This window comes from Streptomyces sp. NPDC002181 (assembly GCF_042890485.1).
Classification (GTDB): domain Bacteria; phylum Actinomycetota; class Actinomycetes; order Streptomycetales; family Streptomycetaceae; genus Streptomyces.
Genome location: NZ_JBIASC010000003.1, coordinates 168,345 through 393,570, shown reverse-complemented (window position 1 = coordinate 393,570; position 225,226 = coordinate 168,345). Strand labels below are relative to the sequence as shown.

Here is a 225,226-nt window from a genome sequence, read left to right as displayed (position 1 = left end):
GCCGAGGCAGTAGTGCAGCCCGTGGCCGAGCGCGAGGTGGGCCTTGTCCTCGCGGTCGATGTCGAAGCGGTCGGGATCCGGGTGGCGGTCCGGGTCGCGGTGGGCCGCGGCCAGGCAGAACAGGACCGTGTCGCCCGCCGGGATGCGGACGCCGCCGATCTCGACCGGCTCGGTCGGGAAACGGCGGACGGCCGTCTGGTTGGGGCCGGTGTACCGCAGCAGCTCCTCGACGGCCTCGGGCAGCCGGGAGGGGTCCGCGCGCAGGACGGCGAGCTGCTCCGGGTGGCTGAGCAGGGTCAGGATCCCGCCGCTGATGACGTGCTGGACGGTCTCGCTGCCGGCCATCAGGATCAGGAAGGCGAGCGAGACCAGCTCGTCCTCGGTGAGCCGGTCCTCCTCGTCACGCGCCGCGATCAGGCTCGACAGCATGTCGTCCCCGGGGTGTGCCCGGCGCCGCTCCACCAGCTCGACGAGGAACCGGTGGACGCTGCCGACGGCCGCCACGAGCTCCTCCTTCGAGCGCGGGGCGAGCATCGTGGCCACCCAGCCGGAGAACCGCTCCTGGTCCGAGGCGGGTACGCGCAGCAGTGCGCCGATGGTCCGCAGCGGCAGCGGCCTGGCGAACTCGGCGACCAGGTCCGCCTCGCCGGTACGGGCGATGGTGTCGGCGAGCCGGGCGGTCAGCTCGTCGACGCAAGTCCGGACGTCGGCCCGCAGCAGCTCGACGTGCCGGGCGGTGAACCCCTTCGAGACGAGCCGGCGCAGCCGCAGGTGGTCCTCGGGGCCGACGTTCAGGAGGTTGGCGTCGAGGGCCGGCGGCAGCGAGAACCCGCTGAAGCCCGTGGTCGAGTGCCGCTTGTCGACGGAGTACCGGGCGTCGGCGAGCCCGGCCCGTACGTCCGCCGCGCGGGTCACCAGCCACACCGGGGAGCCGTCGGGCAGCGCGACGCGGTGCACGGGGCCGGCGGCGCGCAGGCGGGCGTGGACGGCGTGCGGGTCGCGGGCGAACGACTCGTCGTACGGGCACGGCAAGGGCGGAGCGGGGGTGGTCGGGTCCTGGGTCATGTCTTCTCTTGTTCTCGTGTCCGGTGCCGGCGGCGGGGTTCGGTGCGCGCCGGAGGTCATTCGGCGCCGATGCGGCCGCCGAGCCATTCCAGTGCGGGCGGGATCTCCCGTCGCCAGGTGTTGAAGCCGTGCCCGCCGCTGTCGAGCGTGATCGACGAGACGCGCGCCGGGGCCTTCACCTTGGCGATGAACTTCTGCGTGTCCTTGTAGTTCGGCTCGCCCTGCTTCGAGCTCGCCACCAGGAAGGAGGACTTGCCCTGCGGCAGGTTGTCCAGGCTCCACAGCAGGTCGGATCGTTTCTCCTCGGCGGTGTTCCCGTGGAAGAGATCACCGGAGTACTGGTCGAGCTCGGGCTTGTAGTCCGTCGACAGGCCCACTCCGGCCGCGTAGTGCTCCGGGTGCTCCAACGCCGTCTTCAGCGCGCAGTAGCCCCCGGTGGAGTCGCCCATGATGGCCCAGTTCGAGGGCGAGGTGCCGACGCGGTAGGCGCCGGAGACCGCCTTGGGCAGGTCCTTGCCGAAGAACGTCTCGCTGAGCGGGCCGCCCGGCACGTCGACGCACTGGGTGTTGCGGGTCGGTATCACCGAGGGCTGCATCATCACCAGGACCATCGGCGGCATCTTCTTCTGCTTGGCGAGCCTCCACGCCGTCCTCGGGTAGTCCAGCCCCTTGAGCAGGTTCTCGGCCATTCCGGGGAAGCCCGTGAGCACCACGGTGGCGGGGAACTTCGTGTGTTCCTTCCCCGGCTGGAAGTACTCGGGCGGCAGGTACACGTACGCCTGGACGACGGCCTTGGACCCCTCGCCCCGCACCGTGATCTTCTGGATCTCACCGCCGATGCGGGGTGTCGCCCCGCCGGGTACGTCCGTCGGCTGCCGGCCGAGGACGCGGACCGCCGCGGCTTGGGCCGCGTCCTGCCCCGCGGAGGGCATCGACCCGTGCGTCCCGGCGAGGTCCGCCCAGGATCCGTAGAGCAGGAAGGTCCGGTTGGCGATGAGGCCGACGGAGGCGAGCAGCAGCACCTGGAGCGTCAGGACCACGCCGATCCGGCCGAGCACCGGGCGCCCGCCGCGGCGGCCGAGGCGAGGCCAGAGCCACACGGCGGCGGCGAACGCCAGTGCCGTGACGAGGAGGAAGAGGATCAGGAGCGTACTGCTGGTGAGACTCACGGATCGGGGTAACTCTCTACGCTGGCCGGGTCGGCACGGACCTGCGGTCCGGCGGCGCCGCTTGTTCGGGCGCACAGGGCTAGACCGCAACGGAGCCCGATCCGTTCCACATCATGCGCGGCCTCCGCGCCGTACAGGGCGAACTCCGGCCAAATTGTTGACATGGGCCTGACATTTCAAGGTCCCTGTGGGACGTTCCCTGGCGCGTCTCGAAAGCTCTCTCCCCCGGCCGGTTCGGAAACCGCCCCCGACGGGCCGGGCGCACGCCGGCGAGGCCCCCCAAGGCCCCGCATCACACCCCCACGAGGACGTGGCGAAGAGGAGCGACAGCATGAAGATCTCGACATGGCCGGGCGCGGCCGTCCTGGCAGCAGCGGTGATCGTCGCCGGAGCGACGTCGGCGACCGCCCTGGCCCCGACCGCGGATCAGCAGCTCGACGGCGTCATCGTCGTCGCCGGCAACACCTGTACGTGGACCAACGCACGCACCAGCGCCGGCCCCCCGAGCGCGCTGACCGTCGACCGGACCACCATCAACACGCCCGGTGGCAACCTCGGCTGCAACGGCGGCATCACCGCCTCCCTCAACAACAACCCCGCGTTCACCTTCGACGACGCCGCCGGCCTCGCCAAGACGGACGCCATCGACATCACGGGCAAGATGAGCTTCATCTCCTGCCGCTACAAGGCCACGAACATCACGTGGAACCGTGACGGCGCCACCCGCAAGTACGTCAACCAGGCCTTCACCGCGACCAAGACCTCGGGCAGCTTCCTGTGCCCCGGCTCGGTCACGACGGCGGCCGGCGACGCCTCGATGCTCTTCCACTGAGCCCGTACCCGCGGAGCGTTCATCCGCGGAGCCGTCCCTTCGCGGGGCCTTCATCCGCGGGGCCTTCATCCGCGGGGCCTTCATCCGCGGGGCCTTCATCCGCGGGGCCTTCATCCGCGGGGCCTTCATCCGCGGGGCCTTCATCTGCGGAGCCCCTGCCGGCGCAGTCCCTGTCCGCGCATCCGCACGCACCGTGTGCCGCAGCCCTGCCCGGGCTGCGGCACACCCGCGAGGTGCGGGAACGGTCAGGGCCGGATCTCCAGGGTGCAGCACTTGACGCTGCCGCCGCCCTTGAGCAGTTCGGACAGGTCCATGCCGATCGGGTGGAAACCGCGCTCGCGCAGCTGCCCGGCGAGACCCTCGGCCGCCTCGGGGAGCACCACGTTCAGGCCGTCGCTGACGGCGTTCAGTCCGAAGACCTCCGCGTCCTGCGCCGATACGAGCAGCGCGTCGGGGAACAGCGTCTCCAGGAGGGCGCGGCTGCCGGGGGCGAATGCCTCCGGGTGGTACATGATCTCGTCGCCGTCGAGCACGGCGAGCGCCGTGTCGAGGTGGTAGTAGCGCGGGTCGACCAGCTCCAGGCTGATGACGGGCCGGCCGAAGAAGGACTCCGCCTCCCGGTGGCCGCGCTCGTCACTGCGGAAGCCGTACCCGGCCAGGACGACGCTCGCGGTGACCAGGAAGTCGCCCTCGCCCTCGTTGACGTACTCCGGATCGTGCAGCTCGGCGAAGCCGTTGTTGCGGAACCAGTCCAGGTACGCGGGACCCTCGGCGACGCGCTCGGCGTTGCGGAAGCGGGCGCCGAGGACGCGGCCGTCGACGACGGTGGCCCCGTTGGCCGCGTACACCATGTCGGGCAGGCCGGGCACCGGGTCGATCAGCTCGACGGTGTGCCCGAGCTCCCGGTACAGGTCGCTCAGCCGCTCCCACTGGAGGACGGCGAGGCCGGCGTCGACCGGCTTCCGCGGGTCCATCCAGGGGTTGATCGCGTACACCACCTCGAAGTGGGAGGGGCGGCACATCAGGTACCGGCGCGGGCGCTGTTCGCGCGGCCGGGCGGAGGGCGTCGGGGCAGAGGTCATGGTCGCTCCCGGGCGGGGGCCACGGTGGTGGCCGGTGTGAGGGGGGCCTTCCCGGCCGAGCTTGAGCGCCCCGGGCGAACGGCGGGTGAAGCACGCACGGCCGCCGGGGGCGCACTGCGCGAGCAGCTCGGTCGCCTCAACGCGAGCAGCTCGCTCGCCGCAACCGCCCCCGGCCCCGACCGCCGCGCGGGCGCCGCCGGGCGCGCGGTTCCCGCCCCGCCGCCGGGAGGTCAGGCCTGGCAGAGGGAGCGTTCGTGGTCGACCGTGGCGGTCGCGCGGGAGTACTGCCACTGCGGGGCCAGGAGCTGGGCGTTCAGCTGGGCCGCTGCCGCCGGGCTCTCCACCACGTAGCCGAAGTCCTGGAGCCACGCCGGGTACAGGTTCTTGGAGCCGATGTAGAAGGCCGAGTCGTCGACGGAGACCACCTTGTGGTGCTGCGCGTACGGGTGGCCGTCGGCCCAGGTCGGACTCTGCGAACTGCGGAAGGTGGCCAGCTGGAGGTTCGAGCACATCGTGGCCTTCGCCGCGCCCTGGTCACCGGTCAGCAGGGCGAGACGGTCGCGCAGGGTGTCGCTGATCTCCGAGAGCGACTTGATCTGCGAGTAGCCGCCGCTGCCCACGGCTCCGCGGTTGGCGGGGTCGCTGACGACGATGCGGACCTTGACTCCGGCCGCCATCCGCGCGGCGAGGGCGTCGTAGACGCGGATGTCGTAGCGCGGCAGGGGCGGGCAGGTCGCGTTGACGTCCTGCTGGGAGATCTCGATGTGCCCCTTCGCGCTGGAGATCAGCGTCCGCAGGGCGCTCTCCTCCGGGTTGACCGTGTCGTAGTCGCGGTCGGCGTTGGTGTTGTCGTGCAGGCCGACGACGCACTTGGTGTCGGCCGCGCTGGGCAGGGTGGGCCGGAAGGCGGAGGAGGGGTCGTTGCGCTTGATGCCGACGCCGAGTCCGCCGACGGCGATGGCCGGTACGTCGCCGGGGGCGGCCGGGGGCGAGGCGGGGGCGGTGTCCTTGGCCATCGCGGGCATGCAGGCGGCGCCGTTGGAGGAGGCGAACCAGACGCTGGCGATGTTGTTCTTGTTCTGGCAGGTCCAGGACCACAGCTCGTCGAGGTAGCGTCCCGCGGACGCGGCGGCCGGCCCGCGCAGGGCGAGGTCGACATCGGCGACCGGATGGGCGGTCTCCAGGTAGTCGTCCTTCCAGTCGTTGATCCCGCCGGTGATCACGGACTGGCCGTCGACCACGAGCAGCTTGGAGTGGTTCCAGGAGAACGCCGTCTTCGAGGTCGTCATCGAGGCGACGTTCAGGTCGACGTTGCGGGCGTCCGCGCCCAGCTTGGCGACGAGCTCGTCCCGGTACTTCGACGGCAGGACGTTCAGGTGGTAGACGGGCGCGGCACCGACCAGCACGCGCACCTTGAGCTTGTTCCCGCGCGCGGCCGAGGACTTGAGGCCCGCGACGATCGCGTCCTGGAACGCGCCGTTGGGAAACGGCGCCAGGGTCGATATGTCGACGGTGCGCGTCGCCTGGGAGACGTTCTCGGTCATCTTCGCGAGCAGCCGCTCGGTACCCGGGCGCGCGGCGCACGTGTCGTCGCCCCAGCAGCCGGGGGTCTGCAGCAGCCAGTCGCCGCCGCCGGGCGTCGACGCGTCGAGGACGTTGCCGCCGCTGCGTTCCCACACCCGGCCTTCGAGGCCGGGGGAAACCTGGCGGAGCGTCTGCTCCACCGCGTCGAGGTGGGGCGCCGGGGCGGCGGGTCCGGAGCCGGGCGCCGGGGCCGCGGAGGCCGGGACGGCCGTGAACAGGGCCAGCAGGGCCGCCGGAACCGCCGCGCGGGCGGCGAGAACTGACGGACGGTGGGCCGGCGGGCGGTGCGGGGTATGGCGGTGCACTGTGACTTCCTTGCAGGAGGGATCGCCGTCGCCGCGAGGGGCGACCGGCAAGATCAACTCGCGGAAGTTACCACCGGGTCAGAAGGCCCGGGAATTCGCGGACATCGGATTCGGCCACCCTGCCGCCCGGCGCGCACCGCCCGGCCGAAAGAAACCCACATGGCCGGATTGGACAAGTGACCGATGGACCGACCACGATGATGCGCGCTAGATCGCGGCAGCTCAGGGGGGCAAACCGGATAGATGGTGATGTTCCTCCGATCCATCCGCTACGTCCCCGTTTCCGACACCGGAGAGTTTTCGCCATGAGCTTCGGCGACCCGAACAACCCGTACGGCCAGCAGCCCCCGCAGGGTCAGCCCGGCTACCCGCAGCAGGCTCCCCAGGGCGTGCCCCCGCAGTACGGCTACCCGCAGCAGCCCCCGCAGGGCGCCCAGCCGCAGTACGGCTACCCGCAGCCCCCGCAGCAGACCCCGCCGCCGTACGGCGCCTACCCGCCGCCCGCCATGCCCGGCATGCCGGGCTCGGGCATGCCGCCGCTCGCCCACTGGGGCCAGCGCTTCGGCGCGTACCTGCTCGACGCGCTCATCATCGCCGGTCCGATGTACGCCCTCGGCTTCATCGACCTGGCCACCAGCAGCGACCCCGCCAACGCCGGCCCCGGCGTGTTCTTCATCATCGGCTGGTTGTACGCGATGGGCATGGCCATCTTCCAGCTCTACAAGGAAGGCACCACGGGCCAGACCATCGGCAAGAAGGTCCTGGGCATCAGCGTGCGCCGCGAGGCCGACGGCGCCTTCCTCGGCTTCGGCATGGCGTTCGTGCGCAAGCTGGCCCACATCCTCGACGGCATCCCCTGCTACATCGGCTTCCTGTGGCCGCTGTGGGACGAGAAGAAGCAGACCTTCGCCGACAAGGTGTGCAGCACCGTCGTCATCCAGGTCCCGAAGGTCTGAGGCCGCCCCTCTCCCGCTCATCTCCCCACCGCCCACCCGGCAGCGGAGCTCCTCCGCTGCCGGGTGGGCGCGTTCACGGGGCCCTCGAACAGCCACACGTCCACGTCCAGCCCGCCCCAGCATCGGCGGAAGGTCTCGACCGGGCGCGATGGTTCGCGGTCACAGCACTGGGGCCCGTTGTGAAAGTGATCAGACGGCTGCGGGAAGCTCACAGCCCGCGGATGGCTTCGGCCAGATCGGAGCCATGGGAAGCCCAGCAGACGAGTGAGCCGTCGGCTCCGAGCTCTCCCATGAACCATTCGTCATCAGCTCGGGCGAGGCACAGGCCGTGAAAGGACAGGATGACGTCAGGCTGGAGGACGTCGTAGTCGGCAAAGCCGGCCTGTTCGACCACGACGAGCCGTTCCAGCGAGAGCAGCTCCGCTTCGGCATCGCCCGACATCGAACGAACCCGCTCGATCGTCCATCCGTCCGGAAGGTCTGTGTTCACTGCCGCAGGGTCGCAGCCAGGGTGTCTCACAGCCACTCGTTCATCGGAGTCGGACGGGCGCCCACCGCGGGAGCCGAGCTTTCGGCGGTTGCGCATCCGGTCCGTCTTCTCCGGGATGGTGCACTCCCGCTGGCCGTTCGTCAGATCACCACGTCCCACGAACCGCGACCGTCCAGGACCTTGATCCGCTTTCGCGACAGGCCCTAGTCGCCCGGTCTGCCCGGGGCGAGGCGTTCGACGACCTCGGCGAGGTCGTTGCACACCCGTTCGATCTCCTCGCGGATGTTGTTCTGCTCGGTGACCATGGCGGACAGCAGCAGCGCGGTCAGGGCCGCCGAGCCGTTGAGCGCCTGGAGGTTGACCATGATCTCGAAGAGGGAGTGGGTGGCGAAAGGCCCCACCTCGTCGGTCGCCGCCGAGATGGCCAGGACCGACACGAGCAGGACGCACGGCGCGCTGCCGGCCAGCTGGAAGCGCACGGCCGACCAGATCAGCAGCGGGAAGACGAGGAAGAGCAGCGACAGCGAGCTCCGCGTGGCGATGACGACGACGATCCCGGCGGCGACGGTCAGCCCCACCCCCTCGGCGACCCGGTAGACGTCCTGCGGCATCCGCACCCGCGGCACGACGAGGAGCAGCGGGGTCAGCACCAGTACGCCCATCGCGTCGCCGGCCCACCACGCCGACCACACCGGCCAGAACGCGGCCGGGTCCAGGTCCCCGGTGGCCACCAGCACCCCCGTGCCGATGGTGGCGCTGAGCAGCATCGGCGCCAGCCCGCCCAGGAAGACGAGGGCCAGGCCGTCCCGCAGCCGGTCGATCTCGACGCGGAAGCCCACCCGGCGCAGCAGCGCGTACGCGCACAGCGGCGCGAGGGTGTTGCCCACGATGATGCCGACGTCGGCGAGCTGGAAGCTGGCGAGGTGTTCGATGGCGAAGAACGTCCCGAGGGCGATGCCCGGCCAGATCCGCGGTCCGAACCACAGCAGGGCGGCGACCGCGATGCCGGTGGGCAGCCACAAGGGCGTCACCACCGCACCCTCGACCACCACGCGCAGCAGGAGGCCGATCCGTCCTGAGGCGTAGTAGGCGGTGGCGACGATGAGGATCCCGAGAAGGGTTCCGCGGAAACGTCGCCATTCCTCGGTGCGCACCACAGCATCAGACAACAGCCGCCGCCTCCGGGCGGCCGTGACACGCGCTAGGGGGTGTCCGCGAAGCAGCGCGTGCCGGGCGTCGTGGGACGGGCGGGACTTCGCGGACACCGCCTAGCGGCGCGGGGGTCCTGCGGCGTCGTGGCTGAGGACGAGCACGGCCGCGTCGTCCGCGTGGCCGGTGGAATCGGCCACCTTCATGATCTCGGCGGCTATCTCGTCGGGGTCGGCTCCCGCCGCCTCCCTCACCACGCGGGCCACCCGCTCCAGTCCGACGTCGATGGGGAAGGAGGGCCCTTCGACCACTCCGTCGGTGAGCAGGACGATGGAGCCCGCCTGGTCCAGCCGGCGCCGGGTCACCGTGTACCGGGCCCCGGGCTCCACTCCGAGCGGCAGGCCCCCCTCGTCGTCGGTGATGCCGTAGCGGCCGTCGACCGTGGCCCAGACGGAGGGCACGTGGCCGGCCCGGGCACTCTCCAGCACCCAGTTCTCGGGGTCGAAGCGGAGCAGGGTGCAGGTCGCGAAGAGCTCGCAGTCCATCGACAGCAGGACGTCGTTGGCCCGGCTCAGCACCTCGCCCGGGTCCACGACGACGGTCGACACCGCGCGCACGCCGACGCGGACCTGCCCCATGAAGGCGGCGGCCTCCACGTCGTGTCCCTGGACGTCGCCGATGGAGAAGGCGAGTCCGCCCTCGGCCAGCCGGAAGCCGTCGTACCAGTCACCGCCGATGTCGAGGCCGTGCCGGGCGGGGGCGTAGCGGGCGGCGCTGCGCAGCCCGGGCAGGGCCGGCAGGGAGCCCGGCAGCATCTCGCGCTGGAGCGCCTCGGCGAGCTCCACTCTGGCGAGCTGCAGTTCCGCACCCGCGCGGGCCCGGGCGGTGAGCCGTCCCAGGGTGCTCAGGAGGTCGGCCGCGCTCACCGACTTCGCGGGTCGGCGCGAGGTCATGGACCGCTCCCGGGTGCATCCATAGGTCCCTGCTTATGTCCCTGCTCTCGGCACTCGGCTCTCGACTTCCGGGTGCGCGCCGCACCGAAGATCCGTGCACATCATATTTCCGCCATCCGGGGGTCGCGAGAGATGCGGCCCGGGCCGGACCGCGGCCCCCGGCACCGGCCCGGCCCGACCACAGGGCGTGAGCTATGTTTGAAGACGAGTGACATGAGAGGGAGGCCCATCGGTGTCATCGGGGCAGCAGGCACGCGCACAGGCGGCTGCGATCACGCCGAGTGGGCAGGCGCCGCCGGTCCATGAGCGGGCTCCCGGGGACCGGGTCCGCGCCCTCTTCGACGGCCACCGGCTGTCCCCGGGGCAGCGGCGGATCGCCCAGTACCTGGTCGACCACCTCACCGAGGCCGCGTTCCTCTCGATCACCGAGCTCGCGGAGCGGGTGGGCGTCAGCCAGCCGTCGGTGACGCGTTTCGCCACCTCCCTGGGGTTCAGCGGCTATCCGGCCCTGCGCGACGCCCTGCAGCCCATGGCGCTCAGCGCGGTCGCGGGCTCCCCGGAGAGCCGCGAGCAGTTCCGCCGCAACGAGCTGCAGGCGGCCGTGGACGCCGAGATCGTGAACCTGGAGAACGTGCGGCGCCTGCTCGCCGATACCGACCAGGTGCTCGACATCGGCCGGGAGCTGGCCCGCTCGGTGCCGCTGACGGTGCTGGGCCTGCGGATCTCGGTCTCGCTCGCGGAGTACTTCGCGTACGCGGCACGCCGCATCCACCCCGATGTCCGGCTGGTGACACGTGGAGGCAGCGTCGCCTACGACGCCCTGCTCCAGTCCCGGGAGGCCGGCGGGACCTGGGCGCTGGCCTTCGCGATGCCCCGGCACGCCAAGGAGACGCTTTCGGCGCTGCGGGCGGCCCGCAGCGCCGGCCTGAAGATCGCGCTGATCACCGACACCACCCTGGGGCCGCTGGTGGACGAGGCGGACGTGGCGCTGACCGCCGGAACCGGGGCGCGGCTGGTGTTCGACTCGTACGCGGCCCCGGGGATGCTCTCCGCGGCCCTGCTGCAGGCGATGGCCGACGCGGATCCGGAGCGTACGCAAGCGCGGCTCGAAGGTTACGAGCAGGTTGCCGACCAGCACGGATTCTTCCTGTAAGCCCGATTTTCAACCGGTACGAGGCGGTCCACTTTCACGCCCTGTAGGCGCATGTAATTTTTCATTCTCTTGTCTACTCGACGGTATATATGTTTACTGAGCAGCGCGCCGGATCCACGGACGCCAAGGAGAGCGACCCCACGCCCTCCCAGAACGGACACCCGCGCGGGACAGCTCCTCCTCCTGCCCCGCGCCGGGTGCCCGTTCCCGGCACCGGTTTCCACCAGAGCGCTTGTGGCGGCCTCGGTCAACCCCTGGGCCGAGGCCGCCCACCAACGTCTCGATCAGAGTTCGACACCATTCGGAAGCGACGAGAATGCGCCAAACGGCCTCCACCACGCTCAGCCCGGACTGGCCCTGCCAGGTCAAGACCCCCGGCACCCACGACTGGGAACGCACGGCCATGCGCTGGCTGCGGGATCTGCTCCCGGCCCGCTACGGCAGCTACTCGACGCTGACCCGCAGCCCCGTCCTCCTCACCCGGCACGCCCAGCTCCAGCTGCAGCACGAGATGCGCGCGGTGCGGGTGGCCCTGGAGACCAGCCGGGCCGAACTGCCCGCGATGGGCGTGGCCGAGACCGTCATCGAGGGCTCGATCCGGATGTACGCCGTCGAACTCCAGCAGCTGGGCCGGCTCTCCCGGGCGGTACGCCTGGTCGGCGACGCGCTGCGCGTCACGCAGAGCTGACGCGCGTTCCCTTCGGCGGGGCCGGCGGAAACGGCGGGAACCGGCGGGACCGCACGGTGCCGTGACAGGCTGTCCCGCATGAGAATCCTGACAGTCGGCGCCGGCGCCGTAGGCGGCTGGTTCGGCGCCCGTCTCGCCCAGTCCGGGCAGGACGTCACCTTCCTGGTGCGCCCGGAGCGGGCGGCCGCCCTGCGCGAGCGCGGGCTGAGGGTGACGGGCCTCGGCGAAGACCTCGCGCTCGCTCCCGAGTTGGTGACCGCGGACGCGCTCTCGCACCCGTACGACCTCGTCCTCCTCTCGGTGAAGTCCACGGCGCTCGACCGTGCGGCGAAGGACCTGGCCCCGGCGGTGGGGCCGGGGACCGCGATCGTGCCGCTGCTCAACGGCATGGCCCATCTCGAGCACCTGACGGACCGCTTCGGCGGGGCGCAGGTCCTCGGCGGTGTCGCCAAGGTGGTCACCGCCCTGAACGAGCACGGCGACATCGTGCGCATGGCCCCGCCCTCCGTCGTGATCACCGGTGAGCTCGACGGCCGGCCCTCGACGCGCGTGGACGCCGTACGCGCCGCGCTGACCGGGGCGGGCATCGACAGCCCCGGAACCTCGGACGTCGTCGGCTCGATGTGGCACAAGTGGGTGTTCATCAGCACCCTGGCGGCCGTCACCTGCCTGGGGCGCGGCTCCGTCGGCGAGGTCGGCGCCGTGCCCGGCGGCACCGGGCTCGGGCCGTCCGTGCTCGCCGAGGCGGCGGCCGTCTCCGCGGCGGCCGGGTACCCCGTCCCGGACACCGAACTCGCCTTCACCGCGCGCACGGTGACCACGCCCGGCTCCCCGCTCACCCCGTCGATGTACCGGGACCTGGTGTCCGGCCGGCCCACCGAGGTCGAGCACGTCTTCGGCGATCTGATCGCCCGGGCCCGCGCTCTCGGCGTGCCCACCCCGCTGCTGGACCTCGCCACCCTGCAGCTGCGGGTGCACCAAAAGCGCGTGTCGTCCGGGGCGTGACCTCCGGAACGGTCCGTCGTTGAACACGGCGGTCAAGCGAAGTGCACCAGTGAAGTCCCGGGTCTCCCCGCGAGGCCCGGGATTTCGCTTGTCCGGACTCCGACGCGGACGCCGACGCGGATGCCGGTACGGCTCGGGCCCGTGCGGCCCTGTCCGGCCCCGCCCGGCCCCTCCTGGCCCCACGGAACGGAACTCGCTGGTCAGGGGGGACTGCGGGTGACAGACTGGGACGGCTTCAGGTCGACCCAGGAGGACACATGGCAGAAGAGTCGGACACCCCGCAGGACGAATCGCCGGCCGAGGAGGCCAAGCGCAAGTTCCGGGAGGCCCTCGACCGCAATGCCCGCAGTGCCCACGCACAGCAGGCCCACCAGAGCCGGGCGAAGATCCAGGGCTCCAGCGCGGGCGCCGGCGGCAAGAACAAGAAGACCCGCCGCAAGACGGGCTGACCGCCCGCGGCCGTCTCCACGGCGATGCCCTGAAGATGTCGGACGAAGGGGCCGTCCTCCCGCTCGCAGAGCCGGAGGGCGGCCCCTTTCGCGTGCCCGCTCACGGGGGACGCGATGGGCCACTCGGGTGACAGTCGATAACCAAGTGCGCGGATTGCAGTTGATCAGCTCGTCCCGCCGGGGGCAGCCATCCCATGCAACATCGCTACAGAAGGAAAATCCTCATGCTCAAGAAGCTCATGGCCACCACTGCGGTCACCGCCTCCGTGCTGGGCCTCGGCGCCGCGGTTGCCGCCCCGGCGATGGCGATCGGCAACGACAACGGCGTCAACACGGTCAACGGCAACGACGCTTCGCAGATCTACGGCAACCAGGAGACCAAGGGCGCGATGAGCCCGCAGCTCAGCCTGGTCCAGGGCTCGCTCAACAAGCTCTGCGTCGGCCTGCCGGCCAAGGTCAACGCCCAGTCGCTGGTCGCCGTCCTCGCCAACGTCGGCGTCCAGGACGTCAACGTCCTGTCCAACCCGATGAACCAGCAGTGCGCCGAGAACTCCACCCAGGCCAAGGGCGACGAGTCGCTCTCCCACATCGTGGACAACATCCCGGTCCTCTCCGGCAACCTCTCCGCCGGCAGCTGACCTCTCCCGGACGACCGGCGGGGCCCGTACGCGCAACGGCGCGTACGGGCCCCGCCCGTTTGCCGGGCCGGTGGGCCCGGATGTTGTCCGAAACGGATGAATGATGGTCTAGACCTTGACAGGTCCAGACTAGCTTCGCTTCAGTGGCGTGGAATGCCCCCCACGGCAATTCCCCCCACTGAAGGAGCAGTTACGTGATACGTGCGCTTCGCCGCCGAGCACTGGCCCTGGCCGCCGCCGCGGCCGCCACCATCGGCCTCGCGGTCGCCCTCCCCGCCTCACCCGCCTCCGCGGCCGCCGCCTGCGCCTCCCCCTGGTCCTCGGCCGCCGTCTACACCGGCGGCATGAACGCCTCGTACAGCGGACACAACTGGCAGGCCAAGTGGTGGACGCAGGGCGAGACGCCCGGCACCACCGGGCAGTGGGGCGTCTGGTCCGACCTCGGCACCTGCGGCGGTGGCGGCGGCACGGACCCCGGCAACCCGTCCGGATTCGTGGTCACCGAGGCCCAGTTCAACCAGATGTTCCCGAACCGGAACTCCTTCTACACCTACAACGGCCTGGTCGCGGCCCTGTCCGCGTACCCCGGCTTCGCCAACACCGGCGACGACACCGTCAAGCGCCGCGAAGCGGCCGCCTTCCTGGCGAACGTCTCGCACGAGACGGGCGGGCTCGTGTACATCGTCGAGCAGAACACGGCCAACTACCCCCACTACTGCGACGCGAGCCAGCCGTACGGCTGTCCCGCCGGGCAGGCCGCCTACTACGGCCGCGGCCCGATCCAGCTCAGCTGGAACTTCAACTACAAGGCGGCCGGGGACGCCCTCGGCATCAACCTGCTCGCCAACCCGTACCTCGTGGAGCAGGATCCGGCCGTCGCCATGAAGACCGCCCTGTGGTACTGGAACACCCAGAACGGCCCGGGCACGATGACCGCCCATGCCGCCATGGTCAACGGGGCCGGCTTCGGTGAGACGATCCGCTCCATCAACGGCTCCCTGGAGTGCAACGGCGGCAACCCCGCCCAGGTCCAGAGCCGGATCAACGCGTACCAGTCCTTCACGCAGATCCTGGGCGTGAGCCCGGGCGGCAACCTCGGCTGCTGAACCCGGCGACCGGCCCGGCCGGCACCCCGCGCGCCCTCAGCGGGTGCGCAGGGTGGTGGCCAGCTGGGCCCGGGAGCGCACGTCCATCTTCTGGTAGATCCGGGTCAGCCGGGCCTCGACCGTCTTGACGCTGACGAACAGCTTCGCGGCGGCCTCCTGGTTGCTGGCGCCCTCCGCGACGAGCAGCGCGAGCCGGGTCTCGGCCTCCGTCAGCGCCGCCAGGGCCACGGCCGCGCCGCCGCCCGGGGCGGGGGCCGCCTCCGGGTTCTCCGCGGCGAGTTCGGCCCAGGGCTTGGCCCCGGCCGCGGTGAACACCTCGGCGGCGGCCCGCAGCGCGGCGCGGGCCGGGGCGCGCCGGCGCCGGCGCCGTTCCACCCGGGCCAGGGCCAGCAGCGTACGGCCGCGCTCCAGCGGGAGCTCCAGGGCGGCGAACCGCTGCGCCGTGGCCCCCAGCAGGTCCACGGCGGCGTCGGCGTCGCCGTGCGCGGACAGGCACAGGCCGCGGGCCCGGTCCAGGGCGGCGACCACGGCGGTGCGGCCGAGCCCGAGTGCCACCGTACGGACGCCGCCGAGCAGTTCGGCGGCCTCGTCCGGCGCGTCGGCGGCCACCAGGGCCTCGGCCAGCTCTCCGTGCCAGCGCAGGATCGAGGGGTCGACGACCTGCTGGGCCTCCTCCAGTTCGGCGACGCGGCGCAGGGTGGCCACCGCCCTGGCCGCCTCCCCCGTCGCCAGCTCGGTCAGGCCGAGCGCGTACAGGCTGCGCGAGAGGAACACCTGGTCGTGTTCCTCCTCGGAGGCCTGGATGCCGCGCCGGGCGTACGCGGCGGCGCGGGCGAAGCTGCCGCCCATGGCCTCGGCCATCGCGGAGGCGTACCAGGCGGGGCCCGGTGAGAGGCCCGCCTCGATGGTGAGTTCGAGGGCGCGCCGGGCGTGCGCGGACGCGGACGTGCACCGGCCGCGGCGCAGTTCCACCTCGGTGAGGCTGCGCAGGACCTCGAAGACGTCCTCGGCGGATCCGGTGCGCCGGACGGCGGGGAGCAGGACGAGCAGCTGGCGGCGGGCGTCGTCGACGCGGTCGTCGAACAGGGCGTGGCGCACGGCGAGGTACTGCGGCGCGTTGCGCATGCCGAGCGGCACCTCGGGGGCGGGCAGGGCCAGGGCCTCGGCGAGGATGTCCTCGGCGTCCGGGTCCCCGAGGATGCGGCCCATGCGGGCCCGTACGGTCAGGGCCATGGCCTCGGCGACCTGGTCGCCGCCGAGGGCGGCGAGGGCACCCGCCTCGGCCGCGGCGTCGCGGGAGCGTACGGGGTCGCCGTCGCTGAGGTTGTACTTCGTGGCGATCCGCAGCTGCACGGCCGCCTGGAGGGCGGGGTCTCCGGCGGCGTCGTCCATGGCGTACGCGAAGGTCTCGTCGAGGGCAGCGAGCGCCTGTCCCGCGGCGTCGATCACGGCGAGCCGGGCCCGCACCCGGTCGGCGGGCGAGGCGTCGCGGGCCAGTACGGCACGGGTGGCCCGGCGGGCGAGGTCGGCGCGGCCGGCCCAGCCCGCGTCCTCGGCGGCGGCGACGAGGCGGGCCAGTTCGTCCCCGGGCCGGTTGGTCGGTGTGCGTTCGGCCGCGAGCAGGCCGAGTTCGGCGGCCAGGGCGCGCTGGCCGCGTCTGCGGCAGGCCGCGGCGGCCTCGGTGATCTCGGCGGCGAGCCATTCGTCGGGGGTGTCCACGGCCAGCGCCCGGTGGCGTACGGCCTGGACGGGGTCGTCGACCGCGGTGGCGAGCGCGGAGTGTCCGGCCGCGCGCTCGGGCCAGCCGGCGTCGGCGGCCAGGGCCATGGGCAGGGCCCCGGCGGTGAACGTGACCGCCCCGTCCTCCCCCACGGTGACCAGTGCGGCCCGTTCGGCTTCGGCGAGTTCGGCCTCGGCGTCGGGGCGGCCGGCCCGGCGCAGCAGGGCGGTCGTCGGCCGGGCCGCGAGGGCGGCCAGCAGCAGGGTGCGGCGGGCGGGGGCCGGGGCCTCGGCGAGGAGCCGGCGGGCGACCTCGCGGGCCTGGCCGGACAGGGGCAGGGGGTCGGCGTGGTGGGCGCTGGCGTCGCGGGCCTCGGCGGCCTCGGCGAGGGAGTGTCCGAGGGCGAGGGCGAGGCGCGGGTTTCCGCCGCTGGCCTGGTGGATGCGGCCGGCGAGGCGGGCGGGGAGGCCGTGGCGGGCGAGGAGCTCGGCGACCTCGTCGGCGCCGAGCGGGGGGACCCGTATCGCGGGGGTGCCGGGGCCGCAGAGGGGGCCGCCGACGGGGGCGCCGCCCTGGACGCACTCGGCCACGAGGACCCGTACGCGGGGCGGGGTCAGCCGCAGGGCGAACCGGAGCAGATCGGTGCTTTCCGCGTCCAGCCACTGGGCGTTGTCGAGGACGAGGAGGACGGGGGTGCGGGCGGCGAGGGTGCGCAGGATCTCGACGACGGCGAGGCGCAGCGCGACGTGGTCGCGGCCGGCGCGGGGCGCGTCGGCCTCCCGGCGCAGGAGGGCGATGGCGGTGCGCTGGGGTCCGGAGAGCCGGTCCAGGGCGGCGCCGGGCACGGAGGCGAGCAGCGCGGCGGCGGAGGCTTCCGGTATCCACTGGTCGGCGGCCTCGGGCGCGAGGCGGAGCACGGTCTCGTGGCGGGCAGCGGCAGCGGCCGCGACGGCCCCGGCCACCTCGGTCTTGCCCGCGCCGGCGGGTCCGGTGAGGAGGGCCCGCCCGTGCGCGGTCAGCGCGCGTTGGACCTCCCTGATCAGTTCACCGTGTCCGACGGTCGTGTCAGCGTTCCCCGTCGCCGCCACCACGCAACAGCCACCAGCCTCTCGTCCCCACTTCTGTGCATCTCCTGTGAGACGCGACAATACGAGGTCGGATGCCGGGTGGACCCGGATTGTGACGCAGAATTCAGTCAGCTGTGGGGAAACGGCTGCGGACCTGCCGATACGAGGTGTATCGGCAGGTCCGCGGGCTCATTGGTCCGTACTGGCCCGGCCGGTCGGTGCTACCGGCCGGCGCGGCCTTCGGCTCCTCAGAAGCCGAGGCTCCAGGAGTCGATGAAGCCGGTGTCGCCGCCCGCGTTGTCGTTCACGCGGAGCTTCCAGGTGCCGTTCGCGACCTCCGAGGAGGCGTTCACGGTGTACTGCTGGTTGATGTTGGCGGTGCCGCCGCCCGCGCGGTTGTGCAGGTTGTAGACGGAGCCGTCCGGGGCGACGAGGTCGACCTTCAGGTCACCGATGTACGTGTGCACGATGTTCACGTTCACCTTGAGCGCGGCCGGGGCGTTGCCCGCGACTCCGCTGACGGTGATCGGGCTCTCGACGGTCGTGTTGTCGAGGATGTTCACGTTCGTACCGTTCTCGAAGCCCGGGGCGGGCGCCGAGGTGACGGCGGTGATCGTCGCGGCGGCGTCGGCGATGCCGGTGCCGCAGCCGCCGGTGCAGGTGCCGGGCAGCGGGCGGGCGTTGGCCTTGATGGCCGACTCGACCTGCGCCGGGGTCAGCGAGGGCTTGGCGGCGACGACGAGGGCGGCGAGGCCCGCGATGTGCGGGGCGGCCATGCTGGTGCCCTGGTAGGGCTTGTAGATCTCCGAGCCCGGGGTGGTGGCGCCGTTGTTCAGCGTGGAGAGGATGCCGTTCTCCGGGGTGGTGACGGTGCCGGGCGTGTCGGTGGCGCGGCGGGTCTCACCGCCCGGGGCGGAGACGTCGACGCGGCTGCCGAAGTTCGAGTAGAACGAGCGGTCGCCGGTGCGGTTCGTGGCGGCCACGGAGACCACGTTGTTGCAGCTGGCGGGCGAGAAGCCGGCCGCGTCCGCGTTGCTGTTGCCGGCGGCGACCACGACGGTGGTGCCGCGGGCGACGGCCGCGTTGATGGCGTTCTGGTAGCTGGAGGTGCAGGCGCCGGAGCCGCCGAGGCTCATGTTGATGACCTTGGCGGGGGTGGCGTTCGCCGGGACGCCCGCGACGGTGCCGCCGGAGGCCCAGGTGATGGCGTCGACGATGTCGGCGGTGGTGCCGCCGCACTTGCCGAGCACGCGGACGGGCTGGATCTTCGCGTTGTACGCGATGCCCGCGACGCCCTTGGCGTTGTTGGTGGCGGCGGCGATGGTGCCCGCCACGTGGGTGCCGTGCCAGGAGGAGCCGCTGGCCGGGGAGCCGGTGCCGCACTCGCCGGCCGCGCTCCAGTCGCCCGCGTCGGCGGGGTTGTTGTCACGGCCGTTGCCGTCACGGGCCCCGGTGGCGTCGGAGATGAAGTCGTAGCCGGCGACGATGTTCGAGGCCACGTCCGAGTGGGCCACGTAGCCGGTGTCGATCACGGCGACGGTGACGCCCGAGCCGGTGGTCTTGTCCCAGGCGGCAGGAACGTTCATGCCACCGGTGGGCTCGAAGAGGTCCCACTGCTTGGTGTACTCGGTGTCGTTCGGGGTGGCCATCGCGTAGGCGCGGGAGTCCACCTCGACGTACGCGACGTCCGGGTCGGCACGGAACTGGGCCATCACGTCGGCCGCGGCGGCCGGGGCGACGGCTCCGCCCAGGTTGACGAGGGCGGCACCGGTGCCGAGGCGGCGGTCGAACTTCGCCTTCTTGCCGGCCTTCTTGCCCTTGGCGGTCGCGTCGTCGGCGGCGGCCTTGTTGGAGCTGGCCTCGGTGGCCGAGGACTTGTAGCCGACGATCAGGTTCTGCACCGGAGCGGCGTCCGGAGCGGCCGGCGCCCCCGCGGCCGGCAGGGTGGAGGCGGCGGCCGGGGCCGGAGCGGGCTCCGAACCGGCCAGGGCGACGGAAGCGGTGGCGGAGCCGGCGAGCAGGGTGACGGACATCGCCACCACGGATATGAGCCTGCTTCGTCTCGTTGCGTGCACTGTGTTCCCTTTCGCGGGCCCGGTTCCGGGCAGGCCGGAGCGGGCGGTCGAGCAGTGTGGGAGGTGAACCGGCGACTACGGGGCCGGAAACGGGTCGGTCATTCCCGTCCCGGCCACCGCTGCTCGCCGCGTTGTCCCGGCCGCTTCGGCGGGGCTGGGGCAACGGCGGTGCGGGCGATCCACCCGTCCGGACGGCTTCACACCATGTGGGGTTGGCGCGGGGTCCGTTCGGGGCGGGAGAGATCGCCGGTGGGCAGACAGTAGGCAACGCGAGGATGAACCCGATACAGGGAAAACCCTTGTCCGCACCCCTGCCGCCCCCCTACACCTCCCCCGGACCCTACCTCCCCGCCCCTGCGTTCCCGACCCCCAGGGCCCCCGGTGTCCGGCACCCCGCTTCCCGCGCCGAACTCCCCCCGCCCGCCCCCGCGGGTCAACCCCGGACGAACCCCCCGAACCGGGCCCCGCGCGGCCCCCGAACCGGGCCCCGGGGGGCGTGCGGGGGCCGCGGTGGCAGGTCAGGGGCGGCCGTGGGTGCGGAAGTAGGTCCAGCTCGTCTCGTTGGGTTCGGTCCACTTCTCCGGGGCGTGGGCGTACTCCGGGTGGCGGGCCGCGATGTACGCGCGGGTGCGCTCCGGGACCTCGGCGTACGAGCCCGTCTTGCGGCCCCGGCAGTGGAACGTGAGGCCGCCCTGGCGCCGGCCCTGCTCCATCCACGGCAGCCACGGGGACATCCGCGTCCAGGACATGGTGCTCGGGACGCTCGGCTCGTCCGTGGTGAGCACCTCGGCCGGCGCGAAGAACTGGAAGAGCTCCAGGGCACGGTACGTGTCGTCGGCCGAGTTCAGCGGATACTCGGCGACCGGCAGCGGCGAGGGATAGGCGATCGGGATCTCCAGGCTGAAGCAGACCTGGTCGCCGAGGTCCGTCAGCGGGACCGGGAAGGGCCGCAGGCGCAGATTGGCCGGATCGTTCCAGACGTGGATGACCGGCTTGTCCTCCCAGGTCTCCAGGATCTCCCGGGTCTGCGGATCCAGGTAGAACGCGGCCTCCCTGGTGAGCAGTTGGAAGCCGCCGGTGTCCGCGTCCCCGACGAGACGGGCGACGTTGAGGCCCTCGAAGCCGAACAGGCGCCGGTAGGGCTGGTCCGGGGCCCAGGAGTAGATGTCCCCGGACCACCAGAAGGTCACCTCGGCGCCGTCGAGGGAGGCGCGGGTGCGGGCGAACGCGTGCAGGAGCTCTGCGGGTGTCATGCCGGTCACTGTGCGCGGTCCGCCGACGGCACGGCAAGCGCGCGGGCCGCCCGGCGGAGGGCTGCGGCCGGTGTGCGGACCGGCCTGCGGACCGGCATGCGGGACGCCAGGTTGACGCTGCGGCGCGCACCCGCAACCGTGACCCGCATGGGGAACGAACGCCGACTGCTCACACTGCTCGTCTGCCTGGTGCTGGGCATCGGGCTGACGGCCGCGGTGCTGGGCGCCGCACGGGTGGCGGGCCCCGACGGGACCTCGCATTCCGGGATGAATTCCCGGGACTACGTGGACATACGGGATGTACCGCCCGGCCCCGGCGATCCGGTGCCCGGACCCGACGCCTCCACGGGCACCGTGACGGTGGACTGCGGGCGCAACGAGGAGCACCACTACAACGAGGACAACCTGGTGGTGTCTCCGGGCCTGCGCTCCGGCGCCCACCACACCCACGCCTACGTGGGGAACCTGTCCACGGACGCGATGTCGACCGACGCCTCCCTGGCCGCCGCCGCGACCAGTTGCCGCGGCGGCGACCGCTCCGCGTACTACTGGCCGGTCCTGCGCCGGACGGACCGGGCGGGCGGCAACGCGCACGAGAACTCGGCCGGGCACGGCAACACGGGCGAGATCCTGCCCGAGGCGGCGGTCTCCGTCGAGTTCCGCGGCAGCCCGGTGGGCAAGGTGGTGCCGATGCCGCGCTTCCTGCGGGCGATGACCGGCGACGCCGTCGCGGCCACCGCGGGGAGCGACGCCGACGTCCGCGCCCGCTGGGGCTGTTCCGGCTCCCCGGACCGGTTCACCACCCGCTATCCGCGCTGCCCCGCGGGCGAGCGGCTCACCCGTACGCTCGTCTTCCCCGGCTGCTGGAACGGACTGGACACCGAGAGCCCGGGCCACCGCTCGCACCTGGCCTTCCCCGCGGCCAACGGCGTCTGCCCCCAGGGCATGTTCGCCGTGCCCCAGCTGCGGGTCTCCCTCGCGTACGACGTGCCGCCGGGGGTGCCGGTCGCCGTCGACTCCTTCCCCGAGCAGCGGCACAGCCCGAAGACGGACCACGCGATGTTCGTGGACGCCATGACGGACGCGCAGATGGCCGCCGTCGTCGGCTGCCTCAACGAGGGACGCGCCTGCCGCACCTGAAGGGGTCTGAAGGCGCCTGAGAGCACTTGAGAGCACGACGATCTCTGCGGAGTGACCGGGGTCACATGAACCGTCTCCCGCCGGGCCGCGTGTTCTGACCGCACCAGATGGGCGAGGAAGACGGAGAGGGTGAGATGGCCGGACCACTGTGGCCCCGTACACGGCGGGGCTCGACCGATGAGGCACTGATCAGGTCGGTGTACGAGGAGCACGGCCACGCCCTGCTCGCGTACGCCACCCGGCTGACCGGGGACCGGGCCGCTGCCGAGGACGTCGTCCAGGAAACGCTCATCCGCGCCTGGCGGCATTCCGAGATCCTGCTCAACGGGAAGGGATCGGTGCGCGGCTGGCTGCTGACGGTGGCCCGCAACATAGTCACCGACCGCTACCGGGCCAAGGCGGCGCGCCCCGCGGAGGTTTCCGGGGAGGTGGCCGCTCCCCCGGTGGAGCAGGACCACGCGGACTCCATCGTGGACACGATGACCGTGCTGGGGGCCCTCGACCAGTTGTCCCCGGAGCACCGGGACGTGTTGAAGGAGCTGTACTACCGCCAGCTGAGCGTGGCCGAGGCGGCCGACAGCCTCGGCATCCCGGCGGGCACGGTCAAATCACGGGCGCATTACGCGCTCAAGGCACTGCGCGAGGTGTTCCGCCAAGGCGGGACCACGGAGGGCCGAGCGGGCAGACGAATGGGCAGGCCGCCCCGGCAGGGCGCCGGACTGCGAGAGGTGGTGGCATGAACCGGCAGCGGCACGAGGAGGAGGAACTGCTCGGCCCGTACGTTCTCGGCGTCCTGGACGGGGAGGAGCTCCGATGGGTCGAGGAGCACATGAGCGGCTGCGTGCAATGCCGTGAGGAGGTGACCGCGTTGCGCGAGATGGAAGCGGCGTTGGGCGAGGTGCCCGCGGAGGCCTTCCTCGACGGACCGCCGCAGGGCGGTGATCTGCTGCTCCAGCGCACGCTGCGGCAGGTGCGGGGCGAGGCGGCGGGCGATCGGCGCCGGCGATGGGGTGTCGCCGGACTGGCGGCGGCGGCCTCGCTGGCCGCGGTGTTCTGGGCCGGCGCGCAGCTGGGATCGGCGGACGGCGGGCAGGTGGCCCTGCCACCGCCGCCCTCGCCCTCGGTCTCGGCGCAGCCTTCGCCGCCGCCGGCGGGTACGAAGGTGGCGTCGGCCACCGACGCGCGCACGAACGCGCGGATGACCGTGCAGGTCACGCCCGCGGCCAAGTGGGTGCGGGTGCACGCGGCCGTGGCGGGGATCCCGCCGGGCGAGCGCTGCCTGCTGGTCGTGGTCGGGAAGGACGGCAAGCGCACCACCGCCGGCAGCTGGGTCGTCGGCAGCCAGAACGGCGAGGGCAAGGGCGCGTCGCTGGACGGCTCGGCGGCGGTGGACCCGGCCAACGTCAAGGAGGTCGTGGTCGAGAACGAGTCGGGCACGCGGTTCGTGTCGGTGCCCATGCCGGTGTAGGGCGGGGCGCCGCGGCGGACGCCGGGCCCGGGCGGCCGTACGGGGGCCGCCCGGGCCCGGCGTGCGCCCGCCCGGGCCCGGCGTGCGCACGGGACCGCCGGGAAACCCGTTTTCCCTCGTCAGCCCCGGTGGGCACACTGGCTCCATGCCACAGCCTGTCGAACACCTGCTCGCCGAACTCGATCCGCTCCCACACGCCGACCGGCTGCGGCTGCTCGCCACCACCGCCCGCGACCTCGCCCGCACCGGCGAACTGGGGAGCCTGCTGGACGAGCTGGCCGGACGGGGCCGCCACGAGCGGCGGATGGCCGCGCTCGCGGCCCTCGCGGGGAGGCAGAGCGGGTACCTGGCGCAGCGGCTGGCCGACCCGGACCCGGTCGTGCGGTCCCTCGCCCACCGGGCCGTCCGTACCCTGCCCGTGCCGGACGGGGCGATCGAGGCGGCGTACGAGGACGCCTCCGCCGTGGTCCGCCGGGAACTGTCGCTGGCCGTGGTCCGCGGTTCGCGGCGGGCGCTGGCGGAGCGGCTGACGCCCGTCCTGAGGGCCGAATGGGGCGACGGAGAGGCCTCCTTCCTGCTCCCGGCCTGCGGGCCGGAGTTCGTCAGCGCCCTGCTGCCCGAGCTGGCCGACGCCGTCACGCACTGGGTGCGGCTGGGCCGCCGGCATCCCGGCCCGGTACTGGACCAGGCCGCGGCCGAACTGGCGGAGCTGCCGGAGAACCTGCGCGCCGGCTGGTGGCACCGCCGGGCGCCGGCCGTGGCCGCGGCCCTGCCCGCCGCACCCGAGCGTGTGCTCGGCCTGCTGGAGCAGTACGGGCCGGGCCGGCTGCCCGGGCCCCTGGAGGGCGGGGTCCGCCACCTCATCACCGCGGACGCGGAGCGGTTCGTACGCTGGCTGACGGCGCCCGAGCGGGCGGGCGGGTACCAGGAGTACTTCCTTCCGCGCTCCCGGCTGCGACAGCTCGTCCAGGCCGGTCCGCCGTCCCTGCCCGCCCTCGGCCGCCGCTGGGCGGAGCGTCCCGCGTACCTGGCCGCGCTGTTGAAGGCGCTGCCCCCGGGCCGCCGCGAGGAGTTCCACGACACCGCCGTCGCGCACACCCCCGCTCCCGGCGGGACGGTCAGCGACTCCGTACTGGCCGTGCTCCCGCGCGAGCGCCGCGAGGCCGAGGCGCGGCGCGAAGCGGACCGCGCCCGCCGCAAGGGGTGGCCGCAGGAGCGGCTCCTGGAACTGGTCGCGCACCTTCCGGTCGCCGAGGCCCGCTCCGAACTCCTCGCCGCGACGCGGCGCTCCGACGCCGAGGCCCGCCGGAGCGCATGGCCGCGGCTCGTCGAGAACGCGGTCCGCGCGCGCGACGCCGAAGCCCTGGGCGAGGTGCTCGCGCTGATGGCGCAGCGGCTGCGCAACGACCGCGACCCGGTGCGCGCCGCCGCGCTGACGGCGCTGGCCGGGGTGCCGCTGCCGCTGCTGGCCGCCGAGGCCTCGGTCGCCTCCGTGGAACGGATCGCCCTGGACGCCGTGGAGGCCCGCGACTGCTCGGTCGAGACCCGTTCCGTCCTGGAGCGCCTGGTGTTCGCGGTACTGGAGAGCCCGGATCCCTCTCCCGCACAGCTCGACTGGGCGCTGCGCACCCTCCACAACCTCGTCGTGCGCACGGGCCGTCTGGTGCGCGGGGGCTGCGGTGCGAGGCTCCCCCGCGGCCGGGAACGGCAGGTCTTCGAAGCGGTGCTGCCCTGGCTCCGCGTCCGCGCGGCCAAGGGCGAGTACGGGCCGCTGGTCTCGTTCGCCGCCTACCTGGGCGAGCGCGGCCGCCGTCTGCCGGAGCTCCAGCGGATGCTCGACGAAGCCCGCACGCGCTGCTCCGACTCGCTGTTCCCCCAGTTCGCACGGGTCTGGCTGGCCGACTCGGCAACGCGCGGCGAGCGTGTGGCCGCCCTGCTGGAGCAGGAGCCCTCTGCGGCCGCGCTGGCGCCCGTACTGGAGGTGTTGTCGGCGCACCGCACCGATCTGCTGGACCGCGTGCTCGCCGCGCGCCCGCCGTACGGCCGCTTCCTGCGCGAGGGCTCCGTACGGCCGCTGCCCCGGTTCGACCGGGCGTCCACGTGGGTGCCGCGCCAGCAGGAGGAGGCGGCCTGGCTCGCGGAGGTCGCGGTTGCCGACGAGTCGCGGACGGCGTACCAGCGTTCGGACGTCCTGCGGGCCGCGGCGCTGATCCCCGACCACGGGCTGGAGCTCGTACGGCGGCACGCGGGCTCGGCGGACACGCTGCTCGCGGAGACGGCGCTGGCCGCCGCGGCCCGGACCGTCGAGCCGGCGGCGGTCCTGCCCGAACTGCTCGCGCACGCGGGCGACGACCGTGCCCGCGTCGCGGTGTACGCGGCGGGGCGGGCCGCGGCCGCTGCGGCGCCGACGCGCCTCGCCGAGCTGCTGGAGGGGCTGCTGGGCCGCACCGCGGGGGTGAAGGTGACCAGCCGCAAGGAGGCGGTCCGGCTGACCGTGCGCTTCCTGCCGCCCCGGCAGGCCGCGGCACTGCTGGCGCGCATCACGGCCGACGAGGACAGCCACCCCGATGTGGTGACCGCGGCGGTGGGCCTCGCGGTCGGGCTCTTGTCGGCCGGAGAGGTCTGGCCCCTGCTGGAGAAGGCCGCGGCGGGCGGAACGCGCGAGGCGGGGGCGGTGATCGCCCAGACCCCGACGCTGTGGGTGGCGCAGCGCCACCGGCCGCGCTACGCCCGGCTGGTGGCGCTCCTGGCCGCCTCCGCGCACCCCTCCGTGGCCGCGCAGGCGATCGCGGCGCTGCCGCAATGGGTCGCGTACGCGCCCGAGGCGGCGGACCCCGTGCGCCGGGCCGTCTGCGACCTGGCCCCGAACCCGAACTGGAAGGGCGCGGTGACGGCTCTGGAGAAGATCGCCGGCTCGGGGCTGCCGCACCCCGTGGGCGGCGGTGGGCCCGGGAGCGCGTTCCACCGCGCCGTGGCCGAGCTGTTGGACGTCGTACGCTCCGGCGACGACCCGGAGGCCGGGGCCGAGCGGGACCTGCCGGCGCTCCAGCGCCTCCGTTTCCTGTGCCTGAACGTCGCGGAGGAGCACGACGGGCTGCGTACGGCCCTGGTGCGCCAGCTCGCGGGTGAACCGGCCCTGGCCACGGTCCGCGTGGCGCTGCTGCGGCGATCGGTGGACCTGCGCGCGGGGCTGCCGGAGCTGCGTGCGGCGCTGGACGCCCTGGTCGAGGCCCATGCGGGCCGGCCCGGAGCGGCGGCGTCGACGGCCAACGCGCTGCGTGATGGGAACTGGTACGGCGACCGGGTCGGGGATCCGGCCGTGGTGCTGGAGGCCGTACGCGGACTCGCGGAGGACGGGGCCCCGGTTCCGGGGCTGTTCGCCGTCGCGCTCGCCTCGGCGATGGGCCGGCGCTCCGACTGGGCGCCCCAGTGGCGTGAGGTGCTGCGGGGGCTGAGGCGGCACGCGGATCAGGAGGTCCGGGAGGCGGCGCTGGTGGTGTTCACGCACCAGGAGTGACGGGCGGCGGCGGTCCGGTGGACCGTGTCACTGATCCCGTCACCATCCGGACTGATCATCACATTGCGCTCCATGACATCCTGTGACGTCACAACTCGCCGGACGGGATCGGCGGACGTCCGGGGAATATGGGGAAGGTCGATGAGGCTCTGCTTCCTGGTGGAGGAGCACTACCGCCACGACGGCATGCCGAACGAGGTGATCCGGCAGCTGACCGCCTGGGGACACCAGGTGGACGTGGTGCGGCCGGGCGGCTCGCTGCTGCGCATGGACGAGGTCATGGGCTCGGGCGCGCACGACGCCTGGGTACTCAAGACCGTGTCGGGCGGGCCCGGGCTGACCCTGCTCGAAGCCGCCGCCGCGGCCGGCATGACCACCGTCAACGACGCCCGCTCGATCCGGGGCGTACGGGACAAGGCGCTGGCCGCCGCCATCGGCCGGACCCGGGGGCTCCCGATGCCGCCGACGTACGCCGTGGCGCGGCCGGACCTGCTGCGGGAGATACCGGCGGCGCAGTACCCGCTCGTCGTCAAGCCCGCCGACGGCAGCTCCGGCCGGGGCGTGCACCTGGTGTCCTCGCCCGGGGAGCTCGAAGCGCTGCTCCCGGAGCTGGCGGGCGAGCACATGCTCATCGCCCAGCCGTACGTGGCCAACTCGGGGACCGACATCAAGGTGTACGCGGTCGGCGGGGAGCTGTTCGCCACCGAGCGCTGTTCTCCCCTGCACCCGGATCCGGCGGTGCGGGAGCGGCGGGTTCCGCTGTCGGCCGAGGTGGCCGCGATCGCCGCGCAGGTGGGGGCGGTCTACGGGCTCGACCTGTACGGGGTGGACGTGCTGCTGGGTCCGGACGGGCCGGTGGTGGTGGACGTGAACGACTTCCCCAGCTTCCGTCAGGTCCCGGATGCGGCCGCCCGGGTGGGCCGGGCGGTACTGGGGCTGGCCCGGACGGGCAGCCAGGCCGCCTCCGTCTGCCGTCCGCCGGCTCACGGACTTCCGCTGCCGATCCCGGCGCAGGCTTCCGCGCCGCCGGCTTCCGTGGCCCCGGCTTCCGTGTCGCAGGCCTCCGTGGCGCCGGCTTCCGCTCGGGCCGGCGAGGGCGCGCTGTGAGGATCTGCCTGCTCACGCCCGAGCCCGGCCATCCGCTGCTGGCCGCCGCGACCGCGCTGCTCGAAGCCGAGGGGCACCGGGTGGAGTCCCTGGATCCGGGTACGGCGCCCGCGGCCTCCGGCGGCCTGGCCGACGTGTACCTGCTGAAGGCACGGACGCCGGCGGCGCTCGACCTCGCGCGCGAGCTGGAGCGGCGCGGGGCCCCGGTGCTGAACTCGGCGGCGGCCACCGCGCTCTGCCAGGACCGCACCCGGATGGCGGAGCTGGCCCTGGGCGCCGGGCTGCCGTTCGCGGGCACCCGTACGTACGGCTCGCTCGCGGACTGGGCCGCCGGCGCGCCGTTCGGGGGCTCGCCGCTGGTGGTCAAGAGCCGGCACAGCCGCCGGGCCGACCTGGTGGCCCGGGTCGACGACGCGGTCCGGCTGCGCGAACTCGCGCGGGCCTGGCCGCAGGAGCCCGTCGTGGTCCAGGAATTCGCGCCGAACAACGGCTGGGACCACAAGCTGTGGGCGATCGGGGACCGGGTCTTCGCCGCCCTGCGCCGCTCGGAACTCGCGCCGGAGGGCCGGGGCCCGACGCGGCCGCTCGCCCCGGGCGAACTGCCGCCCGGCTGGGCGGACCTGGTCCGCCGCACCGGCGAGGTGTTCTCGCTCGACGTGTACGGGGTGGACCTCATCGACACGGGTGACGGCGCCCCGCTCATCGTGGACGTCAACGCCTTCCCCGGGATCAGGGGCCAGGCCGGCGCCCCGGAGGCCCTGGCGGCACTGGCCCTGGACCGGGCCGGGGCCGCGCGCTGATCGCTGATCGGTGATCGGTGATCGGTGATCGGTGATCGGTGATCGGTGATCGGTGATCGGTGATCGCTTCGTCCGGGGACCGGACAGGGGGAATCCGCGCCGCGGGGCGTGTCGGCGGGCCGGGGCCGCGGCGGGCGCCGTGAGGATCGGCGGATGGGCGTCGTACTGCCGGTCCTCTTCGCGCTGTTCGCGGCGCTCAGCAACGCGCTGGCCACCGTGCTCCAGCGCCGGGCCGCACTCACCGTGCCGCAGAGCGAGGGCTTCCGCTTCGGACTGGTCCTCGACCTGCTGAGGCGGCCCGTGTGGATCGCGGGGATCCTGGCGGTGATCGCCGCCGGCGTGGGACAGGCCGCGGCGCTGGCCACGGGCGCGCTGGTCCTCGTACAGCCGCTGTTCGTGCTGGAGCTGCCGCTCGCGCTGCTGATCGCCTCGCTGCTGACGCGGCAGCGGCTGCCGGGTGCGCTGTGGCTGGCCGTGGCGGGGGTCGTGGCCGGGCTGGGAGTGGCCATGGCCGCGGCCTCCCCCACCGGGAACCGGACGCACGTGCCGGCCGACCGGTGGATCCCGGCCCTCGTGGCGTGCGCGGTCGTCGTGGCGGCGCTGGCCGTGGCCGGACTGCGCCGCCCGCCGGGGCGCGCCCGGGCGGGCTGTCTCGGCGCGGCCACCGCCGTCTGCTACGCCATCACGGCCGCCCTGATGAAGCACTCCGTGTTCGTGCTGACCGAGCACGGCATCGTCGGGTTCCTGACCGCTTGGCAGACGTACGCGTTCGGGGCGACCGGCATCTGCGCCCTGCTGCTGCTCGAACACGCCATGCAGGGCGGGCCGCTGGTCGCCTCGCAGCCCGCACTGACACTGGGCGACGCGAGCGTCAGCGTGGCGCTCGGCGTGGTGCTGTACGAGGAGCACCTGCGGTCGGGCTGGTGGGTGCTGCCCCAGCTGGTCGGCGTGGCGCTGGTCTGCGTGGGGGTCGTGGCCCTGGCGCGGGCGGGTACGGGTGCCCCCTGACGCGGCGCCGCTCCCGGGGTAGCGTGCGGGCAGTCGAGTGGAGGGCGGGTTCCGTGCGCGCGGTGGTGTTCGAGCGGTACGGGCGGCCGGCCGAGGTCCGCGAGGTGCCCGATCCGAGCCCGTCCCCGGGCGGGGTCGTGGTGCGCGTCGAGGCGACGGGCTTGTGCCGCAGCGACTGGCACGGGTGGATGGGGCACGATCCGGACATCGTGCTGCCGCACGTGCCCGGGCACGAACTCGCCGGTGTGGTGGAGGCGGTGGGCTCGCTGGTGGTGGGCTGGCGGCCCGGGGACCGGGTCACCGTTCCCTTCGTGTGCGCCTGCGGGAGCTGCGCGGACTGCGCGGCCGGCGAGCAGCAGGTGTGCGCGCGTCAGACGCAGCCCGGCTTCACGCACTGGGGCTCGTTCGCGCGGTACGTGGCCCTGGAGCACGCCGACGTCAACCTCGTGGCGGTGCCGGAGGAGCTCTCGTACGCGACGGCCGCCGCCCTCGGCTGCCGCTTCGCGACGGCGTTCCGGGCCGTGGCGCAGCGGGGGCGGGTGGCGCCGGGCGAGTGGGTCGCCGTGCACGGGTGCGGCGGGGTGGGCCTGTCGGCGGTGATGGTCGCGGTGGCGGCCGGGGCGCGGGTGGTCGCGGTGGACACGGCGCCGGGAGCGCTGGAGCTGGCGCGGGAGTTCGGGGCGGCGCACTGCGTGGACGCGCGGGCGGGCGGTACGGCCGAGGCCGTGCGGGAGCTGACGGGCGGCGGCGCGCACCTCTCGCTCGACGCGCTGGGTTCGCCGGCGACCGCGGCCGCCTCGGTCGCGGGACTGCGGCGGCGGGGGCGGCACGTGCAGGTGGGGCTGCTGCCGGCGGCTGCGGGGGAAACGGTCCTGCCGATGGAGCGCGTGATCGGCTGGGAGTTGGAGGTCCTCGGCAGCCACGGCATGGCCGCGCACGCGTACCCGCCGATGATGGAGCTGGTCCGCTCCGGCGCCCTGCGGCCCGACCGGCTGGTCACTTCGACGATCCCCCTGGAAGCGGCCCCCGCGGCCCTGGCCGCGATGGACACGGCGCCCACCCGCGGCGTCACGGTCATCCTCCCGGGGGCGTCCGCGCAGATCTGACTTCCCTTCCATGATCATCAAGACCAGAATCATCCGCATGACGACGACACGGGTGATCACACAGCAGTCCCTCGGCGGCTCCGAGGTGCTGGAGCCGGCCGAGATACCCCTGCCTTCACCGGGCCCCGGTGAGGTCCTGGTCCGGGTACGGGCCACCGGCATGAACCCCGCGGACTGGAAGGTCCGCACCGGCAAGGTGGACTTCTTCGGCCCGCCCCCGTTCGTGCTGGGACACGAGTTCAGCGGCACGGTGGAGGGCGCGGGCGAGGGCGCGACCCGCTTCGCGGTGGGCGAGGAGGTCTACGGCTGGACGATCCCGCCGTACGGCAGCCACGCCGAGCACGTCGTGGTCACCGAGGACCGGATCGCCCCCAAGCCGCGCACCCTCGACCACATCGGCGCCGCGGCCCTGCCGATCTCCGGCTTCACCGCCTACCAGGCCCTGGTCACCCTCTCCGACGTACGGCCGGGCCAGCGGGTGCTGATCCACGGTGCGGCCGGCGGGGTCGGCCACCTCGGCGTGCAGATCGCCAAGGCGCGGGGCGCGTACGTCATCGGCACGGCCCGCGCCGCCAAGCACGACTACCTGCGCGGACTCGGGGCCGACGAGCTGATCGACTACACGGCGGAGGACTTCTCTGCCCTGCGCGGCATCGACGCCGCACTGGACACCGTCAGCAACGACTACGGCCCGCGCACCCTGCCCGCCCTCAAGCCGGGCGGCATCCTCGTCGACGTCGTCGGCGTCGGCGTGGACCGCACCGAGGTGACGGCCCGCGCCGCAGAACTCGGCGTGCGGTTCGTGGAGTTCTTCCTGGAGCCCACCCCCGCCGTGCTGACCGCCTTCGCCGAACTGGTCGACACCTACGGCGTACGCCCCACGATCGCCGGGACGTTCCCGCTCGCCGAGGCCGCGAAGGCCCACGACCTCAGCGAGACCGGCCGGGTCCAGGGCAAGATCGTCCTCGTTCCCTAGACTCATTCGTCCAGGGGGTGTCCTGCCCGCCGGCCTCCCTCCAGGCCCGTGACGGCGCGGACGTGGTCGAGACTCGGGTCCAGGAGGACCTCGTGGAGCCGCTGGAAGAGCCGGCGGGCCGCGACCGCGTTCCAGTCGGCCGGCAGGAGTTCGGTCGGCAGGCCCGGGTCGAGGTAGGGAAGGCGGCGCCACTGCGTGAGGAGCGGGACGTAGTGGCGGAACGCCTCGGCCGGGGCGGGCTCCCCCTCCGCCGCGAGGCGGGCGGCGACGGGGGCGTAGGTGTCGGTGAAGGCCGCGTACTGGATCTGGATCGCCGGGAAGTCCCACCAGTCGCTGACCGTCTGCGCCAGGTCGCTGAAGGCGGCGTAGTCGGCGGCGAACAGGTGGACGTACTCGCTGAGGCCGAGCCGTACGAGCATCGCGCGGGCGTCGTCGAGCAGCCGCCCGGGCGCCAGCCACACACCCGGCGCGATGTTGCCGAAGCCGAGCCAGGTCAGCCGGGTGCGCAGCTGGTAGCGGTGGGCGCGCTCGGACTCCGGTACGGAGAACACCGCCATGGCCCAGCCGTCGGCCAGGTCGGCCGGTTCGAGGCTCGCGAAGATGCGGCGGTCGCCCTCGTCGAAGACGGGGTGGGCGGCCGGGCTGAGCCGGTACCCGGTGGCGCCCCGGCGCTCCGGTTCGAGGACCCCGCGCTTCTTCAGGCGCGAGATCGCCGACCGCACCGCCGGGCCGTCCACGTCCAGCTCGCCCATCAGCGTGATCAGGTCCGCGATGGAGATCCAGCCGCCGAGGCGGCGCAGGAACGCTCCGTAGACCGTGTTGATCAACGAGCTGGGCCTGAGGGGACTGTCCGACATGATCGCCTTCCGTAGTGCGCGGTCGCGATCATATCCAGCCCCTCCCCCGCCGCCCCGGCCCCTACCGCGGAAGCGGCGTCCGCGCGAACGCCCCCGAGAGCAGGTGCCCCGCGCCCGGGGCCACCGCCGGCAGGTCGAGGGCACGCATCATCTGGTGGGCGGTGCAGACGGCCGCCGACACCACCGGCTTGCCCAGCAGCTGTTCGGCCTCCTCGATGGCGCCGAGCGAGGGCATCTGCACGCAGGCCGAGAGCACGACCGCGTCGGCGTCCGCGTACTCCAGCGCGCGGGCGAGACCGGGCAGCCTGGCCGGGTCGTGGGCTGCCACGTCGAGGTTGTCCGGGATTTCCAGGGCCTCGTAGTCGAGGACCTCGATGCCCTCGTGCGTGAGGTAGTCCACGACCGTCCGTGTGAGCGGGCGCATGTACGGGGCGAGCAGCGCGATCTTTCGGGCGCCCATGGTGTGGAGTCCGTGGACGAGGGCGCCGGCGCTGGTGACGACGGGCGCGGGTGCGCCGTTCTCGACCGTACGGGTGTGCAGCCGCTGCTCCGAGGTGCGGTGGTAGCCGAGGCCCATGCTCATGATCGCGACCAGGCAGGCGTACCCGAGCACGTCGACGCGGGCGTCGGACAGCTCCACCGCGCAGCGGTCGGAGTCGGCGTCCATGGCCTTGAGCTGCTCCGGGGTCACATGGGTCATGCGCATCCGGCTGGAGTGGAAGGTGAACCTCTCGTCGGGCAGGACCGCCTGGCGGGCGCGCAGGATGGCGGGGACCTCGGTCTCCATGGTCACGTTCGAGCTCGGCACGATCTGGCCGATGCGGTAGGTGCGGGGCGGCACGGGTACTCCTGGGTGCTTGCCGGTGCGGGGGATCAGCGGGCGTCGACGACCGGGTTGGCCAGGGTGCCGATGCGCTCGACGGTCGCCTCCACCCTGTCGCCCGGAACCAGGAACTCCGGCGGCACCATGCCGGCGCCGACCCCGGACGGGGATCCCGTCGCGATGACGTCGCCGGGCTCCAGGGTCACGCCGGAGCTGATGTCGGCGATGAGGCGGGCGATCGGGAACAGCATGTGCCGCGTGTTCGACTTCTGCTTGGTGACGCCGTTGACGCGCAGGGAGAGGTCCAGGGCCATCGGGTCGGGGATCTCGTCCGCGGTGACCACCACCGGGCCGAAGGGGGCGTACGAGTCCTGCCCCTTGGAGAAGAACCACTGGCCGGAGCGGCGCTGGTCGCGGGCGCTGATGTCGTTGACGATGCTGAAGCCGAAGACGTGCTCGTACGCGTCCTCCTCGCTCACGCGGAACGCGGTACGGCCGATGACGACGGCCAGTTCGCACTCCCAGTCGAGTTGCCGCGTGAGGTCGCCGTTGTGGAGGATCGGCGCGCCGGGGCCGGTGACGGCGGTGGCGGGCTTGCTGAACAGGACGGGACGGGGCGGGAGCTCCTTGTCGGTGTCCAGGCTGCGGCTGGACTCCTCGACGTGCTCCACGTAGTTGAGGCCGACCCCGATGATCTTGCCGGGACGCAGCGGGGCGGCCAGGGTGACGTCTTCGAGCCGGTGGGTGCCCCCGGCCGGGCGGGCGGCCGGATCGGCCCCGATCAGGCGGCGGGCCGCTTCCTGCGCGGCGGGGCCCGCCTGGACGAAGGAGAGCAGATCGCCCGGCAGGTCGACGCCGGCGTGGTCGGCGAGGACCGCGAGGTCGAGGACGAGACCGTCGACGTCGGCGCCGAGGCGGGGTGCCGGATCTCCGGCGGCGGAGGCGGTGAAGGTGAGCAGACGCATGGTGGGGTCCCTCGGGCTCAGGCGGTGGCGGTCGGGGTGGTGGTGGCCGGGGCGGTGGTGGCCGGGGCGGTGGCGCTCGGCGCGGGGGCGGCCGGCATCGGCTGGTGGCCGTCGTTCTCCGGGTACGCCTCTTCGCGGTGGAAGCCGAGCGAGCGCATCACGGGGAAGTCGTTGAAGGAGAACAGGCAGGCGTCCTCGGACGGGTCGAGGTTGTGGTGCTCGTGCCAGGCCCAGGAGGGGACGCAGAAGATGTCGCCCTGACGCCATTCGAAGCGCTGCCCGGCGATGACCGAGACCCCGTGCCCCTTGGCGGCCGTGTAGATCACCGAGCCGGTGTGCCGGTGGGCGCGGGTGGCCTGCCCGGGGCGCAGCAACTGCATGTGGGCGCCCATGGTGGGCATCACGGAGCCGCCGGTGACCGGGTTGGTGTACTCGGCGATGATCCCGTCGTACGGGGAGCCCACGCCGGCCTTGGCGAGGCCGAGCAGGGCCTCGTACGTCGGCTCCCAGGGGTAGGCGAGCAGCGGCGAGTAGGGCCGGCTCCAGCGCTCCGAGCCGTAGGGGAGCAGGTTCGCGGCGTACTCGAGCACGGAGGAGTTGACCACCTTCCCGGGCGTCTGGTGGAGCTCGGGGTGGACCTCGTAGAACCCGGCGTCGAGCGCGTTGACGAGCGGGATGTCGAGGCCGTCCTGCCAGATGACCGGTCCGTCCTCGCCGTCGTTGCCGTGCTCGTGCCAGGTGCCGTTGGGCGTGATCGCGAAGTCGCGCGGGCCGACCTTGAGCTTCTGGCCGTCGACGACGGTCCAGGCGCCGGTGCCCTCGTGGACGAAGCGCAGCGCGGCGGCCTGGTGGCGGTGGGCGGTCATGGCCTCGCCGGGGCCCATGATCTGGAGCCCGGTGTAGAGGAGGCCTGCCGCGGCGCTGACGTCCCTGCGGCCGGGGTTGACGAGCATCACGACGCGGCGGCCCGCGTCGTCGGCCTTGACCATGCCGAGGGCCTTGTGGACGAGGGGCCGCAGCTCCTCGTACCGCCACAGCACGGGAACGGACTTGGGCTGCGGGTACCAGGGCTCGATGTCGTTGGCGACGGTCCACAGGGCGCCAGCGTCCAGGGCTTCGAGCTCGCCGTAGTAGGCGGTGAGCTCGGGGGTGTCACTGACCCGGGCGCGGCCGAGCACGGTGTCGTCCTGCTCGATGGTCATACGTCCTCCTCAGGCGTGGTGGTCCGGGGGCTCGCCGGCGGCGCGGTGAAGGTGACCGGCGGGCGGGGGCGGTTGTCGACTTCGAGGCGGAAGATGTCGAAGCGGTTGTAGTGGCCGGTGATGTCGTGCATCTGCTTGGGCTGGATGCACCGGCCGAGGTCGATCTCTCCGTAGACGACGCCCTCGTCGTCGACGAGCGGTTCGGTGACCGGGCGGCCGTCGGGGCCGAAGATCCCGGACAGGGCGCTGCGGGGCCGCTGGAACAGGGCGCGCAGCTCCTCGTCGTCCCCGGCGAGCAGGTCCACGATCTCCGGGGAGACGGTGGAGCAGGCGACGACGGAGAAGACCTTGCCCTCGAAGCTGTGGGCGGCGGTACGGACGGCGATGGCGTCGGCCATGTCGTAGTCGGCCGGGGCCACGGGCAGGGCGATGTAGCAGGAGGCGTGGACGAGTTCGCCCTGCGCGAGGAGGGCGAAGCGGGCCAGCGTGTTCGTGTTCTCGCCGCAGGCGAGGGCGCCGAGCGGGCCCACGGGGGTGGGGTGGACGCGCAGGGAGCTGCCGTCGCCGCCGGTCCAGGTGAGCTTCTCGGCCCAGGTGGGCACCAGTTTGCGGTGCACCCCGAGGAGCGCGCCGTCGGAGCCGATGGTGAGCAGGGTGTTGTAGAGGACGCCGAGGCTGTGCGCGGCGCGCTCGTTGACGCCGATGACGAGGACGACCCCGTACTGGCGGGCCGCCGCGCGCAGGGCGTCCACGTACGGGCCGGGGACGTCGACCGAGGCGCGCTGGAGGCGCTCGAACCAGGGCGAGCCCTGGACGGGGTTCATCGTCCAGTTCCAGTAGGGGTAGCCGGGGACGAACACCTCGGGGAAGACCACGAGTTCGGCACCGTTCCCGGCCGCCTCGGCGATGAGCGCGACGGCCTTGTCCACGGTGGCGGCGGGGTCGAGGTAGACGGGCGAGGCCTGGACGGCCGCCGCCGTGAAGCGGGGCAGATGGCTCTGGGGCAAATGGCTCGGGGACAGATGGCTCGGGGACAGATGGCTCGCGGGCGTGCCGTTCGGCGGGGTTTCCATCGGGGTCTCCTCAGTTGGCCGGCGCGGCGGCGACCGGGCGCGGCAGCCAGCGCTGGTGCACCGGCGCGGCGGGCTGCCGCAACAGCTCCAGGCGCGGCGGGACCCGGTCGGTGCGGGCGGCGGGCGGTCTGCCGCTCCCCGCCTGCCAGCCGGGCGCCCAGGGCGCGGCGGGCCCGCGGTAGCCCTGGGCGGCCGCGGCGTGCAGGGTCCACAGGGGGTCGTGGAGCTGGGCGCGGCCCACCCCGCAGAGGTCGGCCCGGCCGGCCAGGATGATCGAGTTCACGTCGTCGTACGTGGAGATCGCGCCGACGGCGATGGTGGGCACTCCGGTGGCGTTGCGGATCAGGTCGGCGTACGGGGTCTGGTAGCTGCGCCCGTAGCGGGGCCGCTCGTGGGCGACGACCTCGCCGGTGGAGACGTCTATCCCGTCGGCGCCCGCGTCGGCGAGGGCCCGGGCGATGACCACGGCGTCGGCCTCGCCGAGGCCCCCCTCGGCCCAGTCGGCCGCGGAGATCCGCACGAGCAGCGCCTTCCCCGCGGGCCACACCTCCCGTACGGCGCGCAGCACTTCGAGCGGGAAGCGCAGCCGCCCGGCGAGGTCGCCGCCGTACCGGTCGGTGCGCAGGTTGGTCAGCGGCGAGAGGAACCCGGACAGCAGGTGTCCGTGCCCGTACTGGAGTTCCAGTACGTCGAAGCCGGCCCGGTCGGCGCGCCGGGCCGCCCGCACGAAGTCCCGTACGACGAGGTCCATATCGGCCGCGGTGGCCTCGCGCGGGACGGGGCTGCGCTCGTCCCAGGCCACGGCGGACGCGGCGATCGGCGGGGCGTCGCCGACGGCGGCGCGGCGGCCGGCGTGGGTGAGCTGGATGCCGAGGCAGGTGTCGGACTGGCCGTGGACGAAGTCGGTGGTCCGCCGCCAGGCGGCCTCCTGCCCGTCGGTGTACAGGCCGGGGCAGCCGGGGGTGGCCCGGCCTTCGGCGCTGACGGCGGTCATCCCGGCGAGGACCAGGCCGGAGCCGCCGAGGGCCTGGGTGCTGAGGTGCACGAGGTCGAAATCGCCCGGTACGCCTTCGCGGGCCGTGCCGAGGGCGGTGGGCGGCACCACCACCCGGTTGCGCAGGAGCAGTCCTCCGAGCGGGAAGGGGCGGAACATCGGAGGCACGGGGGCGGAGGAGTTGACGGCGGCCGTGAACTCCTCGTCGCGCACGCGCAGGTTGTCGTACGTGACGCGGCGGCTGCGGGTCAGCAGGTTGAAGGCGAACTGCGGCGGCTCCTGGGCCGTGTAACGGCCGATGTTCTCGAACCATTCGAGGCTGGCCTGGGCTGCGCGCTGGGTGGATTCCACCACCGGCCGGCGTTCGGCCTCGTACGCCGCGAGCGCGCCCGTCACGTCCGGATGCTCGTGCAGGCAGGCGGCCAGGGCCAGGGCGTCCTCCATGGCCAGTTTGGTGCCGGAGCCGATCGAGAAGTGGGCCGTGTGGGCGGCGTCGCCGAGCAGGACCACGTTCTCGTGCCGCCAGGTGCGGTTGCGCACGGTGGTGAAGCGCAGCCACTTGGAGTTGTTGGGGAGGAGCCGGTGGCCGTCCAGATGGGCGGCGAGCAGTTCCTCGCAGCGGCCGATGCTGTCGAGATCGCTGGTGCCCGGCGGGTGGTCGCGGTCCGCGAACTCCGCGAAGCCCGCCCGCCGCCACGCGGCCTCGTCCATCTCCACGATGAAGGTGGAGCGGGTGGAGTCGTAGGGGTAGGCGTGCACCTGGAGGGTGCCGAAGTCCCGCTCCTCGACGAGGAAGGTGAAGGCCTCGAACACCTTGTCCGTGCCCAGCCACATGTAACGGCCGGAGCGCTCGTCCAGGTCGGGCCCGAAGACGTCGGCGTAGGCGGCGCGCGTGGCGGACCGCACGCCGTCGCAGGCGACGACGAGGTCGTACGAGGCCGCCAGCTCGGCGGCGGGCGGCGACTGCGTGCGGTAGCGGACGTCCACGGCGAGTGCGGCGCAGCGCTCCTGGAGGATCCGCAGCAGCTGCTTGCGGCCGAGGGCGGCGAAGCCGTGGCCTCCGGAGGTCAGGGTCCGGTTCCGGTGGGTGACGTCGATGTCGCTCCAGCGGGCGAACTCCGCCGACATGGCCGCGTAGATCCCGGGATCGGCCTGCGCGATGCCGTCGAGGGTCTCGTCGGAGAAGACGACCCCGAAGCCGAACGTGTCGTCGGGGGCGCCCCGTTCCCAGACGGTGACCTCCCAGTGGGGGGAGAGCTGCTTGGCCAGGGCTGCGAAGTACAGCCCGCCGGGCCCTCCTCCGATGACTGCTACGCGCACGGCGTACCTCCTCGTGGTTCCGGAACAACATATGGCGTAGATTTGGCGACCGTCAACAATGCTCAACATCCCTCGCGGGGGAAGCGAGGAGCTCGGGCGCCTGCGGGCCCGATTTCGTCAGCACCTCGCGCACGTCGGCGGGCCAGGGGGTGGTCCCGGTCGCGCGGGCCGCGGAGTGGGCGATGACCATCCGCCCGGAGGCGGCCTCCACGCCCTCCTCGCCGGTGACGGTGAACACGTACGTCAGGGAGCTGGAGCCGACCTTGGCCACGCTCAGCTCGATCCGCACGGCCTCGCCGAACCAGAGCCGGGCCCGGTAGTCGGCTTCGAAGTGCACGCGCGGGGTGCTGCCGAAGAGGTGCGCGAGACCGAGGCGGCGCAGCAGCACGGCTTCGGCCGCTTCCACCCAGCGCACGACGGTCGAGTGGTGGTAGTGGCCGGCCGCGTCGGTGTCGGGCCATTCGACGCGGCGCTCGACGACCACGCCGGGGAGGCGCGGGACGAGGGCCTCGGGGCAGCCGGCGGCGCAGCCGGGGTCGGTCTCGGCGGTCGCTCCCGCAGGCACTCCCGCAGGCACTCCCGCAGGCACTCCCGCGGGCACTCCCGCGGGCACTCCCGCGGATGCGGCGGAGGCCCGGGCCCACTCGCGCAGCTCGCCGCGCCGGAGCTTCCCGTTGCCGGTGCGCGGGAGCTGCGCGACGAACTCGACGGCACGCGGGTACTTGTACGGGGCGATGGCCCCCTTGACGTGGGCCTGGAGCTCCCGCACCGTCGCCTCGTCCGCCGGGACCCCGGCGCCGAGCACGACGTACGCCTTGACCAGCATGCCGCGCCGCTCGTCGGGCGCGCCGACGACCCCGCACTCCTCGACGTACGGATGGGCGGCGAGGGCCTTCTCGACCTCCGGGCCCGCGATGTTGTAGCCGGAGGAGACGATCATGTCGTCGCTGCGGGCGACGTACCAGAAGTAGCCGTCCGCATCACGGATGTAGGTGTCGCCCGTGATGTTCCAGCCGTTCCTGACGTACGCCGCCTGGCGCGGGTCGGCGAGGTAGCGGCAGCCGGTGGGACCGGTGACCGCCAGCAGGCCGGGCTGTCCGTCGGGGACGGGGTCGCCGTACTGGTCGACCACTGCGGCGCGGAACCCGGGTACGGGGCGGCCCGTGGCACCGGGGCGGATGTCCTCGTCTGCCGCGGAGATGAAGACGTGCAGCATCTCGGTGGCGCCGATGCCGTCGATGATGCGCAGCCCGGTGGCGGCGTGGAACTCCTCCCACACGGCGGCGGGCAGCGCCTCACCGGCGGACACGCAGCGGCGCAGCCCGGCCAGTCGGCCCACCGCGCCGGCCGCCATGATCGCGCGATAGGCGGTGGGCGCCGTGAACAGGACGGTCACGCCGTGCGCGTCGACCAGGTCGGCCAGTTGCTCCGGGGTCGCCTGCTCGATCAGCAGGGTCGCGGCCCCGACGTGCAGCGGGAAGACCACGAGCCCGCCGAGGCCGAAGGTGAAGGCGAGCGGCGGCGTGCCCGTGAACACGTCGTCGGCGCGCGGCCTCAGCACGTGCCGCGAGAACGTGTCGGCGTTGGCGAGGACGTCGCGGTGGAAGTGCAGGGTCGCCTTGGGCCGCCCGGTCGTGCCGGAGGTGAAGGCGATCAGCGCCACGTCGTCCGCGGCGGTGGGGACGGTGGCGAACACGCCGCTCTTGGCCGCGCAGAGCGCGGTCAGGTCAGCGACGCCGGCGCCGCCGTACGGGACGACGGGCAGCTCGGCGGGGCTCCGGGCGGCCGCCGTCGCGAGCTCGTCCATGTAGCGGTGGTCGCAGAGGGCGACGGTGGGACGGCTGATCTCGCAGAGCTCGGCGAGTTCGGCGGCGCGCAGGAGCGGCATCGTCGTGACGGCGACCCCGCCCGCCTTGAGGACGCCGAACCAGGCGGCCACGAGCCAGGGGTTGTTGGGGGCGCGCAGCAGGACGCGGTTGCCCGGCACGAGGCCGAAGTCCTCGGTGAGCACCTGGGCGACCTGGTTGGCGCGCCGCTGGAGTTCGCCGTAGGTCCAGCGCTCGGTCGGGGTGAGGAGGCACGGGCGGTCGGGGCCCCAGCGCTCGACGGCATCGTCGAGCAGGCGTGCGGCGCAGTTGAGGCGGTCCGGATAGTCCAGTTCGGGGAGGTCGAAGTGGAGTTCGGGCCAGAGGGGGAAGGCCGGCAGCCGGTCTCTACAGAAGGAGTCGGCGTGCGCGGAAGGGGAGAGCTCCATGGGGCGGCACCTCAATCAGGGAGCAGCGGGGGAGATGCATGGAAGTTATCTCGATAATTTTGCGTCCGTCAACATTGCTCGATATTTTTGTGGACGCCGAACCCTCCCCGGCCCTCCCCCGGACCTCCCCCGAGCCGCCGCCAAGCCGCCGCAGAACCGCCGCCGGACCGACTCCGAGCGGGCTCCGGGACGCGTGCGGACGGGGTCAGGTGACCGGCAGGAACACCCGCACGGCGGTGCCGAACTCGTCCGCCACCACGCGGAGTTCCCCGCCCGCCTCGGCCGCCAGCAGCTGGACGATCAGCAGCCCGCGGCCGCTTTCGGCATCCGGGTCCACCTCTGCGGCGGGATCCGGCAGCAGGGGCGGGCGGGCTCCCCGATCGGCGACCTCCAGCCGCAGCCGGCCCCCGTCGAAGGCCAGCCCGACCCGCATCCGGCCGCCTGCGGCGGCGTGCTGGACGACATTGCCCGCCAGCTCGCTCACGGCCATCAGCAGGACGTCCGCCACCTCGGCGGAGACCGGCCAGCCCGCCAGCACGGCCCGGACGCGGGCCCGCAGGATCGGGACGGCCGCCGGGGTGGGCTCCGCCACCCAGTGGGCGAAGCCGCGGACGCGGGGCGAAGCCGGGGCGGCGACGGCCCGGGGGCTCGCGGGGGTGGCGACGGCCGGGGCGCTCGCGGGGGCGGCTGCGGCTGCGGCGCCCGCTTGGGCGGGGAAGGCGACGGTGGTGAGCATGACGTGCTCCCGGAAGGGGAAGGCGACGCCCGCTGTGAGTGTCTCGTGTGACTACCTGGGAACTCAGATGCTCCGTGGGCTTGTGGTCAGCGGAAACGCGTCGCTAGAGTTGTGATTACACGTGTAACACGCTAAGCCTCCCCCGGTGCCCGCGCAAGCATTTCGGACAAAACGTTACGAAGCCTGGGCCGCCCGCACCGGACCCGCCGGCCGCCGAGGCCGCACACCGAATTGGGAAGAGCTCAATGACGCAATCTCCCCCGGCCGAGTTCGACATCGCCGACATGACCTGGCCGCCCCCGCCGTACCAGCAGCCCGTGCCGCCCGTGACCGGCGCCGACGGCATCCGCCGCTTCGACGGGATCACGTACGCGACCACCCCCGGCTACCGTCCGCGACTGCTCGACGTGCAGCTCCCGGCGGGCGAGGGCCCGTTCCCGGCGGTCGTCTGGATCCACGGCGGAGGCTGGCTGGACGGCGACCGCCGCTACCCGCCGCCGACCGTGCCGGCCGCCCTGCTGCACGGCGCGGTGCTCGGCGCCGGACTCGCGCTCGTCTCCATCGACTACCGGCACAGCCTGGAGGCCCCCTTCCCGGCCCAGCTGCACGACGTCAAGGCCGCGATCCGCTACGTGCGGCAGTTCGCCCCCGCTCTCGGCATCGACCCGGACCGGATGGGCGTCTGGGGCGAGTCGGCGGGCGGCCACCTGGCCGCGCTGGCCGGCCTCGTCCGCCCCGGCAGCACGGACGCCGAGACCCTGGCGGCGCTGGAGGGCTCCCACGGCGTCGGTTCCGGCGACACCGGGGTCCTGGCCGTCGTCGACTGGTACGGGGTCCACGACCTGCCGGCCCTGGCCGCGCACCCGCTGCCGATGCCGACCGGCGCCGAGTTCCCCGACCCGTACGCCGCCCTGCTGGGCGTTCCCGCGGCCGAGCAGGCCGAGCCGGCCCGGGTCGCGAGCCCGGTCACGTACGCCGTGCCCGGCTCGAACCCGCCGCCGTTCCTGCTGATCCACGGAACGGCGGACGGTCTCGTCCCGTACAGCCAGAGCGAGACCCTGGCCGAGGCGCTGACGAACGCGGGCGGCGAGGTGACGCTGAAGCCGGTGGTGGACGCCGACCACATCTTCCTCGGCTCCCCCGACATCCCCGCCATCGTCGCCGAGAGCGTGGCCTTCCTGGCCCGCCACCTGGGCGCGGGGGCCTGAGCTCCCTCCCGGTTCCACTGATGTCCCACCGTGGGGGCGCGGCGCGGCCGCGCCCCCACGCGTACGTCGAAAGGCATTCATGTCCCGGCACACACTCGCCCCGGCCGCCTCCCCCGCGACCCTGACCGGGGCGGCGGACCGGCGCCGCCGCCCCGGCATCCTGCTCCTGGCCGTACTGCTGCTCGGCACGGCCGCAGCGCTGGCCCTCACCGTCCGCGCGGACATCGTGAACCCGCCGTTCCAGGGCGCGGACGAGCGATGGCTGGACTGGATGGGCGGACCGCACGAAGGGTTCCCCGCAGCCGTCGCGGCCGTCCTCAACTGGTTCGGCGGCCCGCTGGGCATCGTCGTACCGCTCGCACTGCTGGTCTTCCTGCTCGTTCGAAGACGGTGGGTCTCGGCGGGCTTCCTGCTCGGGGTCTACCTGGCGGGCAGCATGGCGGTGGTGCAGGGGCTCAAGCACCTGGTGGACCGCCCGCGCCCGGCGAACCCGATGGTCCGCGTCGACCACGGCTCCTTCCCTTCGGGCCACGCGGCGGGCGCCGCCCTGCTCGTCGTCCTGGTCGGCGTCCTGCTGGTCCCGGCCGCGCGGCGGCGGGCCTGGTGGACCGGGGGCGCCGTGTTCACCCTGGCCATGATGTGGAGCCGCACCTGGCTGCACGCCCACTGGCTCAGCGACACCCTGGCGGGCGCGGCGGCCGGCGCCGGGACCGCGCTGCTGGCGTGGTGGGCCTTCTCCCCCGCGCTCGCCCGCGAACACGACCGCAACCGCAACCGCAGCAGCAGCCGCAGCCGCCCGGCCTAAGACGTTGCTTCTTTGGGCGTGGTCGTTCGTTGGACCGTGCATGACGGATCTGGTCGAGCGGTTGGTGCCGGACGAGTTGTGGGTGCTGTTCCAGCGGGTGGTACCTCCTACAGAGGCCGTACGCCCGCAGGGCGGCGGCCGGCGTCGAGCTGGTGACCGCGAAGCCTTGGCCGCGATCATCTTCGTGGCGACCTCGGGCTGCACGTGGCGGCAGCTTCCACCGGTGTTCGGCCCGAGCTGGCGGACGGTCTACCGACGCTCCACCGCGTCATCCTCGACGAACTCGCCGCCCGCGGGGAACTCGACCGGCCACGCTGCGCGATCGCCTCCGTCAGCATGCGGGCTGCAAAAAGGGGGCCTCTGACGGGACCTGATCCGACCGACCGAGGCAAGTCGGGATCGAAGACTCATCTGCTCACCGACCCGAACGGGCTGCCGCTGTCGCTTGGTATCTCGGCGCGAACATGCATGACAGCCAAGGCCTTGAACCGCTCGTGCCGGGCATCCCGCCGATCCGCTCACGCCGCGGCCCACGGCGGCGACGACCGGCGAAACTACATGCCGACAAGGGCTACGACTTCGATCACCTGCGTCGATGGCTCCGCAAGTCCCGGCCCGTCGACTGCCGTCGGCTCCACCGCCGCTACGAGCGCTAGCCCGAACACTTCCTCGCCTTCGCCGGCATGGCCGCAGCCCTCATCTGTCACCGCGGACTCGTCCGCGCGGACGAGCAGGAACAGTCAGCGTGAGGCCCCGACACTGGCGACCCAGACGCCGAACGGCACGATCTCCGGCTCGGTCCCGGTCTTCACCGAGGCGCTCTGCACGTCGTCCAGATCCGACCAGGCTATGGAGTTTGACTGGCAGTCGGCCAGAAAGCTCTCGACGACCGGACCGAGGTCGTCGGAAGCCACATAGGCGCCGCTGAACGGCAGCGCATCCGGGGGCACAGAACCGGTCGAGCACCGAAGCCGCCCGGCCTGTTCGTCGTGCCACACGTAGAACGTCGCCACGCCGGGAAAGCCCAGATCGCGAATGCGTTCCCGGATGGCGGCAGCAGTCCGCTCGAAGGCGGCCACCACCGCGGCGACGGACAACGACCTCCTGTCCTCGTCCGCCGTACTCAGCGACCAGGTGTTGGTCTCCCACTCCACCCGCCGGTCAGCCGGCTCCAAGACCAGGGGCTCGGCCGCCACCTCAGCAATCCACGTCAACAGCACCACAGCAGTATCCTGCACAGCCCGGCCCACGAGGCACCGAAAGAAACGATGCCTAAGCCTTGCTCTCGGCGCGGCCCTCTCCGGCCATGAACCGCCAGACCAGGGCGTGCCCCAGGACGATCAGTCCGATCAGCAGCAGGGCTTCGGCCTGGATGGGGCGCAGTCCGATGTGGCCGGCGAGTTCGGGACGGGCGCCGACGACGGCGATGAGGGCGTACAGAAGTGCGGCGCCGGCCTGCTGCCGGGTGACGAAGCGGTCGCCCCGGGAGCGGGCCAGCAGCCGCAGGGTGCACGCACAGCCGACCGCGGAGAGGGCGACGAAGGCCGCCCGCCAGATCTGCGGCTGCCCGGTACCGCCGATCTGCGCGAAGAGACCCATCAGGGCCGGCAGCAGGAAGGAGAGGTAGATCCCGCCGACGACGCGCCGCAGCGAGGGGTCGCTCATCCAGGCCGCATGGCTCTGGACGACGTTCCACCACAGGCCGACCAGCGTGAAGCAGGTGGCGGAGAAAAGGGCGTAGAAGGCACTGACATCCATGGACCACGAGGGTGGCAGCGGGTCCGGGCGCGGTGGGCGCTACACGCCCTGACCCGCCCCGGCCGCGCCGGAACGGCCTACGCGCCGCCGTCGGCGCGCGCGGCGGCGCACCCGTCCGTCAGGAGGTGGCGCGGTGGACGAGGAGGGCCTCCACGGCGGGGACCGGGGGCGTCGTCCCCGTCTCGATCAGCTCGTGCAGGGCGTCGGCGACCCGTGCCGGGGAGGGGAGTTCCAGGCGGACCGTGGTGAGGGGCGGCTCCTGGAGGGCGGAGAGGACCAGGTCGTCGGAGCCGACGATCGCGACCTCGTCCGGTACCGCGACGCCCTCGGCCCGGAGTGCGTGCAGCAGCAGCGCCGCGTACTCGTCGTTGTACGCGAAGACGGCGTCCAGGCCCAGGCTCGGCCAGCGCCGGGCGAGGGCCGTCGCGGACTCCCTGGTGTACGCGAGCTCCACCGGGGCCACCGTCGCCATGTGCCGGGCCGCGACCGACTCCGCTCCGGCCAGGCGCGGGAGGGCCAGGGTGCCGAGGCCGCGCTCCTGGGGCAGGACCACGCCGATCCGCTTCCGGCCCCGGGCGATGAGGTGCTCCGCGGCGGCGGCGCCGATGTCCGCGTGGTCGAAGCCGATGGTGTGGACGCCCGGCACCGGACGGGCGGCGAACGCGAGCAGGCCGCGCACTCCGGCGCGGCTCAGCAGTTCGGCGGCCTGGGCGGTGAAACGGTCGCCGTCGAGGGCGACGACGGCGGCCGGGCGCAGCTCGGCCCAGGCGCGGGCGGCGTCGAGCGGATCCGCGAAGCGGCCCGCGTGCAGGACGGTCGTGTAGCCGCGCCGGTCGAGCTCGCTGTGCAGGTCGTCGACCCAGTCGCTGACGAGCCGGCCGATCGCCGAGATCGAAGCGGGCATCAGGACGAGGTTGCTGCGCCCCGCGCGCAGGGACCGGGCCGCGGCGTGCGGTACGTAGCCGAGCTGCCGGGCCGCGTCGAGCACTCGCGTGCGGGTGCTCTCGCTGACCCGGTGGCCCGGGGTGTCGTTCAGCACGAAGGACACGGTGGCGCGTGACACCCCGGCCAGCCGGGCCACGTCCGCGCTGGTGATCGACACGGGTGGCGCGGGACTGCTCGCCACCTTGGCCTTGGACTCCCTGGGCATGGTCCTCGGTGCTCCTCGGGTCGACCGTCACCGCTTTCTCCCCAGGTTACACGAGTTAGATCATTCGGCCCCGCGGGCTTCGTGCAGACGGCGCGAGGCCCCGGCGAGGTCGTCGAGGGCGGTGACGGCCGCGTCGAAACGCATCGTGGTCCGCGTCCGCGCGTCGTACGGGGGCCACTGCGGCATGCCGGGGTGGTTCGGGTCGCCGGTGCGCACGAAGGCGATCCACGCCCGGTGCATGGTGCGGGCGAGGCCGTCGCGTACGGCCGGGGCGAGTCCGGCGAGGAAGGGGGCCTCCGGCCACTGCTCGAAGTTGTCGAAGACGAAGGGGAGTTCGAGGCAATGGGCGGCGCCGAGACGGCCCTCGTACGCGGCGGCCTGAAGGTCGAACTGGAAGGCCCAGACGGGGTGCTCCGAGCCGGCGCGGGCCTCGGCCAGCCCGACGGACGGGACGCGGAAGAGCTCGTCCGTGATCAGGTCCATGAGGACGTCGGCCGGACGGGCGCCGGGGCGGGCCGCCTCGTACGCGGCGTAGACCCCGGGCGCGGCCTCGGCCCCGAAGGTCTCCGCGATCCGCTCGGTCACCTGCTCCCGCGTGGCGGCGGCGTACCCCTCGTCGAGCGCGAAGCCGAAGTTGGCCTCCTCGCGGGTCCAGCCGATCATGACGTCGATGCCGGCCGCCGCCCCGTGCAGCAGGGCCTCGGCCGGATGGCGCGCGAGGGTGACCCCGTCGACGACGGGCAGGAACGGCGTCGGCCAGTGGCCCCAGCGCCCCGTGAGGGCGAACAGGCCGCCCGTCGCGCCGATCAGCGCCGGCCAGGGCAGGGCCCGCAGTTCCTCCGCGGTCTTGGCGCCGGCCAGTTCCCGGAAGGCGGCGGTGCGCTCGCGGTAGGCGTCGGGGCCGGGGAGGTCCAGCCCGAAGGGCGGGCTCTGCAGGATCACCCGGCGGATCATCCCCTCGGCTTGCGGGTGCCCGGCGAGGGCGGCGGTGGAGACGGCACCGCCGGACTGGCCGGCGACGGTGATGCCGTCGGGGTCGCCGCCGAAGGAGGCGATGTTCTCCCGCACCCAGTACAGGGCGGCGAGCTGGTCGGAGAGCCAGGGATTGGCGGCCTCGGCATCCTCGTCCGGGGAGAAGTAGCCGAGCGGACCGATGCGGTAGTTGATGCCGACGAAGACCAGGTCCCCGTCGCGCGCGAAGCTCGCGCCGCCGTAGCCGGGCAGCGATCCCGATCCGGAGACGAAGCCGCCGCCGTGGATCCACACGAGCACCGGGCGGCGGGCGCCGTCGGCCGCGGGGGTCCAGACGTTGAGGGTGAGGCAGTCCTCGTCGAAGGGGGGCGATCCGTGGCCCCCGAGGACCGGGTCGCCGCCCTCCCGGTACATCTGCGGGGCGCTGGGGCCGTCGGCGCGCGCGTCGCGCGTGCCGCTCCAGCCGGGGTGCGGCCGGGCGGGTCGCCAGCGCAGGTCACCGACCGGGGGTGCGGCGTACGGGACGGCCCGGAAGACGGAGAGCCCGTCTTCGGCCGACCCGCGCAGTCGTCCTGCGGGGAGGTCGACCACGGGCGGAGGGGTGCGGTGCTCGGGGTGTGCCATGAGGCCCTTCCTTCGTCGTTCCGGGGGCCGGCGGGTGCGGTGGACGCGACGCCGGCCCCGGTCACGAGAGTATGGCGAATATTGGACGACCGTCAATGATTCTCGATACGGACGAGGTCCGGCGACCTCACAGCCACAGGCTGCCGGCGGCCATGCGCTCGGCCTCGGTCCTCAGCAGCGGTTCGAACGCCCTCCACAGCAACATGCAGCTGCCCGCGCCGGCCAGCGCCCCGGCGACGGTGTCGCTGAGCCACTGGGCGTGCAGCCAGGTGCGGCTGAACATCATGAGGCCGACGTACAGCGCCGCGAGGAGCCACCACCAGCGGCGGGCGCGCGGCGGGAACACCAGGACTCCGGCCGCGAACACCAGGGTCACGGCGCTGAACACCTGCCCCGAGGGGAACGAGCCGTCCGTGACCAGGACCCACGGATGCGGCGGGCGGGGCCGGTCGACGAACCCCTTGAGCGGGAGCACCACGAGGACGTTCGTGAGGATGCCGGAGGCCAGGGCGAACAGCGCCGACCTCCAGCGCCCGTAGACGCAGAGGCAGCCGACCAGAACGAGCGGCAGGATCGTGCCGAGCGGGCCGCCGAGCCGGTCCAGCACGGTGGCGAAGCCGGTGAAGCCGTCGGCGCGCGAGCTGTTCAGGGACGCGGCCCAGCGCTCGTCCAGCCCCTGGAAGAAGGGGCGTCGGGCGGTGGCGACCAGGAGGCCGATCAGCAGTGATCCGAGGAGGAGGGCGGCTCCGACGGCGCCCGCGCGGCGGGGCGGAGCCGCGGGGAGGTGGTGCCGGGGAGCGGGGATCAGGGAGTTGGACGCGTGGTGCGCGGGCGGGGGGCCGTACGGGGGACGTGACATGACGGGCCTTTCACGGTGGCCTCCCGCAGCGGTGGGGACACGCGGGGAGCAGTCAGGCGCAGGCGGGGGAGGGCTTCACGGGCGCGGGGAGCGCAGGCAGGGCCGGGAGCACAGGCCGGGGCCGGGGCCGGGGGCCCGGGCGGGGAGGCCGGCCGCGGGCTCTTCGGTGAGCGGCGGCGGGAATCCTCGCGGTGCGGCACGGAGTATTGCGGATGAGTGACCGCCGCCACAAGCACAAGATGGATTCCGGACACGTTTGCCCTGCTCAGTGGCCTCGAAGGGGCGGTTACACGTCTTCGCATGGCGTACCACCCGTCCATCACGATCCGCTTACCGCCCGCGCTCAACCTCTGGCGGGGCTCCGAATTGGGTGCTACACAGTGTCCAAGCGCCGAAGGTGACACGTGTAACAACATCACGTGAATCGTCATCGCCTGCCGGGCCACCCCCCGGGCGCCGCCACACCCGTCGAAGCCGCAGGTCGCGCCCCCCTCCCCCGCGCCGCACCTCCGCACCCCTTCTCGCTCCGTCCCCCGAGGAGTCGTCATGGCCCAGAACGAACTCATCGACCCGCCCGCCCAGGCGGACCCGGAACCTCCCCGCCAGCGCGCGCTCCTGCCCCTGCTGCTGGTCGCCAACTCCGCCCTGCTGGCCGTCTACATGGGCGTCGGATCGATCCTGCTGCCGACCCAGGTCGCGGAGATCGACCCCGCGAACAAGGTCGCCGTACTCGGGGTGATCGGCGGGATCAGCGCGGTCTTCGCGACCGCCTTCAACCCGATCGCCGGCGCCCTCTCCGACCGCAGCGGCCGCCGCAACCCCTGGATCCTGGGCGGCGCCTTCGCCTCGCTCGCCGCACTCGCCTTCGTCGGGTACGCGACCACCGCGCTGCTCGTCGGCATCGGCTGGTGCCTCGTCCAGGCGACCATGAACGTCTACCAGGCCGCGGTCACCGCGATCGTCCCCGACCGGGTGCCCGTGGCCCGGCGCGGCACCGCGTCCGCGCTGGTCGGACTGGGCCTGCCGATCGGCGGCACGGTCGGGGTGCTGATCGCCTCCGCGACTGCCGAGCACCTCACCACCGGATACCTGGTCTTCGGCGGGATCGTCGCCGTCTCCGCACTGCTGCTCACCACCCTGTGCCGCGACGTCCCGCGCACCGGCCCCGCCCCGGCCGCCGTCTCGAAGCGGGCCCAACTTGCCGCGTTCCTCTCGGCGTTGGCGAACCACGACTTCCGGTGGGCGTTCATCGGCCGGGCCCTGATGGTGCTGGGCTACTTCTCCGTCGTCGGCTACCAGCTGTACATCCTGGACGACCACATCAGCCTGCCCGACGGGCTGACCCCGCCCGCCGCGATGGCGGTGCTGACCCCCGTGTCGATGATCGCGATGGCCCTGTCGACCGTGGTCGGCGGGATGCTGTCCGACCGGTGGGACCGGCGCAAGGTGTTCGTCGGCGTCTCCGCCGCCCTCGCCGGGCTCGTCATGGTGGTCCCGGTGATCAGTCCGACCTGGACCGGCATGCTCGTGTTCAGCGCCCTCAACGGGCTCGCGTTCGGCTGCTTCATGGCCGTCGACACCGCGCTCGTCACGCTGGTCCTGCCCCGGGCCGAGGACGCCGCCCGCGACATGGGCGTCCTCAACATCGCCAACGCCGGACCGCAGATCATCGCGCCCTTCGTGGCCTCGGCCGTCGTGACCGCCCTCGGCGGGTACACCCCGCTCTTCCTCGTCGGCGGCGCCCTCTCCCTGATCGGCGCGCTCGCCATCCTCCCGATCCGCAGCGTGCGCTGACCACCTGCCGATCCCCCGCCCGGACCACCGCCGCTTCCCGCATCCGCCGGCGGTCCGGGCCCCGAGTTCCGGCGGGCGCATGCCGAGGGTCGTGCGCCCGCCGGTCCCCACCCCACACCCTCACCGCACCTCAGCGCACTTTCGCCTCCTCCCCTCCCCTTCCAAGGAGCCCTCTGTGAGACGCAAGCGAGTCCTGCCGCCGACCGTGCTCATCCTGTGCACGGCCGCCCTCGCGGGCACGGCCCCCGCGGTCGCCTCGCCGCTGACCGCGCCCGCGCGGACGACGGCAACTCCCGCTGCCCCGCTGCGCATCCTGCTCACGAACGACGACGGCTACAACGCGCCCGGCATCCGCAAGGCGTTCGAGCGCCTGACCGCCGCCGGGTACGACGTCACCATCGTCGCCCCGCTCACCAACCAGAGCGGCACCGGCACGAAAATGATGAGCGCCCCCGCCATCGCGGTGAAGCACCCCGAGCCGAAGGTGTGGGCCGTGGACGGCACCCCCGGCGACTCCGTGCTGTTCGGCCTCTCCGAGGTCTTCCAGGGCCACGCCCCCGACCTGGTGGTCTCGGGCACCAACTTCGGCCCGAACGTCGCCGGTCTCGCCACCCACTCCGGTACCGTCGGCGGCGCCGTCGCCGCCCTGGAGAGCGGCGTCCCGGCCATCGCGCTGAGCACCGGCGGCCTGGCCGTCCCCGACCCCACCGCCACGGTCAACGCGATGGGCCCCACCATGGACTTCGCGGTCAGGCTGATCGACCGGCTCCGCACCCGGGCGCGGTCCGGACCGCTGCTGCCCAAGGGCGTCGGCCTGAACGTGAACCACCCGGTCGTCGGCACGGACGGCAAGGGCACCGCCGCGGGTGTGGCCGCGACCTTCCAGGACCCCCAGGCCCCCCTCCAGCCGGACTTCACCGACTCCGGGGACGGCACCTGGAAGGTGGACGTGCGGTTCCGCCCGCAGCCGGCCGCCAGGGGCGGGGACGTGGAGGCGGTGAACGCCAACAAGATCGCCATCAGCCCGATGAACGCCGACTGGAACACCGGACCGGCCGACTTCGCCGTCACCGCGGCCCTGATCGCCGGACTCCGCCCGTGAGCCGGGCACGTCCGGGCGGGGCGCGGTCGCTGCTCACCGCGGCGTGCGCGGTGGCGGCCCTGCTCGCCTCGTCCCTGCTCGGCTCGGCGCTCCCCGCCGCGGCGGCCGCGAAGGCACCGTCCGGCGGATCCCCGGGCCCCCGGGCCGCCGTCGCGCAGGGCGCATTGCGCGGACAGGATCACGACGGGGCCCAGGAGTTCCTCGGCGTTCCCTACGCCGCTCCCCCGGTCGGTGGCGCCCGGCTGCGCCCGCCGCAGGAGCCGCGCCGCTGGACCGGGGTCCGCGAGGCCGTCCGGCAGGCCCCCGCGTGCCTGCAGTTCTCGCCCTTCGGGCTGGGCGACCCGGCGGCCGTCAGCGAGGACTGCCTGTACCTCGACGTGTACCGGCCCGCCACGGCCCGGGCCGGGGCCCGGCTGCCCGTGATCGTATGGCTGCACGGGGGTGCGTACAGCCAGGGTACGGGCACCCAGTTCGGCGGCCGCACCATGGCGGATCTCACCGGCAGTGTCGTCGTGAGCATCAACTACCGCCTGGGTCAGCTCGGTTACCTCGGGCTGCCCGAGATAACCGGGCAGAACGCGCAGCATTCCGGCTCCTTCGGGCTGATGGACCAGCTGGCGGCGCTGCGCTGGACCCGGCAGAACATCGCCGCGTTCGGCGGGAACCCGGGGAACGTCACGGTCTCGGGGCAGTCCGCGGGCAGCGGTTCGGTCTGCGCGCTACTGGCCGCGCCTTCCGCGGCCGGACTGTTCCACCGGGCCGTGCTGCAGAGCGGGCCGTGCACCCTGCTCCGTACGCCGGACGGCGCACGGGCCGAGTCCGAGGCGCGGACCTTCGCCGCGGGCGCGGGCTGTACCGATGCGGCCGGGCTGGCCGCGTGCCTGCGCTCCGCTTCCGGGGCTGCGCTGGTCGAGGCGGCCCGTACGGTGCCCACCTCGGGTCCGGCGTCCGGTGACGGGCTGCTGCCGGTCGATCCGGCGACGGCCATCGGGAGCGGGCACTGGAACAAGGTGCCGGTGATGATCGGGAGCACCCGGTCCGAGGCGCGGCTGTTCGTCGCGCTCACGCAGCCGCACCTGACGCAGGAGCAGTACACGGCACAGGTCCTGGCGGGGTACGGGGCCGCCGGGCCCGAGGTGCTGGCCCGGTACCCGGTGTCGGCGTACGGGTCTGCGTACCTGGCGCTGTCGGCGCTGATGACGGACTCGACGTTCGCGTGCCAGACGGCGTGGACGGCGCAGCTGTTCGCCGAACAAGTTCCCACGTACGTCTACGAGTTCGACGACCCGCGTTCGCCGACGCTGTACGGGGCGCAGGTGCCCGGCCTGGACGAGTCGAACGCACACAGCGCGGAGCTGGCGTACCTGCACGACTTCACCATGGGCGAGCGGCCGCTGACGGCCGACCAGGTGGCCCTCGCGACGCGGATGAAGCGCTACTGGGGCGCGTTCGCGCACCACGGGGCTCCCGTGGTGCCGGGACAGACGGCGTGGCCGACCAGCGGTTCCGGTTCCGGGGCCGCGGTCCTCACCCTGAACCCCACCGCGACGCGGACGGGCACCTCGTTCGGGTCGGACCACCAGTGCGCCTTCTGGCGGACCCAGCCGCCCCGGCCGCTCTGACCGGCCGAAGGCGGCCGCGGCCCGGGATCCCGACGGTCCCGGGCCGCGGCCCCGGTGGTGCCCCCTCGCCTCCTCGCCCCCACGCCCCCGGGCCCCCGGGCGCGGGTCAGGCGCGGCAGCGCAGCATCGCGAGCGGCGGGTACGTGAGCAGGTCCGCCCAGAACTCCTTGCCGAACTCCCGGATGCCGGCGTCGGACACCTCCAGCGGGACCCAGTCGATCTCGCTGAACCCGGCCGCCCCCAGGCAGGTTTCGTAGGCCTCGCGGCGCGGGGCCGAGGAGACGATGGTGATCGGCTGCGGTTCGAGGAGGGCGGTGACCCGCACGCGCCGACCCGTCTCGATCTCACCGGCCGGCTCGCAGCGGAACCCGTACGTCTCCAGGGACGGACAGTCGAACCGGTAGTCGGGGTTCTGCGCGAGCACGAAGAACTCCCCGCCCGGCACGAGGCTCCGGTGGATGTTGCGGCACATCCGCTCCATCGTGGCGAGGTCCTCGGCGTAGTTGAGGCACTGCACCCCGAGCGCGAGGTCGAAGCGCGGTTCGAGGGGCGGCAGTTCTGCCACGTCGCCGACCTCGTAGCGCACGCCCAGCGGTTCGCGCCGCTCGATCTCCCGCGCGGCGGCGATCATCTCGACGGAGATGTCGACGCCCAGGACGTCCGCGGCGCCGCGCCGCCTGAACTCCCGGCTGTAGAAACCGGTTCCGCACGCCAGGTCGAGCACCGACCTGCCGCGCACGTCCCCGACCAGGCCCAGGAAGCTGGGCACCTCCCCGTACCGCATCATCGGCAGGGACTTGAACCCCTCGAACGCCTCGCCGATCTCGTCGTACTGCTGTCCGCTCATCGTGCCGTCCTCCCCGTGGTCCGTCTTGGCCGGCAGTCTCACCGAAATCCGACGGGCCCCCGTACTGGCAGAACACACAAAGATCCGGATGCCCTCCCGGCTCCCCGTACGGGTGGGCTTCATGCGCTCCCGGTACGGGCCTTGCGGCGGCGGAGGGTGAACAGGGCCGCCACGAGGACGAGGAGGACGGCCCCGACGGTCAGCAGCCAGGCCGGGATCCCGCCGACGGTGAGCAGTTCGCCGTGGTAGATCACCTTGCGGTACGGGGTGTCGGCGGCCGCGGCGCGCAGTTCGTGGTCGCCGTCGATGCGGGCCGGCTCCGGGAACTCCTGGTCGATCGCGGTCAGGAACGCCGGCTTGCCCCCGGTGAGCTCGGCCAGGCCGCCCTCGGGAGTGACCTCGCCCGCGAAGGTGACCTTCGGCTCGGCACCGCCGATCGGGGAGGCGGGCTCCATCCGGTGGTCGGCCAGTACGTACAGGCCGAGCGACTGCGGGGTCCTGGCCAGCCGGGACAGCCGCATCGGGTAGACCAGCCGCTCGCTGTCGAAGCGGATCTTCAGCGGGTCGAGGGCGCCCTTCAGTGTCTTGCCGGGTTCGCGGGGCGCGAGCCGTACGGCGACGTACTCCCACTTCTGGTCCACGTACGGCTTCAGCTCGGTGGAGAGCCCGTCGGGCAGTTTGAAGCCGTTGGCCTCCAGCCACGTGCGCAGCGCGTCCGGGTCGGTCGCGGTCAGGCGCGCGACGTCGAAGTCGCCGAGCTGCTCACGGCCCACGACTCCGACCGCGGAATCCGCCGCTCCGGGCAGCGCGGCGCCCACGGAGTCGCCCGTGGTGGCGGAGAAGGGCCAGTCCCGGTCGCGCGGCCAGAAGTAGCCGCGCGTCTTGTACTCGGGCCGGGTCAGCCAGGTCAGCTGACGGAACATCTCCCCGTCGCCCAGCTCCACCGTCGCCCGCCCCGGCACCGGCATGATCCATGCCGCCCGCCGGGCGTCGCCGCGGACCACGAACCGCATCACGATCTGTTCCGTACGGCCGTCGAACCGCACGACGGAGGTCTCGCGTTCGACGCCGATCCGGGCGTAGCCCTCTGGGATCATCGCCCCGCAGCCGCACGCGTACGCCGGGCTGATCAGCGATCCCAGCTGCGTCGCGAGCAGGGCGAGCAGGAGGGCCGCGATTCTTCGTTTCATCCACACGGGGTCTCAGACGAAGGCCCCCGTGATCCGGTTCCGGCCACCGTCCGCGGCCGGATCCGGGCCCTGGTCACAGGCCCGTTCCGACTCGCGGAACCCCCTGGTCAGGCCGGTTCCCGATCCCCATACTGCTCGCATGAGAGGGACGGACAACACGCCGCGCACCAGCCCCCTGGTGCCCGAAGCGGTGGGAGCGCAGATCGGCCGGCACGACTGGGAGGCGATCGTCTGCGGCTGCGGCCGCGGCGCGGGGCATCTCGTGGACACCCTGTGGGCGGCGGCCGAGGGGCATCCCGCCGCGTTCCGCGCGCTGGAGGGCCACGCCTTCCTGTCCGGCCGCCTGCACCCGCCCGCTCCCGCGGTGTGCGGGGTGCTGATGGCCGTGTGGTCGGCGGGCCCGCCGCGGCTGGCCACCCGCGAGGCGCTGCTGTGGACCCTGCTGTCCCTGCTCGGCACGGAGGACGACGGGTCCTCGCACGAGGCCGGGCTGTACGGGCAGTGCGCGGCGTTCGTCCGGGCCGGCCTGCCCTCGCTGCGCCACGCGGCGGCCACCGCTCCCGGCACCCCGACGGCCGCCTACGTGGACGGAGTCGTGGAGCTGCTGGGCCTGGGCTCCTGAGCCGCCCGGCGGTCCTGGCGCGGAACGCCCGCGCCAACGCCCGCGCCGAGGCAGGTCCGCAGCAGCTCCACGGTGACGTCCTCCAGGGACCGCGCGAAGGTGCGTACGGGCGAGGCCGGCACCTCCAGCAGCGACGGGACCACCAGTACCGCGCACCCGGCGGCCTCCGCGGAGGCCGCGCCGTCGGGCGAGTCCTCCACCGCCACGCAGTCCCGTACGCCGGCGCCGAACCGCTCGGCGGCGCTCCGGTAGGGGTCCGGGTGCGGCTTGGTCCGGTCCGTGTCGTCGGCGGACAGGGTGAACGCGAACGGCACGTGCGCCAGTGAACCGCCGACGACCGAGTCGACGACCAGCCGTGGCGAGGCGCTGACCAGGGCGAAGGGCACGCCCTCCGCTTCGAGGGCGGTCAGCAGCCGCTGGGCGCCGGGCCGCATCGGCGCCCCGGCCTCGACCCGGTCGAAGAAGTCCGCGGTCAGGGCCGCCGCCACCTCGGACGGGTCTCCCCCTCCCGAGACCCGTACGAGGTGGGCGGCGGTGTCCTCCACGGCGCGCCCGACGACCTCCGGTGCGTCCGCGCCCGTGAGTTCGTGCCCGAGGCCGCGCGCGATGCGCTCGGTGGAGCGCCACCACAGCACCTCGGTGTCGACGAGGGTGCCGTCCATGTCGAACAGGACGGCCGCGAGGCCGCTCACGCGGACCGGGCCACGACGAGTACCGGGCGCTCGGTCAGGCCGACGGCGGCCAGCGCACCCGGCGCCAGCTCGCCCGCGTCCCGCGAGGGCAGGTCCGCCTTGACGGAGGTGCCGCCGGGCAGGTCGAGGTGGAGCCGGGTCACGGCGCCGAAGAAGGAGGCGGCGACCACGGTGGCCGTGCCCTCGGGGTCGGCGGTGGCGGTGACGTTCTCGGGCCGGACCAGCACCTCGACCTCCCTCGTGGCCGTCGGGACGGGGCCGTCGACGGGCAGCCGGGCGCCGGCCACCTCCACCAGGCCGGAGTCGGTGATCCGTCCGGGCAGCCGGTTCATGGTGCCGACGAACTCGGCGACGAACGGCGTCGCGGGGCGCTCGTACAGCTCGGCGGGGGCCGCGCACTGCTCCAGGCGGCCGGCGTTCAGGACGGCGACCCGGTCGGCCATCGACAGCGCCTCCTCCTGGTCGTGCGTGACGAACACGGTGGTGATGCCGAGGGAGAGCTGGAGCCGGCGGATCTCGTCGCGCAGGTTGGCCCGTACCTTCGCGTCGAGCGCGGAGAGCGGCTCGTCGAGCAGCAGGACGCGGGGGCGCAGGGCCAGGGCGCGGGCGAGGGCCACGCGCTGCTGCTGGCCGCCGGACATCTGGTGCGGGTAGCGGTCGCCGTGGTCGGGCAGGCCGACCAGGTCGAGGAGTTCGGCGGCCCGCTCGCGTCGCTGGGCCGCCCCGACCTTGCGGACGCGCAGGCCGAAGGCCACGTTGTCGCGGGCGCTGAGGTTGGGGAAGAGGCTGTACGACTGGAAGACCATCCCGGCGTCGCGCCGGTTGGCCGGTACGCGGGTGATGTCCTGGCCGTCGACCAGGACTTCACCCGCGTCGGGCTGCTCGAAGCCCGCGACCACGCGCAGGGCGGTGGTCTTTCCGCAGCCCGACGGGCCGAGCAGGGCGACGAGTTCGCCCGGCTCGATGGTCAGGTCGAGCCCGTCGAGGGCGACGGTGGAGCCGAACGCCCGCCGCAGTCCGCGGAATTCGACCCGCGCGCCCGGCGCGGGGGCCGTGCGGTCATCGGAGCCCTCGGAGTGCCGGGCCGCGGGAAGGGTGGTGGACATGGGGGTCAGGACTCCTTGCGGGAGGTGGGGGACGTACTGGGGGCGGAGGACACCGTGGCGGGGTTGGTCCCGGCCCGCGAGAGGACGAGCAGCAGCAGCCACGTGATGAGGAGGCTGAGGATGGAGACGGCGACGGACATCCGGGCGTGGGCCCCGGAGATGGTGACGATCCACACGGCGAAGGGCCGGAAGCCCAGCAGCGAGGCGATGGTGAACTCGCCGAGGACCAGCGCCAGGGTGAGGAACGCGGCTCCGGCGAGCGAGGCCCGGAGGTTGGGCAGCAGCACGCGCAGGACCACGTACGGCCAGCTCGCGCCACAGCTGCGCGCGGCTTCGACCAGCGTCGGCACGTCGATGGCGCGCATGCCCGCGTCGAGGGAGCGGTAGACGAAGGGCAGGGCCAGCACCGTGTACGCGAGGACGAGCACGACGGGGAACCGCTCGTCCTGCACGGCGAGGAAGGTCTGGTACAGCGGGGTCCGCGACAGGTGCTCGGGCCCCCAGCGCAGCACGGTGGTGATACCGGTGACCAGCGCGATCGGCGGGACCACCAGCGGCAGCATGCACATCACCTCCACGACCGGGCGCAGCCGCGGCGAGCCGAGGCGTACGGCGACCAGTGCGGGAACGGCGAGCAGCAGCGACACCGCGATCGTCGCGGCGGCCAGCCCGAGCGAGAGCAGCATGCTCTCGGTGAAGCCGTCCGCGGCGAGGAGCTGGGTGTACGCCTCGAAGCCGACGCCCTGGCCGGGCACGTGCACGGTGAAGACGAAGGAGGCGACGAGCGGTACGAGGAAGTACGCGCCCGCCGGCAGGAGCACGGCTCCGCGCCAGACGCGGGAACGGGGGCGGCGGCGCGGGGCGCGGACCTTCCCGGTGGAGCCGGCCGCCGCCGCCCCGGTGTCCGGGGCGGTGCCCGCGGTGTCCGGGGCGGTCGGTGCGGGCGTCGGGGTCATCGCAGCCATCGGGCGCTCCGTCGCTGGAGGGGCAGGTAGACCGCCATGACGAGGCCGGCGATCAGGATCATGTCGAGGCCGAGGGCGAGCGCCACGTTCTCCTGTCCGGTCAGCACGTTGCCGGACAGCGCGTCGGCGATCTTGAGCGTGACCAGCGGTACGGAGCCGCCCACCAGGGCCGCGGCCGTGGCGTGGGCGGCGAAGGCGGTGCCGAAGAGCAGCACGAACCCGCCGAGCAGGGAGGGCGCGAGCACCGGCAGTCCGACGTGGCGCCAGAACTGCCAAGCGCTGGCCCCGTTGTTCTGTGCGGCTTCGCGCCACTGCGGGCGCAGTCCGTCCAGCGCCGGGGCGATCACCAGCACCATGAGGGGGATCAGGAAGTACAGGTAGACCACGGTCAGGCCGGTGAAGGAGTACAGGTTCCAGCCGAATCCGGTGAGGTCGGCGAGCTGGGTGACGACTCCGGAGATGCCCACGGTGGCGATGAACGCGAACGCGAGCGGCACGCCGCCGAAGTTGGCGAGCACGCCGGACGCGGTCAGCGCCGCGCTGCGCAGGGCTTGCGACCGGGAGGTGACCACGGCCTGCGCGATCAGGACCCCGAGCACCCCGCCGATCAGGGCGGTGAGGGCGGAGAGCTGGACGCTGCCGATGAGCGAGCCGAGGTACGGGCCCTGGAGCGAGCGCGCGAGGTGCTCGCCGGTCAGCTGCGTGGCACCGGTCGAGGGGTCGGTGCGCGTGACCGCGCCGAACGCGATGGCGCCGAGCGGGATGCCGAAGCAGAGCCCTGTGAAGGCGAGGAGGGGCAGGGCGGCGAGCCAGGTGCGCGGGCCGCGCCGCCGGCGGCGGCTGGTGGTGCCGCCGCCGGTGGTGGTCCCCTCCGGGTGGGAGGTGGGGGTGGAGGGGGACATCAGGAGAGGGCCTTGTCCCACTTCTCGGCGAGGGTGGCCTTGGCCTTGTCCAGCTCCGCGGAGGCGGGGAAGGCCGGGGTGCCCTGGATCTGCGGGAGCTTGGCGGCGGCGTCCTTGTCGACGGTGCCGTCCTGGGTCATCACCGGGAGCAGGACCGCGCGGGCGTGGCCCTTGAGGTACAGGTTCTGGCCCTCGGCGCTGTACAGGAACTCCATCCACAGGCGGGCGGCCGCCGGGTTCGGGGCCTCCTTGTTGACGGCCTGCGAGTAGTACTGGGCGTAGACGCCGTCGGTGGGGACGGCGACCTTCCAGTCGACGCCCTTGCCCTTGAACTGCTCGGCGTAGCCGGCGTTCAGGTAGTCCCAGTCGATGGAGATGGGCGTCTCGCCCTTCTCCACGGTGGCCGGGGTGGACTCGACCGGGATGAAGTTGCCGTTCTTGCGCAGCTGGCCGAAGAAGTCGATGCCGGGCTGGATGTCGGCGAAGGAGCCCTTGTTGGCGAGGGCTGCCGCGTAGACGCCGCCGAAGGCCGAACCGGACTTGGTCGGGTTGCCGTTGAGGGCGACCTTGCCCTTGTACTCGGGCTTCAGCAGGTCCGCGAACGTGGTCGGGCAGTTCGGGATCTTGGCCGCGTCGCAGCCGATGGAGACGTAGCCGCCGTAGTCGTTGTACCAGCGGGCGTCGGCGTCCTTCTGGCCCGCGGGGATCTTGTCCCAGGCGGTGACCTTGTACGGGGCGAACAGGTTCTCGCCGGCTCCGCTGCGGGCGAAGGCGATGCCGAGGTCCATGACGTCGGGGGCGCGCGTCTGGCCCTTGCGGGACTTCACGGCGGCGATCTCGTCGGCGCTGGAGGCGTCCGGGTTCTCGCTGTTGACCTTGATCTTGTACTTGGCCTCGAAGGCCTTGATGATCTCGCCGTAGTTCGCCCAGTCCGGCGGCAGCGCGATGACGTTGAGCTGGCCCTCCTTCTGGGCGGCCGCGACGAGGGCGTCCATGCCGCCGAGGTCGGCCGCCGAGGTGGCGGCGCCCGGCTGGGCCTTGGACTTGCCGTCGCCGGCGGTGCCGGCGGCCTGGTCCGGAGCGGCGCCACACGCGCTGAGCGTGGTGAGGACGGCGGCGCTGAGCAGTACGGCCGCACCGCGGCGGGCGGAGGAACTGAGCACGGTCTCTCCCGGAGACGGGTTCCTGACGGGGGTCGACTTGTCTGAACAAGTTGGCTCCAGTTCGCCCGGCCTCGCTGTACGGACGGTGAACGGGGACTGGACCGCGGGGCACGAGTCGAGGAAGAGACGAGATTGACCGAAAGAAGGCGTGACAGGGAGGATCTAATGATCTTCGACGCCCCGGTCGGGGGGCTCGTCGGGATACGGTCGACGGCAGTGGACGGCAGTCGGCGACAGCGGCGCGGGCAGCGAGGGGGCGGAGTACGCAATGGGCACGATCCGGTATCTGGAGATCGCCGACGCGCTGCGCACGGCGATCCTGTCCGGCGAGTACGCCGTGGGCGCCCAGCTGCCCTCGGAGAGCGATCTGGCCGCCCGCTGGTCCGCCTCGCGCGGGACCGTCCGGCAAGCGGTGGCCACGCTCGCCGCGGAGGGGCTGATCGGCTCACGGCAGGGCGCCCGGAGGATCGTTCTGCGCCACGAGCGACGGCACAGCTTCGGCGAGCTCAACAGCTTCGCCCAGTGGGCCGAGGGGCTCGGCCAGGAGGTCACCAGCCGCTTCCTCTCCCGGGTCCGCCGGCCGGCCACCGCCGAGGAGGCGGAGCGGCTCGCGCTCGCGCCGGACACCGAGATCCTGTCCGTGCTGCGGCTGAGGCTCCTCGACGGGGAGCCCACCATGGTGGAGCGGACCGCGTTCGCCGACTGGGTCGCGGCCCCGGTCGAGGCGATGCCGGACGACGTCCGCTCCGTCATGGACAGTCTCGCGAACGGCTCCGGGATCGTCGCCCACTACGGCGAGCACCTCATCGACGCGCTCTCCGCCGGCAGCGAGGACGCCCGGCTGCTGGAGATCCGGCGCGGCAGCCCGCTGCTACGGCAGCGGCACGTCTCGGCCACGGCCACGGGTCGCCCGATCGAGTGGACCGACGACCGCTACCGCGCCGGAAGCGTCACGTTCAGTGTGAGCAACTCAGCGGTAACCACTCCCCTGGAGCGCCGTACGGGCGAGGGCTGACGGCTCAGATCCCGAGCGCGGCCGCCGTTTCGTCGATCGCCCCGGGCAGCCAGTCCGCGACCCGGCCGAATCGGTAACCCAGTTCCGTGGAGGGCCCGTTGTCGAGGGCGTAGTCGCGGTCGAAGGAGAACGGCGAGGCGGGGGCGCCCGGTTCCACGACCCGGAACCGGGCAGGCCGGCCCACCCGCGCGGCGACCAGCGCCGACAGTGCGAGCACGTCCAGCGCCCCGTGCGAGGCGGCGTCGACCGTACCGGTGAAGGACTGGCCGGCGGCCCACCGGAGGAACCGCGCGATCTCGTGGTGGTGGATGAACGAGGTGGCGTACGGGGCCTCGTGGACGTCCACCGGGGTTCCGGCGGCGATCCGCCCGACGTAGTGCGCGAGGCGCCCGGTGAACTCCTCCCGGCCGCCGCCGAGTACGTGCGCGGTCCGTACGGCGGCGAAGCGGAAGGGGCCGTCGTCCTCGCCCGGACCTCCCAGGACGGCCTCGGCCCGCCGCTTGCCCTCGGCGTAGGCGCGGGCCTCGGGGGTGGGCGGCGCCGGATCGCGGACCTCCATCGTCGAGGTCATCACGTACCGCGCGGTCCGCCCCGCGAAGACCTTGCGGGCGAGGGCGGCCTGGCGCGGCGTGTAGCAGACCTGGTCGACGACGGTGTCGAAGGTGCGCCCGCCCAGGGCGGCGAGCAGCTGCCCCTCGTCGTCGCGGTCGGCGACGAGCCGGCCGACGCCGGGCGGGGGCGCGGCGGAGCCGCGGTTGAGGACGGTGACCTCGTCGCCCGCGTCGCGCAGGAGGGTGACCAGGTGTTTTCCGAAGTACCGGCTTCCGCCGATCACGAGAATCTTCCGCATGGGCTCGACTGTGCCGCTGTATCGTCCCCAGCGGAACCGATCACCTGCTGTACGGGTATGAAGGAAAACTGATGATCGACGTGCAGCGCCTGCGCATCCTGCGGGCCGTCGCCGAGCACGGCAGCTTCAACAAAGCGGCCGCCGCCCTGCTGCTGACCCCTTCCGCCGTATCGCAGCACATCGCCTCGCTGGAGCGCGGCCTGGGCCACCCGGTGGCGGTGCGCAGCACGCGCGGGGTCACCCTGACCGAGCCGGGGCGCCTGCTGGTGGAGGCGGCCGAGACGATCTCCGCCGAGCTGGACCAGGTCCGCCGCGAGATCGACCGGCTGACGGCGGACCGTCCCCGTCTGACGGTGGCCACGTTCACCAGCGGCGGCCGCAGGCTGCTGCCCGCGGCGCTGGCCGGGTTCGTGGCCGCGCACCCCGAGGTGGAGCTGACCGTACGGGAAGCCGAACCGGAGGCCGCGGTGCCCATGGTGCGCGGGGGCGAGGCGGATCTCGCCCTGGCCTACCACTTCGACGGGCCGCTGCCCCTGCGGTCCGGGCTCGACTGGACGCCGCTGATGGACGATCCGCTGTGGCTGGTGCTGCCCCGCGCACACCGGCTCGCCGGCCGCACCTCCCTCGATCTGGCCGAACTCTGCGCCGAGCGATGGGTGTTGGGGTGCCTGAAGACGGAGGCACACCTACGCAGGTACGCGGGGCTCGCGGGCTTCGAACTGCGGGTGGCGGCCTCCACCACCGACTACTTCTTCGCCCAGAGCCTGGTCGCCGCGGGCGTCGGCGTCGCACTGATCCCGCACATGTCCCTGGCCCCGGAGGCCGCCGTCGCCCTCGTACGGATCGAACCTCCCTGCCCGGCCCGGCACATCGGCGTGGTCACCCCCCACCGCCGGCGTCCGCACCCGTACGCGGAGGCCCTGACCGCGGCCCTCGCCGGGGCGGTGGAGCAGTGACCGATCACCTCCTGCCTGGCCTCGCCGCCAACCCCGCGCCGCCCCCGGCCCTGCACGATCCGCCGGTGCGGCGGGCGCTGCGCGCCATCTCCGCCCACCCGCGCGCGACGGCCGCGGCGCTGCTGCCCTGCCTACCGAAGAGCGGGCCCGTCCGGCGGCCGCCCGGCATCCGACACGGCCGAGGACCCCTCCGTACGACCCGCCCCCACCGGTGGACGAACTGGTGGGCGTCACTTCCGTGGGGCGGGTGTCGTTAGGGCCTCGGGGTTGACTCTGGGGGCGAAGGGATGACGGAATGCGGCAGTTTCCTCTGGAGATGCACCAGATGGCACCGGGACGGGTCGTCGAGTGGCGGTTGCGGTCCACGGCCGGGACGGCGGCGGACGCCGACGGCACGGCCGACGCGCCGGGCGGGGTGCGGGGCGGGGTGCCGGGCGGGGTGCCGTCCGACGCGGCGGGCAGGAGGGCTTCCTTCAACCAGGACAAGCACTTCACCGTCGCCGAGGAGAGCCGCGGCGCCGACGACCCCGTCGCGTCCTGGATCGCGGTCACCTTCGAGGTCACGGGCGTACTGGACGAGCGGGCCCTGACCCGGGCCCTGCTGGCCTTCGTGCGCCGGCACGAGGTGTTGCGGTGTGAATTCCGCCGCCTCGCCGGTGAGTTGGCCTGCGAGCCGATCGCCGCGGCGGAACTCGCCCTCGACACCGTGCCCGTGGCGGTGTTCGACTCCTCCGAGGCCCTGCGCGGCTTCCTCGTCGACCGGTTCAAGCGCAGCATCGACACGCTGTCCTGGCCGCTGTTCACCATGGGGGCCGTCCTGCGCGAGCAGTCCGCGACCGTCTACCTGGCCTTCGACCACATCGTGTGCGACGGCCTGTCGATGCCGATCGTGGTCCACGAGGTGCAGAGCGCGTACGAGGCACTGTGCCGCGGCGAGGACATCGACCTGCCGCCCGCGCCGAGCTATCTCGACTTCGCCGAGGAGCAGCGCCGCCGCTACCTCTCCATCGAGACCGGGGACGAGCGCCTCGGGTACTGGAAGTCGTTCATGGCACGCGGCGGCGGCGAGTTCTTCCCCCGGTTCCCGCTCGAACTCGGCGTGGAGCCGGACCGGATGTACCCGATCGTCAACGAGGCCTCGCCGCTGCTGGACGCGGCCGAGACCGAGGTGTTCGAGAAGGCCTGCCGTGCGGTGGACGGCAAGCCGTTCATGGGGGTCCTGGCGGCCGTCGCGGTCTGTCTGCGCGAGGCGGGCGGTCCGGGCGTGTACCGGGGCTTCATGCCCGTCAGCGAGCGCGGCCGGTCCGGCTGGGCGAACTCGGTGGGCTGGTTCGTCAACACCATGCCGATCGAGTTCGACGCCTCTCCCGGCCGGGACTTCGCCCAGGTCATGGCGGCGGTCCGGACCGGGTTCGGCGAGATGATGAAGCACATCGACGTGCCGTTCGTACGGGCCTGGCAGCTGCTGGCTCCCACCGAGTTCGCCGCCCGCTCCTGGCCCTACCCGGTGAACTTCTTCTCGTACATCGACACCCGCAAGTGTCCTGGCGCCGAGCGGCACGAGGACTGGCGGCCGAGCTCGCACGTGTGGTCGGCGCGGGCCAATGGTGCCTGCTCCTGGTTCCAGCGGGACGCCGACGGTCTGCACATGAACTCGATCTACGTGGACACCGACGCCGCGCGGCGCACGATGGACGATTTCCAGGAGGCGCTGCGCGCGACCGTCCGGGAGATCGCCCGGCACGGTTCCTTCCGGCGGCCGGTGGCCCTCACCGCGCCGCGCCGTCCGCTCGGCACTCCGCTGAACGGCGCGGCCCGCGAGGGCGCGGCCCTGAACGGCGCCGCCCCGTACGCCCCCTCCACCAGCCGCTCCTGACGATGCCGGCCGCCCGTGTTCACACGCGGGCGGCACGCCCCAGCAGCAGGTCCCGTTCGCGCGCGTTGTGCGTGAGCGAGGCGGCGCGCTCGAACTCCTCACGGGCCTCCTCCCGGCGGCCCAGCCGCTCCAGCAGGTCGCCCCGGACGCTCGGCAACAGGTGGTACGCGCGCAGAGCGGGCTCCCCGGCGAGGGCGTCGACCAGCGGGAGCGCGGCTTCCGGGCCGTCGGCCATCGAGACGGCGACCGCCCGGTTGAGTTCCACGACCGGGGACGGGACCAGTTCGACGAGCCGTCCGTAGAGGGTGGCGATCGTCGCCCAGTCGGTGTCCTCGTAGCGGACGGCCTCCGCGTGGCAGCCGGCGATCGCGGCCTGCACGGAGTACGGGCCGCTCCCCGCGTACCGCATCGCGCGGGCGCCGCGGTGGATCAGCATCCGGTTCCATTTGGACCGGTTCTGGTCGGCCAGCAGCACCGGCTCCCCGTCGGGGCCGGTACGGGCGGGGATCCGGGAGGCCTGGAACTCCAGGAGCGCCGCCAGCCCGTGGACCTCGGGCTCCTTGGGCATCAGGGCGGCCAGTACGCGGGCCAGGCGCAGGGCGTCCTCGCACAGGGCGGGGCGGACGAGGTCGTCGCCGGCGGTCGCCGAGTACCCCTCGTTGAAGACGAGGTAGATGACCTCCAGGACCGAGGCGAGCCGCTGCTCGCGGTCGGCTCCGTACGGGACCTCGAAGGGCACTCCCGCCTTGGCCAGGGCCCGCTTCGCCCGGACGATGCGCTGGGCGACGGTGGGCTCCGAGGTGAGGAAGGCGCGGGCGATCTCCTGCGTGGTGAGCCCGCCCATCAGGCGCAGGGTGAGCGCGATCCGGGCCTCGGTGGCCAGGACGGGATGGCAGGCGGTGAAGATCAGCCGCAGCAGGTCGTCGTCGATGTCCTCGGGAGCCGCGGGCTCGGCGGGCGGTGGGACGTCCTCCAGGGTCCGGCCCACCTCGGCCAGCTTGCGGGCGTACGTCTCCTTGCGGCGCACGAGGTCGATCGCGCGGTGTTTGGCGGTGGCCATGAGCCAGGCGCCCGGCCTGTCCGGGACACCCGACTCCGGCCACTGTTCCAGGGCGGCGACCAGCGCGTCCTGGGCGATCTCCTCGGCGATGCCTACGTCGCGCACGATGCGCGCGGCGGCGGCGATGATCCGCGCCGCCTCGATCCGGAACACCGTTTCGACCGCCTGGGTCGCGCTCACTGCCGTCACGGCCACCCATCAGAGCAGCCGTGACGGGGCAGGGCAAATACGGCGCGGGGCACTGCACGGCCGTGGCGCGGCGGCGGGCTGCCGCGGCAAGGCCGCGGGCCGCCCCGGCACGGCCGCGGCGGGGTCAGCCCCCGTCGATCTGGCGCAGCTCGGCGCCGACCGTCCATTCCTCGGGGTGGATCTCCAGGAACCGCTTGGTCCACTCCAGCGCCTCGGCCTTGTCCTTGGCCTGGAGGATGGCGTAGCCGCCGACGACCTCCTTGGTCTCGGTGAAGGGCCCGTCGGTGTAGCTCAGCTTGCCGCCGGACCAGGTCACCCGGGTGCCCTCGGAGGTGGGGAGCAGCCCGGCGGTGTCGAGCATGACCCCGGCCTTGGTGATCTCCTCCATCAGCGCGCCCATGCGCTCCCCGAACTCCGGCGGGAACTCGGTGTCGGCGGGAAGGGCCTGCTCGTCGATACGGATCAGGGAAAGGAAGCGCGGCATGGTGGCTCCTCGGTCGGACGGGCGGGGGCTTTCCCCGCCTCTCACTGCTTCGTCGAACGGGAGGCGCCCGGATCGACAGCTTCCCGGAGATTTCTTCAAAAGGATTCTTCCGGGCCGAACGGCGCTACTCGCGAGTAGGATCGCGGGCTCCGGCCCCTGCGAGAGGACCTTCCGATGCCGCGCACTCCTTCTTCCCCTCTTCTGCTCGCCGGACTGCTGGCGACCGCGGGCATCGCGCACGCGCTCGCTCCGAAGCAGTTCGACGCGACCGTCCCGAGCGCCCTGCCCGGCACCGCCCGGCAGTGGACGTACGCGAGCGGCGCGGCCGAGCTGGCGCTGGCCGCCGGTGTCGCCCATCCGCGGACCCGCCGGATGGCGGCGCTGGCCACGGCGGCCTTCTTCGTCGGCGTGTTCCCGGCGAACGTGAAGATGGCCGTCGACGCCGGGCGCCGCTCCCCCGCCTTCCGGGCCGCGACGCTCGCCCGGCTGCCGCTCCAGGTCCCGCTGGTCCTGTGGGCGCGCAACGTGAGCCGCGGTGCCTCCGGCTGATGCCGTGCCCCTCCGGAGCGCGGGCTCTCGCCCGATCGGATCACGGGCTGTCGCCCGACCAGTCCCAGTGGTCCGGGTCGGCCGCGCGGCGTCGGTAGTGGGCGCGGCCGCCGGCCCCGTAGCGCCCTATCTCGGTGGGGAGCCGGGCCTCTTCGGCGAGTTGGCCCGGGCTCCAGCCCGTGATGTCCAGGAGGAGCCCGTCCAGCGGGCCGCCCACGAGTTCGCCGTAGAGGCGGCCGGGGCGCGCGCCGGGGTCGGGGTCGTCGTGGTCGGCGCCGTAGACCCGGCGCCTGAGCATCCTGTCGTCCATGAGCCCAGCTTCACAGCCACCACTGACAACGGGCCCCGCGGCGCCGGTCCTCAGCCTTCGAGGAGGCGCTGCCCGACGTACTCCCCCGGCGCGATCCCGCCCGGTACGGCGAACAGGGCGGACGCCTCGTGCTCGGTGTACCGGGCGAGGGCGTCGCCCCGGGCCAGCCGTCGCTGGACGGGGACGAAGCCCGTACGGGGATCGGCCTGCCAGGCGACGAAGAGCAGCCCCGCGTCCGGTGTGCCGTCGGGCCGCAGGCCGTCGTAGTACGACCATCCGCGCCTCAGCATCGTCGCGCCCGCGTTGGTGCGCGGCGCGGCGAGCCGGATGTGGGCGTTGGCGGCGATGACGGGGATCCCGTCCGGCCGCGCGGCGTCCAGGTCCACCGGCGTGCGCTCGGTGCCGCCGGTCAGCGGGGCCCCGTCGGCCACCCGCCGCCCCACGGCCTCCTCGCGGTGGTGGACGGGCAGCCCCTCCCAGGTGTCGAGGAGCATCCGGATCCGGCGCACGACCACGTACGAGCCCCCGGTCAGCCAGGCCGGCGCGTCCGGCCCGCCGACCAGGATCCGGGCGCGCCCGGCGGGGTCCTCGGCCGGGGCCGGGTTGGCGGTCCCGTCGAGCTGGCCCATGAGGTTGCGGTGGGTGCCGGACGGGGCTTCGGAGGAAGCGGCTTCGGAGGGCGCCGCCCCGGGCGGCCGGGTGAACCCGGACATCACCCAGCGGGTCCGTGCGACGCCCCGGGCCAGCCGCTGGAGCGTGCGCAGGGCGTGCACGGCGGCGAACGGGTCGTCCGCGCCGACCTGTACGAACAGATCGCCGCCGGAGCGGGCCGGATCGAGCCGGTCGTCCGTGAAGGCGGGCAGCGGTGCGAGGGCCTCCGGCCGGGCCTCGGCGAGCCCGAGCCGGTCGAAGAGTCCGGCCCCGAAGCCGAAGGTGGCGGTGAGCGCGGCGGGGCCGGCACCGAGGGCGGTGCCGGTGTCGCCGTCCGCCCCCGGACCGCCCCCGGCGGGCGGCTCGCCGCGGCTCATCCGCTCCGCCGCCCCCGTCCAGGCGCGCAACAGGGCGGCAGCCCGCGCCCGGTCCGTCTCGGCCCCGAGGTCCAGGGCGGCGAGGTGCGCGTAGGGCTGGCGCCTGGTCAGGATCCCGGCCTGGTACGGGCCGTGGAAGGGGACGACGGAGGCCGGCCGCCGCTCCCCGGTCCGGGAGCCGGCCCCGGAGCCGGTCAGCACGGCGCCGCCCGCGGCCAGGGCGGCCAGCCCTCCGGCTCCGAGCAGGGCCCGGCGGGCGACACCGGACCGGTCACCGGACGGACCGCTCCCGCCGGATTCCCCGGACCCGCGGACCTCCGCCGTCACTTCGCCCCGTCGACCACCGGGTCGACGACTCCGACCCACAGCTGGTTCAGCTCGGACACGTACCGGCCGCCCTTGGTGTCCTGCGGTACGACCAGCCGCGGGCCGGCCGCGTCGTCGAACGGCACGCCGTCCTCGGAGACCGCGAGCAGGATCTGGCTCTTGGCGAACCCGGGATCGAGTTCGGCCCAGGCGAAGACGGCGCGGTAGTCGCCGCCCCCGGTCGCGGCGACCACCCCGCGCAGCTGGCCGTTCTTCTTGCTCTGGTCGAAGCGCGGCTCCGCCGTCTTCAGCACCTCGTACAGCGGCACGCCGGCGTAGGTGTGCTCCTGGTCGCCCTTGGCGCTGGTGAACTTCACCGGCGCCGAGCTCTGGGGCAGCTTGCGCAGGTCGGCGAGGGTGAGGGTGTAGGGCTTGGCGACCTCGCCGCCGACCCGCACCTCGCCGGGCCCCAGGGGCGCGGCCGAGGGCTTCGCCGACGCCCCCGCCCCGGCCCCGGCCCCGGCCCCGGCGGAAGCGGAGGCGGAGGCCGCCGCATCCGCCTTGGCGTCCTTCCCCTCCGCCGGCTGACCGCAGCCCGCGAGGACCAGCGCGCCCGCCGCGAGCGCGAGGCCCGCTCTCCGAAGGCTCCTGCGACGTTCCATGGACGACCCCTCCCGACACGCCGATCAACTACCTCGCAGATGCGAGGTGATCAGCCCCCATGTGGCGAAAATGCCGTGCGCAACATACATGAAGTCCCGCATCTGCCCCACCGGCGGAAACGGCCTGGAGCATCGGCCGAACGGCTCGCCCGCCATGCCCGGCAAACGCCCCGGCCCCTTGGCGGAAACACCCGCGCCGGACGGGAATCCAGAGCCGGCGGTCCCGGCGGCGATGATGGGAGCCGCACCGCGCACCACTCGGCACACGAAGCAGGAGCACCGCCCATGGCACGTCGGGTACACCAGCCGCTGGAGAACCAGGAGTTCGACTTCATCCTCGGCATGGCCGAGGGGCCGGTTCTCGCCTACTTCATCGGGACCTGGCCCAAGGCCCTGGAGCCCTGCCGCGCGATGGACGCGCTCGTGGCGGAGGCGGCCGAGGACTACGGCTCGCGCCTGACGGCGATCCGCACCGACATGACCCGCTGCCCCGAACCGACCAGGCGCTTCGCCGTGACCGGCGCCCCCACCGTCGTCCTCGTCAAGGACGGCGAGGCCGTGGCGAGCCACGGCGGCGCGATGAGCCGCGCAGAGCTCCGCGCCTTCCTGGACGCCCATCTCTGAGCGTCCGGGAGGCCGTTCGGCCGGGCGGGCGAAAGCGGTCCATCTGGCCGAAAGTGGCATAGGTCAGATAGGTGCCTTGGGCATGTAATGGATTCCGGCGAGACGGACCCACGGAACCATGCTTACGAGGTGCTGCATGTCAGAGACCGTTGCCTTTCCCCAGGACCGAACCTGCCCCTACCACCCGCCGACCGCGTACGACCCGCTCCGCGAGGGCCGGCCGCTCTCCCGGGTCACCCTCTTCGACGGCCGCTCGGTCTGGGTGGTCACCGGGCACGCCGAGGCGCGCGCCCTGCTCTCGGACGGACGGCTCTCCTCCGACCGGCGCAACGAGGCCTTCCCCGCCCCCACGAAGCGGTTCAAGGGGCTCCAGAACCGGCGTACGGCCCTGCTCGGCGTGGACGACCCCGAGCACAACACCCAGCGCCGGATGCTCATCCCGAGCTTCACCCTGAAGCGGACCGCGGCCCTGCGGCCCGCCATCCAGGAGACCGTGGACCGGCTGATCGACGCGATGGTCGCCAAAGGCCCGCAGGCCGAGCTGGTGGGCGACTTCGCCCTGCCCGTCCCCTCGATGGTCATCTGCGCCCTGCTCGGAGTCCCGTACGAGGACCACGAGTTCTTCGAGGGGGCGTCGCGACGGCTGCTGCGCGGGCCCGAGCTCGCCGACGTGGAGGCCGCCCGGGACCAGATCAACGGCTACCTCGCCGATCTGATCGAACGCAAGCGGACCGACCCGGGCGACGGGCTGCTGGACGAGCTCGTCGCGACCCGCCTGGAGACCGGCGAGACCGACGTCGAGGAACTGGTCTCGCTGGCCGCGATCCTGCTCGTCGCGGGCCACGAGACCACGGCGAACATGATCTCGCTCGGTACGTTCACCCTGCTGCGGCACCCGGAGCAGCTGACCGAACTGCGCACCGACCCCTCGCTGATCTCGGTGGCCGTGGAGGAGCTGATGCGCTTCCTGTCCATCGCGGACGGCATGCTGCGGGTGGCCACCGAGGACATCGGGATCGGCGGAGTGACGATCCGCCCGGACGACGGGGTGGTGTTCTCCACCTCCGTCATCAACAGGGACCCCGCGGTGTTCGCGCGGCCGGACGCGCTGGACTGGCACCGGTCCGCCCGGCACCACGTCGCGTTCGGCTTCGGGATCCACCAGTGCCTCGGGCAGAACCTGGCCCGCGCCGAGATGGAGATCGCCCTCGGGACGCTGTTCGCGCGCCTGCCCGGGCTCCGCCTGGCGGCCGAGCCGGACAGGATTCCGTTCCGGCCCGGCGACACCATTCAGGGCATGGTCGAACTCCCCGTGGCATGGTGAGGAACATGTCGCCACAGCGCATCGACATCAAGACGGACGTCTGCATCGGCGCCGGGCAGTGCGCCCTGACCGCACCGGACGTGTTCACCCAGGACGACGACGGCTTCAGCCAGGTGCTCCCGGGCCGCGAGGACGGCAACGGCAGCCCGCTGCTGCGCGAGGCCGCCCGGGCCTGCCCGGTCGCCGCGATCAGCATCGAGGAGGAGTGACCGCGCCACCGTTTGAAGCAGCGGGCTGACGGGAGCCCGTACGGCTCAGAGCAGGGTCACGGCCCGGCGCTCCAGCTCCAGCGAGCGGTCCACGAGTTCGGCGCATTCGTCGAACAGGGCCCGCCGCGCGGGGGCGTCGGAGTCCGGTTCGGCCGTACGGGCCAGGTCCGCCAGCCGCGACCAGTGCCCGGCGGAGTCCCGCAGGAGCGCGGCCGCCTCCGGCCGCCCGGCGAGGTCGAGGAAATCGGCGTACAGCGGCCGGGTTGCGCCGGGGGCGGTCCACTCCTCCTCCAGGCAGGCGTACAGCCGCCCGGTGCCCGCCCGGAAGGCCTCCGGGCCGGCGAACCGCCGCTCCCAGCCCGTCCTCGTGGTCCGGTCGCGCAGCTGCGCGGCCAGCTTCTCCATGCCGGAGAAACCGAAGTTGACGTCGAACTGGTTGCCCAGCACCGGCCCGGTGAGGCGGGTGACGGTCGCGGCGACGGCCCCGTCGACGTCCGGCTCGCCCTCGGCCGGCCCGGTGGGCACGATGAGCTGGTGGCGGCCCTTGCGGTGCGCGGTCCAGGCCGCGCCGAACTCCTCGCGGTCGATCCGGTACGGGGTCTCGGCCCCGTCCTCGACCAGCAGGTCGTCGCCGTCGTATCCGGCGATGACGACGGTGTACGGGTCGGCGCCGATCATCTCCGCGTCGGGGTCGGCCTCGTGCCAGGGCAGCGACGACCGGTCGACGACGCAGAAGGCGGGCTGGCCGCCGTCGAGCGCGGCGCGCACCCGGCCCCAGCGGGGTTTGGTGGCGCGCGTGGCGTCGTAGGGGATGTGCAGGCGCCGCAGCGCCACCTGCACCCAGGGCTCGGGGTGGGCCTGCGCGACGATCGTCGCGATGGGCGGCCGGCCGGCGTACTCGAACACGAAGTACATGAAGCCGATCCCGCCGGCCAGGCCCGCGATCAGCTCCTCGTCGTGGGCGCTGCCCAGGGCGTGGCGGATCAGGGAGGCCTCGCGATGGCGTCCGGTTCCGAAGTCTTCGTACACGAGCACAGTCATGCGGTCAGCCTAGCCGCGCGCCACCCATGGACCCGACGGGGACTTCCTGTACAGTTGTCCAGGAAGTTGCCCCGCTGATGCTGCTCCGGCAGCCCGCGAATCGGAGGTGGCCGTGCACACGGTCGCGCAGGTCCTCATAGGTGTCGTCGCAGCCCTGCACGCGTACTTCCTGGTCCTGGAGATGTTCCTGTGGCAGCGGCCGCCCGGCCGGGCCCTGTCGGGCTTCGACGCGGACCTCGCCCGCCGCACCGCGCCGCTCGCCGCCAACCAGGGCCTGTACAACGGCTTCCTGGCCGCCGGCCTGGTCTGGTCGCTGGTCATCGACTCGCTCGCCACGCAGGTCTTCTTCCTCGTCTGCGTGATCGTCGCCGGGCTGTACGGGGGCGCGACCGCCAACCGCCGCATCCTCCTCGCCCAGGCCCTGCCCGGCGCCCTCGCCCTGGGCGCGGCGCTGCTGGCCGCGTGAGCCGGGGCCCCGCGGGGCCGGGACCCGGTGAGCCCGCGGACCGCACGGGTCCGAGCGCGAGGACCGCATAAGCTCAAGGGCCGATGAGCCTGGAGAACGCATGAGCCCCGAGGACCCGCGCACCGCCCGCACCAAGGCCCGGCTGCGCGAGAGCCTCCTCGCCGAGTGCGCGGACCGGCCGCTCGGGGAGGTCAGCGTCTCGGCGGTGGTCCGCCGGGCCGGGGTCGGCCGCGCCACGTTCTACCTGCACTACGAGGACCTCCCGGCGCTGGCCGTCGACGCCTGCGCCGATGTGGTCCACGCGGCGGTCGACGCCCTGCACGCCTGGCAGACGGAGCCCGGGGCGCGGGCCCCGGGCCGGCCCCCGGCCGCACTGGCCGGCTTCCTCGCCGACGCCGCCGCCCACGGGGCCCTCTACCGCACCCTGCTCCTGCCGGGCGGCGGCGGCCCGCTCGGCGAGCGGCTGCACCGGGAGCTGCGCGCCCGCGCCCGCGCCGAGCGGGCGGCGGCCGGGGCACCCAACGCCGACCTGGTCGCCACGGCGGTGGCCGCCACCTTCACCGGGATCCTCGCCGACTGGCTGCGCGACAGCGTCCCCGGCTCCCCGGCGGAGCTGGCCGACCACCTCTGGGCGCTGCTGCTGGCGCTGCACCGCGCGGGATCCCTGCCCACCGCCCCGTGACAGCCATGAGCCCCGCCGGACCGACCGGCGGGGCTCATGTCACGGGCTGGGCTCGTGAAGTGGCGTCACAGTGGCGTCACCGTTGGGGAAGTACGTTCTCCGCCTGCGGGCCCTTGGGGCCCTGGGTGACATCGAACTCGACCTTCTCGTTCTCCTGCAGCTCCTTGAAACCGGTGCCCTGGATGGCGGAGAAGTGCACGAACACGTCGGGGCCGCCATTGTCCTGCTGGATGAAGCCGAACCCCTTCTCCGAGTTGAACCACTTCACGGTGCCTGTTGCCATCAGTACTGATCCTTCTCAACGTTCCACGCGGGCCGCACGTGCGGTGCAGCCGACCCAATCCTGCCCACCCGCCACACCCACCACACCTCAGGCGCGGCCGATCGGGGCAGGTTCGAACTATTGACCGGCCAACTCGGCGGGGTGCGGGCCGGGCGCCGGGGCGGCGGCCCGGCGCGGGCCGCCGGCCCGGCAGCCCAGGCAGTGCGCGTGGCCGGTCCGCGCGCCGACGTCGCGGGTGCGCCAGTCCCACTCGGTCCGCGGCCGGGACCCGCTGGGCTTGCCCCAGCCGGCGAGGTGCAGCACCCAGGTGACGACCGCGGCGGCGGCGACGAGACCGAGGCCGAGCCAGACCCCGGGCATCCAGGCCGCGCACACGGCGGCCCCGGCTCCGGTACAGCCGATCAGGGCCAGGACGGTGCCGGTCCACCCGGCGACCGTGTGGCCCATGTCGACATCTCCGTGCGCGCTCATGATTCTCCCCAGACGGACGGGCGGCAGTAGGCTCGAAAGGCGAGATGTCTTAGTGAACAAGATAAGCATCTCACGAGCTAAGTTACTTAGATGCTAAGGAGTATCCGCGTGCAGGGCAAGTCCCGCCCCTCGGCCACGGCCCAGGAGGCGCTGTCGCGCATGGACCGGTACGTCGCACTGGGCCTCATCGGCCAGCAGGAGGTCGCGCAGCTGCTGGGGCTGAACGTCACCGACCTGACCTGCCTGGGCCACGTCCTGGGCGCCGGGGACGACCCGCTGGGCGCCGGAGACCTCGCGGAGCTGACGAACCTGACCACCGGCGCCGTGACCGGGGTCCTCAACCGCCTGGAGCGGGCCGGCTACGCCCGCCGGCAGCCGGACCCCGCGGACCGGCGCCGGGTGCGCGTGGTGGCCGACCCGGCGGCGGCCGCCCGGGTCGTCGCCGTGTACGAGCCCTTCTACGCCCGGCTCGGCGCGGTGTTCGCGCAGTACTCCCCCGACGAGGTCGCCGTCATCGCCGACTGGTTCGCGCGGGCGACGGTCGAGATGACCGCCCACCTCGCCGAGGTGCGCAGCGGGCGGCTGGGGCCCGCGGCCCCGTGACGGGCCGGCCGTCCCGGTGGCGGCCCCGCGGCCCCGCAGCGGACCCGCAGCGGACCCGGTGCGGGCCCGCTGCGACGGGTGCCCGATGGTAAAATTCGTCTTTTCACGTCTCACGGAAGGTTCTGCATGAAGAACCCGTCGGTTCACGGGCGCTTCGGCATCAAGGCCGGAGCCAAGGCAGGCGCCAAGGGCGGTGCGAAGTCGGGCGGCAAGACCCCCCGGACCGCTCCCCTGATGGGCGAGTTCGCGATGCCGAAGACGGTCGAGCCGGCGCTGCCGCCGGTGGGGGCGTTCTCCGAGCTGGACCTGCCCCGTGAGCTGGTGACGACGATGACCGACCTGGGGGTGACGCAGCCGTTCCCCATCCAGGCGGCGACCCTCCCCAACTCCCTGGCCGGCCGCGACATCCTCGGCCGCGGCCGCACGGGCTCCGGCAAGACGCTGGCCTTCGGCCTGGCCCTGCTGGCGCGCACCGCGGGCCGCAAGGCCGACCCGAAGCGCCCGCTGGCCCTGGTCCTCGTACCGACGCGCGAGCTGGCGCAGCAGGTGACCGAGGCGCTGACCCCGTATGCGCAGGCCCTGGACCTGCGGATGGCCACGGTGGTCGGCGGGCTGTCGATCGGCCGGCAGGTGAGCGCGCTGCGCACCGGCGCCGAGGTCGTCGTGGCCACCCCCGGACGCCTCAGCGACCTGGTCGGGCGGCGCGACGTCCATCTGGAGCGGGTGAAGATCACCGTCCTCGACGAGGCCGACCAGATGTGCGACATGGGCTTCATGCCCCAGGTCACGGAGATCCTCGACCAGGTGCACCACGCCGGGCAGCGCATGCTGTTCTCCGCCACCCTGGACCGCAACGTGGACCAGCTCGTGCGCAGCTACCTGAAGGATCCCGTCTCCCACACGGTGGACCCCTCGGCGGCCTCGGTGGGCACGATGGACCACCACGTGCTGCACATCCACGCAGCGGACAAGTACTCCGCCGCCACCGAGATCGCGGCGCGCGAGGGCCGGGTGCTGATGTTCCTGGACACCAAGCACGGGGTGGACCAGTTCGTGAAGCACCTGCGGGCCATGGGCGTACGGGCGGAAGGACTGCACAGCGGGAAGTCGCAGCCTCAGCGCACGCGCACGCTGGCGCAGTTCAAGACCGGGGCCGTCACGGTCCTCGTCGCGACCAACGTCGCCGCGCGCGGCATCCACATCGACGACCTCGACCTGGTCGTGAACGTGGACCCGCCGGCCGACCACAAGGACTACCTGCACCGGGGCGGCCGCACCGCGCGCGCGGGCGAGTCCGGCAAGGTCGTCACCCTGGTCACCCCGAACCAGCGCCGGGACATGGTCCGGCTGATGGCCGACGCCAAGATCCGGCCGACCACCACCCAGGTCCGCTCGGGTGAGGCCGCGCTGAGCCGGATCACCGGTGCGAAGGCCCCCTCCGGGGTGCCGCTGGCGGGCGCCGAGCCGACCGACGCCAAGGGCCGGCCCTCGGGCACGGACCTCGGCTTCCGCGGTATCGGCACCCGGCCGGGCCGGCCCGGGGCGGGCAAGGAGTCCCGCAAGACCTCGGAGGCGCGCAAGCTGGCCGAGGCGCGGCGCGCGGCCCGGGTCCGCAAGGGCGGCTGACCCCGCCGGCGGTTGCCGCCTCGACACGACGGCGCCGGCCCCCGCCAAGGGGGCCGGCGCCGTACGCGCGTCCGTGGGCGGGCGGCCGCGGGCTCAGCCCCGGCGGCGGCGCCGCCAGGCCACGATGGCGCGGGTGACCACCGGCGGCAGCAGGTCCTTGGCGAGCCTGCGCCAGGCGACTCCGGCCCGCGGCCGCGGTCCCGGCTGGTGCGCCGTACGCACGGGCTCCGGTGCGGGCTCGGGCGCCGGATTCAGCGGCTCCGGGGGCGCGGGCGGGACGGCTCCCTCGTCGCCTATGCGGACCAGGGACTGGCCGGCCACGAGGTCCACGCCGTGCCACAGGTCCGTGCGGCCCTCCAGCCAGGTCAGCAGCTCCGCCTGGTAGGGAGCCGCGTCGCCCCAGGTCGCGTAGAGCTTCGACGCCGAGACGGCGATGAGGTGCAGGTCGCCGGTGGCCACCGCGGCCCACACGGCGGCGGCGACGCCGGGGCAGTGCTCGGAGCGGTAGTCGTCGAAGACCACGACGGCGTCCGGGGCGGCCACGACGCGCGAGGACTCGATGTCCTGGACGACGTGCTCGTAGAGGTGCGAGGCGTCGATGTGGATGAACCGGCAGCTCGCCGGGCGGACCCGGTCGGCGACGACGAAGGTCGGCGCCTGGATGATCGTGGGGAGCGCCTCGCGGAAGGCCAGGTAGTTCGTCTCGAAGCCGCGGCGGGTGAGCGTGGGGTACGAGTCCTGCATCTCGGCGAGATTGGAGTCGTCCGGCGCCGGCGAATCGAAGAGGTCACATACGGTGAACTCCTCGCCCTCCCGCAGGTATCCCCCGAGGAAGATCGCGCTCTTCCCCATGAAGGCGCCGAGTTCGAGCAGATCGCCCGGCTTCTCCTCCCCGCCGTCGCGGCGGGACAGGAACCAGTCGAAGAGCACCTGGTCATAGCCCGAGAACCAACCGTTGACCTGGTTGTACGCGGTCGGTGCGGGCGGGGCCGGCTCGCCGTCGGGGGTGGTGACGGGAGCATGGGAAACGTGCGACACGGAGAGCAGCCTCCAGTGGAACGGCATCGGAATCAACGCTGATACCCGGCCAGGTAGGCAGACCTTAAACCCTCGAACGGCCGTGTGACGAGACTCCTGTGCGGAGCTGACAAAACCGCTGCCGCCCGCATCCGTCTTGCCGCGGATTGCCCCCTTGTTCCTCCCGGACCCCCACCGCGGGCCCATCGGCCCCCACCGGCCCCCACCGGGCTCCCGCCTTCCCTCCGGGCTCAGCCCGTGGCGCTCCGGCGGCGCAGGCGCGCGGCGGCGGCGGTGCGCACGCGGTGGGTGCGGGCCGTGGCGGCGAGCAGGCCGAGCGCCTCGTACGAGGTGAGCGACTGGGCGGCGGTGCGCTGGCACCAGTCGGAGGCGGCGGTGAGCTCGGCCGGGGACCACGGCTCACCGTCGGTGATCGTCTTGAGCAGGGTCCATTCGCGCAGCCTGCGCGCCGGGAAGGCGCGGGGGCCGATCGCGCTGCCCAGGGCGCGCGCCCAGCCGGGGAAACCCGGGTCGGCCAGCAGCTGGGCGGCGCGGCGGTCGAGGTGGGTGACCACCGCGCTCTCGGCCATCACCGGGTCGCGGTCGCGCAGCACGGAGGCGACGGCGTCGGCCTCGCCCACTCCGGCGGCCGCCGCGGCGGCCAGGGCCTCCAGGTGACGCCCGTAACGCCAGTGCTCGGGCACGGTGGCCGTGCCCTCGGCCCCTGTGTGGTTCTCACTTCTCCCCATGCACCCATTCCACACGACCCCTCTGAACGCCTGGTGTCCAGGGGTGCCTCAGCCCCGGCCCGGGGGCACCAGCAGCAGGGCCTCCGAGCCGACCGGGCGGAACCCGGCGGCCTGGAAGGCGCGGATGCTGCGTGCGTTGCCCGCGGCCTGCTGGGACCAGAGCGGCTCCCCGTCGGGGACGAGGTGGCGGGCGGCCCGGGCCAGGTCCCTCCCCAGGCCCCGGTGACGGACGCCCTCGTCCACCTCGATCGCCGTTTCCCAGCGGCCCCCGACGCCGCGCCCGAGGACGAGCACTCCCCCGTCGGCGGCCCAGACCCGTACGTCGTCACGGCGGCGCAGGGCCCGGCGCACCCTGGGGTGGTCGGGGTCGTCGACCTCGCGCAGCTCAAGCGGCGGGTCGCCGGGCAGCGCGCCGGCGACGGTGAGCAGGTCGATGGTGTCGGTGGTGCGGCGGGTGCGGTCCATCAGGGCGGCGAGGAAGCGGGGGTGCATGGTCGCCGCCAGGGCGTCGCATTCGAGGGCGGCGAGGGAGGAACGCACCCACTGCGGGTCCTCGTCGGTGAACACGACGGAGTGCGCGGTGAAGGCGATGACACCCGCGTCACGCGGACCGGGCTGGGGCACCACCGTCGTTCCGCCGTCGGCCGGCGGAAACTCCCCGGCGGCCGCCGCGGCCAGGATCTGCGCGAGCGTGCGGCCCGTACGTCCCATGCCCGTCAGACCTGTTCGAAGCGGAAGGACTTGATGAAGCAGTCCCGCGGCTGGCCGACGGCGAAGAAGACGCAGTCCACCAGCGACTGGGCGGTCAGCGGGTCCTTCGCCGTGCGCGGGGCGCCCTCCCACTGCGGGGACAGCGGGTCGTGGTTGTCGAAGTCCGGCGGGTAGAGGGAGATGACGCGGACGCCGTGCGCGCGCAGCCGGCGGGAGAGGATCTCGGTGAATCCCGCCTGGGCGGACTTGGCGGCGTAGAAGGCGTCGTGCGCGTCGGAGCGGTGGTTGCCGCTCTCGCCGCAGCCGGAGACCATCGTCACGATGTCGGGCTTGTCGGAGTTCAGGAGCAGCGGCAGGAAGGCCCTGGTGACGAGGACGGTGCCGGTGGCGCCGGAGGCGAGGGTCTCGACGATGTCCTCGTCGGAGGCGGAGAGCAGGTCCGGACCGTGCTGGTAGCGGGAGCCGTTGTTGAGGAGCACGTCGACGCGGTCGGTGCGGGCGGACACCGCGGCCGCGAATTCCCGCACGGAGACCGGGTCCGCGAGGTCGCACGCGTACGCGTGGACGCGGTCGGCGTCGTGGCCCTGGGCGAGGATCTCCTCGCGGACGCGGGCGGCGGCTTCCGGGGTCCGCGCCGAGAGGTGGACCTCCGCTCCCCGCGCGGCGAACCGGAGGGCGAGGGTCCGCCCGAAGTCCCGCCCGGCGGCCGTGATGACGATGCGGTGGTGTTCAAACCCCATGGCTGCTCTCCGAGTTCCGTGGTCGCTACACGGGCATGATCGCAGCCGCGCCGTACGTCCGTTCGGCGGGGGGCGGCGTCCGGCTGGGCCCGTTCGCTACCGGGGCCCCCGTACGGCGAACTCGTTGCCGTCCGGGTCGAGCATCAGCACCCGGCCGCCGTCGCCCCCGCCGGGGTCGGCCCGCGTCGCGCCGAGCGAGACCAGGCGGTCGATCTCGGCCCCCAGGTCGGCGCCGGCGAGGAGCGCCAGCTCGAAGTACAGCCGGTTCGTGCCCGTCTTCGGCGGCACCGGAGGGCCACCCCAGGTGATCTTCGTGCCGCCGTCCGGCGACTGGATCGCGGTCTCCTGGTCCTGGTCCCAGACCAGCGGCCAGTGCAGTGCCTCGCTCCAGAAGTAGCCGACCTCCCGGGTGCCGTCGCAGGCCAGTGCGCCGATGAAGCCGGTGTCGGCGAGAAACCTGTTGCCCGCTTCGATGACGCAGAACTCGTTGCCGTCCGGATCGGCGAGCACCACGTGACCCTCTTCGGGGAGCTGGCCCACGTCGATGTGCCGTCCGCCGAGTCCCAGCGCCCTGGCCACCGTGCGTTCCTGATCCTCCCGGGAGGTGCTCGTCAGGTCGAAATGCGCCTGGTTCCGGCCGGTCTTCGGCTCCCCGCCCGGCAGGAAGCGGATGCGGAACCCGTCGGCACCGGGGGGCAGGACCGTGGCGCCGCCGTCCGCGCCGTCCGCACCGTCCGCCGTCTCCCAGCCCAGGACCCCGGACCAGAACCGCGCCAGGCCCGACGGCCGGGTCGCGTTGAAGCAGATCGCGAACAGTCGACTGGTCATGCCCGTGCATCTCCGATTCGCCGACGGCCGGTACGGCGCCCCGGCCGCCCCGCGGGCGCAGCCTAGGGGCGCCGTGCGGCGGCCGCACCCGGGTTTTCGCCGCGGCACGGCCGGGCGTGCCACTTGGTCAGTGGTCGGGGTCCTCCTCCGGGAGCTCGGTGAGGGGGGTGCGGGGTGACGGCGGGAGGGCGAGGCGGCTGCGGGCCTCGTGGACCGCTGCCAGTTCGGCGTGGCCGGCCGGACCCCAGTCGGTGAGTTCGCGGACCTGCTCCGGGGTGGCCAGCAGGCGCGCGTACCCCGGGTCGCCGGCCGGGAGCGGCGAGGGGAGGCGGGCCACGGTGCGGGGATGGACCGCCCCGTCGGCGTGGCGGTAGCCGAGCGGCACGCAGGCCGGCACCGGGGGCGGGAGGTGCGCCGAGCCCGTGGTGCGGGAGATCAGCAGCAGGACCCGCCCGTCGGGGGCGAACAGCCAGGCCGAGGGCTCCCGTACGGGCGGCCCGGCGGGCACCGGGCCGGGGTGCCAGGTGCCGTGGAGGGGGGTGCGGCGGGTGCGCAGGACCCCGAGCCGGTCCAGGGCGGTCGCCAGGGTGGGGCGGCCGTCCTCCAGCAGGGCGGGGCCGCCGCCGTTGATGCGGGCGCGCAGCGCCGACAGGGCGCGGCGGGCGTCGCCCGGGTCCATCAGGGCGGTGAGGTCGGCCGGTTCGGCGAAGTGGACGGCGGTGATCTCCTGGGCCGGGAGGCGGATCCCGTCGATCCGCTCGGGGGTCCAGGTGCCGCCGTCGTACACGTGCATGATCTCGCCCGGGAATCCCATCTCGGGCGGGATGCCGGGGGTGTCGGCCGGGATCCAGTCCACGGCGAGCCCGCGCGGGTAGCGGCCGTCGACGCCGAGTTCCTCGCGCACCTCGCGGGCCGCGGCGGCGGCCGGGGACTCGCCCGCGTCCACGGCGCCGCCGGGCAGCAGCCGGTCCGGGCGGTAGTCGACGCTCTGGACGAGGACCCGGCCGTCCGCGTCGGTGACCAGGACGACGGCTCCGGTCCAGAGCGCGGCCCTCGAAGCCCCGTACTCCTGCGGTGTCATCAAGGTGCCCGGCCGGCCTCCGGCACCCCCGTCCTCGTCTTCGCTCACGGCCTCGTCGGTCAGCTGCGGCATCGGAACTCCGTTCACCGTGGATGGACCCCCGGCCTGTGCAACAGCCCTTGCCGTCACGGGGTTACGCCGCTCCCCCCGCGCGGCCGCTGACCACCGCTTTACCGACCCCATACCTCCTTATTACCTTGTTACGCCTTCGCTGGTACGTTCCTCTCGCGGACTGGCGGCTTGAAACCCGCCGGTCCGACCACGCCACCGCACCACCGCGCCACGCCACCGCGCCCCTCGGCGCCCCCGTGAGTCCGCCGTCCGTCACTCGTGTGTGTGACCGTACGTAGGTACCGGCGGCCGCCATACGGCAGGGTGGGCGGATGCTGTTACGCCGGGCGGCCCTGCCCCTGCCCCTGATCCTCGCCGCGGTGGCGCTGACCGCCGGGTGCGTGACCGTACGGCCCGAACGCCCCGTGCAGGCGGCCGGTACGGCGCCGGCCGCCGGGCCGGAAGCGGTCGCCGGAGCACTGCCGTTGGGGCGGCTTCCCGCATCGCAGACTCCGGCCCCGCCCGCGCCCGAGCCTCCCGCGTCGGCCGCCGCCCACGAATCGCAGGGCCGGGTTCCACCGCCCCGCAACCGCGAGCGTGCACCCGACCGGCCGGCGCGGCCCGTACGCCCGGCACCGGCGCCCAAACCCCGCAAGCACCCGCCCGTACCGCCGAAGCCCCGGCCCGCGCAGCCGCGTCCGTACGACATGAGCTCCCTGTGCGAGGCCGCCAAGGGCACCGTCCACCCGTCCATCGTCGCCCTGTGCCGGTAGATGTGGATCATCCGTGTGGATTCGGCCCGGCTTCCGGAGCGCGCGGAACGGGTTCGCTTGGATGGGCGGCGCGGGTCCGACCCGAGGCCCGCACCTCCTCCACCCCCAGGGAGTCGCCATGGCGAAGATCGCCCTGTTCGGCGCGACCGGCACCATCGGAACCCGTGTCCTGCGAGAAGCGCTCGACCGCGGCCACGAGGTCACCGCGGTGGTCCGCGATCCCGAGAAGCTCGCGGACTCCGGAGCCGAGGTGATGCAGGGCGACGTCCTCGATCCGCACTCCGTCGCCGACGCGGCCGCCGGCCGGGACGTGATCGTCAGCGCCGTCGGCCCCGGCGCCGCAGACCCGGCCGTCCTCGTGAGCGCCGCCAAGTCCCTGATCGGCGGGGTCTGCACGCCCGGCCCTGACCTGCCCCGTCCCCGGGTGATCGTCGTGGGCGGGGCCGGCTCGCTGCGCACCCCCGAGGGCTCGCTGGTCCGGGACGCGCCGGGCATCCCGGAGCCGGTCCGCGCGCTCATGCGGGCCCACGGTGAGGCGCTGGACTTCCTGCGGACCGTTCCCGTCGAGGAGGTGCGCTGGAGCTGCCTGAGCCCCGCCGCGCAGATCGCGCCGGGCGCGCGGACGGGCACGTACCGGCTGGCCCTCGACGACCTGGTCGTGGACGAGGACGGTCTCAGCCGCATCTCTACCGAGGACTACGCGGTGGCCCTGGTCGACGAGATCGAGCGCGACGCGCATTCCGGGAAGCGGTTCACCATCGGCTACTGACCGGCGGCTACCGACCGGTCGGCGTGTCCGGCGCCTCCTCCCCCGCATACGTCCCCGTGAGTTCGGCGCCGATCCGGGCAAGCCACTGGCGTACCTCCGGCGGCTCCAGCACCTCGACCCCCGCCCCCAGCCCTGCCAGATGCCCTGCCAGCGCCCGGGCGGCCGGCCCGTCGACCCACACCTCGGTCCAGCCGTCGGGCAGCTGGCCGCCGACGCGCACCCGGCCGCCGAGGAAGCGCTGCAGCAGGGGCAGCGTGTCGGGGCGGACCCGGGCCCGCGCGGTCACCGCGTACATGCCGTCCTGAAAGGCCGCGGACAGCACCCGCCACGCCGCGGCGAGGTCGAAGTCCGGCGGCCGCACCACCGGTTCGCCGGTCGGTTCGACGGAGGTGACCCGGCTGAGCCGGAAGGTGCGCAAGCCCTTCTCGGTACCGGCGACGAGGTAGTCCACCCCGGCCTTCGCCACGAGCCCGAGGGGGTCGACCGTCCGCTCGCCGGCCGGTTTGCCGACGCCCGCGTACCCGAGCCGGACGCGTACCCCGTCCACGACGGCGCCCTGGAGCGCCGTGCGGTGGGCGGCGTCGGCCGTGAGGGCGTTGCGGGACCAGTCGGTGGCGTCGACGACTCCGGCACGGGTGGCGGCCTCGGCATGCGGCCGCAGGGTCGGCGGCAGGGCCCTGACCAGCTTGCGCAGAGTGGTGCGCAGTTCGGGGGTGGCCGACAGGGGGCCGGCGACGAGGAAGAGCGCCCGGATCTCGTCGGCGGTCAGTCCGGTGAGGTTGGTACGGGCCCCGCCGACGAGGGACCAGCCGCCGCCGCGGCCGCGCTGCGAGTAGACGGGGATGCCGGACGCGGCCAGGGCCTCCAGGTCGCGGCGCGCGGTGCGCTCGGACACCTCCAGTTCGGCGGCCACTTCGGGGACGGTGACGCGGCCGCGCTCCTGGAGGAAGAGCAGGGTCGCCACCAGCCGGTCGGCTCTCATGTGCCTCTTTCCTCCTGTGCGGGCTTCCTCGTCGTCGCCGTTTCATTCTCCTCGGGAAACTGGCCAGAAGGTGGCCACTTTCCCTTTCAGGATGAACCCATGAACAAGACCGAGCAGCTCATCGAGACCGCGTCCGACTCCACCGGCACCGCCGCTCCCTCCTCCTTCGATCCCCGGGCCGACCTCGCCGCCGCCGTCGAGCTGGCGGGCCGTACGCTGGCCGCCGTCAGGCCCGAGCAGTACGACGCCCCGACCCCCTGCGAAGAGTTCGACGTCCGGCGGCTGTCGAGCCACCTCGTCGCCGTGGTTCGCCGGATCTCGGTGATCGGGCGCGGCGAGGACCCGTTCAGCGTCCCGTCCTTCGCCGACGAGATCGCCGACGGCGGATGGGCGGCGGCCTGGGAACCGGGCGCCCGCGAGATCGCGGAGGTGTGGGGAGATCCGGACATCCTCGGCCGGCAGCTGCGCCTGCCGATCGGTGTCCTGCCGGGCGCGGCCGCCGCGGCCGTCTACACCCACGAACTCACCGTGCACACCTGGGACCTGGCCACGGCGACCGGACAGGCCCCGGAGTGGGACCCGGCCCTGATCGAGCGGGTGATCGGCGTCGTACGCCGCGCGCTGCCGGCCGAAACCCGCGGCGGGCGGATCCCCTTCGCCGAGGTGGTGGCCGTGGACCCCGGCGCCCCGGCCATCGACCGGCTCGTGGCCTGGGCAGGACGCCGGCCCTGAGGGACCGGGTTCGGGGGTTATTGGGTGGATGGCCCGGCTTCGGATACATAGAGTGACGGCGGACCCCGTCGTCGAGCTGGAGCCGGCCATGCGCACGCACTACCCCCGCACCCCGCACCTGCCCTGGTCCCCCGGGGCGGCGGCGGACGACGTGCGGGCCGCCGGGCTCACGGCGCTGGCCGGGCGCGAGGTCGTGGTCACCGAGAAGCTGGACGGGGAGAACACCACCCTGTACGCGGACGGGCTGCACGCGCGCTCGCCGGACTCCGGCCACCACCCTTCGCGGGCCTGGGTCAAGGGCCTGCAGAGCCGGATCGGCGCCGGCATACCGGCGGGGTGGCGGGTCTGCGGGGAGAACCTGTACGCACGCCACTCGCTCCCGTACGAGGACCTCGACAGCTGGTTCTACGGGTTCTCGGTGTGGGACGGGGAGCACTGCCTGGACTGGGACCGGACCGTGAGCTTCCTGCACGGCCTCGGGGTCCCCACCCCGCGGGTGCTCTGGCGGGGCGTCTTCGACGAGCGCGCGCTGCGCAGGCTGCGGCTCGACACCACCCGGCAGGAGGGGTACGTCGTACGGACGGTGGCCTCCTTCGCGCGGGCGGAGTTCGGGCGGTGTGTCGCCAAGTGGGTGCGCGGCGGCCACGTGCAGACCGACACGCACTGGATGTACGCGCAGGTGGTGGCGAACGGGCTCGGTCCGCGGGCCCCGCTGTGGGCGGTGCGCTCGGGTTCCGAGCCCGATGCGGGACAGTTGGCGGCCGCCGTCGGCCTGGAGTCCGCTCCGGTCGGCCGGGGCGAGTCGTACCGCGCGGGAGTGGAGCCGGCCGTCGCGGCGGTCGAGCCGGCCGTCGCGGGCGTCGAGCCGGTCGTCGCCGAGGTGGCGGGACGGCTCGACGCGGCGGGCCGTACCGGCGAGGCCCGCCTGGCCGGGGTACTGGCCGCCGTACTGCACCGCGCGCCGCGGGCCCGGATCGCGGCGCGGTCGGCGGCGGGGCCGCTCGGGATGCCGCTGGCCCGGCGGGTGGCCGACCTGGTCGGGCTCCACCCGTACCTGCAGCGGCCGTTCCCGGACGAAGGGCGGCGGGCCGGACTGGCCCGGATGGCCGTCGCCGCCGATCTCGGGGTGCTGCACGCGCTGGCGGGGGCGGCGGCGGGTGACGCGCAGGCCCGCGAGCGCGTCGAGTGGTCCGCGCTGTACGCCGAGGAGGCCGGGCTGCTCGGAACCGATCCGCTGGGGCCGCTGCGCGAGGGGCTGCGGGAGGCCCTTGGCGACCTCGGTCCGGACGCGGCGGACCGCTGCTGGGCGGAGGCCCGGGAGGCGTTCGGGCGGGGCGGGATCTCCACCGCCGGGGAGGCGGTGGCCGCGACCTGGCGGTGGCGGGACGGGAGCTTCCCGCGGCTGGTGCAGCTGTGCGGTCCCTCGGGCAGCGGCAAGAGCACGTACGCCCGGAGTCTGCCGGGCGTGGCCGCGTACATCAGTCTCGACGATCTGCGCACCGCGCGGGGTTCCCGGTCGGACCAGCGGGCCAACGCCGACGTGCTGCGCGAGGGCCTGGACCGGCTGGACGCCGCGCTGGCCGCGGCGGCGGGCACGGGGGGCACGGTGGTGTGGGACGCCACCTCGCTCACCGAGCGGCAGCGGGGGTCGGCGGGTGCGGTCGCGCGGCGCCGGGACGCGCTGGTCACCCAGGTCGTGGTGCTGGTCGAGGAGGCGGAACTGGTCCGGCGCAACGCCGTCCGGACCCATCCCGTACCGGCGGAGGTACTGACCACCCAGCTGCACCGGTTCAGTCCGCCGTATCCGGGGCAGGGGGCGGCGCACCGCATCCGGTACGTCGGGGCGGGCGGGACGGTCGAGGACACGGCGGGGACCATCGGGGCCGCGGCGCAGACGACGACGCCCGCAGCCGCGGGCGCGACCGTGGGCGGGACCGTGGGCGAGGACGGCTGATGCGCACCAGTGAGGAGCTCTACCACCAGGTCCGCTGGGACCCCCGCTTCGATCCGGCCCGCTTCGTCTTCGGGCTGCACCAGCGCGGGGCCCCGCCGAAGCGCGTCCCGCTGCCCTCCTTCGTGCCGGGCGGCGACATCCCCTGGCACCGGGTGCTGTTCGTCGAGGCCGACGGTGAGCTCGTCTGGGACCGGGCGAGCGGCGTCGACCGCATCGACTCCACCGAGGCCGGACGGATCAGTGAACCGCGGCTGCTGCGCGCCCCGTTCTTCACCGCCCGGACCCCGCACGCGTGGGATCCGGCGGGCGGCGGCGCCTGGCGTCCGGCCGGGACCGGACCCGTGGCACCGGAGCCCGTCCCGGGGTCGGGACCGAGGTCGGGGTCGGGGTCGGGGTCGGGGTGCGTACGGCTGCTGACCTGGAACACCCTGTGGGACCGGTACGACGCCCCGCGCATCGACACCGCCCGGCGCAGGCCGATGCTGCTGGCCGACCTGGCGGCCGCCGACGCGGATGTGATCGCCCTCCAGGAGGTCGAACCGGCCCTGCTCGACATGCTGTTGGCGCAGCCTTGGGTGCGCGCCGGATACACGGTGGGCACGGATCCGCGCGGCAAGGACGTGGCAGCGAGCGGGCTGCTGGTGCTGAGCCGACTGCCCGTACGCGAGGCGGGGCTGCACCTGCTGGGTCCGCACAAGGCGGTCGCGGCGGTGGCCGTGGACACGGCGGGTGGCCCGCTCGTCGTGGCCTCCGTCCATCTGACGAGTGATCACACGGAGAACGGGGCCGGCCGGCGCGGCGACGAACTGGCCCGGATCAGCGAGGGGTTGAGCGGTGTCGAGGCGGACGTGGCGCTGCTCGGCGATTTCAACGACGGCCGCTGCGGACCTCAGGGCCCGGCGGCGGCGCTGGGCATGCGGGATGCCTGGACCGAAGCGCACGGGGCGCGGGACACCACGCCGACCTTCGATCCGGTGACCAACCCGCTGGCCGCGGTGGGTTCGCTGTCGGGGCGGCCCGGACGGCTGGACCGGGTCCTGCTGCGCTCGGCCGGAGCGCGGGTGCGGGAGGCCGCGCTGCGGGGCGACTCACCCGGTCCGGAGGGGCTTTACATCTCCGACCACTTCGGGGTGGAGGCCGTGGTGGACTTCGCGGAGGGGAGCGAGGGCCGCGCGGTGCTCAACGTACGGGCGACCGCGCGGACGGCGGTGGCCTGGCTGGCGCCGCACGATCCGGTGGTCGAGGAGCTGCGCCGCGACCACGACCCGGCGGCGCGCCGCTGGCCGGCTCACGTGAACCTGCTGTTCGGCTTCGTTCCGGAGTCCTCCTTCGAGGCGGCCCTGCCCCTGTTGGCCGAAGTGGCCGGGCAGACGGCGCCGTTCACCGCCCGGCTCGCGGGAGTGCACAGCTTCGGGCACCGGGAGGACGCCACGCTGTGGCTGGACCCGGCGGCGGCCGGCGACGAGCCGTGGCAGCGGCTGCGGCGAGGGCTCGCGCAGCGGTTCCCGGGGTGCCGGGGGCGCGACGGCTTCACCCCGCACCTGACCCTCGGACGCAGCAGGGACCCGCAGCGGGCCCTGGCGGAGTTCACCGCGCGACTCGGCGGGACCGGGAGCGGGACGGCGGCCCGCGTCGGGGAGCTGGCGGTGCTGTCCCGGCGCGGGGACGGGCCGATGCGGGTACGGGCGACGGTGGAACTCGGCACGGGTGCGTGGCGGTGGGTCCCGGACCCGGCGCCCGGGGCACCACCGACCCATGAGGCCGCAGCCGCAGCCGGGGCCGCCGGGGCGGAGGCCAACGGCGCGGCTGACGGCGTGGCTGACGGCGCGGCCGGAGCCGAGGCCCTCACCGCCCGGATCGCGCGAGCACTGGGCGACGGCGCGGTGCACCTCGCGGGGTCCCGCCGCATGGGCTGCGCCCTGCCCGGAGCCGACCTCGACCTGATCGCCGCACTCCCGGGCGCCGCCGGGATCGCGGAGGTGCGCAAGCGGGTCGCGGCAGCGCTCCCGGAGGCGGAGCGGCTGCGGGAGGTCGTCGGTGCGCGGGTGCCGGGGCTGCGGCTGCGCGCGTCCGGTCTCGACGTGGACCTGGTGGTCGTCGGCACGGGCGCGGTCGATCCGGCGCAGGCGGTGCGGCGGCGGACGGAGCTCGGCGAGGCGGCCGCGGTCGCGCTCGGCGCGGTCGGCGACGCCGATGCGGTACGGGACTTCGTGGGCGGCCAGCGGCATGCGCAGTTCGTCGGGCTGGCCCGGGAGGTCAAGGCGTGGGCCCGCGCCCGGGGCCTGGACTCGGCGCCGTTCGGCGGGCTGCCGGGGCTGGCCTGGGCGGTGCTCGCGGCCCGTACGGTCCGCGAGGCCGGCGACCTGCCCCCCGCGGCCCTGCTACGGGAGTTCTTCGGCACCTGGGCCGCCTGGGACTGGCGCGACCCGATCGCCCTGCGCGGACCCTTCCCGTCCACGTCACCGGGCCGCAGTGCCGGCCCGGGCCCGGGCGACCCGGTCACGGTCCTCACTCCCTCCGAGCCGGTGCGCAGCTGTACGCCGCAGGTCGGCCCGGCGCTGCGCGACCTGCTCGTACGGGAGCTGTACGAGGCGTGGGAGTGCCCGCAGGCCGGTCCGCCGCCGCTGCACCGCCGGCACGCGGCGTGGGCGGTGGTCACCGTACGGGGTGCCACTCCCCCGGAGTTCGAGGAGTCCCTGGGGCGGATGCGGGGCCGGATGCGCGCCCTGCTCGGCGCCCTGGAGGCCGGGGGCGTCGGGGGCGCGCACGCCTGGCCCCGCCCCTTCGAGCTCGGCGACACCGCGGCCCGGTACGCGATCGGTCTCGGCGCCACGCCGCCCGACGCGGCCCGGCTGGCCGCCCTCTGCGCCCCGTGGGCGCCGGCCCTCCCGGGGGTCGAGGTCACGTGGGCGGAGTGCGGGGCGGTCCCCACCCTTGCCTGAACCGGGTGCTCGCGGCCGACAAGTAGCGAACGCACGGCAGCATCCGCCCCCGGGATCGAGGTCATTCCCCGAACAGCCCCGAACCCCCCGGCCACCTTGACCGCTCCGTCCCGCCCAGCAGGCGCGGCGGGACGGAGCGGTCAGGAGCCTCAGTAGAGCCCTGCCCCTTTTTTTCGTCAACACTTTTCACAAGGATTGAAGAAACCCCAAGTTCACAGGCATGAAAGCCAGTTGACACACCTCCCGGCCTTCACTTCATGAACGCTGAACCTCTTGACGGTCCTCTCGGCGGCGCAGTTCACTCACGCTTCGATCCCCCGGATCCAAGACGTCAGGAGTGCCCCCCATGCCCCGCCTCTCCTACCATCCACCACGCCTCACCGCGGCGGCCCTCACCACGGTCCTGATCGCGGCCCTCCTCGTGCTGCTCCCCGGCAGCGCCGCCCAGGCCGCGCCCGTCCTCCTGTCCCAGGGCAGACCCGTCACCGCCTCCAGCCAGGAGAACGCCGGCACACCCGCCTCCGGCGCCGTGGACGGAGACAACGCCACTCGCTGGTCCAGCCAGTTCGCCGACCCGCAGTGGATCCAGGTCGACCTGGGCGCCCCGGCCCGGCTCAGCCAGGTCGTACTGCGCTGGGAGACCGCGTACGCGAAGGCCTACCGGATCGAGCTGTCCACCGACGGCGCGGCCTGGAGCACCGCCTACTCCACGACCGCGGCCACCGGCGGCGTCGCCACCCACGACGTCAGCGGCACCGCCCGCTACGTCCGCGTGTACGGCACCCAGCGCGCCACCGAATGGGGTTACTCCCTGTACGAGTTCCAGGTCTTCGGCACCTCCGGCGGGGGGCCCGACCTCCCCGGCGGCGGCGACCTCGGCCCCAACGTCATCGTCTTCGACCCGTCGACCCCGAACATCCAGGGCAGGCTCGACGAGGTGTTCCGGCAGCAGGAGTCGGCCCAGTTCGGCACGGGCCGCTACCAGTTCCTGTTCAAGCCGGGCACGTACAACGGCCTCAACGCCCAGATCGGCTTCTACACCTCCGTCTCGGGTCTGGGCCTCAGCCCCGACGACACCACCATCAACGGCGACGTGACCGTCGACGCGGGCTGGTTCGGCGGCAACGCCACCCAGAACTTCTGGCGTTCCGCCGAGAACCTCGCGCTCAACCCCGTGAACGGCACCGACCGGTGGGCCGTCTCCCAGGCCGCGCCCTTCCGCCGGATGCACGTCAAGGGCGGGCTCAACCTCGCCCCGGACGGCTTCGGCTGGGCATCCGGCGGCTACATCGCCGACTCGAAGATCGACGGCCAGGTCGGCAACTACTCCCAGCAGCAGTGGTACACGCGCGACAGCTCGATCGGCGGCTGGGGCAACGGCGTCTGGAACCAGGTCTTCTCCGGGGTCCAGGGCGCGCCCGCCCAGTCCTTCCCCAACCCGCCGTACACCACGCTCGACACCACGCCCGTCTCCCGGGAGAAGCCCTTCCTCTACCTCGACGGGTCCGAGTACAAGGTCTTCGTCCCGGCCAAGCGCGAGAACGCGCGCGGCACCTCCTGGGGCAACGGCGCGCCGCAGGGCACCTCGCTCCCGCTGAGCCGTTTCTACGTGGTGAAGCCGGGCACCACCGCCGCGACGATGAACCAGGCTCTGGCCCAGGGCCTGCACCTGCTCTTCACCCCCGGCGTCTACCACGTCGACCAGACCCTCCAGGTGAACCGCGCGGACACGGTCGTCCTGGGCCTCGGCCTGGCCACGCTCGTCCCCGACAACGGGGTGACCGCGATGAGGGTCGCCGACGTGGACGGGGTGCGGCTCGCCGGGTTCCTGATCGACGCGGGCCCGGTCAACTCGCCGAGCCTGCTGGAGGTCGGCCCGGCCGGAACGGCCACGGACCACGGCGCCAACCCGACGACCGTGCAGGACGTGTTCATCCGGGTCGGCGGCGCCGGCCCCGGCAAGGCCACCGTGGGCATGGTGATCAACAACCACGACACGATCGTCGACCACACCTGGATCTGGCGGGCCGACCACGGGGACGGGGTGGGCTGGGAGACCAACCGCGCCGACTACGGGTTCCGCGTCAACGGTGACGACGTACTGGCCACCGGGCTGTTCGTCGAGCACTTCAACAAGTACGACGTCCAGTGGAACGGCGAACGCGGCCGCACGGTCTTCTACCAGAACGAGAAGGCGTACGACGCCCCCGACCAGGCAGCGATCCAGAACGGTTCCACGAAGGGCTACGCGGCGTACAAGGTGGCCGACTCCGTGACCGTCCACGAGGGGTGGGGCCTGGGCAGCTACTGCTACTACAACGTGAATCCGACGATCCGTCAGGACCACGGATTCCAGGCACCGGTGAAACCGGGGGTGAAGTTCCACGACCTGCTCGTGGTCTCGCTGGGCGGCAAGGGGCAGTACGAGCACGTCATCAACACCACGGGCGCCCCGACCTCGGGAACGTCGACGACCCCGTCCACGGTCGTCTCCTTCCCCTGACCTCCGCCCCCATCGGCTCCGGGAGACCCCGGTATTCCGGAGCCGATGGCCGGCATCGGCCAACCGGTGCGCGGGGCAAGGGCGTTCTGTCAGAATTCGCTTCCGGCAGAGCGTGCGCGCACGGAGGATGCAATGGCTGTGTCAGTGTCACCGGTGTTCATCGCGTCGGCCCTGCTCCTGATCGTCCTGGTGGCCTTGGCCATCAAGGCCACGCATGTGATCCCGCAGGCCAGCGTCGCCATCGTCGAACGCTTCGGCCGCTACCGGCGCACCCTCAGTGCGGGCCTCAACATCGTCGTCCCGTTCATCGACTCGATCCGCAACCGCATCGACCTGCGCGAACAGGTCGTGCCGTTGCCGCCGCAGCCGGTCATCACCCAGGACAACCTGGTCGTCACCATCGACACGGTCGTCTACTACCAGGTGACCGACCCCCGTCCGGCGACGTACGAGGTCTCCAGCTACATCCAGGCCATCGAGCAGCTCACCGTCACCACCCTGCGCAACATCGTCGGCGGCCTCGATCTGGAGGAGACGCTGACCTCCCGCGAGGAGATCGACGCGGCCCTGCGCGGGGTCCTCGACGAGAGCACCGGCAAGTGGGGCATCCGCGTCAACCGCATCCAGCTCAAGGCGATCGAACCGCCGACCTCCATCCAGGACTCGATGGAGAGGCAGATGCGCGCCGAGCGCGACAAGCGCGCCGCGATCCTCCAGGCCGAGGGCGTGCGGCAGGCCGGCATCCTGCGCGCCGAAGGGGAGAAGCAGGCGGCGATCCTGCGGGCCGAGAGCGACGTGGCGGTCGCGGAGATCCACCGCCGCTCCGCCCACGCGGCGGCTCCGGCCCCGGTCCCCGTGCAGCCCGTGCGGCACGATCCGCTGCTGCCCGGCGATCCCCGCCGCCTCGGCCGCTACCGGCTGACCGCCCGGCTCGGAGAGGGCGGGATGGGGACGGTCTACCTGGGGCTGTCACCCGGTGAGCGGCGGGTGGCGGTGAAGGTCGTACGGGCCGACCTGGCGGCTGATCCGGGGTTCCGCAGGCGGTTCGCCCGGGAGATCGACTCCGTGCGCCGGGTGGGCGGCTTCCACACGGCGCAGGTGGTGGACGCCTCGTCCGAAGGAGAACAGCCCTGGTTGGTGACGGAGTACATCCCGGGCCCGTCCCTGGCCGCCGTCCTGCGGGAACACGGCGCCCTGCCGGCCCGGACCGTGCGCACCCTGGCGCTGGGAGTGGCCGAGGCGCTGGAGGGGATCCACGCCTGCGGGATCGTCCACCGCGACCTGAAGCCCGGCAACATCATCATCGCGGAGACGGGCGCGCGGGTGATCGACTTCGGTATCGCGCGGGCGCTGGACGCCACCGCCCTGACCCGGACCGACTACTTCGTGGGCACCCGGGGCTTCCTCGCCCCGGAGCAGCTGACGGGGGCGCCGCTCACCCCGGCCGTCGACGCGTACGCGTTCGGAATGGTGCTGGGCCACGCCTGCGGGGCCGCGCCGTTCCCGCCGGGGGCGGCGCTGGAGCCGGCCCTGCGGCTGCTGCCCGCCGACCTGTCGGCGATCGTGGGGTCCTGCCTCTCGCCCGACCCGGCGGCCCGGCCGACCCCGGCGCAGATCCTGGAGCGCCTGGGCGGCGGGGACGGCAAGCCGGCCGGGGACTGGCTGCCCCCGGCCGTACGGACCATGGTCGACCTGCACAGCCTGCCGACCGTGACGGCAGGTTGAGGCAACCCCAGACCCGCCTCAGACCTGCCTCAGACCCGCCTCAGAGCTGCCTCAGACCTCCAGGACGATCTTTCCGGCGGTGCGGCCCGTCTGGCTGAGTTCGAAGGCCTCGGCGAGCTGCGCGAGCGGGAAGGTCTTGGCGACGGTGACCTTGAGCTGCCCGCCGTCGGCGAGCCGGGCCAGCTCGGCCAGCCCCTCGGCGTCCGGCCGGACCCACATCCACTGGCCTCCCGCGCCGAGCACGGTGGGGTCGGCGATGGAAGCGTGCCGGCCGCCCTTCGCGAGAACCGCCTGGGTGACGTCGAGGACCCCGCCGACGAAGTCCGCCGCGACGGTGACCCCGTCGGGGGCCAGCGCGCGCACCCGGTCGACCAGGCCCTCCCCGTACTCGACCGGCTCGCAGCCCAGTTCGCGCAGCCGGTCGTGGTTGCGCGGGGAGGCGGTGCCGATGACCCGGGCGCCCAGCGCTCGGGCGATCTGCACGCCGAAGGACCCGACCCCGCCCGCGGCGCCGTGGATGAGGACGGTGTCGTCCTTGCCGGTGGCGAGCCGGGTGAGCAGCTGGTACGCGGTGAGGCCGGCCAGCGGCAGGCCGGCCGCCTCCTGCCAGCTGAGCGAGGCGGGCTTGGCTGCCGCGGCCCGTACGGGGACGCTGACGTACTCGGCGAAGGTCCCGCCGTGCACGTAGTCCTTGCGGGCGTACGCCATGACCTCGTCGCCGACCGCGAACTCGGGGGTGTCGATGCCGACCCGCTCGACGGTGCCGGCCACGTCCCAGCCGGGGACGACCGGATACACGACGTCCATCAGGGGGTCGAGCCCGCCCGCCATGATCTTCCAGTCGACGGGATTGACCGAGGCGCACTTGACCCGGACGAGGAGCTCGCCGGGGGCCAGCTTGGGCATGGGCAGCCGGGTCTCGGTGAGCACCTCCGTCCCGCCGTACGTCTCGTACGCCATCGCCCGCATGGTGTCCTCGGACATCTACCCGACCTCTCCCTCAAGCGCGTGCCGTGAGCTGGTGGAATCAGCGCCCGCCCATCCCATCACGAAAAGCCGGGCCCACCCCGAGAAGCGGGGCGGGCCCGGCGCGGCGCGGGGACCCGCGGTCTCACAGGGCCCGGTGCGCGGCGATCACCTCGGCGTAGCGGCGGCCGCTGGTCTTGACCGTGCGGCGCTGGGTGGCGTAGTCGACGCGGACGAGGCCGAAGCGCTTGTCGTAGCCGTAGGCCCACTCGAAGTTGTCCAGGAGGGACCAGGCGTAGTACCCGGCCAGCGGTGCGCCGCGGCGGGCGGCCCGGGCGCAGGCCGCCAGGTGCCCGGTCAGGTAGCGGGCGCGTTCGGGGTCGTGGACGCTGCCGTCCGCGGCGACGGTGTCCGCGTACGAGGAGCCGTTCTCGGTGACGTGGATGCGCCGGGCCCCGTACTCCTCGGTCAGGCGCATGAGCAGGGTTTCGAGGCCGCCCGCGTCGACCTCCCAGTCCATGCCGGTGCGCGGGACGCCGGGACGGTCGATCTGGCGGGCGTACGGGGCGGGGCCGGCCGGGTCGGCGGCGACGGTCTGGGGGAAGTAGTAGTTCAGGCCGGTCCAGTCGAGCGGGGCGGCGATGGCGGCCGGGTCGCCGGGGCGTTCGGGGAGGTCGACGGCGTAGACCTCGCGCATGTCCGCGGGGAAGCCGCGGCCGTGGACGGGGTCGAGCCACCAGCGGTTGACGTGGCCGTCCATGCGCACGGCGGCCGCCCGGTCGGCGTCGCCGTCGGTGGCGGGCTCGATGGTGGAGAGGTTGTTGACGATGCCGATGCGGGCGCCCGGGGCCGCGGCCCGTACGGCCTGGGTGGCGAGCCCGTGGCCGAGCAGAAGGTGGTAGGAGGCGCGGACGGCGGCGGTCAGGTCGGTCCAGCCGGGGGCCATCCGGCCCTCCAGGTGGCCGATCCACGCCGAGCACAGGGGCTCGTTCAGCGTGGCCCACTGGGTGACGCGGTCGCCGAGGCGGGAGGCGACGAGCCCGGCGTACGCGGCGAAGTGCTCGGCGGTCGCCCGCTCGGGCCAGCCCCCGCGGTCCTGGAGGGCCTGGGGCAGGTCCCAGTGGTAGAGGGTGACGGAGGGGGTGATGCCCGCGTCGAGGAGGCCGTCGACGAGCCGGTCGTAGAAGGCCAGGCCCTTGGCGTTGGCCGGGCCGTCTCCGCCCGGGACCACGCGCGGCCAGGCGACGGACATCCGGTAGGCGTTGGTGCCGAGCTCCCGCATCAGGGCGATGTCCTCGCGCCAGCGGTGGTAGTGGTCGCAGGCGGTGTCGCCGGTGTGGCCGCCGTCGACGGCGCCGGGGGTGTGGGAGAACGTGTCCCAGATGGAGGGGGCGCGGCCGTCCTCGGCGACGGCGCCCTCGATCTGGTAGGCGGAGGTCGCGGTGCCCCAGGCGAACTGGCGGGGCAGCGCGGCGAGGTCGATGAGGCCCGGCTCCGCGCCGGTGCCGGTACGGGTTTCGGAAAGGGTCATGCGACGGCTCCTGCCGAGGGGGTCATTTGACGGCTCCCGCCGTGAGGCCGGCCACCAAGTACCGCTGGAGCAGCAGGAATCCGGCGACGACGGGGATGCTGACGACGAGCGAGGCGGCCATGATCTGGTTCCAGTAGACGTCGGTCTGCGTGGAGTAGCCCTGCAGTCCGACGGCGAGGGTGCGGGTGGTGTCGTTCGTCATGACGGAGGCGAACAGCACCTCGCCCCAGGCGGTCATGAAGGCGTACACGGCGACGGCGACGATGCCGGGGACGGCGGCGGGAACCACGACGCGCAGGAGCGCGCCGAGCGGGCCGCAGCCGTCGACGGTGGCCGCCTCGTCGAGGTCGCGGGGCACCGAGTCGAAATAGCCGATGAGCATCCAGATGGAGAAGGGGAGCGAGAACGTCAGGTAGGTCAGGATCAGCGCGCCGCGGGAGCCGTAGAGGGCGATCCCGGTGGCGTTGCCGATGTTCACGAAGATCAGGAAGAGCGGGAGGAGGAAGAGGATCCCGGGGAACATCTGGGTGGAGAGCACGGTGACGGTGAACAGGCGCCTGCCGCGGAAGCGGTGGCGGCTGACCGCGTAGGCCGCGAAGACGGCGATGACGACGGAGGCCGCGGTGGCCGCGCCCGCCACGATCAGGGAGTTCACGAAGTACCGGGCGAGCGGGACGGTGTGCCAGATGTCGATGTAGGGGCGGACGGTGAGCCCGCTGGGGATCCAGCGGAAGCGGCCCGCGACGTCCTGGAGCGGTTTGAGGGAGCTGGTGACCATGACGTAGACGGGCAGCAGCACGAAGCCGCAGAGCAGGGTGAGGAAGACGGCCCGGACGGCGCGGAAGGAGGGTGGCGGGGCGAGCGGGGACGGGGGGCGGCCGCGGTGGTCAGCCATGTCCGTTCCTCCTTCCGCGGGTCGTGACGAGCAGGTACCCGGCGGTGACCAGCAGCAGGAAGAGGAGCAGCAGGACGGACATGGCCGATCCGGTGCCGAAGTTCCAGGTGACGAAGCTCGATTGGTAGATGTGGAGGGAGACCAGGTCGGCGGCCTCGGGGGCCGATTTGCCGAACAGCACGAACGGCGTGTTGAAGTCGTTGAAGGTCCACAGGAACAGCACCAGGACCAGTACCTGGTTGACCGCTCCCACCGAGGGCAGGGTGATCCGGTGGATCTGCCGCCAGATGCCCGCGCCGTCCAGCGCGGCGGCCTCGTACAGCTCGCCCGGGATGTTCTGGAGGGCGGCGGTCACGATGAGGAAGGCGAACGGCCAGCCCTTCCAGACGGAGACGGTCAGCAGGGCCCAGAAGCTGTTGTCGCCCAGCAGCCAGAAGGTGTGCTCGGCGCCGCCGAGGCCCAGTTGGCCGTGGAGGACGTGGTTCACCAGGCCGTTGTCCCGTTGGAACATGAACGCCCAGGTGATGACGGCCGCGTACACGGGCAGGGCGTACGGGACCAGGAACAGGGCCCGCAGGAAGCCGCGGCCGCGGAAGCTCTCCTGCGTGAACACCGCCGCCGCCGTGCCCAGCAGCCAGCACAGGCCGACGGAGAGCAGGGTGAAGAGGCAGGTGGTGAGGAAGGAACGCAAGAGGGCCTCGCCGACGGGCCGGTTGACGTCGAGGACGAGTTCGTAATTGGCCCAGCCCGTCCAGGGGGCGCGGGACCAGTCGCGGAGGAAGAACTGGGTCAGCCGGCGGAAGCTCATCAGGATGCCCATCACCATCGGAAGGAGGTGGACGAGCAGTTCGAGGAGCAGGGCGGGCAGGAGCAGCAGGTACGGCAGGGAACTGCGGCGCAGACGTGCCGACGTGGCGATCGTGCGGATTCCGGTGCTCATCGGGCCGGGCTCAGCTCGCCATCTGCTGCTGGGCCTTGGTGAGCTTGGCCTTGACCGACTCGGTGGTGACGGGGCGGCCCGCCGCGGCGTCGGCGAAGAGCTCCTTGACGGCGGTGCCGACGGCCGTCTCGAACTGGGACTCCTGAGGGACCTGCGGGAGCGGGGCGGCGCTGGTGCCGAGGGTGGTGCGGAGCACGGTGAGGTCGTCGGTGGCGAAGGCGGGGTCGCTCTGGGCGGCCTTGACGGGCGGGATGGAACCGTACGCCTTGTTGAGGACCTTCTGTTCCTCGTCGCCGGTCATGAACTTCACGAACTTGAGGGAACCGTCGATGTTGTCGGTGTTCTTGAAGACGGCGAGGTTGATGCCGGCGACCATGGAATTGGTGTGGGCTCCGGTGCCGGGCGCGCCGCCGGCGGGCACCGGCACCGGGGCCACGCCCCAGTCGCCCTCCTTCATTCCGTGGCTCTTGAAGGAGGAGGCGGCGCTCTGCCACAGGACCATGGCGGTCTTGCCGGTGGCGAAGTCCTGGAGGGACTGGTTCTGGGCGTACTCGGCGTTGCCCGGAGCGATGATCTTGTCCCTGGCCATCAGGTCGACGTACTGCTTGACGGCGTCGACGGCGCCCGGGGAGTCGAAGGCGGGCTTTCCGGCCGCGTCGAAGAAGTCCGCTCCGTGCTGCTTGGCGAGGACGAAGACCTGGTGGATGTTGTTGGCGAGGTTTCCGCCCTCGGCGCCGAGGGCCCACTTGCCGTCCTTCGACAGCAGGCGGCCGGTGGTGACCATCTCGTCCCAGGTGGCCGGGGGCTTCGCCACGCCCGCCTCCTGGAACATCTTCTTGTTGTAGTAGAGCGCGTACGCCATGGAGTACAGCGGGACGGCGGCCGGGTCCTGGCCGGCGGCGCCCGCCGAGCCGATGGCCGACTCCACGAAGCGGTCCCTGCCGCCGATCGCGGCGAAGTTCTCGGCGTTCCACGGGAGCAGGGCGCCGGTGGCCTGGAGGGAGGAGGACCAGGTGTTGCCGATGTTGAGGACGTCGGGGCCCTGACCGGAGGCGGTGGCGGCGAGGATCCGGTTCAGCAGGTCCGACCAGGGGACGACTTCGAGCTTGACCTTGATGCCGGTCTGCTCCTCGAACTTCTTCAGCTCCGGGGCGAGGGTCGCCTGGTCCGCCGCGAGGTCGGGTCCCTGGTTGGAGGCCCAGTACGTGAGCTCCTCGGGGGCGGTGTTGGAGCCGCCGCCGGAGTCCGCGGTGCCGCCGCCGCAGGCGGTGGCGGTGGCGGCGAGCAGGCAGGCGGTGACGGCGGCAGCGGCGGCTCGGGTTCTGCGCATGGCGGATCGGCCCCTTTCGGCAGGGTCGGGGAAGGCCTGGCGGATGTACTCGGCCCGGGTGGCGTGCTTCGGCGGCGGCGCTCCGGCAGCAGCGCCTCGGCAGCGGCGCTCCGGCGGCACCCACCGGATCGGAGTCCAGCGCCTCAAGGCCTTAATTCAGGACGTGAGTTAAGCCTCGTGAAAGGGTCGCGTCAAGGGGTCTCGCAGGGGTATGTTGCGAGCGACGACAGGACGGACGGCAGGACGGAAGGGACCAGATGACCACAGGGCGTGGCGGCCGTACGGTGCGGGACCTGCGGCGCGGCAACCGCAGCGCCGTGCTCCAGCGGCTGTACTTCGGCGGGCCGATGAGCCGGCAGGAGCTGGGGCCCGCCACCGGGCTGAGCTCCGGCTCCGTCAGCAACGTGGTCGGCGAACTCGTCGCGGACGGACTCCTGGAGGAGGCCGGTGTCGTCGACTCGGACGGCGGCCGGCCGCGCACCCTGCTGCGCGTGGCCCCCGGCAGCGCCCACATGATCGGGGTCGACGTGGGCGAAACCCGGGTCCGTGTGGAGCTGTTCGACCTGGCCCTGACCGAACTCGCCCGCGCCGAGCTGCCGTTGCAGCCGCGCGGCTGTTATGACGTCGGCCCGATCGTGGACCACGTCCGCACCGGGATCGCCGCCGTCCTCGCGCGGGCCGGGGCCGGTACCGACCGGCTGCTGGGGGTGGGGGTCGGCGTCCCCGGCATAGTGGACCGCGAGGCGCCGGGCGGGGCGGTCGTCCACGGCCAGACCATCGGCTGGGACGCCGTCCCGCTGGAGGCGCTGCTGCGCGCGACGGGAGCCGTGCCGCCGGAGGTCCCGTACATCATCGACAACGGCGCGCGCACGCTCGGCCAGGCCGAGATGTGGTTCGGGGCGGGGCGCGGCGCGCGCGAGGCGGTCGTCGTCCTGTTCGGCTCGGGCGTCGGCGCCAGCCTGATCACGGACGGCTCGCCCGAGGGGGGCACGACGGCGGGCACCCCCCTGGAGTGGGGACATCTGACGGTCTCGGTACGCGGACGGCGCTGCCGGTGCGGGGCGCTGGGCTGCCTGGAGGCCTACACGGGGGCCGAGTCCCTGCTGGAGCGCTGGTCGGAGCGGGGCGGCGGCGCCGCGGAGGCCGCGGACGAGGAGGAGGCCCTGTCCGCGCTGCTGGCGGCGGCCGTCGCGGCCGATCCGGTCGCCCTGGAGGTGCTGGAGGAGACCGCGGAGTACCTCGGCGCCGGCCTGTCCGACGTGATCAATCTGTTCCGGCCGGAGCGCATCCTGATCGGGGGCTGGGCGGGGCTGCTGCTGGGCCCGCACATCCTGCCCGCCGTACGGGAGCACGCGGCCCGCTACTCCCTGCGCCACCCCGCCGACCGCGTCACCATCGACCTGGGCTCCCTGGGACCGGACGCGGTGACGGTCGGCGCGGCGACGCTCCCGCTGTCGGCGTTCTTCGCCACGGGCGGCCGCCTCGCGCCCCGCCCCGCGCAGCCCGAACCCCCCGGCTGGCGCACGTCACTGGAGGTGCGCGCCGGATCTCCGGCCCGGTGAGCCTGAGTTCGGGCGCGGGTCAGAGCGGGAAGGAGGCCTGGAAGGCCAGCCGTCGGTCGGCGCCGTCGGCGATCCGGCCGAGCACCTCGTCCAGATCGAGGAACACGGCCCACGGCTCGGTGCCCGCGGCTTCCGCGATCCGGCCGACCAGGAGGTCCTCCAGTCCGGGCACGCGCTTGCCCTTCCACACCTTGTCGGCGGTGCTCACCAGCAGCTCCTCGACGCTGATGCCGGGTGTCGCCCAGGTGGCGTGGGTAGCGGCGAAGCGGGCCTGGTCCTCGCTGAACCCGTGCGCCAGGAGCAGCGCCCGCCCGGCGTCCTCGTGCGCGGAACCGGGTCCGCTGAGCTCTGCGGTGTGGACGGCCTTGCCCACGTCATGCGTGGCCGCGCCGAAGAGCACGGCGGCGCGGGCGAAGGGCAGGCCGGGGCAGTACGCGGTCAGCCAGTCGGTGAGTTGGCCGGCCACGTCGTGGACGAGTCGCAGGTGCGCCGCCAGGCGGGGCGGAGCGGGCAGCTCGCGCAGCAACTCGCCCACGCCCTGTGGCAACACGCGCAGCGGTGGGTCCGCGGGGGCGTCGAGGGCCCTGGTCAGCGCATCGGAGTCGGCCATCGCCTCAGGCTACCCGGGCCCCGCCCTGGGCCCGGGTCACTCGTACTCCGTGCCTCCCTTGCGGGTGAGGTAGGCCGGGCTGACGGCCTTGGCCATCGCGCGGCCGCCGACCACCGGGCTGTAGCGCTCCGACGCCGGCCGGATCACCACGCCCTCGCGCAGGTGCGCGGACCGGCCGGACACCGTCTCCCGGCCGCTCGCCAGTTCCAGCACCGTGTCGAGATCGTACGGGCCCTCGAAGAGGCGCGGCACGAGCGGCAGTTCACCGTCCTGGAGCAGCTCCCGCGGGTCCAGCCACCGCACCTGTCCGTCGATCTCCGCCGAGATGTCGAAGACGGCGTACCCCGGCCCGGTGGCGGCCGTACGGGCGTCCGTTCCGTACGCCAGGTCCTGGACGCCGGCGCCGTACACCTCGCCGAACACTCCGAGCCGGGTGGCGCCCAGCCGCTCGGCCAGTTTCGCGGCCACCTCCGGTACGCCGTGCCCGCGCACCGCCCGCCAGTACAGGTTGCGCTCATCCTCCCGCAGGGCCAGCCCCTTCGAGCCGAACCCCTTGGAGGAGACCAGCACGCGGCCCCCGTCGGCGACGTACGTGAACAGGCAGGCGGTGCCGTGCAGTTTCTCGGTGAGGACGACCGGCTCGCCGGGCTCGAACAGGTTCGGGTAGCGCTGGAGGTTCTCGATGTCCACCCACGGCAGCAGCTCGGGCGCCGCCTCCACATCGCCGTTCATCGTCGTCGGCACGGGCGGCGCCCATTTGGTGATCCCGAGCAGCTCGGCGAAGTCCACGCCCTCCTCGGCAGCCCGCGCCAGGTCCACATCAGCCAGCGCGCGCGGCCGGCACACCAGCCCCTGCGACAGCTCGCCGCGCAGCCGGACCGCCTTGACCCGGTCGGCGGAGCCTCCGGCGAGGCGGCCGGTCAGGCCGAGCTCCGCGATCAGGTCGGCCGGCAGCACGGCCTGTTCGGGTATGTAGAGCGCGAACTCGCCGGTGCGGTAGGCGCCCTTGGCGACGACCGCGCGGTAGAGGCCCACCTGGGCCAGTTCCAGCGCGTCGGCGTTCGGATGCTCGTGGACGGTCAGCTCTTCGGCGGTGACCCGCAAGGTCGACATGTGCGCAACTCCTCGGATGTGGCGGCGTCGTATGCGCCGGCACCCACTGTGCGGCCGGGCATTTGCGCTGGTCCAGCGGAAATCCCGGTGTTAACCTGACGCGCCCGCCGCCACCCCGCCGACTCGTCGTCCGCCGCGCCCAGGAGGTCCCCGTGCCACGTCGTCCGGTCACCGTCGTCACCGGGGGCGGTCGGGGCATCGGCGCCGCGACCTGTCTGCGCCTGGCCGCGGACGGCCATGACGTGGTGCTCGGATACCTCCGCGACGACGCGGCGGCCGAAGCCGTCGCACGGCGCGTGCGGGCGGCCGGCGCGCGCTGTGAGACCGTACGCGTCGACACCTCCGACGAGTGCGCCGTGGAGCGGCTCTTCGACATCGCCGGGGCGGAGTTCGGCCCGGTGACCGGGCTGGTGAACAACGCGGGGGTGACCGGTGCCCTCGGCCGGCTCGCCGACGCCGCGACCGGGGACCTGCGGCGCGTGGTCGAGGTGAACCTGCTCGGGTACCTGCTGTGCTGCCGCCGCGCCGCCCGCGACATGGCGGAGGCGGGCGGCGGGGCCATCGTGAACGTGTCCTCGGCCGCCGCCACCCTCGGCAGCCCGGGCGACTACGTCCACTACGCGGCGACCAAGGCCGCCACCGACGCCCTGACGGTGGGGCTGTCCAAGGAGCTCGGGCCGGACGGGATCCGGGTGAACGCGGTGGCGCCCGGCATCATCGAGACCGGCATGCACGCCGCGATGGGCGACCCCGACCGGCCCGCCCGGGCGGCCGCGGGGATCCCGCTCGGGCGGGCCGGGCAGCCGGAGGAGGTGGCCGCGGCCGTGGCGTGGCTGCTGTCCCCGGACGCCTCGTACACGACGGGCGCGATCCTGCGGGTCTCCGGCGGCCGCTGACACGGGAGCCTCCGCCGGGTCGGGGGTCCGGGTCGGGGTCCGGGTCGGGGTGCGGTTCGAGTCCGGGGGGGTCCGGCCTCAGCCTCCGAACGCCGCCCGGGTCGCCGGGCCGTAGACCCCCGGCTGGTCGCCCTTGATGTCCCGGTCCCGCTGGAGCTGTGCGACCCCGCGCTTGGTCTGGCTGTCGTATGCGCCGGTGACCGAGACGTACGTGAACCCCTGCCCGCGGAGCCGCTCCTGGAGGGCGCGCACCTCGGGCCCGCTGTCCCCCATGCGCAGCGTTCCCGAGGCCCCCGGGGACGCCCCGCCCGAGGGGCCGCTCGGCGGCGCCGACTTGGGGGGCTGCCCCGCGGCGGGCCCGGCCGGTCCCGCGGATGCCGATGACGGTGCCGACACCGAGGGCGCGGAGGACCGTGCGGACGCTTCGGGCGAGGGCTCGGCGCCGGATCCCGCTCCGGGGCTGCGTGCCGGGAGCACCGGTACGGACAACTCCGGCGGTTTCACGGCCCGCCGGGGCTCCGGGTCCGGCCCGCTCAGCAGGAACGCCAGCCCGCCGGCAGCGGCGAGCGCCGGCAGGGCCAGGGCCACCAGCGGGAACCGGCCGCCGCGCTCCGCAGCAGTGCCGGAAGCGGCCGGCCCGGGGCCGTCGTCGCCCCGGTCCTCGGGCGCGCGGAACGACACGGGGGCGGGACCGCTGTGCGGCCAAGCGGGCGTCGCCGGCCGGGACGGCGGGCCGGACGGGGCTGCCACGTACGGGCGCACGAACAGCCGGTCGTCGGGTGCGCCCGGGCTCTCATCGGGGTGGTGGGACACGGTTGTCTCCCGGCGGGGGTGGGGACCGGCGCGGCGGTGCGGTGTCGGCCCCCACCCTGCCGGTCAGGCCCTGCGCCGCCGCGCGACCAGGACCGTACCCGTGGTGGCGCCCGGCAGCGGGGCGCCCGGTGTGGTCATGGGGTCAAGCGAATCGCGGACCGGTGCGAACATGTGAGACGTCTCCGAAGTGCAGCTCATGCGGTGGTTCTTGAGTGCTTGATCGGCGCAACCTTTCCTCCCCGGATGGCCCGGGTCAAGCCGGGTGTCCGATCCATCCCATCCGTCCGTTCCGCTTCTTCGCCCCGGTAGCCCTCGGCATCCGCACCGTGACGGTGCGGACGGTGCGGACGCCGCGACCGGTGCACCGGCCCCGTAGCCGACTGCGGCCGACTCCGCCGCCGCTTCACCCGGACGCGTGAGCGCGAGCCCGCGAGCGGCTCGCGGTGCGGCATGGTGGTCGGATGCAGTTACGCCGGGCCCTGCCCCTGTCCCTCGTCGCGCTGCTCGCGAGCACCGGCTGCGTCTCCGTCGGCCAGGAGGCGGCACCGGCGCCGGAGCGCGGCACCTCGGCGCCCGCGGACGCCGAGGACACGGCCGGCGCCCCGCCCGCGCCCGGCCAGCCTCCTCCTCCGCCGCGGTCCGTGCCGCTGCCGCTGGGGGAGCTCCCGCAGCCACCGCTCACGCCGCCGGCCGCACCGCCGCTTCCCGCCGCCCCGGAGCGGCCGCCCGCCGTGCGCGGCGTGAAACCGCCCGCGGCGCCCCGCCGGGCACGCCCGCCCAAGCCCGCGTCGCCGCGCGCCCCGCGGCAGCAGGCCGCGCCCCCGCTGCCCCGCCCCGACGAGCTGTGCGCGGCGGCCGAGGGGTCCGTACCGCCCTCCATCGTGGATCTCTGCATCCGGCAGTACGGCCGCTGACCGGCACGGATCGCGCAGGACGCCCCGGAGCGTGCCGAGGCCCCCGGGGATCGACGGACGGCGGCTACGCGCGCGAGCGGGCCCTCGCCCGCCCGCAGGACCGCGACGAGTGGGTCACGGAACGGGCGGTGAGGCGACGGGCCGTGCGCAGGCGGCGCAGCGTGGCGTGGCCGCGCCGGCGCCACTCGGCGCGGGGCAGGCCCGCCCGCTGTCCGCCGCCGGTGATCAGGGCGTTGACGGGGGTGTGCGGGTCGGCGGCGATGCCCTTGGCCACCAGGACCCCCACGACGAGCGGGACCAGGGCCACGGCCAGGGCGGAGCCGGCGGTGGTCACGTGCCGCATGCGGCGCGGGCGGGCGGTGGCGTCGAAGGTCATGCCCCCATTCGACCAGCGGCGCGGTCGCGGGGAATCGGGGCGGGTACTCAGGTCGTTGGGTGTGAGGTACTCAGAACGCGCCGAGGGAGGAGTGGCGATGGCGTCCTTCGAACCCGCCACCGGGGACGGGCCGCAGCCGCCGGCCACCGCGGCGCGGGCGGCCGAGGTGCGCACGGCGTACGAGGGCATGCTGCAGATCCGCCGTCTGGTGAACGGCCCGGCCGGGACGGCGGTTCCCGCCCCGTGGGAGCTGAGCCGGATGGCGCGCGCCGTGGCCCTCGTACTGGAGGCGGCGGGCATCCCGCCGTCGGCTGTGGACGCGCGGGGTGGTCGTACGCGGACCGGGTACCGGGTGGCGGCGGGTGCGTCCGGGGCCGCGACGGTGGAGGTGACCTGGCTCGGGCCGCCCGGTGGCGGCGCGGCCGGGGAGGAGCGGGAGCGGCTGACGGCCTGCGCAGCCGCGCTGGAGCCCCTGGGCTGGGGCTGTCTGCTCTACCGGGGCCCGCGCGGGCGCCGCTTCCTGGAGGTGGAAGCGCCCCGCTGACGGTCACGGGATCCGGTTCCCGAAGCGCGCCGGTCCGTACCGTCCCGGCCCCCGACGGACTCGGCGGTGTCCCCGGCTTCCCGCGCCCGTGGTGGGGCCGTCAGCGGTAGCGCTCGGCGAGGGCGGCGACGGTGGCCGCCAGGGCCTGGCGGAGTTCCGGTGGGGCCAGGACCTCGGCTTCGGTGCCGAGGCGCAGGAGGTCGCCGACGGCGACGGCCGGGGACTCGATCTCCAGGTCGACGTGGATCGGGCCTTCCGGGTCCGCGGGGTCGGCCGGGACGGCGCCGGCCAGGGCCCGTACCCCGGCCGCGCCGAACTGCATCGGGAGCAGTCGGCGCCCGCGCGGGGAGAGCAGCAGCCGGGCGGTCCCCTGGCGGGTCGCCGCCTCCATCCGGCGCGCCGACTCCTCCCAGTGCGCGGCGAGTTCGAAGCCGGCCGGGCGCTCGAAGACCTCCTCGGCGGTGTCCACCGCGAGGAACCGTGAGACCCGGTAGCTGCGGATGCGCTCGTCGGCGGCCCGCGCCACCAGGTACCAGATGCCGCCCTTCAGGACGAGGCCGAGGGGGTGCAGCGGGCGTCCGGTCCGCTCCTCGCCGCTCCAGCGGCGGTAGTGGGCGAGGAGAACGCGCTGGTCCCACACCGCCTGGGCGATCTGCGCGAGGTGCGGGACGGGGTCCGCGTCGCGGAACCAGGCCGGGGCGTCCAGGTGGAAGCGGTCCTGGAGCCGGCGGGCCCGCTCGGCCGGCGCGGCGGGCAGCGCCGCCTGGAGCTTGAGCTGGGCGGCGGCGAGATCGGCCCCGAGTCCGAGTTCCCGTGCGGGCCCGGGCGCGCCGGCGAGGAAGAGGGAGCCGGCCTGGGCGTCGGTGAGGCCGGTGAGCCGGGTGCGGTAGCCGTCCATCAGCCGGTAGCCACCGGCCGGTCCCCGGTCGGCCTGGACGGGGACGCCGGAGGCGCCGAGGGCCTCGATGTCCCGGTGGACGGTACGGACGGACACCTCCAGCTCGGCGGCCAGCTGGGGTGCGGTCATCCGGCCGCGGTTCTGCAGCAGGAGGAGCAGGGAGAGGAGCCGGTCGGCGCGCATGGGGCCATTGTGGACCGGGCGCGGGCATACCTGACAGGAGGTGTCAGGTATGCCGGACAGTCTGGTCTCGCGCCGGGGGAACACGAGCCCGCCCGGCCGTGAACCAGGAGGTCCTCCATGTCCGCCCATCCGACCACCGCCCGTCCGACCACCGTCCGCACCGGCACCGCCGGCACCACCACCCGCACCACCACCGGCCGTTTCACGTTCGCCGACTGGCGGGAGGAGCCGGTCGGGGCGGCCGGCTCCACCCCGCGGCTCGCCCGCTCGACGGTCGTCAACGCCTTCGCGGGCGGCATCGAGGCCGCGGCGACCAGCGCCGCGTACACGATCACGTACACCGGGGAGGGAACCGGCTCCTACACCGGCCTGGAGCTGCTGTCCGGGGCGGTCGACGGCCGCGCGGGCGCGTTCGTCCTCGAGCAGCGCGGCACGTTCGACGCCGACGGCACCCGGTGCACGTTCGAGGTGGTCGCCGGCTCCGGGTCGGGCGGGCTGGCCGGGCTGTCGGGCTCCGGCGCGTTCACCTACCGCCATGGCGACACGTCCGTGGCGTACGAGTTCGGCTACACCGTGGGATAGAAGACGGCGGAGGGGCGCGGACCGTACCGGCCCGCGCCCCCGTCCCTCCGGCCGTGCGGCTACGGCGCGCCGAAGGTCAGCGTCAGCTGCGGCGTGCCCTCGTTCGCCGCCGCCTCGGAGGACCACAGCCACAGTGCGTCCGTACCGGGGCCGGTCAGCGCCAGGCCGTAGCCCGTGCCGAGCGCGCCCGCGAGGGCGGCCGTGTTCAGCCCGGTGGTGTGCACCGCCGATCCGTCCGGGATCCCGGCGAAGCTGCCGAGGGCCGGAGTGCCCGTGGCGGGCCGGTTGTTGTAGGTGGTGCCCGCCTCCGTCCACGTACCGGTGACCGGGACCACCGAGACCGTGTCCGCCGTACCGGCCCCGCTCATCGTGCTCGTCTTCACGCTCAGCGAGGCCGACTTGAGCACCGTGCCCGCGGGCGCGGCGGGCAGGTTGAAGCGCAGGTAGCTCGTGTACAGCGAGGATCCGCGCACGGCGAGCGAGGACGAGGCTCCGTAGTTGCCGTCCGGTGCGCCCGCGTTCGCGTACGTGTCCTCGGCGGCCTGCACCTGGACGACCGAGTCGGCGGGGGCGGTGGCCAGGGCGTAGTGGTTCTGCACCTGGGCCGCGCTCAGGACGCTCGGGTAGACGGCGGTCTCGTCGAGCTGGCCCGCCCAGAACTCGCTGGTCGGGGGGTTCGGCCAGGCGCCGAGGCTGTCGCCGCCGGCGTGCCAGTAGCCGGCGTAGTTCTCGTGCGTGGTGACGGCGAGGGTGCCCTTCTGCGCACCGTCCACGTAGAGGACCATGCCGCCCGGACCCTGGGTGGCGACGACGTGGTGCCACTGGTTGTCGTTGTACGCGGCGGCGGTGGTGATGGTGCGGGTGGCTCCGGTGTACACGCCGTAGACGAGGCGCCCGTCGTTGGTCATGTAGATGTGCTTGTCGTACTGACTGCTGCCGCGCACCTGGTTGTTGCCGAAGCCGAAGAGCTTGCCGCCCCGGGTGGTGTTCGTCTTGAACCAGGTCTCGATGGTGTAGCTGCCGCCGATGGTCTGGCGCTGGTCACCGTAGACCCGGGTGTCCGTGCCGTTGAAGCCGATCGCCGTGCTCGCGCCCGAGACCGCGCCGGGCGTCTGGCGCAGGGCGGGGGCGTTCATGTGCACGCCGTTCTGGTTGCCGCTCGCGGAGGAGTCGGCGACGTTCGGCAGGGACGCGTCGTCGTAGCGCCAGAACAGCTGGGCGCCGTCCGCGCGCACCTGGCTGGGGTACGCGTCGACCGAGGTCGGCACGGTCACGCTCGCGGTCGCCGACAGGGCGCTGGTGTTGCCGGCCGCGTCGGTGGCCGTGACCCGGTACGTGTACGACTGGCCGGCGGCGACGGTGGTGTCGGTCCAGGAGGCCTGCGGACGCTTGAAGAAGAGCGAGTCAGCCGTGACCGTGGCGATCGGGGTGCCCGAGCCGTTCCGGTAGATCCGGTACGTCAGCGCGCTGTCGTCCAGGTCCAGGCTGGTGCGCCAGCGCACCTGCGCCTCGCCGGGTTTGAAGCTCGCCGCGGTCGCGACGGGAACGGTGGGCGCGCCCGTGTCGCCGGTGGAGGCGAAGCGGGTGAGGCTCTGCTGTGCGGAGCCGTTGACGGTGGTGAACTCCCCGCCGACCCACAGGTACTGGATCCCGCCCTTGGAGCCGACCGCCATCACGCGCGGGCCGATGCCCTCGCCGATGCCGTCGTTGGTGTCGGGGGCCCAGCCCAGCTTGCCGACGCTGGTGGTCGGCTGGGCGAGCAGGTGGTGGCGCTGCCCGTCCGGGTACTCGCCGACGCTGGAGCAGTCGTGCGCGTGCGAGGCGCTGTACAGCACGTTCTGGTACGGGAGCACGGCTTGCGTCGCACCGAGGCAGGTGTCACGCCAGCGCTGGTTGAAGTCGCTGAGGTTGACCGCGATCCGGCCGTCGAACACGCCGCCGCCGGTGCCCTCGTTTGCGGTGTAGAAGCCGGTCGCGTCGGTCGCGATGTCCTTGACGACGGAGTTGGTCTCGATGAAGCCGGCGTACGTCTTGGTGAGCGCGCCACTGCCCGCGTCCACGACGGCCAGGGCGTGGGTGTTCGCGCCGTTGACGGTGAAGAAGTCGCCGCCGAGGACGACGTGGCTGCCGTCGGGGGTGACCTCGACGGCGCGGCCGGGCTCGTCGGCGTCGGCGGTGAAGGGCCGCAGCGCGCCGTCGGCAGCGTCGACGGCGGCGAAGCGCTGGCGCGGCTGGCCGGCGACGGTGAGGAAGTCTCCGCCCGCGTAGACGGTGTCGTTCGTGACGGCGAGGGCGCGTACGGTGGCCGCGAAGGCGGGGCGGAAGCCGGTCTTGACCGTACAGGTCGCCACGTCGATGGCGGCGAGGCTGGAGACCGGGGTGCCGTTGACGGCGCCGAAGTAGCCGCCGGCGTAGAGGGTCTGTTTGTCCGGGGAGAGGGTGAGGGCGCGGACGGTCGCGGTGCCGCCGCCGACCGTGAAGGAGAGGTGGCAGGAGGTCGGGGCGCCGGTCGCGGCGTCGAGCGCGGCGAAGTTCACCGCGGACTGCTCGGCGCCGCCCGAGCCCTCGGGCGGGCGGACCGCGGAGAAGGTGCCTCCGACGAAGACGGTGCCGCCCGTCTCGGCGAGGGCCCAGACGACGCCGTTGGGCTGCCAGGTGGACAGCGCGTCGGCGGTGAAGGCGACGGGCGGGGTGACGGCCGCCGCCTGCGGGACGAGGCCGAGGACCGCGCCCGCGCCGGTCCCGGCCAGGGACAGGGCGAGTGCGGCCGCGAGCCCTCTGGATCTACGCATGAACCCCCCAGTTCGGTGTCGCTGTGCGGTGCTGGCCGAAAACAGGCGTTCAGCCGCCGCTCTCGACCATGCGTACGGGCGCACACTAGGCCCGTTCGCACCCCCGTTCACCCCACTTGACGCATTGGATGCCAAATTGGAGGCCTCCGGGGCCCACACTCGCTTCTCGCCATGATCATTTCCGCTGGGGGTGGAGCGCAGGGTCAGGCGGGCGGCAGGGGACGGCAGAGGAGGGCAGCCGGACCCGGACGGGAGGCCGCGCGCGTGGTGAAGGCGATGCCCGCCGCGTACTCGGTCGGCAGGCACTGGCCCTTGTAGTCCCCGTACGCGAACTCGCCGCCGGGGCCGCCGGGCGGGCGGTTGTCGCCGCGGTCGAACCAGAGCGTGCGCCCGCCCGCCGGGAGGGCCGTGCGGGCCGGCGCGCACAGGGCCGCCGAGACCCTCTCCCCGCGCACGCTGTAGCCGATCAGGAACCGGTCGGCCGGGCACTGGAGCTTCGTGTAGCCCGAGGCCCAGTCACCGCCCGGGGGGACGAACGCCTCGTCGCGGACCACGGTGTGGCCGCCCGTCGCGGCCCGCAGGCCGGAGGTGGCGCACAGGCCGCGCCCGTCCGTGTGGCCGAGTCCGGCCAGCCGGGAGCCGTCGGGGCAGACCGCCTTGCGGGCCCCGTTGTCCCAGTCGCCGGTGGCCCGGGTGAGCAGCGAGGCGTTGTGGTCGCGGTGGTCGGTGGCCAGCTGGTACCAGGAGGGAGTGACGGGGATCGGGCCGGTGCGCCCGGGGGCGGCGAGGGCCGTCCACGGCTGGGTACGCCAGTCGCCCGCGTCGAGTACGCCGGAGCGGCGGCCGGAGGCGTCGTAGCGGAGCATCGCCCAGGAGTCCCCGCCCGGGGCACCCTGGGCGGTGGTGCTCCAGCCGACCAGCGGCCAGTAGGCGAAGTCGGCGTCGACGGCGTTCAGGTAGCCGGTGAGGTTCTGGAACCAGGCGCGCGGGAGGGCGCCGGTCTCGTCGGCGCCGGTGCCGAACTCGCTGACCCAGACGGGTGCGGTGAAGTGGGTGCCGGTTTCGGCGGAGACGTAGAAGGCCTGTTCGTAGAGGGTCTGTTCGAGCTGGGCCCGGCTCATGTCCTGGTAGCGGAGGTCGTGGGTCTCGCCCATGCCGGTCGCGCCGCTGTGCCGGGGCCCGGTGTACCCGTAGAAGTGGGCGGAGTACACCAGCTTGTTGGATACGACGAGGGTGTGGGACAGGGTGCGGACGGGGGTGAGGGTGGGGCGGCCGTGCGGGAGGCCGTCCAGGGGGATCCCGGTCCAGTTGATCCCCTCGACCACGATGAGCAGGTTCGGGTTGGCCTCGGCGAGGATCCGGTCGCCCGCCTCCTGGGCGGCCGCCTGCCAGTCGTGGTTGTCGCCGAGCCCCCAGTTGGGGTCGTCGAGCACGTCGCGGCGGACCTCGTTGTAGAGGTCGGCGCCGACGACGCGCGGGTTGTCGCGGTAGCGGCGGGCCAGGAACACCCAGTCGTCGGCCCACTGGGCGGTGGACCTGCCGCTGTTCCAGCGCTCGTTGCCGTCGAGTCCGCAGCACCAGCGGGTGGTGACGGTGTGGTTGTTGAGGATGACGGCGAAGCCCGCGTCGGTGAGCGCGGCGACGACGGCGTCGTAGACCTGGAGCGGGGTGCGGCCGCGCAGCGCCGGGTTGGCGGCGACGGCCGCGTCCGGGACGGGGGCGGTGGTGCGGAGCATCTCGTTGGAGAAGGGCAGCCTGATGCTGTTGAGGCCGAGGGCCCGGAAGTCGGCCAGCAGGGTGGACATCGGCACCCGGTCCAGGCCGATCGGGATGCCGTTGGAGTTCTGTCCGGCGTGGTGCGTGGCGGGGTCGTTGCGGTCGCCGCCGCCGTTCCAGGAGCCCTGGGCGCCGTCCCAGTTGCCGGAGCGCAGCCGGAAGCGGTTGCCCTGCGCGTCGACGATGTAGCGGCCGCGGGTGGACAGCGGCGGGGTCCACGCTTCGGCCCGGGAGGCGGACACGGGCGCGGACACGGGCGCGGCTGCGGGCGCGGCCGCGGCGGATGCCGGCCCGGCCACCGCCGGCAAGGCTCCCGCCAGCAGCAGGAGGGCGCCGGACAGCGCGCGGATGAGGCTCTTCATGTCGCTCCTGCGAAGGGGGTGTGACGCAACTGGCGGATGCCGCGGCCAAGTTACCGGCCGGTTGCAGAGCATGGAACCCGCACGGGCACCGACTTTCCGTCCTCCGCGACCCGGCCCGTTCCCTTACGTGCGGTCACCCTGGCGAAACGGCCCCGCTCGGGGCCGCCAGCGCCTACCGTGCCCTGGGGGGACGGGACCGAACGGGAGGGTGGGGCGGATGGACGAGGAAGAGGACATGCGGCTGGCGAGGATGACGCCGGAGATCTCCCGTCGCACCCTCACGATGCTGCGCGGGCTCGCCGGACTGGAGCCGCCGGAGCAGGTGCCCGAAGACGCGATGATCGTCGCCGACGCGATCCTGGCCGAGCACGGGACCGACGGGCTGCGCGTCCTGGTGATGACCCTGGCGGCCTGGGCCACGGCGCAGATCGAGAACGTCGCCGAGCTGAGCCGGCGCAGCCACGAGGCGGTCCTCGATGCGATGGAGCTGGCCTGCCTGGAGGCCAACGCGGAGGACTGAGCGACCCCGCGCGGGGCACCACCGGCCGACTTGGGGGAGTCGGCGGCACCGGCCGCGCCGGGGGTGTGGCGGGCCGCCCCCGGGGGTACCGGACAACCGGTTGATGCGCCGCGCCCGGATTCGTCCGGATGTCGGTCACACTGGGGGGTAACGGGGGGCCCTGATCGGAGGCCGTCGTGAGCACACCTTCCCCCATCCGAATCGCCGCCGTCCTTTCCGCCGAGTACCGCGGACGGCTGATGTCCCAGGCCCGAGAGGTCAATTTCCCCGAGGGTGCGAGGATCTTCGAGGAGGGCTCGCGCGCCGAGTCCTTCTGGATCGTGCGATCCGGCACGGTGACGCTCCAGATCCCGCTGCCCACCCGCCGGCCGGCCCCCGTCGAGAACCTCGGCCCCGGGGAACTCGTCGGCTGGTCCTGGCTCTTCCCGCCGTACACCTGGCAGCTGAGCGCCGAGGCGATGACCCCGGTGCGCTCGTACGAGTTCGACGCGACCGCCGTCCGCATGCTGATGGACGCCGATCCCGCGTTCGGCTCCGCCATCGGCCACTGGGTCGGACGGGTGCTCGCGCTGCGGCTCCAGCAGACCCGGACCCGGCTGATCGACCTCTACGCCCCGCGCATCGCGACCGCCCGCTAGAACGGTTGCCCGGCACGCGTTCCCGGGGGCCGAAGGGCGCCCCCGGGAATGTTTCAGCGCGTGTGTTCGGCCGTTTCGGCGGACCGCTCCGCCACAGGTCAGCGCAGCCCGCACCACTGCGGTCTGCATACATTCGCTCACGATCGGTGACGAAAAACAGAGGTGCGAACGGGCGTTCACGGTCCGTGTCGGCAAGACTCCTGTCCGCTATCCGAAGCAACCACTCAAGGGAGTTCGAAATGCGGTCCATCGCAAAGGGTCTCGGCCTCGGTTCCGCCGCCATGGCGCTCACCGCTCTCACGGCCCTGGCCTGGCCCGGAGCTGCCGACGCCGCGCCGTCGGGGGCGGAGAGCCTGTACGCGCCCTCCGCCCTCGTCCTGAGCATCACCGCCGGGGAGGACGCCACGTACGGCACGGTGATGCGCGCCGTGACCCTCGTCTGCGCGCCGACCCCGGGCGGGACGCACCCCTCCCCCGCCGCCGCCTGCGCCGAACTGCGGGCGAACGCACACCAGTTGGACGCGGTCGCCGCGCCCGGTGCGGGCGTCGACTGTACCCGGGAGTGGAACCCGATGACGGTGACGGCGGACGGCGTGTGGCAGGGCCGCCGGATGAGCTACTCGTACACCTTCGGCAACCCGTGCGGCCTGCGGCACACCAGCGGCGCGCTGTTCGGCTTCTGAACCGGCACGACGCGAGCGGCCGGGCGGCGTCGTGCGACCGCCGCCCGGCGTCCGCCGCCCGTCAGCCCAGTTCGAGGCTGGTCACCCCGTACAGCCCGGCCAGTTCGACCTCCGGGGCCGGGCCGGTGTACATCCGGGCGGCCTCGAAGGCCGGCTCCAGCCCCAGACCCACCATGAGGGCGGTGGCCGACGGATTCGCGTCCGGCACGTCCACCGCGACCACCCCGTCGGGAGTGTGCTCCGCGAGCCGGTGCAGCAGGGCGGAGGCGACGGCCGGGGCGGAGGCGTACAGCGGGCCGATCCGCGAGGCCCCGCTGCACGGGCGGACCACGCCGAGGCCCTCGATACGGCCGTCGCGGACGGCGGCGAGGGCGGTACGGCCCGGCAGGCCGGTCCAGGCCGACAGGAAGGCGTCGCGCGAGGCGGGGAAGAAGCGCCGGTCGTAGGCGGCGAGCAGTCCGAAGGGCAGCGAGGCGGCGTCGACCACCTCGAATCCGGCGCCAGCACCACCGTCACCACCAGCGCCGCCACCCGATCCGTTCGGCCGCGGAACGCCCTCGTAGCGGACGTTGTTCCAGGCGGAACGGAACCCGGACTTGCGGTAGTTGTCCTGCTGGCCGACCACCCCGTCCAGGCCGATGAGCCGTCCGTCGAGCCGTTCCATCCCGGCCCGCCACAGCCGGATCCCGTAGCCCCTGCCGCGGACGGCGGGGCGGGCGATGTAGAAGCCGATGAACCCGAAGTCCGCCCCGTACCGCACGGCCGAGATGCAGGCCACCGGTTCGCCGCCGATCCGGCCGACGAGGAAGCCGGCCGGATCGGCGACCGCGAAGGCGAAACGGTCGGAGTCCCCCGGGTTCCACACTTCCTCGTCGGCCCAGCGGCGGATCAGTTCCATGTCGGCGGCGCTCGCGCCGCCGATCTCGAATCCTGTCATGTCCGGTGTTGTACCAGACGGCGTGGGGGCGGGATCAGCCCGCGCAGATCACGTCGTCCAGCTTGATCGGCCGGGAGTCGAGGCGCACGTACGCGGTGAAGGTGTCGGTCCGGTCCCCCGCCCAGTGGGTGGTGACGGTGGCCCAGCCGACACCTGCCGACTGGGCGACGGTGACCGCGCCGACCACGATGTCCCGGGGCTCGTTGTGGGCGCAGAGCAGGACGTCGGAGGTCGGAGCGTGCGCCTGCTTCTCCGCCAGCTGCTGCGAGACGCCCTGTTCACGGTCGCGCGCGGAAGGACCGTGGTGGCCGTAGAAGGCGGTGAGGAAGGCACTGATCTCGGAGGCGGTGTGCCGGTGGCGGCCGGCGGCGGCCGGCGTGGGGTCGGCGACGGCGGCGACCGCGGTGGTCGGGGCCGGCAGCACGAGCAGGGCCAGCAGCAGGGCACCGAGGCTGTACGGGGTGGTCTTCATGCGGGATGTGTAACCGCCCGGGGTGTTCACGGGCAGGGGTGGGCCGCGGATCTCACTCCTGTGGGGGGCGGGATTCACCGCAGGAACGACCCTCCCGGACGCCCGGACCCCGCGGGCACCGTTAATGCGGTCGCGGGTCCGCTCCGGCCCTGCGTAGGGTCGCAGCATGGGGAAACCGCTCGTCGCAGTGTTCAGTGGGGCCGGAATGTCGACCGATTCCGGGATTCCGGACTACCGGGGGCCGCAGGGGCTGTGGCGCCGGGATCCGGAGGCCGAGAAGCTGGTGACGTACGCGTACTACATGGCGGATCCGGAGATCCGGCGCCGGTCCTGGCTGATGCGCGCGGAGCTGGGGGCCCTGGGGGCGCAGCCGAATGCCGCGCATCTGGCCGTGGCGGGGCTGGAGCGCACCGGCACCCCGGTGCGGGTGATCACGCAGAACGTGGACGGACTGCACCAGCAGGCCGGGATGCCGCCGCGCAAGGTGTTCGAGCTGCACGGGACCGCCCGGTCGGTGGTGTGCACGGCCTGCCGTGCCCGGTCGGGGATGGACGAGGCGCTGGCCCGGGTCGCCGCCGGGGACCCGGATCCCGCCTGCTCCGCCTGCGGCGGGATCCTCAAGTCGGCGACCGTGATGTTCGGCGAACGGCTCGACCCCGAAGTACTGGCCCAGGCCGTGGCCGTGGCCAAGGGCTGCCAGGTGTTCATCGCCGTCGGGACCACGCTCCAGGTGCAGCCCGCCGCCTCGCTGGCCGGTATGGCCGCCGAGGCGGGGGCCCGCCTGATCATCGTCAACGCCGAGGAGACCCCGTACGACTCCCTCGCCGACGAGGTCGTCCGCGAGCCGATCGGGACCGCGCTCCCGGCCCTGCTGGCCCGTATCACCGAGGCCGCGGTCTAGGGGCGTCGAAGTCCCCTAGCCCGCGTCGGCCGCCCGGCGGAGCTCCGCGACGTCCAGCCTCTTCATCTTCATCATGGCCGCCATGGCGCGGGCGGCCCGCTCCGGGTCGGGGTCGGCGACGAGTTCGGTGAAGCCGGCCGGGATGACCTGCCAGGACACCCCGAACTTGTCCTTGACCCAGCCGCAGGCGGATTCCTCTCCGCCGTCCTTCGTGAGCGCGTCGTAGTAGTGGTCGGCCTCGGCCTGGTCGTCGCAGTCGATCTGGAAGGAGATCGCCTCGCTGAAGGTGAACTGGGGGCCTCCGTTGAGGCCGACGAACCTCTGGCCGTTGATCTCGAACTCGACGGTCATCACCGCACCCGTCAGGCCCGGCCCGGTCTCGGGGTAGCGGGCGACCCCGCCGAGCTTGCCGCCCTTGAACAGCGACACGTAGTAGTCGGCGGCGGCCTCCGCCTCGCCGTCGAACCACAGGCACGTGGTGAAACCGTTGCTCGTCATGACTGCCTCCAGGCGTGTGCCGGTCGAAGCGGGAAGGCGGTTCGCCCTCCCTCTCCCATACAGACCGGCCCCGGGCCCGAAATTCATCGGTGGGCCCGGGGCCGGTCGGTAAAGCGTCCTGAATGCACCCCAACGGCTTACACCGCCGGCTTGGCCGCCATGGAGAGCATCCGGTCGACGACGCGCTCGGCGGCGCCGCCGTCGTCCAGATCGCAGAACTCGGCGCGGAACGCGGCCCGTGCCTCCTTGAACTCCGCCCCGATCGCGTCAGCGCCCCGTACGGCCTCGATCAGGCTCGCCGAGTCCGCCAGCAGCGGCCCGGGGGCCTTGGCCTCCAGGTCGAAGTTGAAGCCGCGCAGCGTGGTCCGGTAGTGCTCCATGTCGTACGTGAAGAGCAGGATCGGCCGGTCGGTGAGCGCGAAGTCGAACAGCACCGAGGAGTAGTCCGAGATCAGGACGTCGGCGACGAGCAGCAGGTCCGTGGCGTCGGGCCAGCGGGACACATCGACGACGAACCCGTCGCGCACCTCGTCCCGTACCTGCTCGGTCACGTGGTGGTGGCCGCGGACCAGCAGGACGTGGTCCTCGCCGAGCTCGCGCCGCGCCGCGTCCAGGTCGATCCGGAGGTCCAGCTTGTAGCCGCCCGACCAGCCCTCGCGGTTCTCGCGCCAGGTCGGCATGTAGAGGACGACCTTCTTGCCCTCGGGCAGGCCGAGCCGGCGGCGGACCTCGGCGATCCGCTGCGCGTCGGGCTTGACGAGCGCGTCCGTGCGCGGGCTGCCGGACTCGATGACCTCGCCCTGGTAGCCGAGGGCCCGCTTGAGCAGGGGCGTCGCGTACGAGCTCGGGGAGGCGAGCAGCGACCACTGGGCGCTGTCGTGTTCCAGCCCCTCAAGGATCTCGGGGCTCGTGTAGTAGTCGTGGATGAAGTCGTGGCCGATCTCCTTGATCGGCGTCCCGTGCCAGGTCTGGACGACGATCTGGCCGGCGCGGCGCTGGAAGCGCCGCGGCACGTTGTCGTTCACGACGTAGTAGCGGGCCCGGGCCAGGACCTCCCAGGCCTCGGTGCTGTCGTACGGCACGGCGCGGGCGGTCGCGGGGACCTCGGCGCGGCCGTCGCGGACGAGCCAGACGTGGTCCAGCTTCTCCCCGCGGCGCAGCAGCTCCTCGTGGATGGCGCGGGGCGAGTCTCCCGTGCCGTTCCCCTGGTGGGTGTCGTAGACGACGATGTCCTTGACCGGGAGGGCGCGCTGCGCCGGGTAGGTCTCGTACCGGGTGACGCGCTGGGCGTACCGGGAGCGGTCGTGCGGGCTGAGCAGCGGGTCGGAGACGATCACCATGCGGTCGTAGAAGCGGGCCTCGACGCGCATCCGGCGGCCCTCGACGGTGATCGCGACCGGTCCGGCGTGCAGGGCGGTGGGCGCGAACTGCACGGGGGCGCCGCGGTCGACGCCGAGCAGACCCGCGGTGGTGCCGCCCTGGGCGAGCGGGCGCAGGGTGGGCCACCAGCGGCCCTTCGGCAGCGTGGTGCGGCCCGCGTAGGACTCGGGGAGGACGGGCTCGAAGGTGGATTCGAAGCGGTCGCCGTCCCGGGTGACGGGGTAGCTGAACTCGGTGCCGTGCGCGTCGTGCAGGACCAGCTCGTACGGCTCGTCGGTGGGCGCGACGAGGCGGCCCTTCAAGGTGAGGGTGCCGTCGTGGCCGGCGACCGAGTCGACGAGGGGCGGCGAGGGCTGCACGGAGAGGGTCAGGTGGCCGGTGTTGCCGCGCTTGGCGAAGAGGGCTCGGCCGGTGTCCCCGCCGGTCAGGGGCACGACCAGGCCGTCGAAGCCGCCGCGTTCGTCGTGCGCGAGGCGGTGCTCGGAGCCGTCGGCGCCGACCACGGTCAGGCTCCACGGCTCGGGGGCCCACTCGCCGGGCTCGCACTCGGCGTCCGGTACGGCGGCCAGCCCGGCCAGCGGTACGCGCACGGTGAAGGGGATCCGGCCGGCACCGCCGGAGCCGCTCGCGGCGGCGGTCTCGATCGGGAAGGTGAGGACGGCGGCGGTGGAGACGTGCTCGGCGCGCAGTGTGGCGCCGGCGCCGATCTCGGCGGCGAGCTCTCCGCTCACCTCCACGGCGTCCTCGCCGGACGGGCGGACGTCCAGGGCGCGGGCCCGGACCGTCTCGACCTGGATGGTGAGGGCGCCAGAGGCGTTCGGGACGATGCGGACGTCGGGGGTCACCCAGTGGGCGGGCGGGTTCTGGCCGGTGTCCGACTCGCCGCCCTTGAGGCGGGCGCGGTGCAGGCCGCCGGCGCCGGTGACGGCGACGGAGGTGGTCCATATGCCGTCGTTCCACTTGCCGCCCGACTGGAAGGCGGTGGGGTCGACGACGGCGGTGAAGCCGGCCCAGTCCGCGTGCCGCAGCGCGAGGTGCGCGGCGTTGACGGTGGCCATCGGGGAGGCGACCGTACGGGCGGTGACGACGGTGCGGCGGCGCTTGCCCCCCTCGCGGAAGACGAGCATCTTGCGCGAGCCGAGGCGGCTCTCCGCGCCGAGGTGGCCGGGCAGCGCGTATCCGCGCAGCAGCAGCTTGCCGTCGCTCCAGACGGCCTGCTCCAGGCGGCTGACGACGCGGCGCTCGCGCGCGCCGAGCGTGAGGATCTTGGCGGGGACGGGCGGACGGCCGTTCAGGAACGGGTAGTCGGCCTGCGGACGGGCGAGCCCCTTGACCGGGACGCTGTACGAGTAGTCGCTCTGGTGCTTGGTCAGGGCGATGAAGTCCTCGACGCGGCCTTCGCGGGCCAGGTACGCCTTGAGCCGGTCGGCGACGGTCAGGTCGGACCAGGGGCCGGTGCCGATCTCGCGGACGAGGCCGCCGACCTCCTTGACGAAGGCGGCGCGGAAGTCGGCTCCGCCCTCCCCGACGTACTTGTAGATGAGCGGGAGCTCCTCGCTCAGCACGTTGTAGTCGTAGTCGCGCAGGTAGCGGGCGTACTTGGCGCCCTCCTTGGCCTTGAGGGCCTCGCGGACCAGGCGGACGGAGGTGACGCGGTCGATCAGGGAGACCGGGTCGGTGGAGCGCTGGGTGATGGAGCGCTCGCCGGTCTCGCGCACGCGCCAGTGGTAGACGCAGTCGCTGATGACGTCGACGCTGGAGGCGAAGTAGTGCGCGGGGATGCTGACGGGGGCGTCCTCGTAGAGGATGCCCTCCGGGTACTGGAAGCCGTGCTCGTCCCAGAAGCTGCGCCGGTAGACCTTGTTCCACGCGGTGCGGTCGGTGACCAGCGCCGGGAACTTGGAGATGTGGGTCTTCAGCTGCGTCTTGGCGAAGGCCGCCCGGTGGCCCCAGGACTGCTGCATGCCCACGGAGCGGAACCGCTTCACGTTGCCGCCGGCGAAGTCCGAGCCGGTCTCGTCGAGGGCCGCTATCAGGCGCTCGTACGCGTAGTCCGGCATCGTGTCGTCACTGTCGACGAAGGCCAGGTACTCGCTGTCCTTGGCGGCGTGGCGGGCGCCCACGTTGCGGGCGGCGCCGAGTCCGGCGTTCTCCTGCATGACGACCCGGAAACGCTTGTCCCGCGCGGCGAAGGCCTTGGCGATGACGGCGCTGGTGTCGGTGGACCCGTCGTCGACGAGGATGCACTCGAAGTCGGCGAACGTCTGGGCGGCAATGGACTCCAGGCACTCGTCGAGATAGAGCTCGACGTTGTAGACGGGGACGACGATGCTCAGGCGCGGGGGCATGGGTGGCGGGTTCTCCAGCGTTTCAAGCTATTTCGATGATCAGGTGATGAGAGCATCCTACTCGGTAACAGGATGATAAAGTCCCCCCATCCTGGACATACGCCCCATGCCCCCCGGGGCGGACGGCAAAGAATTCAGCCGCCCGCCACCTCGGCGTCGGAGTCCGACCGAACGCCTGCTCAGACTTCGAGCTCTGCTTCGATCTTCGTGAGCTGGTGCCGGGCCATCGCGAGGTTGGCCCGGCCGCGGTCGAGCGCGAGATAGAGGAAGAACCCCTTGGAGTCGCGGCTCTTCATCAGCCGGATGAGGTGGTACTGGGTGCCGAGGGTGATCAGGATGTCCTCGATCTCGTCCTTGAGGCCGAGCATCTCCATGGTGCGGACCTTGGCACGGACCACGTCGGTGTTGCCGGCGGCTGCCACCGTGAGGTCGAGGTCCTTGCCGCCGCCGATGGTGCCGAGGGCCATGCCGCTGCCGTAGTCGACCAGGGCGGCGCCGATCGCGCCGTCGATGGTGGCGAGGGTCTCCTTGAGGGCGGTCTCCACATTGGCCATGACTGGCTCCACTTCTTTCTCTGGTGTTCCGGCTCTGGGTTCTGGCGAATTCCAGGCGGTTTACTGGTGTTTTCGGAGGGTTTCTGACGGTCTGGCGCGCCCGGTTCGTACCGGTTACGCCTGGTCCGTACGGATGTGTACGTGCGGGACTTCGGGGCCGCGGCGCCCGAGGACCTGGTCGATGAGCTCTGCGATGCGCAGGCTGGAGCGGCGGGCCTCCAGGTGGAGCCGGCCGACGTTGACGCGGGGTTCCGCGATGAGGGTGAGGACGGCGGCGTCGCCGGCCGCGTACGTGGCCACGTATCCGTGTTCGCCCCGTACGAGCAGCTCGCGGAATCCGCCCTGACCGGTGCAGTCGCTGAGCCGCTGGGCCACGCCGAGTGCGGCCGCGGTCAGTGCCGCGACGGACTCCACCTCGGTGGCGGCGCTGTCCTGCGCGAGTACGAGGCCGTCGGCGCTGCCGGCGAGGGCGCCGGTGAGCTGGGGAACCCGGGCGCGCAGCCTGCGGAGCTCGGCGAGTATCTCGGCTTCGGCCTCGGGGGGCACCATCGCCGTGCTCATGTCGGCCTTACTCCTTTCGGGCTGCCTCCGCTCGGAGCGGTCGGCGCGCTCGGAGCGCAGAGCCGGTCGCAGCGGGAGCCTCACAGGCTTGCCTCCAGTGCGTCGCGTAACCGGCGGAGCAGCGCCACGTCCGGGGATTGGGTCTGGGTGATCCAGTCGGGCAGGGGTGTTTCGACCGGCGCCAGGACCGGCGCGTGCGGGGTCTCGACCAGTCCGGCCGCCGCGAGGCGCCGTACGTCGAGCAGCGTGTGGAAGGCCGGGCGGCCCAGGACCCACGCGAGGTCCGCCGGGGTCCGCATCCCGTCCGCCCTGGCCAGCAGGGTCCGCTGGCGGGCGGTGACGGTCTGGCCGGGGGCGGCGGCGCGGGGCACCACGGGAGAGGTGTCCAGCAGCGGGTAGGGCCACACCGCGTCGAGCAGTTCCCTCCGGCGCCGGGTCTCGCGTTCGACGGCGGCCGCCGGGACCGAGCGGACGGAGCCGATCCAGTGGGTGGCCCCGCGGCGGAAGCGGGAGGGCCCGGTGCCCGGGGACAGTGCGAAGAAGGCGGCGTCGAATATGGCCGCGAGGTGGCAGATTTCCAGTTCGCCGCCGGCGAGGCCCCCGCTGTCCACGAGGAAGCGGGCGACCTGGCGGCGGGCGCCTGCCCGGTCCACGGCCTCGCGCCAGCGTTCGGGGGCGAGGCCGCCGCCGGTGGTGAGGAGGACGTCGAGACCGGGGGTGGCCGGGCTCTCGGCGTGCACGATGCGGCCGTCCTCCAGGAAGAGGGTGCCGCGGTCGCGCAGCAGGGCGCCGGTGGCGCGCTCGGCGGCGAGCCGGGTCAGGAGGGGCGAGACGGCGACGGCGGCGAAGCCGCCCATCTGGGCGGGTGTCATCTGAGGACCAGCCCCTCGGCGAGTATGCGGAGTCTGTGCCGGGCGAGGGCGAGGTTTCCGTCGGTGCGGTCCAGCCACAGGTGGAGGAAGACGCTGCTGTCGAAGCTGGTCTCGACGAAGCGCAGGACGTGGTAGCCGGTGCGGGTGGTGACGATCAGGTCCTCCACGGGCAGGCCTGGGCCCGACTGCCCGTGGTCCGGATCCGGCGCGGAATCCGGCACGGGCTGGGCGAAGGACTCGTACTCGGCGGCCGCCCGGGCCAGCTCGGCGGTCTCCGCGGCGGTGGTCTCGTGGTCGCCGACCGGCGATTCCCCGGCGGTGCCGAGGGCCAGTCCGCTGCTCCAGTCGACCAGCGCGGCCCCCCGCGCACCAGGCAGGGCCATGGCTTCGAGCAGGCATTCGTCGATCCCGGGCACGCGGGCTCCCCTCCCGGCCAGACGTGCGAGGTGCACGGTCTACGGCGCGACAGGAGGGAACTTACTCACGTTCCACAGCGCGGAAGGGGCTTCTGGCATTTTCCGCGGGAACATGCACAGAACCGCGCGGCTGCGTGGCCGGAACCCGTCGACTTCTGATCACGAATGTTGATCACGGCCGTCGGTGGCGCAAGAGGGCGCGTGGGGCGCACGAGGTTCACCACGGGCTCGGCCGGGGGCTCGATCAGGGTTCACGACCAGGGTTCACGAAGCAAGCGGAAGGTGCTCCGCGAGCCGGAAGGCGCCGCCCTCGCGCTCGACGTAGCCCTCGTGGCTGAGGGTGCGCAGCAGATGGTAGACGGTCGGCAGCGGAATGCCGGTGACACGTGCGAGCCGTTTCGCCGTCGCCCCGTTCTCGGCGTGCATCGCCTCCACGAGGCGCAGCGCCCGCTGCACGGAACCGATCAGGGTGGGTGCGCTGTCACTGTCCTTCTGACCGCCGTCGGTGACCATGAATACTCCCCCTGCTCCGGTACGAGTCCTGGCACCCCCATGAAAGTCCTTCACCGCCCACAATCCCAGCTGACTCGCGCACGCCCGGACATAAGATCAGCACGCCCCGGCCCCGCCGGCCCTCCGGCACCCTGCCCGGCGTGAGGCGCGGGAGCGGGCGTCCGGCCGTCGTCTCGATGTGATTCGGACACGCCTGCGGACGCGGCTCGGTCCCGGCCCTCCCCACCGCCCCCTCCCCCGTGTCACCCTGCCCGTCATGGAGCGGATCATCGAGGAGATACGAGAGGACCTGTCACGCCGCATCACCGTGACGGCGGACCGGCTCGCCGACCGGACGCTGGCCGAGGATCCCGCGTACGCCGCCCTGCTCGGCCGGGCCGGGCTGCGCGAGCGGATCCGCCTCGACCTCCGGCAGTCCGTCGAGGGCCTGGAGCGCGCCTTGCGCGGGCTGCCCGTGGAGCTCGCCGACGCCCGCGCCACCGGCGCGCTCCTGGCCGAACGGGGCCTGCCGCTCGCCTCGCTGCTGCGTGCCCGCCGGCACGGCGGCCGCATGGTGTGGCAGACCCTGGGCGAGGCGGTGGCCGCGCACGATCCGGCGGCGCTGCCCCGGCTGCTGCCGGCCGCGGCCCTGCTGTGGGACGTACTCGACCAGCTGACGGACGCGCTGTCCGATGGGTACCGCCGTGCGGAGACCGCCCGCTGCGACCGCGAACGGGAGCACCGGGCGGCCCTGCTGGACGCGCTGCTCGACGGTGCGGGCCCGGCGGACGGGCCCGCGGCCGAGCTGGGGCTTCCCGAGCACGGCCGCTTCGCGGTGGCCGTACTCGCCCCGGGCGCCCCGGGCGGGCCGGGCGCCCCGGACGGTCCGGGCGACGCGAAGGCCCCGCGCGTGCTGTGGCGGATCCGCGCCGACGGCGAGACCGCCCTGGTGGAGCTGGGCCACCATCCGCTGGAATCCGTACGGGAGCTGCTCGGCCCGCTCGGCGCCCGGGCCGGGGTCAGCCCGGTCGTCGGGAGCCCCGGGGACCTGGCCCGGGCCCGCCGGCTGGCCGCGCTCGCGCTGCGCACCGCCCCCGCGTCCGGCGGTCCGTGCACCGCCCTGCTCGACGAGCGGCTGCCCTCCGCACTGGTCGCCTCCCAGGCCGAACTCGCGGGCCGGCTGCGGCAGGTGGTGCTCGGTCCGGTGCTGGCGCTGCCCGCCGAGGACCGCCGGGTGCTGCTGACCACGCTGGGCACCTGGCTGACCTGCCAGGGGTCGACGACGTACGCCGCCCAGCGGCTGTACTGCCACCGCAACACCGTCTCGAACCGGCTGCGCCGGCTGGAGCGGCTGACCGGCCGCTCGCTCGCCGACCCGGCGCAGGTGGTGGAGCTGGCACTGGCCCATGCGGCCGTCCTCCAGCGCGTGCACGACCCGGCTACCTCGCCGGCTCCGCAGGCTCCGCCGGCCGGGCCGACTCCAGCAGGTACGGTACGTCGATCACCGCGACCCCCGGCATGAACAGGAGCCTCGCCTTCAGCCGGAACGCGTTCTGGTTGTGCAGGGGCTGCTCCCACCAGTGCCCCACCACGTACTCGGGGATCACCACGGACAGCATGTCCGTGCCCTCGGCGGCGGCCAGCTCCTGCACGTGCGCGAGCACCGGCCCGATGACCTCGCGGTACGGGGAGTGCAGGATCTTCAGCGGTACGCCCGGCTCGTGCTCCGCCCAGCCCTCGCGCAGCCGCCGCGCCTCCTCCTCGTCGGCGGCGACCGTGACGGCGGTCAGGGTGTCCGGCCGCAGGGCCTGTGCGTAGCCGAGTGCCTTCAGGGTCGGCGCGTGCAGGTTGGCGACCAGCACCAGCACGTGGTGGCGGGAGGGTTTGCGCGGTTTGACCCCGGGGGCGACGGTGACCTGCGCCGAGACGCGTTCGTAGTGCCGGCGGACCCCCTTCATGCCGAAGAAGAGCAGGGGCATCGCGATGACGACGAGCCAGGCGCCGTGCGTGAACTTGGTGAGCAGGACGATGATCAGGACCACGGCGGTCAGGGTGGCGCCGACCGCGTTGATCGCCAGCCGGCGGTGGATGTGGATCCGCTCCGCCTTGGGCGTGGCCGGGGAGGCGAGCTCGCGCCGCCAGTGCCGGACCATGCCCGCCTGCGAGAGGGTGAAGGAGACGAAGACGCCGATGATGTAGAGCTGGATGAGGCGGGTCAGCTGGGCGTCGAAGGCGACGATGAGGGCGACGGCGGCGAGCGCGAGCAGCACGATCCCGTTGGAGTAGACGAGCCGGTCGCCGCGGTTGAAGAGCTGGCGCGGCGCGTAGCGGTCCCTGGCCAGGATCGAGGCCAGCATCGGGAAGCCGTTGAAGGCGGTGTTCGCGGCGAGGATCAGCACGCCCGCGGTGACGGCCTGGAGCAGGTAGAAGAGGAAGTGCCAGCTCCCGAAGGTGGCGCGGCCGATCTGGGCGAGCGCCGTGGACATCGGGGTGCCGGGCGGCAGGCCCAGCTCCGTCGGGTCGGCGGCGACGTGCACCTCGTAGACCATGGCGAGGACGGTGATGCCGAGGAACATGGTCACCGACAGGACGCCCATCGCGGCCAGGGTGTTGGCGGCGTTGCGGCTCTTGGGCTTCCGGAAGGCGGGCACGCCGTTGCTGATCGCCTCGACACCGGTGAGCGCCGTACAGCCGGAGGCGAAGGCGCGCATCGCGAGGAGCACCAGGCCCAGGCCGGTGAAGGTGCCTTCCGCGGTGATCGGGAGGTCTGCGGACTCGGCGCGGATGGTGTCGCCGGTCGCGAGCCGGACGGCCGCCACGGCGAACATGACGTAGATGACGAGGACGAATCCGTAGGTGGGGATGGCGAAGACGCGTCCCGACTCCCGTACGCCGCGCAGGTTCATCAGCACCAACAGCGCCACGAACCCCACCGACAGGCCGACTTCGTGGTCGCTGAGGGAGGGGATCGCGGAGGTGATGGCGTCGACGCCGGAGACCACGGAGACGGCGACGGTCATGACGTAGTCGACGAGCAGCGCGCTGGCGGCCGTGAGGGCGGCGGTCTGGCCGAGGTTCTCGGAGCTGACGATGTACGCACCGCCGCCGCCGGGGTAGGCGTAGCAGGTCTGCCGGTAGGAGGCGACGACCACGATCATCAGGAAGACGATGGCGGCGGCCGCGTACCAGGTGAGGTGGAGCAGCGCGACGCCGCCGAGGGCGAGGATCAGCAGGATCTCCTCGGTGGCGTAGGCCACGGAGGAGAGCGGGTCGCTGCAGAAGATCGGCAGCGCGAGCCGTTTGGGCAACAGCGTCTCGCCCAGTCGTGCGGTGTCGAGCGGTTCGCCCACCAGCACGCGCTTCAGATTGATACGCCTCATTCCGGCATGATCGTGCATATTTCATGCAGTTTGCCCCTTATTAGGGCTGTGTCACGCGGCGGGCCCCGCGAACCCGGCCAGTTCCTCGGCCCGGTGGGCCAGCCACAGGTCGTGGCGGGCGCTCGGCGACTGCAGCAGCGAGCGCTCCAGCAGGGCCTCGATCCGGGTCAGCCGCTTGCGCGCCCCCGGTACCGAGATGCCGAGCGCGGCCGCCGCCGGGACCAGGTGCGCGTCGTGCCGCAGCCAGGCCCGTACGGTCTCGCGGGCGCCGGGCGGGGCGTCCGGTCCGGTCAGTGGCGCCAGGTGCGCACGGGCCCATGCCGACAGGTCGCGGTGGCGCAGTACGCCCTCCAGGTCCCCCGGGGCGCCGGCGGGGACGCCGGCCGGGACTCCGGGAGCGGCGCCCGGGCCGCCCGGGGTCAGCCGCAGCGCGAACGAGAGCTCCGCCTGCCCGGGCAGGCGCGCGAGGTCCGTGCCGAGCACCGACTCGACGAGGCGGAGCCGGGTGGCCAGCGTGTTGCGGTGGATCTTCAGCAGCCGCGTCGCGTGCGGGCCGAAGTTCAGCCACGCGTGGGCGGTGGCCCGCAGCTCCTGCGCACCGGGGTCCTGGGGGCGCCGGGGCTCGTACGTGTGCAGGGGTGCGAGCAGCGCCTCGGCCCAGCCGGTCCCGGCCGCGTGCGCGGCCAGCTCCAGCTCGGGCCCGGGGCCGAAGCGGGCGTGGCGCCCGGCGCGGCCGCGAGCCACGGCCAGGGCGTGGAAGGCCTGGGTGTACGCGGCCGGGGCCTCGCGCAGCAGCAGCTGCCCGCTGACCCCGACCGAGCGGTCCCGGGCCGCCCCCACCAGGGCCTCCGACAGCGGATCGTGCGCGGCGGAGCCCGCCGCGAGGCCGGCCGGGACCAGCGCGATGAGGTGGCGTACGTACACCGGGCAGCGCACGATCCAGGCCAGGCCGCCCGTCAGCTCCCCGCAGATCCGGGCCACCTCGCCCCGCTGCCCGGCCCGGCATTCCACGACGTACATCCGCAGGGGATCGGGCAGCGAGGGGCCGAGCGCCTCGGCGATCTGGCGGGCGGTGGAGAGCCGGCCGTTCATCAGCAGGTGCAAGACGGCCTCGCGGGCCCGCGATTCGGCGAGCTCGGCCCGCTCCTCGCGCCGCTCGGCCTCCTCGGCGCGCAGGACGAGTTCCATCACCGCGGCGGCGTCCGCGAGCAGCGCGGCCGCTCCCGGACGGTGCGGCAGGTCGAGTACGGCGGCCAGCGCGCGGCCCCCGTCCCCGTCCAGCGCGAACAGCAGCGCGGCCGAGCGCTCGTCGTGCAGGACGGCCGAGCGCACACCCCGGGCCCTCAGCTCAGCGGCCCCGCGGACGGCGAGCTCGGGGGTCTCGGCCTGGCCGGCGCCGGTGTCCACCACTCCGGTCCAGCCGCCCAGCCGGGCGGCGAGCCACTCCAGCAGGGCGGCCGAGCCGCCCGATCGGGCGAGCCGGTGCGCCTTGAGGACGTCCTCGGCCCGGCTGCGGGAGCGGTCGGCGGACGCGGTCGGGAGGGGCGGGTGCGAAATGTGAGGTTCCCTTCGGTCGGGGTGGCGCCGTCGCGGTCATGGTCACGGTCACGGTCACGGTCCACCATTCCACGCGTCACTGTGCCCCGTGATACCCCTCCCGCCCGGTCACTGTGCAGGGCGGACCCTGCGGACCGCACCGCGCCCGCCTAGGTTTGACGCGAGCGGCCGGGGTCCCGGGACGAACGGGGGATTTCCCGGGGCCCGGACGCTCACATCCGTGCTGCCGCGCTGCGGATCGCCTCCCGGATGCGGAAGTAGGTGCCGCAGCGGCAGATGTTGGCGATCGCGTCGATGTCCTCGTCCGTGGGCGTGGCGGTGCGCTTCAGCAGCGCGACGGCGGCCATGATCTGGCCGGGCTGGCAGAAACCGCACTGGGCGACGTCCTGTTCGAGCCAGGCCTCCTGCACGGGGTGCAGCTCGTCGCCGTTCGCCAGCCCCTCGATGGTGGTCACCGCCTTTCCCGCGCACGCCGAGACGGGCACCACGCACGGGCGGACGTCCACCCCGTCGAGATGGCTCGTGCAGGCCTTGCAGACGTCCACGCCGCAGCCGTACTTGGGGCCGCGCACGCCCAGCATGTCGCGGAGCACCCACAGCAGGGGCAGATCGTCGGGCGCGTCCACGGTGACGCTCCGCCCGTTGACGGTGAAGGTGTGCGAGGGCACGGAGGACTCTCCTGAGCTGGGCTGCCGACGGCCGGCTAGCGGGGATACGGGGTGAAGTCGACGTCGAAGTCGAGGGGGAAACTCCGGGGCTTGGAACCGGTGGCCCTGGCCCAGGCGTTGGCGATCGCACCGACCGCCGCCGGGACGCCGAGCTCGCCGGCGCCGCCCGGCTCCTCCCCGGTGGCCGGCAGTACGAAGACGCGTACGTCCTGCGGGGTGTCGCGCTGGCGCGCCCAGTGGAACTGGCTGTAGCTGCCCTCCAGCGGCAGCCCCTTGTCCAAGTGCAGCCCGGCCTTCAGGGTGGTGGAGATCGCGTCGGTGAGACCGCCGATCATCTGGGCCTCCAGTCCGCGCGGGTTGACGGGCAGACCCACGTCGACCGCGATGACGGCCTTGGTGACGCGGACGTGCTCCGGGTCGCGGGCGTCGATCTCGACCAGGCAGGCCGTACGGGACTTGTACTCCTCGTGGAAGGCGATGCCCTGCGCGCAGCCCGCCGGCATGGCCCGCCCCCACTCCCCCTCCGTCGCCGCCTTGTCGAGCACGGCGCGCTGGGCGTCGGTCTTCAGGAAGGTGCGCCGGAACCGGTAGGGGTCCTTGCCGGTCCGCGCGGCGAGTTCGTCGACCACGATCTCCTCGGCGCCCCGGGTGTTGGCGGAGTACACCGAGCGCCAGGACCCGGTCGGGATGCCGGTCGCCACCTCGCTGAGCCCATGGGTGGTCAGCCCGAAGTGGTAGGGGGACTTGATCGTGGTGTGGAACAGGGTCTGCGCGAGGGTCGCGTTGCCGATGCCGAGCGGCAGGCTGGCGGCGGTCGCGGTGATGATCTCGCCGAGCCCGTGCCGGAAGTCCGTCTCGGCGGCGGCCACCCGGTGCTCGAACGAGAGCACCTCGCCCAGCAGATGGGTGGCGCGGATCTTGTGGTGGGTGGCGGGGCGCATCCGGCCGTGCCGGGTGTCGTCGACGCGGGTCCACATCAGCCGGACCGGACGGCGGCAGGCCTTCGACACGCGGGCGGCCTCCAGGGCGGCGTCGAAGAAGAGCCGCCGCCCGAAGGAGCCGCCGGCCTGGACCACGTGCACGGTGACCTTGTCGAGCGGCAGGCCCAGGTCGGCGGCGATGCTCTCGCGGGCCACGATCGGGGACTTGAGCCCGGACCAGATCTCGGCGCGGTCCTCCCGTACGTCGGCCACCGCGGAGTTGGTCTCCATGGCGGCGTGGCTGACGAAGGCGAAGTCGAACTCGGCGTCCACGTACGGGGTGAGCAGCGGCGGCACCAGCAGCGGCGGAGTGGCGGCGCGCAGCGTGGCGCGGATCTGCTCGTCGGAGAGCCGGTCGGCGGGGCCGGGGCCCCAGGTGACCTGGAGGGCGGCCTTGGCGTCGAGGGCCTGGCCGAAGGTCTCGGCGACGACGGCGACCCCGGTCGCGATGGTGACCACGTGCAGGACGCCCGGCATGGCGCGGACGGCCGCGAGGTTGGCCACGGCCTTGACGCTGCCGCCCAGGCTGGGCGGGCGGCGCACCACGCAGGGCTTGGCGCCGGGCACGTCGAGGTCGAGGGTGTACTGCTGGGCGCCGGTCACCATGGCGCGGGCGTCGATCCGCGGGGTGGGCCTGCCGACGAGGGAGTGCTTCTCCGTCTTCTTCGGGGTGGCGCCGAGGACGATCAGGGCGGGGTCGGCGGCGGCCGCGGCGAGGCTTCCGTACCCGGCGGTACGACCGTCGGGGGCCCGTACGACGCCGCCCGCGGTGGTCAGCTAGGAGGCGGCGAGGTCCCAGCGGCGGGCGGCCGCGGCGACCAGGCGGGCCCGGGCGGTGGCGGCGCTCTGGCGGACCGGCCCGTAGAGGGAGCGGATGGAGTTGGAGCTCCCGGTGAGCTGGTTGAACAGCAGCTCGGGCCGCGCGTCGTCCAGTTCCACGCGGACGGCGGCCAGCGGGGCGTCGAGCTCCTCCGCGACGAGCATGGCGACGGCGGTGGTGAGGCCCTGGCCGACCTCCTCGCGCGGAAGCCGGAAGCGGATGCTCCCGTCCGTCTCCACGGAGAGGGCCAGCAGGGCGGAGGTGGGCGCGCCGGCCAGGATGAACAGGTCGCCGAGGTCCACCAGATCGGCGGGGGCGGGCAGGCTCGGGACCACGGCGTGGGCGGGCTGCGGGGCGAGGGCGTCGGCAGCGGCCCGCGTGACGAGGGCGAGCGTCGGCGCCGCGACGAGGTACGTGAGGAAGGAGCGGCGGCTCTGCCCGGTCATGTTCTCTGTCCCCACCTGCGATCCGTTCATTACCGACGCGTAGCGTAGCGATCACGGGATGAGCTGGGAAGCGGGGTGGCGTCGTTCCCGTGCGAGGACGGGGTCCTTCGTTCGGGGGGTACCCCCGCGGGGGCGTTGATCCGGCCCGTGTACGGATTCCGCCGCCCGGAAGGCTCGCACACCTCGTCCGTACGATCGATCCGCTTCCTCCGGAGCGCCGGTTTCCGGCCGCGGGAGGACGATGGAAGGACAGATGGCGGTACACGCCGACATCACGCGAGGAGGTGTGCGCGGTGACCATGTACATGGATGTCCACCACGGCATGAAGGGCATTACCGAAGCCGAGCTGCTGGCCGCCCACAACGCGGACCTGGCGATCGAGGGCGACGAGAAGGTGCACTTCGAGCGCGCCTGGGCCGACCCCGCTTCGGGCACGGTGTACTGCCTGTCCGAGGCGCCCTCGGCGGACGCGGTGATGCGCATCCACGAGCGGACCGGGCACCCGGCCAGCGAGATCCACCCGGTGCCGATCGTCGTGTGACGCCCGGGAGCTCCGGCAGGCCCCGGAAGGGCTGACCGGAAACGTTCGTACAGGCGAAAGGGGGGTCGGGAGGCCCTTGGCATATGCCTGAAGCAAGGCCCTTACGGATGTTGCCAAATGCCTTACGGGTAGTCGCCGCCTGTGCAACAGTCGTAACCGGTCCTTCCTTCAGACATGGCCGTGCCGCGCCGCCTGTATCGGAGTTCTCATGCCGTCCCACCTCTTCGCGGACCGTCCCGCGCAGCCACCCGAACCGGGGTCGGTGGACGCACTGATCTCGCAGACCCGGCGGCTCCGCGGCGAGGTGGACGCGGTGCGCCGCGACACCGCCGTCGACGAGGACGATGCCCAGGGACGTTGGCAGCGCGCACTGTGCGACCTCGCCGTCCACCAGCTCGACGACCTGGGCGAGCACTTGGGCCAGCTCAAAGAGGGCCTGCCGGCCGCCCCCGAGTTCGAGGTCGACGGGTCCTTCGCCGCAGGCGCGGCCGAGGGCGGCGCGACGCGGCCCGAGGCACAGCAGACCCGCATCGGCAGCGCCGAGTGGAACCTGCTGACCGACGAAGTCAACTGGTCCGAAGAGCTGTTCCAGATCTTCGGCCGCTCGCCGGAGGCGGGCCCGCTCCCCCTCGACGAACTCGGCTCCACCCTCTTCTCCGAGGACCAGCCGCTGCTCACCTCCATGGTGACGGCCTGTCTGGTCGACGGGAAACCGATCGACGGCGAGTTCCGCATCGTCCGGGCCGACGGCCGCGTCCGGACGCTGCACATGCGAGGCGAGCCGGTACTCGACTCCGACGGCTGCACGGCCTCCATGTGGGCCGTGTTCCGGGACGTGAGTGAACTGCGCCGAAGCCAGCGCGCCGTACGCGAGTCCCGTGACTCGCTACAGCGCCGGCGGGAGATCGCGCAGACCGAGCACCGGCTGGCGGTCGAGCTGCAGGAAGCCGTGCTCCCCCCGTGGCGCGGCTCCCTGCGGCTCCCGCACCACACCACCGGCGCGCTCGACGTCGCCGCGCACTACCTGCCCGCCGCGACGCGCGCGCTGATCGGCGGGGACTGGTACGACGCGCTCGAACTGCCCGACGGGCGCTCGCTGCTGACCGTGGGCGACCTGACCGGGCACGGGGTCACGGCCACCTCCGGGATGGCGATGATGCTCGGCGCCCTGCGCGGCATGGCGATGGCCGGGATCGAGCCGGGCCCGCTGATGGGCTGGCTCAACCAGCTCCTTGAGGCCTCGGTCCAGCCGGCGCTCGGCTCGGCCGTGTGCTGCCGCTACGATCCCGCGCACCGCGTGCTGTCCTGGGCGCAGGCCGGACACCCGGCCCCCCTGCTGTTCCGCGGCGGCTCGGGCCGTGCCCTGCAGCCGCCGGAGGGCGTACTGCTGGGCGCGACCTCCGGAGCGGCGTACGGGCAGGCCGAAGAGCGGCTGGAGCCCGGCGACGTGGTCGTCCTGCACACGGACGGACTGACGCCGCGCAGCATCGAGTTCGGCCGGTCGGACGGCGCAGGGCGGCTGCTGGCCCTCGCGCCGCGGTTCGCGGCCGCGCGGTCGGCGCAGGACTGCGTGCGGATGGTGGTCGAGGAGTTCGGCGTCGGTGAACGCGAGGACGACGCCTGCGTCTTGGTCGCCAGGGTCGGCGGCTGAGCACCTCGTGACGGATTCTGCCTCGTAAACGACTTCTGCCTCGTGACGGCTACCTCGTGACGACTTCCCAGGGCCGCGCCGCAGGGCGCGGCCTTTCTCTTGTCCGTACGGTCGCGGGCGCAGGCGCGGGTGCGGGTGCGGGCCTCGGCGCGGGGTGCACGCGCACCACTAGACGGTCTGCTGCGACGGGCTGTTCGGCAGGGCCATCTTGATCTCCTCGCGCAGGTCCTCGATCCGCGCGTACCCGGCGTACTGCCCGGTCAGCCGGTACATCTCGCGCAGCCGGTCCCAGGTCCGGTGCGAGGAGGTCTCGTTCATCGAGACCAGCGCGAGCCGGGCGTAGCGGTCGGCCTGCTCGGGGTCGTCGGCGATGAAGCAGGCCGACGCCATGGAGATGTAGTCGAAGATCTGCGAGCGCTGGTGGCCTCCGGAGCGCAGCCGCAGCGCCTCGCGGGCGTGCCGCTGGGCGATGGGGGCGGCCGAGGGGTCGTGGTCGGCGAGGGTGCGGAAGGCCAGGGCCTGCATGCCGTGCAGGTCCGCCTCGTCGAAGTTCTGCATCCAGCACGGCGGGGGGACGTCGCCCTTGTCCGAGACGAACAGGTCCTCGGCCTCGCCGAGGGTCCGGCGCATGGCCTGGCCCTTGCCCATCGCCGCCTGCGCCCAGGCCTCGATGGTGTGCAGCATGGCGCGGGTACGGGGCAGGGTCTGCTCGCCGGATCCGGACTGGGCCAGCTTCATCAGGTCCAGGGCCTCGTGGGGCTTGCCGAGGTGGACCATCTGGCGCGCTGCCCGGGAGAGCGCCTCGCCCGCCCGCGGCCGGTCCCCGCCCTCGCGGGCCGCGTGCGCGGCGATGATGAAGTACTTCTGCGCGGTCGGTTCGAGACCCACGTCGTGGGACATCCAGCCCGCCAGCACCGCCAGGTTGGCCGCCACCCCCCACAGCCGCCGCTGGAGGTGGTCGGGGTGGTGGTACGCCAGCATGCCGCCGACCTCGTTGAGCTGGCCGACCACGGCCTTGCGCTGCAGTCCGCCGCCGCGGGAGGCGTCCCAGGCGCGGAACACCTCCACGGAGCGCTCCAGCGCATCGATCTCCTGGGAACCGATGGGGGCGGCTTCGTAACGGTCGTAGCCGATCGGATCGGCCTGGTAGGAGTCGCCGAAGTTCTGCGGGGCCTTGACGGGGGCGGGGTCGGTGTGGAGCCAGTCGTTCATGGCGTGGGTGAGGGCGGAGCCGGCGGTGAGCGCGACACCCGCGCCCATCAGACCGCGACGGTTGAGCATGAGGTCCATTCCCGTGAATTCGGTGAGGACCGCGGCTGTGCGTTCGGGCGCCCAGGGCATTCCGTCGGGGTTCTCCTTCGCCCCGTCCGGCTGCCGTTTGGTGGTGCGCCGCTGCCGTACGAACCCGAGGTCCTCGATGGTCACGACACGACCGAGCCGCTCGGTGAACAGGGCTGCCAGTACGGTCGGCACCGGTTCGCGCGGGGTCTCCCCCAGGTCGATCCAGCGCCGCACCCGCGAGGTGTCGGTGGCCAGCTGGTGGTGGCCCATGGCCGCCGCCTGCCGGTTGACCATCCTCGCCAGCTCACCCTTCGACCAGCCGGCCAGGCCGAACAAGTCGTTCAGGCGGGTGTTTGGTCCTTTGCTCACGTCAAGCCCCCAGGTTCTCGGCTGATTTGACAGTAGCCCGCCGTCAGAGGCCCCGTGCATATTCGCCAGGCTTCGCCAGGGCACGCTTCGTGGTCCGCCACCCACGGCCGGGTGTCAGGTAGGAATGCGCCTCCCCGACCCGGTCTCCGGGCGGAACTCCCCAGGGTGAAGTACGGGACCGGCGGGGTGGCGTACGCAACTCGTCGGCGCACGAAGGGATCCGTAAACGCCATGTACGCAGCAACGTCCTCCGTGTCCGCCCCGGTCCGGCCGCACCGCACGCTCCAGGCGGGCGGCGGCCCCTACCTCGATCCCGGCCGCCAGGCGGCACCGGCGCAGGGCGCCGTACGGGCGCGGCGGATGCCGGGTGCCGGATCGCAGCCGCTCAGCGGAAGAATCGACCTCTCGGGGCCGCAGGGCGCGCAACTGCGCACCGCGCTGGCCTCGGTGCAGCGGATCTGTCCGGAGTTCGCTCCGGTCCAGGTGCTGCGGCGCAGCGGCCGGTCGGTCCTCCTGGTCGGGACGACAGGCCGGATGACCGCGGTCGCCAAGGTTTTACTGGACCACTCGCCGGAATGGCGCGAGCGGTACCGGCACGAAATAGCGGCGTACCGGGCGTTCGTCCGGCACCGCCCGCCGGTCCGGGTGCCGCGGCTCATCGCCGCGGACCCCGAGAACTGCACGCTGGTGGTCGAACGGATGGCGGGCCGGGTCGCGGCTTTGCAGAGGCACCCGGTCGAGGCCCCGCCGCGGGCCGACGTACGGGCCGCGCTGGGCGCGGTGTGCCGGGTGAACCAGTGGCGTCCTCCGGCCGATCTCTTCGGGGACCCGCTGAACTACGGGCAGCGCGTGGCGCGGTACCACGAGCTGGGACTCCTGACCGACCGGGATCTGGGTGACCTCCAGAAGCTGCTGTGCGGACTGAAACTGGCGGGCGTCCAGCGGCAGTTCAACCACGGTGACGCGCTCCTGTCGAACCTGCTGCTGTCGCCGGCGGGGCCGGTGCTGCTCGACTGGGAGCACGCGGGCTGGTACCTGCCCGGCTACGACCTGGCCACGCTGTGGACGGTGCTGGGTGACGCACCGGCCGCGCGCAGCCAGATCAGCCGGCTGGCGCAGTCGGCGGGTCCCGCCTCGCGGGACGCGTTCCTGGTCAACCTGATGCTGGTGCTGACGCGGGAGATCCGGATGTGTGAGACGGCGGTCCAGCGCTCCATGCTGGCGAGCGCCCCGAACCACCCGCTGCCGGCGGGCACGCTCTCCTCCGGCGAGGAGCAGCGACTGCTGCTGCGCCGTCTGCACGACGACTGCGGCATGGCCCGCAGGGCGGTCCGCGCGGCGGTCGGAACCCGCTGATCCCGGCGGCCCGACCCCGTACGAAAATCCCGTGCCGTACGCACCCGGTGTGCGTACCACGGGATTTCGTGCGTTCCGGGCCGTATCGCCACCCCTGCGCATGTCTTGACATCACATGATCCCCCGAACACCTTTTCTGACTCGGCATCAGAACTGTTGGAGCCGCCGACCGTCCCCGCCTCCCCACTCCGCTGGAGCCCGCCCATGTCCGCTAGCGCCGAGTCCGCCTGTCCCGCCCCCGCTCCCCCCGCTCCCCCCGTCTCGCCTCCCTCCGCCTCCCCTCCTTCCCGCCGTGCGGTCCTCGCCGGGGCCGGTGCGGGGGTGCTGGCCGCAGCCGTGCTGCCGCCGGCCGCCGCGCTGGCGGACGGGTCCAGTGCGGGACTTCCGCTCGGCGAGTACGACGTCGTCGTGGTCGGCTCCGGTGCCTCCGGGATGACCGCCGCGCTCACCGCCGCCCAACGCGGGCTGAGCGTGCTGGTGGTCGAGAAGGCGCCCACGTTCGGCGGTTCGGCGGCGCGCTCCGGGGCCGGGATCTGGCTGCCGAACAACTCGGTGATCCTGGCGGCGGGCGTGCCGGACACCCCGCAGAAGGCGGCGGCGTACCTGGCGGCGGTCGTCGGCGACGGCTCGCCGGCCGACCGGCAGGCCGCCTTCCTCGCCAACGGCCCGCGGATGCTGGACTTCGTGATGGCCAACAGCCCGCTGCGCTTCCGGTACATGGACGGGTACAGCGACTACTACCCGAACCTGCCGGGAGGGCTGCCGAACGGCCGGTCCATCGAGCCCGACCAGATCGACGGCCATGTCCTCGGAGCCGAACTGGCCCGGCTGAACCCGGCGTACATGCCGGTGCCGGCCGGGATGGTGGTGTTCAGCCAGGACTACAAGTGGCTGAACCTGGCGGCCGTGAACGCCAAGGGCCTCGCGGTGTCCACGGAGTGCCTGGCGCGCGGCGCCAAGGCCGCGCTGTGCGGGCAGAAGCCGCTGACGATGGGGCAGGCCCTGGCGGCCGGGCTGCGGGCCGGGCTGATGCGGTCGGGGGTGCCGGTGTGGCTGAACAGCCCGCTGGTCGACCTGGTGCAGGAGGGTGGTGCCGTCACCGGCGTGGTGGTGGAGAAGGAGGGAGTACGGGGTGTCGTACGGGCCCGCAAGGGCGTGATCGTCGGCTCGGGCGGTTTCGAGCACAACGCACAGATGCGGGCGCAGTACCAGCAGCAGCCGATCGGCACCCAGTGGTCGGTCGGCGCGAAGGAGAACACGGGCGACGGGATCCGGGCGGGGCAGCGGGCCGGGGCGGCGCTGGCGCTGATGGAGGACGCGTGGTGGGGTCCGTCGATCCCGCTGCCGGGCGAACCGTACTTCTGCCTGGCGGAGCGCACCCTGCCCGGCGGGCTGATGGTGAACGCGGCGGGCGCGCGGTTCGTCAACGAAGCGGCCCCGTACAGCGACGTGGTGCACGTGATGTACGAGAAGGACCGCGGGGCGACGGGCTCGCACATCCCGGCCTGGCTCATCGTGGACCAGAACTACCGCAACAAGTACCTGTTCAAGGACGTCCTGCCGACGATCGTCTTCCCGGACGCCTGGTACGAGGCCGGTGCGGCGAAGAAGGCGTGGACCTGGGACGCGCTGGCGGGCCAGATCGGGGTCCCGGCGGGGGCGCTGCGCGCCACCCTGAACCGCTTCAACGCCCAGGCGTGGAACGGCACCGACCCCGATTTCCACCGGGGCGACACGGCGTACGACCACTACTACACGGACCCCGGCGTGCAGCCGAACTCCTGCCTGGCCCCGATCTGGGCGCCGCCCTTCTACGCCTTCAAGATCGTGCCGGGTGACCTGGGCACGAAGGGCGGCATCGTGACGGACGCCCGGGCCCGCGCGCTGCGCCCGGACGGTTCGGTGATCCGGGGCCTGTGGGCGGCGGGCAACGCGAGCGCGGCCGTGATGGGGCACAGCTACGCCGGGGCGGGATCCACGATCGGTCCCGCGATGACGTTCGGCTACGTGGCGGCGAACGACGTCGCGGACACCCCCTAGGGGGGCGCCCCGGACGCCGCGGCCCTGCCTAGCCCTGCTGGAAGAGCTCGGCGGGGAGCGGCTTGAGGAGGGCGTACAGGTCGTCGGTGATGGGCCGGTCCCAGCTGGCGATGGTGACCAGCACGTTGTCGCTGCGGTCGAACTGCACGCAGCTGATCCGGCCCTCGGAGAGCTTGACCTTCCGGACGATGAGGAGGTTGTCGCCCTGCATGACGGGGCAGTCCTCGATGCCGGTGATCTCGACGTCCTCGTCGTTCTCGAGGGCGTCGAGGAGCTGGGCCACCTCGAAGGGGACCTGGCCGTCGGCGAGCTCCCGGGCCGGTGATCCCTCGGGGAGGTTGCCGATGATCATTGCGGGACCGCGTCCGCCGAACAGGTCGTAGCGGAGAAAGACGCCCTGGCAGCTGCCGTCGGGCGCGGGCAGCAGCCCGGCCCCGAGATTGCCCGGCCAGTCCCCCGGGTCCATGGCCAGGACGTCGAAGTCCGGGCCGGCGGGTGTGGCGGCGCGGTTGCGGCGGAGGAAGGACATGCCGCCATGGTACGTGCCCGCCCCGCTTTTCCGGCCCCGGGGCCGCCGCCACGGCCTTCCTGTCTCCGCTCCGGCCCGGGGCGGGGGGCTCCGCGGGGACGCGGTCGGTCCGCGAACCCCGGACGGGCCGGTATCCCGGCGCCGGCGGAAGCCGGCGCCCCCCTCACCGGTCCTGCGCGTGTGCCTCCGGCCTCACCGGTCCTGCGCGTGTGCCTCCAGCGCCTGGGCGAGGCCGGGCCGGTCCGTACCCAGCTTCCGGCAGGCCGCCGACAGCTCCCGCTCCCGGCCGCGGGCCGCGGGATCCTCCCGTACGGCCTGCTCCGCCACCCGGCGCTCCTCCTCCGTCAGCCCGTCCGCCCACACCCCGTCCCCGGCGGCGCCGCCCAGGCTCGCCACGAGCCCGTCCGCGCCGCACTCGCGCCCCGTCTCCACCGCCCTCGCCAGCAGCTCCGCGTCGCCCAGCTCCGTGCCGAGCGCGGCCAGCGCGCACGCCAGCTCGTACCCCGCCGGCGAGGCCGACAGCAGTTCGACCGACTCCCTCAGCAGCCCCGCCCGCTCCCCCGGGACCGCCACCTCCGCCGCCACCCGCAGCGCCTGCCCCACCCCCGAGGGGGCGCCGAAGCCTCGGGCCCGCCGGATCGCGTCGGCCGCCAGGGCCCGCGCCCGGGCCGGCTCCTCCGCCGCGACCGCCCTCGCCAGGTGCAGCTGCCAGGGGCACCAGGACGGGTTGCGGATGCCGCGCGGGCTCAGCCTGCGGTCCACGGCCTCCAGTTCGGCCGCCGCCGCCTTCGTCTGGCCGCGGGCCAGCAGCAGTTCCGCGTACACGGTCTGCGCATCGGGGAAGACCACGGCCGCCGGGAAGGACTCCCCGAACGCGTGCTCCCGCGCCAGCTCCCACGCCTCGTCCACCCGTCCCCGCGCGAGCAGGGTCGTGGCGAGGATCGCGATGGCGTACCAGTGCACGGGCGTGCCGCGCCCCACACGCTCGGCGAGCCTCAGCCCGGCCCGGGCCAGCTCCTCGGCCTCCGCGAGCCGCCCGCGCCGGTAGCGGATGTACGCGCGCAGGCTGTACGCGAACGACAGGTGGGCCCCGCGCCAGCCATGCCGCTCGAACTCGGCCGTGCCCGCCTCGAACAGCTCCTCCGCCCGGCCGGGCCGGTCCGCGTACATGTGGACCATGGCGGTGAGCACCGGCACCTCGAACCCCCGGTCCTCGTGCGCCCAGCTGAACTCGGCGCCCAGGGCGCGCACCGCGTGGTGCAGGACCACGTCCACCGGCTCCCCGCGCAGGCAGGCGTCCCAGGCGCGCAGGCCGATGACGTACCGCTCGGTGAGGTCGCGGCCGGTCAGCCGGTCGGCGAGCCTGGTCAGCCGGCGCGAGCGGGCCGGGGAGTCGGGTTCGGCCGCGTCGAAGGCGTCCCACATGAACTGTTCCGACTGCAGGCGCAGCCGGGCGCGGACGTCCCGGGTGTACGGGATCTCCCGCGCGAGCGCGTCGGAGGCCTCGGCGAGGCGGTCGCTGTGGGCGAGGACCTGGGCGAGCCGGATGACGATGCCCTGGCGCAGGGCCGGGTCGTCGAAGGGCTCGGCGAGCGCGGCCCGCAGGTGGTTGACGGTGTTGGCGGGCTCGGTGAGCAGGGAGGCGCAGCCGAGCTCGTACAGCACCGCGGCGCGCTCGTCGAAGTCCGGGGGTTCGCGAAGGGCGCGCGCGAGCTGGCGGCGGGCGGCCTCGGGAGCGCCGGCGCGCAGGTTCTCGGCGGCGGCCGCGCGCAGGGTCCGTACCACCCAGGGGTCGTTCTCGGGGTGGGTCTCCAGCAGGTGCCGGGCGGCGGCCGAGGACCCGAGTCCGGCGTCGACGACGGCGACCGCCGCCTGTCCGTGGAGGGCGACGCGCAGGGCGTCGGGGATGGCCCGGTAGAGGGCGGTGGCGATGAGCGGGTGGACGAACTCCAGCCCGTCGTCGGGCCCCTCGCCGGGACCGGACAGGATGCGGGCGTCGCGCAGCCGCGCGGTGGCGCGCGCGGCCTCCTCGGAGCCGAGCCCGGCGACGCGGGCGGCGAGCTCCTGCGGGATGGCGGTGCCCAGGACCGCGCAGGCCCATCCGAAGCGGACGGTGGACGGGCCGAGCCGCTCGAAGCGGGCGACGAGGCCGCTGCCGCGCTGGGCGGCGGCGAGGTCGCGCAGCAGCGGGGCGCTGGCCGAGGTGGGGTCGAGGCCCTTGTCGCGGACCTTGGCGGTGAGCTCGACGGCCTCGAAGGGGTTGCCGGTGGTGACGGCCCAGGCCTCCCGGCAGAAGGCGTCGTCGGCGTGGTCTCCGACGGCCTCGCGGACCAGGCCGGACACGGCGGCCTCGGTGAGCGGCGCGAGGGACAGCGGCCGGTGTCCGGCGCGGCCGGGCAGCGTACGGAAGGCCTCGGCGTGGGCGGGCAGTTCCTCGGGGCGGTACGCGACGACGAGGAGCAGCGGGAGGTGTTCGGCGCGCGGGGCGAACGCGGCGAGCCAGGAGAGGGATTCGGGGTCGGCCCAGTGCGCGTCGTCGAGGACGAGGGCGACGGGCGCCCGCTGCACCGTGAGGTGGGTGAGCACCCAGTCGAGCCCGTCGCGCAGGCCCTGGGGGTCGGGCGGGGCGCCCTGTTCGGGGGCGCAGAGCCCGAGCGCGGGGCCGACGATGGAGTACCAGCTGCCGAGGGCCGCGCGCAGTTCCTCCTCGGAGCGGCCGGCCAGGTGGGGCTGGATGAGCTGGCGGGCGACGTGGAACGGCTGGGTCTGCTCCTGCTCGCCGCCGCGGGCGGACAGCAGGGTGCAGTCGCGGGCCAGGGCGCGGCGGCGCACCTCGGCGAGGAGGGTGGTCTTGCCGAGGCCGGCGGGACCGGAGAAGGCGAGCAGCGTGCCGCCGGTTGCGGTCCTGGTGCCGCCGAGCTGCGCCAGGGCCTCGTCCACGATGGCGAGTTCGGCCGCTCGTTCGAACATTTTGCGCCGCACGCGGGTCGGGCGTTCCGTCATGACTGGTACCCCCCAGGCCGGTTCGGGGGCATCAGCGTACGCCCGCGCACGCACGGGCGAAGGCGTTCGGCCGAGAAAGATCGGAATCTTCGGGAACCGGTGTCCGTACGGTTTACCGGTGTCTCAATTACATCGAACGGGCCGCCAGTTCTTCCAGTACGGCGACGGCTTCGGCCGACCGCTCGGCGGGCACGAAGAGGTGGTCGTGGTGGTACCCGGCGATGACGTTGCAGCTGAGTCCGTGGGCGGCGAGCTCGGCGGCGAAGGCCCCCGTGAGGCCGACGGCGTCGAGGGCGGAGTGGATGCGCAGGGTGATCCACGCGGCCGTGTAGTCGTAGGCGAGACCGGCGGCGTCGGCCTCCTCCCGGCGCAGCACGAGGGTGAGCCCCTCGGCCTCCAGGACGGTGGCGACGGGGGTGGTCCCGGCCGGCGGCGCCGTGGCTCCGGGGACCGTGCAGAAGACGTACCGCCCCTCGTGCAGCTCGGGGCGCATGCCGCTCAGCAGTTTCCTCAGGTCGCTCTCGCCGCTCATGCGGCCACCCTACCTATCATCCCGGTATGACCGATTCCGCGCCTGTGGCGTCCGCACCCGCCGAGGGTGAACGGCACGCCTCCTGGCTGGAGCTGTTCTTCGACCTGACGGCGGTGGCGGGCGTCGCCCAGCTGGCGCACCTGCTGCACGGAAACCCCGGCCCGGGCGATCTGGCCCTGTACGCGCTGATGTTCCTGGCCTTCTGGACGGGCTGGATGCTGTTCACGGTGTACGGCAACGTCAGCGGCGAGGAGACCCGCACGTGGACGGTGCTGGCGGGGATGTTCGGCATGGCAGTGATGGCGGCCTCGGTGCACGGCGTACGGGAGGACCGGGCGGGGGCGTTCGCGCTGGCCTACATCCTGGTGCGCTCGCTCGCCGGCAAGGCGTGGGAGCGGCGCGGCGAGTACGTGCCGGACCTGCCGATCACGCAGCTGGGGCTGGGGCTGACGCCGTGGATCGTGTCGATGTGGTTCGACGGGACGGCCCGGTACGCGCTGTGGGCGCTGGGACTGGCCATCGACCTGGCGGTCATGTTCACGGTGTCCGGCAAGCGGCTGGCCGCCCGGGTGGACGCCCGGTACGCCGAGGAGGCGGCGCGCAGGCGGCGCTCCTCGCCCAAGCCGGTCGCGGCGATGATGGACGCGCCGCACCTCGGGGAGCGGCTGGGCCTGTTCCAGCTGATCGTGCTGGGCGAGGCGGTGGCCCAGGTGGTGGCCGCCGCCTCCGAGGCGGACTGGGACGCGGCGCTGTACGGGGTCGGCGCCGGCGCGTTCCTGCTGCTGCTCCTGCTGTGGTCCCTGTCGCTGCGGCACGGGGCGGACGGGGTGCCGCTGCTGGCGTGGGACGTCCTTCCGGTACGGCTGGTCCTGCCGCTGCACTGCTTCGTCGCGGGCTCGGTGGCCGCGCTCGCGGCGGCGCTCGGCAACGCGGTGGAGTACACGGACCACCCGCCTCCCGGGTCGGTGCGGTGGCTGCTGTGCGGAAGCCTCGCGGTGTACCTGGCGATCGCGGGGGCGGCCGCGCTCGGCTCGGGCCGCCGGGCGCGGGAGGCCCTGCTGCTGGTGGGGCCGCCGCTGGCCGCCGTACTGGTGACGGGGGCGGTGGCCCGGGAGGCCGCGGCCGTACAACTGGTGTGGCTGCTGGTGCTGGCGGCGGCCTGGCCGCGGGTGATGGTGGACCGCTTCCCGCCGCAGCCGGTCCTCCGCGGGGGCAACCCGGGTCAGGTGGACTCGTAGAGCCGGCGGTGCCACCAGGCGAGGGGGCGGCCGCGCCAGTCGGTCCACCGGTCCGCGGGCGGGTCCGGTTCGGGGAGGGTGCGCCGGCGGAACTCCGCGTCCAGGCCGTGCAGGACGCGGCCCAGCGCGGTGCGGGCCGCGGGCGGCAGGGTGCGGTGGAGGTCGGCCAGTTCGTCCCGGACCACGGCGACGTCGTCGCGCGCGCAGCCGGGGCAGGCCGGGCAGGAGGAAGGGGTCAGGAGCAGGAGGCCGCCGGGGCGGCCCAGGAAGGCCCGGTACCGGGTCAGCAGCTCGGCGACCTCGTCGCCGCGGCCGGGCCGGGCCCAGTGGACCCCGGCCGCGGCGGCGGGCGGGAGCCGGTCCACGGACGGCAGTCGCCAGGCCCAGGCGGGCGGCCGGCGGTCCCCGTACGTTCCTCGTTCGGCGCGCAGCGCGCCCGGCCGTCTACGCGGCATCGCCCTTTCGGCGGATGATCGTCATGGCAGCCATGGTGCAGGGGCGCTCCGCGGGGTGCAAGGGGATTCGGCACCGCGCCGGCCGCGGCCTCCGCCCCCTCGCCCCCGCGAGCCGCCGCCTACGTCAGGTCGAACTCGCCGCCCCTCGCGCCCAGTACGAACTTGCGCCACTCGTCCGGCGCGAAGATCAGCGAGGGGCTCTCGGGGCGCTCGCTGTTGCGCATCGCGATGAACCCCTCGACGAAGGCGATCTGGACGTCGCCCGATCCCCGGCTGCTCGACTGCCAGTCCGCCCCGCTGAGATCGAGGTCCGGCTTGCCCCAGCCGGCTGCCAGGGGCTGTGAAGTCATGCTCTCGGCCACGTGCGTGCTCCTCCCGGTACCACCGGTACGTCGTCCGGGGGCCAGAGTAACCATCGCAGCGGGTGCCGCACAGGCCACGGTGCGTCACCCGTGGCCGGTCCGGCACCACGGCCCCGCGCCGGCCGTCCGCTCGCCGCGGTGCCCGATCCCGTCAGGAGGCGGGCGGTTCGGCTCCCACCAGCCACATCGCGAAGAACTGCGCGCCGCCGCCGTACGCGTGGCCCATGGCCCGGCGGGCCCCCGGGACCTGGTGTTCGCCGGCCCGGCCGCGGACCTGGAGCGCCGCCTCCGCGAAGCGGATCATTCCCGAGGCGCCGATCGGGTTGGTGGACAGCACGCCGCCCGAGGGGTTCACCGGCAGGTCGCCGTCGAGTTCGGTGACCCCGGCCTCCGTGAGCTTCCAGCCCTCCCCCTCCTCCGCGAACCCCAGGTTCTCCAGCCACATCGGCTCGTACCAGGAGAACGGCACGTACATCTCCACCGCGTCGATCTCGCGGCGCGGATCGGAGATCCCGGCCTGCCGGTAGACGTCGGCCGCGCAGTCCTTGCCCGCCTGGGGCGAGACGAAGTCCTTGCCCGCGAACAGCGTCGGCTCGCTGCGCATCGCCCCGCCGTGCACCCAGGCCGGCGGCTTGCCCGAACGGGCCGCGCCCGCCCGGTCGGTGAGGATCATCGCGCAGGCCCCGTCCGAGGAGGGGCAGGTCTCGGAGTACCGGATCGGGTCCCACAGCATCGGCGAGGCCTGGACCTTCTCCAGGGTGATGTCGTGCTCGTGCAGGTGGGCGTACGGGTTCTTCAGCGCGTTGCGGCGGTCCTTGTACGCCACGAGCGAGCCGACCGTGTCGGGCGCGCCCGTGCGCCGCATGTACGCGCGCACGTGCGGGGCGAAGAATCCGCCGGCGCCCGCCAGCAGCGGCTGCTGGAAGGGAACCGGCAGGGACAGGCCCCACATGGCGTTGGACTCGGACTGCTTCTCGAACGCCAGGGTCAGGACGGTGCGGTGGACCCGGGCCGCGACGAGGTTGGAGGCGACCAGCGCGGTGGAGCCTCCGACCGAACCGGCCGTGTGGACGCGGAGCATGGGCTTGCCGACCGCTCCGAGGGCGTCCGCCAGGTACAGCTCCGGCATCATCACGCCCTCGAAGAAGTCGGGGGCCTTGCCGATGACGACCGCGTCGATGTCCGCCCAGGTCAGCTCGGCGTCGGCGAGGGCGCGCACCGCGGCCTCGCGCACGAGCCCCGCGATGGAGACGTCGTGGCGGGCGGCGACGTGCTTGGTCTGGCCGACGCCGATGACGGCGACCGGCTCCTTCCCCGTACTCGTCATGCGGGTTCCCCTTCCAGGACGGCGACCAGGTTCTGCTGGAGGCAGGGGCCGGAGGTGGCGTGCGCGACGGCCCGGTCGGACTCGCCGCGGTGGATCCGGGCGGCGGCCTCGCCGATGCGGATGAGGCCGGCGGCCATGACCGGGTTGGCGGCGAGCGCCCCGCCGGACGGGTTCACGGCGACGCCGTCCCCGCCGAGCCGCAGCGCCTTGCGGAGCACGACCTCCTGGGAGGAGAACGGCGCGTGCAGTTCGGCGGTGTCCACCGGGGCGTCGAACAGGCCCGCGTGCTCGGCGGCGATCCGGGTGGACGGTGAGTCGGTGAGGTCGCGCAGGCCCAGGCCGTGCGCCTCGATGCGGTGGTCGATGCCGGTGATCCAGGCGGGGCGCGCGCACAGTCTCCGCGCGGTGTCGCCCGCGGCGAGGACGACGGCGGCCACGCCGTCGCCGATGGGCGGGCAGTCGCCCGTGCGCAGGGGCCGGACCTGGTAGTCGCCCTGCGCGACGGCGCCGCCGCGCAGCTGGGCGTGCGGGTTGGCCTCGGCGGCGGTCCGGCTGCGGGCGCCGATGGCCGCGAGAGCGGCTTCGTCGGTCTCGCCCGCGTCGATCAGCGCCTGGGCCTGGAGGGCGGCGAGGGCCACTGAGTCGGGCCACAGCGGAGCGAGGTAGTAGGGGTCGAGCTGCCGGGTCAGGACGTCCCGTACGGATCCCGGGGAGGACTTGCCGTACGAGTACACCAGCGCGGTGTCGGCCTCGCCGGTCTGGATCTTGACCCAGGCCTCGTACAGGGCCCAGGCGCCGTCCATCTCCACGTGCGACTCGGAGATCGGCGGCCAGGCGCCGACCCCGTCGAGGGTCATGGTGAAGGAGAAGGCCCGGCCGGCGAGGTAGTCGCTCGATCCGGAGCAGGTGAAGCCGATCTCTCCGGCCTTCAGACCGGTCTGGTCCAGCACCTGGTGCAGGACCGGCATGACCATCTCGACTTCGCTGAGTTCGTCGCTGCGGCGCCGGTGGTCGCTCTGCGCGAAGGCCACGACGGCCACGTCCCGCGCGTACCTGCTCGTCGTGGGCATCAGATGAGCTCCTTGTACGCGTCGTAGTCGGCGTCCGGCTCGCCGGTGGGGCGGTAGTGGTCGGGGTGGCGGCCGCCTTCGGTCCACACGGGTTCGACGCGCAGGCCCATGCGGACCTGGTCGTACGGGATGCCGCCGATCCGGCCGTGCAGGGCGAGGTCGGCGCCGTCGAGGGCGATGTGGGCGTAGACGTAGGGGACTTCGATGTCGAGGTTCTTGGCCTTGATGTTGACGATGCAGTACGTCGTGACCGTGCCGGCCGGGCCGACCTCGACCTGGTCGGTGGTGGCCACCCCGCAGGTGGGGCAGGCGCCGCGCGGCGGGACGTACACCTTGTGGCAGGAGGGGCAGCGCTCGCCCACGGTCCGCCGGTCGGCGAGCGCGTTGATGTAGGCGGTCTGGGAGCGGCCGGGGCTGTACGTGTAGTCCAGGCGGGCCGCGGCGACGATGCCGGTGACGGCGTCGGCGAACTGCCCGTCGTGCGGGGTGGCCCGCCCCGTGGCCGCCGCCTCGTCGGGCTCGAAGCAGGCGATGTCGGTGATGGCTCCGGTGCGCTCCCCGGCCCAGCGGACGCGTACCCGCATGCCGGTGCCGACGGCCTCGGGGCCGGGGGCGTCGAGGGCGTGGAGGATCGCGGTGTCGGCTCCGTCGAGGCGGACCAGGACCCAGGCGAAGGGGGTGCCCAGGGGCTGGCCGGTGCGCGGGGAGTCGTTCCAGGCCCAGGTGGTGACGGTTCCGGTGGTGCCGACCTCGACGAGTTCGCGGATCTCCTCGGCGGTGACGGGGTCGTACTCCACGGGCGGGACCATCACCTTGCCGTCGGCGGTCTTGACGCCGAGGACGACGCGTTCGCGCAGTCCGGTCAGGAAGGCGCTCTGGACGGGCCCGAGGGAGCGGGTGAAGGGGAACTCGACGACGAGGGGCGCGCGCAGCACCTCTGGCGGGGACGCGGCGGGGGTCATGGCTGTCTCCGATGGTCTGAACGGCTGGGACTGGGGGGCCGGGATCACGGGCCGGGATCACGGGCTAGCTCACGGGCCGGGCTCACGGGCCGGGCTCACGGTCCGGGCCGCTCGCGCAGGGCCGCTCGCGCAGGGCCGGGGCTACTCGCGCCGGTAGACGGCGGGCCGTTTCTCGGCGAAGGCCCGCGCCCCCTCCTTGGCGTCCGCGGTGTCGAAGATCGGCCAGCCGCGCAGCAGTTCCGAGGCCAGGCCCTCCGTCTCCGTCAGCTCGGCGGTCTCGTAGACCGAGGCCTTCACGGCCTCGACGGCCAGCGGTCCGCACGCGTTGATCTGCTCGGCGATCTCCAGGGCCCTGGCCAGGGCGGTCCCCTCGGGGACGACCTGCCCGACCAGCCCGATCCGCGCCGCCTCGGCCGCCGAGTACGGCCGGCCGGTGAGCAGCATCTCCAGGGCGTGCGTGCGCGGGATCTGCCGGGGCAGCCGTACCGTCGAGCCGCCGATCGGGAACAGGCCCCGCTTGACCTCGAACAGCCCGAAGGTGGCGCCCTCGCCCGCGACCCGGATGTCCGTGCCCTGGAGGATCTCGGTGCCGCCGGCCACGCAGTAACCCTCGACCGCCGCGATCACGGGCTTGCGCGGCCGGTGGTGGCGGAGCATCGCCTTCCAGTGCAGGTCGGGGTCGGCTTTGAGGCGGTCCCGGTACTGGTCGCCCGCCATCCCCTTCCCGGCCAGCGCCTTGAGGTCCATCCCGGCGCAGAAGTCCCCGCCCGCGCCGGTGAGGACCACCGAGCGGATCGTGTCGTCCGCGTCCGCCTCCAGCCAGCCGTCGTAGAGCCCCACCAGCAGCGGCAGCGAAAGCGCGTTCTTCGCCTCCGGCCGGTTCATGGTGAGCACCAGCGTGGCGCCGTGGCGCTCCACGGTGAGGTGTTCCGTCCCACCCATTGCCGTCCTCCCGTCTCAAGACCTAGAACAGGTTGCAGGAGGGCCGGGTGCAGTTCAATAGTTTTCTGACACCCAGTCAGATTTCTTGGACCACGCCCTTCCCACTTGGGCTGAGCGGCGCTCTAATGACCGCCGCGGGGCAGCACAGCCACGGCCCGGCAACGGGAAACCTCGGGGGTGAGGAGGAACGGTGGAGTACAACCTTGCCGACCTGTTCGAGTCGGTCGTCGACGTGGTTCCGGACCGCGAGGCGCTCGTGTACGTGGACCACCCCGGCACCGGCGCCGAGCGCCGCCTCACGTACGCGGAGCTGGACACCGCGGCGAACCGCATCGCGCACCACCTGCTGGACAGCGGATTGAGGGCCGGCGAGCACCTGGGGCTGCACCTCTACAACGGCATCGAGTACCTCCAGACCGTCCTGGCCTGCCTCAAGGCCCGTCTCGTACCGGTGAACGTCAACTACCGCTACGTGGAGGAGGAGCTGGTCTACCTCTACAACGACGCCGACCTCGCGGCGCTCGTCTTCGAGGGCGAGTTCACGGAGCGCGTGGCCGCCGCCCTCCCGCAGACGACGAAGCTGCGCCACCTGATCCGGGTCGGCTCCGCCCCCGAGGGCGCTCCGGAGCCCTCGATCGCCCCGGTCGCGTACGCGGACGCCGAGGCGGCCGGCTCACCCGGGCGCGGCTTCCCGCCCCGCTCCCCCGACGACCTGTTCATCATCTACACGGGCGGCACCACCGGCATGCCCAAGGGCGTCATGTGGCGTGCGGAGGACCTGTTCTTCGCGGGGCTCTTCGGCGGCGAACCCTCGGGCGAGCCGGTGAAGAGGCCCGAGGAGCTCGCCGAACGGGTCGCGTCGAAGGGGGCCGGGCTCACCTTCTTCCCCGCGCCCCCGCTGATGCACGGCACGTCGACCCTGACCTCGTTCATCGCCTTCAACTACGGCCAGCGGGTGGTCATCCACCGCAAATACGCGCCGGAGGAGGTGCTCCGCACGATCGAGAAGGAGAAGGTGTCGAGCGTCTCGCTGGTGGGCGACGCGATGCTCCGCCCGCTCATCGACGCCCTCAGGGGTCCGCTCGCGGGGACCGACCTGTCCTCGCTGTTCAGCGTCTCCTCGTCCGGGGCGATCATGTCGGAAACGGTGCGGGCGGAGTTCCAGCGGCTCGTGCCGCACGTGATGCTGCTGAACAACTTCGGCTCCTCCGAGTCCGGTTCGAACGGCAGGGCGGCCGAGGACTCCGGCCCCGAGAAGGGGTTCCGGCTCGTGGTCAACGACCGTACGCAGGTGGTGGACCCGGTGACGCACGAGCCGGTCGCCGTGGGCGAACCGGGGCGGCTCGCGCAGCGCGGCCACGTCCCGCTCGGCTACTACAACGACCCGGCGAAGACCGCCGAGACCTTCTTCCAGAAGGGCTCCGAGCGGTGGGTGCTGCTCGGGGACATGGCGACGGTCGACGAGGAGGGCATCGTCACGGTCCTCGGGCGCGGCTCGCAGTGCATCAACACGGGTGGCGAGAAGGTCTACCCGGAGGAGGTCGAGCAGGCGCTGAAGTCCCATCCGGACGTCTACGACGCCCTGGTCGCCGGGGTGCCGGACGCGAAGTGGGGCAGCCACGTGGCCGCGGTGGTGCAGGTGCGGGCCGGCGCGCCCGAGCCGACGCTGGACGAGATCCAGCTCCACTGCCGGACCAGGCTGGCGGGGTACAAGATCCCGCGCCAGCTGGTCGTGACGCTGGCCATCCAGCGCTCGCCGAGCGGCAAGGCGGACTACCGCTGGGCGAAGTCGGTGGCGACGGAGGCGGACGCGGCGCGCTGACGCGAGCGGCGCAGCCCCCGCTGCGCGGCGCTGCGCCGCGCAGCGGGGGCTGGTCCGCCGGTCAGGCTCCGGTGGCCAGGAAGTGTTCCACGCGCGCCGCGAACCACTTCGGATCGTCCAGCCACGGGAAGTGCGCGCCGCCCGGCTGGACGTCGGCGGTGCCCTGCGCGAAGAGCCCCGCGAGTTCGGCGGCGAGGGCGGCGGTGGGGTTGCTGTCCAGCTCGCCGGCCAGCACCAGCACCTCGCCGGCGAGGTGGCGCAGCGCGGCCCGGGTCGCGGGCGGGTCGAAGGCGCCGGGGCCGGCGTAGGCGATGCCCGCCGCCGCGTTCTTCTCGCGGCCGCTCGCCTCGATGTGGGCGCGCACCCCCTCGTCCCAGCGCCCGTACGCGAGCGGCATCGTCCGGCTCCAGTCCGCCGGGGCGGGGGTGCCTCCGGCCGCCAGGGCGTCGAGGATCTGCTCGTACGCGGCGATGGCCGTGTCGTACGGCTCGCCGCCGGCCCGCCTGCGGATCACCTCCAGGCGCTGCTCCGGGGTCGAGTCGAGGCCCACGGCCGGGCAGGTCGGGGTGATCAGGACCAGGCGGCGCAGGCGGGCGGGGTGCGCCGCCGCGTAGAGCAGGGCGAGGTTGCCGCCGGCCGAGTGCGCCGTGACGTCCATGCGCTCCAGGCCGAGGTGGACGCGCAGGGCCTCGACGTCGGCGACCTGGTGGTCGACGCGGTAGGTGGACTCGTCGGCCGGGATCCGCGAGTCGCCCGTGCCCCGCAGGTCGAGGAGGATCAGCCGACGTCCGGCGGTCAGCCCCCCGAGGTCGCCCAGGTAGGCGGAGGCCCGCATGGCGCCTCCCGGGAGGCAGACGAGCGGCTCGCCCTCGCCCTTGACGTGGTAGGCGAGCTCGGTTCCGTCGTAAGAGGTGAAGATCGGCATGGGACCATCCCATCATGCGATCACTCGTTCGAGTCATTGATTTAGCCACCAGGCTGGGGCAATCTACCGAATGATCGGTCGGTTAACTCGAATCAAAGCTCCGGTTCACGGCTCAAGATGAGGTGACGGCATGACGGCGCACGCGGATGTCCACGATGACGGCGAGCGGCTGAGCGGCGACGAACTGGCCGCGCTCCAGCTCCAGCGGCTGCGCGCCACCTTGACCCACGCCTACGAGCGGGTGCCGCACTACCGGCAGGCCTTCGACAAGGCCGGGGTGCACCCCGACGACTGCCGCTCCCTGGCCGATCTCGCCCTCTTCCCCTTCACCACCAAGGCCGACCTGCGCGACCAGTACCCCTTCGGCATGTTCGCCGTGCCCCGCTCCGAGGTGCGCCGCATCCACGCCTCCAGCGGCACCACGGGCCGGCCCACCGTCGTCGGCTACACCGACAATGACCTCTCCACCTGGGCGGACGTGGTGGCCCGGTCCATCCGGGCGGCGGGCGGCAGACCGGGCCAGATGGTGCACGTCGCCTACGGGTACGGCCTGTTCACCGGCGGCCTCGGCGCGCACTACGGCGTGGAGCGGCTCGGCTGTACGGTCGTGCCCGCGTCCGGCGGCATGACCGACCGCCAGGTCCGGCTGATCCAGGACTTCCGGCCGGAGATCATCATGGTGACGCCCTCGTACATGCTCACGCTGCTGGACGAGATGGAGCGCCAGGGCATCGACCCGCGCGCCACCTCGCTCCGGACGGGGATATTCGGCGCGGAGCCGTGGACCGAGGAGATGCGGCGGGAGATCGAGCAGCGGCTCGACATCGACGCGGTGGACATCTACGGCCTGTCCGAGGTGATGGGCCCGGGCGTGGCGCAGGAGTGCGTCGAGACCAAGGACGGGCTGCACATCTGGGAGGACCACTTCTATCCGGAGGTCGTGGACCCGTTCACCGGGGAGGTGCTGCCGGAAGGCGCTTCCGGGGAGCTGGTGTTCACCTCGCTCACCAAGGAGGCCATGCCGGTCATCCGGTACCGGACCCGGGACCTGACCCGGCTGCTGCCGGGTACGGCCCGGCCGGCGTTCCGGCGGATGGAAAAGGTGACCGGCCGCAGCGATGACATGATCATCCTGCGTGGGGTCAACCTGTACCCGACGCAGATCGAGGAGATCCTGCTCCGCACGCCCGCCCTGGCCCCGCACTTCCAGCTGCGGCTCACCCGGGAGGGCCGGATGGACGCGCTGACGGTCCGGGTGGAGGCGCGCCGGGAGGCGGATGCGGGCCAGCGGGAGGCCGCGGCCGCCGCCGTGGTCCGCGCGGTCAAGGACGGCATCGGGGTCTCGGTGGCCGTCGAGGTGGTCGACCCGGAGACCCTGGAGCGGTCGGTGGGCAAGATCAAGCGCCTGACGGACCTCAGGGAGACGCGGTAGGGGAACCACCCGGCGGACCACCCCTTCGGGCCTACTTCGGGGGAGCCTCCGAGACCCGGGGGGTCCGTCCGGGTAATCCATGAGGCGTGACCCCGTTCTTCCGCCAGCTCCACGACCGGCTCCAGGCCTCCCCGGCCGGGCTGGCGTGGAGCCGGGGGCGGGAGATGGAGCTCATGCACCGGGCCATGGGATTCGCCGCCCTGGGCTTCCTGACCCTGGTGCCGCTGCTGGTGGTCGTCGCGGCCGCCGCCCCCGGCAGCGGATCCGGTTTCGGACGCTGGCTCGGCCAGGCCCTCGGGGTCACCGAGTCCTCGCGGGCCCGGGTCGAGATGCTGTTCGGCGCGGCCGACTTGGCGCTGGAGCGGACCACCGCCTTCGGTCTCGCGGCCCTCGCCGTCTTCGGCCTGACCTTCGGCTCGGCCGTGCAGACCGGGTATGAGAAGGTCTGGGACCTGCCCACCGCCCGCTGGCACACCATGTGGCGGCACGTCGTCTGGCTGGCCCTGCTCGTCTGCTACCTCGCGCTGCTCGTCGAGATCCCCGCCCCCTCGAACGACGCCGTCGGCACCGTCCTCGGCACCACCGGCGATCTGCTCGGCACCATCCTCTTCTTCTGGGGCTCCCAGCGGCTGCTGCTCGGCGGCCGGGTCCGCTGGCGGGCCCTGCTGCCGGGGGCGGTGGCCACCAGCCTGGGCCTGCTCGGACTGCGGGTCTTCTCCCAGCTGGTGTTCTCCCCGCTGATCGCGTCCAACGCCGTCACGTACGGCCCCTTCGGCACGCTGCTGGTAGTGCAGTCCTGGCTGGTCGGCGTGGGCTTCGTCGTCTACGGCGGCGCCCTGGTCGGACGCCTGGTGCACGAGCACCTCACCCTCCGCCGCCTCCGTGCCACCGGCGGTCCGGCCGAATGACCCCCGGGCCCGGGGCCGTCCCGCCGGTCAGGCCGGCCGTTCCGCCTGCCCGAAGCGGTCCCGCAGCTCGCGCTTGAGGATCTTGCCGCTGGCGTTGCGCGGGAGGGCGTCCACGAACAGCACCCGCTTCGGGGCCTTGAAGTGGGCCAGCCTCTCCCGGGCGTACGCCAGCAGCTCCGCCTCCGTGACCTCCCCGCGCGGCACCACGATCGCCGTGACCGCCTCGATCCACCGCTCGTCGGGCAGGCCCACCACCGCGGCCTCGGCCACCCCCGGGTGGGTGTACAGCGCGTCCTCGACCTGCCGGGAGGCCACCAGCACCCCGCCCGAGTTGATGACGTCCTTCACCCGGTCGACGACCGTGAAGTACCCCTGCGCGTCCCGCACCGCCAGGTCCCCGGAGCGGAACCAGCCGTCACGGAAGGCCTTCTTCGTCGCCTCCGGGTCGTTCCAGTACCCGAGGCACAGCTGGGGCGATCGGTACACCACCTCTCCGGCCGTGCCGTCCGGCACCTCCGCGCCGTCCTCGTCGACGACCCTCGCCTCGACGTGGCGCACGGGCCGCCCGCAGGACTCCATCCGCCCGTCGTGCTCGTCCGGTCCCAGCACGGTGGCCAGCGGGCCGATCTCGCTCTGCCCGAAGCAGTTGTAGAACCCGAGCCCGGGCAGCCGCGCCCGCAGCCGCTCCAGCACGGGCACCGGCATGATCGAGGCCCCGTAGTACGCCTTGCGCAGTGCGCCCAGTTCGCGGCGCCCGAAATCAGGGTGGTTCGCCAGCCCGATCCACACCGTGGGCGGCGCGAACAGGCTGTCCGCCCGCCCCGCCTCCACCAGGTGGAAGATCTCCTCGGCGACCGGGGCGTCCAGGATCGTGTTCCGCGCGCCCACCGCCAGGTACGGCAGCAGGAAGACGTGCATCTGCGCCGAGTGGTAGAGCGGCAGCGAGTGCACCGGCCGGTCGTCCTCGGCCAGGTCGAGCGCCTCGATCGCGCTCTCGTACTCGTGGACCAGCGCCTTGTGCGTCATCATCGCGCCCTTGGGCAGAGCGGTGGTCCCCGAGGTGTAGAGCAGCTGCGCCACGGCGTACGGGTCGCGGTCCGGTACGAAGGGCAGCGGATCGTCCAGCTCCGCCAGGAACGAGCCGGGGGCGTCGCGCAGCGGCCGCACGGCATGGCCCTCCGGGATCCGCGCGGCCAGGTCCGGGTCGGCGAGGACCAGCGCGCTCGTGCAGTCGTCGAGGATGTGCGCGAGGTCCTCACCGGTCAGGTTCTGGTTGACCGGGACGTGCGTGAGCCCGGCGCGGGCGCAGGCGAGGAAGGCGAGCAGGTAGGCGTCGGAGTTGTGGGCGAAGGTCGCCACCCGGTCGCCGTCGGCCAGCCCGTAGCGCTCCCGCAGGACGGCCGCCCCGGTGGAGACGGCGGCGTCGAGCTCCGCGTACGTCCACGTCCGTTCGCGGTAGGTGACGGCCTGCCGGTCCGGGACGCGCAGCGCGCTGTCACGCACCAGTCCGTCGACCGTGTTCTGCCGCACCGCCCGCGCTGCTGTCATGGCGTGATCCTCGTCTGCGCGCGCGGCCGCGGTCAATGACCCCGGACCACCGGGGCGCCGAACGGCCTGTTGACAGATCGTCAGGCCGCCTGCATGAGTGTGGGTGCACGAGAGCACCGCCTGCACCACGGGCACCCCCGGGCAACTCCGCCCGGTCACAGGCTACTTGGGAGGCACTTTGCACCCGTTCGACGGACACGGCCGCACCCGCCCGCTGCTCCGGCGCGCCGCGCTCCTCGGCGCCGCCCTGCTCGCCGCCACCGCGGCGGCCCCGCAGGCCTCGGCGGCCACGGCCGCCGCCGACCGCGGGCCCTCGGGCGGCGGCCTGTCGGCCGTCATCCGGTACACCGAGAACGGCATCCCGCACATCCTGGCCCAGGACTACGCCCACCTCGGCTTCGGCACCGGCTGGGCCCAGGCCGCCGATCAGGCCTGTGTGCTCGCCGACGGGTTCGTGACCGTGGCCGGCGAGCGCTCTCGGTGGTTCGGCCCCGACGCGGCGACCGACGGCTCGCTGTCCTCCGCGAGCAGGAACCTCACCAGCGACCTGTACTTCAAGGGGGTCCGGGAGGCCGGCACCGTCGAGAAGCTGCTCGCCGCGCCCGCCCCGGCCGGCCCCACCCGGGACCTCAAGGAGCTGATGCGCGGCTGGGCCGCCGGGTACAACGCCTGGCTGGCCCAGAACAAGATCACCGACCCGGCCTGCAAGGGCGCCGCCTGGGTGCGCCCGGTCACCGCCGTCGACGTGGCCGCCCGCGCGTTCGCCGTCTCGGTGATCGGCGGCCAGGGGCGCGCCGTGGACGACATCGCCGCGGCGCAGCCGCCGGGGCAGCCGCCGGGCCGAGGGGCCTCCCTCACCGCCGGCCAGGCCGGCGACCCGGCCGGCGACCCGGCGGCCGCCGCCGAGGCCGCGCGGGCCTTCTTCGACACCGGGCGCTACGACATGGGCTCCAACGCGGTGGCCTTCTCCGGCTCCACCACCGCGAACGGCCACGGCCTGCTCCTGGGGAACCCGCACTACCCCTGGCAGGGCGGCCGCCGGTTCTGGCAGTCGCAGCAGACCATACCCGGCGAGCTGAACGTCTCCGGCGGCTCGCTGCTGGGCACCCCCGTGGTGAACATCGGGTTCAACGAGAAGGTGGCCTGGAGCCACACGGTGGCCACCGGCACCCCCGTCAACCTGCACCAGCTGACCCTCGACCCGGCCGACCCGACCGCCTATCTGGTCGACGGCAAGCCGGAGAAGATGACGCAGCGCCGGGTGAGCGTCCAGGTGGCGGGGGGCTCCCCCGTCATCCGCACCCAATGGTGGACCCGCTACGGGCCCGTCGTCACCGGCCTCGGCCCGACGCTCCCGCTGCCCTGGACGACGGGGACGGCGTACGCGCTGAACGACCCGAACGCGGCCAACCTGCGCGGCTCCGACACCGCGCTCGCCTTCGGCAAGGCCCGGGACGTGGCCGGGATCCAGGACGCGCTGAAGCGCACGCAAGGCCTGCCCTGGGTCAACACTGTCGCCGCGGACTCGGCCGGCGGGACGCTGTTCACCCAGTCCCAGGTGCTCCCCCGGATCACCGACGAGCTCGCCGCCCGCTGCTCCACCCCGCTCGGCAGGGCCACGTACCCGGCCTCAGGGCTCGCCGTACTCGACGGCGCGCGCGGTGACTGCGCGCTCGGCTCGGACCCGGACGCGGTGCAGCCCGGGGTGTTCGGCCCGGCGAAGGCGCCGACGCTGCGCGACGCGCCGTACGCCGAGAACTCCAACGACAGCGCCTGGCTGGCCAATGCCGAGACGCCGGTGACCGGCTACGAGCGGATCTGGGGCAGCCTCGGCACTCCGCGTTCGCTGCGGACCCGGGGCGCGGTGGAGGACGTCTCCGCGATGGCGGCCAGGGGCGGGCTGACCGTGGCGGACCTGCAGAAGCAGCAGTTCGCGAACCGGGTGCCGGCCGGCGGTCTCGCGGCGGCCGACGCGGCGAAGGCCTGCGCCGCCCTCCCCCGCGGCGCGGCCACCGCGAGCGACGGCCGGTCGGTGGACGTGTCGGCGGCCTGCGCGGTGCTGGCGGGCTGGGACCGCAGCGCCGACACCGGCAGCCGCGGCGCGCTGCTCTTCGACCGGTTCTGGCGCAAGCTGACCGCGACCACTCCGGCCAAGGACCTGTGGCTGGTGCCGTTCTCGGCGGCCGACCCCGTCCGCACGCCTCGTACGCTCAACCAGGCGGCGCCCGGGATCGCACGGGCGCTCGCGGACACGGTCGCGGAGCTGGCGGCGGCCGGTATCGCGCCGGACGCGCCGCTCGGCGAGCACCAGTTCGTGGTGCGCGGCGGGCAGAAGCTGCCGGTGCCGGGCGGCACCGAGGCGCTGGGCGTGTGGAACAAGATCGAGGCACCGTGGAACGCGGCGGCCGGCGGCTACCCGGAGGTCGTGCACGGTTCCAGCCACATCCAGGCGGTCGGCTGGGACGGCGGCCGCTGCCCGGTGGCGCGCACGCTGCTGACGTACGGCCAGTCGTCGAATCCGAACTCGGCGCACTACGCCGACCAGACCCGGCTGTTCTCGCAGGAGCGCTGGGTGACCTCGCGGTTCTGCGAGCGGGACATCCTCACCTCTCCGCAGCTGAAGGTGGTCTGGCCGCGCGAGCGCCGCTGACCCGGGCCGTCGCCCGGTGGGGCCGGAACGGTCCGGCCCCACCGGAGGCCGCTCAGGGGCTGACGGCGAGGAAGAGGTACGCGGCGAGCAGGACGAGGTGCACGCCGCCCTGGAGCAGGGTCGCCCGGCCGGGCGCGATGGTGAGGGCGCTGACCACGACGGTCAGGGCGAGCAGCACCATGTGGATCGGCCCGAGGCCGAGCAGCAGCGGGCCGGACAGCCAGATGGTGGCCAGGGCGATGGCCGGGATGGTCAGGCCGATGCTGGCGATGGCGGATCCGTAGCCCAGGTTGAGGCTGGTCTGGACCCGGTCGCGGCGGGCGGCGCGGACGGCGGCGAGGGTTTCGGGGGCCAGGACGAGCAGGGCGATGATCACGCCGACGACGGCGTTGGGCAGGCCGGCGCTGGCGACGCCCTTCTCGATGGTGGGCGAGACGGCCTTGGCGTCGCCGACCACGGCGATGAGCGCGACCAGCAGCAGGCCGAGGCTGACCAGGGCGGCGCGGGAGGTGGGGGGCGCGGCGTGCTCCCCGTCGCCGTCCCCGGCGTCCCCGCCGCCGTCCCCCGCTCCGCCGGCCGCGGCCCCGGCCGCCCGCTCCGTACCGGTCCCGGTCCCGGTGTCCACCGGCAGGAAGTAGTCCCGGTGCCGGACCGTCTGGACGGCGATGAACAGCCCGTACAGGGCGAGCGAGGCGACGGCGGCGAAGGTCAGCTGGGCGGTGGAGAACTCCGGCCCCGGTTTGCTGGTGGTGAACGTCGGCAGGACCAGGCTGAGGACGGCCAGCGTCGCCACGGTGGCCAGGGCCGCGCCGGAGCCCTCCGCGTTGAAGACGGCGACCCGGTTGCGCAGGGCTCCGACGAGCAGGGACAGGCCGACGATGCCGTTGCAGGTGATCATGACGGCGGCGAACACGGTGTCCCGGGCCAGGGAGGCGGTCTTGTCCCCGCCGTCGGCCATCAGGGTGACGATGAGGGCCACTTCGATGACGGTGACGGCCACGGCCAGGACCAGTGAGCCGAACGGCTCGCCCACCCGGTGGGCGACGACCTCGGCGTGGTGCACGGCGGCGAGCACCGCGCCCCCGAGGCACAGGGCGACCAGGCCCACGGCGAATCCGGGCAGATCGCGCCCCCAGCTGAAGACGAGCGCGAGGAGCGCCACCACGGGGACCATGACGGTCCAGTCGGTCAGGGGGAATCTGCGGGTAGCCGTACTCATATCAGCCAACTTGCCAGAAGTGTCCCCGATGTGCGGCGCAAGGGGCGCATCCGAGGCTCTGACGTGGCACTTCTCACGAAATGTCGGGCGTGGCGGACCGGAGTCCACTGCTCGGGTCGCGGGGCTCGGACCCCGGTCCGCCACATTCGGCGCGTTCACACGGCGCGTTCACACGGCGCGTTCACACGGCGCGTTCGCGGCCCTCCCAGTACGGATCGCGCAGCCGCCGCTTGTACAGCTTGCCGTTCGGGTCGCGCGGCATCGTCTCGATGAAGTCGACCGACTTGGGCCGTTTGAAACCGGCCAGCTGACGCTCGCAGTGGTGCAGGATCTCCGCGGCGAGGGCGTCCCCGGCGACGAAGCCCTCGGCCGGTTCGACGACCGCCTTGACCTCCTCGCCCCAGTCGGCGTGCGGTATCCCGAAGGCGGCGGCGTCCGCGACCGCCGGGTGGGTGAGCAGGGCCGACTCGATCTCCGCCGGATAGATGTTCACCCCGCCCGAGATGATCATGTCGATCTTGCGGTCGCGCAGGAAGAGGTACCCGTCCTCGTCGATCAGCCCGAGGTCGCCGACGGTGAAGAAGTCGCCGATGCGGTTCTTCTTCGTCTTGCCCTCGTCCTTGTGGTAGCTGAAGCCGCCGGTGTTCATCTTCAGGTAGACGGTGCCGAGTTCGCCGGGCGGCAGCCGGTTCCCGTCGTCGTCGAAGACGGCGAGCTCGCTGATCGGCCAGGCCTTGCCGACCGTTCCCGGCTTCTTCAGCCAGTCCTCGGCGGTGGCGAACGCGCCGCCGCCCTCGCTGGCCGCGTAGTACTCCTCCACGCACGTGCCCCACCAGTCGATCATCGCCCGCTTGACGTGGTCCGGGCAGGGCGCGGCCCCGTGGATCGCGTGCCGCATCGAGGAGACGTCGTACGCGTCCTTCGTCTCCTGCGGGAGCGCGAGGAGCCGGTGGAACTGCGTCGGGACCATGTGGGTGTGCGTGCAGGCGTGGTCGTCGATGAGCCGCAGCATCTCCTGGGGGGTCCAGCGGTCCATCAGCACCAGCGGGTGCCCGATGTGCAGGGCGGCGCCCGCGAATTGGAGGACGGCCGTGTGGTAGAGCGGCGAACAGACCAGGTGGACGTTGTCGTCGAACGGCCGGATGCCGAAGATCCCGAGGAAGCCGCCGAGGTACGTCTCCTCCGGGAGCTTGCCGGGCAGCGGTCGGCGGATGCCGCGCGGGCGCCCGGTGGTGCCGGAGGTGTAGTTCATGACCCAGCCGAGGGTGCGCCCCTCGGGCGGGGTCGCGGGCTGTCCGCCGAGGAGTGCGGCGTACGGGTGGAAGCCCGCGACCTCTCCGACGCAGTAGCGGTGGCTCGCGGGCAGGGCCGCCTCGTCGGCCGCGGCGGTGGCGGCGTCGGCGAAGCGCTCGTGGGCGATGAGGACCTTGGCGCCGGAGTCGGAGACGATCCAGGCGATCTCGGGGCCGACGAGGTGGTGGTTGACCGGGACCAGGTAGAAGCCGGCCTGCGAGGCGGCGAGGTAGGCGGTGAGGAACTCGACGCCGTTCGGGAGGACGACGGCGAAGACGTCGCCCTTCTCCAGTCCGGCGGCGCGCAGTCCGTGGACGAGGCGGTTGACGTCGGCGTGCAGCCGCCCGGCGCTCCATTCCTCCCCCTCGGGGGTGACGAGGACGGTGCGTCCGGGGTCGGCGGCGGCCTGGGCCCAGAATCCGTTGGGTCGTTGCTCACTCATGCAGATCACACCTCTCAGGCGCGGCCGGCGATGCGGTTGATGCGGTCGATGGCGCGCTCGAAGCCGCTGGTGAGGTCGTCGAAGACGGCCTGGACGCTGCGTTCGGAGTTCATCCGGCCGACGATCTGGCCGACGGGGGTGCCGAGCAGCGGTTGGACCTCGTACTTCTGGATGCGGGAGACGGCCTCGGCGACGAGCAGGCCCTGGAGCGGCATCGGGAGCGCGCCGGGGCCGGCCGGGTCGTCCCAGGCGTCGGTCCACTCGGTGCGGAGCTGGCGTGCGGGCTTGCCGGTGAGGGCGCGGGAGCGGACGGTGTCGCCGGAGCCGGCGGCCAGCAGCTTCTCGGTGAGGGCACGGGAGTGCAGGTCGGCTTCGGTGGTGGTGAGCCAGAGGGAGCCGAGCCAGGCGCCCTGGGCGCCGAGGGCGAGGCCGGCGGCGATCTGCTCGCCGCTGCCGATGCCGCCGGCGGCGAGGACGGGGAGCGGGGCGACCGCCTCGGCGATCTCGGGGACCAGCACCATCGTGGCGATGTCGCCGGTGTGGCCGCCGGCCTCGTAGCCCTGGGCGACGACGATGTCGATGCCGGCTTCGGCGTGGCGGCGGGCGTGTTTGGCGCTGCCGGCGAGGGCGGCGACGAGGACCCCGTGGTCGTGGGCGCGCGCGATGACGTCGGCGGGCGGGGAACCGAGGGCGTTCGCCAGGAGTTTGATGGGGTAGTCGAAGGCGACGTCGAGCTGGCGGCGGGCGACCTGCTCCATCCAGCCGGTGATCCTCCAGCCCGAGGCCTCGCCCTCGGCCAGCTCGGGGACGTGGTACTTGGCGAGGGTGTCGCGGACGAAGGCGCGGTGGGCGGCCGGGATCATCGCCTCGATGTCGGCCTCGCCGATGCCGTCGACGGCCTTCTTGGCGGGCATGACGACGTCGAGGCCGTACGGCTTGCCGCCGGTGTTCCGCTGCATCCAGTCGAGGTCGCGTTTGAGGTCGTCGGGGGCGGTGTAGCGGACGGCGCCGAGGACGCCGAATCCGCCGGCGCGGGTGATGGCCGCGGCGACCGCCGGAAAGGGCGTGAAGCCGAAGATGGCGTGCTCGACTCCCAGTTTCTTGCTCAGCTCCGTCTCCATGGGCGCCAGCTTGCCGCAGCCCGGCGACCGAGGGAAGAGGTTTCTGATGACTCGTCAGATTCTTTACGGGCCGGTCGGTGCGGGGCCCGCCGCGCAGGCGGGCAGATACTTCGGGAGGGCGCGGTTCGGCGAACAGGAGGCCGGTGGTGGAGGAGCGCACGGGGGACGGGGAAGCACACCGGGGAAGTCGGGCCCGGTCGGCGAACCCGGCCGGAAGCGGGGCTCGCGGGGACGGACCGAGCCGGAGGCGGCTCGGGGGGCGGCTGCTGGCGCTGGGCGGGGTGCTGCTCCTGCACGCGGCGCTGCCCGGGGCGGCGGGGGCCGCCGGCAATCCGGCCGAACGGCGGGCGCTCCAGGGGCTGCGCCTGCGGTACGGGTCCGCACGGCAGGCGGGACTGGTGGACAGACACCTGGAGGCGGTGGCCGACGAGGCCCGGCGCTTCCTCGGCCCCTCCCCCGAGCACCCCTACTACGCGGGGGCCGTGGTGCTCGCCGGCCGGGGCCGCACGATCGCCCTGCACCGCGCGATGGGCGAGGCCGTGCGGTACGCGGACTACGACGGCCGCACCGACCGGGTGCGGGAGTTCCCCGCGGCGCAGCGCATCCCGATGGCCGAGGACACCGTCTTCGACCTGGCCTCGCTGACCAAGCTGTTCACCTCGCTGCTGGCCGTGCAGCAGGTGGAGCGCGGACGGCTGGAGCTGGAGGCTCCGGTGGACCGGTACCTGCCCGAGTTCACCGGCGGCGGCAAAGAGCTGATCACGGTGCGCCAGCTGCTCACGCACACCTCCGGGCTGCGCTCCTGGGCCCCCTTCTACCAGCAGCCAACCCGCGAGGGGCAGTTGAGGCTGCTGTGCGGGGTGCGCCCGCAGGACACCCCCGGAACGGTGTACCGGTACTCGGACCTCAACCTCATCGCGCTACAGCTGCTCCTGGAACGGATCACCGGCCACACTTTGGATCTCCTGCTCCACGACGAGATCACCGCTCCGCTCGGGATGCACCGCACGCGGTACAACCCGCCGCTCTCCTGGCGCCGCGTCATCGCCGCCACCGAGATCCAGCGGCCGCCCTGGTCCGGCCTGGACCGCGGGCTGGTCTGGGGCGAGGTCCACGACGAGAACGCGTACGCCCTCGGCGGGGTCGCCGGCCACGCCGGCATCTTCGGCACCGCGTTCGACCTGGCCGTCCTCGCCCGGACCCTCCTCGACGGCGGGGTCTACGCCGGCAGGCGCATCCTGCGCCCGGCCTCCGTCGAACTGCTCTTCACCGACTTCAACACCGCGTTCCCCGGCGACGACCACGGCCTGGGCTTCGAGCTCTACCAGCACTGGTACATGGGTGCCATGGCCACCCCGCACTCCGCCGGCCACACCGGCTTCACCGGCACCTCCCTGGTCCTGGACCCCTCCACCGACTCCTTCCTCATCCTGCTCGGCAACTCCGTCCACCCCGTGCGCACCTGGCGGGCCGGCAGCGCGCCCCGCGTCGCCGTCGGCAACCGCTTCGCCCGCGCCGTCCCGGTCCGTACGAGGCACGGCGGCCCCGCCTGGTACTCCGGCATGGAGACCGGGGGCTCCGGCACCCTCACCCTGCCGCCGCTGACCCCGGCGACGCCCGCGGCCCGGCTGCGCTGTGCCGTGTGGTGGGACACGGTGCCCGGCGGGGGCGCCTTCCACCTGGAGGCATCGGACGACGGGGAGACGTGGGAGCCGCTGCCGTTCAGCACGCTGCGATCGACGGGCGGAACCCCCGAACAGTGGCCGCACGGCAGCGCCGGCGGCTGGTCCGGCCGCATCTGGCACCGCCTGGAGGCCCCCCTCACCCCCTGGGCGGGCCGCCCGGTCCACCTCCGCTTCCGCCACGCCGCGACCGGCCGCTACGTCGGCCGCGGGGTGTACGTCGACGTCCTGCGCGTATCGGAGCCCGGCCGCCTCCTCTTCGCGGAGGACCGGCCCGCCGACGCCTCCCGCGTCAACGCCGCCGGCTGGACCCGCTCGACGGACTGAACGGACCGAGGGGTGCGCGGCGCGGCGGCAGACGCGGCGTACGCCGCTCCGTCAACCCTCGCGGACCAGGCAGAACGGGTGGCCCGCCGGGTCCGCGTACACGCGCCAGTCGTCGGGGACGGCTCCGGTGCGGGCGTCCAGGAGCGTGGCTCCGACGGCCAGCACCTGCTCCTGCGCCCGGTCCAGGTCCGGCACGGCGAAGTCCAGGTGGAACTGCTGCGGACGGGCGGGGTCCGGCCACCGCGGCGGCCGGTGGTCGGCCACCCGCTGGAAGGCGAGCACCTGGCCCGACGGGACGTGCAGCGTCGCCCAGTGCTCGTCGACCGTCCACCGCGGGTCCGGCCGGTTGACGGTCCCGCCCAGCACCTCCCGGTAGAAATCGGCAAGCCGCAGCGGCTCGGGGCAGTCCAGCACGACACACTGAAGTTCGGCGATCACGATCCGATCCTGGCATAAACCCGTGCCCGGTGGTGTTCGTGCTCGTTGAGTTTCGTTGACTGTTCAACCCCCAACAGCTCGGCAGACAAAGGCAGGTACAGGCCATGGCGAACAACGCGATCGACTGGGACCACCCGAAGGACCCCAAGCAGGGCACCTGGCAGCTCGACCACGTCAAGCAGTACGTGGCGACGAACGGGGCCGAGGGCCACCACTGGAACGGCACCCAGACCCTGCTGCTCACCACCGTGGGCCGGGTCTCCGGCAACGCCGTGCGCACCCCGCTCATCTACGGCGAGGCCGACGGCCGCTACCTCATCGTGGCCTCCAAGGGCGGCGACGACGAGCACCCGCTCTGGTACAAGAACCTCACGGCCCACCCCGAGGTCCGCATCCAGGTCGGCCCGAAGGTCCTCCAGGGCACGGCCCGCACCGCGACCCCCGAGGAGCGCACCGCGTACTGGCCCGTGATGGTGAAGCACTGGGCCGACTACGACGAGTACCAGCGCAAGACCGACCGCGAGATCCCGATCGTCGTCATCGAGCCCGCCGGAGCCGCCGCGTAACCGCGGTCAGTGCCCCAGGACGGCCATCGCCGCATTGTGGCCGGGGACCCCGCTGACGCCGCCTCCGCGTGCGGCGCCCGCGCCGCACAGCAGGACGTTGGCGTACGGGGTCCCCACCCCCCAGCGGCCGGCCGCGCCCTGGTCCTGCGCGTACGGCCACGACAGGTCCCGGTGGAAGATGTGCCCGCCGGGCAGCCGCAGTTCGCGCTCCAGGTCCAGCGGGGTCTTCGCCTCGATGCACGGCCGCCCGTCCGCGTCGAAGGCCAGGCAGTCGGTGATCGGCTCGGCCAGGTGCGCGTCCAGCTGCGCGAGCGTCCCGGTCAGCAGCACCTCGCGCGCGCCGTGGTTGTCCTTCTCGAACAGCCGGGCCGGGGTGTGCAGGCCGAACAGGGTCAGCGTCTGGTACCCCTGCGCCACGAGCTCCGGCCCGAGGATCGTGGGGTCGGTCAGCGAGTGGCAGTAGATCTCCGAGGGCGGTACGGACGGCAGTTCGCCGGTGGCCGCCTCGGCGTAGGCCCGCGCGAGCTCCGCGTAGCCCTCGGCGATGTGGAACGTGCCGCCGAAGGCCTCGTGCGGATCCACCGAGGTGTCCCGCAGCCGCGGCAGCCGCCGCAGCAGCATGTTGACCTTGAGCTGCGCCCCTTCGACCGGCGCCGCCGGCTCCGTCTCGCCCAGCAGTTCGCCCAGGGTCCGCGGCGAGGCGTTGACCAGCACCGTCCGCCCGACGACCCGCCCCTCCCCCGTCGCCGTACGGAAGGTCACCTCGGCCGGCGCCCGGCCGTCCGTATCGATGCGCAGCACCTCGTGCCCGGTCGCGATCTCGGCCCCGGCCGCCCGGGCCGCGGTCGCCAGCGCGTCGGTGAGCGCGCCCATCCCGCCGACCGGAACGTCCCAGTCCCCGGTGCCGCCGCCGATGACGTGGTACAGGAAGCAGCGGTTCTGGACGAGCGAGGCGTCGTGCGCGTCCGCGAACGTGCCGATCAGGGCGTCGGTGAGCACCACGCCCCGCACCAGGTCGTCGGCGAAGTGCTCCTCGACGGCCCGCCCCAGCGGCTCCTCGAACAGCATCCGCCAGGCCGCCTCGTCGTCGATCCGGGCCCGCAGCTCGGCCCGCGTGGGCAGCGGCTCGGTCAGCGTCGGGAAGACCTTCCCGGCGAGCCGCCCGGTCCGCCCGTAGAAGGCGCGCCAGCTCTCGTACTCCCGCTCCGAGCCGGTCAGCCGCGCGAACGACTCGCGGGTGCGGGACTCCCCGCCACCGACGAGGAGCCCTCCGGCCCGCCCGTCGCGCTCGACCGGCGTGTACGAGGACACCGTCCGCTTGCGGACCGCGAACTCCAGACCCAGATCGCGCACGATCTTCGCCGGGAGCAGGGAGACGAGGTACGAGTAGCGCGAGAGCCGGGCGTCGACCCCCACGAAGGGCCGGGTGGAGATCGCGGCGCCGCCGGTGTTCCCGAGGCGCTCCAGGACCAGCACCGAACGGCCCGCCCTGGCCAGGTACGCGGCGGCGACCAGTCCGTTGTGCCCGCCGCCCACGATCACGTCGTCGTATACATCGTGCCCGAAGCTCGTCATGGCTCTTGGTAACACACCTGGCCGAGCCGCTCCAGACAGTGTGCTTCGTCGGCGTGGGCCGCCACCGTGTCCGGATGGTCGTCGCCGAGGGAGCGCTCGCGGATGCCGGAGAGCTCCCGGTAGACGGGCAGGGCCTCGTCCCAGCGGCCCAGCCGGCCGAGCCCCACCGCGAGTTCGCGGCGGCTGACGAGGGTGTCGGGGTGTTCGCCGCCGAGCGCCTTGGCCCGGGCGTCGGCCACCTGCCGGGCCTCGGCCACCGCCTCCTCCCAGCGCTCCAGCCGGCCCAGGTTGACGCCGAGGACGTGCCGGGCGCGCAGCGTCTCGGGGTCGGCGGCGCCGTACGCGCGGGTGCGGTCGCGGACCAGGCCCCGGAACAGGTCCAGGGCCTGGGCTGCGTGGCCGGTACGGCCGAGCGCGATGCCGGCCTCGTAGCGGGCGGCGAGGGTGTCCGGATGGTCCCGGCCCAGCACCCGTTCCCGTACGGCGGCGACGTGGCGGAACCCGTCCAGGGCCTCCTGCCAGCGGCCGAGGCGGCCCAGCGCGTACGCGGCCTCGTACCGGGTCAGCAGCGTGTCCGCGTGCTCGGCGCCCAGCACGGCCGCCCGGTCGGCGGCGACCGCGGCGGCGGTGCGGTGGGCTTCGGCGAACCGGCCCAGAGCGCCGAGGGCGCACGCGAGGCTGTGGCGGCAGCGCAGGGTGTCGGGGTGGAGCGGGCCCATGGCGCGCTCACGGGCGACGAGCACGGCGCGGTACACGTCGTGGGCCTCGCGGTGGCGTCCGAGCCGGCCCAGTTCGTACGCCGCCTCCTGGCGGGCCGCGAGGGTGTCCCGGTGGTCGGCGCCGAGGGCCCGGGTGCGCCCCTCGGCGACGGCTTCGTACAGGGCCAGCGCCTCTTCGGGCCGGTCCGCGCGGCTGAGGGCGAACGCCCGGGTGTGGTCGGCGGCGAGTGCTTCGGGACCGGACGCCGCCGCGGAGCCGAGCCCGGCGGAGCCCGGGCCCGGGATCCCGTACGGCGCGGTGAGCCGGGGGTCCTCGGCGGCCGGGGGCCGCAGGATCCGGTGTTCGCCGCTGGGGCGCCCGGCGGTCCAGGAGCCGGTGAGCACGGCCCAGGCCCCGCTCGCGGGGCGGGCCTCGGTGCCCGCCTTGCGGCCCGCGGTCATCCCGTGGGCCCACGCGGGGAGGGGCGCCTGCGCTCCGGGCAGGCCGCCGGGGCCGACGCGGCCCTCGACGAGCCGCCGGTGCAGGTGGCGGGCGTCGCCGGGGCGGTCCTCGGGGCGCTTGGCCAGCAGGTCCAGGACCACCTGCTCGAAGTACTCGGGCAGTTCGGGCCGGTGCTCGCGCAGCGGTACGGGCGCGTTGTCGCGGTGGCCGACCAGCACCGACCAGGAGTCGCCGAGATCGAAGGGCGGGGCGCCGGTGGCGATCTCGTACAGGACGCAGCCGAGGGAGTAGAGGTCGCTGCGGTGGTCGACCTCGCCGCCCGCGATCTGCTCGGGCGACATGTAGTGCGGGGTGCCCATGGCCATGGCGCCGCCGGTGAGTTTGGCGGTGAAGCCGATGTCGTGGGCGAGGCGGGCGATGCCGAAGTCGCAGATCTTCACCGTGCCGTCGGTGAGCCGCATGATGTTGGCGGGTTTCAGATCGCGGTGGACGACGCCCTGGTCGTGGGTGTAGCCGAGGGCGGCGGCCAGTTGCTCGGCGGTGTCGACGACCACGTCCACCGGGAGCGGGCGCGTCTCGTTGTCGTCGAGGAGCTGGCTGAGGTTGCGGCCGTCGAGGAGCTCCATGACGAGGTAGAGGGGACCGCCCGCGGCGCTGTCGTCGCCGAAGTCGTGGACGACGGTGACCCCGCGGTGCTGGAGGGACGCGGCGACGCGCGCCTCGCGGCGGAAGCGTTCGCGCAGGACCTGGGTGAAGTGGTTGTCCTGCTCGGGCCCGAGCGGTTTGAGGCATTTCACGGCGACCTGTCGGCCGAGCGACTCGTCCCGGGCGCGCCACACCTCGCCCATGCCGCCGCGCCCGATCAGATCGAGTGACCGGTAACGGCCCTGGATCAGTCTGGACTCCGCCATGTCTTAAAGCCGCCCCCGTTGTCGTGCTCCGTCCTATGCCCTCCCCGGCCGGTCCAGTATGGCCGCTGATGTACGCAGTGTGTACGCCGAGGGGCGGCTCCCGGGGCCCATGCGGCGCATCGCTTTCAAGATGTGACCTGGAGGCAGCTGCCACCGCAGACCTGCGGGAATGCTGCGCAGCAGGGTACCGGTGAGGCGCAGGCGACGGGTGATGACGGGCGCCGGTGGCGCCGGCCGCCCGTACAGCCGGTGCGCGTAGCCGGGGAGGGAACCGTAGGCCAGTTCCGCGATCGGGCGCCACAGCAGGTTTCGGCCAGGGATGAGGAGGGCGGGGGTGGGCGGGCTCCGCAGGAAGGCGACCACGGCGCGGGCGTCGGGTCCGGCGGCGAGTCCGGGGCGGACCTCCTCGAAGTACGCGGCGAGGGCGGCCGTGTCGGCCGGGACGTGCGCCGGGTCGAGCCCGACGAGGCGGGCGCCCGCCCGGTTCTCGTCGACGTAGCGGTCGGCCTGGGCGGCGGTGAGGGGGACCCCGGAGCGGCGCAGGACGTGCAGGAAGCTGTCGATCTGCGCGCAGTGCACCCAGAGCAGCAGTTCGGGGTCGTCGACCGGGAACCGCTCGCCGGTGGCGGGGTCGGTCGCGGACAGGCTCCGGTGGATCCGGCGGACGCGGGCGCCGGCGCGCTCGGCGGCCCCGGTGGTGCCGTAGGTGACGGTGCCGACGAAGTCGGCGGTACGGAAGAGCCGGCCCCAGGCGTCGGAGCGGAAGTCGCTGTTCTCCACGACCCCGCGGACCGCGCGGGGGTGCAGGGCCTGGAGGTAGAGGGCACGGACCCCGGCGATCCACATGATCGGGTCTCCGTGGCACTGCCAGGTGACGGAGGCGGGGCCGAAGAGCCCGGGGTCGGGCCCGGGCGGAACGGGTGCGGATGCGGATGCGGTGCCTCGGGTCGCGGCCATTCCCGTACCTCCCGTAACTCCCCTGCGGCTACCGGATCGCCCCTCTGCTCCAGCCTACCGAGGCGCGGCGGGCCGGAGCAGGGTGCGTGCCGGGTCAGCCGCAGCGAGCGACCTTGATCTGGTTGGTGATCTTGTTGGCCGACACGAAGCCCCGGACGTAGGCCGGGCGGCCCGAGTACGGGTTGTATCCGCCCCCTTCGACGTAGAACCAGCGGTTGGTTCCGTTGGCCCACGCCCCGTCGCGCCAGCAGCGCATGGTCACCGGCCAGCCGCCGAAGATGCCGCCGACGAGGGCCTGCGGGGCGAAGGGGCTGTCGTAGGCGGGTGTCAGGCTGGTGGTCTTGGGCGAGGTGGCGGCCCCGGCCGGGCCGGCAGCGGTCAGGGCCAGTACGGCGCCGGCCGCGCCGACCGCCGCCGTGCGCCCCCAGCGCCGGAGCCGACCTGTGTGGATGGACTTCACGTGCGTGATTCCCCCTTGCCGTGGTGATGGTGCGGCGCAGGCCGAAAAGCGCCTGCGGGCGACCGATTCTGTCCTCCGGCCACCGGCGTGTCAGGGGGCCCGACCCCGGCGCGCGGAAGCGCACCCACCCACACCGCACCACCCCGCGCGCCCCTCGGGGGTGTCGTCGAGGTGTCAGGCCCAGATGAGGAGTGATACGAGGGTGACGGCTGCTTGGTGGGACTGGGCGGTCTTGTCGTACCTGCTGGCGATGTTCCGCCACTGCTTGAGGCGGTTGAAGCACCTTTCCGCGACATCGCGGCGCTTCTGGACCTCGCGGGCAGAACCGGGCGGGCGGCCGGCCCCGTCACAGGAAGGGCGGATTGTCGAACGTGCCGTCCGCCGCCCAGTGGCGGAAACAGGTGTGGAGCATGGTCCACGGTCCGTATCGGTCGGGCACGTCCCCCGCCAAGCGACCCCGGTGCGGAACTTCCACGCACTCGGCATCTGACAGTTCATGACTGAGCACTTGTTCCGTAGCTGTCGTATTCCTGTGGCCACGGTCTCGGCGATGGTTCGCAGACCATGCCGCAGGAGCAGCAGACCAGGGCCGGACTCGCCCTCACCGGACATTCTGCTGCGCAAGCGGCTCGGGGGCCGTATCGACGACGGCGGCCTGCGCCGCGGGTCCGGCTGCAGGGCTGGGCTGGGCTGCGGCACGTGCGTGCGTGCGCAGGCCTGGGAAGCAGCACGTGGTCTACGGCCGTCGCGCTGGCTGTCAGGGCGCTCGCGACAGCTCTGGGATACCTCCTTCTCGCCCGGCTGATGAAGGTCAGCGAGTCGCGTCGCCTGCCCGGGATGCGCTGAGCCCAGGCAGGCGACGCGGGAAGACGCGCCCGGAACCGGGCACGCCGTCCGACGCGATGGCGGACGGTCCTCGGGAGCCGTGCTCGGAATGGCCCCAAACGGTCACGAACACCTCCGGGCCGAACCGGAACACCGACGGCACCACGACGACCTCCTCGCGGGAGACCTGGAAGACCCCGGACGGCACTGAGCACGGCGAAGAGTCTTCGATGACGACCGGCCCCGTCACCGTTTCTCCCACGCCATCCGGCGGAAAGAAGTGACGGGCGCCGCCCATCGGTTCCCGGACATGGCGGGGTCGTCTCGGCGGCCGCCCGCAGGCCTTTGCCCGCGAGGCCTACAGGCACCGCAATGTCGTGGAGAAGGTGCTCTTTGACGACGCCCCCGAGGCGGCGGCTACTCGGCGGCCGGCTTGCCGGGCTGGTCGTGCGTCGAGCAGTGGATGCCGCCACCGCCGGAGGCGATGGTGTCGATCTTCACCGGCACGATCTCCCGGTCGGGGAAGTGCTCCTGGAGGATCCCCCTCGCCCGGTCGTCCGCCTTGGCGTCCCCGAACCGCGGCATGAACACCGCGCCGTTGGCCACGTAGAAGTTGGCGTACGTGGACACGAACGCGTCGCCGCGGCCGGTGATCTTGTCGAGGTCGGGCTGGGGCAGGTCGACGACCTCCAGGCGCTTGCCGCGCGCGTCGGTCGCGTCCTTGAACACCGTCCTCGCCTGGTCGGCGGCGCGCGACCAGACGTCGGGCGGGGAACCGGGGAACGCCTGGTCCAGGAGGACGACTCCGGGGGCGGCGAACCGGACGAGGCTGTCCACGTGCGCGTCGGTGATGTCCTGACCGCGCACTCCGGCGAGCCAGATCACCTTCTTGATCCCGAGGGTGCTCTTCAGCTCCGCCTCGATCTGGTCCCGGCTCTTGCCGGGGTTGCGGTTCTTGTTGACCACCGAGCTCTCCGTGACCAGCAGGGTGCCCTGCCCGTCGGTCTCGAAGGAGCCGCCCTCGGCGACGAGGGGTGCCTGCACGCGCTCGATCCCGTACTTGGCGAGCAGGACCCGGCCGACCTGGGCGTCGTTGCGGTGCTCCTGCTTGTTGCCCCACCCGCTGAAGTTGAAGTCGATGCCGAGCAGCTTGCCCGGCTCCTCGACGAACACCGGCACGGTGTCCCGCGCCCAGAGGTCGTCCACCGGAACCGGGATCACCTGGACCTCCGAGCCGCACGCCTTCTGCGCCGCCGCCTGCTGGTCGGGGCGGGCCAGCATCACGACGGGCTCGTACGCGGCGACCGCGCGGGCCACCCGCGCGATGTCCTCGCGTACCGCCGGCAGCTGCTCGTACCAGACCCGGTCCAGCGCGGGCCAGGACATGAAGGTGCGCGCGTGGCTCTCCCATTCGGCGGGGAACCGGCGCCCCGCGGCCGAGATCGTGCCCGGACCGGGGGTGGTCGAGGGGTCGGCCCCCGCCTCACCGGAATCGGCGGGAGCGCAGGCGCCGAGGGCGAGCGCGCCGCCGATACCGGCGAGGCCTCGCAGAGCGGTACGTCGGGAGATGGGGGAAGAGGAGGTCATAATTCCACTGTACCTTGACTGAATATTCAGTCAATCCGCCGAGCGGGTCACCCACTGCGGCGGTAGTAGTCCACGGCGACCTTCACCGGACCTTCGCCGGGGCCGGGGTCTAGCACCGTCACGATCCCGATGTCCTGGCCGCCCTCGGCCCGTACGCAAAAGGCCCGGCCGGGGCGCAGCGTCGTGAAGGGCAGCGCCGTGACGGGCCGGCTGTCGACGCCCTTGAGGCAGTCGGCGAGCCCCTGCCGCCCGGCCTGCAGGACGTACGCGTCGCTGCTTTCGGGAACGTAGAACTCGGTGGCGGTGCGGCCGACGTACCAGGAGGCGGTCTCCTGCGGTACGACCCGGCCGGCCTTCACGTCGAACTCGTAGCTCTGGTCCGGAGAGGTGAGCTCGGTGCCGGTGTGGACGGCGGTGTACCCGGAGACCGGGGCGGACGACGGCGCGGACGGGACGGGAGTGTCGGGCCGGGCGGAGGGCGGGGCGGAGGCGGGCGCCCCGGCGACGGCCTCGGCCGGACCGCCGGGGTCCTCGTCCCCGCCGTCCTCGAAGTACGGATCGAGCAGCGCGAAGGCCCCGGCCGCGCCGAGCAGCAGGGCGGCGCCGGCCACGAGCGCCGTGCGCCCGCGCCGCCGCCCGGACGCCGCCGCCCGTCTGCGCCCGCGCGGCGGCGGGTCCTGCGCCGCCGGGGTCCACGGCGGCCCGGCGGGGGCCGGATCCGCGGCCGCGGCACGCGGGGCGGTACGGGTGGGCGCGGCGTCGAGGGCGGTCGCGGGAGCGGTGGGCGGCGGGGCGTCCACCGGTACGGGCAGGTCGGCGTGGCGGCGGAGCTCGGTGGTGACCCCGTGCGGCAGCCAGTCGTCGCCGAAGCGCAGCTCCCCTCCGACCGCGGGGTGGCCTCGCACCGCGTCGATCACCTGGGCGGGGCTCGGCCGGTGCGCCGGGTCCTTGGCCAGGCAGTGCCACAGCAGCGGCCGCAGCTCGGCCGGGACCGCGCACAGGTCCGCCTCCTCGTGCACCACCCGGTACAGGGCCGCGGACTCGGGGCCCGCACCGAAGGGCGGCACTCCCCCGCCCACGTAGGCGGCGAGCGCACCCAGGGCGAAGACGTCCGTGGCCGGGCCCGCCGAGGTGCCCAGCGCCTGTTCCGGGGCCATGAAGGCGGGCGTCCCCACGCGCAGTCCGGTGCCGGTCAGCGCGCCGGCGTCCGCGGCCCGCGCGATGCCGAAGTCGATGACGCGCGGTCCGTCGGCGGCGATCAGGACGTTGGCGGGCTTCAGGTCGCGGTGGACCACACCCGCCCGGTGGATCTCCTGGAGCGCCTCGGCGATGCCGGCCACGAGCAGCAGCACGGTGCGCACGGGCAGCGGGCCGTACTCCTGCACCGCCTGCTGGAGCGAGGGGCCGGGGACGTACGCGGTGGCCAGCCACGGAGTGGGGTCGTCGGCGCCCGAGTCGACGACCTGGGCGGTGTACAGCCCGTGGATGCGCTGCGCACTGGCCACCTCCTGGGCGAACCTGCGGCGGAACTCGGGGTCGCCCGCGAGCTCGGGCCGGACCACCTTCAGCGCCACCGGACGGCCGCCCGGGGTGTAGGCGAGGTAGACGCGGCCCATCCCGCCGGCGCCGAGCCGCGCGACCACGCGGTAGCCGCCCACCTCTCGGGGATCGTCGGCGGCGGGTGCCCGGAGGTGGTGCGGGGCGGTGCCCGGGGGCGGTGGCGATGTGGACATGACGGCTCTCTCGGCGACGGGGGCGGATCGGCGGATGTGCGGTCGCCCGAACGGCCTCGGATCCTATCCGACTGGAATTTCAGTCAGGAATCGCGTCGTACGTGTCATGCGCACCCAGGTAGGGTGTCGGCGTGGCGGACCGTCGAACAGCAATCATGGAAGGGGCCGCGCGGGTCATCGCCCGACGCGGCGTGCGCGGCCTGCGCGTGGAGGAGCTCGCCGCCGAGGCGGGTGTGTCCACGGCGTTGATCTATTACCACTTCAAGGACCGCGCCGGAATCCTGCGCGCGACGCTGGAGTTCATCAACGACCGCGCCGGACGGTACACCACGGAGCGGGAGCCCGACGCTCCCCCGCTGGACGCCCGGGGCGAGCTGGAGGAGACCCTCCTCCTCGAATTCCAGGACAGCCCCGAGGTGCGGGAGAACAGCACGGCCTGGGGCGAGCTGCGGGCGACGGCCGTCTTCGACCCCGACCTGCGCGAGGACCTGGCCCGCGCCACGCTCGTCTGGGTACAGGAAGTGGGCGAGCTGCTGGGCCGGGTCCGGCCCATGGCGGGGGCCGCGGCGCTCGCCGGCGCCGCCGAGCGGCTGACGGCCCTGGTCGAGGGGCTGAGCTCGCGCTGGCTGAGCGGCAGCCTGCCCGTCGCGCACGCGCGCGAGCTGATGACCACGGCCATCGCGGCCGAGCTCCGGCACCTGGCACAGCCGGGCGGATAGGCCGCCCCGGCGGACAGGCCCCCGGCAAGCCCTCCTCCCCCGTCCAGCCCCTGTCTCCGGGCGGGGGTTTCCGTTCACCTCACGTCTTGACTGAATTTTCAGTCAATGACAGAGTCGGGGCATGAGCACCTCCCACGACGACAGCCGCTCCCTCCTCAGCCGCCTGTTCGGCTCCGCACAGCCCTCCCGCAGGCGCGTCCTCGGCGTCGCGGGGCTCGGAGCCGCGGGCGTGGCCCTGGGCTCCGTGGCGGCGGCCCCGCAGCGGGCGGGCGCGGCCGTGCCGAGCCGCTGGGTGGACCGGGACGACGTACCGCACGCCCGTACGTGGATGTCCTGGCCTTCCCGGTCCTCCATCTGGGGCGGCAGGCGCCTCGCCGGGGTACAGCAGGACATCGCCCTGATCGCCCGGACCGTCGCCCGCTTCGAGCCGGTGGTCCTGTGCGCCCCTGACGCGTACACCGCCGCCAAGGCCCGGTCCCTGTGCGGACCGGGGGTCACCGTGATCGACTCCATCCCCACGGACGACCTCTGGATGCGGGACATCGCACCGGTCTTCCGCCGTGACGGCCGCGGCGGGCTCGATGCCCTCGGGCTCAACTTCAACGGCTGGGGCGACAAGCAGACGCACGCCTACGACGCCGACGTCGCGCGGCTCGTCGCGGACGACCTCCGCGTGCCCTTCACCCGGACCGACTTCGTCGGCGAGGGCGGGGCGATCGAGACCGACGGCGACGGCACCGTCATGGCCACGGAGAGCAGCCTGGTCAACAAGAACCGCAACCCGGGCATGAGCAGGGCCGAGATCGAGGACGCCGTCCTGCGCGCGTACGGCGCGGACAGGATGATCTGGGTCCCCGGCATCAAGGGCAAGGACATCACCGACGACCACATCGACGTGACCTCGCGCTTCGTGGGCCCGGGTGTGGTGATGGTGCAGGTTCCGCCCGCCGACCGGAACGACGTGTGGGCCCGGGACGCCCGCGAGCAGTTCTCGATCCTCTCCGGCGCCACGGACGCGCGGGGGCGGCGGCTGAGGGTGATCCGGGTGGAGGGTCCCGACACGGTCCGCTCCAAGGACTCCCAGTTCGTGGACTCCTACCTCAACTTCCACGTGGTCAACGGAGCCGTCATCGCGGCCCAGTTCGGGGACGCGGCGAAGGACGGGGCCGCCGTGCGCGCGCTGGCGGAGGCCTACCCGGGGCGGGAGATCGTCCAGATCGACGTCGACCGGCTGATGGCGGGCGGCGGCGGGATCCACTGCTCCACGATGCACGAGCCGCTCCCGTAAGAGCTCCGAGCACGGAAGAACGAGGCAGTATGCGACTGACCCCGACCGAGCGGTACCGGCCGCCGACCTTCACGGCGGCGGAGCCGGCCAGCGGGGTCCACTCGGCCTCGCCGCCCCCGGTGCGGCCCTTCCCGGGGGCGGCGAGGGCAACCACCCGGCCGGACCGAAGCTGCGGCTGCCCGCACGCCGCACGGCGACGGTGCCGATCGGCGGGGCGCGCGCCGCCATCGGTTTCGCCGGGCTCGTCGACGGTCGCCCGGACGCCCCCGGCGCCCGCGAGGGCCGCATCGCCTCCATCGGGCGGGCGGGGCGGAACCCCGGCACCCTCGACGCAGTGGAGGTGGTGGTCGCCGGGACGGCCATCGTCCCCGGCGCAGGCATGATCGCCACCGCAGGGGCCGTCGGCACGCACGTCCACCTGTTGTCACCCCGGATCACGGAGGCTTCGCCGGCCTCCGGTGTCACCACGGTCATCGGCCGGGAGTTCGGCCCCGTCTGGGCCTTGGGCGTCAACTCCCCCTGGACGCTGCACCACGCGTTCAACGCCTTCTACGCCCGGCCGGTCAACATCGGCTTCCTCACCCGCGGTTCCTCCTCGGCCCGGCCCCGCTCGTCGAAGTCCTGGCCGACGGCGGGGACTCGTGCGGCGCGGCGGCGGGCGGGGACGACAACGAGCGCGTCCTGCGCTACCCGGCCGAGCTGACGATCAACCCGGCCATCGCGCACGGCTTCGCGCACGAAGTCGGCTCGATCGAGGCCTCTCCGTCGCGTTCGTCGCGGAGACCTCTCCGTCGCGTTCGTCGCGCAGGCCGCCGTGCTGAACGGCGATCAGATGCCCCCGCGAACCCCACCCTTCTCAGGGCTGGTTGAGCTCCACCTCGATGGCGTCGCCGAGGAGCCGGCGGGCGTGCTCCAGGGGCAGGGAGCCGCTGAGCCAGCGGACGCTGAGACCCTCCAGCAGGGCCGTCAGACGTTCGGCCGCGGCGGCGTGCGCGGGCGCCGTGCCCATGGGCCGGGCGTGCGCGAGCAGGTCGGCGATCTCGTGCACCCAGGTGTGCGTGGCCCGGGCCACGTCCTCGCGCAGGTCGGCGTCGAAGACGGCGCTGGCCCTGAGTTCTCCCCACGCGGTGCTGTTCTCCCGTACCTCCGGCGTGTCCTGGAGTTCGAGGAGCAGCACCTGCCGCAGCTCGGTCCGCGGATCGACGCGGTCCTGGCCGGGATCACGCTCCGCGGTGTAGCGGTCGGCGCGGTCGCTGATGAACTCCAGGGTCCTGCGCAGGATCCCGGCGCGGTCGGTGAAGTGGTAGTAGATCAGCGAGGTGGAGACCCCCGCTTCGGCGGCGAGTTCTCCCACCCGCAGTCCGCGCACGCCGCGGCGCGCGATCACTCGCGTGGCGGCCCTGAGTATTTCCGTTCGACGGTCTGACACGAGGTGTCACTCTACCCGCCGAACCGGTCACCGGGAGCCGTTTCCTGATCGAATCATCAGGTGCGGTTCCGATCTTGCACTTCTGTCGTCACTACAGGTCAAAGAGCTACTCCCGGCTCATCGTCGGCCTGCCGCGGCAGTCAGGAACCCCTCACGGGGCGCACGCCTGGCCGATTCTTCAACCAGTTGGCCAGAACCATTGACTGAATTTTCAGTACGGAGGAGGATGCGGGGCACACGCCTCCCTCCCCACCGCCTTCACACACAGGAGTGACCATGACGGAATTGCGCATGCCGGCAGAGTGGACCGCCCACGAGGGCTGCCTGATGGCCTGGCCCACCCGGCAGGAGCTGTGGGGTGAGGTCTTCGACGAGGTGAAGTGGGAGTACGCGCAGGTCGCCCAGGCGATCGCGCAGTTCGAGCCGGTCACCATGGTGGCCCTGCCGGGAGCCGGGGCCGAGGCCCGCGAACGGTGCGGGGAGGGCGTCACGGTCGTGGAACTGCCGCTGGACGACTCCTGGTTCCGGGACTCCGGGCCGATCTTCGTACTCGGGCCCGACGGACGGCGCGCGGGCGTGGACTTCCGCTTCAACGCCTGGGGCGGCAAGCACCACCCGTACGACACCGACGACAAGATAGCGGGCGCCCTGCTGGAGCACCTGGGCGTGGAGCGCATCGCCTCGCCGATGATCCTCGAAGGCGGGGCGATCACCGTCGACGGCGAGGGCACGCTGATCACCACCGAGCAGTGCCTGCTGCACCCCAACCGCAACCCGGGGATGAGCAGGGAGGAGATCGAGGCCGAGCTGATCGCCCGCCTCGGTGTCACGAAGGTGATCTGGCTGCCGTACGGGGGTCTGCTGGACACCGAGACCGACGGGCACGTGGACGGGGTCTGCGCGTTCGTCGCCCCCGGCAAGGTGGTCGTACAGCTGCCGGACGACCCGGAGCACCCCGACCACGAGCGGATGCGGGTCAACCGCGCCGTCCTGGAGGAGGCCACCGACGCCGCCGGGCGACGTCTGGAGATCGTCGACCTGCCGCAGAGCGCCTTCGTCGAGGTGGCCGGCCGGGAGACCGAGGTGGGCTACCTGAACTTCTACATCGCGAACGGCGGGGTCGTCGTACCCGTCGCGGGGGTCCCCGAGGACGAGGGGGCGCTCGCCGTCATCGCGGCCGCGCTGCCCGGCCGCAAGGTCGTCGGCGTCCGCTCCCGCGTGATCGCGTACGGAGGGGGAGGCGTGCACTGCATCACCCAGCAGGTGCCGTCCCCCGGGCCCGTCGACGCCGCCCGCTGAGCGCCGAGCAAGGAAGAGAGAGCACCGATGCCCAGATCCCTTCCCCGGTCCGCCCCCGGGGCCGCCGCCCGCGCCGCCGCCTCCCGCACCGCCCGCACCGCCCGCACCGCCGCCGCCCTCACCGCCCTCGCCGCCGTCTCGCTGGTCGCCGCCTGCTCCGGCCCGCCGAAGGGCGGACCGGCCTCCGGGAGCACCGCGTTCAAGCTCTCCGCGGGCACCCCGGCCGCCGCCGGCGAGCTGGACTCCTTCACCTGGGCCCTGTACGCCGAGCCGCCCACGCTCGACTACGTCTCGGCCTTCGACTTCCCGCAGAACACCATCGTCTCCAACGTCTGCGAGTCCCTGATGCGGTGGACCCCGCAGCTCACCGTGGCTCCGGGCCTGGCCGAGAAGGCCGCCAACCCCGACCCGAACACCTGGGTCTACGACCTGCGCGCGGACGTGAAGTTCCACGACGGCGGCGTGATGACCGCCGACGACGTGGTCTTCAGCCTCGGCCGGCAGGCCGACCCCGAGGGCGGGTCGGCCTGGAACAGCAACTTCGCCAACGTGGAGTCGATCACCAAGACGGGTCCGCTCCAGGTCACGGTCAAGCTGAAGCAGCCCGATTCGCAGTTCCCCCAGTACATGGCGACCGCCGCCGGAGTCGTCGCCTCCAAGGCCGGCGTCGAGAAGGCGGGCAAGGACTACGGCACCTCGGGCAGCCTGGACTGCACCGGCCCCTTCAAGCTGGGCACCTGGAACAAGGGCCAGTCGATCGAGCTGCAGCGCTTCGACGGCTACTGGGGCACCAGGGCGAAGTCGGCGAAGGCGGTCTTCACGTTCCTGACCGACCCGTCCGCCCGTACCAACGCCATGCTCAACGGCGAGGCCGACGGCGGGTACCTGATCCCGACGGAGAGCTACGACCGGCTGGCCAAGAGCGGAGTGGGCACCCTCTACTTCGGCGAGGGACTCAGCACGGTCAACGTCAACGTCACCAGCATGAAGGGCGCGCTCGGCGACGTGCGCGTGCGCCGGGCGCTGTCGATGGCCCTGGACCGCCGCGGGTTCGTGAAGGCGGGCCTGGCCGGTGCGGGCACCGTCACCAACTCCCTGACCACCAAGGCCGTCTGGGCCGGCGCCCCCGAGGACGTCCGCAAGGCCGCCTTCGACGGACTGCCGTCACCCGAGCAGAACATCGAGCAGGCCAAGGCGCTGATCAAGGAGGCGGGCGCCACCGGCAAGACGGTGACCATCGCCACCAGCGCGATCGGCCAGGACGTATCGCTGCTGGCCACCGCGGTCCAGGCGGCGGGCAGCAGCATCGGGCTCGACGTCCGGCTGAAGACCATCGCCCCCAATGCCTTCACCGCCCTGTTCACCGACCCCCAGGCGCGCGAGGGCCTGGACATGTTCCCCGAGACGTACTACGACTCCATCACCGACCCGATGGACCTGCTGAGCAACTTCCAGACCGGGGCGTTCCAGAACTACGCCGGCTACAGCGACCCGGCGTACGACGAGCTCGTCACCAAGGCCCGGGCGGAGTACGACCCGGCCCGGCGGATGGCGACGGCCGCCCAGCTGCAGAAGAAGGCCGCCGACGAGGTCCTGTGGATCCCCGTGGCCGAATGGCCCACGGCGGTCTTCCTGAACAAGCGGATCACCGGCGCCCCCACCACCATCTCGTACCTCTACCAGCCGTGGGCGGCCGACGTCGGGGCGGCCGCGCGATGAGTTTCCTGAGATTCGCCCTGCGGCGGCTGGCCGAGATGGCTGCCACCCTGTTCGGCGCCTCGTTCGTCATCTTCGGAGCCGTGTACCTGGCGCCCGGCAATCCGGCGAGCTTCCTGCTCGCCGGGCGGTCGGCCTCCCCGGAGGCCCTGCGGGCGATCAACGCCCAGTACCATCTGGACGAGCCGTTCGCGGTCCAGTACCTGCGCTGGCTCGGCCAGGTGGTGCGGGGCGAGTTCGGGCGCTCGATCACGTACCGCACCGATGTCTCCCGGCTGCTGGCGGACCGCCTTCCCAGCACGCTGCTGCTGATCGCGATGGCGCTCGTGCTGGTCCTGGCCGCCGGTCTGCTGCTGGGCTGGATCGGCGCGGTCCGCGGCGGCGGCGCCGATTCCGCGATCCTCGTCACGACGACCTTCGCGATCGGCACCCCGTCGTTCGTGGCCGCGGTCCTGCTCCAGGGCCTGTTCGCGGTGAAACTGCACTGGTTCCCGACCGGTGGCACGGGCGAGGGGCTCGGCCCGATGCTGTGGCACCTGACGCTGCCCGCCGTCGCGCTGGCGCTCTACCTGATCGGGATGCTCGCCCGCGTCACCCGGGCCGCGATGCTCGAAGTCCTCGGCCAGGAGCACGTCACCGTGGCCCGCAGCCGCGGGGTCGCCGAGCACCTGGTGGTCCGGCGGCACGTGTTCCGCAACGCCCTGGGCACCGTGCTCACCACCAGCGGGCTGATCGTCTCCACGCTGCTGGTCACCACCGTCCTGGTCGAGTCCGCCTTCAGCGTGGGCGGCATCGGCCAACTGCTCGAACTGTCCACCACCACCAAGGACTTCCCCACGGTGCAGGCCATCTCCCTCATCATGGTCGCCCTGTTCATGACCGTGAACCTCTTCGTCGACCTCCTCCATCCGCTGGTCGACCCCCGGGTCGCCCTCGGCCCCCGGAAGCGGGCCGCATGAGCGCCGCCGCCCTGCTGCGCCGGCCGGGCCTCGCCCGGATCCGCAGCACCCGCGCCCCCCTGTCCGTGATCTCCCTGGGCTTCGTCGCCCTGGTCGTCCTCGTCGCCCTGCTCGCCCCCTGGATCGCCCCGTACGATCCGAACACCGTCGACCTGGGCAACGCCCTGGCCGGGCCGTCCGCCGAGCACCTCCTCGGGGTCGACGCCTCCGGGCGGGACACGCTGTCCCGGCTGGTGCTGGGCGCCCGTACCTCACTGCTCGGACCGCTCGGGGTGGTCGTCTTCTCCACCCTGGCGGGCGTGGCCATCGGGACGGCCGCCGCCTGGCGGGGCGGCTGGCTGGACTCCGTCCTGTCCCGCAGCACCGAGCTCGTCTTCGCCTTCCCCGGCATGCTGCTGGCGATCCTGATCGTCTCGGTCTACGGGGAGGGGCTGATGGCTCCAGTGATCGCGCTGGCGATCGCGTACCTCCCGTACGTCAGCCGGCTCACCCGCTCCCTGGTCCTCGCCGAGCGCGAGCGCCCGTACGTGGAGGCCTACCGGGTACAGGGGCACTCCGGGCTCCAGATCTGCCTGCGCCACGTCGTCCCAGGGGTCGCCCCCGTCGTCCTCGCCCAGTCCACGATCAACTTCGGCTACGCCCTGATCGACCTGGCCGGCCTCTCCTTCCTCGGCCTGGGCGTACCCGCCCTGACGCCCGACTGGGGCCGCATGGTCTTCGACGGCAAGACCGCCATCCAGTCCGGCTACCCGCTCTCGGCGATCGTGCCGTGCGCGGCCATCATCCTGACCGTGGTCGCCTTCAACGTCGTCGGTGAGCGCCAGGCCGACAAGGTCGCCAGGAGGGACCGTTGAACCTTTCCGATTCCCCGGACACGCCGGCCACCCTCGACATCCGGGGGCTGCGCCTGCGGCTCCCGGACAGTGCCAGGCCCGTCCTCGACGGCGTCGACCTCACCGTCGCCGCGCGCGAGACGGTGGCCCTGGTCGGCGAATCCGGCTCCGGCAAGACCCTCACCTCCCGCAGCGTGCTCGGGCTGCTGCCGGCGGGTGCCGAGGCCGAAGGGTCCGTACGGGTCGTGGGCGACGACGTGCTCGGCATGAGCGCCGGTCAGCTGCGGATCCTGCGTACGAGCACGGCGGCCATGATCTTCCAGGATCCGCGGGCCGCCATCAACCCCATGCGCCGCGTCGGCGACTTCCTCACCGAGAGCCTGCGCCTGAACGCCCGGATGAAGAAGGAGGCGGCGCGGGCGCGGGCGGTGCGGATGCTGGAGGCGGTCGGCCTGTCGGCCGCCGCGCTGCGGAAGTACCCGGGCCAGCTGTCCGGCGGCATGCTGCAACGGGTCATGATCGCGGCGGCGCTGATGGGCGACCCTGCGCTGATCCTCGCCGACGAACCCACCACGGCGCTCGACGTCACGACGCAGGCGGAGGTGGTGGCGCTCCTCGGCGAGCTGCGCGAGAGCTTCGGCACCGGTCTGCTCTTCGTCACCCACGATCTCGGGCTCGCCGCGGCCATCAGCGACCGGGTGTACGTCATGTACGCGGGCCGGATCGCCGAAACGGGCCCCGCCGAGGAGCTCTTCGCGCGGCCGCGCCACCCGTACACGGCCGCGCTGCTCGATTCGACCCCGCGCCTGGACGCGCCGCGGGGCCGGCTCGCCGCGATCGAGGGCAGGCCGCCGAGCCTGCGCGAGGAGGTGGCGGGGTGCCCGTTCGCGGCGCGGTGTCCGTACGCGACCGACCTGTGCCGCCGGGAGGCGCCGGCCCTGCTGCCGCCGGCGGGCGGCGTGCCGGGCCACCTCGCCTCCTGCCACCACACCGACCGGGTTCGCGGCGAGGCACTGGGCGGGCAGGGCCTTCCCGGCCGGTCCCCCGCAGGCAAGGAGAGCCACCGATGAGGAAGACCGTGTTGGAAGCCGTCGGCCTGCGCCGGGCCTACGGGCCCGTCCGGGCGGTGGACGACGTCTCGTTCCGGCTGGCCGAAGGCGGCTCGCTCGGCATCGTCGGGGAATCGGGCTCGGGGAAGACGACCACCGCCCGCATCGTGGTGGGTCTGGAACACGCGGACGGCGGCCGGGTCCTCGTCCACGGCCGGGACCGGGGCGATCACGGGCGGGGAGGCGCACGCGGCAAGGCCGGGCGCCTCGCGCGGGCGCGGCAGGTGCAGATGGTCTTCCAGGACCCGTTCCTCTCCCTGGACCCGCGTACGAGCGTGGGCGGGGCGCTGCGCGAGACGCTGCGGCTGCACTTCCCCGACGCCGATCACGCCCGGCGCATCGCCGAGTTGCTCGACCAGGTGGGCCTGGGTGCCCGGGAGGCGGACGCCCTGCCGCGGCAGTTGTCGGGCGGGCAGCGCCAGCGCGTCGCGATCGCCCGGGCGCTGGCGGTGGAGCCCTCCGTCCTGGTGCTCGACGAGGCGGTGGCCGCGCTGGACGTTTCCGTACAGGCGCAGATCCTGAACCTGCTCGCCGACATCCGCGAACAGACCGGCATCGGCTACCTGTTCATCACCCACGACCTCGGGGTCGTGCGCTGCGTCACCGACGACGTCGTCGTCATGCGGCACGGCCGGATCGTCGAGGCGGGCCCGACCGCGCAGGTCCTGGCCGCGCCGGAACATCCGTACACCCGGCTGCTGCTGGAGTCCGTCCCCCGGCCCGGCTGGGATCCGCAGGGCATCGCGGCGGCGCGCCGGGCCCTGTGAGCGGGGGCGCGGTTCAGGGGCGGCGGCGTACGGCGGCCTCGGCGAGGCCCTCGACGAGGATGCGCACGGTCGCCTCGGGGTCCACTCCGGAGTCCAGGGACTGGAGGGCGGCGAGCCCGTCGGCGGCGGCGGCCAGCGCCGTACCCGGCGGTACGGGGTCGAAGGCCCCGGCGTGCTCGTCCGCCAGCACCTGGAACAGCCGTACGAAGCACTCCCGCCAGCGCCGGTAATCCCCGTCGACCGCGACCCGGACCCGGTCGTCGTTCAACGCGAACCAGTGGAGGGCGGAGTGCAGGCGTGAGAGGTCCGGGCCCTCGGGCTGGGTGAGGAGTGCGATCACGCGCTCGGCGCGCTCGGCGAAGGAGCCGGGCCGGTCGACCGCGGTTTCCATCGGTCCGATCCACTCGGGGCCGATGTCCTCGACCACGGCCACGATCAGGGCGGTGCGGTCCTGGAAGTGGTAGTGGCACATCCCGTGCGAGATCCCGCAGAGCGCGGCGACGTTGCGGGTGCTGAAGCGGGCGAAACCCTCGCCGGCGAGCAGGGTGCGGGCGGCGGCGATCAGCCGCGCGCGCGTCTGCTCGCCCTTCGCGGACGTACGGGCGGTGCGGGTGGTGCGGGACGGTGCGGGCGGCCGCCCGTCCTCGGCTCGTGCTGCCAGTTCTGCTGCCACGGCGTCACTCTAACGAGCGCGTGTCCGCGCCGCCGCAAGAACGATCAAGAAGGCACAACTCGCTTTGAATACAACTGAGTTGATGCGACCAAAATTATTGACCGAGCGCTCGGCCAGTAATACGTTCCGGGCCAATCGGTGGAGCGATCCACCCCTGGCTGATCGGAGAACAGTGATGAACGATCACGTTGCACCCCAGGGCCCGTCCGGCGGAGCACCGCGACGGGCCCTGGACCGGCGGGGCTTCCTGACGGCGGCAGGTCTCGCGGCCGCCGGCGCCGCGCTGGCGGCGGCGGGCGGCGAGGCCTTCGCCGCCACCCGTCCCTCGGCGCGCGCGGCTGCCGCCGGCGGCTTCGCCGTCCCGCTCGACACCGTCCGGCACACCCGCACCTGGATGGCCTGGCCCGACAGCTCGGCCGTCTGGGGAAGGCAACTGGCGGGAGTCCAGGCCAACATCGCGCTCATCGCGAAGACCGTCGCCAAATACGAGCCGGTCGTCATGTGCGCCAACCCGGCGAGCGTCTCGCAGGCGAAGAGCGCCTGCGGATCGGCCGTCACCGTGATCGGATCGATCCCCGTCGACGACTGCTGGATGCGTGACAGCGGGCCGGTGTTCCGTACGAACGGCGCGGGCGGACTCGACACGGTCGGCCTCAACTTCAACGGCTGGGGCAATCAGCAGACCCACGCCAAGGACGCCCTGGTCGCCTCGCGGATCGCGGCCTACGTCGGGGTCCCGTTCACCACCGCCGCCTTCGTGGGCGAGGGCGGCGCGGTGGAGACGGACGGGGCGGGCACCCTCATGGCCACGCGCAGCAGCATCATCAACCCGGACCGCAACCCCAATCTGACGCAGTCACAGATCGAGGCGGCGATGTGCGCCGCCTTCGGTGCCTCCAAGGTGATCTGGTTCAAGGGGGTGCTCGGCCGGGACATCACCGACGACCACGTCGACGCGACCTCCCGCTTCCTGGCTCCCGGCCAGGGGCTGGTCCAGATGCCGCTGGCGAGCGACACCGACGCCTGGTCGAACGACGCGCGCCAGCAGTACCAGATCCTGTCCACCTCCACCACGGCCCCCGGGGGCCCGATCGCGGTCACCAAGCTCCAGGGCCCCGACTACGGCCGGATCCGTTCCACGAACCCCGACTTCGTGGCCGCGTACGCCAACTACTACGTGTGCAACGGGGCGGTCATCGCGCCCCAGTTCGGCGACTCCCGCGCCGACGCGGGCGCCAAGTCCACCCTCCAGCGCCTCTTCCCGGGCCGCACGGTCGAACAGCTCAACATCGACAGCCTCGGCGCGGGCGGCGGCGGCATCCACTGCGTCACCCAGCAACAGCCCGTCCCGTAACCGCCCCCACCGCACGGCGGACGCGTGTGCCCCGGTGAAGACCTCCCTCGCCGGGGCGCACCTCGGACGGCTTTCGGATGATCCGGGCGCCGAGGCCACCGGCGAAACCGCGGTGCGGGCGGCGGGCCGGCCCGGTGATACTGGCCCGATGGACAACCCGCCCTCCGCCGCGCTGGACTCGCTCCACGGACTCGCCTTCGGTGACGCCTTCGGCGACCGCTGGTTCGGAATCCTGCGCCGCGAGGGCCCCGGGGCCCTGGACGCGCGGATCCCGCCTCCCGAGCCGCTCTGGCCGTGGAGCGACGACACCGCTCAGGCGCTCGTCCTCGTACGGGAACTCGCCGAGGGCGGCGGGGCCGTCGACCAGGACCGCCTCGCCCTGCGCCTCGCCGCGGCCTACGCCGCCGACACGCACCGAGGCTACGGAGCCTCGATGCACGACGTCCTGCGCCGCATCGGCGCCGGAGAGCCCTGGCGGGAGGTGGTCGCCGGACAGTTCGGCGGCCAGGGCTCCTGGGGCAACGGCGCGGCCATGCGCGTCGCCCCGCTCGGCGCCTGGCTCGCCGAGGACCTCGACGCGGTGGCCGAGCGGGCGGCCGCGCAGAGCCGGGTCTCGCACCACCACCCGGAGGCCGTCACCGCGGCCGTCGCGGTCGCCGTGGCCGCGGCCCTGGCCACCCGCGGCCGCGGCGGACCCGCCCCGTCGCGGCCCGACTTCCTCCTGGCCGTCGCCGATCGGCTCCCCGAGAGCGACGTACGGTCCGGGGTGCGCATCGCGGCCCGCATGCCGGAGCACACCTCGGTCCGGCACGCCGCGGAGGTACTGGGCTCCGGGTACCGGATGTCCGGGCCCGACACCGTTCCGTACGCCCTGTGGTGCGCGGCGGGGCACCTCGACGACCTGCACGAGGGCCTGTGGTCCACCGTCGCCGGCCGCGGCGACATCGACACCACCTGCGCCGTGGCGGGCGGGGTCATCGCCGCCCGCACCGGCACCGCCGCGCTCCCGCCCGCCTGGCACGCGGCCCTCGAACCGCTGCCCCCGGTCCTCCCCGCGTAGCGAGGATGCACTTGGGTACAGCGCAGGTCACAAGGGGTGCCGCCACACTTGGGCATCCCTCAAGTGTGATCCGTCTGCCGGTCGGCCTCAGCCCCAGTCCTGCAGCTGCCGGAGCAGGTCGGCGTCGCCCTCGATCCGCAGCGAGCCGGCCGGGATGCGCATGTACATGAGCAGGGCCATCTCGCTCGCCGTGCCGTAGACGGCGGCGGTGGGCTTGCTCTCGGCGGCCTCTGCCGCGGTGAGGCGGGTGAAGCGGGATCCGGCGGCGTCCACCGTCTGGCGCCAGGAGCCGGCCTCGGCTGCGTGGTAGTCCATGGTGGCGGCCTCGCCCGGCCACGGGACCGTGCCGGTGCAGACGGTGGCGAGGAACTCCTCGATGGCGTCGGCCGCCTCGGTCGTCGGCAGCTCCTGCGGGGTACCGGAGGCCAGCTGGGCGTCGTAGGTGTGGATCAGCGATTCCGGGACGCGGCGGCGGGCCACGGCGGCCACCGTGTGCGGCGAGGCCAGCGGCTCCCACCAGGCCCAGCAGCCCCGGTCCGGGCCGGCCTCGCGCAGAGCAGTGAGCAGCTGCTCCGTCGAGTCGGCCAGCCAGGTTATGAGCTCCTCGCGCTCCCTGGGCGCCGCCAGCCCGTCCTTGCTCGGCCGCTCGTCGCCCGGCGCGGTGTTCAGCGCGATGTGGGCCCAGAAGCGGTCCCCCTCACTGAGGTGGTTCGCCAGGTCGTACAGCGTCCAGCCCGGGCAGGACGGGACGTCGGCGTCGAGGCTGGGGGCCGCGGCGACGGCGGCGCGGAACGCGGCGGAACGCTCGTCAATCATCCGCAGCAGGGTGGGGAAGTAGAGATGATCAGTCACGCGGACCTTGTACCACCCCGACCGGGACCCCCGCACCCGATTAAGACCCACCGGCAGATTGACCACTTGAGGCGTCGGGTGCTGATGCAGCCGTCGCCGGCCTGGTCACAGGGGAGCTCAGCGGCGGACCCGGGGCATGCCCAGGCCGATCCAGGAGATGATCTCGCGCTGGATCTCGTTGTTGCCTCCGCCGAAGGTGAAGATGACGGCGCTGCGGTAGCCGCGTTCGAGTTCGCCGTGCAGGACCGCGCCCGCCGAGCCGTCCTTGAGGGAGCCGGCCGCTCCGACGATCTCCATCAGCCAGGCGTACGCGTCGCGGCGGGCCTCGGAGCCGTAGACCTTGACGGCGGAGGCGTCCTGCGGGGTGAGGGTGCCGTCCTGCACCGCGTTGACCATCTGCCAGTTGAGCAGCTTCATCGCGTCGAGGCGGGCGTGGGTGCGGGCCAGCCGGCCGCGGACCCAGGTGAGGTCGATGACCCGGCGGCCGTCGGCCAGCTTGGTCTCCGCGGCCCAGCGCTGGACGTCGTGCAGGGCCCGGATGGCCATGGTGCCGTGCGCGGCGAGGGTGACGCGCTCGTGGTTGAGCTGGTTGGTGATCAGGCGCCAGCCCTTGTTCTCCTGCCCGACGCGGCGGCTCGCCGGGACGCGGATGTCCTCGTAGTAGCTGGCGGTGGTGTCGTGCGAGGCGAGGGTGTTGATCAGGGTGCAGGAGTAGCCGGGGTCGGCGGTCGGTACGAGGAGCATGGTGATGCCCTTGTGCGCGGGGGCGTCCGGGTCGGTGCGCACGGCCAGCCAGACCCAGTCGGCGGTGTCCCCGTTCGTGGTCCAGATCTTCTGGCCGTTGACCACGTACGTGCCGGTCTCCTCGTCGCCCTCGCGGACGGCCTTGCACTTGAGGGCGGCGAGGTCGGTGCCGGCGTCCGGCTCGCTGTAGCCGATGGCGAAGTCGATCTCGCCCGAGAGGATGCGCGGGAGGAAGTACGCCTTCTGCTCGTCCGTGCCGAACTGCATGATGGTCGGCCCGACGGTGTTGAGCGCCATCAGCGGCAGCGGTACGACGGCCTGCGCGGCCTCGTCGAAGAAGATGAACTGGTCCATGGGCGACATCCCGCGGCCGCCGTACTCCTTCGGCCAGCCGACCCCGAGCCAGCCGTCCGAGCCCAGCTTGCGGATGGTCTCCCGGTAGAAGCGCTTCTGTGCGGCGGGGTCCTCGTAGCGGGCGTAGACGTCCTCCGGCACCAGCTCGGCGAAGTAGGCGCGCAGCTCGGTGCGCAACTGCTGCTGCTCAGGCGTGTATTCGAGGTGCACGGCCCCTCCGGGTGTCTCGCGGGTCCAGCCGGTCGCTGTGGTGGCGGCGCACAGAGTAGAACGTGTTACAAGAAGGGGGAAGGACCCGCGGGCCTCCGTTTGCGCCGATCGGCGGCGCGGCGGCGGCCCGTGACCCACAATGGGCTCTCGACGTGGGCGAGTTCGGGGATCCGGGGGGATACGTGGACGCAACGGCCTGGGAGCGGGAGTTCGGCGGGCGGGACCGGATGCCGGGGCGTCGGGAGCAACTCCCCGCACCACGCGACCGGATGCCCGGGCACCGCCTGCCCGCCGGGCGGGACGAGGACCCCGGGGGCGTGACGCAGATCCACGAGCCGGGCGCGCTGCCCGTCGACCCCGAGTTCCCCCTGCGCGACGCGGCGTGGGAGATGCTGCCGCAGGAGGTACGCGCCAAGACGCTCGGGAAGGCGGGCCGGACCCTCGTGTGGTGGGCCCGGCTCTACGCCGACCGCACCCCGTTCGCGCTGGTGCTGGGAGAACGGGGGCTGTGCCGCGTCGAGCCGGTGTACCGGGACGGCAGGGCGGCGGAGCACCGGGGCGAACGGGCCCGGGTGGAGCCCGGATCACTGGTCAGCCGTTCCTTCGACGGCCTGCCGCCGAAGGCGGGCGGCGCCGGTACGGCCGCCTCCGGCCGGCCCGGCGCACCCGTGGAGCGGCTGGTCCTGGACCCGCCGGACGCACAGGGGGTGCTCGGCCACTTCCCCCTCGACGTACAGGACTTCCTCCAGCGCCCCTTCCTGGCCGACCGGCGGACCGTCACGGCCGAGTGGTACTACGAGGAGACCGTCGAGCCCGCGCGCACCGGCCTGTTCGTCCTCCTGTGCCTGTCCACCGACCGCCACGTCACCGCGGTCGAGGCGCGCCGCACCCTGGAGCGCGGCGCGACACCGGACCGGGCCCGCTGGCACGCCCTCACGTGCCACCGGGCCCGGCTCAGCCCCCGCTGACCCCTCCCGCCGTCAGTTCAGCGCGGTGATCATCGCCGCGGCCGTCGCCGCCATCGCCGTGCGGGCCGCCGTCAGGTAGGGGCGGGGGTCGGCCGGGGTCAGGTGGGTACGGATCGCCTCCGTCATGGCCACGTTCAGCGCCGTGCCGATGTTGACCTTCCGGATGCCGCCCGCCACCGCCGCCGCGAGCTCCGCGTCCGGCAGCCCCGAGGAGCCGTGCAGCACCAGCGGCACGTCCACGGTCTTGGCCAGCCTCGCCAGCAGCGCGTGGTCCAGCTCGGCGGTGCGACTGGTCATCGCGTGGCTGCTGCCGACCGCCACGGCCAGGGCGTCGACCCCCGAGTCGGCCACGAACCGCCGGGCCTCGTCCGGATCCGTACGGGCCCCGGGGGCATGCGGGTCCAGCGGTGCGGCCCCGTTCTTCCCGCCCACCTCGCCGAGCTCCGCCTCGATCCACAGCCCGTTGGCGTGCGCCCAGTCGGCCGCCGAGCGGGTGGCCTCCAGGTTCTCCGCGTACGGGAGCTGCGCGGCGTCGTACATCACCGAGCCGAACCCGGCGTCCACCGCCTGCCGGAGCAGGTCGGGGCTCTTGACGTGGTCCAGGTGCAGGCCGACCGGGATCCCGGCGGCCTGCGCGCACGCGGCGGCGGCGCGCGAGATGGGCAGCAGCTGCCCGCCGCGGAACTTCACGGCGTTCTCGCTGAGCTGGAGGATGACGGGCAGGCCCACCCGCTCCGCCCCGGCCACGACGGCCTCGGCGTGCTCCAGCGTGATGATGTTGAACGCGGCGACGGCGCGGCCCGCTGCGGCCGCTTCCAGCACGAGCGTTCCCGCGGAGACCAGGCTCATCGGACCGCCTCCTCGCCGGCGGTCAGGATCACCGAGCGGGTCAGGTTCCGCGGCTGGTCCGGATCGAGGTCCTGGTGGGCCGCCACCGCGACGGCCAGCCGTTGGACCCGTACGAGCTCGGCGAGCGGGTCGAGCCGCCCGCCCACCCACTGGCCTCCGGTGGCCCGCACCTGCTCCGCGAGCCCCGCGGGCGCCTCGCCCAGCGACCAGGTGAGGGTGCCGGGCCCGGTGACGCTGATGGGCCCGTGCCGGTACTCCATCGCCGGATACGACTCGGACCAGGACAGGGAGGCCTCGCGCATCTTCAGGGCGGCCTCGTGCGCGAGGCCCACGCTCCACCCCCGGCCCAGGAAGGTGAACTGGTTCCGGCTCGCCGACTGTTCGGGCAGCGGCTCGGTGAGCGCGGTCCGGGCGTCGGCGACGACGGAGGGGGTGTGCAGGCCGAAGTGGGCGCGCAGCAGGGTCAGGGCGGTGGTCGCGAAGCGCGTCTGCACGACGGACTGCTCGTCGGCGAAGTCGAGTACGACGAGCTCGTCGGCGAGGGTCATCACCGGGGTCGCCGGGTCCCCGATGACGGCCGTCGTGCGCACCCCCGTGTCGCGCAGCCCGGACAGCAGGTCGAGCACCTCGGTGGTGGTGCCGGAGCGGGTGAGCGCGACGACCCGGTCGTAGCGGCGGTGCAGGGGGAATTCGGAGGCGGGGAAGGCGTCGGTCTCGCCCTGGCCCATCTCCTCGCGCAGGGCGGCGGCCGCCTGGGCCATGTAGTACGAGGTCCCGCACCCGACGATCGCGGTACGCTCCCCCGGCTGCGGCAGGAACGCCTTGTGGGCCGGGGCCAGTTCGGCGGCCCGTTCCCAGCACTCGGGCTGCGTGCCCAACTCGTACGCGACGTGGCTCATGCCGGCTCCCTGGCGTGGTGGGTGCAGTTTCCTGCAAGGTAGCGGCCCCTTTCACGCAACTTCAAGCACCCGGAGGGGTTGATCTCCTGGGTTACTGTCGACGCGTAGGCCGTTGGAGCACACCCGAGGGGGTCGATGACGTGGGGTCCATGACCCGCAAGGAGCGCTGGCAGACGCTGCTGGATCTGCTGGTGGAGCGGGGCGAGCTGGAGGTGGAGCCGACGGCGGAGGCCCTCGGCGTGTCCGCCGCGACCGTCCGCCGCGACCTCGACCAGCTGGCCGAGCAGCAGCTGCTGGTCCGCACGCGCGGCGGAGCGGTGGTGCACGGCGTCAGCTACGAACTCCCCCTGCGCTACCGCACCTCGCGGCGCGCCGCCGAGAAGCACCGGATCAGCGAGGCGGTGGCGCAGCTGATCGCCCCGGGCGAGGTGATCGGCCTGACGGGCGGCACGACGACCACGGAGGTGGCCCGGGCGCTGGCCGGCCGCCCGGACCTGGCGGCGGGCTCCCCGGCGCTGACGGTGGTGACCAACGCGCTCAACATCGCGGGCGAGCTCGTCATCAGACCGCAGTTCAAGATCGTCCTGACGGGTGGGGTCGCCCGCCCCCAGTCGTACGAACTGACGGGCCCGCTGGCGCAGCAGGTGCTGGGCCAGCTGACGATGGACACGGCGGTCGTCGGCGTGGACGCCTTCGACCCGGCGGACGGCGCGGCGACCCGCCACGAGGACGAGGCGGCGATGAACCGCCTGCTGTGCGAACGGGCCCGCAGGGTGGTGATCGCGGCCGACTCCAGCAAACTCGCGGTCCGCGCCTTCGCCCGCATCTGCCCGACGCGGTCGGTGGACGTCCTGGTCACGGACACGGCCCTGCCGGACCCGGTCGCGGCCGAGTTCGAGGCGGCGGGGGTCGACGTACGGAGGGTCTGACGGCCGGCCCGGTGCACCCCCGCCCTGCCCGGCCGCACCGGGCCGGGCCCCGGCCGCGGACGCGGCCCTCAGTGCGCCGGAAGGCGTCCCGCCTCCCGCGACAGGGCCGCCAGGATCGGTGCGATCAGGGGGTGGGACTCAGCCCCGCGGCGGGTGGCAGCGAAGACCCTCCGCGTGGGGGTCGCGCCCGATACCGGCCGGACCTGGACCTCCTTGAGGTCCATGCCGCGCAGCGCCGACCGCGGGACGAGGGCCACCCCCGCCCCGGCGCCCACGAGGGCCGTCACGGCGCGGAAATCGTCCGAGGAGTGCACGAACCGGGGCTGGAAGCCCGCCAGTTCGCAGGCGAGCAGGGTCACGTCATGGCACGGGTTCCCGGGGTACTGCCCCACCCAGTCAGCGTCGGAGAGGTCCGCGAGCGGGACCTCGGGCAGGTCCGCGAGGGGGTGTCCGGAGGGGAGCACCGCGTCGAAGGGCTCCGCGTACAGCGGGAGCACCGACAGGCGGCCGTCGTCGGCGCCCGGGGCGCCGCGGTATTCGACGGCCAGCGCGAGGTCGGCCTCGCCGTCGAGCAGCAGCGGCAGGCTCTGGTCGCCTTCGGCGTCCCGTACGCGCAGGCGGATGCCCGGGTGTTCGCGGGCCAGCCGGGCGATCGCGGGGGCGAGGACCTCGGCGATGCCGGTCGCGAAGGCGGCCACCGTCACCTCGCCCGCCGAGCCTCCCGCGTAGGCCGCGAGCTCGGCCTCGGCGCGCTCCAGCTGGGCGAGGACCTCGTGGGCGTGGACGAGCAGGATCTCGCCGGCCGCCGTCAGGCGTACGCCGCGGCCGCTGCGGGTCAGCAGGGCGTGCCCGGTCTCCTGTTCCAGCGCCGCGAGCTGCTGGGAGACGGCGGAGGGGGTGAGGTACAGGGCTGCGGCCGCGGCGGTCACCGTACGGTGGTCCGCCACGGCCCGCAGGATGCGCAGCCGGCGGGGGTCGATCACCCCACCATTCTCGCAGGTGGAGCGAGTGGCCCCGGCCGCCCGGGGCCACCGGGCGGCACGGGCCCGCCGGGCCGGAGCGGCCCTCAGGCCCGGGTCGCCGCCAGGGCCTCGCGGGCGTCGGCGAAGGCGGCCACCGCGCGCTCCACGTCCGCCGTCGAGTGGGCCGCCGAGAGCTGGACCCGGATGCGGGCCGCGCCCATGGGGACCACCGGGTAGGAGAAGCCGATCACGTAGACGCCGCGCTCCAGCAGCAGCTCCGCCATCTTCGCCGCCTCCGCCGCGTCACCGATCATCACCGGGGCGATGGCGTGGTCGCCGGGGAGGATCTCGAAGCCGGCCTCGGTCATCTTCGTGCGGAAGAGCGCGGTGTTGGCGGCGAGCCGCTCGCGCAGGTCGCCCGCCGACTCCAGCAGGTCCAGGACCTTGAGGGAGGCGGCGGCGATGACCGGGGCGAGGGAGTTCGAGAAGAGGTACGGGCGCGAGCGCTGGCGCAGCAGCTCGACGATCTCGGCGCGGGCCGCGACGTAGCCGCCGGAGGCGCCGCCGAGGGCCTTGCCGAGGGTTCCGGTGATGATGTCGACGCGGTCCATGACCCCGTGCAGCTCCGGGGTGCCGCGGCCGCCGGGGCCGACGAAGCCCACCGCGTGCGAGTCGTCGACCATGACCATGGCGTCGTGGCGCTCGGCCAGGTCGCAGATCTCGGCGAGCGGGGCGACGTAGCCGTCCATGGAGAAGACGCCGTCGGTGACGATCAGCTTGCGCCGCGCGCCGCCCTCGGTGGCCTCCTTCAGGCGGGCTTCGAGCTCGGCCATGTCGCGGTTGGCGTACCGGAAGCGGCGGGCCTTGGAAAGGCGGATGCCGTCGATGATCGACGCGTGGTTGAGGGCGTCGGAGATCACCGCGTCCTCGGCGCCGAGCAGGGTCTCGAAGACGCCGCCGTTGGCGTCGAAGCAGGAGGAGTAGAGGATCGTGTCCTCCTGGCCGAGGAACGAGGACAGGCGCGCCTCCAGCTCCTTGTGCACCTCCTGCGTACCGCAGATGAAGCGGACCGAGGCCATGCCGTAGCCCCAGCGGTCGAGCGCGTCCTTGGCCGCGGCGACGACCTCGGGGTGGTCGGCCAGGCCCAGGTAGTTGTTGGCGCAGAAGTTGAGGACCTCACCGGGGGCGCCGCCGGCGGTGACCGCCACGGCCGCGTTCTGCGGGGTGCCGATGACGCGCTCGGGCTTGTGCAGGCCCGCGGCGCGGATCTCGTCGAGGGTGGTGCGGAGGTCTTCGCGTACGGACTCGAACATGGGCTTCGGCTTCTCCTTGTGCGGCGGAGTCGTGCGGCGGACGAAGGGGGCCGGGCCCCGCGGAGGGGGGAGGGTGGGCGGGGCCCGGCCGGAGGGAGATGGTTCGGTGGGAGGCAGGCGCAGGGCGGAAGCCCCTACGCCGTCCAGTCCAGGATGATCTTGCCGCTGCGGGCGGTGGCCGCCTCGTCGAACGCGGCCTCGAAGTCACGGTGCGAGTAGCGGCCGGTGATGACCGGGCTGAGGTCGAGCCCGCCCTCCAGCAGCACCGTCATCGCGTACCAGGTCTCGAACATCTCGCGGCCGTAAATGCCCTTGATCGTGATCATCGAGGTGACGACCTTCGCCCAGTCCACCGGGAACTCCTGCGCCGGCAGGCCCAGCATGGCGATCCGCCCGCCGTGCGTCATGTTGTCGATCATGTCGCGCATGGCCTCGGCGCGGCCGGACATCTCCAGGCCGATGTCGAAGCCCTCGCGCAGACCCAGCCGCGCCTGCGCGTCGGCGATCGTCGCCTTCGAGACGTCGAGCGCGAGCGTGGCGCCGGCCTTGCGGGCGATCTCCAGGCGTTCGGGGCTGACGTCGGTGATGACCACGTTGCGCGCGCCGGCGTGCTTGGCCACGGCCGCCGCCATGATGCCGATCGGGCCCGCGCCGGTGATCAGTACGTCCTCGCCGACCAGCGGGAACGACAGCGCCGTGTGCACGGCGTTGCCGAACGGGTCGAATATGGCCGCGACGTCCAGGTCCACGGCGGTCCGGTGCACCCACACGTTCTGCGCGGGCAGGACCACGTACTCGGCGAACGCGCCGTCGCGCCCGACCCCGAGGCCGACCGTGCTGCGGCACAGGTGGCGGCGGCCGGCCAGGCAGTTGCGGCACCTGCCGCACACCAGGTGGCCCTCGCCGCTGACCAGCGCGCCGAGCTCGATGTCCCGTACGTCAGCGCCGACCGCGGCGACTTCGCCCACGAACTCGTGGCCGAGCACCAGAGGGGTCTTGACGGCGCCCTGCGCCCAGCCGTCCCAGGAGCGGATGTGCAGGTCGGTGCCGCAGATGCCGGTGCGCAGCACCTTGATCAGCACGTCGCCGGGGCCGTACTCGGGCTCGGGGACGTCCATGAGCCACAGCCCGGGCTCGGCCTTGTGCTTGACGAGTGCCTTCATGGAAGTGGCTCCAGGCATGCGGAGGGGACGTTGCAACCACGGATGCGGGTGCGACGTATCGACAGGCACCAATCTGCCGAGCGCGGAGGTGATCAGTCCATCGAGGATTTCTTAAGCGGGTCGACAGCCCAGCTTCACGCCTATGCTCCTCACGTGAAGGGCTGTGGCCTGGGCAGGGGCCCGCGGCCGGGGCAGGGAATGGGGAGGTGAGGGGCGTGCCGAGTCTGCGCAGCAGAGCGTTGTCGGTCGCGCTGATCGCGGCGGGGCGGCGAAGACGGTTCGCGACGGCGGAGGCGGTGCGCGCACGGGTGGCGGAGACGGCCCGCCGGCCGGCCTCGCACCTGCCGCCGCGTTCGCTGGGCCGCGTCGCCGACGTCTCGCGCACCTTCGTCGGTGCCTGGCCGGTGTACGACGCCTCGCCGCGCGGGATCGAGCCCGCGACCCAGGTGCTGTACGTGCACGGCGGCGGGTACATCAACGAGTTGGTCCGGCCGCACTGGTCGATGATCCGGACCCTGGTCACGGAGGCGCGGGCCCGCGTCGTCGTACCGGCGTACATCCTGGCCCCGCGCGGAACCGCCGACCGGACGGTCCCGGTGGCCGCGGACCTGCTCAGCGGGCTGATCGCGAGCGGCGGAGCGGGCGGCACGGTGCTCATCGGGGACGCCGCGGGCGCGGGGCTGGCGCTGGCCGCCGCCCAGCGCCTGCGCGACCGTACCGGGGCCCAGCCCTCGCGGATCGTACTGATATCGCCCTGGCTGGACCTGACGATGAGCCACCCCGACCAGGCGGCGATCGAGGCGGCCGACCCGCTCCAGGCCCGGTCGGGGCTGTTGGAGGCGGGCCGGCTGTACGCGGGCACCCTGGCCACCGACGACCCGCGGGTGAGCCCCCTGCACGGCTCGTTCGCGGCACTGGCGCCGATGACGGTGTTCACCGGCACCCGGGACGTGCTGACCACCGACAGCCGGGAGCTGCTGCGCCGGGCCCGGGCGGACGGGGTCGAGGTGGAGTTCCACGAGGAGCCGGGGCTGCCGCACGGGTACCCGCTGCTGCCGGTGCCCGAGGGGCGGGCTGCCCGGGACCGGATCGTCGAGCTGATCAGGTCCGCCGCCGAGGAGTGACGCCGGGCCGCAGCGCCGGGGTGGGGGTCGTCATACCGTGCGGGCCGTCACGCCGTGCAGGTCATCAGTGAGCTGATCGGCCAGGCACGGTACGCGGTCCAGTACGCGTCGTCGCGCGCGCCCTCGGCGGGCGGGGTCCGGTTCGGCTGCCAGCCGACCGTGGAGAAGCCCGCCTCGACGGCGGCTTCGGCGAAGTCGGCGTGCGCCCACTCGCGGAATTCGAAGTCGGCCGGGGGCTTGGTCAGGAACTGCGCCTTCAGCAGCGGCGCGTCGCCTTCCAGGACGCGGTCGACGATCCGGACCCCGTACGGCGACCAGTCGACGTGCGGGTACGCGCCGGCGTTCGGCACGATGGCCAGCAGCCGGCCGCCCTCGCGCAGGTTGGCGCGGATGGACCGGAACATGGCGTGCAGGGAGGACCGGTCCGCGGCTTGGTTGAACAGGTACACGGCGGTGGCCAGGTCGAAGGGGCCCATCTGCGGCAGTTTGGCCGCGTCGGCGACGACGTACTCGACGGCGGGGGCCGCCCCGGTGTCCTCGCCGGCTCCCGAAGCCGCGCCCGCGGCACCCGCCGCACCATCCGCACCCGGCCCGCCCGCCACCTCCGCCGCATCCGCCGCGCCGGCCGCATCCGCCGCGCCGGCCGCGCCCACCGGACGTACGGCGCCCACCGCGCCCTCCAGCGCGCCGACGCCGCCCCCGCCGATCACCCCGTGCGCGCGGGCCAGCCGGATCATCTCCTCCGAGATGTCCACGCCGACGGCGCGGCGGGCCCCGCCGCGCGCCAGCAGGCGCGTGTTGTAGCCGTATCCGCAGGCCAGGTCGATGGTGTCGAGCCCGCGCACCCCGCCGAGCGCGTCGAGCGCCCCGAGCAGGGTGTGGGTGTCGGCCGCGGCGAAGGCCGCCGTGGTCTTCGCCTCCACGAAGCGCTCGCCGATGGTGTCGTACTGGAAACGCATGCTCTGCCTTCCGTGGCGGGGTGGGACGCGTGCGTATCGTGCCCCGCGGCGCCCCCGACCAGGGCAGGGTGCGGCGGCCGGTCCCCCGGACGGGGGAGGCGTTCGGGTCAGTGCGTACGGCGTACGGGGTGCCCGGCGACCGCGGGGAGCAGTTCGCGGGCGCGGCCCCGCAGCCAGGCGTGCGCCGGGTCGGCGTCGTGGCGCGGGTGCCAGGCGAGGCCGAAGGGGAGCGTCGGCAGTTCGAGCGGCACCTCGAAGGCCTCCAGCCCCAGCTCGGCGGCGAGCGGCACGGCCTGAGAGGCGATCAGGCCGACGAGGTCGCTCTCGCGCAGGATGAACAGGGAGGCGGGGTAGGAGCCGACGGTGCCCACCACCCGCCGGGTCAGACCCTGTTCGGCGAGGGCGGCGTCCACGGGCCCCTCCAGCCGGCCGCGCCGGGAGACGATGAGGTGCTCGGCGGCCGCGAACCGGCGTGCGGTCATCCGGCCCCGCAGCAGCGGGTGGCCGGCCCGGGCGACGCCCACCATGTGCTCGTCGAAGAGGCGCTCGACGCGGACCTCGGGGGACCCGCTGTCCACGACGCCGAGTTCGAGGTCGGCGACGCCCTCGCGCAGCGCCGGGGTGTCCACGTGGCTCTCCGACAGGAACCGCAGCCGTACGCCGGGCGCTTCCCGGGCCACCCGGGAGAAGAGCGTGGCCCCGAAGGTGGCGGCGAAGGCGTCGTGGGCCAGCACGGTGAAGGTGCGGGTGAGGGTGGGCAGATCGACCTGTCCGCCGCTCAGGAACAGGGCCCGGGCCCGCTCCACGACGGCGCGGACCTCGCCGTGCACGGCGAGGGCGTGCGGGGTCGGGACCATGGTCCGTCCGGCGCGCACGAGCACGGGGTCGCCGAGGGCCTTGCGGATCCGGCCGAGGGTGCGGCTCATGGCGGGCTCGGAGAGGTGCAGCCGGGCCGCCGCGCGGGACACGCTCGACTCCTCCAGCAGGACGTCGAGGGCCACGAGGAGATTGAGGTCCAGCCCGGATTGCGTCACACGCATTCATCCCTTGCATAACTTGCACTGGAAAGCAGGTCACCCCAACTCTACGGTGGGTCACGGGGGATGGCGCCGACCGCGCTTCCCTCCCCGACACCCCTTCACCGCCACCGACTCCGAGGAGGAGCCGTGCTCCGCCATGCCCGCACGCGGGATGCCATCCGGCCCGCCACCGACCCCGCCCCCCGGTCCGCCAAGGACCGCGCCACCGGCCCGGCCGGCGAACCCGCCAAGGGCCCGGCCGCCGAACCCGCGGCCCCCGCGCCCGCCGCCCTCTCCCGGACGGCGCTGCTCGTCCTGTGCGCCTGCGTGCTCGTCGCGCAGGCCATGGTCGCCGCCATCAACCTGCTGCTCCCGCAGCTCGCCGCCTCCACCCTGCACCCGACCGCCGGCCAGCTGGTCTGGGCGGTCGACGCCTACGTCATCGTCTTCGCCGCGCTGCTGATCCCGGCCGGGGCCCTCGGCGACCGGTACGGCCGCAAGGGCGCCCTGCTGGCCGGGCTCGGCCTGTTCGCCGCGGGCGGTGCGGTCAGCGCGCTCGCCGCGGCCCCCGCGGTCCTCATCGCCGGGCGCGGGCTGTGCGGGGCCGGAGCGGCCCTGATCATGCCCGCCACCATGTCCGTACTGATCCACCTGACCCCGCCCGAGCGCCGCGGCCAGGCCCTGGCCACATGGACGCTGTCCGCCGGCCTCGGCGGGCTGGCGGGCAACGTCGGGGGCGGTCTGGTCGGCGAGTTCCTGACCTGGCGGGCCCTGTTCTGGGCCGTCGTACCCCTCGGCGCGCTGCTCGCGCTCGCCGTCGCCCGTACGGTCCCCCGCACCCCGGCCCGGTCCGACGCCTCCGTCGATCCCCTGGGCGCGCTGCTGCTCGCCGGGGCGCTGCTCGCGGTCGTGTACGGGATCATCGAGGGGCCCTCGTACGGCTGGACCTCGGCGGCGGTGCTGACCGCCTTCGCGGCCGGCGCCGTGCTGCTCGCGGCTTTCACCGGGCACGCCCTGCGCGCGGCCCATCCGCTGCTGGACCCACGGATCTTCGCCTCGCGCAAGCTGCGGGCCGGTTCGCTCGGCATCGGCGCCGCCTTCTTCGGGCTCTTCTCCCTCTTCTTCGTCAACGCCCAGTACCTCCAGTACGCGAAGGGCTTCTCCCCCGCGATCGCCGGTCTGGCGATCGTCCCGCTGACCGTCGGCATGGCGCTCGTGCCGAAGCTGGGCGCCCGGCTGGCGGACCGGACGGGCCCGCGGCTGCCGGTGGGCGCCGGGCTGGGGCTGATCGGCGCCGGGCTGCTGCTGGTCTCCACCGTGGACGCGGGCACCCCGTACGCCCTCTACGCCTGCTACCTGCTGGTGCTGTCGGTCGGTACGGGCCTGTGCGCGCCCTCGCTGACCCTGACCGTGGTCGCCGAGCTGCCCGCGCACCAGGCCGGACTGGGCTCCGGGCTGAACACCGCGGCCCGGGAGATCGGCGCCGCGCTGGGAGTGGCGGTGGTCGGCACGGTGCTGGCCTCCCGGTTCCACGGCGACCCGCGGGACGCGGCGCAGATCGGCGCCTTCACGGACGCGATGGGCGTCGCGCTGCGCACGGTGGCCTCGGTGCTGCTGCTGGCGGCGCTCGCGGTGGTGGCCGGCTACCGGAAGGGCGCCGGAGCCCGGGATGCAGCGTCCGGCGTGGGCAGTGCATGCTGACTGTGTGACGGCGAGACCGGACAGCGGCCCCGCCACCGACGCCATGGCCCGGGTGCTCGCGCGGACCTGCGTCGATGCGGTGCAGGCCGTCGGCGGGTTTGCGGGCGGAATCTACCTGCGCTCTGGAGCCGAGGGCCCGCTGCTGCTTGCCGTGGTCTCGGGACTGCCCGGGCGGCTGTTCCGTCCCTGGTGGCGGATGCAGGTGAACCGTCCGTACCCGGTCGCCGAGGCCTTCCGCTGCGGACAGTCGGTGCACCTGCCGGACGCGGAGGTGGCCATGCGGCGCTTCCCGCAGCTGATGGCCGGGCTGCCGTTTCCGTTCGGTTCGTTCTACGAGCCGGTCATGGCCGGGGCGCAGCGGTTCGGGGTGCTGTTCGTGCTGCGTCCCGCCACTCCCGGGGCCTCGGTCGACGCCGCCGACCGGGAGCGGCTGCGGGACGCCGCGGACGGGCTGGCCGGGGCGCTCGCCGCGCTGACCGGGGCCGCGGAGCCGGTGACCTGGACGGGCGATCCGGTGTGCGTACCGCCGCCGGACACCGCGCAGGGCGCCCGCGAGGCCGTGGAGCGCCTCACCCTCGCCCTCCTCTCCGTGGACCGCGAGGGCAGGATCCGCTACGTCAACCGCGCCGCCGCCGCGCTGCTGGGCCTGGACGCGCCGGAGCTGCGCGGGCGGATGCTGTGGCAGGCCGTGCCCTGGCTCGGGCAGCCGGCGTACGAGGACAGCTTCCGCGCGGCGTTCATGTCCCGGGAGCCGGTGCGCTTCCCGGCCCGCCTCGGCAGGCAGCCGGACGCGGGCTGGGTGGCGGTGGAGCTGTACCCGGGCCCGGACGGGGTGACGGTGACGATCGGCGCCGCCGAGCCGCCCGGCTACGCGCCGGGGACGGTGGAGCGGCCGGAGGCCGGGCCGGGCTCGCCGGCCGACCGGGCCTCGGCCCTGTACCGGCCGGTGTCCCTGGCGATCGCGCTGACGGAGGCGGTCACGGCCCGGCAGGTGTCCGCGGTGGTCACGCAGGAGCTGCTTCCCGCCTTCGGCGGCCGCCAGCTGGCGATCTACCTGCTCAACGAGCGGCACCTGCACCTGGCGTGGGAGACGGGTTTCCCGCAGGGCTTCCTCGACCGGTTCGACGGGGTCGCGCTCGACGTGCGGCTGCCCGGCGTGGAGACGCTGACCACCGGCCGGCCGATGTTCTTCGAGTCGATGGAGCACCTGGCCAAGGCCTATCCGGGGATCCCGCTGGACGCCCACGTCGGGGCCCGCGCCTTCCTGCCGCTGATCGCCTCGGGGCGGCCGGTGGGCTCCTGCATCCTCGGCTTCGACGCACCGCGCGGGTTCAGCCCGGAGGAGCGCACGGTGCTGACCGCGCTGGCCGGGCTGATCGCCCAGGCGCTGGAGCGGGCGCAGCGCTACGACACCGAGGCGGCGCTCGCCCGCGGACTGCAGGCGGCGCTCCTTCCGCACCGGCTGCCGGTGCGCGACAAGGTGGAGACGGTGGGCCGGTACCTGCCGGGCACCCAGGGCATGGACGTGGGCGGCGACTGGTACGACGTGATCGAGACGGCCGACGGCCTGCTCGCCCTGGTGATCGGGGACGTCCAGGGCCACGGGGTGGCGGCCGCCGCGACGATGGGCCAGCTGCGCAGCGCGGTACGGGCCTTCACGCTCGGCGGCGGTGCGCCGGAACAGGTGGTGGCGGGCACCAACCGGCTGCTGATCGGCCTGGACCCCGGTCAGTTCGCCAGCTGCTGCTACGTGCTGCTCGACCCGGTGTCGGGCCGGGCGCGGGCCGTCCGGGCCGGGCATCCGCAGCCCCTGCTGCGGCACGCGGACGGGCGGGCCGAGGTGCTGGACCTGCCGGGCGGGGTGGTGCTCGGCATCGACCCCGGCGCCACGTATCCGGTGACGGAACTGCGGCTGGCACCGGGCTCGGTGCTCGCCCTCTACACGGACGGGCTGGTCGAGCAGCCCGGGGAGGACATCGACCTCGGCGTGGAGCGGCTGCGGGCGGCGCTGGCGGCGGCCCGGCCCTCTCCGCTGACCGAGACGGCCGACCGGCTGATCGGCGGGGCCGGGGGCAGCGCGGACCGGCCGGACGACATCGCCCTGCTGCTGGCCTCGCGTTCCGACGGCCGGACCGCCGCGAAGGGCTGAGGCCCGACCGCCGCGAACGCCTGAGGCCCTGCCCGGGGTGCCCACTGCGTGGGCAGCCGGTGTCGCCGCGGGCACATGTCGGCAAAGCGGAAGAAAATTTGCCCGCGCTCCGCTGCGGTTCCCGCACCCGCATTCCGCACAGCGTTTACGCGGTCTTAACGCTGCCGGGGCCCGCCGCCGCGCCGGCCGACGATGGAATCCGCAGGAGAGCTGCTCTTGACCTGCGAATCCCGCAGGGATTCGATATCGGCCCGGGAGCCCCGAACCACCTTGCTCACCACCGCCTCGGAGGCGATACCGCTCCCGCACCCCAGTTCACCGCACCAGCCGATCGGAACCCCGCACCGATGTCTGAAACGATCAGCGCCCCTCAGGCCCTCGCCCCTGCCACCGGGCCCGTCCCCCAGAAGCTCAAGCGTTCCATCGGCGTCGTCGGCGGCACACTGCTGACGCTCTCGTGCGTGACGCCCGCTTCGACCCTGTTCGTCGTCGTGCCCGACCTGTTCTCCAGCCTCGGGACGTGGACCGCCCTCACGATCGCCATCGGCTCGCTGCTCTGCATCGGCGTCGCGTTCTGCTACTCGGAGCTCGGCACCCTCATCCCCAGCGCCGGCGGCGAGTACGCGATGGTGTCGACCCTGTCGGGCCGGCTGGCCGGCTGGCTGGTGTTCGTCCTGTCCCTGCTGGTCGTGATGATCGTGCCGCCGGTGATCGCCATGGGCACCGCCGACTACCTCGCGCCGATCGTGCACATACCGGCCCCGGTCGCGGGCGGCGGCGTGATGCTGCTGGCCACCCTCGCCGGCCTCCTCGACCTGCGGGCCAACGCCTGGATCACCGGCATCTTCCTGGTGCTTGAGGTCGTCGCGGCCGCGCTGGTGGCCGTCCTGGGCTTCGCGCACAGCGAGCGCGGCGCCGACGCGCTGGTGCACGGCACGGTCGCCGCCGAGGGCGGCGGCACCTCCACCGTGACCGCGATGATGGTGGTCTCCGGCCTCGCCATCGCCCTGTTCATCACCCAGGGCTTCTCGACCGCCGTCTACCTGTCGGAGGAGCTGGAGAACCCGCGGCGCAACGTCGCCCGTACGGTGCTCGCCACCCTCGCCATCTCCACGGCCGTCATCCTGATCCCGGTCATCGCCATCACCGTCGGCGCCCCCGACCTCTCCGCGCTGACCGAGGGCGACCTCGGCGGGATGGTCACCGCCTGGTCCAACTCGGCCGTCGGCACCTTCGTCAGCCTCTGCGTCGCCCTCGCCATCATCAACGCGGGCATCGTCATGGTGATCCAGAACTCGCGCGTGCTGTTCGCCTCCGCCCGCGACAAGGCCTGGCCCGAGCCGGTCAACCACGCGCTGTCCAAGCTGGGGCGCTTCGGCTCCCCCTGGGTGGCCACCCTCCTCGTCGGCGTCCCGGGCGCGGCCCTGTGCTTCGTCAACCTCGACACCCTGTACGGGGTCACCGGCGTCTCGGTGACCGGCATGTACCTGCTGGTCGCGGTGGCCGCGCTGTTCGCCCGGCGCGGGGCGCACCGCGAGGTGGCCGCCTGGCGGATGCCGCTGTGGCCGGCCGTGCCGATCGCGCTGATCGCCGTACTCGCGTACATCCTGACGCAGCAGGAGACGCAGTACCTGGTGTGGACCGGCGGGATCGTGGCCGTGGCCACGCTGTACTGGGCGCTGTACCTGCGGCCGCGCCAGGACTCCCGCTGGCTGGTCAGCGTCCCCGAGGACGACGAGCCCGCAGCAGCCGTCTGATCCGCTCCCGCGCGCGACGGGCGGGGCCGTACGGGTTCAGTGCCCGCGGGCTCCGTCCACGGCTCCGTCCATCGTGATGACGACCTTGCCGAAGGGCGCGTCCGCCGCGTACTCGCGATAGGCCGTGTGCGCCTGCCCGAAGGGGTGCACACGGTCGACGACCGGGCGCAGCCCGTGGGCGGCCACCGCCCGGTTCATGTCCTCGAACTGCGTGCGGCTGCCGACGAAGACCCGGCGGATCGTGGCCAGGCTCGACGCGTACGCCGCGTGCGATATCTCGATCCCGGACTTGGCGGCGCTCGCCGTGATCAGCAGGGCGATCTGCCCGTACAGGGCGCTCGCACGCACCGACTGCTCGATGGTCTCGGGGCCTCCGGTCTCCACGACGACGTCGGCGCCGAGGCCGCCGGTGAGCTCGCGTACGGCCCGGCCCCAGTCGGGCGTGCGCCGGTAGTCCACCACCTCGTCGGCTCCGAGCGCCTTGAGCCGGTCCGCCTTGGCGGCGCTGGAGGTGGTCGACACGACCCGGCAGCCCAGCAGTTTCGCGAACTGCACGGCGAAGAGGGCGACCGGGCCGGTCCCGAGCGTCAGCACGGTCTGACCGGGCAGCAGCGGCTCCCCGCCCGTCAGCGCGTTCCAGGCGGTGACCCCCGCGCAGGGCAGCGTGGCCGCCTCCTCCCAGGTCAGGTGGTCCGGCACGCGGACCGCCCACTGCTCGTCGAGTACGGCGTACTCCGCGAGCATCCCGTCGAGGGTGCAGCCGGGCTGGTCCAGGGCGTCCGGGGTGATCCGGCCGGTACGCCAGCGCGGGAAGTAGGCGCAGGAGACGCGGTCGCCCACCGCGAAGCGGGTCACCGCCTCCCCGACGGCGACCACCTCGCCGGCGCCGTCGCTGAGCGGGATCACGCCGGGCACGGCGGGCAGCGGGTAGAGCCGGTCGAGGATGAGCAGGTCCCGCTTGTTGAGGGAGGCGGCCCGGACGGCGACGACGATGCCGTTGGGGCCGACGGGCTCCGGCCGGGGTAGGCCGCCGTCGCGCAGCACGATCCCCTCGATGCCGCCGAATGCTTCCAGGTGGTACGAGCGCATCGCGTCCTCCGGGTGGGTCGGGGTGGGGTGTTGCGCCCAGGTTCCGGGGCCGGAGACACGCCCGGCAATTCCCTGCGGGGAATCGCCGGGTCCGGCCGGCGGCGGCTAGAAAGGGCACATGGCCACCACCGCTGCCGCCGCGCCCACCCCGTTCGCCCGCGAGGTCCGCCGCCGGCGGGCGCTGCGCCGGATGAGCCAGCTCGAACTGGCCACCCTGGCCGGGACCACCCAGCGGCACCTCAGCTTCATCGAGAGCGGGCGTTCGGCACCGGGGCGGGCGATGGTGGTCCGGCTCTCCGAGTCCCTCGGCCTGACGCTGCGGGAGCGCAACTCGATGCTGCTGAGCGCCGGTTACGCCCCGGCGTACGCGGAATCACCCGCGGAGTCGGCGGCGATCGGGCCGGCCATGGAGGCCTTGCGGTCCATCCTGACCGGACACCTGCCGTACCCGGCGGTGGTCGCCGGCCCGCGCGGCGAACTCGTCCTGGCCAACGCGGCGTTCGGGGTACTGACCGAGGGCGCGGCCGCGCACCTGCTCGCGCCGCCGGTCAACGTGCTGCGGCTCGCGCTGCACCCCGAGGGCATGGCGCCGCGCGTGATGAACCTGGCGGCATGGGGGCGGCACATCACGGAAAGCCTGCGCGCCCGGGCCACGGCCCATCCGGATCCGGAACTCGACGAACTCATCGCCGAGTTGACCGGCCACCTGCCCGCTGCGCCGCCGCCGGGCCCGGACCACCTGGGCTTCGCGGTGCCCCTGAGACTGCGGACGGACGGCGGCGAGCTGCGGCTGCTGACCACGCTGACCTCGTTCGCCACCGCCGTCGACGTCACCCTGGCCGAGCTGCACCTGGAGGCCTTCCTCCCGGCCGATGCCGCGACCGCCGACCACCTGCGGCGGTGCGCGGCGGCCACCGCCCGGCCCGCCGCCCCCGCCTGACCCGGCCGCTCCCGCGGCGGGCGGTCGGAGGGCGGACGGTCAGCCGGTGGGCGGGTCGAGGGTGGGCGGGGCGTGCGTACGCCCCAGGGTGATGGCCGTGTTCACCAGACCGACGTGACTGAACGCCTGCGGGAAATTGCCGAGTTGGCGTCCGGCCACCGGGTCGTACTCCTCGGCGAGCAGCCCCACGTCGTTGCGGACGGCCAGCAGCCGCTCGAACAGCTCCCGGGCCTCCTTCTCCCGCCCGGTCATGTGCAGCGCGTCGGCGAGCCAGAACGAGCAGGCCAGGAAGGCCCCTTCGTCGCCGGGCAGCCCGTCCACGGACGGCCCCTCGGTGCTGTAGCGGCGGACCAGGCCGCTGCTGCCCAGCTCGGCCCGGACCGCGTCGACGGTGCCGATCACGCGCGGGTCCCCGGGCGGCAGGAACCCGACCCGCGGGATGAGCAGGGTCGCCGCGTCGAGCTCGCGGGAGCCGTAGTACTGCGTGAAGGTGCCGCGCACCGGGTCGAAGCCGTTGTCGATCACGTCTCGGTGGACCTCGTCCCGCATGGTCCGCCACCGCTCGACGTCGCCCAGCAGCGAGGGATCGCTCTCCATCGTGCGGACGGCCCGGTCCGCGGCGACCCAGGCCATGACCTTGGAGTGCACGAAGTGCCGGCGTGGACCGCGCACCTCCCACAGGCCCTCGTCCGGCCGCCGCCAGTTGCGCTCCAGGAAGTCCAGGAGCGCGAGCTGGATCCGCCACGCGTGCCGCTCCCCGGGCAGGCCGTTGTACCTGGCCAGGTAGAGGGAGTCGAGGACCTCCCCGTAGACGTCGAGCTGGAGCTGGTCCACGGCGGCGTTGCCGACCCGGACCGGGGCGGAGGAGGCGTAGCCGCGCAGCCAGGGCAGGTCGAATTCGGGGATCCGCCGCTCGCCGCCGATGCCGTACATGATCTGCAGGTCGGCCGGGTCGCCGGCGATCGCGCGCAGCAGCCAGGCGCGCCAGGCGCGTGCCTCGTCCAGGAAGCCGGTCTCCAGGAGCGAGCCGAGGGTCAGGGTGGAGTCGCGCAGCCAGCAGTACCGGTAGTCCCAGTTGCGGACGCCGCCGATCTCCTCGGGCAGGGAGGTGGTGGCGGCGGCCGCGATGCCGCCGGTCGGGGCGTAGGTGAGGGCCTTGAGGGTGATCAGGGAGCGGGTGACGGCCTGCTCGTAGGGGCCCTTGTAAGTGCACTGGGCGGACCAGTCCCGCCAGTCGGCCAGGCTGGTGCGCAGCGCCTCGTACGGGTCGCAGGGCTCGGGGCGGGGTTCGTGCGAGGCGTGCCAGGTGAGGACGAAGGCGACCCGCTCGCCGGCGGCGAGGCTGAACTCCGAGCAGGTGCTGTTGGCCTCGCCCCAGGTGGGCACGGCCGGTTCGCTGCGGAACCACGCGGAGTCGGGGCCGGCGACGGCGACCCGCTCACCGTCCACGCGCCGGACCCAGGGGACGACGTTCCCGTAGTCGAACCGCAGGCGCAGCACGCTGCGCACGGTGACCTCTCCGCTCAGGCACTCGACGATGCGCATCACGTCGGGGGCTTCGTCGCGCTGCGGCATGAAGTCGACGACCTTGAACGATCCGCCGTCCGGGGTGTCCCAGTACGACTCCAGGACCAGCGAGCCGTCGACGTAGGCGCGGCGGGCGCACTGCTCGTCGTCGGGGGCCCCGGCGGGGGAAATGCGCCAGTGGCCGTTCTCCTTGTCTCCGAGGAGCGCCGCGAAACAGGCGGGCGAGTCGAAGCGCGGCAGGCACAGCCAGTCGAGGGACCCGTCGCGGCCGACGAGCCCGCTGGTCATGAGGTCGCCGATGAGTGCGTAGTCTTCGATGGGTTGTGTCATTTGTGCGCTGTTCCCGCGAATGCCCGGGCCCAATCAGTCCGGGACCCGGGCACCCTCGGGCGCGCGGTCGAGCGCGGGGATCAGTTGCGCACGAGGAGCAGCGCGCCCGCGATGACCACGGCGAGGGCGACGGCGAGGAGGCCGTGGGCCAGCCGGTGGCCGCGCAGGACGGGCAGGAAGCGGTCGGCGGCGTACTTGCCGGGGCCGGTGAGGGCCACGGCGGCCGCCGCGACGGTCAGCAGCAGCTCGTACTCGATGCCCTTGGGGGCGAAGAACGCGCCGGCGCCGTGGACGGCGATCGCGTTGATCATGGTGCCGACGACGGCGGCCCCGGCGAGCGGGGTGAGCAGTCCGAGGGCGAGGCCGAGGCCGCCGAGGGTCTCGGTGAGGCCGGCGACGACGGCCATGGCGTCGCCCGCGGGGTAGCCGCTGGCGGTGAAGAACTGGCCGGTGCCGCTGAGGCCGCCCCCGCCGAACCAGCCGAAGAGCTTCTGGGTGCCGTGGCCGGCCATGGTGAGTCCGAGGACGACGCGCAGGAGGAGCAGGCCGGCGTCGTGGGCGGAGGTGGAGAAGGCGAGCGGGACGGCCGGTACGGCTGCGGCCTGCGGCTTCGTCGTGGTGACGGAGGGGCTGGTCATGGGGGGATCCTTCCGGTCGGGCGGTCCGGGCGGGGACGGAGTTGCGGTGGAGCGGGTTGGCGCACGGATCGGCGCACAGGTTGTTCAAATTCGAACCGCCAGCTCCGACCCTAACCAGTGATTCAAATTGGAACAACCCGTGTAGGCTGGGCCCATGGCTGAAACGAGATGGCTGGACGAGCGCGAGATGCGCGCCTGGAGCGGCTTCCTGGCCGCCTCCGCTCTGGTGAACCGCCGCCTCGACCAACAGCTCAAGGACGACTCCGGCCTCTCGCACCCGCAGTACGAGATACTCGTACGGCTCTCCGCGGCTCCGGACGGTGAGCTGCGGATGACGGAACTGGCCAATGGCCTGATCAATTCGAAAAGCGGACTGACCTACCAGGTCACCCAGCTGGAGAAGGCGGGCCTGGTCCGCCGCCGCAGCTGCCCCTCCGATGTGCGCGGGGTATTCGCCGTGCTCACCGACGCCGGCCGGGCCCGCCTGGAGGAGGCCGCGCCGGGGCACGTGGCGATGGTCCGGGAGGCGCTGATCGACGTGCTCACGCCCGCGCAGCTCGAAGCGCTCGCGGACGGACTGGGCGAGGTGAGCCGCCGGCTGCGCGAACACGGCGGATAGCGCGGATCGGATAACGGGCCCGAACGGGGTATAGGGGTGACATGGACTGGACGGTCTGGCTGACGATCGCCGCGGTCGTCGCCCTCGGGCTGGCGATCGCGGCCGGCGTGCTCCTCGTACGGGTCTTCGCCGCCCGGAGGCTGCTGCTCGACGCGGGGATCCCGCTGCGCGACAAGGCCCTGTTCTGGGTCGCGGTGATCTACACCGTCTCCCCGGTGGACCTGATCCCGGACCCGGTGTACCTCGACGACATCGGCGTACTGCTGCTGGCGCTGCGCTCGCTGCACGCGGCGGCCTCCGCCGTGCGGCAGCCGGGCGCGGCGACGGCCCCCAGGCCCGCCCCGGCCAAGGAGCCGGACCCGGCCTAGGGGGTGGAACCGCCCCAGGCGCAGGGCCCCTGGACCGGGGACCGTCAGTGGCCTGCGGCACCATGGCCCGCACGCCCCGCAAAGGGTGCTCGGGCACGACGCTCACGCGGAGCGGATCGCCGCGGCCGGACCGGGGATGCCGTGGCGGACTGCCTGGGCCTGGTGGCGGCCGGTCGGGGCGTTCAGGGCCGGGCCCAACCCGAGCGGGGACGCCGGAGCCGAGCGCCTACGGCCACTGACGCGGACGGGACCCCCGGGCTCAGCGGACCCCTCGGGGGCGGTACTGGATGCTGATGCGGGGGCCGACGGCGCGGCGGGACTTGGGGATCGCGTGCTCCATCGTCCGCTGGCAGGAGCCGCCCATCACGACGAGGTCGCCGTGCCCCAGGGGCAGGCGCAGCAGGACGGGCCCTCCGTCCCGCGGGCGCAGGACGAGATCGCGGGGGTCGCCCACCGAGAGGATCGCGACCATCGTGTCCTCGGTGGCGGACCGGCCGATGCGGTCCCCGTGCCAGGCGACGCTGTCGCGGCCGTCGCGGTAGAGGCAGAGCCCCGCGGTGGTGAACGGCTCCCCCAGCTCTGCGGCGTAGTGCCCGGTCAGCGCGGCGCGAGCCTGGACCAGTACCGGGTGCGGCAGCGGCTCGTCCTCGCCGTAGAAGGCGAGCAGGCGGGGCACGTCGACCTCGCGCTCGTACATCCGGCGGCGCTCGGCCCGCCACGGCACGTCCTCGGCGAGGCGCTCGAACAGGGTGTCCGCGCCCGAGAGCCAGCCGGGCAGGTGGTCGACCCAGGCGCCCTCCCCCAGCGCGGTGCGGCGCAGCCCGGAGAGCGGGCCGAGGCGGATCTCGTCGCCCTGGTCGAAGAGGGAGCCCTGGAGGCCGGGGATCGTGCTCACGGGACCCATCATATCGCGCCACTCGAACATTCGATCGATTCACGGCTCCCGCGCCGGCGCCGGGGCCGCGTCAGCGGCCCGTCATGGTTCGCGGCGTCCGCGTCAGGAAGCCGTCAGCGGACCACCCTCATCCGCCCGGCGGGCGCTTGCATGGGTTCCGGCAGCGGACCGGACGAGGGGTGGACGCGGTGGGGCAGAGAGTCGTGGTCGGCGTGAGCGGGAGCTCCGGGAGCCTGACGGCCCTGCACCGGGCCGCCGCCGAGGCCCGGTGGCGGGGTGCGGAGCTGTGGGTGGTCCTGGCCTGGCAGCCGCCGGGCGGTGACCTGGGAAGCCGCGGTCCGGGCGGGGTCCCGATGGCGGCCGCCGTCAAAGCCGCGGCGGTGGAAAGGCTGCGGATCGCCCTCAACACCGCGTTCGGCCCGGCCGGCCCGGGTGTGGCCCTCGCGGGCCATGCCGTACGGGCCACGGCAGGCGCGGCCCTCGTCGACGCGGTGAGCGGCCCCGGGGACCTGCTGGTCGTGGGGACGGGCTCGCGGGGCCTCGTACGCCGCCTGCTGCGGCCCTCGGTCGCCCGCCACTGCCTGGCGCACGCGCCGTGCCCCGTACTGACCGTGCCGCCGTCCCCGCTCCAGGCCGAACTCGAAGCGGTCCACCGGCGCAACGTCTGGCGGCTGCCGCTGGACGCGCGCGAACTCGCCGAATGAGTGCGGCGCGGCGCGCCGCGGGCCCGCCGTGACGGAGCCGGTCACTCCCCCGGCCAGGGTGCGAGCCCCCACCGCAGCGTGTGCCGGGCCCCCGGTTCGAGACGTACGCCCGCGGGGTCGCGGCGGAAGGCGTCGGGGCCGCAGCTCATGGGCTCCACGGCGATGCTCCGGCGCCGGTGCGGCTCGGGCAGGGTGTCCCCGGTGAACACCTGCACGTGGTCCGCCCCCTCGCCGAGCCACAGATCGGTGCCGTACGCGCCGGACGGCTCGGCCAGACGTACCACGGCCCGCCCGTCGGCTTCCCGCCGCAGGTCCGTGAAGGCCGTGTCCAGCCGCTGCGGGCCGACGGGCCGTGGCGCGGTGAAGTCGAGGGGCGTTCCCGAGACCGGCTCGGACGCGGTGGGCAGGCCGCGGTCGTCGGTGCGGAGCCAGGTCCGGGCGGGCACGGCCAGCAGCATCTCGTCGACCGTGCGGGGCCCCACCGCCAGGTACGGGTGCTGGCCGGCGCCGTACGGTGCGGGGGCGTCGCCGAGGTTCACGGCGGTGATCACGACCGTCAAGCCGTGGCGGTCGAGGGCGTATTCCGCCCGAGCCGCCAGGTGGAAGGGGTAGCCGGGCTGCGGCCAGAGCGTGGTCGCCAGCACGACGCGGTCGTCCGCCTGCTCCACCGCCTGCCACGACGTCCAGCGCAGCAGCCCATGGATGGCGTTGGCGTGTTCGACCTCGTTGACGGGCAGCTGCAGTTCCCGGCCCTGCCACCGGTAGCGGCCGTCCCCGATCCGGTTGGGCCACGGGATGAGGAGCTGCCCGTGTCCGCCCTCGATCGGATCATCGGCCTCGAAACCGTCGACGACCAGGCGCCCGCCGACGGAGTAGTGGCGCAGGGCGGCGCCCAACTCCACGACGACCGCGGTCTGCTGACCACAGGTCAGCCGGAACTGGGCACCCGTTCGATGCATGTTCGCCGTCCTCGCAGGTGCCGGTCGGGGGCCGGTGTCCCGCACACCGGGTGGTTCCATTCCAGCATCGCGGAGATGGCACCGCCACCGCGGGAATGGCACCGCCACCGCGGGGACGGCACCGCGCCTCGGCCGGCCCTCGCTCGGCCGGACCTCCCGCGCCGTGGGCACGCGCGCGTCAGCCGTCCTCCCGAGTCTCCGTTGGGCCGTTCGGTTCTGGAGAGCACTCCAATGGGCCAGCGGCAGTCGTGCCACCGGGCCACGGCAATGCCGCGGTGCTCTCGTGGTGGCGCGGATTTCGTGTCCCCGTCAGCACCCAGGGAGCGTTTCAGTGGAAGCCAGCAGCAGTGACCGCAGTCGGACGCTCCTCGTTCCCCAGGTCCTCAAGGGGCAGAAGGCCCTGGTGACGGGTGCCAACTCCGGCATCGGCAAGGCCACCGCGATCGGCCTCGGGCGGGCGGGCGCCGACGTGGTCGTGAACTACGTCTCCGGGCAGGACGCCGCGGAGGAGGTGGTGCGGGAGATCGAGGGCTTCGGAGTCCGCTCCTACGCGCACGAGGGCGACGTGTCCCAGGAGGACCAGGTCGTCGACATGGTGGCCCGGATGGTCCGGGAGTTCGGGACCATCGACATCATGGTCGCGAACGCCGGTCTGCAGCGGGACGCCGCGCTCACCGACATGACCATGGCCCAGTGGAGCAAGGTGCTGGACGTCAACCTCACCGGCCAGTTCCTGTGCGCCCGCGAGGCGACGAAGGAATTCCTGCGCCGCGGCGTCGTGCCGGAGGTGTCCCGCTCCGCGGGGAAGATCATTTGCATGAGCTCGGTGCACCAGATCATCCCCTGGGCCGGGCACGTCAACTACGCCTCCTCCAAGGGCGGCGTACAGATGCTCATGGCCACGCTGGCGCAGGAGCTCGCCCCGCACCGGATCCGGGTGAACGCCGTCGCTCCGGGTGCGATCCGCACGCCCATCAACCGCAGCGCCTGGGACACCCCCGAGGCCGAGGCCGACCTGCTGCGGCTCATCCCGTACCGCCGCGTCGGGGACCCCGAGGACATCGCGAACGCCGTGACCGTCCTCGCCTCCGACCTTCTCGACTACGTGGTGGGGACGACGATCTACGTGGACGGCGGCATGACCCTGTTCCCCGGGTTCGCCACCGGTGGCTGAGGCCCCCGTCCTCCAGCCGTCCGGCACGAACTGCTAAGGCTCACATGAACACCGCGATCGCGATCATGGCGGACACCCCTCCGCAGCTGCTCCCTGCCCGCGAACTCATGGCCTTCACCCTGGCCTCCCACATCCTGCTCGTGCCCTTCGGCGTGGCCCTGCCCGCCATCACCCTCCTGATGCACTACCGCGGGCTGCGCAGGGGCGACGCGGTCGCCCTGCTGCTCGCGCGGCGCTGGTCTGCGGTCATGGCCGTGCAGTTCGCCATCGGCATCGTTACCGGGACCGTGCTCTCCTTCGAGTTCGGCCTCCTCTGGCCGGGCCTGATGGGCCGGTGGGGCGATGTCTTCGGCCTCGGGTTCGGCGTCGAGGCGTGGGCGTTCTTCCTGGAGGCGATCCTCATCGCCATCTACCTCTACGGCTGGCGGCGGCTGAAGCCGTGGACGCACTTCTGGCTGGGTCTGCCCCTGCCGCTGACGGCGTTGCTGGGGGCGTTCGGCATCATCGCCGCGAACTCCTGGATGAACACGCCGCGCGGCTTCTCGCTCGACGCGGACGGCAACCCCGTGGACGTCGACGTCCGCAAGGCGATCTTCACGCCGATGTTCGGCCCCGAGTACTGGCACTTCGTGGCGGGCGTCGTCCTCACGGCCGGCTACGTCGTGGCCGGGGTGTACGCGGTCGGCTGGCTGCGCGGCCGGCGCGATCACTACCACCGGCTCGGCTTCACCGTTCCGTTCACCGTCGCCGCGATCCTCACCCCCGTGCAGTTCGTCCTCGGGGACTCCATCGCGCGGTCCGTCTTCAACAAGCAGCCGATCAAGTTCGCCGCCACCGAGATCGTCTGGGAGACGGACACCCACGTACCGGAGTACGTCTTCGGCCGCCTGCATCCCGACGGATCGATCTCCGGCGGGATCAAGATCCCCCAACTGGACTCGATCCTCGCCGGTTTCAGCCCCTCCACCAAGGTGACGGGGCTGTCGTCGGTCCCCGCGAGCGACCGCCCCACGGCGACCCAGGCCACCATCGCCCACTGGGCCTTCGACATCATGGTGACGATCGGCAGCCTGCTCGTCCTGCTCGCGCTCTGGTACGGCTGGTGCTGGCTGCGCCGCCGCGACCTGCCGCGCTCACCGTGGTTCTTCCGGTGCGCCGCCGTGGCCGGGGCGGCCTGCCTGCTGACGGTGGAATGCGGCTGGATCACCGCCGAAGTGGGTCGCCAGCCCTGGATCGTCTACGAGAACATGCGGGTGTCCGAAGCCGTCACGGACACCCGGGCCTCGTCGTTGTGGGCGATGTTCGCCATCGTCATCGTGGTCTACGCCCTGATCTTCGCCACCTTCCTGACCATCCTGCTCAAGATGCGCACCCGCTGGCGGGCCGCCGATGAACAGCACGGCGACGCCCACGCCTCCGGAACCCCGGAAGGCGACACCCCCTACGGGCCCCGCCGGACGACCGCCGCTGCCGCGCCGGACCACGGCTCCGCACACGGTGACGGAGGAGGGCGATGATCCAGGACGTCGTGGCCTGGGTGCTGCTGGCGGCGGTCGCCGCCTACGCGTGCGCGGGCGGCACCGACTACGGAGCCGGGTTCTGGGACCTCTTCGCGGGCGGCTCCGAACGGGGCAAGCGGCCCCGGTGGCTGATCGACCACGCGATGGAGCCCGTCTGGGAGACGAACAACGTCTGGCTCATCTTCGTCCTCGTCTTCATGTGGACCGGCTTTCCGATCCTGTTCCAGACGGTCTTCACCGCCATGTGGCTCCCCTTGGCGCTCGCGGCCGTGGGCCTCGTCCTGCGCGGTGCCGGCTTCGCCCTCCGCAAGCCCATGACACGCCTCTCGCGCCGCAGGATCTACGGCGCCGCCTTCGCCGTGTCCTCCCTGCTCGTGCCCTTCTTCCTCGGAGCGGTGGTCGGCGGTCTGGCCACGGGCCGGGTCGCTCCGGGGACGAAGGCGTCCGCCGACGCGTGGTCCAACGGCACCTCCGTGCTCGCCGGGCTGCTCACCGTCGCCGCGACCGCCTTCCTGGGCGCGGTGTTCCTCACCGCCGACGCCCGCCGCTTCGACGCCCCCGACCTCGTCCACTACTTCCGGCTGCGGGCCTGGTGCAGCCTCCTCGCTCTCGCCGTCCTGGCCGTCGTCGGCCTCGCCGTCACCCACCACGACGCGCGCTACGTCTACGACGGCCTCACCGGCGGCGCCGCCCTCGCCCTCGTCCTGGCCGCCGTCGTCTGCGCCGTGGCCACCGCCGCACTGCTGTACCGCACGGCCACGGGCTGGGCGAGGATCACGGCGGTCGCCAGCGTGGCCCTCGTCGTGTTCGCCTGGGGGCTGGCCATGCGGCCCTATCTCATCCCCACCTCGCTGACCGTGGACCAGGCGGCCGGAGCCTCGACGACCCTGCGCTGGCTGCTCCTGGTCACCGGCATCGCGATCGTGCTCGTCGGACCGCCGCTGGTCCTGCTCTACCGGCTGGACACCGGCGGCACCCTGCAGCCCCTCGCCGAGAACGATCTGCGGCGCACCTCCGCGAACCGGGATCCGGGCCCGGACCGGTGAGATCCGGGCACGGACCGCTGACCCCGGTGGTGGTGCCCGGCGTCTTCAACCGTCCAGCAGTACGGCGACGTCCCCGGGCCGCGGCACCGGGCCGCCGGCCCGGGTCACGGGGAGCAGCGTGCCGTCCGCTCGCACCAGGAACAGCAGGTGGTGTCCGGCCGGGACGGGCCCGTCGAGGCGGCGCGTGACGAGGCGGGCGCCCCGGTCGTGACGGCGGGACAGCTCGGCTCCGGTCAGCGCGCTGTCGAAGAGCACCCGGCCGCCGGTGTACGGGGCGACGACGCCCTGGGTGTCGCTCGGCGGCCCCAGGCGGTACACCGGTCCCTCCACGCTGCCCTGGAGGTTCATGGAGGCCAGGGCGTTGAAGTCGCTCTCGTCGGTGAGCAGCAGGACGCCGGTGAGGCCCTCCAGCTCGGCGCCCGAACCGGTGGCCGCGGCGAACAGCTCCCCGGGGGCCAGTTCGAGCCCGGCCGCCCTGATCCTGTCCCGCTGCGCGTCGTGCCCCGCCCACATGACGACCTCCAGCCCGGCCGAGCGCAGGGCCAGTCCCAGATCGACCACCCAGGGATCACCGCCCACGAGCAGCGGCCGGGAGCGCGACGGACGCACGACGCCCAGCCGCTTGGCGACCGGCCGGGCGGTGAGCCCGTAGAGCGTGACGGTCACCACGATCACGACGAACGTGGCGGGAAGGATCTTCGACGCGCCGCCCACGCCCTGGGCGGCCAGCGTCGCGGAGAAGGTCGAGGCGGTGGCCGCGGCCACGATCCCGCGCGGCGCCATCCAGCCCAGGAAACCGCGCTCCCCGCGCGTCAGATCCGTACCGAGCGACGCGAGGGCCGCCACGAGCGGTCTGGTCACCAGGACGAGGACCGCCACGAGCGCGAGCGTCGGCAGCGCCACGTGGCGCAGCGAACCGGGACTGACGGTGGCCGAGATGGAGATGAACAGCAGACCGATGACCAGGTGCACCAGGGTCTCGAAGAACGGATTGCGGGCGCCCGTCTCGGCGCCGGGCAGGTTCGCCACGGCCAGCCCCATCAGAACGGCGGCGATCAGGCCCGTGTCGTCCCGGATCACATCGCAGGCCGCCGCCACACCGATCACCGCGGCCAGCTGGACCGTGGTCCCCAGTACCGCCCCCGGCCGCAGCCTGCGCAGCAGCACGAGCACCACGGTCCCCACGATGCCGCCGGCCAGGCCCACCGCGGCACTCGTGGTGAACTGCACGACCTTGCCGGCGATGCCGCTGCTGTTCCCGGCCACCACGCCGTGGAAGACGAGGGCGCCCAGGATGGCTCCCACCGGGTCGATGAGCGTGCCCTCCCAGATGAGGACGTGCTGGAGGCGTTCCGTGGGACGTACGAAGCCCAGCAGCGGTCCGACGACGGTCGGGCCGGACACGATCAGGATGGCTCCCAGCATCACGGCGGAGCCGCCCGACATTCCCAGCAGAACGCCGGCGAGGAGCGCCGCCGACCCCGCGGTGAGCAGCGCGCCGAGCCAGATCAGCCGCACGACGACCCGGCGGGTGTGCTCCCTGAACCGCTTGAGGTCCAGGCCGAGCCCGGCGTCGTAGAGGATCACCGCGACGGCCAGCGAGACCAGGGGGGAGAAGGCGGCTCCGAGCAGTTCCTCGGGGTTGACGTCACCGGTCAGCGCGCCGGCGGTGAATCCGGCCGGCAGCAGGACGATCAGCGCGGGGACGCGCAGCCGGCTCGCCAGCAGCTGGGAGCCCACGGCCAGGACGACGATCAGTGCGAGGCCCGTGAACACCTGGTCTTCCGACAGGGCGGCGGCCGCGTTCACGTCCCGGGCCGCCGGTTCCGGCGTGCGCTGCCGCTGCGCCACATCGCCCGCTGGGCCTTGAGCGTCCCGGTTCCGACCAGGATCAGCACGGCGATGTTGAGCAGCAGCTGGAAGAGGGATCCCAGGGCGTCGTGCCAGGCGGCGAAGGCGCACGAGACCCCGATGTCGGCCGCGGCCGGAATGGTGGTCACCGAGATGAACACGCCGAGCAGCGCGCTGGTGCGGGCTTCGGTCAGGGAGACGATGCCCACGATAGCGGCGAGCACGGCCACCACGGCCGAGAAGAAATTGGGCGTGTGGATCAGGTTCGACACCGGCCTGATCCCGAGCTCGAAGGCCCGCGGCTGGAGGCCGAACCCGCGGACGAACAGACCGAACAGGAAGGTGGCCGCCACGGCCAGCGCGAAGCCCGCGAGCAGCGCCGTGAGGCCCTCCCGGACGGGGGAGCGGGAACGGTGGTCGAGGCCCAGGGCGACGCTGGTGACGGCCGCGTACTCCGGACCGACCACCATGGCCGCGACGATGAGGATCTGCGAGTTGGTGATGATGCCGACCGCACCGATGACACCGGCGATGGCCATGAAGAGGTAGAAGCTCGGCGGGTAGCGGCCCTCGGCCCGGATCCGGGCCTCCACCTGCTCCCATACCGGCACGCGCAGCCGGGACCCGAGCACCTCGGCCCCGGCCCTGGCCGCGTGGTCCGAGAAGGCCGTGTCGATCGGGTCGAGGACGATGGACCCGCGCCGTTCGAGTCCGAGGTCGCGCAGCCCGCGCAGTACCTCGTTGGCGACTCCGGTCAGCACGTCGCACACGATGGCGTCGCCGTCGGGGTTGCGGACGCTGCCGGGCTGGAGGGAGAGGTTGAGGACACACGGCTGGGCGCTCAACAGGGCCATGACACGTCCCGTGAGGTCCGGCGGGCTCACGGCCCGGACGTGCAGCATGTCCAAGCGAACCTCCGCGTGTGAGAGGGCGGCGCACGGGTGCGTCGGGCCCGGACGAGGCCGCTCGTCCATTAACGCGGCGCCCCGGGAGCTCGGCAAATCGGATGCGGCCGCGCCGCGGCCCGGCGCGCGCCGGCGGCGGGCGTGCCCGATGGTGAGGACATGGGTACGCCCGACGGGATGACCGAGGCCGGCTTCCGGTCGCTCTACCGTGAGCTGCGGCGCACGGCGCCCGGCGGCGGCTCGCCCCGGGGAGCCCTGGCCACCCTGACCCCCGAACGGACGCTGGCCGCCCTCGGCGAGGTCCGCTCCGGCCGCACGGTCTCCCTCGCAGCGCCCGTGAGCACCCGCGAGGGACCGGACAACGCCGAACCGGCGGAGCACCGGCTCACCGCGCCCGCCGGCGGTACCCCGGATCCGGACGGCCTGCAGTTCGCCCGGGACCGCATCGCCATGAACATCCACGGCGACGTCGACAGCCACATCGACGCGCTCTGCCACGTCATCTACGAGGGCACCCTGCACGGCGGCGTTCCGGCCGCGGACGTGCTCTCCGCGGACGGCGCCTCGGCCCTCTCCATCGACCTGGCCCGCGACGGCATCGTGGGCCGGGGGGTGCTCCTGGACATCCCGCGCCTGCACGGTGCCCCCTGGCTCGAACCGGGATCGCACGTGAGCGCCGAGGACCTCGCCGCCGCCGAAGCGGCGCAGGGGCTGCGGGTCGGCAGGGGCGACATCCTCCTCGTACGCGTCGGGCACCGGCGCCGGCGCCGGGAGCTCGGCGCCTGGGACGCGGCCGGCGCGCGGGCCGGACTCCACCCGACCGCCCTGCGCTTCCTGTCCGAGCGCCAGGTGGCCGTACTCGGCAGCGACGGCAACAACGACACGGCTCCCAGCGCCGCGCGGAGCGTCGCGTACCCGGTCCACGTGCTCGCCATCCACGCGATGGGGCTGCACCTCCTCGACTACCTGCAGTTCGAGGAGTTGGCCCCCCTCTGCGAGCGGGAGGGCCGCTGGTCGTTCGCCTGCGTGATCGCGCCGCTGCGGCTGCCCGCGGCGACCGGTTCTCCCGTCAATCCCCTCGCGATCCTGTGACCGGCCGACCTGGTGTGCGGCGGGGCGGCCGACCGGCTGTGCGGCCGACCGCCCCGGGCGTCCCGGCGTTCCGGCACCGCCGACTCGCTGGGCCTCCCCTCCGGAGCTACGTTGTAGATGCGATACGGACCCCGATCTCACCCGACAGGAGCAGATCCGTGCTCCGGGAAGGTGGCCCGCATGCCCGAGGCGCGGGAGTACGACGTCATCATCATCGGCACCGGTGCCGGCGGCGGCACGCTCGCCCACCGGCTGGCACCCACCGGCAAACGGATCCTGCTCCTCGAACGCGGCGGCTACCTCCCGCGCGAACGGGACAACTGGGATTCGACCGAGGTCTTCGTCAAAGGGAAGTACCGCGCCCCGGAGTTCTGGTACGACAAGCACGGCGAGCGGTTCCCGCCCGAGGTGAACTACTACGTCGGCGGGAACACCAAGTTCTACGGCGCGGCGCTCTTCCGCCTGCGCCCCGAGGACTTCGGCGAAATCCGCCACCATGACGGTGTCTCTCCCGCCTGGCCGCTGGACTACGGCGACCTGGAGCCGTACTACACGCAGGCCGAGCACCTCTACCTGGTCCACGGGCGGCACGGCGAGGACCCCACCGAGGGTCCGGCCGGCGCCCAGTACGCCCATCCGCCCGTGGAACACGAGCCGCGCATCCAGCAGTTGAGCGACGACCTGGAGAAGCGGGGCCTGCACCCCTTCCACCTTCCGATCGGGGTGAACCTCCTCCAGGACGACCTGGGGCGGGCCGCGCACGGGAGCGCCTGCATACGCTGCGACCGCGTCGACGGCTTCCCCTGCCTGGTCGGGGCGAAGTCGGACGCCCAGGTCATCTGTGTGGACCCGGCCCTGGAACACGCCAACGTAGAAATGATCACGCATGCCGACGTGCGCCGGCTGGAGACGGACGCCGGCGGGCGCACCGTCACCTCGGTCGTCGCGGAGCTGGGCGACGGGTCGACGGTGCGGTTCGCCGCCGGCATCGTGGTGGTGGCCTGCGGGGCCGTCAACTCCGCCGTGCTGCTGCTGCGTTCGGCCGGCGACCGGCACCCCCGGGGCCTGGCCAACAGCTCGGACACGGTCGGCCGGCACTACATGCGGCACAACAACCTGGCCCTGATGGCGGTGTCGAAGGAACCGAACGCCACCAGGTTCCAGAAGACGCTGGCACTGCACGACTGGTACCTGGGCAGCGACGACTGGGACTACCCCCTCGGCGGCATCCAGATGCTCGGCAAGTCCGACGCCGAGCAGATCCACGGCGAGGCACCCCGCTGGGCCGGTGCCGTCATGCCGGACATGCCCTTCGAGGTGCTCGCCC

At 73.4% G+C, this 225,226-nt stretch carries 199 protein-coding genes and 5 pseudogenes (2 of these 204 only partly in view); 90 read left to right on the top strand and 114 right to left on the bottom strand.

Annotated features, from left to right (window positions below; genetic code table 11):
- Both ACFYXV_RS11160 and ACFYXV_RS11155 read right to left on the bottom strand, forming a co-directional pair.
- Positions 1-1,065: the 5' portion of a cytochrome P450 gene (locus ACFYXV_RS11160; RefSeq protein ID WP_389382692.1), read on the bottom strand. 153 nt of this gene lie to the left of the window's left edge; the window shows 1,065 of its 1,218 coding nt (coding positions 1-1,065); its start codon is at positions 1,063-1,065; its stop codon lies off the left edge, out of view.
- Between the two features lie 56 nt (positions 1,066-1,121).
- The gene (locus ACFYXV_RS11155; RefSeq protein ID WP_385473900.1) at positions 1,122-2,234 is read right to left on the bottom strand and encodes an alpha/beta hydrolase; all 1,113 of its coding nucleotides are present in this window, start codon (positions 2,232-2,234) and stop codon (positions 1,122-1,124) included.
- Positions 2,235-2,565: 331 nt separating this feature from the next.
- Here ACFYXV_RS11155 and ACFYXV_RS11150 point away from each other — a divergent pair, with 331 nt between their 5' ends.
- Positions 2,566-3,066 (top strand): hypothetical protein, encoded by a 501-nt coding sequence (locus ACFYXV_RS11150; protein WP_385473902.1) that lies wholly within the window; start codon positions 2,566-2,568, stop codon positions 3,064-3,066.
- 245 nt (positions 3,067-3,311) lie between these two features.
- Here ACFYXV_RS11150 and ddaH read toward each other — a convergent pair whose 3' ends face one another.
- Positions 3,312-4,148 (bottom strand): dimethylargininase, encoded by an 837-nt coding sequence (gene ddaH / locus ACFYXV_RS11145; protein ID WP_389382691.1) that lies wholly within the window; start codon positions 4,146-4,148, stop codon positions 3,312-3,314.
- Between the two features lie 230 nt (positions 4,149-4,378).
- Complete coding sequence (locus ACFYXV_RS11140) at positions 4,379-6,037, bottom strand: phospholipase D-like domain-containing protein (protein WP_389382690.1); 1,659 nt, start codon at positions 6,035-6,037, stop codon at positions 4,379-4,381.
- A gap of 305 nt (positions 6,038-6,342) precedes the next feature.
- Between ACFYXV_RS11140 and ACFYXV_RS11135 the strand changes: the two genes are divergently transcribed.
- Complete coding sequence (locus ACFYXV_RS11135) at positions 6,343-6,993, top strand: RDD family protein (RefSeq protein WP_383350289.1); 651 nt, start codon at positions 6,343-6,345, stop codon at positions 6,991-6,993.
- Between the two features lie 208 nt (positions 6,994-7,201).
- On the opposite strand, the gene ACFYXV_RS11130 is transcribed toward ACFYXV_RS11135, so the two are convergent.
- The 3 genes from ACFYXV_RS11130 to ACFYXV_RS11120 form a co-directional block, all read right to left on the bottom strand.
- Entirely contained in the window at positions 7,202-7,483 is a 282-nt protein-coding gene (locus ACFYXV_RS11130) for a hypothetical protein (protein WP_389382689.1), read from the bottom strand.
- A 203-nt stretch (positions 7,484-7,686) separates the two neighbouring features.
- Positions 7,687-8,640, bottom strand: a complete 954-nt coding sequence (locus ACFYXV_RS11125) for an MASE1 domain-containing protein (RefSeq protein WP_389382837.1) — start codon at positions 8,638-8,640, stop codon at positions 7,687-7,689.
- A 111-nt stretch (positions 8,641-8,751) separates the two neighbouring features.
- Positions 8,752-9,585, bottom strand: coding sequence for a PP2C family protein-serine/threonine phosphatase (locus ACFYXV_RS11120; protein WP_385473913.1), 834 nt, complete (start codon positions 9,583-9,585; stop codon positions 8,752-8,754).
- A 232-nt stretch (positions 9,586-9,817) separates the two neighbouring features.
- Here ACFYXV_RS11120 and ACFYXV_RS11115 point away from each other — a divergent pair, with 232 nt between their 5' ends.
- The 6 genes from ACFYXV_RS11115 to ACFYXV_RS11090 all read left to right on the top strand — a co-directional run bounded on the left by ACFYXV_RS11115 (position 9,818) and on the right by ACFYXV_RS11090 (position 14,624).
- Complete coding sequence (locus ACFYXV_RS11115) at positions 9,818-10,738, top strand: MurR/RpiR family transcriptional regulator (RefSeq protein ID WP_030160961.1); 921 nt, start codon at positions 9,818-9,820, stop codon at positions 10,736-10,738.
- A gap of 316 nt (positions 10,739-11,054) precedes the next feature.
- Entirely contained in the window at positions 11,055-11,426 is a 372-nt protein-coding gene (locus ACFYXV_RS11110; protein WP_383351603.1) for a hypothetical protein, read from the top strand.
- A 78-nt stretch (positions 11,427-11,504) separates the two neighbouring features.
- Complete coding sequence (locus tag ACFYXV_RS11105; RefSeq protein WP_385473916.1) at positions 11,505-12,431, top strand: ketopantoate reductase family protein; 927 nt, start codon at positions 11,505-11,507, stop codon at positions 12,429-12,431.
- A gap of 257 nt (positions 12,432-12,688) precedes the next feature.
- On the top strand, positions 12,689-12,880 hold the full coding sequence (locus tag ACFYXV_RS11100; RefSeq protein WP_382984064.1) for a DUF5302 domain-containing protein: 192 nt from the start codon (positions 12,689-12,691) through the stop codon (positions 12,878-12,880).
- Positions 12,881-13,104: 224 nt separating this feature from the next.
- Positions 13,105-13,518, top strand: a complete 414-nt coding sequence (locus tag ACFYXV_RS11095) for a rodlin (protein ID WP_385473918.1) — start codon at positions 13,105-13,107, stop codon at positions 13,516-13,518.
- Positions 13,519-13,712: 194 nt separating this feature from the next.
- Positions 13,713-14,624: a glycoside hydrolase family 19 protein gene (locus tag ACFYXV_RS11090; protein WP_385477292.1), complete on the top strand. Its 912-nt coding sequence runs from the start codon at positions 13,713-13,715 to the stop codon at positions 14,622-14,624.
- Between the two features lie 36 nt (positions 14,625-14,660).
- Here the strand turns inward: ACFYXV_RS11090 and ACFYXV_RS11085 are convergent, their stop codons facing one another.
- The 3 genes from ACFYXV_RS11085 to ACFYXV_RS11075 form a co-directional block, all read right to left on the bottom strand.
- Positions 14,661-17,435, bottom strand: a complete 2,775-nt coding sequence (locus ACFYXV_RS11085) for an AAA family ATPase (RefSeq protein ID WP_389382688.1) — start codon at positions 17,433-17,435, stop codon at positions 14,661-14,663.
- 224 nt (positions 17,436-17,659) lie between these two features.
- The gene (locus ACFYXV_RS11080) at positions 17,660-19,444 is read right to left on the bottom strand and encodes a S8 family serine peptidase (RefSeq protein WP_385477295.1); all 1,785 of its coding nucleotides are present in this window, start codon (positions 19,442-19,444) and stop codon (positions 17,660-17,662) included.
- Between the two features lie 560 nt (positions 19,445-20,004).
- Positions 20,005-20,739 carry a DUF1838 family protein gene (locus ACFYXV_RS11075; protein WP_385470623.1) on the bottom strand — a complete coding sequence of 245 codons (735 nt, stop codon included), beginning with the start codon at positions 20,737-20,739 and terminating at the stop codon, positions 20,005-20,007.
- 147 nt (positions 20,740-20,886) lie between these two features.
- On the opposite strand from ACFYXV_RS11075, the gene ACFYXV_RS11070 reads away from it, so the two are divergent.
- The 9 genes from ACFYXV_RS11070 to ACFYXV_RS11030 all read left to right on the top strand — a co-directional run bounded on the left by ACFYXV_RS11070 (position 20,887) and on the right by ACFYXV_RS11030 (position 31,861).
- Positions 20,887-21,879, top strand: coding sequence for a DUF1996 domain-containing protein (locus tag ACFYXV_RS11070; protein ID WP_389382687.1), 993 nt, complete (start codon positions 20,887-20,889; stop codon positions 21,877-21,879).
- A 134-nt stretch (positions 21,880-22,013) separates the two neighbouring features.
- Positions 22,014-22,619 (top strand): sigma-70 family RNA polymerase sigma factor, encoded by a 606-nt coding sequence (locus ACFYXV_RS11065; protein ID WP_389382686.1) that lies wholly within the window; start codon positions 22,014-22,016, stop codon positions 22,617-22,619.
- Positions 22,616-23,347: a zf-HC2 domain-containing protein gene (locus ACFYXV_RS11060; RefSeq protein ID WP_385470627.1), complete on the top strand. Its 732-nt coding sequence runs from the start codon at positions 22,616-22,618 to the stop codon at positions 23,345-23,347. Before ACFYXV_RS11065 ends, ACFYXV_RS11060 begins: the two co-directional genes overlap by 4 nt.
- A gap of 145 nt (positions 23,348-23,492) precedes the next feature.
- Positions 23,493-26,864 carry a hypothetical protein gene (locus ACFYXV_RS11055; protein WP_389382685.1) on the top strand — a complete coding sequence of 1,124 codons (3,372 nt, stop codon included), beginning with the start codon at positions 23,493-23,495 and terminating at the stop codon, positions 26,862-26,864.
- Between the two features lie 141 nt (positions 26,865-27,005).
- The gene (locus tag ACFYXV_RS11050) at positions 27,006-27,971 is read left to right on the top strand and encodes a RimK family alpha-L-glutamate ligase (protein ID WP_389382684.1); all 966 of its coding nucleotides are present in this window, start codon (positions 27,006-27,008) and stop codon (positions 27,969-27,971) included.
- Positions 27,968-28,771, top strand: a complete 804-nt coding sequence (locus tag ACFYXV_RS11045) for a RimK family alpha-L-glutamate ligase (protein ID WP_389382683.1) — start codon at positions 27,968-27,970, stop codon at positions 28,769-28,771. Before ACFYXV_RS11050 ends, ACFYXV_RS11045 begins: the two co-directional genes overlap by 4 nt.
- Positions 28,772-28,924: 153 nt before the next feature.
- Complete coding sequence (locus ACFYXV_RS11040; protein ID WP_385470635.1) at positions 28,925-29,779, top strand: DMT family transporter; 855 nt, start codon at positions 28,925-28,927, stop codon at positions 29,777-29,779.
- A gap of 53 nt (positions 29,780-29,832) precedes the next feature.
- Positions 29,833-30,885 (top strand): zinc-dependent alcohol dehydrogenase family protein, encoded by a 1,053-nt coding sequence (locus tag ACFYXV_RS11035; RefSeq protein ID WP_389382682.1) that lies wholly within the window; start codon positions 29,833-29,835, stop codon positions 30,883-30,885.
- A 37-nt stretch (positions 30,886-30,922) separates the two neighbouring features.
- Positions 30,923-31,861: an NADP-dependent oxidoreductase gene (locus ACFYXV_RS11030; RefSeq protein WP_389382681.1), complete on the top strand. Its 939-nt coding sequence runs from the start codon at positions 30,923-30,925 to the stop codon at positions 31,859-31,861.
- A 2-nt stretch (positions 31,862-31,863) separates the two neighbouring features.
- On the opposite strand, the gene ACFYXV_RS11025 is transcribed toward ACFYXV_RS11030, so the two are convergent.
- From ACFYXV_RS11025 to ACFYXV_RS10985, 9 genes and pseudogenes are all read right to left on the bottom strand, one after another.
- Entirely contained in the window at positions 31,864-32,718 is an 855-nt protein-coding gene (locus ACFYXV_RS11025; protein ID WP_389382680.1) for a PaaX family transcriptional regulator C-terminal domain-containing protein, read from the bottom strand.
- Between the two features lie 61 nt (positions 32,719-32,779).
- Positions 32,780-33,505, bottom strand: coding sequence for an Asp/Glu racemase (locus tag ACFYXV_RS11020; RefSeq protein WP_385470714.1), 726 nt, complete (start codon positions 33,503-33,505; stop codon positions 32,780-32,782).
- 86 nt (positions 33,506-33,591) lie between these two features.
- Positions 33,592-34,506, bottom strand: a complete 915-nt coding sequence (locus tag ACFYXV_RS11015) for a fumarylacetoacetate hydrolase family protein (RefSeq protein WP_389382679.1) — start codon at positions 34,504-34,506, stop codon at positions 33,592-33,594.
- 17 nt (positions 34,507-34,523) lie between these two features.
- On the bottom strand, positions 34,524-35,708 hold the full coding sequence (locus ACFYXV_RS11010; RefSeq protein WP_389382678.1) for a cupin domain-containing protein: 1,185 nt from the start codon (positions 35,706-35,708) through the stop codon (positions 34,524-34,526).
- Complete coding sequence (locus ACFYXV_RS11005; protein WP_389382677.1) at positions 35,705-36,781, bottom strand: carbon-nitrogen hydrolase family protein; 1,077 nt, start codon at positions 36,779-36,781, stop codon at positions 35,705-35,707. Before ACFYXV_RS11005 ends, ACFYXV_RS11010 begins: the two co-directional genes overlap by 4 nt.
- Positions 36,782-36,791: 10 nt before the next feature.
- Positions 36,792-39,095, bottom strand: a complete 2,304-nt coding sequence (locus ACFYXV_RS11000; RefSeq protein ID WP_389382676.1) for an FAD-dependent monooxygenase — start codon at positions 39,093-39,095, stop codon at positions 36,792-36,794.
- A gap of 52 nt (positions 39,096-39,147) precedes the next feature.
- Positions 39,148-39,522 (bottom strand): annotated as a pseudogene (locus ACFYXV_RS10995) (acyl-CoA thioesterase); the annotation flags it as partial.
- Between the two features lie 210 nt (positions 39,523-39,732).
- Positions 39,733-41,349, bottom strand: a pseudogene (locus tag ACFYXV_RS10990) (AMP-binding protein); the annotation flags it as partial.
- 205 nt (positions 41,350-41,554) lie between these two features.
- Positions 41,555-42,085 carry an ATP-binding protein gene (locus tag ACFYXV_RS10985; RefSeq protein WP_389382675.1) on the bottom strand — a complete coding sequence of 177 codons (531 nt, stop codon included), beginning with the start codon at positions 42,083-42,085 and terminating at the stop codon, positions 41,555-41,557.
- A 245-nt stretch (positions 42,086-42,330) separates the two neighbouring features.
- On the opposite strand from ACFYXV_RS10985, the gene ACFYXV_RS10980 reads away from it, so the two are divergent.
- The 3 genes and pseudogenes from ACFYXV_RS10980 (at position 42,331) to ACFYXV_RS10970 (ending at position 44,847) form a co-directional block, all read left to right on the top strand.
- Complete coding sequence (locus ACFYXV_RS10980; RefSeq protein ID WP_385470652.1) at positions 42,331-43,293, top strand: alpha/beta hydrolase fold domain-containing protein; 963 nt, start codon at positions 42,331-42,333, stop codon at positions 43,291-43,293.
- A 79-nt stretch (positions 43,294-43,372) separates the two neighbouring features.
- Entirely contained in the window at positions 43,373-44,098 is a 726-nt protein-coding gene (locus tag ACFYXV_RS10975; protein ID WP_389382674.1) for a phosphatase PAP2 family protein, read from the top strand.
- Between the two features lie 40 nt (positions 44,099-44,138).
- Positions 44,139-44,847, top strand: a pseudogene (locus ACFYXV_RS10970) (IS5 family transposase).
- Here ACFYXV_RS10970 and ACFYXV_RS10965 read toward each other — a convergent pair.
- From ACFYXV_RS10965 to ACFYXV_RS10945, 5 genes are all read right to left on the bottom strand, one after another.
- The gene (locus tag ACFYXV_RS10965) at positions 44,839-45,321 is read right to left on the bottom strand and encodes a hypothetical protein (protein ID WP_389382673.1); all 483 of its coding nucleotides are present in this window, start codon (positions 45,319-45,321) and stop codon (positions 44,839-44,841) included. The pseudogene ACFYXV_RS10970 and the gene ACFYXV_RS10965 overlap by 9 nt on opposite strands.
- A gap of 49 nt (positions 45,322-45,370) precedes the next feature.
- On the bottom strand, positions 45,371-45,856 hold the full coding sequence (locus tag ACFYXV_RS10960; protein WP_389382672.1) for a hypothetical protein: 486 nt from the start codon (positions 45,854-45,856) through the stop codon (positions 45,371-45,373).
- 118 nt (positions 45,857-45,974) lie between these two features.
- Positions 45,975-47,006, bottom strand: coding sequence for a LacI family DNA-binding transcriptional regulator (locus tag ACFYXV_RS10955; protein ID WP_385470660.1), 1,032 nt, complete (start codon positions 47,004-47,006; stop codon positions 45,975-45,977).
- Positions 47,007-47,066: 60 nt separating this feature from the next.
- On the bottom strand, positions 47,067-48,602 hold the full coding sequence (locus ACFYXV_RS10950) for a carboxylesterase/lipase family protein (RefSeq protein ID WP_389382671.1): 1,536 nt from the start codon (positions 48,600-48,602) through the stop codon (positions 47,067-47,069).
- A gap of 127 nt (positions 48,603-48,729) precedes the next feature.
- Positions 48,730-49,461 (bottom strand): phosphatase PAP2 family protein, encoded by a 732-nt coding sequence (locus ACFYXV_RS10945; RefSeq protein WP_389382670.1) that lies wholly within the window; start codon positions 49,459-49,461, stop codon positions 48,730-48,732.
- 546 nt (positions 49,462-50,007) lie between these two features.
- Here ACFYXV_RS10945 and ACFYXV_RS10940 point away from each other — a divergent pair.
- The 3 genes from ACFYXV_RS10940 to ACFYXV_RS10930 all read left to right on the top strand — a co-directional run bounded on the left by ACFYXV_RS10940 (position 50,008) and on the right by ACFYXV_RS10930 (position 53,979).
- Complete coding sequence (locus ACFYXV_RS10940) at positions 50,008-51,255, top strand: MFS transporter (protein ID WP_383350394.1); 1,248 nt, start codon at positions 50,008-50,010, stop codon at positions 51,253-51,255.
- A gap of 175 nt (positions 51,256-51,430) precedes the next feature.
- Positions 51,431-52,357, top strand: a complete 927-nt coding sequence (surE, locus tag ACFYXV_RS10935) for a 5'/3'-nucleotidase SurE (RefSeq protein ID WP_385470666.1) — start codon at positions 51,431-51,433, stop codon at positions 52,355-52,357.
- Positions 52,354-53,979 carry a carboxylesterase/lipase family protein gene (locus tag ACFYXV_RS10930; RefSeq protein WP_389382669.1) on the top strand — a complete coding sequence of 542 codons (1,626 nt, stop codon included), beginning with the start codon at positions 52,354-52,356 and terminating at the stop codon, positions 53,977-53,979. Before surE ends, ACFYXV_RS10930 begins: the two co-directional genes overlap by 4 nt.
- A gap of 106 nt (positions 53,980-54,085) precedes the next feature.
- Here the strand turns inward: ACFYXV_RS10930 and ACFYXV_RS10925 are convergent, their stop codons facing one another.
- Positions 54,086-54,826 (bottom strand): class I SAM-dependent methyltransferase, encoded by a 741-nt coding sequence (locus tag ACFYXV_RS10925; RefSeq protein ID WP_389382668.1) that lies wholly within the window; start codon positions 54,824-54,826, stop codon positions 54,086-54,088.
- 119 nt (positions 54,827-54,945) lie between these two features.
- Positions 54,946-56,016: a DUF2330 domain-containing protein gene (locus ACFYXV_RS10920; protein ID WP_385470672.1), complete on the bottom strand. Its 1,071-nt coding sequence runs from the start codon at positions 56,014-56,016 to the stop codon at positions 54,946-54,948.
- A gap of 139 nt (positions 56,017-56,155) precedes the next feature.
- Between ACFYXV_RS10920 and ACFYXV_RS10915 the strand changes: the two genes are divergently transcribed.
- Positions 56,156-56,638: a hypothetical protein gene (locus ACFYXV_RS10915; protein ID WP_385470674.1), complete on the top strand. Its 483-nt coding sequence runs from the start codon at positions 56,156-56,158 to the stop codon at positions 56,636-56,638.
- Here the strand turns inward: ACFYXV_RS10915 and ACFYXV_RS10910 are convergent.
- From ACFYXV_RS10910 to ACFYXV_RS10890, 5 genes are read right to left on the bottom strand one after another with little or no spacing between them, the layout of a single operon-like run.
- Positions 56,596-57,330, bottom strand: coding sequence for an HAD family hydrolase (locus ACFYXV_RS10910; RefSeq protein WP_389382667.1), 735 nt, complete (start codon positions 57,328-57,330; stop codon positions 56,596-56,598). The two genes, ACFYXV_RS10915 and ACFYXV_RS10910, sit on opposite strands and share 43 nt — an antisense overlap.
- The gene (locus tag ACFYXV_RS10905; protein WP_389382666.1) at positions 57,327-58,436 is read right to left on the bottom strand and encodes an ABC transporter ATP-binding protein; all 1,110 of its coding nucleotides are present in this window, start codon (positions 58,434-58,436) and stop codon (positions 57,327-57,329) included. The genes ACFYXV_RS10910 and ACFYXV_RS10905 overlap by 4 nt, the downstream gene beginning before the upstream one ends.
- Positions 58,437-58,441: 5 nt before the next feature.
- On the bottom strand, positions 58,442-59,401 hold the full coding sequence (locus ACFYXV_RS10900) for an ABC transporter permease (protein WP_389382665.1): 960 nt from the start codon (positions 59,399-59,401) through the stop codon (positions 58,442-58,444).
- On the bottom strand, positions 59,389-60,303 hold the full coding sequence (locus tag ACFYXV_RS10895; RefSeq protein WP_389382664.1) for an ABC transporter permease: 915 nt from the start codon (positions 60,301-60,303) through the stop codon (positions 59,389-59,391). Before ACFYXV_RS10895 ends, ACFYXV_RS10900 begins: the two co-directional genes overlap by 13 nt.
- The gene (locus ACFYXV_RS10890; protein ID WP_389382663.1) at positions 60,303-61,466 is read right to left on the bottom strand and encodes an ABC transporter substrate-binding protein; all 1,164 of its coding nucleotides are present in this window, start codon (positions 61,464-61,466) and stop codon (positions 60,303-60,305) included. The genes ACFYXV_RS10895 and ACFYXV_RS10890 overlap by 1 nt, the downstream gene beginning before the upstream one ends.
- 268 nt (positions 61,467-61,734) lie before the next feature.
- Between ACFYXV_RS10890 and ACFYXV_RS10885 the strand changes: the two genes are divergently transcribed.
- A complete protein-coding gene (locus ACFYXV_RS10885; RefSeq protein ID WP_385470680.1) occupies positions 61,735-62,481 on the top strand; it encodes a GntR family transcriptional regulator in 747 nt (248 codons plus the stop codon).
- A 4-nt stretch (positions 62,482-62,485) separates the two neighbouring features.
- Here the strand turns inward: ACFYXV_RS10885 and ACFYXV_RS10880 are convergent, their stop codons facing one another.
- Entirely contained in the window at positions 62,486-63,331 is an 846-nt protein-coding gene (locus ACFYXV_RS10880) for a reductase (protein ID WP_389382662.1), read from the bottom strand.
- Positions 63,332-63,402: 71 nt separating this feature from the next.
- Between ACFYXV_RS10880 and ACFYXV_RS10875 the strand changes: the two genes are divergently transcribed.
- Complete coding sequence (locus ACFYXV_RS10875; RefSeq protein WP_385470684.1) at positions 63,403-64,287, top strand: LysR family transcriptional regulator; 885 nt, start codon at positions 63,403-63,405, stop codon at positions 64,285-64,287.
- Positions 64,288-64,582: 295 nt separating this feature from the next.
- The gene (locus ACFYXV_RS10870; protein ID WP_389382661.1) at positions 64,583-66,163 is read left to right on the top strand and encodes a condensation domain-containing protein; all 1,581 of its coding nucleotides are present in this window, start codon (positions 64,583-64,585) and stop codon (positions 66,161-66,163) included.
- 19 nt (positions 66,164-66,182) lie between these two features.
- Here the strand turns inward: ACFYXV_RS10870 and ACFYXV_RS10865 are convergent, their stop codons facing one another.
- Both ACFYXV_RS10865 and ACFYXV_RS10860 read right to left on the bottom strand, forming a co-directional pair.
- Positions 66,183-67,403: an RNA polymerase sigma factor gene (locus tag ACFYXV_RS10865; RefSeq protein ID WP_385470720.1), complete on the bottom strand. Its 1,221-nt coding sequence runs from the start codon at positions 67,401-67,403 to the stop codon at positions 66,183-66,185.
- A 133-nt stretch (positions 67,404-67,536) separates the two neighbouring features.
- Positions 67,537-67,896, bottom strand: a complete 360-nt coding sequence (locus ACFYXV_RS10860; protein WP_048478644.1) for a YciI family protein — start codon at positions 67,894-67,896, stop codon at positions 67,537-67,539.
- A 174-nt stretch (positions 67,897-68,070) separates the two neighbouring features.
- Between ACFYXV_RS10860 and ACFYXV_RS10855 the strand changes: the two genes are divergently transcribed.
- The gene (locus ACFYXV_RS10855; RefSeq protein ID WP_383338769.1) at positions 68,071-68,445 is read left to right on the top strand and encodes a hypothetical protein; all 375 of its coding nucleotides are present in this window, start codon (positions 68,071-68,073) and stop codon (positions 68,443-68,445) included.
- 40 nt (positions 68,446-68,485) lie between these two features.
- Here ACFYXV_RS10855 and ACFYXV_RS10850 read toward each other — a convergent pair whose 3' ends face one another.
- From ACFYXV_RS10850 to ACFYXV_RS10840, 3 genes are read right to left on the bottom strand one after another with little or no spacing between them, the layout of a single operon-like run.
- Positions 68,486-68,755: a hypothetical protein gene (locus ACFYXV_RS10850; protein ID WP_376014578.1), complete on the bottom strand. Its 270-nt coding sequence runs from the start codon at positions 68,753-68,755 to the stop codon at positions 68,486-68,488.
- Positions 68,756-68,805: 50 nt separating this feature from the next.
- Positions 68,806-70,110, bottom strand: coding sequence for a Dyp-type peroxidase (locus ACFYXV_RS10845; protein ID WP_389382660.1), 1,305 nt, complete (start codon positions 70,108-70,110; stop codon positions 68,806-68,808).
- On the bottom strand, positions 70,107-70,751 hold the full coding sequence (locus ACFYXV_RS10840; protein ID WP_389382659.1) for a molybdopterin-dependent oxidoreductase: 645 nt from the start codon (positions 70,749-70,751) through the stop codon (positions 70,107-70,109). The genes ACFYXV_RS10845 and ACFYXV_RS10840 overlap by 4 nt, the downstream gene beginning before the upstream one ends.
- A gap of 285 nt (positions 70,752-71,036) precedes the next feature.
- Between ACFYXV_RS10840 and ACFYXV_RS10835 the strand changes: the two genes are divergently transcribed.
- From ACFYXV_RS10835 to ACFYXV_RS10825, 3 genes are all read left to right on the top strand, one after another.
- Positions 71,037-71,375, top strand: coding sequence for a thioredoxin family protein (locus ACFYXV_RS10835; protein ID WP_385470693.1), 339 nt, complete (start codon positions 71,037-71,039; stop codon positions 71,373-71,375).
- Positions 71,376-71,511: 136 nt separating this feature from the next.
- Entirely contained in the window at positions 71,512-72,699 is a 1,188-nt protein-coding gene (locus ACFYXV_RS10830) for a cytochrome P450 (protein WP_389382658.1), read from the top strand.
- A 5-nt stretch (positions 72,700-72,704) separates the two neighbouring features.
- Positions 72,705-72,908, top strand: coding sequence for a ferredoxin (locus ACFYXV_RS10825; RefSeq protein WP_385470697.1), 204 nt, complete (start codon positions 72,705-72,707; stop codon positions 72,906-72,908).
- 45 nt (positions 72,909-72,953) lie between these two features.
- On the opposite strand, the gene ACFYXV_RS10820 is transcribed toward ACFYXV_RS10825, so the two are convergent.
- Positions 72,954-73,949, bottom strand: a complete 996-nt coding sequence (locus tag ACFYXV_RS10820; protein WP_389382657.1) for a BtrH N-terminal domain-containing protein — start codon at positions 73,947-73,949, stop codon at positions 72,954-72,956.
- A 112-nt stretch (positions 73,950-74,061) separates the two neighbouring features.
- On the opposite strand from ACFYXV_RS10820, the gene ACFYXV_RS10815 reads away from it, so the two are divergent.
- Both ACFYXV_RS10815 and ACFYXV_RS10810 read left to right on the top strand, forming a co-directional pair.
- Positions 74,062-74,415: a DUF1304 domain-containing protein gene (locus ACFYXV_RS10815; RefSeq protein WP_389382656.1), complete on the top strand. Its 354-nt coding sequence runs from the start codon at positions 74,062-74,064 to the stop codon at positions 74,413-74,415.
- A 100-nt stretch (positions 74,416-74,515) separates the two neighbouring features.
- Positions 74,516-75,097: a TetR/AcrR family transcriptional regulator gene (locus tag ACFYXV_RS10810; RefSeq protein ID WP_385470703.1), complete on the top strand. Its 582-nt coding sequence runs from the start codon at positions 74,516-74,518 to the stop codon at positions 75,095-75,097.
- Between the two features lie 76 nt (positions 75,098-75,173).
- On the opposite strand, the gene ACFYXV_RS10805 is transcribed toward ACFYXV_RS10810, so the two are convergent.
- The gene (locus tag ACFYXV_RS10805; protein ID WP_366102945.1) at positions 75,174-75,380 is read right to left on the bottom strand and encodes a cold-shock protein; all 207 of its coding nucleotides are present in this window, start codon (positions 75,378-75,380) and stop codon (positions 75,174-75,176) included.
- Between the two features lie 117 nt (positions 75,381-75,497).
- Positions 75,498-75,851, bottom strand: coding sequence for an HGxxPAAW family protein (locus ACFYXV_RS10800; RefSeq protein WP_389382655.1), 354 nt, complete (start codon positions 75,849-75,851; stop codon positions 75,498-75,500).
- 108 nt (positions 75,852-75,959) lie between these two features.
- On the opposite strand from ACFYXV_RS10800, the gene ACFYXV_RS10795 reads away from it, so the two are divergent.
- Positions 75,960-76,454, top strand: a complete 495-nt coding sequence (locus ACFYXV_RS10795; protein ID WP_385470708.1) for a MarR family winged helix-turn-helix transcriptional regulator — start codon at positions 75,960-75,962, stop codon at positions 76,452-76,454.
- A gap of 126 nt (positions 76,455-76,580) precedes the next feature.
- Positions 76,581-78,080, top strand: a complete 1,500-nt coding sequence (locus ACFYXV_RS10790) for a DEAD/DEAH box helicase (RefSeq protein ID WP_389382654.1) — start codon at positions 76,581-76,583, stop codon at positions 78,078-78,080.
- A gap of 93 nt (positions 78,081-78,173) precedes the next feature.
- On the opposite strand, the gene ACFYXV_RS10785 is transcribed toward ACFYXV_RS10790, so the two are convergent.
- From ACFYXV_RS10785 to ACFYXV_RS10760, 6 genes are all read right to left on the bottom strand, one after another.
- Complete coding sequence (locus tag ACFYXV_RS10785) at positions 78,174-79,118, bottom strand: class I SAM-dependent methyltransferase (RefSeq protein WP_389382653.1); 945 nt, start codon at positions 79,116-79,118, stop codon at positions 78,174-78,176.
- Positions 79,119-79,348: 230 nt separating this feature from the next.
- Positions 79,349-79,846 carry a hypothetical protein gene (locus tag ACFYXV_RS10780; protein ID WP_385464483.1) on the bottom strand — a complete coding sequence of 166 codons (498 nt, stop codon included), beginning with the start codon at positions 79,844-79,846 and terminating at the stop codon, positions 79,349-79,351.
- A 48-nt stretch (positions 79,847-79,894) separates the two neighbouring features.
- Positions 79,895-80,557 (bottom strand): GNAT family N-acetyltransferase, encoded by a 663-nt coding sequence (locus ACFYXV_RS10775; protein WP_385464486.1) that lies wholly within the window; start codon positions 80,555-80,557, stop codon positions 79,895-79,897.
- A 5-nt stretch (positions 80,558-80,562) separates the two neighbouring features.
- Positions 80,563-81,297, bottom strand: coding sequence for an SDR family oxidoreductase (locus tag ACFYXV_RS10770; RefSeq protein ID WP_389382652.1), 735 nt, complete (start codon positions 81,295-81,297; stop codon positions 80,563-80,565).
- A gap of 96 nt (positions 81,298-81,393) precedes the next feature.
- Positions 81,394-82,125: a VOC family protein gene (locus ACFYXV_RS10765; RefSeq protein WP_389382651.1), complete on the bottom strand. Its 732-nt coding sequence runs from the start codon at positions 82,123-82,125 to the stop codon at positions 81,394-81,396.
- A gap of 127 nt (positions 82,126-82,252) precedes the next feature.
- A complete protein-coding gene (locus ACFYXV_RS10760; RefSeq protein ID WP_389382650.1) occupies positions 82,253-83,278 on the bottom strand; it encodes an NUDIX domain-containing protein in 1,026 nt (341 codons plus the stop codon).
- 311 nt (positions 83,279-83,589) lie between these two features.
- On the opposite strand from ACFYXV_RS10760, the gene ACFYXV_RS10755 reads away from it, so the two are divergent.
- Both ACFYXV_RS10755 and ACFYXV_RS10750 read left to right on the top strand, forming a co-directional pair.
- Complete coding sequence (locus tag ACFYXV_RS10755) at positions 83,590-84,030, top strand: hypothetical protein (RefSeq protein ID WP_389382649.1); 441 nt, start codon at positions 83,590-83,592, stop codon at positions 84,028-84,030.
- A 118-nt stretch (positions 84,031-84,148) separates the two neighbouring features.
- Positions 84,149-84,799: an NAD(P)-dependent oxidoreductase gene (locus ACFYXV_RS10750; protein ID WP_389382648.1), complete on the top strand. Its 651-nt coding sequence runs from the start codon at positions 84,149-84,151 to the stop codon at positions 84,797-84,799.
- A 7-nt stretch (positions 84,800-84,806) separates the two neighbouring features.
- Here the strand turns inward: ACFYXV_RS10750 and ACFYXV_RS10745 are convergent, their stop codons facing one another.
- Positions 84,807-85,781, bottom strand: a complete 975-nt coding sequence (locus ACFYXV_RS10745; protein WP_389382647.1) for a helix-turn-helix transcriptional regulator — start codon at positions 85,779-85,781, stop codon at positions 84,807-84,809.
- 99 nt (positions 85,782-85,880) lie between these two features.
- On the opposite strand from ACFYXV_RS10745, the gene ACFYXV_RS10740 reads away from it, so the two are divergent.
- From ACFYXV_RS10740 to ACFYXV_RS10715, 6 genes and pseudogenes are all read left to right on the top strand, one after another.
- Positions 85,881-86,513, top strand: a complete 633-nt coding sequence (locus ACFYXV_RS10740) for a TIGR03086 family metal-binding protein (RefSeq protein WP_385464507.1) — start codon at positions 85,881-85,883, stop codon at positions 86,511-86,513.
- Positions 86,514-86,601: 88 nt separating this feature from the next.
- Positions 86,602-88,467, top strand: coding sequence for an RNA ligase family protein (locus ACFYXV_RS10735; RefSeq protein ID WP_389382836.1), 1,866 nt, complete (start codon positions 86,602-86,604; stop codon positions 88,465-88,467).
- Complete coding sequence (locus ACFYXV_RS10730; RefSeq protein ID WP_389382646.1) at positions 88,467-91,409, top strand: poly(A) polymerase; 2,943 nt, start codon at positions 88,467-88,469, stop codon at positions 91,407-91,409. The genes ACFYXV_RS10735 and ACFYXV_RS10730 overlap by 1 nt, the downstream gene beginning before the upstream one ends.
- Before the next feature lie 346 nt (positions 91,410-91,755).
- Positions 91,756-93,912 (top strand): discoidin domain-containing protein, encoded by a 2,157-nt coding sequence (locus ACFYXV_RS10725; RefSeq protein WP_389382645.1) that lies wholly within the window; start codon positions 91,756-91,758, stop codon positions 93,910-93,912.
- 132 nt (positions 93,913-94,044) lie between these two features.
- Positions 94,045-94,725 (top strand): annotated as a pseudogene (locus tag ACFYXV_RS10720) (SPFH domain-containing protein); the annotation flags it as partial.
- Positions 94,708-95,637, top strand: coding sequence for a serine/threonine-protein kinase (locus ACFYXV_RS10715; protein ID WP_389382835.1), 930 nt, complete (start codon positions 94,708-94,710; stop codon positions 95,635-95,637). The pseudogene ACFYXV_RS10720 and the gene ACFYXV_RS10715, both read left to right, overlap by 18 nt.
- A gap of 51 nt (positions 95,638-95,688) precedes the next feature.
- Here the strand turns inward: ACFYXV_RS10715 and ACFYXV_RS10710 are convergent, their stop codons facing one another.
- The 5 genes from ACFYXV_RS10710 to ACFYXV_RS10690 all read right to left on the bottom strand — a co-directional run bounded on the left by ACFYXV_RS10710 (position 95,689) and on the right by ACFYXV_RS10690 (position 101,299).
- Complete coding sequence (locus tag ACFYXV_RS10710) at positions 95,689-96,606, bottom strand: NADP-dependent oxidoreductase (protein WP_385464744.1); 918 nt, start codon at positions 96,604-96,606, stop codon at positions 95,689-95,691.
- A 142-nt stretch (positions 96,607-96,748) separates the two neighbouring features.
- Positions 96,749-98,134 (bottom strand): GH1 family beta-glucosidase, encoded by a 1,386-nt coding sequence (locus ACFYXV_RS10705; RefSeq protein WP_389382644.1) that lies wholly within the window; start codon positions 98,132-98,134, stop codon positions 96,749-96,751.
- Positions 98,135-98,156: 22 nt separating this feature from the next.
- A complete protein-coding gene (locus ACFYXV_RS10700) occupies positions 98,157-99,029 on the bottom strand; it encodes a carbohydrate ABC transporter permease (protein WP_385464520.1) in 873 nt (290 codons plus the stop codon).
- On the bottom strand, positions 99,022-99,969 hold the full coding sequence (locus ACFYXV_RS10695) for a carbohydrate ABC transporter permease (protein WP_389382643.1): 948 nt from the start codon (positions 99,967-99,969) through the stop codon (positions 99,022-99,024). The genes ACFYXV_RS10700 and ACFYXV_RS10695 overlap by 8 nt, the downstream gene beginning before the upstream one ends.
- 10 nt (positions 99,970-99,979) lie before the next feature.
- Complete coding sequence (locus tag ACFYXV_RS10690) at positions 99,980-101,299, bottom strand: ABC transporter substrate-binding protein (protein ID WP_389382642.1); 1,320 nt, start codon at positions 101,297-101,299, stop codon at positions 99,980-99,982.
- A 257-nt stretch (positions 101,300-101,556) separates the two neighbouring features.
- Between ACFYXV_RS10690 and ACFYXV_RS10685 the strand changes: the two genes are divergently transcribed.
- The gene (locus ACFYXV_RS10685; RefSeq protein WP_389382641.1) at positions 101,557-102,861 is read left to right on the top strand and encodes an ROK family protein; all 1,305 of its coding nucleotides are present in this window, start codon (positions 101,557-101,559) and stop codon (positions 102,859-102,861) included.
- A gap of 19 nt (positions 102,862-102,880) precedes the next feature.
- Here ACFYXV_RS10685 and ACFYXV_RS10680 read toward each other — a convergent pair whose 3' ends face one another.
- Both ACFYXV_RS10680 and ACFYXV_RS10675 read right to left on the bottom strand, forming a co-directional pair.
- Positions 102,881-103,471 carry an HD domain-containing protein gene (locus ACFYXV_RS10680; protein WP_389382640.1) on the bottom strand — a complete coding sequence of 197 codons (591 nt, stop codon included), beginning with the start codon at positions 103,469-103,471 and terminating at the stop codon, positions 102,881-102,883.
- A 36-nt stretch (positions 103,472-103,507) separates the two neighbouring features.
- Positions 103,508-104,584 carry an RNA ligase (ATP) gene (locus ACFYXV_RS10675; RefSeq protein ID WP_385464534.1) on the bottom strand — a complete coding sequence of 359 codons (1,077 nt, stop codon included), beginning with the start codon at positions 104,582-104,584 and terminating at the stop codon, positions 103,508-103,510.
- Positions 104,585-104,736: 152 nt separating this feature from the next.
- Here ACFYXV_RS10675 and ACFYXV_RS10670 point away from each other — a divergent pair, with 152 nt between their 5' ends.
- Entirely contained in the window at positions 104,737-105,480 is a 744-nt protein-coding gene (locus ACFYXV_RS10670; protein WP_389382639.1) for an SDR family NAD(P)-dependent oxidoreductase, read from the top strand.
- 78 nt (positions 105,481-105,558) lie between these two features.
- Here ACFYXV_RS10670 and ACFYXV_RS10665 read toward each other — a convergent pair whose 3' ends face one another.
- Together ACFYXV_RS10665 and ACFYXV_RS10660 are read right to left on the bottom strand one after the other, a co-directional pair.
- Positions 105,559-106,293, bottom strand: a complete 735-nt coding sequence (locus ACFYXV_RS10665) for a peptidoglycan-binding protein (RefSeq protein WP_389382638.1) — start codon at positions 106,291-106,293, stop codon at positions 105,559-105,561.
- A 63-nt stretch (positions 106,294-106,356) separates the two neighbouring features.
- Complete coding sequence (locus ACFYXV_RS10660; RefSeq protein WP_385464545.1) at positions 106,357-106,491, bottom strand: hypothetical protein; 135 nt, start codon at positions 106,489-106,491, stop codon at positions 106,357-106,359.
- Between the two features lie 263 nt (positions 106,492-106,754).
- Between ACFYXV_RS10660 and ACFYXV_RS10655 the strand changes: the two genes are divergently transcribed.
- Positions 106,755-107,207 carry a hypothetical protein gene (locus ACFYXV_RS10655; protein WP_385464548.1) on the top strand — a complete coding sequence of 151 codons (453 nt, stop codon included), beginning with the start codon at positions 106,755-106,757 and terminating at the stop codon, positions 107,205-107,207.
- Between the two features lie 64 nt (positions 107,208-107,271).
- Here the strand turns inward: ACFYXV_RS10655 and ACFYXV_RS10650 are convergent, their stop codons facing one another.
- A complete protein-coding gene (locus ACFYXV_RS10650; RefSeq protein ID WP_385464551.1) occupies positions 107,272-107,583 on the bottom strand; it encodes a hypothetical protein in 312 nt (103 codons plus the stop codon).
- A 97-nt stretch (positions 107,584-107,680) separates the two neighbouring features.
- Between ACFYXV_RS10650 and ACFYXV_RS10645 the strand changes: the two genes are divergently transcribed.
- Entirely contained in the window at positions 107,681-108,127 is a 447-nt protein-coding gene (locus ACFYXV_RS10645; RefSeq protein WP_385464554.1) for a hypothetical protein, read from the top strand.
- 100 nt (positions 108,128-108,227) lie between these two features.
- Here the strand turns inward: ACFYXV_RS10645 and ACFYXV_RS10640 are convergent, their stop codons facing one another.
- Positions 108,228-109,208 (bottom strand): helix-turn-helix transcriptional regulator, encoded by a 981-nt coding sequence (locus ACFYXV_RS10640; RefSeq protein ID WP_389382637.1) that lies wholly within the window; start codon positions 109,206-109,208, stop codon positions 108,228-108,230.
- 117 nt (positions 109,209-109,325) lie between these two features.
- Between ACFYXV_RS10640 and ACFYXV_RS10635 the strand changes: the two genes are divergently transcribed.
- Positions 109,326-109,790, top strand: a complete 465-nt coding sequence (locus tag ACFYXV_RS10635; RefSeq protein ID WP_389382636.1) for a DUF3224 domain-containing protein — start codon at positions 109,326-109,328, stop codon at positions 109,788-109,790.
- 59 nt (positions 109,791-109,849) lie between these two features.
- On the opposite strand, the gene ACFYXV_RS10630 is transcribed toward ACFYXV_RS10635, so the two are convergent.
- Both ACFYXV_RS10630 and ACFYXV_RS10625 read right to left on the bottom strand, forming a co-directional pair.
- Complete coding sequence (locus tag ACFYXV_RS10630) at positions 109,850-112,582, bottom strand: DNRLRE domain-containing protein (protein ID WP_389382634.1); 2,733 nt, start codon at positions 112,580-112,582, stop codon at positions 109,850-109,852.
- Between the two features lie 203 nt (positions 112,583-112,785).
- The gene (locus ACFYXV_RS10625; protein ID WP_389382632.1) at positions 112,786-114,720 is read right to left on the bottom strand and encodes a glycoside hydrolase family 5 protein; all 1,935 of its coding nucleotides are present in this window, start codon (positions 114,718-114,720) and stop codon (positions 112,786-112,788) included.
- A gap of 217 nt (positions 114,721-114,937) precedes the next feature.
- On the opposite strand from ACFYXV_RS10625, the gene ACFYXV_RS10620 reads away from it, so the two are divergent.
- The 3 genes from ACFYXV_RS10620 to ACFYXV_RS10610 all read left to right on the top strand — a co-directional run bounded on the left by ACFYXV_RS10620 (position 114,938) and on the right by ACFYXV_RS10610 (position 116,561).
- A complete protein-coding gene (locus tag ACFYXV_RS10620) occupies positions 114,938-115,240 on the top strand; it encodes a hypothetical protein (RefSeq protein WP_366102914.1) in 303 nt (100 codons plus the stop codon).
- Positions 115,241-115,416: 176 nt separating this feature from the next.
- Positions 115,417-115,878 carry a cyclic nucleotide-binding domain-containing protein gene (locus ACFYXV_RS10615; protein ID WP_385464571.1) on the top strand — a complete coding sequence of 154 codons (462 nt, stop codon included), beginning with the start codon at positions 115,417-115,419 and terminating at the stop codon, positions 115,876-115,878.
- A 239-nt stretch (positions 115,879-116,117) separates the two neighbouring features.
- Complete coding sequence (locus ACFYXV_RS10610) at positions 116,118-116,561, top strand: subtilase-type protease inhibitor (RefSeq protein ID WP_385464574.1); 444 nt, start codon at positions 116,118-116,120, stop codon at positions 116,559-116,561.
- A 61-nt stretch (positions 116,562-116,622) separates the two neighbouring features.
- Here ACFYXV_RS10610 and ACFYXV_RS10605 read toward each other — a convergent pair whose 3' ends face one another.
- Both ACFYXV_RS10605 and ACFYXV_RS10600 read right to left on the bottom strand, forming a co-directional pair.
- Positions 116,623-117,498 (bottom strand): GNAT family N-acetyltransferase, encoded by an 876-nt coding sequence (locus ACFYXV_RS10605; protein ID WP_389382629.1) that lies wholly within the window; start codon positions 117,496-117,498, stop codon positions 116,623-116,625.
- Positions 117,499-117,532: 34 nt separating this feature from the next.
- Positions 117,533-117,970: a hypothetical protein gene (locus tag ACFYXV_RS10600; protein ID WP_385464580.1), complete on the bottom strand. Its 438-nt coding sequence runs from the start codon at positions 117,968-117,970 to the stop codon at positions 117,533-117,535.
- A 166-nt stretch (positions 117,971-118,136) separates the two neighbouring features.
- Here ACFYXV_RS10600 and ACFYXV_RS10595 point away from each other — a divergent pair, with 166 nt between their 5' ends.
- Positions 118,137-118,871 carry an NAD-dependent deacetylase gene (locus ACFYXV_RS10595; RefSeq protein ID WP_389382627.1) on the top strand — a complete coding sequence of 245 codons (735 nt, stop codon included), beginning with the start codon at positions 118,137-118,139 and terminating at the stop codon, positions 118,869-118,871.
- 15 nt (positions 118,872-118,886) lie between these two features.
- Here the strand turns inward: ACFYXV_RS10595 and ACFYXV_RS10590 are convergent, their stop codons facing one another.
- From ACFYXV_RS10590 to ACFYXV_RS10560, 7 genes are all read right to left on the bottom strand, one after another.
- Positions 118,887-119,369, bottom strand: a complete 483-nt coding sequence (locus ACFYXV_RS10590; protein ID WP_385464586.1) for a VOC family protein — start codon at positions 119,367-119,369, stop codon at positions 118,887-118,889.
- Between the two features lie 137 nt (positions 119,370-119,506).
- Positions 119,507-123,097, bottom strand: a complete 3,591-nt coding sequence (locus ACFYXV_RS10585) for a CDP-glycerol glycerophosphotransferase family protein (protein ID WP_389382625.1) — start codon at positions 123,095-123,097, stop codon at positions 119,507-119,509.
- Between the two features lie 179 nt (positions 123,098-123,276).
- Positions 123,277-123,651 carry a hypothetical protein gene (locus ACFYXV_RS10580; protein ID WP_030157853.1) on the bottom strand — a complete coding sequence of 125 codons (375 nt, stop codon included), beginning with the start codon at positions 123,649-123,651 and terminating at the stop codon, positions 123,277-123,279.
- 114 nt (positions 123,652-123,765) lie between these two features.
- Entirely contained in the window at positions 123,766-124,212 is a 447-nt protein-coding gene (locus ACFYXV_RS10575) for a roadblock/LC7 domain-containing protein (protein WP_389382622.1), read from the bottom strand.
- An 80-nt stretch (positions 124,213-124,292) separates the two neighbouring features.
- Positions 124,293-125,084 carry a transcriptional regulator gene (locus ACFYXV_RS10570; protein WP_385464592.1) on the bottom strand — a complete coding sequence of 264 codons (792 nt, stop codon included), beginning with the start codon at positions 125,082-125,084 and terminating at the stop codon, positions 124,293-124,295.
- Positions 125,081-125,500 carry a hypothetical protein gene (locus tag ACFYXV_RS10565; RefSeq protein ID WP_385464595.1) on the bottom strand — a complete coding sequence of 140 codons (420 nt, stop codon included), beginning with the start codon at positions 125,498-125,500 and terminating at the stop codon, positions 125,081-125,083. The genes ACFYXV_RS10570 and ACFYXV_RS10565 overlap by 4 nt, the downstream gene beginning before the upstream one ends.
- Before the next feature lie 264 nt (positions 125,501-125,764).
- Positions 125,765-126,013 carry a helix-turn-helix domain-containing protein gene (locus ACFYXV_RS10560; RefSeq protein ID WP_048477985.1) on the bottom strand — a complete coding sequence of 83 codons (249 nt, stop codon included), beginning with the start codon at positions 126,011-126,013 and terminating at the stop codon, positions 125,765-125,767.
- A gap of 256 nt (positions 126,014-126,269) precedes the next feature.
- Between ACFYXV_RS10560 and ACFYXV_RS10555 the strand changes: the two genes are divergently transcribed.
- Entirely contained in the window at positions 126,270-127,514 is a 1,245-nt protein-coding gene (locus tag ACFYXV_RS10555) for a helix-turn-helix domain-containing protein (RefSeq protein WP_389382619.1), read from the top strand.
- Here the strand turns inward: ACFYXV_RS10555 and ACFYXV_RS10550 are convergent.
- The 5 genes from ACFYXV_RS10550 to ACFYXV_RS10530 form a co-directional block, all read right to left on the bottom strand.
- Entirely contained in the window at positions 127,432-129,372 is a 1,941-nt protein-coding gene (locus tag ACFYXV_RS10550; protein ID WP_385464602.1) for an APC family permease, read from the bottom strand. The genes ACFYXV_RS10555 and ACFYXV_RS10550 overlap by 83 nt on opposite strands.
- A gap of 51 nt (positions 129,373-129,423) precedes the next feature.
- Positions 129,424-130,779 (bottom strand): helix-turn-helix domain-containing protein, encoded by a 1,356-nt coding sequence (locus ACFYXV_RS10545; RefSeq protein ID WP_389382617.1) that lies wholly within the window; start codon positions 130,777-130,779, stop codon positions 129,424-129,426.
- A 362-nt stretch (positions 130,780-131,141) separates the two neighbouring features.
- A complete protein-coding gene (locus ACFYXV_RS10540) occupies positions 131,142-131,597 on the bottom strand; it encodes a (2Fe-2S)-binding protein (protein WP_383338877.1) in 456 nt (151 codons plus the stop codon).
- Between the two features lie 35 nt (positions 131,598-131,632).
- The gene (locus tag ACFYXV_RS10535; protein ID WP_389382614.1) at positions 131,633-133,183 is read right to left on the bottom strand and encodes a xanthine dehydrogenase family protein molybdopterin-binding subunit; all 1,551 of its coding nucleotides are present in this window, start codon (positions 133,181-133,183) and stop codon (positions 131,633-131,635) included.
- Positions 133,184-133,354: 171 nt separating this feature from the next.
- Positions 133,355-133,843 carry a molybdopterin cofactor-binding domain-containing protein gene (locus ACFYXV_RS10530; protein WP_389382613.1) on the bottom strand — a complete coding sequence of 163 codons (489 nt, stop codon included), beginning with the start codon at positions 133,841-133,843 and terminating at the stop codon, positions 133,355-133,357.
- A 293-nt stretch (positions 133,844-134,136) separates the two neighbouring features.
- Here ACFYXV_RS10530 and ACFYXV_RS10525 point away from each other — a divergent pair, with 293 nt between their 5' ends.
- Together ACFYXV_RS10525 and ACFYXV_RS10520 are read left to right on the top strand one after the other, a co-directional pair.
- On the top strand, positions 134,137-134,385 hold the full coding sequence (locus ACFYXV_RS10525; protein WP_383338881.1) for an SCO4226 family nickel-binding protein: 249 nt from the start codon (positions 134,137-134,139) through the stop codon (positions 134,383-134,385).
- A 208-nt stretch (positions 134,386-134,593) separates the two neighbouring features.
- Positions 134,594-136,036, top strand: coding sequence for a PP2C family protein-serine/threonine phosphatase (locus ACFYXV_RS10520; protein WP_389382611.1), 1,443 nt, complete (start codon positions 134,594-134,596; stop codon positions 136,034-136,036).
- A 168-nt stretch (positions 136,037-136,204) separates the two neighbouring features.
- Here the strand turns inward: ACFYXV_RS10520 and ACFYXV_RS10515 are convergent, their stop codons facing one another.
- A complete protein-coding gene (locus ACFYXV_RS10515; RefSeq protein ID WP_385464616.1) occupies positions 136,205-137,686 on the bottom strand; it encodes a hypothetical protein in 1,482 nt (493 codons plus the stop codon).
- Positions 137,687-137,917: 231 nt separating this feature from the next.
- On the opposite strand from ACFYXV_RS10515, the gene ACFYXV_RS10510 reads away from it, so the two are divergent.
- Both ACFYXV_RS10510 and kstD read left to right on the top strand, forming a co-directional pair.
- On the top strand, positions 137,918-139,042 hold the full coding sequence (locus tag ACFYXV_RS10510; RefSeq protein WP_385464620.1) for an aminoglycoside phosphotransferase family protein: 1,125 nt from the start codon (positions 137,918-137,920) through the stop codon (positions 139,040-139,042).
- 204 nt (positions 139,043-139,246) lie between these two features.
- The gene (kstD, locus tag ACFYXV_RS10505; protein ID WP_389382609.1) at positions 139,247-141,082 is read left to right on the top strand and encodes a 3-oxosteroid 1-dehydrogenase; all 1,836 of its coding nucleotides are present in this window, start codon (positions 139,247-139,249) and stop codon (positions 141,080-141,082) included.
- Between the two features lie 28 nt (positions 141,083-141,110).
- On the opposite strand, the gene ACFYXV_RS10500 is transcribed toward kstD, so the two are convergent.
- The 3 genes from ACFYXV_RS10500 to ACFYXV_RS10490 form a co-directional block, all read right to left on the bottom strand.
- A complete protein-coding gene (locus ACFYXV_RS10500) occupies positions 141,111-141,611 on the bottom strand; it encodes a hypothetical protein (protein WP_383338891.1) in 501 nt (166 codons plus the stop codon).
- Between the two features lie 192 nt (positions 141,612-141,803).
- Positions 141,804-144,614 carry an ATP-binding protein gene (locus ACFYXV_RS10495; RefSeq protein WP_389382608.1) on the bottom strand — a complete coding sequence of 937 codons (2,811 nt, stop codon included), beginning with the start codon at positions 144,612-144,614 and terminating at the stop codon, positions 141,804-141,806.
- A 127-nt stretch (positions 144,615-144,741) separates the two neighbouring features.
- Complete coding sequence (locus ACFYXV_RS10490) at positions 144,742-145,146, bottom strand: ACT domain-containing protein (RefSeq protein WP_385464630.1); 405 nt, start codon at positions 145,144-145,146, stop codon at positions 144,742-144,744.
- 26 nt (positions 145,147-145,172) lie between these two features.
- Here ACFYXV_RS10490 and ACFYXV_RS10485 point away from each other — a divergent pair, with 26 nt between their 5' ends.
- A complete protein-coding gene (locus tag ACFYXV_RS10485) occupies positions 145,173-146,384 on the top strand; it encodes a low temperature requirement protein A (RefSeq protein ID WP_389382607.1) in 1,212 nt (403 codons plus the stop codon).
- Here the strand turns inward: ACFYXV_RS10485 and ACFYXV_RS10480 are convergent.
- The 6 genes from ACFYXV_RS10480 to ACFYXV_RS10455 form a co-directional block, all read right to left on the bottom strand.
- A complete protein-coding gene (locus ACFYXV_RS10480; RefSeq protein ID WP_389382606.1) occupies positions 146,369-146,839 on the bottom strand; it encodes a hypothetical protein in 471 nt (156 codons plus the stop codon). The two genes, ACFYXV_RS10485 and ACFYXV_RS10480, sit on opposite strands and share 16 nt — an antisense overlap.
- 119 nt (positions 146,840-146,958) lie before the next feature.
- The gene (locus ACFYXV_RS10475) at positions 146,959-147,189 is read right to left on the bottom strand and encodes a DUF397 domain-containing protein (RefSeq protein ID WP_107048215.1); all 231 of its coding nucleotides are present in this window, start codon (positions 147,187-147,189) and stop codon (positions 146,959-146,961) included.
- Between the two features lie 163 nt (positions 147,190-147,352).
- Positions 147,353-148,528 (bottom strand): thiolase domain-containing protein, encoded by a 1,176-nt coding sequence (locus ACFYXV_RS10470; RefSeq protein ID WP_385464639.1) that lies wholly within the window; start codon positions 148,526-148,528, stop codon positions 147,353-147,355.
- A complete protein-coding gene (locus ACFYXV_RS10465) occupies positions 148,525-149,598 on the bottom strand; it encodes a thiolase domain-containing protein (RefSeq protein WP_383338903.1) in 1,074 nt (357 codons plus the stop codon). The genes ACFYXV_RS10470 and ACFYXV_RS10465 overlap by 4 nt, the downstream gene beginning before the upstream one ends.
- A complete protein-coding gene (locus tag ACFYXV_RS10460) occupies positions 149,598-150,560 on the bottom strand; it encodes an OB-fold domain-containing protein (protein ID WP_389382605.1) in 963 nt (320 codons plus the stop codon). Before ACFYXV_RS10460 ends, ACFYXV_RS10465 begins: the two co-directional genes overlap by 1 nt.
- A 141-nt stretch (positions 150,561-150,701) precedes the next feature.
- Entirely contained in the window at positions 150,702-151,502 is an 801-nt protein-coding gene (locus ACFYXV_RS10455; RefSeq protein WP_389382604.1) for a crotonase/enoyl-CoA hydratase family protein, read from the bottom strand.
- Between the two features lie 190 nt (positions 151,503-151,692).
- On the opposite strand from ACFYXV_RS10455, the gene ACFYXV_RS10450 reads away from it, so the two are divergent.
- Positions 151,693-153,324 (top strand): acyl-CoA synthetase, encoded by a 1,632-nt coding sequence (locus ACFYXV_RS10450; RefSeq protein ID WP_389382603.1) that lies wholly within the window; start codon positions 151,693-151,695, stop codon positions 153,322-153,324.
- Between the two features lie 61 nt (positions 153,325-153,385).
- Here the strand turns inward: ACFYXV_RS10450 and ACFYXV_RS10445 are convergent, their stop codons facing one another.
- Positions 153,386-154,249: an alpha/beta fold hydrolase gene (locus ACFYXV_RS10445; protein ID WP_389382602.1), complete on the bottom strand. Its 864-nt coding sequence runs from the start codon at positions 154,247-154,249 to the stop codon at positions 153,386-153,388.
- A 130-nt stretch (positions 154,250-154,379) separates the two neighbouring features.
- Between ACFYXV_RS10445 and paaK the strand changes: the two genes are divergently transcribed.
- Positions 154,380-155,681 (top strand): phenylacetate--CoA ligase PaaK, encoded by a 1,302-nt coding sequence (gene paaK, locus ACFYXV_RS10440; protein WP_385464654.1) that lies wholly within the window; start codon positions 154,380-154,382, stop codon positions 155,679-155,681.
- A gap of 164 nt (positions 155,682-155,845) precedes the next feature.
- Entirely contained in the window at positions 155,846-156,589 is a 744-nt protein-coding gene (locus ACFYXV_RS10435; protein WP_385464747.1) for a YhjD/YihY/BrkB family envelope integrity protein, read from the top strand.
- Between the two features lie 27 nt (positions 156,590-156,616).
- On the opposite strand, the gene ACFYXV_RS10430 is transcribed toward ACFYXV_RS10435, so the two are convergent.
- Entirely contained in the window at positions 156,617-158,137 is a 1,521-nt protein-coding gene (locus ACFYXV_RS10430; protein WP_389382601.1) for a fatty acyl-CoA synthetase, read from the bottom strand.
- A 178-nt stretch (positions 158,138-158,315) separates the two neighbouring features.
- On the opposite strand from ACFYXV_RS10430, the gene ACFYXV_RS10425 reads away from it, so the two are divergent.
- Positions 158,316-160,787 carry a penicillin acylase family protein gene (locus tag ACFYXV_RS10425; RefSeq protein WP_389382600.1) on the top strand — a complete coding sequence of 824 codons (2,472 nt, stop codon included), beginning with the start codon at positions 158,316-158,318 and terminating at the stop codon, positions 160,785-160,787.
- 52 nt (positions 160,788-160,839) lie between these two features.
- On the opposite strand, the gene ACFYXV_RS10420 is transcribed toward ACFYXV_RS10425, so the two are convergent.
- The 3 genes from ACFYXV_RS10420 to ACFYXV_RS10410 form a co-directional block, all read right to left on the bottom strand.
- Positions 160,840-162,006 carry a calcium:proton antiporter gene (locus ACFYXV_RS10420; RefSeq protein WP_389382598.1) on the bottom strand — a complete coding sequence of 389 codons (1,167 nt, stop codon included), beginning with the start codon at positions 162,004-162,006 and terminating at the stop codon, positions 160,840-160,842.
- A 181-nt stretch (positions 162,007-162,187) separates the two neighbouring features.
- Positions 162,188-163,741 carry an acyl-CoA synthetase gene (locus ACFYXV_RS10415; protein WP_385464666.1) on the bottom strand — a complete coding sequence of 518 codons (1,554 nt, stop codon included), beginning with the start codon at positions 163,739-163,741 and terminating at the stop codon, positions 162,188-162,190.
- 14 nt (positions 163,742-163,755) lie between these two features.
- Positions 163,756-164,862, bottom strand: a complete 1,107-nt coding sequence (locus ACFYXV_RS10410) for an NAD(P)H-dependent flavin oxidoreductase (protein WP_389382597.1) — start codon at positions 164,860-164,862, stop codon at positions 163,756-163,758.
- Between the two features lie 281 nt (positions 164,863-165,143).
- Here ACFYXV_RS10410 and ACFYXV_RS10405 point away from each other — a divergent pair, with 281 nt between their 5' ends.
- On the top strand, positions 165,144-166,871 hold the full coding sequence (locus ACFYXV_RS10405; protein ID WP_389382596.1) for a serine hydrolase: 1,728 nt from the start codon (positions 165,144-165,146) through the stop codon (positions 166,869-166,871).
- A 51-nt stretch (positions 166,872-166,922) separates the two neighbouring features.
- Here the strand turns inward: ACFYXV_RS10405 and ACFYXV_RS10400 are convergent, their stop codons facing one another.
- On the bottom strand, positions 166,923-167,309 hold the full coding sequence (locus tag ACFYXV_RS10400) for a VOC family protein (RefSeq protein ID WP_389382594.1): 387 nt from the start codon (positions 167,307-167,309) through the stop codon (positions 166,923-166,925).
- Positions 167,310-167,413: 104 nt separating this feature from the next.
- Between ACFYXV_RS10400 and ACFYXV_RS10395 the strand changes: the two genes are divergently transcribed.
- Positions 167,414-167,875, top strand: a complete 462-nt coding sequence (locus ACFYXV_RS10395) for a nitroreductase family deazaflavin-dependent oxidoreductase (RefSeq protein ID WP_383338927.1) — start codon at positions 167,414-167,416, stop codon at positions 167,873-167,875.
- Positions 167,876-167,881: 6 nt separating this feature from the next.
- Here ACFYXV_RS10395 and ACFYXV_RS10390 read toward each other — a convergent pair whose 3' ends face one another.
- The 6 genes from ACFYXV_RS10390 to ACFYXV_RS10365 all read right to left on the bottom strand — a co-directional run bounded on the left by ACFYXV_RS10390 (position 167,882) and on the right by ACFYXV_RS10365 (position 177,084).
- Positions 167,882-169,450, bottom strand: a complete 1,569-nt coding sequence (locus ACFYXV_RS10390) for a phytoene desaturase family protein (protein WP_389382593.1) — start codon at positions 169,448-169,450, stop codon at positions 167,882-167,884.
- A complete protein-coding gene (locus ACFYXV_RS10385; protein WP_389382592.1) occupies positions 169,447-171,522 on the bottom strand; it encodes a tetratricopeptide repeat protein in 2,076 nt (691 codons plus the stop codon). Before ACFYXV_RS10385 ends, ACFYXV_RS10390 begins: the two co-directional genes overlap by 4 nt.
- Positions 171,523-171,555: 33 nt before the next feature.
- Entirely contained in the window at positions 171,556-172,479 is a 924-nt protein-coding gene (locus ACFYXV_RS10380; RefSeq protein ID WP_389382590.1) for an oxygenase MpaB family protein, read from the bottom strand.
- 94 nt (positions 172,480-172,573) lie between these two features.
- On the bottom strand, positions 172,574-172,939 hold the full coding sequence (locus tag ACFYXV_RS10375; protein ID WP_385464686.1) for a hypothetical protein: 366 nt from the start codon (positions 172,937-172,939) through the stop codon (positions 172,574-172,576).
- Between the two features lie 1,242 nt (positions 172,940-174,181).
- A complete protein-coding gene (locus ACFYXV_RS10370) occupies positions 174,182-175,351 on the bottom strand; it encodes an agmatine deiminase family protein (protein WP_383493860.1) in 1,170 nt (389 codons plus the stop codon).
- A 47-nt stretch (positions 175,352-175,398) separates the two neighbouring features.
- On the bottom strand, positions 175,399-177,084 hold the full coding sequence (locus ACFYXV_RS10365; RefSeq protein WP_389382589.1) for a serine/threonine-protein kinase: 1,686 nt from the start codon (positions 177,082-177,084) through the stop codon (positions 175,399-175,401).
- Between the two features lie 155 nt (positions 177,085-177,239).
- Between ACFYXV_RS10365 and ACFYXV_RS10360 the strand changes: the two genes are divergently transcribed.
- The 3 genes and pseudogenes from ACFYXV_RS10360 to ACFYXV_RS10350 form a co-directional block, all read left to right on the top strand.
- On the top strand, positions 177,240-177,803 hold the full coding sequence (locus ACFYXV_RS10360) for a TetR/AcrR family transcriptional regulator (protein ID WP_385464750.1): 564 nt from the start codon (positions 177,240-177,242) through the stop codon (positions 177,801-177,803).
- Positions 177,804-177,924: 121 nt separating this feature from the next.
- Positions 177,925-179,091 carry an agmatine/peptidylarginine deiminase gene (locus ACFYXV_RS10355; protein ID WP_389382588.1) on the top strand — a complete coding sequence of 389 codons (1,167 nt, stop codon included), beginning with the start codon at positions 177,925-177,927 and terminating at the stop codon, positions 179,089-179,091.
- A gap of 268 nt (positions 179,092-179,359) precedes the next feature.
- A pseudogene (locus ACFYXV_RS10350) lies at positions 179,360-179,733 on the top strand (urease subunit alpha); the annotation flags it as partial.
- A gap of 214 nt (positions 179,734-179,947) precedes the next feature.
- On the opposite strand, the gene ACFYXV_RS10345 reads toward ACFYXV_RS10350, so the two are convergent.
- Entirely contained in the window at positions 179,948-180,520 is a 573-nt protein-coding gene (locus tag ACFYXV_RS10345) for a TetR/AcrR family transcriptional regulator (RefSeq protein WP_383338942.1), read from the bottom strand.
- Between the two features lie 276 nt (positions 180,521-180,796).
- On the opposite strand from ACFYXV_RS10345, the gene ACFYXV_RS10340 reads away from it, so the two are divergent.
- From ACFYXV_RS10340 to ACFYXV_RS10315, 6 genes are read left to right on the top strand one after another with little or no spacing between them, the layout of a single operon-like run.
- Positions 180,797-181,819, top strand: a complete 1,023-nt coding sequence (locus tag ACFYXV_RS10340) for an agmatine/peptidylarginine deiminase (RefSeq protein ID WP_385464696.1) — start codon at positions 180,797-180,799, stop codon at positions 181,817-181,819.
- Between the two features lie 27 nt (positions 181,820-181,846).
- Entirely contained in the window at positions 181,847-183,538 is a 1,692-nt protein-coding gene (locus tag ACFYXV_RS10335; protein ID WP_389382586.1) for an ABC transporter substrate-binding protein, read from the top strand.
- Positions 183,535-184,494 (top strand): ABC transporter permease, encoded by a 960-nt coding sequence (locus ACFYXV_RS10330; protein ID WP_385464702.1) that lies wholly within the window; start codon positions 183,535-183,537, stop codon positions 184,492-184,494. Before ACFYXV_RS10335 ends, ACFYXV_RS10330 begins: the two co-directional genes overlap by 4 nt.
- A complete protein-coding gene (locus ACFYXV_RS10325) occupies positions 184,491-185,348 on the top strand; it encodes an ABC transporter permease (RefSeq protein ID WP_385464704.1) in 858 nt (285 codons plus the stop codon). Before ACFYXV_RS10330 ends, ACFYXV_RS10325 begins: the two co-directional genes overlap by 4 nt.
- Positions 185,345-186,397: an ABC transporter ATP-binding protein gene (locus ACFYXV_RS10320; protein ID WP_389382585.1), complete on the top strand. Its 1,053-nt coding sequence runs from the start codon at positions 185,345-185,347 to the stop codon at positions 186,395-186,397. The genes ACFYXV_RS10325 and ACFYXV_RS10320 overlap by 4 nt, the downstream gene beginning before the upstream one ends.
- Positions 186,394-187,203, top strand: coding sequence for an ABC transporter ATP-binding protein (locus ACFYXV_RS10315; protein ID WP_385464711.1), 810 nt, complete (start codon positions 186,394-186,396; stop codon positions 187,201-187,203). Before ACFYXV_RS10320 ends, ACFYXV_RS10315 begins: the two co-directional genes overlap by 4 nt.
- 13 nt (positions 187,204-187,216) lie before the next feature.
- Here the strand turns inward: ACFYXV_RS10315 and ACFYXV_RS10310 are convergent, their stop codons facing one another.
- Positions 187,217-187,876 carry a TetR/AcrR family transcriptional regulator gene (locus tag ACFYXV_RS10310; protein WP_389382584.1) on the bottom strand — a complete coding sequence of 220 codons (660 nt, stop codon included), beginning with the start codon at positions 187,874-187,876 and terminating at the stop codon, positions 187,217-187,219.
- A gap of 175 nt (positions 187,877-188,051) precedes the next feature.
- On the opposite strand from ACFYXV_RS10310, the gene ACFYXV_RS10305 reads away from it, so the two are divergent.
- Together ACFYXV_RS10305 and ACFYXV_RS10300 are read left to right on the top strand one after the other, a co-directional pair.
- Positions 188,052-189,230 (top strand): agmatine/peptidylarginine deiminase, encoded by a 1,179-nt coding sequence (locus ACFYXV_RS10305; protein WP_385464716.1) that lies wholly within the window; start codon positions 188,052-188,054, stop codon positions 189,228-189,230.
- A gap of 148 nt (positions 189,231-189,378) precedes the next feature.
- Positions 189,379-190,290, top strand: coding sequence for an ADP-ribosylglycohydrolase family protein (locus ACFYXV_RS10300; protein WP_389382582.1), 912 nt, complete (start codon positions 189,379-189,381; stop codon positions 190,288-190,290).
- Between the two features lie 87 nt (positions 190,291-190,377).
- Here ACFYXV_RS10300 and ACFYXV_RS10295 read toward each other — a convergent pair whose 3' ends face one another.
- Together ACFYXV_RS10295 and ACFYXV_RS10290 are read right to left on the bottom strand one after the other, a co-directional pair.
- On the bottom strand, positions 190,378-191,142 hold the full coding sequence (locus ACFYXV_RS10295) for a maleylpyruvate isomerase family mycothiol-dependent enzyme (RefSeq protein ID WP_389382581.1): 765 nt from the start codon (positions 191,140-191,142) through the stop codon (positions 190,378-190,380).
- 117 nt (positions 191,143-191,259) lie between these two features.
- A complete protein-coding gene (locus tag ACFYXV_RS10290) occupies positions 191,260-192,450 on the bottom strand; it encodes an acyl-CoA dehydrogenase family protein (RefSeq protein ID WP_385464726.1) in 1,191 nt (396 codons plus the stop codon).
- 182 nt (positions 192,451-192,632) lie between these two features.
- On the opposite strand from ACFYXV_RS10290, the gene ACFYXV_RS10285 reads away from it, so the two are divergent.
- Complete coding sequence (locus ACFYXV_RS10285) at positions 192,633-193,418, top strand: hypothetical protein (RefSeq protein WP_389382580.1); 786 nt, start codon at positions 192,633-192,635, stop codon at positions 193,416-193,418.
- Positions 193,419-193,430: 12 nt separating this feature from the next.
- Here the strand turns inward: ACFYXV_RS10285 and ACFYXV_RS10280 are convergent, their stop codons facing one another.
- Both ACFYXV_RS10280 and ACFYXV_RS10275 read right to left on the bottom strand, forming a co-directional pair.
- Positions 193,431-194,267: a ketose-bisphosphate aldolase gene (locus tag ACFYXV_RS10280; protein WP_389382579.1), complete on the bottom strand. Its 837-nt coding sequence runs from the start codon at positions 194,265-194,267 to the stop codon at positions 193,431-193,433.
- Entirely contained in the window at positions 194,264-195,166 is a 903-nt protein-coding gene (locus tag ACFYXV_RS10275; RefSeq protein ID WP_389382578.1) for an SIS domain-containing protein, read from the bottom strand. The genes ACFYXV_RS10280 and ACFYXV_RS10275 overlap by 4 nt, the downstream gene beginning before the upstream one ends.
- A gap of 149 nt (positions 195,167-195,315) precedes the next feature.
- Between ACFYXV_RS10275 and ACFYXV_RS10270 the strand changes: the two genes are divergently transcribed.
- Positions 195,316-196,095 carry a DeoR/GlpR family DNA-binding transcription regulator gene (locus ACFYXV_RS10270; RefSeq protein WP_389382577.1) on the top strand — a complete coding sequence of 260 codons (780 nt, stop codon included), beginning with the start codon at positions 195,316-195,318 and terminating at the stop codon, positions 196,093-196,095.
- Between the two features lie 68 nt (positions 196,096-196,163).
- Here the strand turns inward: ACFYXV_RS10270 and ACFYXV_RS10265 are convergent, their stop codons facing one another.
- The 3 genes from ACFYXV_RS10265 to tdh all read right to left on the bottom strand — a co-directional run bounded on the left by ACFYXV_RS10265 (position 196,164) and on the right by tdh (position 199,533).
- Positions 196,164-197,078: a LysR substrate-binding domain-containing protein gene (locus ACFYXV_RS10265; protein ID WP_385470941.1), complete on the bottom strand. Its 915-nt coding sequence runs from the start codon at positions 197,076-197,078 to the stop codon at positions 196,164-196,166.
- Between the two features lie 83 nt (positions 197,079-197,161).
- The gene (locus tag ACFYXV_RS10260; protein WP_383338976.1) at positions 197,162-198,370 is read right to left on the bottom strand and encodes a glycine C-acetyltransferase; all 1,209 of its coding nucleotides are present in this window, start codon (positions 198,368-198,370) and stop codon (positions 197,162-197,164) included.
- A gap of 134 nt (positions 198,371-198,504) precedes the next feature.
- The gene (tdh, locus tag ACFYXV_RS10255; RefSeq protein ID WP_385470945.1) at positions 198,505-199,533 is read right to left on the bottom strand and encodes an L-threonine 3-dehydrogenase; all 1,029 of its coding nucleotides are present in this window, start codon (positions 199,531-199,533) and stop codon (positions 198,505-198,507) included.
- Positions 199,534-199,748: 215 nt separating this feature from the next.
- Between tdh and ACFYXV_RS10250 the strand changes: the two genes are divergently transcribed.
- Positions 199,749-200,657 carry an alpha/beta hydrolase fold domain-containing protein gene (locus tag ACFYXV_RS10250; protein ID WP_389382576.1) on the top strand — a complete coding sequence of 303 codons (909 nt, stop codon included), beginning with the start codon at positions 199,749-199,751 and terminating at the stop codon, positions 200,655-200,657.
- A 47-nt stretch (positions 200,658-200,704) separates the two neighbouring features.
- Here the strand turns inward: ACFYXV_RS10250 and ACFYXV_RS10245 are convergent, their stop codons facing one another.
- Positions 200,705-201,616, bottom strand: a complete 912-nt coding sequence (locus ACFYXV_RS10245; protein ID WP_389382575.1) for a class I SAM-dependent methyltransferase — start codon at positions 201,614-201,616, stop codon at positions 200,705-200,707.
- Positions 201,617-201,723: 107 nt separating this feature from the next.
- Positions 201,724-202,656, bottom strand: coding sequence for a LysR family transcriptional regulator (locus ACFYXV_RS10240; protein ID WP_389382574.1), 933 nt, complete (start codon positions 202,654-202,656; stop codon positions 201,724-201,726).
- Between the two features lie 63 nt (positions 202,657-202,719).
- Between ACFYXV_RS10240 and ACFYXV_RS10235 the strand changes: the two genes are divergently transcribed.
- The 3 genes from ACFYXV_RS10235 (at position 202,720) to ACFYXV_RS10225 (ending at position 208,242) form a co-directional block, all read left to right on the top strand.
- Complete coding sequence (locus tag ACFYXV_RS10235; protein WP_389382573.1) at positions 202,720-204,336, top strand: MFS transporter; 1,617 nt, start codon at positions 202,720-202,722, stop codon at positions 204,334-204,336.
- A gap of 43 nt (positions 204,337-204,379) precedes the next feature.
- Positions 204,380-206,485 carry a SpoIIE family protein phosphatase gene (locus ACFYXV_RS10230; RefSeq protein ID WP_385471040.1) on the top strand — a complete coding sequence of 702 codons (2,106 nt, stop codon included), beginning with the start codon at positions 204,380-204,382 and terminating at the stop codon, positions 206,483-206,485.
- Positions 206,486-206,832: 347 nt separating this feature from the next.
- The gene (locus tag ACFYXV_RS10225; protein ID WP_385470953.1) at positions 206,833-208,242 is read left to right on the top strand and encodes an APC family permease; all 1,410 of its coding nucleotides are present in this window, start codon (positions 206,833-206,835) and stop codon (positions 208,240-208,242) included.
- Positions 208,243-208,278: 36 nt separating this feature from the next.
- On the opposite strand, the gene ACFYXV_RS10220 is transcribed toward ACFYXV_RS10225, so the two are convergent.
- Complete coding sequence (locus tag ACFYXV_RS10220; RefSeq protein ID WP_389382572.1) at positions 208,279-209,331, bottom strand: NAD(P)-dependent alcohol dehydrogenase; 1,053 nt, start codon at positions 209,329-209,331, stop codon at positions 208,279-208,281.
- 118 nt (positions 209,332-209,449) lie between these two features.
- On the opposite strand from ACFYXV_RS10220, the gene ACFYXV_RS10215 reads away from it, so the two are divergent.
- Complete coding sequence (locus ACFYXV_RS10215; RefSeq protein ID WP_389382571.1) at positions 209,450-210,271, top strand: helix-turn-helix domain-containing protein; 822 nt, start codon at positions 209,450-209,452, stop codon at positions 210,269-210,271.
- Between the two features lie 39 nt (positions 210,272-210,310).
- Here ACFYXV_RS10215 and ACFYXV_RS10210 read toward each other — a convergent pair whose 3' ends face one another.
- Positions 210,311-212,128 carry a glycoside hydrolase family 15 protein gene (locus ACFYXV_RS10210; protein ID WP_389382570.1) on the bottom strand — a complete coding sequence of 606 codons (1,818 nt, stop codon included), beginning with the start codon at positions 212,126-212,128 and terminating at the stop codon, positions 210,311-210,313.
- Between the two features lie 80 nt (positions 212,129-212,208).
- On the bottom strand, positions 212,209-212,766 hold the full coding sequence (locus ACFYXV_RS10205) for a DoxX family membrane protein (protein WP_385470961.1): 558 nt from the start codon (positions 212,764-212,766) through the stop codon (positions 212,209-212,211).
- 154 nt (positions 212,767-212,920) lie between these two features.
- Here ACFYXV_RS10205 and ACFYXV_RS10200 point away from each other — a divergent pair, with 154 nt between their 5' ends.
- Both ACFYXV_RS10200 and ACFYXV_RS10195 read left to right on the top strand, forming a co-directional pair.
- Entirely contained in the window at positions 212,921-213,385 is a 465-nt protein-coding gene (locus ACFYXV_RS10200; protein WP_099894117.1) for a MarR family winged helix-turn-helix transcriptional regulator, read from the top strand.
- A gap of 41 nt (positions 213,386-213,426) precedes the next feature.
- Positions 213,427-213,753, top strand: coding sequence for a YkvA family protein (locus ACFYXV_RS10195; RefSeq protein WP_385470963.1), 327 nt, complete (start codon positions 213,427-213,429; stop codon positions 213,751-213,753).
- Between the two features lie 259 nt (positions 213,754-214,012).
- Here ACFYXV_RS10195 and ACFYXV_RS10190 read toward each other — a convergent pair whose 3' ends face one another.
- Entirely contained in the window at positions 214,013-214,648 is a 636-nt protein-coding gene (locus ACFYXV_RS10190) for an alpha-ketoglutarate-dependent dioxygenase AlkB (protein ID WP_389382569.1), read from the bottom strand.
- A gap of 188 nt (positions 214,649-214,836) precedes the next feature.
- Here ACFYXV_RS10190 and ACFYXV_RS10185 point away from each other — a divergent pair, with 188 nt between their 5' ends.
- Complete coding sequence (locus ACFYXV_RS10185) at positions 214,837-215,352, top strand: universal stress protein (RefSeq protein ID WP_389382568.1); 516 nt, start codon at positions 214,837-214,839, stop codon at positions 215,350-215,352.
- 41 nt (positions 215,353-215,393) lie between these two features.
- On the opposite strand, the gene ACFYXV_RS10180 is transcribed toward ACFYXV_RS10185, so the two are convergent.
- The gene (locus ACFYXV_RS10180; protein ID WP_389382567.1) at positions 215,394-216,311 is read right to left on the bottom strand and encodes an aldose 1-epimerase family protein; all 918 of its coding nucleotides are present in this window, start codon (positions 216,309-216,311) and stop codon (positions 215,394-215,396) included.
- Between the two features lie 331 nt (positions 216,312-216,642).
- Between ACFYXV_RS10180 and ACFYXV_RS10175 the strand changes: the two genes are divergently transcribed.
- The 3 genes from ACFYXV_RS10175 to ACFYXV_RS10165 are packed head-to-tail and all read left to right on the top strand — an operon-like array spanning position 216,643 to position 220,051.
- Positions 216,643-217,485, top strand: coding sequence for an SDR family oxidoreductase (locus tag ACFYXV_RS10175; protein WP_385470971.1), 843 nt, complete (start codon positions 216,643-216,645; stop codon positions 217,483-217,485).
- A gap of 44 nt (positions 217,486-217,529) precedes the next feature.
- Complete coding sequence (locus ACFYXV_RS10170) at positions 217,530-219,002, top strand: cytochrome ubiquinol oxidase subunit I (RefSeq protein WP_385470973.1); 1,473 nt, start codon at positions 217,530-217,532, stop codon at positions 219,000-219,002.
- Positions 218,999-220,051: a cytochrome d ubiquinol oxidase subunit II gene (locus ACFYXV_RS10165; RefSeq protein WP_385470975.1), complete on the top strand. Its 1,053-nt coding sequence runs from the start codon at positions 218,999-219,001 to the stop codon at positions 220,049-220,051. Before ACFYXV_RS10170 ends, ACFYXV_RS10165 begins: the two co-directional genes overlap by 4 nt.
- 45 nt (positions 220,052-220,096) lie before the next feature.
- Here ACFYXV_RS10165 and ACFYXV_RS10160 read toward each other — a convergent pair whose 3' ends face one another.
- Entirely contained in the window at positions 220,097-221,842 is a 1,746-nt protein-coding gene (locus ACFYXV_RS10160; protein ID WP_389382834.1) for a cation:proton antiporter, read from the bottom strand.
- Between the two features lie 14 nt (positions 221,843-221,856).
- Positions 221,857-222,810, bottom strand: a complete 954-nt coding sequence (locus tag ACFYXV_RS10155) for a DUF389 domain-containing protein (protein WP_385470977.1) — start codon at positions 222,808-222,810, stop codon at positions 221,857-221,859.
- 156 nt (positions 222,811-222,966) lie between these two features.
- Here ACFYXV_RS10155 and ACFYXV_RS10150 point away from each other — a divergent pair, with 156 nt between their 5' ends.
- Together ACFYXV_RS10150 and ACFYXV_RS10145 are read left to right on the top strand one after the other, a co-directional pair.
- Positions 222,967-223,899, top strand: coding sequence for a cyclase family protein (locus tag ACFYXV_RS10150; protein WP_389382566.1), 933 nt, complete (start codon positions 222,967-222,969; stop codon positions 223,897-223,899).
- Positions 223,900-224,079: 180 nt separating this feature from the next.
- Positions 224,080-225,226: the 5' portion of a GMC oxidoreductase gene (locus tag ACFYXV_RS10145; RefSeq protein ID WP_389382565.1), read on the top strand. Its footprint extends 434 nt past the window's final position; 1,147 of the gene's 1,581 nt are visible here — the first part of the coding sequence; the start codon lies at positions 224,080-224,082; its stop codon lies beyond the right edge, outside the window.

Coding starts and splice junctions, on each gene's coding strand:
- ACFYXV_RS11150 (WP_385473902.1), top strand. CDS start 2,566: ATGAAGATCTCGACATGGCCGGGCGCGGCCGTCCTGGCAGCAGCGGTG.
- ddaH (WP_389382691.1), bottom strand. CDS start 4,148: ATGACCTCTGCCCCGACGCCCTCCGCCCGGCCGCGCGAACAGCGCCCG.
- ACFYXV_RS11135 (WP_383350289.1), top strand. CDS start 6,343: ATGAGCTTCGGCGACCCGAACAACCCGTACGGCCAGCAGCCCCCGCAG.
- ACFYXV_RS11120 (WP_385473913.1), bottom strand. CDS start 9,585: ATGACCTCGCGCCGACCCGCGAAGTCGGTGAGCGCGGCCGACCTCCTG.
- ACFYXV_RS11110 (WP_383351603.1), top strand. CDS start 11,055: ATGCGCCAAACGGCCTCCACCACGCTCAGCCCGGACTGGCCCTGCCAG.
- ACFYXV_RS11105 (WP_385473916.1), top strand. CDS start 11,505: ATGAGAATCCTGACAGTCGGCGCCGGCGCCGTAGGCGGCTGGTTCGGC.
- ACFYXV_RS11100 (WP_382984064.1), top strand. CDS start 12,689: ATGGCAGAAGAGTCGGACACCCCGCAGGACGAATCGCCGGCCGAGGAG.
- ACFYXV_RS11095 (WP_385473918.1), top strand. CDS start 13,105: ATGCTCAAGAAGCTCATGGCCACCACTGCGGTCACCGCCTCCGTGCTG.
- ACFYXV_RS11080 (WP_385477295.1), bottom strand. CDS start 19,444: ATGTCCGTCACCCTGCTCGCCGGCTCCGCCACCGCTTCCGTCGCCCTG.
- ACFYXV_RS11075 (WP_385470623.1), bottom strand. CDS start 20,739: ATGACACCCGCAGAGCTCCTGCACGCGTTCGCCCGCACCCGCGCCTCC.
- ACFYXV_RS11070 (WP_389382687.1), top strand. CDS start 20,887: ATGGGGAACGAACGCCGACTGCTCACACTGCTCGTCTGCCTGGTGCTG.
- ACFYXV_RS11065 (WP_389382686.1), top strand. CDS start 22,014: ATGGCCGGACCACTGTGGCCCCGTACACGGCGGGGCTCGACCGATGAG.
- ACFYXV_RS11060 (WP_385470627.1), top strand. CDS start 22,616: ATGAACCGGCAGCGGCACGAGGAGGAGGAACTGCTCGGCCCGTACGTT.
- ACFYXV_RS11055 (WP_389382685.1), top strand. CDS start 23,493: ATGCCACAGCCTGTCGAACACCTGCTCGCCGAACTCGATCCGCTCCCA.
- ACFYXV_RS11050 (WP_389382684.1), top strand. CDS start 27,006: ATGAGGCTCTGCTTCCTGGTGGAGGAGCACTACCGCCACGACGGCATG.
- ACFYXV_RS11040 (WP_385470635.1), top strand. CDS start 28,925: ATGGGCGTCGTACTGCCGGTCCTCTTCGCGCTGTTCGCGGCGCTCAGC.
- ACFYXV_RS11030 (WP_389382681.1), top strand. CDS start 30,923: ATGACGACGACACGGGTGATCACACAGCAGTCCCTCGGCGGCTCCGAG.
- ACFYXV_RS11025 (WP_389382680.1), bottom strand. CDS start 32,718: ATGTCGGACAGTCCCCTCAGGCCCAGCTCGTTGATCAACACGGTCTAC.
- ACFYXV_RS11020 (WP_385470714.1), bottom strand. CDS start 33,505: ATGGAGACCGAGGTCCCCGCCATCCTGCGCGCCCGCCAGGCGGTCCTG.
- ACFYXV_RS11015 (WP_389382679.1), bottom strand. CDS start 34,506: ATGCGTCTGCTCACCTTCACCGCCTCCGCCGCCGGAGATCCGGCACCC.
- ACFYXV_RS11010 (WP_389382678.1), bottom strand. CDS start 35,708: ATGACCATCGAGCAGGACGACACCGTGCTCGGCCGCGCCCGGGTCAGT.
- ACFYXV_RS11005 (WP_389382677.1), bottom strand. CDS start 36,781: ATGGAAACCCCGCCGAACGGCACGCCCGCGAGCCATCTGTCCCCGAGC.
- ACFYXV_RS10985 (WP_389382675.1), bottom strand. CDS start 42,085: ATGCTCACCACCGTCGCCTTCCCCGCCCAAGCGGGCGCCGCAGCCGCA.
- ACFYXV_RS10980 (WP_385470652.1), top strand. CDS start 42,331: ATGACGCAATCTCCCCCGGCCGAGTTCGACATCGCCGACATGACCTGG.
- ACFYXV_RS10975 (WP_389382674.1), top strand. CDS start 43,373: ATGTCCCGGCACACACTCGCCCCGGCCGCCTCCCCCGCGACCCTGACC.
- ACFYXV_RS10960 (WP_389382672.1), bottom strand. CDS start 45,856: ATGGATGTCAGTGCCTTCTACGCCCTTTTCTCCGCCACCTGCTTCACG.
- ACFYXV_RS10955 (WP_385470660.1), bottom strand. CDS start 47,006: ATGCCCAGGGAGTCCAAGGCCAAGGTGGCGAGCAGTCCCGCGCCACCC.
- ACFYXV_RS10950 (WP_389382671.1), bottom strand. CDS start 48,602: ATGGCACACCCCGAGCACCGCACCCCTCCGCCCGTGGTCGACCTCCCC.
- ACFYXV_RS10945 (WP_389382670.1), bottom strand. CDS start 49,461: ATGTCACGTCCCCCGTACGGCCCCCCGCCCGCGCACCACGCGTCCAAC.
- ACFYXV_RS10940 (WP_383350394.1), top strand. CDS start 50,008: ATGGCCCAGAACGAACTCATCGACCCGCCCGCCCAGGCGGACCCGGAA.
- ACFYXV_RS10925 (WP_389382668.1), bottom strand. CDS start 54,826: ATGAGCGGACAGCAGTACGACGAGATCGGCGAGGCGTTCGAGGGGTTC.
- ACFYXV_RS10920 (WP_385470672.1), bottom strand. CDS start 56,016: ATGAAACGAAGAATCGCGGCCCTCCTGCTCGCCCTGCTCGCGACGCAG.
- ACFYXV_RS10915 (WP_385470674.1), top strand. CDS start 56,156: ATGAGAGGGACGGACAACACGCCGCGCACCAGCCCCCTGGTGCCCGAA.
- ACFYXV_RS10905 (WP_389382666.1), bottom strand. CDS start 58,436: ATGTCCACCACCCTTCCCGCGGCCCGGCACTCCGAGGGCTCCGATGAC.
- ACFYXV_RS10900 (WP_389382665.1), bottom strand. CDS start 59,401: ATGGCTGCGATGACCCCGACGCCCGCACCGACCGCCCCGGACACCGCG.
- ACFYXV_RS10895 (WP_389382664.1), bottom strand. CDS start 60,303: ATGTCCCCCTCCACCCCCACCTCCCACCCGGAGGGGACCACCACCGGC.
- ACFYXV_RS10885 (WP_385470680.1), top strand. CDS start 61,735: ATGGGCACGATCCGGTATCTGGAGATCGCCGACGCGCTGCGCACGGCG.
- ACFYXV_RS10880 (WP_389382662.1), bottom strand. CDS start 63,331: ATGCGGAAGATTCTCGTGATCGGCGGAAGCCGGTACTTCGGAAAACAC.
- ACFYXV_RS10875 (WP_385470684.1), top strand. CDS start 63,403: ATGATCGACGTGCAGCGCCTGCGCATCCTGCGGGCCGTCGCCGAGCAC.
- ACFYXV_RS10870 (WP_389382661.1), top strand. CDS start 64,583: ATGCGGCAGTTTCCTCTGGAGATGCACCAGATGGCACCGGGACGGGTC.
- ACFYXV_RS10860 (WP_048478644.1), bottom strand. CDS start 67,896: ATGCCGCGCTTCCTTTCCCTGATCCGTATCGACGAGCAGGCCCTTCCC.
- ACFYXV_RS10855 (WP_383338769.1), top strand. CDS start 68,071: ATGCCGCGCACTCCTTCTTCCCCTCTTCTGCTCGCCGGACTGCTGGCG.
- ACFYXV_RS10850 (WP_376014578.1), bottom strand. CDS start 68,755: ATGGACGACAGGATGCTCAGGCGCCGGGTCTACGGCGCCGACCACGAC.
- ACFYXV_RS10840 (WP_389382659.1), bottom strand. CDS start 70,751: ATGGAACGTCGCAGGAGCCTTCGGAGAGCGGGCCTCGCGCTCGCGGCG.
- ACFYXV_RS10835 (WP_385470693.1), top strand. CDS start 71,037: ATGGCACGTCGGGTACACCAGCCGCTGGAGAACCAGGAGTTCGACTTC.
- ACFYXV_RS10830 (WP_389382658.1), top strand. CDS start 71,512: ATGTCAGAGACCGTTGCCTTTCCCCAGGACCGAACCTGCCCCTACCAC.
- ACFYXV_RS10825 (WP_385470697.1), top strand. CDS start 72,705: ATGTCGCCACAGCGCATCGACATCAAGACGGACGTCTGCATCGGCGCC.
- ACFYXV_RS10820 (WP_389382657.1), bottom strand. CDS start 73,949: ATGACTGTGCTCGTGTACGAAGACTTCGGAACCGGACGCCATCGCGAG.
- ACFYXV_RS10810 (WP_385470703.1), top strand. CDS start 74,516: ATGAGCCCCGAGGACCCGCGCACCGCCCGCACCAAGGCCCGGCTGCGC.
- ACFYXV_RS10805 (WP_366102945.1), bottom strand. CDS start 75,380: ATGGCAACAGGCACCGTGAAGTGGTTCAACTCGGAGAAGGGGTTCGGC.
- ACFYXV_RS10800 (WP_389382655.1), bottom strand. CDS start 75,851: ATGAGCGCGCACGGAGATGTCGACATGGGCCACACGGTCGCCGGGTGG.
- ACFYXV_RS10790 (WP_389382654.1), top strand. CDS start 76,581: ATGAAGAACCCGTCGGTTCACGGGCGCTTCGGCATCAAGGCCGGAGCC.
- ACFYXV_RS10780 (WP_385464483.1), bottom strand. CDS start 79,846: ATGGGGAGAAGTGAGAACCACACAGGGGCCGAGGGCACGGCCACCGTG.
- ACFYXV_RS10775 (WP_385464486.1), bottom strand. CDS start 80,557: ATGGGACGTACGGGCCGCACGCTCGCGCAGATCCTGGCCGCGGCGGCC.
- ACFYXV_RS10770 (WP_389382652.1), bottom strand. CDS start 81,297: ATGGGGTTTGAACACCACCGCATCGTCATCACGGCCGCCGGGCGGGAC.
- ACFYXV_RS10765 (WP_389382651.1), bottom strand. CDS start 82,125: ATGACCAGTCGACTGTTCGCGATCTGCTTCAACGCGACCCGGCCGTCG.
- ACFYXV_RS10760 (WP_389382650.1), bottom strand. CDS start 83,278: ATGCCGCAGCTGACCGACGAGGCCGTGAGCGAAGACGAGGACGGGGGT.
- ACFYXV_RS10755 (WP_389382649.1), top strand. CDS start 83,590: ATGCTGTTACGCCGGGCGGCCCTGCCCCTGCCCCTGATCCTCGCCGCG.
- ACFYXV_RS10750 (WP_389382648.1), top strand. CDS start 84,149: ATGGCGAAGATCGCCCTGTTCGGCGCGACCGGCACCATCGGAACCCGT.
- ACFYXV_RS10745 (WP_389382647.1), bottom strand. CDS start 85,781: ATGAGAGCCGACCGGCTGGTGGCGACCCTGCTCTTCCTCCAGGAGCGC.
- ACFYXV_RS10740 (WP_385464507.1), top strand. CDS start 85,881: ATGAACAAGACCGAGCAGCTCATCGAGACCGCGTCCGACTCCACCGGC.
- ACFYXV_RS10735 (WP_389382836.1), top strand. CDS start 86,602: ATGCGCACGCACTACCCCCGCACCCCGCACCTGCCCTGGTCCCCCGGG.
- ACFYXV_RS10730 (WP_389382646.1), top strand. CDS start 88,467: ATGCGCACCAGTGAGGAGCTCTACCACCAGGTCCGCTGGGACCCCCGC.
- ACFYXV_RS10725 (WP_389382645.1), top strand. CDS start 91,756: ATGCCCCGCCTCTCCTACCATCCACCACGCCTCACCGCGGCGGCCCTC.
- ACFYXV_RS10710 (WP_385464744.1), bottom strand. CDS start 96,606: ATGCGGGCGATGGCGTACGAGACGTACGGCGGGACGGAGGTGCTCACC.
- ACFYXV_RS10705 (WP_389382644.1), bottom strand. CDS start 98,134: ATGACCCTTTCCGAAACCCGTACCGGCACCGGCGCGGAGCCGGGCCTC.
- ACFYXV_RS10700 (WP_385464520.1), bottom strand. CDS start 99,029: ATGGCTGACCACCGCGGCCGCCCCCCGTCCCCGCTCGCCCCGCCACCC.
- ACFYXV_RS10695 (WP_389382643.1), bottom strand. CDS start 99,969: ATGAGCACCGGAATCCGCACGATCGCCACGTCGGCACGTCTGCGCCGC.
- ACFYXV_RS10690 (WP_389382642.1), bottom strand. CDS start 101,299: ATGCGCAGAACCCGAGCCGCCGCTGCCGCCGTCACCGCCTGCCTGCTC.
- ACFYXV_RS10685 (WP_389382641.1), top strand. CDS start 101,557: ATGACCACAGGGCGTGGCGGCCGTACGGTGCGGGACCTGCGGCGCGGC.
- ACFYXV_RS10680 (WP_389382640.1), bottom strand. CDS start 103,471: ATGGCCGACTCCGATGCGCTGACCAGGGCCCTCGACGCCCCCGCGGAC.
- ACFYXV_RS10675 (WP_385464534.1), bottom strand. CDS start 104,584: ATGTCGACCTTGCGGGTCACCGCCGAAGAGCTGACCGTCCACGAGCAT.
- ACFYXV_RS10660 (WP_385464545.1), bottom strand. CDS start 106,491: ATGAGCTGCACTTCGGAGACGTCTCACATGTTCGCACCGGTCCGCGAT.
- ACFYXV_RS10655 (WP_385464548.1), top strand. CDS start 106,755: ATGCAGTTACGCCGGGCCCTGCCCCTGTCCCTCGTCGCGCTGCTCGCG.
- ACFYXV_RS10650 (WP_385464551.1), bottom strand. CDS start 107,583: ATGACCTTCGACGCCACCGCCCGCCCGCGCCGCATGCGGCACGTGACC.
- ACFYXV_RS10645 (WP_385464554.1), top strand. CDS start 107,681: ATGGCGTCCTTCGAACCCGCCACCGGGGACGGGCCGCAGCCGCCGGCC.
- ACFYXV_RS10640 (WP_389382637.1), bottom strand. CDS start 109,208: ATGCGCGCCGACCGGCTCCTCTCCCTGCTCCTCCTGCTGCAGAACCGC.
- ACFYXV_RS10635 (WP_389382636.1), top strand. CDS start 109,326: ATGTCCGCCCATCCGACCACCGCCCGTCCGACCACCGTCCGCACCGGC.
- ACFYXV_RS10630 (WP_389382634.1), bottom strand. CDS start 112,582: ATGCGTAGATCCAGAGGGCTCGCGGCCGCACTCGCCCTGTCCCTGGCC.
- ACFYXV_RS10625 (WP_389382632.1), bottom strand. CDS start 114,720: ATGAAGAGCCTCATCCGCGCGCTGTCCGGCGCCCTCCTGCTGCTGGCG.
- ACFYXV_RS10620 (WP_366102914.1), top strand. CDS start 114,938: ATGGACGAGGAAGAGGACATGCGGCTGGCGAGGATGACGCCGGAGATC.
- ACFYXV_RS10610 (WP_385464574.1), top strand. CDS start 116,118: ATGCGGTCCATCGCAAAGGGTCTCGGCCTCGGTTCCGCCGCCATGGCG.
- ACFYXV_RS10605 (WP_389382629.1), bottom strand. CDS start 117,498: ATGACAGGATTCGAGATCGGCGGCGCGAGCGCCGCCGACATGGAACTG.
- ACFYXV_RS10600 (WP_385464580.1), bottom strand. CDS start 117,970: ATGAAGACCACCCCGTACAGCCTCGGTGCCCTGCTGCTGGCCCTGCTC.
- ACFYXV_RS10595 (WP_389382627.1), top strand. CDS start 118,137: ATGGGGAAACCGCTCGTCGCAGTGTTCAGTGGGGCCGGAATGTCGACC.
- ACFYXV_RS10590 (WP_385464586.1), bottom strand. CDS start 119,369: ATGACGAGCAACGGTTTCACCACGTGCCTGTGGTTCGACGGCGAGGCG.
- ACFYXV_RS10585 (WP_389382625.1), bottom strand. CDS start 123,097: ATGCCCCCGCGCCTGAGCATCGTCGTCCCCGTCTACAACGTCGAGCTC.
- ACFYXV_RS10580 (WP_030157853.1), bottom strand. CDS start 123,651: ATGGCCAATGTGGAGACCGCCCTCAAGGAGACCCTCGCCACCATCGAC.
- ACFYXV_RS10575 (WP_389382622.1), bottom strand. CDS start 124,212: ATGAGCACGGCGATGGTGCCCCCCGAGGCCGAAGCCGAGATACTCGCC.
- ACFYXV_RS10570 (WP_385464592.1), bottom strand. CDS start 125,084: ATGACACCCGCCCAGATGGGCGGCTTCGCCGCCGTCGCCGTCTCGCCC.
- ACFYXV_RS10560 (WP_048477985.1), bottom strand. CDS start 126,013: ATGGTCACCGACGGCGGTCAGAAGGACAGTGACAGCGCACCCACCCTG.
- ACFYXV_RS10555 (WP_389382619.1), top strand. CDS start 126,270: ATGGAGCGGATCATCGAGGAGATACGAGAGGACCTGTCACGCCGCATC.
- ACFYXV_RS10550 (WP_385464602.1), bottom strand. CDS start 129,372: ATGAGGCGTATCAATCTGAAGCGCGTGCTGGTGGGCGAACCGCTCGAC.
- ACFYXV_RS10535 (WP_389382614.1), bottom strand. CDS start 133,183: ATGGTGACCGGCGCCCAGCAGTACACCCTCGACCTCGACGTGCCCGGC.
- ACFYXV_RS10530 (WP_389382613.1), bottom strand. CDS start 133,843: ATGACCGGGCAGAGCCGCCGCTCCTTCCTCACGTACCTCGTCGCGGCG.
- ACFYXV_RS10520 (WP_389382611.1), top strand. CDS start 134,594: ATGCCGTCCCACCTCTTCGCGGACCGTCCCGCGCAGCCACCCGAACCG.
- ACFYXV_RS10510 (WP_385464620.1), top strand. CDS start 137,918: ATGTACGCAGCAACGTCCTCCGTGTCCGCCCCGGTCCGGCCGCACCGC.
- kstD (WP_389382609.1), top strand. CDS start 139,247: ATGTCCGCTAGCGCCGAGTCCGCCTGTCCCGCCCCCGCTCCCCCCGCT.
- ACFYXV_RS10500 (WP_383338891.1), bottom strand. CDS start 141,611: ATGTCCTTCCTCCGCCGCAACCGCGCCGCCACACCCGCCGGCCCGGAC.
- ACFYXV_RS10495 (WP_389382608.1), bottom strand. CDS start 144,614: ATGACGGAACGCCCGACCCGCGTGCGGCGCAAAATGTTCGAACGAGCG.
- ACFYXV_RS10490 (WP_385464630.1), bottom strand. CDS start 145,146: ATGAGCGGCGAGAGCGACCTGAGGAAACTGCTGAGCGGCATGCGCCCC.
- ACFYXV_RS10485 (WP_389382607.1), top strand. CDS start 145,173: ATGACCGATTCCGCGCCTGTGGCGTCCGCACCCGCCGAGGGTGAACGG.
- ACFYXV_RS10480 (WP_389382606.1), bottom strand. CDS start 146,839: ATGCCGCGTAGACGGCCGGGCGCGCTGCGCGCCGAACGAGGAACGTAC.
- ACFYXV_RS10475 (WP_107048215.1), bottom strand. CDS start 147,189: ATGACTTCACAGCCCCTGGCAGCCGGCTGGGGCAAGCCGGACCTCGAT.
- ACFYXV_RS10470 (WP_385464639.1), bottom strand. CDS start 148,528: ATGACGAGTACGGGGAAGGAGCCGGTCGCCGTCATCGGCGTCGGCCAG.
- ACFYXV_RS10465 (WP_383338903.1), bottom strand. CDS start 149,598: ATGCCCACGACGAGCAGGTACGCGCGGGACGTGGCCGTCGTGGCCTTC.
- ACFYXV_RS10460 (WP_389382605.1), bottom strand. CDS start 150,560: ATGACCCCCGCCGCGTCCCCGCCAGAGGTGCTGCGCGCGCCCCTCGTC.
- ACFYXV_RS10455 (WP_389382604.1), bottom strand. CDS start 151,502: ATGGGTGGGACGGAACACCTCACCGTGGAGCGCCACGGCGCCACGCTG.
- ACFYXV_RS10445 (WP_389382602.1), bottom strand. CDS start 154,249: ATGCCGATCTTCACCTCTTACGACGGAACCGAGCTCGCCTACCACGTC.
- paaK (WP_385464654.1), top strand. CDS start 154,380: ATGACGGCGCACGCGGATGTCCACGATGACGGCGAGCGGCTGAGCGGC.
- ACFYXV_RS10435 (WP_385464747.1), top strand. CDS start 155,846: ATGGAGCTCATGCACCGGGCCATGGGATTCGCCGCCCTGGGCTTCCTG.
- ACFYXV_RS10430 (WP_389382601.1), bottom strand. CDS start 158,137: ATGACAGCAGCGCGGGCGGTGCGGCAGAACACGGTCGACGGACTGGTG.
- ACFYXV_RS10420 (WP_389382598.1), bottom strand. CDS start 162,006: ATGAGTACGGCTACCCGCAGATTCCCCCTGACCGACTGGACCGTCATG.
- ACFYXV_RS10415 (WP_385464666.1), bottom strand. CDS start 163,741: ATGAGTGAGCAACGACCCAACGGATTCTGGGCCCAGGCCGCCGCCGAC.
- ACFYXV_RS10410 (WP_389382597.1), bottom strand. CDS start 164,862: ATGGAGACGGAGCTGAGCAAGAAACTGGGAGTCGAGCACGCCATCTTC.
- ACFYXV_RS10395 (WP_383338927.1), top strand. CDS start 167,414: ATGGCGAACAACGCGATCGACTGGGACCACCCGAAGGACCCCAAGCAG.
- ACFYXV_RS10390 (WP_389382593.1), bottom strand. CDS start 169,450: ATGACGAGCTTCGGGCACGATGTATACGACGACGTGATCGTGGGCGGC.
- ACFYXV_RS10385 (WP_389382592.1), bottom strand. CDS start 171,522: ATGGCGGAGTCCAGACTGATCCAGGGCCGTTACCGGTCACTCGATCTG.
- ACFYXV_RS10380 (WP_389382590.1), bottom strand. CDS start 172,479: ATGGCCGCGACCCGAGGCACCGCATCCGCATCCGCACCCGTTCCGCCC.
- ACFYXV_RS10370 (WP_383493860.1), bottom strand. CDS start 175,351: ATGACCTCCTCTTCCCCCATCTCCCGACGTACCGCTCTGCGAGGCCTC.
- ACFYXV_RS10365 (WP_389382589.1), bottom strand. CDS start 177,084: ATGTCCACATCGCCACCGCCCCCGGGCACCGCCCCGCACCACCTCCGG.
- ACFYXV_RS10360 (WP_385464750.1), top strand. CDS start 177,240: ATGGAAGGGGCCGCGCGGGTCATCGCCCGACGCGGCGTGCGCGGCCTG.
- ACFYXV_RS10355 (WP_389382588.1), top strand. CDS start 177,925: ATGAGCACCTCCCACGACGACAGCCGCTCCCTCCTCAGCCGCCTGTTC.
- ACFYXV_RS10340 (WP_385464696.1), top strand. CDS start 180,797: ATGACGGAATTGCGCATGCCGGCAGAGTGGACCGCCCACGAGGGCTGC.
- ACFYXV_RS10335 (WP_389382586.1), top strand. CDS start 181,847: ATGCCCAGATCCCTTCCCCGGTCCGCCCCCGGGGCCGCCGCCCGCGCC.
- ACFYXV_RS10330 (WP_385464702.1), top strand. CDS start 183,535: ATGAGTTTCCTGAGATTCGCCCTGCGGCGGCTGGCCGAGATGGCTGCC.
- ACFYXV_RS10325 (WP_385464704.1), top strand. CDS start 184,491: ATGAGCGCCGCCGCCCTGCTGCGCCGGCCGGGCCTCGCCCGGATCCGC.
- ACFYXV_RS10315 (WP_385464711.1), top strand. CDS start 186,394: ATGAGGAAGACCGTGTTGGAAGCCGTCGGCCTGCGCCGGGCCTACGGG.
- ACFYXV_RS10305 (WP_385464716.1), top strand. CDS start 188,052: ATGAACGATCACGTTGCACCCCAGGGCCCGTCCGGCGGAGCACCGCGA.
- ACFYXV_RS10300 (WP_389382582.1), top strand. CDS start 189,379: ATGGACAACCCGCCCTCCGCCGCGCTGGACTCGCTCCACGGACTCGCC.
- ACFYXV_RS10280 (WP_389382579.1), bottom strand. CDS start 194,267: ATGAGCCTGGTCTCCGCGGGAACGCTCGTGCTGGAAGCGGCCGCAGCG.
- ACFYXV_RS10275 (WP_389382578.1), bottom strand. CDS start 195,166: ATGAGCCACGTCGCGTACGAGTTGGGCACGCAGCCCGAGTGCTGGGAA.
- ACFYXV_RS10270 (WP_389382577.1), top strand. CDS start 195,316: ATGACCCGCAAGGAGCGCTGGCAGACGCTGCTGGATCTGCTGGTGGAG.
- ACFYXV_RS10260 (WP_383338976.1), bottom strand. CDS start 198,370: ATGTTCGAGTCCGTACGCGAAGACCTCCGCACCACCCTCGACGAGATC.
- tdh (WP_385470945.1), bottom strand. CDS start 199,533: ATGAAGGCACTCGTCAAGCACAAGGCCGAGCCCGGGCTGTGGCTCATG.
- ACFYXV_RS10245 (WP_389382575.1), bottom strand. CDS start 201,616: ATGCGTTTCCAGTACGACACCATCGGCGAGCGCTTCGTGGAGGCGAAG.
- ACFYXV_RS10240 (WP_389382574.1), bottom strand. CDS start 202,656: ATGCGTGTGACGCAATCCGGGCTGGACCTCAATCTCCTCGTGGCCCTC.
- ACFYXV_RS10235 (WP_389382573.1), top strand. CDS start 202,720: ATGGCGCCGACCGCGCTTCCCTCCCCGACACCCCTTCACCGCCACCGA.
- ACFYXV_RS10230 (WP_385471040.1), top strand. CDS start 204,380: ATGGCCCGGGTGCTCGCGCGGACCTGCGTCGATGCGGTGCAGGCCGTC.
- ACFYXV_RS10225 (WP_385470953.1), top strand. CDS start 206,833: ATGTCTGAAACGATCAGCGCCCCTCAGGCCCTCGCCCCTGCCACCGGG.
- ACFYXV_RS10220 (WP_389382572.1), bottom strand. CDS start 209,331: ATGCGCTCGTACCACCTGGAAGCATTCGGCGGCATCGAGGGGATCGTG.
- ACFYXV_RS10215 (WP_389382571.1), top strand. CDS start 209,450: ATGGCCACCACCGCTGCCGCCGCGCCCACCCCGTTCGCCCGCGAGGTC.
- ACFYXV_RS10210 (WP_389382570.1), bottom strand. CDS start 212,128: ATGACACAACCCATCGAAGACTACGCACTCATCGGCGACCTCATGACC.
- ACFYXV_RS10205 (WP_385470961.1), bottom strand. CDS start 212,766: ATGACCAGCCCCTCCGTCACCACGACGAAGCCGCAGGCCGCAGCCGTA.
- ACFYXV_RS10200 (WP_099894117.1), top strand. CDS start 212,921: ATGGCTGAAACGAGATGGCTGGACGAGCGCGAGATGCGCGCCTGGAGC.
- ACFYXV_RS10195 (WP_385470963.1), top strand. CDS start 213,427: ATGGACTGGACGGTCTGGCTGACGATCGCCGCGGTCGTCGCCCTCGGG.
- ACFYXV_RS10180 (WP_389382567.1), bottom strand. CDS start 216,311: ATGCATCGAACGGGTGCCCAGTTCCGGCTGACCTGTGGTCAGCAGACC.
- ACFYXV_RS10170 (WP_385470973.1), top strand. CDS start 217,530: ATGAACACCGCGATCGCGATCATGGCGGACACCCCTCCGCAGCTGCTC.
- ACFYXV_RS10165 (WP_385470975.1), top strand. CDS start 218,999: ATGATCCAGGACGTCGTGGCCTGGGTGCTGCTGGCGGCGGTCGCCGCC.
- ACFYXV_RS10150 (WP_389382566.1), top strand. CDS start 222,967: ATGGGTACGCCCGACGGGATGACCGAGGCCGGCTTCCGGTCGCTCTAC.